197 protein-coding genes, 1 tRNA gene, 1 other RNA gene, 3 pseudogenes, 1 CRISPR repeat array and 1 riboswitch are annotated in these 230,686 nt (G+C 61.7%); of the genes and pseudogenes, 123 read left to right on the top strand and 79 right to left on the bottom strand.

Translation table 11 applies throughout. The features are described from left to right. The first annotated feature begins 96 nt into the window (after window positions 1-96). From nrdH to nrdE, 3 genes are all read left to right on the top strand, one after another. Window positions 97-330: a glutaredoxin-like protein NrdH gene (gene nrdH, locus GBB11_RS07960; RefSeq protein WP_151529587.1), complete on the top strand. Its 234-nt coding sequence runs from the start codon at window positions 97-99 to the stop codon at window positions 328-330. A gap of 110 nt (window positions 331-440) precedes the next feature. Beyond that, window positions 441-899, top strand: coding sequence for a class Ib ribonucleoside-diphosphate reductase assembly flavoprotein NrdI (gene nrdI, locus GBB11_RS07955; RefSeq protein ID WP_151550277.1), 459 nt, complete (start codon window positions 441-443; stop codon window positions 897-899). A 139-nt stretch (window positions 900-1,038) separates the two neighbouring features. Continuing rightward, entirely contained in the window at window positions 1,039-3,186 is a 2,148-nt protein-coding gene (nrdE, locus tag GBB11_RS07950) for a class 1b ribonucleoside-diphosphate reductase subunit alpha (protein WP_192795976.1), read from the top strand. Window positions 3,187-3,269: 83 nt separating this feature from the next. Here the strand turns inward: nrdE and GBB11_RS07945 are convergent, their stop codons facing one another. After that, on the bottom strand, window positions 3,270-3,701 hold the full coding sequence (locus GBB11_RS07945) for a hypothetical protein (RefSeq protein ID WP_151550275.1): 432 nt from the start codon (window positions 3,699-3,701) through the stop codon (window positions 3,270-3,272). 164 nt (window positions 3,702-3,865) lie between these two features. Between GBB11_RS07945 and GBB11_RS07940 the strand changes: the two genes are divergently transcribed. Both GBB11_RS07940 and GBB11_RS07935 read left to right on the top strand, forming a co-directional pair. After that, the gene (locus GBB11_RS07940) at window positions 3,866-4,630 is read left to right on the top strand and encodes a hypothetical protein (RefSeq protein ID WP_151550274.1); all 765 of its coding nucleotides are present in this window, start codon (window positions 3,866-3,868) and stop codon (window positions 4,628-4,630) included. A gap of 7 nt (window positions 4,631-4,637) precedes the next feature. Then, window positions 4,638-6,254, top strand: coding sequence for a DNA polymerase Y family protein (locus tag GBB11_RS07935; RefSeq protein ID WP_225979296.1), 1,617 nt, complete (start codon window positions 4,638-4,640; stop codon window positions 6,252-6,254). 2 nt (window positions 6,255-6,256) lie between these two features. Here GBB11_RS07935 and GBB11_RS07930 read toward each other — a convergent pair whose 3' ends face one another. Continuing rightward, on the bottom strand, window positions 6,257-6,976 hold the full coding sequence (locus GBB11_RS07930; RefSeq protein WP_151550272.1) for a hypothetical protein: 720 nt from the start codon (window positions 6,974-6,976) through the stop codon (window positions 6,257-6,259). Window positions 6,977-7,118: 142 nt separating this feature from the next. Here GBB11_RS07930 and GBB11_RS07925 point away from each other — a divergent pair, with 142 nt between their 5' ends. Next, window positions 7,119-8,075 (top strand): sucrase ferredoxin, encoded by a 957-nt coding sequence (locus GBB11_RS07925; RefSeq protein ID WP_151550271.1) that lies wholly within the window; start codon window positions 7,119-7,121, stop codon window positions 8,073-8,075. A gap of 43 nt (window positions 8,076-8,118) precedes the next feature. Beyond that, window positions 8,119-11,058 (top strand): FAD-binding and (Fe-S)-binding domain-containing protein, encoded by a 2,940-nt coding sequence (locus tag GBB11_RS07920; protein WP_151550270.1) that lies wholly within the window; start codon window positions 8,119-8,121, stop codon window positions 11,056-11,058. 141 nt (window positions 11,059-11,199) lie between these two features. After that, window positions 11,200-11,555: a CRISPR direct-repeat array (repeat unit 36 nt; unit sequence GCTGGGGTTCAGTTCGATATACCCCTGATAGACTTC). 50 nt (window positions 11,556-11,605) lie between these two features. Here the strand turns inward: GBB11_RS07920 and cas2 are convergent. From cas2 to GBB11_RS07890, 6 genes are all read right to left on the bottom strand, one after another. After that, window positions 11,606-11,911, bottom strand: coding sequence for a CRISPR-associated endonuclease Cas2 (gene cas2, locus GBB11_RS07915; RefSeq protein WP_369408570.1), 306 nt, complete (start codon window positions 11,909-11,911; stop codon window positions 11,606-11,608). A 4-nt stretch (window positions 11,912-11,915) separates the two neighbouring features. Beyond that, window positions 11,916-12,839, bottom strand: coding sequence for a type II CRISPR-associated endonuclease Cas1 (gene cas1, locus GBB11_RS07910; RefSeq protein WP_151550268.1), 924 nt, complete (start codon window positions 12,837-12,839; stop codon window positions 11,916-11,918). A 1-nt stretch (window position 12,840) separates the two neighbouring features. Then, the gene (gene cas9 / locus GBB11_RS07905; protein WP_151550267.1) at window positions 12,841-16,140 is read right to left on the bottom strand and encodes a type II CRISPR RNA-guided endonuclease Cas9; all 3,300 of its coding nucleotides are present in this window, start codon (window positions 16,138-16,140) and stop codon (window positions 12,841-12,843) included. Window positions 16,141-16,594: 454 nt separating this feature from the next. After that, window positions 16,595-17,272 (bottom strand): methionine ABC transporter permease, encoded by a 678-nt coding sequence (locus GBB11_RS07900; RefSeq protein WP_151550266.1) that lies wholly within the window; start codon window positions 17,270-17,272, stop codon window positions 16,595-16,597. Beyond that, complete coding sequence (locus GBB11_RS07895; protein WP_192796399.1) at window positions 17,273-18,340, bottom strand: methionine ABC transporter ATP-binding protein; 1,068 nt, start codon at window positions 18,338-18,340, stop codon at window positions 17,273-17,275. It abuts the gene before it with no gap. A 74-nt stretch (window positions 18,341-18,414) separates the two neighbouring features. Next, the gene (locus GBB11_RS07890) at window positions 18,415-19,278 is read right to left on the bottom strand and encodes a MetQ/NlpA family ABC transporter substrate-binding protein (protein WP_151550265.1); all 864 of its coding nucleotides are present in this window, start codon (window positions 19,276-19,278) and stop codon (window positions 18,415-18,417) included. A gap of 148 nt (window positions 19,279-19,426) precedes the next feature. Here GBB11_RS07890 and GBB11_RS07885 point away from each other — a divergent pair, with 148 nt between their 5' ends. The 3 genes and pseudogenes from GBB11_RS07885 to GBB11_RS07875 form a co-directional block, all read left to right on the top strand. Then, on the top strand, window positions 19,427-22,588 hold the full coding sequence (locus tag GBB11_RS07885) for an error-prone DNA polymerase (protein ID WP_151550264.1): 3,162 nt from the start codon (window positions 19,427-19,429) through the stop codon (window positions 22,586-22,588). A 40-nt stretch (window positions 22,589-22,628) separates the two neighbouring features. Beyond that, a complete protein-coding gene (locus tag GBB11_RS07880) occupies window positions 22,629-23,144 on the top strand; it encodes a PH domain-containing protein (RefSeq protein ID WP_151550263.1) in 516 nt (171 codons plus the stop codon). Next, a pseudogene (locus GBB11_RS07875) lies at window positions 23,141-24,526 on the top strand (PH domain-containing protein); the annotation flags it as partial. The gene GBB11_RS07880 and the pseudogene GBB11_RS07875, both read left to right, overlap by 4 nt. 28 nt (window positions 24,527-24,554) lie before the next feature. On the opposite strand, the gene GBB11_RS10955 reads toward GBB11_RS07875, so the two are convergent. Continuing rightward, the gene (locus GBB11_RS10955; protein WP_370513527.1) at window positions 24,555-25,091 is read right to left on the bottom strand and encodes a tRNA (cytidine(34)-2'-O)-methyltransferase; all 537 of its coding nucleotides are present in this window, start codon (window positions 25,089-25,091) and stop codon (window positions 24,555-24,557) included. Window positions 25,092-25,133: 42 nt separating this feature from the next. Between GBB11_RS10955 and GBB11_RS07865 the strand changes: the two genes are divergently transcribed. Together GBB11_RS07865 and GBB11_RS07860 are read left to right on the top strand one after the other, a co-directional pair. Then, window positions 25,134-26,003: a bifunctional methylenetetrahydrofolate dehydrogenase/methenyltetrahydrofolate cyclohydrolase gene (locus tag GBB11_RS07865; RefSeq protein ID WP_151550260.1), complete on the top strand. Its 870-nt coding sequence runs from the start codon at window positions 25,134-25,136 to the stop codon at window positions 26,001-26,003. Window positions 26,004-26,013: 10 nt separating this feature from the next. Continuing rightward, a complete protein-coding gene (locus GBB11_RS07860) occupies window positions 26,014-26,352 on the top strand; it encodes a DUF3017 domain-containing protein (protein ID WP_151550259.1) in 339 nt (112 codons plus the stop codon). Here the strand turns inward: GBB11_RS07860 and GBB11_RS07855 are convergent. The 4 genes from GBB11_RS07855 to GBB11_RS07840 all read right to left on the bottom strand — a co-directional run bounded on the left by GBB11_RS07855 (window position 26,349) and on the right by GBB11_RS07840 (window position 31,910). Beyond that, complete coding sequence (locus GBB11_RS07855; protein WP_151550258.1) at window positions 26,349-27,422, bottom strand: homoserine O-acetyltransferase; 1,074 nt, start codon at window positions 27,420-27,422, stop codon at window positions 26,349-26,351. The genes GBB11_RS07860 and GBB11_RS07855 overlap by 4 nt on opposite strands. A 46-nt stretch (window positions 27,423-27,468) precedes the next feature. Next, window positions 27,469-28,785 carry an O-acetylhomoserine/O-acetylserine sulfhydrylase gene (locus tag GBB11_RS07850; protein WP_151550257.1) on the bottom strand — a complete coding sequence of 439 codons (1,317 nt, stop codon included), beginning with the start codon at window positions 28,783-28,785 and terminating at the stop codon, window positions 27,469-27,471. Between the two features lie 414 nt (window positions 28,786-29,199). Continuing rightward, on the bottom strand, window positions 29,200-30,927 hold the full coding sequence (thiC, locus tag GBB11_RS07845; RefSeq protein WP_151550256.1) for a phosphomethylpyrimidine synthase ThiC: 1,728 nt from the start codon (window positions 30,925-30,927) through the stop codon (window positions 29,200-29,202). Beyond that, window positions 30,920-31,032: riboswitch (TPP riboswitch) on the bottom strand. (Overlaps the previous gene by 8 nt.) A 107-nt stretch (window positions 31,033-31,139) precedes the next feature. Continuing rightward, on the bottom strand, window positions 31,140-31,910 hold the full coding sequence (locus GBB11_RS07840) for a YwqG family protein (RefSeq protein WP_192796397.1): 771 nt from the start codon (window positions 31,908-31,910) through the stop codon (window positions 31,140-31,142). A 122-nt stretch (window positions 31,911-32,032) separates the two neighbouring features. On the opposite strand from GBB11_RS07840, the gene GBB11_RS07835 reads away from it, so the two are divergent. After that, entirely contained in the window at window positions 32,033-33,697 is a 1,665-nt protein-coding gene (locus GBB11_RS07835) for an FAD/NAD(P)-binding protein (RefSeq protein ID WP_151550254.1), read from the top strand. 79 nt (window positions 33,698-33,776) lie between these two features. Here GBB11_RS07835 and GBB11_RS07830 read toward each other — a convergent pair whose 3' ends face one another. Beyond that, window positions 33,777-35,987: an NADP-dependent isocitrate dehydrogenase gene (locus tag GBB11_RS07830; RefSeq protein ID WP_151550253.1), complete on the bottom strand. Its 2,211-nt coding sequence runs from the start codon at window positions 35,985-35,987 to the stop codon at window positions 33,777-33,779. A 201-nt stretch (window positions 35,988-36,188) separates the two neighbouring features. Between GBB11_RS07830 and GBB11_RS07825 the strand changes: the two genes are divergently transcribed. Next, a complete protein-coding gene (locus GBB11_RS07825; protein WP_151550252.1) occupies window positions 36,189-37,421 on the top strand; it encodes an MFS transporter in 1,233 nt (410 codons plus the stop codon). On the opposite strand, the gene GBB11_RS07820 is transcribed toward GBB11_RS07825, so the two are convergent. Then, on the bottom strand, window positions 37,418-38,662 hold the full coding sequence (locus GBB11_RS07820) for an FAD-binding oxidoreductase (RefSeq protein WP_192796396.1): 1,245 nt from the start codon (window positions 38,660-38,662) through the stop codon (window positions 37,418-37,420). The genes GBB11_RS07825 and GBB11_RS07820 overlap by 4 nt on opposite strands. Before the next feature lie 94 nt (window positions 38,663-38,756). On the opposite strand from GBB11_RS07820, the gene GBB11_RS07815 reads away from it, so the two are divergent. From GBB11_RS07815 to GBB11_RS07795, 5 genes are all read left to right on the top strand, one after another. Then, window positions 38,757-39,668 (top strand): exodeoxyribonuclease III, encoded by a 912-nt coding sequence (locus GBB11_RS07815; protein ID WP_192796400.1) that lies wholly within the window; start codon window positions 38,757-38,759, stop codon window positions 39,666-39,668. Between the two features lie 92 nt (window positions 39,669-39,760). Continuing rightward, the gene (gene trpS, locus GBB11_RS07810; protein WP_151529555.1) at window positions 39,761-40,804 is read left to right on the top strand and encodes a tryptophan--tRNA ligase; all 1,044 of its coding nucleotides are present in this window, start codon (window positions 39,761-39,763) and stop codon (window positions 40,802-40,804) included. 36 nt (window positions 40,805-40,840) lie between these two features. Then, window positions 40,841-41,917: an inner membrane protein YhjD gene (yhjD, locus tag GBB11_RS07805; protein WP_151550249.1), complete on the top strand. Its 1,077-nt coding sequence runs from the start codon at window positions 40,841-40,843 to the stop codon at window positions 41,915-41,917. Between the two features lie 136 nt (window positions 41,918-42,053). After that, window positions 42,054-43,160 (top strand): YihY/virulence factor BrkB family protein, encoded by a 1,107-nt coding sequence (locus tag GBB11_RS07800; protein WP_151550248.1) that lies wholly within the window; start codon window positions 42,054-42,056, stop codon window positions 43,158-43,160. Continuing rightward, window positions 43,160-44,065 carry an RDD family protein gene (locus tag GBB11_RS07795; protein WP_151550247.1) on the top strand — a complete coding sequence of 302 codons (906 nt, stop codon included), beginning with the start codon at window positions 43,160-43,162 and terminating at the stop codon, window positions 44,063-44,065. Before GBB11_RS07800 ends, GBB11_RS07795 begins: the two co-directional genes overlap by 1 nt. On the opposite strand, the gene GBB11_RS07790 is transcribed toward GBB11_RS07795, so the two are convergent. Continuing rightward, window positions 44,062-45,375 carry a serine hydrolase gene (locus tag GBB11_RS07790; protein WP_151550246.1) on the bottom strand — a complete coding sequence of 438 codons (1,314 nt, stop codon included), beginning with the start codon at window positions 45,373-45,375 and terminating at the stop codon, window positions 44,062-44,064. The genes GBB11_RS07795 and GBB11_RS07790 overlap by 4 nt on opposite strands. Window positions 45,376-45,453: 78 nt before the next feature. On the opposite strand from GBB11_RS07790, the gene GBB11_RS07785 reads away from it, so the two are divergent. Beyond that, window positions 45,454-47,241: an adenosine deaminase gene (locus GBB11_RS07785; RefSeq protein WP_151550245.1), complete on the top strand. Its 1,788-nt coding sequence runs from the start codon at window positions 45,454-45,456 to the stop codon at window positions 47,239-47,241. A 33-nt stretch (window positions 47,242-47,274) separates the two neighbouring features. Here the strand turns inward: GBB11_RS07785 and GBB11_RS07780 are convergent, their stop codons facing one another. The 3 genes from GBB11_RS07780 to GBB11_RS07770 are packed head-to-tail and all read right to left on the bottom strand — an operon-like array spanning window position 47,275 to window position 49,670. Then, window positions 47,275-48,516, bottom strand: a complete 1,242-nt coding sequence (locus GBB11_RS07780; protein WP_151550244.1) for a hypothetical protein — start codon at window positions 48,514-48,516, stop codon at window positions 47,275-47,277. Window positions 48,517-48,537: 21 nt separating this feature from the next. Beyond that, complete coding sequence (locus tag GBB11_RS07775; protein ID WP_151550243.1) at window positions 48,538-49,383, bottom strand: C40 family peptidase; 846 nt, start codon at window positions 49,381-49,383, stop codon at window positions 48,538-48,540. Window positions 49,384-49,388: 5 nt separating this feature from the next. Next, window positions 49,389-49,670, bottom strand: coding sequence for a hypothetical protein (locus tag GBB11_RS07770; protein WP_151550242.1), 282 nt, complete (start codon window positions 49,668-49,670; stop codon window positions 49,389-49,391). Window positions 49,671-49,746: 76 nt separating this feature from the next. On the opposite strand from GBB11_RS07770, the gene upp reads away from it, so the two are divergent. Beyond that, a complete protein-coding gene (gene upp, locus GBB11_RS07765) occupies window positions 49,747-50,382 on the top strand; it encodes a uracil phosphoribosyltransferase (protein WP_151529546.1) in 636 nt (211 codons plus the stop codon). A gap of 96 nt (window positions 50,383-50,478) precedes the next feature. Beyond that, window positions 50,479-50,994 (top strand): helix-turn-helix domain-containing protein, encoded by a 516-nt coding sequence (locus tag GBB11_RS07760; protein ID WP_151550241.1) that lies wholly within the window; start codon window positions 50,479-50,481, stop codon window positions 50,992-50,994. Here the strand turns inward: GBB11_RS07760 and GBB11_RS07755 are convergent. Next, the gene (locus GBB11_RS07755; protein ID WP_151582282.1) at window positions 50,977-52,512 is read right to left on the bottom strand and encodes a phospho-sugar mutase; all 1,536 of its coding nucleotides are present in this window, start codon (window positions 52,510-52,512) and stop codon (window positions 50,977-50,979) included. The two genes, GBB11_RS07760 and GBB11_RS07755, sit on opposite strands and share 18 nt — an antisense overlap. 239 nt (window positions 52,513-52,751) lie before the next feature. Between GBB11_RS07755 and GBB11_RS07750 the strand changes: the two genes are divergently transcribed. Both GBB11_RS07750 and GBB11_RS07745 read left to right on the top strand, forming a co-directional pair. Further along, on the top strand, window positions 52,752-53,948 hold the full coding sequence (locus GBB11_RS07750; protein ID WP_151550095.1) for an amidohydrolase: 1,197 nt from the start codon (window positions 52,752-52,754) through the stop codon (window positions 53,946-53,948). A 55-nt stretch (window positions 53,949-54,003) separates the two neighbouring features. Then, complete coding sequence (locus tag GBB11_RS07745; protein ID WP_151550094.1) at window positions 54,004-55,410, top strand: NAD(P)H-quinone dehydrogenase; 1,407 nt, start codon at window positions 54,004-54,006, stop codon at window positions 55,408-55,410. A gap of 70 nt (window positions 55,411-55,480) precedes the next feature. Here the strand turns inward: GBB11_RS07745 and GBB11_RS07740 are convergent, their stop codons facing one another. After that, window positions 55,481-56,803, bottom strand: a complete 1,323-nt coding sequence (locus GBB11_RS07740) for a short-chain fatty acyl-CoA regulator family protein (protein ID WP_151550093.1) — start codon at window positions 56,801-56,803, stop codon at window positions 55,481-55,483. A 167-nt stretch (window positions 56,804-56,970) separates the two neighbouring features. On the opposite strand from GBB11_RS07740, the gene prpD reads away from it, so the two are divergent. The 4 genes from prpD to GBB11_RS07720 all read left to right on the top strand — a co-directional run bounded on the left by prpD (window position 56,971) and on the right by GBB11_RS07720 (window position 64,413). Continuing rightward, on the top strand, window positions 56,971-58,476 hold the full coding sequence (gene prpD, locus GBB11_RS07735; protein WP_151550092.1) for a 2-methylcitrate dehydratase PrpD: 1,506 nt from the start codon (window positions 56,971-56,973) through the stop codon (window positions 58,474-58,476). Then, complete coding sequence (gene prpB / locus GBB11_RS07730) at window positions 58,477-59,397, top strand: methylisocitrate lyase (protein ID WP_151550091.1); 921 nt, start codon at window positions 58,477-58,479, stop codon at window positions 59,395-59,397. It begins immediately after the preceding gene. 2 nt (window positions 59,398-59,399) lie between these two features. Continuing rightward, entirely contained in the window at window positions 59,400-60,545 is a 1,146-nt protein-coding gene (locus tag GBB11_RS07725; protein ID WP_151550090.1) for a bifunctional 2-methylcitrate synthase/citrate synthase, read from the top strand. A gap of 457 nt (window positions 60,546-61,002) precedes the next feature. Further along, window positions 61,003-64,413 carry a pyruvate carboxylase gene (locus GBB11_RS07720; RefSeq protein ID WP_151550089.1) on the top strand — a complete coding sequence of 1,137 codons (3,411 nt, stop codon included), beginning with the start codon at window positions 61,003-61,005 and terminating at the stop codon, window positions 64,411-64,413. A 199-nt stretch (window positions 64,414-64,612) separates the two neighbouring features. Here the strand turns inward: GBB11_RS07720 and GBB11_RS07715 are convergent, their stop codons facing one another. Continuing rightward, the gene (locus GBB11_RS07715) at window positions 64,613-66,391 is read right to left on the bottom strand and encodes an acetyl/propionyl/methylcrotonyl-CoA carboxylase subunit alpha (RefSeq protein ID WP_151550088.1); all 1,779 of its coding nucleotides are present in this window, start codon (window positions 66,389-66,391) and stop codon (window positions 64,613-64,615) included. Between the two features lie 461 nt (window positions 66,392-66,852). Then, window positions 66,853-67,740 carry a sulfurtransferase gene (locus tag GBB11_RS07710; protein WP_151550087.1) on the bottom strand — a complete coding sequence of 296 codons (888 nt, stop codon included), beginning with the start codon at window positions 67,738-67,740 and terminating at the stop codon, window positions 66,853-66,855. A 556-nt stretch (window positions 67,741-68,296) separates the two neighbouring features. On the opposite strand from GBB11_RS07710, the gene GBB11_RS07705 reads away from it, so the two are divergent. Further along, window positions 68,297-69,358 carry a Cj0069 family protein gene (locus tag GBB11_RS07705; protein ID WP_151529531.1) on the top strand — a complete coding sequence of 354 codons (1,062 nt, stop codon included), beginning with the start codon at window positions 68,297-68,299 and terminating at the stop codon, window positions 69,356-69,358. A 151-nt stretch (window positions 69,359-69,509) separates the two neighbouring features. Further along, on the top strand, window positions 69,510-69,926 hold the full coding sequence (locus GBB11_RS07700; RefSeq protein WP_151550086.1) for a hypothetical protein: 417 nt from the start codon (window positions 69,510-69,512) through the stop codon (window positions 69,924-69,926). On the opposite strand, the gene GBB11_RS07695 is transcribed toward GBB11_RS07700, so the two are convergent. From GBB11_RS07695 to GBB11_RS07670, 6 genes are all read right to left on the bottom strand, one after another. Beyond that, window positions 69,923-70,336: a DUF3151 domain-containing protein gene (locus GBB11_RS07695; protein ID WP_151550085.1), complete on the bottom strand. Its 414-nt coding sequence runs from the start codon at window positions 70,334-70,336 to the stop codon at window positions 69,923-69,925. The two genes, GBB11_RS07700 and GBB11_RS07695, sit on opposite strands and share 4 nt — an antisense overlap. A gap of 29 nt (window positions 70,337-70,365) precedes the next feature. Continuing rightward, entirely contained in the window at window positions 70,366-70,956 is a 591-nt protein-coding gene (locus GBB11_RS07690; RefSeq protein WP_151550084.1) for a nucleoside triphosphate pyrophosphatase, read from the bottom strand. Window positions 70,957-70,967: 11 nt separating this feature from the next. Beyond that, window positions 70,968-72,947: an OPT family oligopeptide transporter gene (locus tag GBB11_RS07685; protein WP_151550083.1), complete on the bottom strand. Its 1,980-nt coding sequence runs from the start codon at window positions 72,945-72,947 to the stop codon at window positions 70,968-70,970. A 299-nt stretch (window positions 72,948-73,246) separates the two neighbouring features. After that, complete coding sequence (locus tag GBB11_RS07680) at window positions 73,247-73,516, bottom strand: acyl-CoA carboxylase subunit epsilon (protein ID WP_151529523.1); 270 nt, start codon at window positions 73,514-73,516, stop codon at window positions 73,247-73,249. Between the two features lie 46 nt (window positions 73,517-73,562). Beyond that, entirely contained in the window at window positions 73,563-75,188 is a 1,626-nt protein-coding gene (locus GBB11_RS07675; RefSeq protein WP_151529521.1) for an acyl-CoA carboxylase subunit beta, read from the bottom strand. Between the two features lie 178 nt (window positions 75,189-75,366). Next, window positions 75,367-76,992 carry an acyl-CoA carboxylase subunit beta gene (locus tag GBB11_RS07670; RefSeq protein WP_151550082.1) on the bottom strand — a complete coding sequence of 542 codons (1,626 nt, stop codon included), beginning with the start codon at window positions 76,990-76,992 and terminating at the stop codon, window positions 75,367-75,369. 159 nt (window positions 76,993-77,151) lie between these two features. Between GBB11_RS07670 and GBB11_RS07665 the strand changes: the two genes are divergently transcribed. The 5 genes from GBB11_RS07665 to GBB11_RS07645 all read left to right on the top strand — a co-directional run bounded on the left by GBB11_RS07665 (window position 77,152) and on the right by GBB11_RS07645 (window position 80,788). Further along, on the top strand, window positions 77,152-77,946 hold the full coding sequence (locus GBB11_RS07665; RefSeq protein WP_151550081.1) for a biotin--[acetyl-CoA-carboxylase] ligase: 795 nt from the start codon (window positions 77,152-77,154) through the stop codon (window positions 77,944-77,946). 14 nt (window positions 77,947-77,960) lie between these two features. Continuing rightward, entirely contained in the window at window positions 77,961-78,440 is a 480-nt protein-coding gene (locus GBB11_RS07660) for a hypothetical protein (RefSeq protein WP_151550080.1), read from the top strand. A gap of 95 nt (window positions 78,441-78,535) precedes the next feature. Then, window positions 78,536-79,720, top strand: a complete 1,185-nt coding sequence (locus GBB11_RS07655; protein WP_151550107.1) for a 5-(carboxyamino)imidazole ribonucleotide synthase — start codon at window positions 78,536-78,538, stop codon at window positions 79,718-79,720. A 34-nt stretch (window positions 79,721-79,754) separates the two neighbouring features. Then, window positions 79,755-80,252 carry a 5-(carboxyamino)imidazole ribonucleotide mutase gene (purE, locus tag GBB11_RS07650; protein ID WP_151550079.1) on the top strand — a complete coding sequence of 166 codons (498 nt, stop codon included), beginning with the start codon at window positions 79,755-79,757 and terminating at the stop codon, window positions 80,250-80,252. Continuing rightward, window positions 80,249-80,788 carry a YdcF family protein gene (locus tag GBB11_RS07645; protein ID WP_151550078.1) on the top strand — a complete coding sequence of 180 codons (540 nt, stop codon included), beginning with the start codon at window positions 80,249-80,251 and terminating at the stop codon, window positions 80,786-80,788. The genes purE and GBB11_RS07645 overlap by 4 nt, the downstream gene beginning before the upstream one ends. On the opposite strand, the gene GBB11_RS10950 is transcribed toward GBB11_RS07645, so the two are convergent. From GBB11_RS10950 to GBB11_RS07610, 7 genes are all read right to left on the bottom strand, one after another. Beyond that, the gene (locus tag GBB11_RS10950) at window positions 80,696-80,908 is read right to left on the bottom strand and encodes a hypothetical protein (protein WP_151550106.1); all 213 of its coding nucleotides are present in this window, start codon (window positions 80,906-80,908) and stop codon (window positions 80,696-80,698) included. The two genes, GBB11_RS07645 and GBB11_RS10950, sit on opposite strands and share 93 nt — an antisense overlap. Before the next feature lie 84 nt (window positions 80,909-80,992). Beyond that, the gene (locus GBB11_RS07635; protein WP_151550077.1) at window positions 80,993-81,814 is read right to left on the bottom strand and encodes a carbohydrate ABC transporter permease; all 822 of its coding nucleotides are present in this window, start codon (window positions 81,812-81,814) and stop codon (window positions 80,993-80,995) included. Beyond that, window positions 81,811-82,845 (bottom strand): carbohydrate ABC transporter permease, encoded by a 1,035-nt coding sequence (locus GBB11_RS07630; RefSeq protein WP_151550076.1) that lies wholly within the window; start codon window positions 82,843-82,845, stop codon window positions 81,811-81,813. The genes GBB11_RS07635 and GBB11_RS07630 overlap by 4 nt, the downstream gene beginning before the upstream one ends. Before the next feature lie 201 nt (window positions 82,846-83,046). After that, window positions 83,047-84,297, bottom strand: a complete 1,251-nt coding sequence (locus tag GBB11_RS07625; RefSeq protein ID WP_151550075.1) for an ABC transporter substrate-binding protein — start codon at window positions 84,295-84,297, stop codon at window positions 83,047-83,049. A gap of 97 nt (window positions 84,298-84,394) precedes the next feature. Next, window positions 84,395-85,426: an ABC transporter ATP-binding protein gene (locus GBB11_RS07620; RefSeq protein WP_151550074.1), complete on the bottom strand. Its 1,032-nt coding sequence runs from the start codon at window positions 85,424-85,426 to the stop codon at window positions 84,395-84,397. A 70-nt stretch (window positions 85,427-85,496) separates the two neighbouring features. After that, the gene (locus GBB11_RS07615; RefSeq protein ID WP_151550073.1) at window positions 85,497-86,144 is read right to left on the bottom strand and encodes a TIGR03089 family protein; all 648 of its coding nucleotides are present in this window, start codon (window positions 86,142-86,144) and stop codon (window positions 85,497-85,499) included. A 10-nt stretch (window positions 86,145-86,154) separates the two neighbouring features. Beyond that, window positions 86,155-87,627 carry an LCP family protein gene (locus tag GBB11_RS07610; RefSeq protein ID WP_151550105.1) on the bottom strand — a complete coding sequence of 491 codons (1,473 nt, stop codon included), beginning with the start codon at window positions 87,625-87,627 and terminating at the stop codon, window positions 86,155-86,157. A gap of 295 nt (window positions 87,628-87,922) precedes the next feature. Between GBB11_RS07610 and rfbD the strand changes: the two genes are divergently transcribed. The 4 genes from rfbD to GBB11_RS07590 all read left to right on the top strand — a co-directional run bounded on the left by rfbD (window position 87,923) and on the right by GBB11_RS07590 (window position 91,892). Then, window positions 87,923-88,801: a dTDP-4-dehydrorhamnose reductase gene (rfbD, locus tag GBB11_RS07605; protein ID WP_151550072.1), complete on the top strand. Its 879-nt coding sequence runs from the start codon at window positions 87,923-87,925 to the stop codon at window positions 88,799-88,801. Then, window positions 88,798-89,694: a glycosyltransferase family 2 protein gene (locus tag GBB11_RS07600; RefSeq protein ID WP_151550071.1), complete on the top strand. Its 897-nt coding sequence runs from the start codon at window positions 88,798-88,800 to the stop codon at window positions 89,692-89,694. The genes rfbD and GBB11_RS07600 overlap by 4 nt, the downstream gene beginning before the upstream one ends. A 247-nt stretch (window positions 89,695-89,941) precedes the next feature. After that, window positions 89,942-91,075 (top strand): sugar phosphate nucleotidyltransferase, encoded by a 1,134-nt coding sequence (locus tag GBB11_RS07595; protein ID WP_370451595.1) that lies wholly within the window; start codon window positions 89,942-89,944, stop codon window positions 91,073-91,075. 469 nt (window positions 91,076-91,544) lie between these two features. Next, window positions 91,545-91,892, top strand: coding sequence for a WhiB family transcriptional regulator (locus GBB11_RS07590; protein ID WP_225979276.1), 348 nt, complete (start codon window positions 91,545-91,547; stop codon window positions 91,890-91,892). 83 nt (window positions 91,893-91,975) lie between these two features. On the opposite strand, the gene GBB11_RS07585 is transcribed toward GBB11_RS07590, so the two are convergent. Then, window positions 91,976-92,443 (bottom strand): metallopeptidase family protein, encoded by a 468-nt coding sequence (locus GBB11_RS07585; RefSeq protein ID WP_151529496.1) that lies wholly within the window; start codon window positions 92,441-92,443, stop codon window positions 91,976-91,978. Window positions 92,444-92,538: 95 nt separating this feature from the next. On the opposite strand from GBB11_RS07585, the gene GBB11_RS07580 reads away from it, so the two are divergent. The 4 genes from GBB11_RS07580 to manA all read left to right on the top strand — a co-directional run bounded on the left by GBB11_RS07580 (window position 92,539) and on the right by manA (window position 96,792). Beyond that, the gene (locus GBB11_RS07580; protein WP_151529494.1) at window positions 92,539-92,997 is read left to right on the top strand and encodes a DUF3499 domain-containing protein; all 459 of its coding nucleotides are present in this window, start codon (window positions 92,539-92,541) and stop codon (window positions 92,995-92,997) included. An 88-nt stretch (window positions 92,998-93,085) separates the two neighbouring features. Further along, on the top strand, window positions 93,086-94,462 hold the full coding sequence (locus GBB11_RS07575; protein ID WP_151550069.1) for a phosphomannomutase/phosphoglucomutase: 1,377 nt from the start codon (window positions 93,086-93,088) through the stop codon (window positions 94,460-94,462). Window positions 94,463-94,485: 23 nt separating this feature from the next. After that, window positions 94,486-95,475 carry a hypothetical protein gene (locus tag GBB11_RS07570; RefSeq protein ID WP_151550068.1) on the top strand — a complete coding sequence of 330 codons (990 nt, stop codon included), beginning with the start codon at window positions 94,486-94,488 and terminating at the stop codon, window positions 95,473-95,475. A 90-nt stretch (window positions 95,476-95,565) separates the two neighbouring features. Beyond that, on the top strand, window positions 95,566-96,792 hold the full coding sequence (gene manA, locus GBB11_RS07565) for a mannose-6-phosphate isomerase, class I (RefSeq protein ID WP_151550067.1): 1,227 nt from the start codon (window positions 95,566-95,568) through the stop codon (window positions 96,790-96,792). Window positions 96,793-96,868: 76 nt separating this feature from the next. On the opposite strand, the gene GBB11_RS07560 is transcribed toward manA, so the two are convergent. Further along, complete coding sequence (locus tag GBB11_RS07560; protein ID WP_151550066.1) at window positions 96,869-97,744, bottom strand: hypothetical protein; 876 nt, start codon at window positions 97,742-97,744, stop codon at window positions 96,869-96,871. Between the two features lie 270 nt (window positions 97,745-98,014). After that, window positions 98,015-98,191, bottom strand: a complete 177-nt coding sequence (locus GBB11_RS10855; protein WP_192796387.1) for a hypothetical protein — start codon at window positions 98,189-98,191, stop codon at window positions 98,015-98,017. Between GBB11_RS10855 and GBB11_RS07555 the strand changes: the two genes are divergently transcribed. The 8 genes from GBB11_RS07555 to secA all read left to right on the top strand — a co-directional run bounded on the left by GBB11_RS07555 (window position 98,190) and on the right by secA (window position 108,308). Continuing rightward, window positions 98,190-98,543 (top strand): DUF4259 domain-containing protein, encoded by a 354-nt coding sequence (locus GBB11_RS07555; protein ID WP_151529485.1) that lies wholly within the window; start codon window positions 98,190-98,192, stop codon window positions 98,541-98,543. The genes GBB11_RS10855 and GBB11_RS07555 overlap by 2 nt on opposite strands. Further along, window positions 98,543-99,172, top strand: coding sequence for a dTMP kinase (locus tag GBB11_RS07550; protein WP_151550065.1), 630 nt, complete (start codon window positions 98,543-98,545; stop codon window positions 99,170-99,172). The genes GBB11_RS07555 and GBB11_RS07550 overlap by 1 nt, the downstream gene beginning before the upstream one ends. Window positions 99,173-99,176: 4 nt before the next feature. Then, the gene (gene mtrA, locus GBB11_RS07545) at window positions 99,177-99,857 is read left to right on the top strand and encodes an MtrAB system response regulator MtrA (RefSeq protein ID WP_151529483.1); all 681 of its coding nucleotides are present in this window, start codon (window positions 99,177-99,179) and stop codon (window positions 99,855-99,857) included. A 19-nt stretch (window positions 99,858-99,876) separates the two neighbouring features. Further along, window positions 99,877-101,964 carry an MtrAB system histidine kinase MtrB gene (gene mtrB / locus GBB11_RS07540; RefSeq protein ID WP_369408552.1) on the top strand — a complete coding sequence of 696 codons (2,088 nt, stop codon included), beginning with the start codon at window positions 99,877-99,879 and terminating at the stop codon, window positions 101,962-101,964. After that, complete coding sequence (locus GBB11_RS07535) at window positions 101,945-103,759, top strand: LpqB family beta-propeller domain-containing protein (RefSeq protein ID WP_151550064.1); 1,815 nt, start codon at window positions 101,945-101,947, stop codon at window positions 103,757-103,759. Before mtrB ends, GBB11_RS07535 begins: the two co-directional genes overlap by 20 nt. 189 nt (window positions 103,760-103,948) lie before the next feature. After that, on the top strand, window positions 103,949-104,461 hold the full coding sequence (locus GBB11_RS07530; protein ID WP_225979272.1) for a ComF family protein: 513 nt from the start codon (window positions 103,949-103,951) through the stop codon (window positions 104,459-104,461). A gap of 188 nt (window positions 104,462-104,649) precedes the next feature. Then, window positions 104,650-105,321, top strand: a complete 672-nt coding sequence (gene hpf / locus GBB11_RS07525; protein WP_151550062.1) for a ribosome hibernation-promoting factor, HPF/YfiA family — start codon at window positions 104,650-104,652, stop codon at window positions 105,319-105,321. Between the two features lie 368 nt (window positions 105,322-105,689). Continuing rightward, on the top strand, window positions 105,690-108,308 hold the full coding sequence (secA, locus tag GBB11_RS07520) for a preprotein translocase subunit SecA (RefSeq protein WP_151550103.1): 2,619 nt from the start codon (window positions 105,690-105,692) through the stop codon (window positions 108,306-108,308). Window positions 108,309-108,356: 48 nt separating this feature from the next. On the opposite strand, the gene GBB11_RS07515 is transcribed toward secA, so the two are convergent. After that, complete coding sequence (locus GBB11_RS07515; protein ID WP_151550061.1) at window positions 108,357-108,932, bottom strand: hypothetical protein; 576 nt, start codon at window positions 108,930-108,932, stop codon at window positions 108,357-108,359. 187 nt (window positions 108,933-109,119) lie between these two features. Here GBB11_RS07515 and GBB11_RS07510 point away from each other — a divergent pair, with 187 nt between their 5' ends. The 4 genes from GBB11_RS07510 (at window position 109,120) to GBB11_RS07495 (ending at window position 112,600) form a co-directional block, all read left to right on the top strand. Beyond that, window positions 109,120-109,530, top strand: coding sequence for an HAD family hydrolase (locus GBB11_RS07510; RefSeq protein ID WP_151550060.1), 411 nt, complete (start codon window positions 109,120-109,122; stop codon window positions 109,528-109,530). A gap of 4 nt (window positions 109,531-109,534) precedes the next feature. Further along, a complete protein-coding gene (locus tag GBB11_RS07505; protein ID WP_151529477.1) occupies window positions 109,535-110,041 on the top strand; it encodes a hypothetical protein in 507 nt (168 codons plus the stop codon). A 106-nt stretch (window positions 110,042-110,147) separates the two neighbouring features. After that, entirely contained in the window at window positions 110,148-111,257 is a 1,110-nt protein-coding gene (locus GBB11_RS07500) for a ferredoxin reductase (protein WP_151550059.1), read from the top strand. Between the two features lie 53 nt (window positions 111,258-111,310). After that, window positions 111,311-112,600 carry a fatty acid desaturase gene (locus GBB11_RS07495; protein WP_151550058.1) on the top strand — a complete coding sequence of 430 codons (1,290 nt, stop codon included), beginning with the start codon at window positions 111,311-111,313 and terminating at the stop codon, window positions 112,598-112,600. Here the strand turns inward: GBB11_RS07495 and GBB11_RS07490 are convergent, their stop codons facing one another. The 3 genes from GBB11_RS07490 to aroA are packed head-to-tail and all read right to left on the bottom strand — an operon-like array spanning window position 112,601 to window position 116,406. After that, on the bottom strand, window positions 112,601-114,046 hold the full coding sequence (locus GBB11_RS07490) for a chloride channel protein (RefSeq protein ID WP_225979270.1): 1,446 nt from the start codon (window positions 114,044-114,046) through the stop codon (window positions 112,601-112,603). Continuing rightward, window positions 114,043-115,059 carry a ribosome small subunit-dependent GTPase A gene (rsgA, locus tag GBB11_RS07485; protein WP_151550057.1) on the bottom strand — a complete coding sequence of 339 codons (1,017 nt, stop codon included), beginning with the start codon at window positions 115,057-115,059 and terminating at the stop codon, window positions 114,043-114,045. The genes GBB11_RS07490 and rsgA overlap by 4 nt, the downstream gene beginning before the upstream one ends. Before the next feature lie 9 nt (window positions 115,060-115,068). Beyond that, on the bottom strand, window positions 115,069-116,406 hold the full coding sequence (aroA, locus tag GBB11_RS07480) for a 3-phosphoshikimate 1-carboxyvinyltransferase (protein WP_151550056.1): 1,338 nt from the start codon (window positions 116,404-116,406) through the stop codon (window positions 115,069-115,071). A gap of 110 nt (window positions 116,407-116,516) precedes the next feature. On the opposite strand from aroA, the gene GBB11_RS07475 reads away from it, so the two are divergent. Then, a complete protein-coding gene (locus GBB11_RS07475; protein ID WP_151550055.1) occupies window positions 116,517-117,194 on the top strand; it encodes an SOS response-associated peptidase in 678 nt (225 codons plus the stop codon). Between the two features lie 42 nt (window positions 117,195-117,236). Here the strand turns inward: GBB11_RS07475 and ybaK are convergent, their stop codons facing one another. Further along, complete coding sequence (ybaK, locus tag GBB11_RS07470; protein ID WP_151550054.1) at window positions 117,237-117,764, bottom strand: Cys-tRNA(Pro) deacylase; 528 nt, start codon at window positions 117,762-117,764, stop codon at window positions 117,237-117,239. A gap of 65 nt (window positions 117,765-117,829) precedes the next feature. Between ybaK and GBB11_RS07465 the strand changes: the two genes are divergently transcribed. Genes GBB11_RS07465 through rsrA form a run of 3 tightly spaced genes read left to right on the top strand, consistent with a single transcriptional unit; the run spans window position 117,830 to window position 119,531 of the window. Further along, window positions 117,830-118,549, top strand: a complete 720-nt coding sequence (locus GBB11_RS07465; RefSeq protein WP_151550053.1) for a metal-dependent transcriptional regulator — start codon at window positions 117,830-117,832, stop codon at window positions 118,547-118,549. Between the two features lie 50 nt (window positions 118,550-118,599). Beyond that, entirely contained in the window at window positions 118,600-119,268 is a 669-nt protein-coding gene (locus GBB11_RS07460; protein WP_151550052.1) for a sigma-70 family RNA polymerase sigma factor, read from the top strand. Then, the gene (gene rsrA / locus GBB11_RS07455) at window positions 119,265-119,531 is read left to right on the top strand and encodes a mycothiol system anti-sigma-R factor (RefSeq protein WP_151550051.1); all 267 of its coding nucleotides are present in this window, start codon (window positions 119,265-119,267) and stop codon (window positions 119,529-119,531) included. Before GBB11_RS07460 ends, rsrA begins: the two co-directional genes overlap by 4 nt. A gap of 87 nt (window positions 119,532-119,618) precedes the next feature. Here the strand turns inward: rsrA and GBB11_RS11065 are convergent, their stop codons facing one another. From GBB11_RS11065 to GBB11_RS07445, 3 genes are all read right to left on the bottom strand, one after another. Then, window positions 119,619-119,693, bottom strand: a complete 75-nt coding sequence (locus GBB11_RS11065) for a 50S ribosomal protein bL37 (protein WP_370513275.1) — start codon at window positions 119,691-119,693, stop codon at window positions 119,619-119,621. Between the two features lie 104 nt (window positions 119,694-119,797). After that, complete coding sequence (locus GBB11_RS07450) at window positions 119,798-120,061, bottom strand: WhiB family transcriptional regulator (RefSeq protein ID WP_151529467.1); 264 nt, start codon at window positions 120,059-120,061, stop codon at window positions 119,798-119,800. Window positions 120,062-120,444: 383 nt separating this feature from the next. Then, window positions 120,445-121,467, bottom strand: coding sequence for a diacylglycerol kinase family protein (locus tag GBB11_RS07445; RefSeq protein WP_192796420.1), 1,023 nt, complete (start codon window positions 121,465-121,467; stop codon window positions 120,445-120,447). Between the two features lie 98 nt (window positions 121,468-121,565). Here GBB11_RS07445 and GBB11_RS07440 point away from each other — a divergent pair, with 98 nt between their 5' ends. Then, window positions 121,566-122,036, top strand: coding sequence for a hypothetical protein (locus GBB11_RS07440; protein ID WP_192796010.1), 471 nt, complete (start codon window positions 121,566-121,568; stop codon window positions 122,034-122,036). Window positions 122,037-122,072: 36 nt separating this feature from the next. On the opposite strand, the gene GBB11_RS07435 is transcribed toward GBB11_RS07440, so the two are convergent. Together GBB11_RS07435 and GBB11_RS07430 are read right to left on the bottom strand one after the other, a co-directional pair. Beyond that, window positions 122,073-123,368: a hypothetical protein gene (locus tag GBB11_RS07435; RefSeq protein ID WP_151550049.1), complete on the bottom strand. Its 1,296-nt coding sequence runs from the start codon at window positions 123,366-123,368 to the stop codon at window positions 122,073-122,075. Between the two features lie 23 nt (window positions 123,369-123,391). Continuing rightward, window positions 123,392-124,699, bottom strand: coding sequence for a DEAD/DEAH box helicase (locus GBB11_RS07430; protein ID WP_151550100.1), 1,308 nt, complete (start codon window positions 124,697-124,699; stop codon window positions 123,392-123,394). A gap of 422 nt (window positions 124,700-125,121) precedes the next feature. Between GBB11_RS07430 and GBB11_RS07425 the strand changes: the two genes are divergently transcribed. The 9 genes from GBB11_RS07425 (at window position 125,122) to GBB11_RS07385 (ending at window position 139,544) form a co-directional block, all read left to right on the top strand. Continuing rightward, entirely contained in the window at window positions 125,122-125,349 is a 228-nt protein-coding gene (locus GBB11_RS07425) for a DUF3107 domain-containing protein (protein ID WP_151550048.1), read from the top strand. Between the two features lie 239 nt (window positions 125,350-125,588). Further along, on the top strand, window positions 125,589-126,446 hold the full coding sequence (locus tag GBB11_RS07420) for a DUF3152 domain-containing protein (RefSeq protein ID WP_151550047.1): 858 nt from the start codon (window positions 125,589-125,591) through the stop codon (window positions 126,444-126,446). A 5-nt stretch (window positions 126,447-126,451) separates the two neighbouring features. Then, complete coding sequence (locus GBB11_RS07415) at window positions 126,452-127,684, top strand: HesA/MoeB/ThiF family protein (protein WP_225979268.1); 1,233 nt, start codon at window positions 126,452-126,454, stop codon at window positions 127,682-127,684. 82 nt (window positions 127,685-127,766) lie between these two features. Beyond that, window positions 127,767-128,666: a TIGR02569 family protein gene (locus GBB11_RS07410; protein ID WP_151550046.1), complete on the top strand. Its 900-nt coding sequence runs from the start codon at window positions 127,767-127,769 to the stop codon at window positions 128,664-128,666. A gap of 92 nt (window positions 128,667-128,758) precedes the next feature. Beyond that, window positions 128,759-131,935, top strand: coding sequence for an ATP-dependent DNA helicase (locus GBB11_RS07405; RefSeq protein ID WP_192796384.1), 3,177 nt, complete (start codon window positions 128,759-128,761; stop codon window positions 131,933-131,935). Next, window positions 131,928-135,386, top strand: a complete 3,459-nt coding sequence (locus GBB11_RS07400) for an ATP-dependent helicase (RefSeq protein WP_151550044.1) — start codon at window positions 131,928-131,930, stop codon at window positions 135,384-135,386. Before GBB11_RS07405 ends, GBB11_RS07400 begins: the two co-directional genes overlap by 8 nt. 73 nt (window positions 135,387-135,459) lie before the next feature. Continuing rightward, on the top strand, window positions 135,460-136,581 hold the full coding sequence (locus GBB11_RS07395; RefSeq protein ID WP_151529602.1) for a TrkA family potassium uptake protein: 1,122 nt from the start codon (window positions 135,460-135,462) through the stop codon (window positions 136,579-136,581). A gap of 3 nt (window positions 136,582-136,584) precedes the next feature. Continuing rightward, window positions 136,585-137,415, top strand: a complete 831-nt coding sequence (locus tag GBB11_RS07390; RefSeq protein WP_225979267.1) for an NAD(+) diphosphatase — start codon at window positions 136,585-136,587, stop codon at window positions 137,413-137,415. 20 nt (window positions 137,416-137,435) lie between these two features. After that, the gene (locus GBB11_RS07385; protein WP_151550043.1) at window positions 137,436-139,544 is read left to right on the top strand and encodes an ATP-dependent DNA helicase UvrD2; all 2,109 of its coding nucleotides are present in this window, start codon (window positions 137,436-137,438) and stop codon (window positions 139,542-139,544) included. On the opposite strand, the gene GBB11_RS07380 is transcribed toward GBB11_RS07385, so the two are convergent. Next, on the bottom strand, window positions 139,541-140,458 hold the full coding sequence (locus GBB11_RS07380; RefSeq protein ID WP_151550042.1) for a TOMM precursor leader peptide-binding protein: 918 nt from the start codon (window positions 140,456-140,458) through the stop codon (window positions 139,541-139,543). The two genes, GBB11_RS07385 and GBB11_RS07380, sit on opposite strands and share 4 nt — an antisense overlap. Window positions 140,459-140,576: 118 nt before the next feature. Between GBB11_RS07380 and GBB11_RS07375 the strand changes: the two genes are divergently transcribed. Beyond that, entirely contained in the window at window positions 140,577-141,116 is a 540-nt protein-coding gene (locus tag GBB11_RS07375) for a SprT-like domain-containing protein (RefSeq protein ID WP_225979265.1), read from the top strand. Window positions 141,117-141,122: 6 nt separating this feature from the next. Here GBB11_RS07375 and GBB11_RS07370 read toward each other — a convergent pair whose 3' ends face one another. Further along, window positions 141,123-142,640 (bottom strand): zinc-dependent metalloprotease, encoded by a 1,518-nt coding sequence (locus GBB11_RS07370; RefSeq protein WP_225979263.1) that lies wholly within the window; start codon window positions 142,638-142,640, stop codon window positions 141,123-141,125. Window positions 142,641-142,761: 121 nt separating this feature from the next. Between GBB11_RS07370 and GBB11_RS07365 the strand changes: the two genes are divergently transcribed. Next, window positions 142,762-143,820: a PDZ domain-containing protein gene (locus GBB11_RS07365; RefSeq protein ID WP_370513522.1), complete on the top strand. Its 1,059-nt coding sequence runs from the start codon at window positions 142,762-142,764 to the stop codon at window positions 143,818-143,820. A gap of 37 nt (window positions 143,821-143,857) precedes the next feature. Here the strand turns inward: GBB11_RS07365 and GBB11_RS07360 are convergent, their stop codons facing one another. Then, a complete protein-coding gene (locus GBB11_RS07360) occupies window positions 143,858-144,547 on the bottom strand; it encodes a hypothetical protein (RefSeq protein ID WP_151550040.1) in 690 nt (229 codons plus the stop codon). Window positions 144,548-144,686: 139 nt separating this feature from the next. Then, window positions 144,687-145,226, bottom strand: a complete 540-nt coding sequence (locus tag GBB11_RS07355; RefSeq protein ID WP_151550039.1) for a PPA1309 family protein — start codon at window positions 145,224-145,226, stop codon at window positions 144,687-144,689. Between the two features lie 251 nt (window positions 145,227-145,477). On the opposite strand from GBB11_RS07355, the gene GBB11_RS07350 reads away from it, so the two are divergent. After that, complete coding sequence (locus GBB11_RS07350) at window positions 145,478-148,519, top strand: UPF0182 family protein (RefSeq protein ID WP_370513523.1); 3,042 nt, start codon at window positions 145,478-145,480, stop codon at window positions 148,517-148,519. A 278-nt stretch (window positions 148,520-148,797) separates the two neighbouring features. After that, window positions 148,798-148,874: transfer RNA gene (locus GBB11_RS07345), tRNA-Met, on the top strand. On the opposite strand, the gene GBB11_RS11025 is transcribed toward GBB11_RS07345, so the two are convergent. Then, window positions 148,831-149,181, bottom strand: coding sequence for a helix-turn-helix transcriptional regulator (locus GBB11_RS11025; protein ID WP_151550096.1), 351 nt, complete (start codon window positions 149,179-149,181; stop codon window positions 148,831-148,833). The two genes, GBB11_RS07345 and GBB11_RS11025, sit on opposite strands and share 44 nt — an antisense overlap. 81 nt (window positions 149,182-149,262) lie before the next feature. Here GBB11_RS11025 and GBB11_RS11060 point away from each other — a divergent pair, with 81 nt between their 5' ends. The 23 genes and pseudogenes from GBB11_RS11060 to GBB11_RS07230 all read left to right on the top strand — a co-directional run bounded on the left by GBB11_RS11060 (window position 149,263) and on the right by GBB11_RS07230 (window position 170,802). After that, a complete protein-coding gene (locus tag GBB11_RS11060; RefSeq protein WP_151550037.1) occupies window positions 149,263-149,475 on the top strand; it encodes a helix-turn-helix domain-containing protein in 213 nt (70 codons plus the stop codon). Between the two features lie 105 nt (window positions 149,476-149,580). After that, a pseudogene (locus tag GBB11_RS11055) lies at window positions 149,581-149,757 on the top strand (helix-turn-helix domain-containing protein); the annotation flags it as partial. A gap of 645 nt (window positions 149,758-150,402) precedes the next feature. Then, complete coding sequence (locus tag GBB11_RS10940) at window positions 150,403-150,846, top strand: hypothetical protein (protein WP_151550174.1); 444 nt, start codon at window positions 150,403-150,405, stop codon at window positions 150,844-150,846. A 20-nt stretch (window positions 150,847-150,866) separates the two neighbouring features. Next, window positions 150,867-151,319, top strand: coding sequence for a WhiB family transcriptional regulator (locus GBB11_RS11050; protein ID WP_151550175.1), 453 nt, complete (start codon window positions 150,867-150,869; stop codon window positions 151,317-151,319). 219 nt (window positions 151,320-151,538) lie between these two features. Further along, the gene (locus GBB11_RS07320; RefSeq protein WP_151550176.1) at window positions 151,539-152,597 is read left to right on the top strand and encodes a hypothetical protein; all 1,059 of its coding nucleotides are present in this window, start codon (window positions 151,539-151,541) and stop codon (window positions 152,595-152,597) included. Between the two features lie 377 nt (window positions 152,598-152,974). Continuing rightward, window positions 152,975-153,379 carry a hypothetical protein gene (locus GBB11_RS07315; RefSeq protein ID WP_151550177.1) on the top strand — a complete coding sequence of 135 codons (405 nt, stop codon included), beginning with the start codon at window positions 152,975-152,977 and terminating at the stop codon, window positions 153,377-153,379. 37 nt (window positions 153,380-153,416) lie between these two features. After that, on the top strand, window positions 153,417-155,300 hold the full coding sequence (locus tag GBB11_RS07310) for a cutinase family protein (RefSeq protein WP_151550178.1): 1,884 nt from the start codon (window positions 153,417-153,419) through the stop codon (window positions 155,298-155,300). A 7-nt stretch (window positions 155,301-155,307) separates the two neighbouring features. After that, window positions 155,308-155,943, top strand: a complete 636-nt coding sequence (locus GBB11_RS07305; protein ID WP_151550179.1) for a DUF6668 family protein — start codon at window positions 155,308-155,310, stop codon at window positions 155,941-155,943. A 14-nt stretch (window positions 155,944-155,957) separates the two neighbouring features. Continuing rightward, on the top strand, window positions 155,958-156,257 hold the full coding sequence (locus GBB11_RS07300) for a TrbC/VirB2 family protein (RefSeq protein ID WP_151550180.1): 300 nt from the start codon (window positions 155,958-155,960) through the stop codon (window positions 156,255-156,257). Between the two features lie 83 nt (window positions 156,258-156,340). Then, on the top strand, window positions 156,341-156,526 hold the full coding sequence (locus GBB11_RS07295) for a hypothetical protein (protein WP_225979280.1): 186 nt from the start codon (window positions 156,341-156,343) through the stop codon (window positions 156,524-156,526). 87 nt (window positions 156,527-156,613) lie between these two features. Further along, window positions 156,614-157,237 carry a hypothetical protein gene (locus GBB11_RS07290; protein ID WP_151550181.1) on the top strand — a complete coding sequence of 208 codons (624 nt, stop codon included), beginning with the start codon at window positions 156,614-156,616 and terminating at the stop codon, window positions 157,235-157,237. Further along, window positions 157,230-158,006, top strand: coding sequence for a hypothetical protein (locus GBB11_RS07285; protein ID WP_151550182.1), 777 nt, complete (start codon window positions 157,230-157,232; stop codon window positions 158,004-158,006). The genes GBB11_RS07290 and GBB11_RS07285 overlap by 8 nt, the downstream gene beginning before the upstream one ends. After that, a complete protein-coding gene (locus GBB11_RS07280) occupies window positions 157,985-159,670 on the top strand; it encodes a hypothetical protein (protein WP_151550183.1) in 1,686 nt (561 codons plus the stop codon). The genes GBB11_RS07285 and GBB11_RS07280 overlap by 22 nt, the downstream gene beginning before the upstream one ends. A 3-nt stretch (window positions 159,671-159,673) precedes the next feature. After that, window positions 159,674-161,146: an SCO6880 family protein gene (locus GBB11_RS07275; RefSeq protein WP_151550184.1), complete on the top strand. Its 1,473-nt coding sequence runs from the start codon at window positions 159,674-159,676 to the stop codon at window positions 161,144-161,146. 29 nt (window positions 161,147-161,175) lie between these two features. Next, window positions 161,176-162,042, top strand: coding sequence for a hypothetical protein (locus GBB11_RS07270; protein WP_151550185.1), 867 nt, complete (start codon window positions 161,176-161,178; stop codon window positions 162,040-162,042). Then, window positions 162,043-163,746 carry an ATP/GTP-binding protein gene (locus GBB11_RS07265; RefSeq protein ID WP_225979283.1) on the top strand — a complete coding sequence of 568 codons (1,704 nt, stop codon included), beginning with the start codon at window positions 162,043-162,045 and terminating at the stop codon, window positions 163,744-163,746. After that, window positions 163,743-164,015, top strand: a complete 273-nt coding sequence (locus GBB11_RS11045) for a transposase (RefSeq protein WP_151550186.1) — start codon at window positions 163,743-163,745, stop codon at window positions 164,013-164,015. The genes GBB11_RS07265 and GBB11_RS11045 overlap by 4 nt, the downstream gene beginning before the upstream one ends. Continuing rightward, on the top strand, window positions 164,015-165,649 hold the full coding sequence (locus GBB11_RS07255; RefSeq protein WP_151550187.1) for a peptidoglycan DD-metalloendopeptidase family protein: 1,635 nt from the start codon (window positions 164,015-164,017) through the stop codon (window positions 165,647-165,649). The genes GBB11_RS11045 and GBB11_RS07255 overlap by 1 nt, the downstream gene beginning before the upstream one ends. 18 nt (window positions 165,650-165,667) lie before the next feature. Then, window positions 165,668-166,216 carry a hypothetical protein gene (locus GBB11_RS07250; protein ID WP_151550188.1) on the top strand — a complete coding sequence of 183 codons (549 nt, stop codon included), beginning with the start codon at window positions 165,668-165,670 and terminating at the stop codon, window positions 166,214-166,216. Then, window positions 166,213-167,220, top strand: a complete 1,008-nt coding sequence (locus GBB11_RS07245; protein ID WP_151550189.1) for a permease — start codon at window positions 166,213-166,215, stop codon at window positions 167,218-167,220. Before GBB11_RS07250 ends, GBB11_RS07245 begins: the two co-directional genes overlap by 4 nt. Window positions 167,221-167,941: 721 nt before the next feature. Continuing rightward, window positions 167,942-168,613: a hypothetical protein gene (locus tag GBB11_RS07240; RefSeq protein ID WP_151550191.1), complete on the top strand. Its 672-nt coding sequence runs from the start codon at window positions 167,942-167,944 to the stop codon at window positions 168,611-168,613. After that, window positions 168,614-170,359 carry a type IV secretory system conjugative DNA transfer family protein gene (locus GBB11_RS07235; RefSeq protein ID WP_225979285.1) on the top strand — a complete coding sequence of 582 codons (1,746 nt, stop codon included), beginning with the start codon at window positions 168,614-168,616 and terminating at the stop codon, window positions 170,357-170,359. Beyond that, entirely contained in the window at window positions 170,356-170,802 is a 447-nt protein-coding gene (locus GBB11_RS07230; RefSeq protein ID WP_151550192.1) for a DUF4913 domain-containing protein, read from the top strand. Before GBB11_RS07235 ends, GBB11_RS07230 begins: the two co-directional genes overlap by 4 nt. A gap of 659 nt (window positions 170,803-171,461) precedes the next feature. Here the strand turns inward: GBB11_RS07230 and mobF are convergent. Then, on the bottom strand, window positions 171,462-174,992 hold the full coding sequence (gene mobF, locus GBB11_RS07225; protein ID WP_151550490.1) for a MobF family relaxase: 3,531 nt from the start codon (window positions 174,990-174,992) through the stop codon (window positions 171,462-171,464). A gap of 176 nt (window positions 174,993-175,168) precedes the next feature. Here mobF and GBB11_RS07220 point away from each other — a divergent pair, with 176 nt between their 5' ends. Both GBB11_RS07220 and GBB11_RS07215 read left to right on the top strand, forming a co-directional pair. Then, window positions 175,169-175,492, top strand: a complete 324-nt coding sequence (locus GBB11_RS07220) for a hypothetical protein (protein ID WP_151582274.1) — start codon at window positions 175,169-175,171, stop codon at window positions 175,490-175,492. Window positions 175,493-176,307: 815 nt separating this feature from the next. Next, the gene (locus GBB11_RS07215) at window positions 176,308-176,820 is read left to right on the top strand and encodes a hypothetical protein (protein WP_151550195.1); all 513 of its coding nucleotides are present in this window, start codon (window positions 176,308-176,310) and stop codon (window positions 176,818-176,820) included. A gap of 1,134 nt (window positions 176,821-177,954) precedes the next feature. On the opposite strand, the gene GBB11_RS10850 is transcribed toward GBB11_RS07215, so the two are convergent. The 8 genes from GBB11_RS10850 to GBB11_RS11005 form a co-directional block, all read right to left on the bottom strand. Continuing rightward, a complete protein-coding gene (locus tag GBB11_RS10850) occupies window positions 177,955-178,095 on the bottom strand; it encodes a hypothetical protein (RefSeq protein WP_192796394.1) in 141 nt (46 codons plus the stop codon). A 139-nt stretch (window positions 178,096-178,234) separates the two neighbouring features. Beyond that, entirely contained in the window at window positions 178,235-183,712 is a 5,478-nt protein-coding gene (locus tag GBB11_RS07210) for a helicase-related protein (protein WP_151550196.1), read from the bottom strand. A 41-nt stretch (window positions 183,713-183,753) separates the two neighbouring features. Further along, complete coding sequence (locus GBB11_RS07205; RefSeq protein WP_151550197.1) at window positions 183,754-184,176, bottom strand: hypothetical protein; 423 nt, start codon at window positions 184,174-184,176, stop codon at window positions 183,754-183,756. Between the two features lie 267 nt (window positions 184,177-184,443). Continuing rightward, window positions 184,444-184,662 (bottom strand): ribbon-helix-helix protein, CopG family, encoded by a 219-nt coding sequence (locus GBB11_RS07200; protein WP_151550198.1) that lies wholly within the window; start codon window positions 184,660-184,662, stop codon window positions 184,444-184,446. Continuing rightward, entirely contained in the window at window positions 184,662-185,255 is a 594-nt protein-coding gene (locus tag GBB11_RS07195; RefSeq protein ID WP_151550199.1) for a ParA family protein, read from the bottom strand. Before GBB11_RS07195 ends, GBB11_RS07200 begins: the two co-directional genes overlap by 1 nt. Next, window positions 185,224-186,114: a site-specific integrase gene (locus GBB11_RS07190; protein ID WP_151550200.1), complete on the bottom strand. Its 891-nt coding sequence runs from the start codon at window positions 186,112-186,114 to the stop codon at window positions 185,224-185,226. The genes GBB11_RS07195 and GBB11_RS07190 overlap by 32 nt, the downstream gene beginning before the upstream one ends. Window positions 186,115-186,588: 474 nt before the next feature. Beyond that, window positions 186,589-186,723 carry a hypothetical protein gene (locus GBB11_RS11010; protein ID WP_255441718.1) on the bottom strand — a complete coding sequence of 45 codons (135 nt, stop codon included), beginning with the start codon at window positions 186,721-186,723 and terminating at the stop codon, window positions 186,589-186,591. 133 nt (window positions 186,724-186,856) lie between these two features. Next, window positions 186,857-186,991: a hypothetical protein gene (locus GBB11_RS11005; protein WP_255456630.1), complete on the bottom strand. Its 135-nt coding sequence runs from the start codon at window positions 186,989-186,991 to the stop codon at window positions 186,857-186,859. A 790-nt stretch (window positions 186,992-187,781) separates the two neighbouring features. Between GBB11_RS11005 and GBB11_RS07185 the strand changes: the two genes are divergently transcribed. Further along, window positions 187,782-188,672 carry a CPBP family intramembrane glutamic endopeptidase gene (locus GBB11_RS07185; RefSeq protein ID WP_151550201.1) on the top strand — a complete coding sequence of 297 codons (891 nt, stop codon included), beginning with the start codon at window positions 187,782-187,784 and terminating at the stop codon, window positions 188,670-188,672. Window positions 188,673-188,855: 183 nt separating this feature from the next. Here GBB11_RS07185 and GBB11_RS07180 read toward each other — a convergent pair whose 3' ends face one another. The 6 genes from GBB11_RS07180 to GBB11_RS07155 all read right to left on the bottom strand — a co-directional run bounded on the left by GBB11_RS07180 (window position 188,856) and on the right by GBB11_RS07155 (window position 195,596). Continuing rightward, a complete protein-coding gene (locus GBB11_RS07180; protein WP_370513551.1) occupies window positions 188,856-190,541 on the bottom strand; it encodes an ABC transporter ATP-binding protein in 1,686 nt (561 codons plus the stop codon). Between the two features lie 86 nt (window positions 190,542-190,627). Further along, on the bottom strand, window positions 190,628-192,340 hold the full coding sequence (locus tag GBB11_RS07175) for an ABC transporter ATP-binding protein (protein ID WP_151550202.1): 1,713 nt from the start codon (window positions 192,338-192,340) through the stop codon (window positions 190,628-190,630). Then, complete coding sequence (locus GBB11_RS07170) at window positions 192,333-193,763, bottom strand: ABC transporter ATP-binding protein (protein ID WP_151550203.1); 1,431 nt, start codon at window positions 193,761-193,763, stop codon at window positions 192,333-192,335. Before GBB11_RS07170 ends, GBB11_RS07175 begins: the two co-directional genes overlap by 8 nt. Further along, complete coding sequence (locus GBB11_RS07165) at window positions 193,760-194,485, bottom strand: energy-coupling factor transporter transmembrane component T (protein ID WP_151550204.1); 726 nt, start codon at window positions 194,483-194,485, stop codon at window positions 193,760-193,762. Before GBB11_RS07165 ends, GBB11_RS07170 begins: the two co-directional genes overlap by 4 nt. Continuing rightward, window positions 194,482-195,039 carry an MptD family putative ECF transporter S component gene (locus tag GBB11_RS07160; protein WP_151550205.1) on the bottom strand — a complete coding sequence of 186 codons (558 nt, stop codon included), beginning with the start codon at window positions 195,037-195,039 and terminating at the stop codon, window positions 194,482-194,484. The genes GBB11_RS07165 and GBB11_RS07160 overlap by 4 nt, the downstream gene beginning before the upstream one ends. Then, entirely contained in the window at window positions 195,039-195,596 is a 558-nt protein-coding gene (locus GBB11_RS07155; RefSeq protein ID WP_151550206.1) for an MptD family putative ECF transporter S component, read from the bottom strand. The genes GBB11_RS07160 and GBB11_RS07155 overlap by 1 nt, the downstream gene beginning before the upstream one ends. Window positions 195,597-195,964: 368 nt before the next feature. Between GBB11_RS07155 and GBB11_RS07150 the strand changes: the two genes are divergently transcribed. From GBB11_RS07150 to GBB11_RS07125, 6 genes are all read left to right on the top strand, one after another. Next, a complete protein-coding gene (locus GBB11_RS07150) occupies window positions 195,965-196,567 on the top strand; it encodes a nitroreductase family protein (protein ID WP_151550207.1) in 603 nt (200 codons plus the stop codon). 804 nt (window positions 196,568-197,371) lie between these two features. Further along, complete coding sequence (locus GBB11_RS07145) at window positions 197,372-197,602, top strand: hypothetical protein (protein WP_151550208.1); 231 nt, start codon at window positions 197,372-197,374, stop codon at window positions 197,600-197,602. Window positions 197,603-197,944: 342 nt separating this feature from the next. After that, window positions 197,945-199,441 (top strand): methylmalonyl-CoA carboxytransferase subunit 5S, encoded by a 1,497-nt coding sequence (locus GBB11_RS07140; protein ID WP_151550209.1) that lies wholly within the window; start codon window positions 197,945-197,947, stop codon window positions 199,439-199,441. Window positions 199,442-199,486: 45 nt separating this feature from the next. Further along, window positions 199,487-201,049: an acyl-CoA carboxylase subunit beta gene (locus GBB11_RS07135; protein ID WP_151550210.1), complete on the top strand. Its 1,563-nt coding sequence runs from the start codon at window positions 199,487-199,489 to the stop codon at window positions 201,047-201,049. Window positions 201,050-201,084: 35 nt separating this feature from the next. Then, window positions 201,085-201,345 carry a hypothetical protein gene (locus GBB11_RS07130; protein WP_151550211.1) on the top strand — a complete coding sequence of 87 codons (261 nt, stop codon included), beginning with the start codon at window positions 201,085-201,087 and terminating at the stop codon, window positions 201,343-201,345. A gap of 26 nt (window positions 201,346-201,371) precedes the next feature. Then, the gene (locus tag GBB11_RS07125) at window positions 201,372-201,731 is read left to right on the top strand and encodes a biotin/lipoyl-containing protein (protein WP_151550212.1); all 360 of its coding nucleotides are present in this window, start codon (window positions 201,372-201,374) and stop codon (window positions 201,729-201,731) included. A 96-nt stretch (window positions 201,732-201,827) separates the two neighbouring features. On the opposite strand, the gene hisN is transcribed toward GBB11_RS07125, so the two are convergent. Next, window positions 201,828-202,613: a histidinol-phosphatase gene (hisN, locus tag GBB11_RS07120; protein WP_151550213.1), complete on the bottom strand. Its 786-nt coding sequence runs from the start codon at window positions 202,611-202,613 to the stop codon at window positions 201,828-201,830. Window positions 202,614-202,647: 34 nt separating this feature from the next. After that, window positions 202,648-203,490 (bottom strand): inositol monophosphatase family protein, encoded by an 843-nt coding sequence (locus GBB11_RS07115; protein ID WP_151550214.1) that lies wholly within the window; start codon window positions 203,488-203,490, stop codon window positions 202,648-202,650. 107 nt (window positions 203,491-203,597) lie between these two features. Here GBB11_RS07115 and prfB point away from each other — a divergent pair, with 107 nt between their 5' ends. The 14 genes from prfB to GBB11_RS07045 all read left to right on the top strand — a co-directional run bounded on the left by prfB (window position 203,598) and on the right by GBB11_RS07045 (window position 216,684). Next, window positions 203,598-204,704, top strand: a complete 1,107-nt coding sequence (gene prfB, locus GBB11_RS07110; RefSeq protein WP_151530433.1) for a peptide chain release factor 2 — start codon at window positions 203,598-203,600, stop codon at window positions 204,702-204,704. A 129-nt stretch (window positions 204,705-204,833) separates the two neighbouring features. Next, complete coding sequence (gene ftsE / locus GBB11_RS07105; protein WP_151550215.1) at window positions 204,834-205,523, top strand: cell division ATP-binding protein FtsE; 690 nt, start codon at window positions 204,834-204,836, stop codon at window positions 205,521-205,523. Window positions 205,524-205,553: 30 nt separating this feature from the next. Further along, window positions 205,554-206,456: a permease-like cell division protein FtsX gene (ftsX, locus tag GBB11_RS07100; RefSeq protein ID WP_151550216.1), complete on the top strand. Its 903-nt coding sequence runs from the start codon at window positions 205,554-205,556 to the stop codon at window positions 206,454-206,456. A 423-nt stretch (window positions 206,457-206,879) separates the two neighbouring features. Then, on the top strand, window positions 206,880-207,890 hold the full coding sequence (locus GBB11_RS07095; protein ID WP_151550217.1) for a siderophore ABC transporter substrate-binding protein: 1,011 nt from the start codon (window positions 206,880-206,882) through the stop codon (window positions 207,888-207,890). Window positions 207,891-208,010: 120 nt separating this feature from the next. Continuing rightward, a complete protein-coding gene (locus GBB11_RS07090; RefSeq protein ID WP_151550218.1) occupies window positions 208,011-209,009 on the top strand; it encodes an ABC transporter permease in 999 nt (332 codons plus the stop codon). Continuing rightward, a complete protein-coding gene (locus GBB11_RS07085; protein ID WP_151550219.1) occupies window positions 209,010-210,086 on the top strand; it encodes an iron chelate uptake ABC transporter family permease subunit in 1,077 nt (358 codons plus the stop codon). Next, a complete protein-coding gene (locus tag GBB11_RS07080; RefSeq protein WP_151550220.1) occupies window positions 210,083-210,838 on the top strand; it encodes an ABC transporter ATP-binding protein in 756 nt (251 codons plus the stop codon). The genes GBB11_RS07085 and GBB11_RS07080 overlap by 4 nt, the downstream gene beginning before the upstream one ends. A gap of 69 nt (window positions 210,839-210,907) precedes the next feature. Beyond that, complete coding sequence (smpB, locus tag GBB11_RS07075; protein ID WP_151550221.1) at window positions 210,908-211,408, top strand: SsrA-binding protein SmpB; 501 nt, start codon at window positions 210,908-210,910, stop codon at window positions 211,406-211,408. Window positions 211,409-211,538: 130 nt separating this feature from the next. Then, window positions 211,539-211,924, top strand: a transfer-messenger RNA (tmRNA) gene (ssrA, locus tag GBB11_RS07070). A 490-nt stretch (window positions 211,925-212,414) separates the two neighbouring features. Continuing rightward, a complete protein-coding gene (locus GBB11_RS07065; protein WP_225979738.1) occupies window positions 212,415-213,380 on the top strand; it encodes a site-specific integrase in 966 nt (321 codons plus the stop codon). Between the two features lie 47 nt (window positions 213,381-213,427). After that, window positions 213,428-214,045, top strand: a complete 618-nt coding sequence (locus GBB11_RS07060; RefSeq protein WP_151550223.1) for a hypothetical protein — start codon at window positions 213,428-213,430, stop codon at window positions 214,043-214,045. A gap of 156 nt (window positions 214,046-214,201) precedes the next feature. Further along, window positions 214,202-214,420, top strand: a complete 219-nt coding sequence (locus GBB11_RS07055) for a helix-turn-helix domain-containing protein (RefSeq protein ID WP_151550224.1) — start codon at window positions 214,202-214,204, stop codon at window positions 214,418-214,420. Window positions 214,421-214,422: 2 nt separating this feature from the next. Further along, complete coding sequence (locus GBB11_RS07050; protein ID WP_151550225.1) at window positions 214,423-215,313, top strand: bifunctional DNA primase/polymerase; 891 nt, start codon at window positions 214,423-214,425, stop codon at window positions 215,311-215,313. Window positions 215,314-215,418: 105 nt separating this feature from the next. Then, window positions 215,419-216,684: a hypothetical protein gene (locus GBB11_RS07045; protein WP_151550496.1), complete on the top strand. Its 1,266-nt coding sequence runs from the start codon at window positions 215,419-215,421 to the stop codon at window positions 216,682-216,684. A 1,076-nt stretch (window positions 216,685-217,760) separates the two neighbouring features. Here the strand turns inward: GBB11_RS07045 and GBB11_RS07040 are convergent. Then, a complete protein-coding gene (locus GBB11_RS07040; protein WP_151550227.1) occupies window positions 217,761-218,153 on the bottom strand; it encodes a hypothetical protein in 393 nt (130 codons plus the stop codon). 500 nt (window positions 218,154-218,653) lie between these two features. Here GBB11_RS07040 and GBB11_RS07035 point away from each other — a divergent pair, with 500 nt between their 5' ends. Continuing rightward, on the top strand, window positions 218,654-218,938 hold the full coding sequence (locus tag GBB11_RS07035; protein ID WP_151550228.1) for a hypothetical protein: 285 nt from the start codon (window positions 218,654-218,656) through the stop codon (window positions 218,936-218,938). A 735-nt stretch (window positions 218,939-219,673) separates the two neighbouring features. Here GBB11_RS07035 and GBB11_RS07030 read toward each other — a convergent pair. Beyond that, entirely contained in the window at window positions 219,674-220,702 is a 1,029-nt protein-coding gene (locus GBB11_RS07030; RefSeq protein WP_151550238.1) for a PTS sugar transporter subunit IIC, read from the bottom strand. Between the two features lie 413 nt (window positions 220,703-221,115). Between GBB11_RS07030 and GBB11_RS07025 the strand changes: the two genes are divergently transcribed. After that, on the top strand, window positions 221,116-222,528 hold the full coding sequence (locus tag GBB11_RS07025; RefSeq protein ID WP_151550229.1) for a PepSY domain-containing protein: 1,413 nt from the start codon (window positions 221,116-221,118) through the stop codon (window positions 222,526-222,528). On the opposite strand, the gene GBB11_RS11000 is transcribed toward GBB11_RS07025, so the two are convergent. After that, complete coding sequence (locus tag GBB11_RS11000; RefSeq protein ID WP_255441719.1) at window positions 222,525-222,593, bottom strand: hypothetical protein; 69 nt, start codon at window positions 222,591-222,593, stop codon at window positions 222,525-222,527. The two genes, GBB11_RS07025 and GBB11_RS11000, sit on opposite strands and share 4 nt — an antisense overlap. 113 nt (window positions 222,594-222,706) lie before the next feature. Then, window positions 222,707-223,252: pseudogene (locus GBB11_RS07020) on the bottom strand (SDR family NAD(P)-dependent oxidoreductase); the annotation flags it as partial. A 241-nt stretch (window positions 223,253-223,493) separates the two neighbouring features. Between GBB11_RS07020 and GBB11_RS07015 the strand changes: the two are divergent. Further along, window positions 223,494-224,153, top strand: coding sequence for a hypothetical protein (locus tag GBB11_RS07015; RefSeq protein WP_151550230.1), 660 nt, complete (start codon window positions 223,494-223,496; stop codon window positions 224,151-224,153). Window positions 224,154-224,253: 100 nt separating this feature from the next. On the opposite strand, the gene GBB11_RS07010 is transcribed toward GBB11_RS07015, so the two are convergent. The 3 genes from GBB11_RS07010 to GBB11_RS07000 all read right to left on the bottom strand — a co-directional run bounded on the left by GBB11_RS07010 (window position 224,254) and on the right by GBB11_RS07000 (window position 228,366). Continuing rightward, window positions 224,254-225,672 (bottom strand): MFS transporter, encoded by a 1,419-nt coding sequence (locus GBB11_RS07010; protein WP_151550231.1) that lies wholly within the window; start codon window positions 225,670-225,672, stop codon window positions 224,254-224,256. A gap of 115 nt (window positions 225,673-225,787) precedes the next feature. Further along, the gene (gene deoD, locus GBB11_RS07005; protein WP_151550232.1) at window positions 225,788-226,504 is read right to left on the bottom strand and encodes a purine-nucleoside phosphorylase; all 717 of its coding nucleotides are present in this window, start codon (window positions 226,502-226,504) and stop codon (window positions 225,788-225,790) included. 209 nt (window positions 226,505-226,713) lie between these two features. Further along, the gene (locus GBB11_RS07000) at window positions 226,714-228,366 is read right to left on the bottom strand and encodes an AbgT family transporter (protein WP_225979289.1); all 1,653 of its coding nucleotides are present in this window, start codon (window positions 228,364-228,366) and stop codon (window positions 226,714-226,716) included. A gap of 314 nt (window positions 228,367-228,680) precedes the next feature. Between GBB11_RS07000 and GBB11_RS06995 the strand changes: the two genes are divergently transcribed. Next, window positions 228,681-230,249: an SDR family oxidoreductase gene (locus GBB11_RS06995; RefSeq protein WP_151550233.1), complete on the top strand. Its 1,569-nt coding sequence runs from the start codon at window positions 228,681-228,683 to the stop codon at window positions 230,247-230,249. A gap of 30 nt (window positions 230,250-230,279) precedes the next feature. On the opposite strand, the gene GBB11_RS10935 is transcribed toward GBB11_RS06995, so the two are convergent. After that, window positions 230,280-230,686 (bottom strand): hypothetical protein (locus tag GBB11_RS10935; protein ID WP_225979737.1); only part of this gene is annotated, 407 nt, incomplete at its 5' end.

Raw genomic sequence — 230,686 nt, 5'->3', positions numbered from 1 at the left:
TCACCACAAGCTCCTCACTTGCTGGTGACACCACGTACCACCGCAGCACCCCTTTGACTGCGATTCATTCCCCAAGCAATAAGGATTACTCCGACGATGGCTATCACCCTCTACACCAAGCCCGCCTGCATGCAGTGCAACGCCACGAAGAAAGCTCTCGACCGTGCTGGTCTGGAGTACTCGCTCGTGGACATCAGCATGGACAGCGAGGCGCTCGATTATGTGATGGCTCTCGGCTACGTTCAGGCGCCCGTCGTGGTGGCTGATGGAGAGCACTGGTCGGGCTTCCGCCCTGAGCGCATTCGCACGCTCAGCGCCCAGGTTGCCTAGCCGCTTATCGCTTGCGGATAGTAAAGGGCCACTCGTAGTAGTTACACAGTACGAACGAGTGGTCCTGTTTCTATTGGCCCACCTAGATACCAGGATTCGGCAGGCGCATCATGCTTGTAGTGTATTTTTCCTCCGCGACGGGGAATACGAAAAAATTCGTCGATAAGCTCGGGTTTCCCGCGCGCAGGATTCCGCTTCGTAAAAATGACGAGCCGCTCATCGTGCATGAGCCTTATGTGTTGATCTGTCCCACCTATGGCGGTGGGGTCTCCATTATGGGCCGCGAGCCTAAACCAGTGCCCGTGCAGGTAATTCGCTTTCTCAACAATGACCACAACCGCTCGCTTATTCGGGCTGTGATCGCCGGCGGGAACTCAAACTTTGGAGCAGATTTTGGGACGGCAGGGAATGTTATTGCCGCCAAATGCCATGTGCCCTATGTGTATCGCTTCGAGCTCATGGGGACTGATGAAGATGTGCGCCTCGTACAAGAGGGGCTCAGGGAGAACGCCGAACAGCTTGGCCTGCGGCCGGTATCCCAGCACGCGGAGAATGCCAGCGGCTTCTAGAGTCGGTGCTCTAGGATGACTAGAGCCGAAGCCGTCACCGCGTAGAGACAAAAACAACAACAGCAACCACAGGTTGGCGCCGCTCAGGGCGCACAACCGAAATTTCAAGATGTAAAGGAAATGATCGACTGTGGCCGAGATGGGAAAGAACGTCGCCGAACCGGTGCGCAAGGCAGATCAGCTGGATTATCACGCGCTCAACGCGATGCTGAATCTGTACGACGATGAAGGCAAGATCCAGTTCGATAAGGATCGTGAGGCGGCTAACCAGTTCTTCCTGCAGCACGTCAACCAGAACACCGTCTTTTTCCACAACCTCCGGGAAAAGCTGGATTATCTGCTGGACAATGACTACTACGAGAAGCATGTGCTGGATAAGTGGGATTTCCCCTTTGTGAAGTCCCTGTTCAAGCGGGCCTATGCGAAGCGCTTCCGCTTCGAGACCTTCCTCGGGGCCTATAAGTACTACACCAGCTACACCCTCACCACCTTCGATGGGCGGCGCTATCTCGAGCGCTTCGAGGATCGCGTGTGCATGGTGGCACTGACGCTGGCCGATGGCGATGAGCGTCTTGCAGAGATGCTGGTGGATGAGATCATGGGTGGCCGCTTCCAGCCCGCCACCCCGACCTTCCTCAACTCCGGTAAAGCCCAGCGCGGCGAGCCGGTGTCCTGCTTCCTGCTGCGTATCGAAGACAACATGGAATCGATCGGCCGCGCCATTAACTCCGCGCTGCAGCTCTCCAAGCGCGGTGGTGGCGTGGCGTTGCTGCTGTCGAACCTGCGCGAGCAGGGCGCGCCGATTAAGAAGATCGAAAACCAGTCCTCTGGCGTGGTGCCGGTCATGAAGCTGCTGGAGGATTCCTTCTCCTATGCCAACCAGCTGGGTGCCCGGCAGGGTGCCGGCGCCGTGTACCTGCACGCCCACCACCCGGACATCATGCGCTTTTTGGACACCAAGCGAGAGAACGCGGATGAGAAGATCCGCATTAAAACTCTCTCGCTCGGTGTGGTGATCCCCGATATCACCTTCGAGCTGGCGAAGAAGAACGATGACATGTACCTCTTCTCGCCCTATGACGTGGAGCGGGTCTACGGCAAGCCCTTTGCCGATGTGCCCATCAGCGAGCACTACGCAGAGATGGTGGAGGATCCCCGGATCCGCAAGACCAAGATCAACGCGCGCCAGTTCTTCCAGACGCTCGCCGAGATCCAGTTTGAGTCCGGCTACCCCTACATCATGTTCGAGGACACGGTGAATGAGGCCAACCCGATCGAGGGCCGTATCACCCACTCGAACCTGTGCTCTGAGATCCTGCAGATCTCCACCGCCTCGGAGTTCAACGATGATCTGTCCTATGCTCACGTCGGCGAGGATATTTCCTGCAACTTGGGCTCGTTGAATATCGCCAAGACCATGGACTCCCCGGACTTCTCCGCCACCATCGAGGCCGCCATCCGCGGGCTGACGGCGGTGTCCGAGCAGACCGCGATCGACTCGGTGCCGTCGATCCGTAAGGGCAATGACAACGCCCACGCTATCGGCCTCGGTCAGATGAACCTGCACGGCTTTTTGGGCCGCGAGCACATCCACTATGGCTCCGAGGAGGCCCTGGACTTCACCAATGCCTACTTCGCCGCGGTGATGTACGAGTGCATCAAGGCCTCCAACCAGATCGCGAAGGAGCGTGGCGAGCACTTCACCAAGTTCGAAACCTCCGACTACGCCACCGGCGAGTTCTTCGACCGCTATGATCCGGCCGAGTTCGCGCCCCGCACCGAGCGGGTGAAGGAGATCTTCGACAACTCCACCATTCACACTCCTACTGCAGAGGAGTGGGCGGAGCTGAAGGAATCGGTGGCCACCTACGGCATGTTTAACCGCTATCTGCAGGCGGTGCCGCCGACGGGCTCGATCTCGTATATCAACAACTCCACCTCCTCGATCCACCCGATCGCTTCCAAGGTGGAGATCCGCAAGGAAGGCAAGATTGGTCGCGTCTACTACCCGGCGCCGTATATGACCAATGACAACCTGGACTACTACCAAGACGCCTACGAGGTCGGTTTCGAGAAGATCATCGATACCTACGCGGTGGCCACCAAGTACGTGGACCAGGGACTCTCGCTCACGCTGTTCTTCAAGGACACCGCCACCACCCGCGATATCAACCGCGCCCAGATCTACGCTTGGCGCAAGGGGATCAAGACGGTCTACTACATCCGGCTACGCCAAACCGCGCTCACCGGCACCGAAGTGCAGGGTTGTGTGAGCTGCATGCTCTAGCCCCTCCGCGCCTCGCGCCGTCTTTGCTGACAGCCTCATCCCGCACGGGGTGGGGCTGTTCGGCTTTATGGGGTGAGTAAAACCTAGGCGGTGTCCGCCCGATCCACATAGGCGAGCATCCGCGTGCCATCCACATGCGGAAATACCAGCCACATCCAGCCCCAGACGGCGAGGGCGAGCAGGGCGGTGGCCCAGAGGGCGGCTGGGGCGAGCACGGGGGCGAGCATTAGCGCCAGCCACACCGGAAAGAGCGGCAGGAGCATGCTGGCGCGGGCGCGGTACTCAAAGCCGCGCGCTTCGAGATACTCGCGGATGCGCTGCCGATAGGGGTGGGTATAAATCAGCATGATGCCCAAGGCGAGGCACGCCACCATGATCGCCACCTGTATCCCGCGCGACAGGGAGGTGGTCAGCACAGCCACGCCCAGGCCAAAGAGTACAGAGGTGCCCAAGCGCACCGGTGCAGGCGTGGGTATCGGGTTGGGAAGGGAACGCGCTTCGCTTATCGACGGCATACTCCTAGGTTATCGAGTGCCTCGGACGGCAGGGGAGCAGGGGGTGATTGCGGCATAGTTGACGCGGACTCAAGCGCGGTGTTTACTAGCACTGGTAAGAACGAGTGTTCGATACGCGAGGGTGTGGACGAGGATTGTGGCGACGCGCACGAGGGGGTGATTCCGTGAGTTTCTGCAGCGAGCAGCGCGCTGATCTGAGCGCGCTCAGCCGTGAACAGAAAGTGGCTGCCCTGCGTGCCCAGCTGGTGGGCCTTGAGGGCGGAGGGGCTGCTCGCCCTGCTGAAGTGGCTAGCGTCGAAGAGCGAGAAATGGCAGGTAGTGTGCGCCTTCCGCAGGTGCTCGCGGGGGCTATAGCTGGCGGCGGTCTGCCGCGCCGTGGGATCACCCTCGCCAGTGATTGCCCGGCATTGGTGGCGTCCTTAGTGGCCTATGTCAGCGCCCAGGGGCAGCGAGTGGCGCTCGTTGGCTGGGATGATCTCCTGCTCGCCGAGGTGCCCGAAGAGGGAGGGCTATTAGAAAATATCATCGTTGTTCGTGGTGCGGCTGAGGACACGATACAGATCGCCGCCGTACTTGCCGAGGGCATGGATGTGGTGGTGGCCTATCTTCCCGCACTGCGCCACGTGGGGGCCGCCGCGGAGCGGGCGCTGCGGGCGAAGCTGCGCCGCGGAGACTGCGCCGTGATACTGGTCGGTGGCCCGCAGCTGGTGGCGAATGCGGAGCTGCGGCTGGGCGCTACCCCGCAGCGTTTTCATGGCATGGACATGACAGGCCGCGGGCGCATTACCGGAGTGGATATTGCGGTGCAGATACAGCAGCGGGGACTGCCTGCGCGCACAGTGCATTATGAGCTGCGCGGTGCGGCGCCTGCCGCAGAGTCCGCCGCGGCGGTGGGCGAGCCAGAGATAGTGCAGTTGCAGGTGATCTAGAGTGCGGGTGCTGGCACTGTGGTACCCCGACTGGCCGGCGCAGGTGGTCTCTCGCGTCACAGACAGCGGGCCGGATGTACCCGTGATTGTGCACCACGAGCAGCGGGTATGGGTGGTCAACCAAGCGGGGCGTCGCCGTGGGGTGGCGCGAGGCATGCGTCTGCGCGCCGCCCAGATGATCTGCCCCGAGGCAGTCACCGCGGCGCGAGATGACACCGCGGATGGGGAGGCCTTCGCGGTGATCGTGGAGTCGCTCTCCCAAGTGGCGGCCACCGTGGAGGTGCTGCGCCCCGGGCTGGTGCTGGTGGCGGCAGATAGTCTAGCCCGCTACTACGGCACAGAGGATCGCGCGATGGATCTGGCGATGACGGCCGCTGCAGAACAGGGTGTCGACCTGCGCATGGGGGTGGCCGATGAGCTGGCAACGGCGATTATCGCTGCCCGCAGTAGCCGCCTTGGCGCGGTGGTGCCCGCAGGTGGCAGTCGCGCATTCCTCAAGCAGGTGGGGCTGAGTGCTGTCGGCGCCGAACCCAGTCTGGGAGTGGGGGAGGAGCTGGTGGGCCAGCTGGCGGAGATGGGGGTGCGTCGCTGCGGCGAGATGTTGCAGCTGCCGCGCGCGGCGGTGGCCACGCGATTCTCCCGCGCCGGGATGCGGCTCTATGCAATCTGTGCGGCCGATAGCTCCCGACGCTTAGCGCCCGCAGCGGAGAACACGCGGGGAGAGGCCGTGGTGTATGTCCCCGAGGAGCCTCTGCTGCGGGTGGACCAGGCGGCTTTTATCGCCCGCTCCCTCGCGGCGCGCCTGCACGAGCATCTCGCCGCGGCGGGCCGGGTATGCGTGCAGCTGGCGATTCGCGCCACCGTGGATGATGGCGCCGGCCAGTGCACGCTGGAAAGGGTATGGCGCACCTTCGCCCCCTTGGATGAGGCGGCTACCGCCGACAGAGTGCGCTGGCAGCTGGGCGGGTGGATCACCCACCGGCAGCAGCATGCCCAGGGGGAGGAAGAAGAGTCTGTCGGTGGGATCGTGGAGCTCGAGCTCATCCCCCTAGAGACGGAACAGCCAGGGGCGGATACCGGGTTATGGGAGGCGCTCGGCGATACGGCGCAGCGGGCCGAGCGGGCCGAGAAAGTCATCACCCGCGTGCAGTCGCGCTATGGCAGCGATACGGTGCTGCGCCCCTTCGATCAGGGCGGGCGCGGGGTGGTAGAGCGCATCGGCTATGTGAGCAATGGGGAGCGGGTTCCCGCAGCCGATACGGGCAGCTGGCCGGGGCGGCTGGCTGCGCCGCTGCCAGCCCGGCGCAGCCCCGGATGGAATCATCCGGCCAGCAAGATCGGGCTTTATGATGCCGCCGGGGAGCCAGTGGCCCTCGCAGAGGATCTGCTGCTTAGTGCCACACCGCAGACGGTGGTGTGGGGCACGCGGCGGCTGCGCGTGAGCGGCTGGGCCGGGCCCTGGCCTGTGGACGAGCAGTGGTGGTCGGCCGCGCCCGCACCCAGCGCCGGCATCCACCCCGCGCACGCCCGGCTACAGCTCACGGCCACTGATTCGCGCCGCGTCTATGGCTGGGTGCTGGTGTGGGTGCGCGGCTCGTGGCGGATTGAGGCCAGCTATGTCTAGGCCTAGTGGGCGATATCGATCACTACCCGCGTCGGGTTCTCCAGCACCGTGACAGAGAAGGGGCGTTGGCCGCCGCTGAGGCCGATCACGAATTGGGTGCGGGCCTCGAAGGTGCCGGCGTCCAGCACCTCTTGCACGATGCCCTTGCCGGAGGTGTTGCTCCATTCCAGCGGCGGGAAGTCCTTGCCGAACTCCATCGGATAGGCGGTGCCGGTGAGATCCACTTGGAGATAGGTATCGCCGGCGACCTCGAGGGGGCGCCCGCTAGCCTGCTGCAGCGGCTGTGCCTCATAGACGGCGCGCCAGCCTGGGGTGCTGCCCTTCTCCACGTCAAGATCAATAACAACGCGGTCGAAGTTCTTGTGGCGGCCCACGCGCACCGCGGTCGGGAGCACCTTGCCGGTGCCAGCGCCCCATTCCTCGCTGGAGGTATTTTCGGCGGTGCTGAGCTCGCCGAGAGGAGTAATACCCGGATCCTCGTTCACCGGCTCCCGATCCTCCGAGTCATATTCCGCCGGCAGGGTAGTGGAAGAGGTGATGGTCTCCGTAGAACGGGTAGTGGAGGTTTCTTCGGAGGTAGTTACCGAGGCGCTGGGGTCTGTGGCGCTATCATCACCGCCGGGGGAGCAGCCAGCCATCGTGAGCGAAGTAGCGAGGGCCACGCACGTCAGGGCGCGGGCATAGGGGCGGGAAAGTACACGAGTATAAGCGATGCTATTCATATCTTAATCTTACTAATTTGCTTAACGCGTGTGGCCGCGTTGTGCTGGGGAGCAACGGATGGGGGCTGGAGGGTGGCGTCGATAAGCGTGCAGGCGCCGCGTGGTGAGCGACAGGCGGATATAGCCCACTAAGCTGGTTCTCATGACTGAGAGTGCAGCCCCTGAGATTCCCACCGATGGCCGTTTATCCTGCGAGCCGGAGCAGATCTCCTGCTCAGAGCTGAAGGAGGAGCCCATCGAGGGCACCGCCAAGGCGGGGCAGAAGTTTGTGCTTTTCGAACACCACCAAGGCTGGAGCCGCGATGTGCTCGATGGCGGCTCCTTCGGCGGGGAGCTCAGCGGCAAGCTCAGCTACTTCTTCGGGATGCATAACGCCTCCTTCCAGCTCATTCGCCCCGCAGGCAGGCCGAAACCGCGCGAGCGCTATCGCGTGTTCATCATCTTCACCGGCAATGGGCTGCAGCAGCCCGTGGTGGAGCGGCTGGAGGTCAGCTGCCCGCAGGACCTTTTGGAGCTCAACCTCGATACGCCGCTGGCCAATGGTGGGCAGAAAGTGACGCACCCGCTGGTGCTGGTGTGCACCCACGGCAAGCGCGATAAGTGCTGCGCGATTAAGGGCCGGCCCCTCGCCGCGGAATTGGCGGAGCGCGCCGAGGAGGAATGGGTATGGGAAACCTCGCACATGAAGGGGCACCGCTTCGCCGCCACCCTCATGCTCATGCCCTGGGGCTATTCCTATGCCTATATGGACACCGAGCGTGCCCTCGCCATGCTGGAGGCGGTGCAGCGCGGGGAGCTCTACCTGCCGCAGCTGCGCGGCCGGGGCTGTTTCGACCCCGCCGGGCAGGTGGCCGAGATCCTCGTGGCGCGCAGCTATGGCAGCCCCGAGATCGGGTCGCTCTATGTGGAGACCGTGGACCTGGGCGGGGAGAAGAACCCGGAGAAAACGGTGCGGGAGGTGAGCCTGCCCGATGGCTCCAGCTATCACGTGTTCCTCGAGCGCCGACCGGCAGGGGAGATGATCCCATCCTGTGGGAAACCGGCGAAAAAGGCCCACAAGTGGGTGGGGCGCGTGCGGCGAGTCGTGGCGGAAAGCTAGGAAAAAGTCACGGGTGATGGGATGCCAGCATAGGCTGGTGTCTATGCCCGCACTCTTTCAGAAAAAGTCAGCCAATATCGGAGTACCGCCCCAGCCGGAGGGGGCCGAGTACCCGGATCATTTTCCCGAAGAGCTCGCCGAGGGCAGCCCGCAGCAGCTGCGGGAGGACCTCGAAGCACTGCTCGGGACGCGCAATGTGCATGCCCGCGCCCTTGATTTGGTGCGCTATGCCACCGATGCCAGCCCCTATCGGCGCTTCCCGCAGATCGTGGCCAGCCCCAGCACTGAGCAGGAGATTGCGGATATTTTTGCCTATGCGCAGCAGAATCACCGCACCGTGACTTTCCGCTCCGGAGGGTCCTCGCTGAATGGCCAGGCTCAGTCCGATGACATTCTGCTGGATGTGCGGGAAAACTTCCGCGGGCTCGTGGTACACCCCGAATCCGTGACGGTACGCCCCGGCGAAGCCCTCGGAGGAGTGCAGAATGTGCTTGCCCGCTACGGGCGAGTGCTGGGCCCGGACCCGGCGTCGGCAAGCGTGGCGACGATCGGTGGCGTGCTGGCGAATAATGCCGGCGGTATGCGCTGTAGCTTGGAAAAGGATTCCTATCACAGCGTGCAGGGGCTGAAGATCGTGTTGCCGAGCGGCACCATCATCGATACCCGCCTGCCCGATGCGGAGGAGACGCTGTGGCAGCGGGAGCCGGAGCTTGCCCAAGGACTCATCGAGCTGCGGGATGAGATACGCGCCGACGAGGCCTTAGTGGCGCGGCTACGCACGAAGTTCTCCATCCGCAACACCATTGGTCTGCGCCTGGATGCCTTCCTCGACGCCGATACCGCCAGCGGCATCCTCACCAAGCTGATGATCGGCTCCGAGGGGATTCTCGGCTTCATCGCGGAAGCCGATATCGCCACCCTGCCCAAGCCGCGCTATACCGCCGTCACCTGGGTAACCCTGCCCAGCCTGGAGCTTGCCGCGGACTATGTGCACCGCCTCATGGAGGCCGGCGCCCTAGCCTGTGAGCTGCTCGTTTCCCCAGTATTGAAGGGCTCGGTCGGCTCCTTTAAGGGGGCCCACGATGAGTGGGCATCGCTTGACGACGACGCCTCGGCGCTGCTCCTCGAAGTGGGAGGAACCACGGAGGAAGAACGCGATGCGGCAGTGGCTGCGGCACGGGCCGTGCTGGCCGATGCGGAGCTGATCTCCCCGCTGCACTTCATGGAGGACGCCATCGACCAAGCCAATGCCTGGGAGATTCGCTCCGGGCTGATGCCGCTGCTCGGGCACCAGCGCCCGCAAAACTCCTCGCTGATCACCGAGGACGTGTGCTTCCCGCCGGCACGCATCGGCGAGGCCGCCAAAGACCTCATGGAGCTGCTGCGCGAATACAACTATCCGCCCTCGGTGATGGGGCATGCCGCCTTCGGTAACCTGCACTTTTTCATGACGCCCTCCTTCGGCTCCTCGGAGGAAGTGCGCCGCTATGACCAGTTCATTGAAGAGATGACGGAGCTGGTGCTCAATAAATACGATGGCTCCCTCAAAGCCGAGCACGGCACCGGGCTGAACATGGCTCCGCTGGTGGAGCGCGAATGGGGGCCCCAAGCCTTCGACTTGATGTGGCGGGTGAAGCGGCTGATCGATCCCACCGGCATCCTCGCCCCCGATGTGCAGCTCACCAGCAACGCCGAGGTGCACCTTCAGGACTTCAAGTCCACCCCCGCCATCGAGGCGATCGCCAATGCCTGTATCGAATGCGGCTTCTGCGAGGAAGTCTGCCCCTCCCGGCACGTCACCACCACCCCGCGCCAGCGGATCGTGCTGCGCCGCGAGATGGCCCGGCAGCCCGCCGGCTCCCAGATGCTCGGGGCGCTCATCGACGAATACGGCTACGACGCCATCGACATGTGCGCCGCGGACTCCAGCTGCGCCATCGCCTGCCCGCTGCGCATCGACACCGGCAAGATGATGAAACTCTTCCGCGAGCTGGAAAACGGCCAGATCGCCAACCGCGTGGCACTCATCCTGGCCAAGAACTGGGCGGCCGTGGAGACCGCCGCCCGCAGCGGCCTCAGCGCCCAAGACGCACTCAAGAAAGTGGTGGGGGAGAAACTCGGCGCCCGCTCCGTGTCCATCGCCACCGGAATGCTGCGCTCCTTCATGGACAATGACCTCGTGCCCTCCGCCGAACACGGCCTACCCGGCGGGGCCGCCACACTGCCTGCAGGGGATGATCCGGCCGAGGCGGATGCCGTGTACTTCCCCGCCTGCGTGAACCGCATGTTCGGCCGCTCCGGGGAAGGCCACTCCCTCCCCGAAACCCTGCTCGCGCTCTCCCAGCGCGCCGGGCAGAAGGTGGCGATCCCCCAAGATGTGGCCGGTACCTGCTGCACCACGCCGTTTAGCTCCAAGGGCTTTCACGATGCCAAAACCTATATGGCGCGCCACACCGCCGAGAAACTATGGGAATGGTCCCACCACGGCGCCATCCCCGTGATCGTGGACGCCTCCAGCTGCACCCATGGCATCCTCTCCGGCATCCCCGAGTGTCTCGACGGCGAGCTCGCTGAGAACTTCGCCCAGATCGAGATCCTCGACTCCACCCAATGGGCCGACCGGCTCATTGAGCACCTTGAACCCACCCGCCGCCTCGGGCGGGTGGCCGTGCACCCGAACTGCTCGCTGGCCCACATGGAACTCAGCGACACCCTCGTGCGCGTCGCCAGTTTCGCCGCCGAGGAGGCCTTCGTGCCCCGCGGCGCCGGCTGCTGTGGCACCGCCGGAGACCGCGGCATGCTCCACCCCGAACTTCTCGACGCCGCCACCCGCGATGAGCGCGTCGGGCTGGCCGAGGCCGAAGCCAACGGGCGCGTGGACGCCTATGTGTCCTCCAACCGCACCTGCGAGCTGGGCATGGAGCAAATCACCGGGCGGAGCTATGAGCACGTGCTGTACCTGTTGGAGGAGGCGACGCGGTAGGTCGCGGGGCGGTGATCCTACAGAAATTCACAAGTGTGTGGTTGTAGGATCATCGCAGCGCAGCACGTGGAAAGCGGTACTGCCGTTAAGCGTGATGTACCGCCAAAGGCTTGCACCGAGATAGCCACTGTGCCCACTATCGCGGGGGTTCAGTTCGATATACCCCTGATAGACTTCTCGGGGTCACGATCGCCACCCACGATGGGCTGGGGTTCAGTTCGATATACCCCTGATAGACTTCGCGGCTGGCTGGCAACGGCATTCTGCTGGCTGGGGTTCAGTTCGATATACCCCTGATAGACTTCCGACACCATCACTGACACTGCCCGCATAGCTGGGGTTCAGTTCGATATACCCCTGATAGACTTCGCCGGGATCAGTGGATTCTTCTACGGGCGCTGGGGTTCAGTTCGATATACCCCTGATAGACTTCTCTCGTCCGCGTCGGCGCGATCGAGTCAGCTGGGGTTCAGTTCGATATACCCCTGATAGACTTCAGTCAGGCCCAGAAACAGGGCCTGAACTGGGTCTTTTTCAGCATGCGTTTTTAAAAAATCGTGAGTTGAGAGGGGATTTTCTCGACCGCTTGTTCCTTGTGGCTCGAAAAACGGATCGCCTTTGCCCACTGCTGGTCTGTCACGGACAAGATACGCACTTCACCGCCTGCGGGAAGTTCGCATTTCACCTGTTTTACTATCGTGCTGAGACGCGCCGCCAGTGGGAAATACTGAACGTAGACACTGAACTGGGCGCGGCAGAAACCAAGGTCGAACAACCGGTTACGGAACCGATTAGCTTCCCTACGTTGGTTTTTGGTCTTGACCGGAAGATCAAACATTACGACGCACCACACCGGTTCACTGTCCTTCGCTGGCACTGAGCTGCCCTTCCCAACGTGGCACCTGTAGCCGATCCACTGTTCCTTCGACGTATAAGCCAAAATGCTGCGCAAAGTCTTGAAAGACCGTAGAAACACTCTGGCCATCGCTGTTGAATGCGTGACTGTGAAGGAAGGATGAAAGTTGATGTTTGTGATCTGCGGTGAGCGGTGAAGTCGGTTCCAGAATAGAGAACACGAACTGATCGATGAAAGGACGGAACGGCTCCATGAGGTCATCGACCAGAGCGAAGGCGTTAGCACGGCCATGGTGGAACACGCCAAGCGTCCCAGCAAGCCCGGCACCAGCAACTGCCCGTATTCCAGTTCCTCTAAGAAGCGTGTAACCGTAGTCAAGCGCAGAGTTGAACCCGTCCGAAGCAGCGCCTGGTTGTCGTCTGAAATCTGGGCCTTCCGAGAGCGCTTTCCAATAGATTCGCGCGGCTACTGCTTCTTTGTTGTCTAAGTCGCCTGAGCGAACACTACGGCTGAGCTTCTTTAAAAGGTGGGAGCTCTCCCTATTCAGCGCCTTCGCGGTTGCCGCTTGTCCGTAAATCTTTGCACTCACGATTCGCGCCCACGCCTGTTTACGGCGGGGGAGGGAAAGCGAAGCCTGTGCCTGCTGACGTGCGCCGATACGAGTGTGTTCATTCCATGGGCTCGCTCCGGCAACAGGTACCCCACGCCAATCGGTAATGAGGAGCGCAATGTCGTATTCGCTGAGCTTTGCGAGTACTGCGCCGGAAATATTCACCTTCGTTCCGACCATGACGACCGCGATATGACTCAACGGGACGGTAACTGCTTCTGATGCGGTGTCCGGCTGGATGGCCAGTTGACCTCGACGATAACGAATGGTCCCCTCGAGGTTCGAGCAGTCTACAACCCTCCAGCCGGACTGCATGCTAGCGCACCTTCCAGGAGACGGGAAGATGTGCTGCGCTAGACAGGCGTACGCGTCCTAGCGAGTCTCGACGAATGACTGTTGGCTGCCCCTTGCCGAAAACTGTATTGACACTTGGGGTCCACCCACGACCTTCAATGATTACTCGCGCCTCTTTAGGGGCATCCGAGCCAATACCTTCAGCACTCATGAGTAACGGGCGCAAACGTAGCCTACCTTCGCCGTAAAAACCGTCGAGCCGCCATCTTGACACTGTTCCGAAAACTTCCTGCAGCCCGGCGATTTGTCCAGTGGTAAAGCTGGATGTGTCAATCACAAACTCATCATCGACAACGAGCCACCCTAGGTACTCTGCGCTCCCCTCCGCCAGCGCCTTGCGGAGCTTTGGTTCTGCTTGGCGAGCAGAAATTGTTTGGGGCTTGATCTCGACAGCGAATAAGTCTTCGTGTCTATGACGAAGAAGGTCGACATTGTAGACGCGCAGCATCGCGTAGGAAGGTTTCTTTCCCGATGTGATTTTGTAGATGCGCGCATGATGGAATCGGCTCAGTTCCGCATAACCACCGCGGACCTTGATGCAACCCGCCCCGACTGGAAACACCTCGATCTCGTCATCGGCGTTGAACCACGAACCGTGAACTCGGATACGCCTGTTCGGATTCGCAGGGAGGCCTTCTTTGGGATCAAAGTCGGGTTCACGCGTGAGTGCACACCACAGTGCCTCCGAGGAAGCTCGGTCGATGTCTGTGGCAGAGATTTCTCCACCGACACGGATTTTCTTGAGTGCTCCGATCGTATCTTCGTGTGCACGTCCATTCCCCAGTCGCAGTCGTAGATTGGAGGTGACAACGATTCGGTCCTCGTCGAGCGCTGCTTGGAGCATATGCGCAAGTTTACGAACCTTGGGCACCCAAGAATTCCAAGCAGCACGGTGGGAGTCATCGGCTCCCGTATATTCTTTCCACTGATCTGGTGCGTTTTCGATAAAAGCTGCTTGGCGCTTGTTAGCACGCTCAGCTAGGGTTTGCGCAACGTAGGGAGTGGTGAAAGCAATAATTGCTGCATCGACGGCATGATGCCGGCGATCCAAACGGGATTTTCCAGGGCCATCGATGAAACGCAGACGCTTGTGAATACCAGAAGCTTTACGCGCCTCAGCCGTCAGGGCGCCTCGATAAACTCGGACGCTGGTGTCAGCCTCATGGAAGTGCTGTGCGACACGTCCCCTCACCTCATTAGCCATCCACGCCACAGACTCGATGGAGCGGGAATCTAAGGGCTCATCATCGTGGGTTCGTTTCAACCGTTCGCAGACAGCACTACGAAACGCGTTAAAATCCGACTTCTTCTGGCCAGGCTCAGGAAGCCAGAACTTGGTGCGTTCGAGGGCTTCAGTGAGGGAAACGCCAGGTATAGGACATGTTTCTGCCCATACTGCGAAAGGAATATTCTTCTTCGCGAGGTTGCAGCGATGGCACACGGCCACCAGATTCTCTCTCACGTTGGTTGAGCCTTGCCCTGCACGTGGCACGATATGGTCCATCTCACTATTGGAATAGGTGATGGGCGCGCCACAGTAGGCGCATTGCTCGTTCTGACGCTGGAGCGACTGGTAGCGCCATAGATCGGAGCGGCGCACAGCGCCATCGATATTGAGCTTTTCCTGCATCTCCGCGAACAGTTGAAGGTTCCGTTTGTGGCGACGGTCATTCTCACGAGTGATCTCCCTAGCAACGTTTTCACTGGAGAAACCATCACGTACATGCTCGATGACGATTGACTGCGGCGCGCCCCATTCGGCCTCGGCTGCTTCTATCCACCGTGCAATTCCCTTGAGAACACGGTCCACCGCTGGGTTTCCTACTGGTTCACCGATGCGTGGTTTGGGCGGAGCCCAGTCTTCGGAGACACCAAACTCTGCACGGCGTGCCTCATACAAGTCCATATTTTCCGACTGCATTCGAGCGGTCAGCCGCGTTAAGGTGTCCTCACTATAGGCTGCACGCCCGATGGGCAGGTGAAGCGAATCGAGTTTCTCGTGCTGTTCATCATCTAATTCAGCAAAGAATGCCTGAACCGCAGCCCCCTCCTTGGAGTCAAAGTTGATCACCTCGGAGTTAGACAGCGCCTTGACCATCTCGGCTCGGTGAGCGGCATCGGCTGTAGCCCACCAGGTAACGAGAGGTTTAACGCGGCAGCGCGAAATGACTCGATTGGTGTCATGCACCGGCGGCCTAGCCCCAGCGCGTTCACCGTCGTCGGTAAGGGTTGCGGTGCCCCGCAGCCGCCCGCGATCGACGGACAGGATGGCGGCGACATCGAGCCATGAAGGGTCCTTTTTGGCCGGAAGATTGATCAAGTGATCGAATACCAAGGCTCGTTCTTCGGCGGTGAGACGCCTCGTTTTTCCTGTGCTTTCTTTGATGCGCAGATTGCCGATCAGCGCGGAGACACGATAGCGCTGGAAGCTATCGGAGGCCTTAGCAGCACGCATTTGTGTGGGGTTGAGAGGATCTTTGCCTGTACGGCCTTGTTGCGCGCCCTTGGGAGATTCAGCAGCGAAGACGAGATCAATGATCTTTTTCCGTAGGGTGTCGTCGATTTTCTGGACACGACATATCTCATTGATTTCCCGCGCATGGTCGCTCTGCTGTAGCCGAGCAGATATGACCGCCTGCTTTGCCTGATCTGGGTGCTTCTTGTCCTTGTCTTTGCCGCCGCCACGGAGGCGATGGTGGCCGAATTGCGCGAAGGAGATCAGCTGTCCCACGGTGGCGTCGCTGGGGATGGGGCGGCCAGTCTTTTCGCTGAGGTTTTCGCGAATCTCATTGAAGGCGTCGCTCGCTTCACCGGGGGAGTACAGGCTAGCGGTTGTATGGTAGGGATTTCTCCATCCACGATGGTTGGCGATGTGACGCAGTGCCACCGACAGGTATTCTCCCCGTTGGGCTCCGTCGGCGATGAAACTATTAACGAGTGCGACCCGAGCTTTCCACGGAAAATAGGGATCGGAGTACTCCTCAAACGGACGTGTCGTCCAATTCTGAGCTTTGAGGAACTTTTCGAGTTTTATCGTGCGATGCTTGCGTCGGCGGTAGAGGCGCCGAGTTCGACGAGCGACACCAGATACTGCAAGACGTGTGTTGGCAGTCTTATTTGAGTCCGGATCAACGCCAGAATCATGGATAAAAGAAACGGTATTCAATAGCTGGAGAGGATTTCCAGCCTCATCTACTTCGATGGCGGCACATCCAAGTGAATACGATCCGACGTCGATACCTACGACATACCTCGTGGACATGAGGTGTCCTCCTAGATATAAAAAAGAGCCGGACCCGAAGGCCCGGCTGGAGCATTCCACAACCGGAAACTAGCCGGTGTTTACTGAGGTTCAGTTCACCACTCATACTAGCAGTGAGACTTTTTATGGGCCAGCGAATCGGCTATGTATCCCCCATGTGGAGGTTAGTGAGGCTGATACGCAGGAAAGAGGAATACGTTTACTCTAGCGAAGCGGAAGGGTTCTCTAGTTTCACGTGATTAAATAGGCGCAAGTGTAGGAAGAACGGTGACTGTGATTCACAAGAGAAAAGATCATCCTCATCCTTGGGCGCTTGTAGTGCTGCTGATGTTTGTCCTGTTCTTCCGCGAACCCTGCGGCCTTGTCGGCATGAGCCGGTAGCGGCGGATAATGCGAACAGCGCCCCCGATGAAGCGGGGACGCTGCGTCGATAAGCGTGCTGCGATGAGCCGAACTAGCGGCGCATGATCTTCTTGGACAGCCAGTTGCCGAAGAACTGCGCGAGCTGCACGATCACGATGATCACTGCGGTGGCCACGAGGGTGACGGTCCAATCGAAGGAACGATAACCGTAGACGATGGCGAAATCGCCCAGGCCGCCGCCGCCGATGTAGCCGGCCATGGCAGACATATCCACCACCGCGATGAAGATAAAGGTGTAGCCCAGCACGAGGGGGCCCAAGGCCTCTGGGACGATCACCGAGGTGATGATCTTCCACGGTGAGGCGCCCATCGCTCGCGCCGCCTCGATCACGCCCGGATCGATGGCCACTAGATTCTGCTCCACGATGCGGGCGACGGCGAAGGTCGCGGCGATCGACATCACGAAGGTGGCGGCGCCGGTACCGATGGTCGAGCCGATGGCCACCTTGGTCAGCGGGCCGATGAAGGCGATGAGGATGATGAAGGGGATCGGGCGGATGAAGTTCACCAACACGTTGAGCACGGCGTAGACAAACGAGTTGTGCAGGATGCCGCTCGGGCGCGTGGTGTAGAGCAAAATGCCCAGCACCAGCCCGAAGAAGCCGCCGGCCACCATCGTGATGCCCACCATGTAGAGGGTCTCGAAGATGGAGTCGATGAAGGTATCGCCGAGCCGATCCCAGTCAGCTGCGAGATAAGTGGTGTCCATTTAAGAAATCTCCTGAATCTCGGTGGTCTGCGTGAGGGAGCGGTAGAACTCGTCGATGGCGGCATTATCGCCGTTCAGACGGACGGTGACCTTGCCGAAGGAATTACCCTGCAGGGTGGTCACGCCGCCGTGCACAATATCGACGCTCACATCAGCCTCGCGGGCGTGGCCGGCCGCAGTGAAGAAACCGGAGGTCTCGGTGAGCTTGACGGTAAAAAGCCGCCCCGGTTTGCCGCGAAGATCATCCGACTCCACATTGTCCGGCTCATTGCGCAGGGTGGTGGCCACAAAGCGGCGAGCCACGGCGGTCTGCGGATCCGAGAACACCTCGAATACCGAGCCCTGCTCCACCACGCGGCCGTTTTCCATCACCACGACCTTGTCGGCGATCGAACGCACCACATCCATTTCGTGGGTAATCACCACGATGGTGATGCCGAACTCCTTGTTCACCTTGCGCAGCAGGGCCAGCACATCCTGGGTGGTCTCGGGGTCGAGAGCGGAGGTGGCCTCATCGGCCAGCAGCAAGGAGGGATTGGTGGCCAGGGCGCGGGCGATGCCCACGCGCTGCTTCTGTCCGCCGGACAGCTGCTCGGGGTAGGAGCCGCCCTTATCAGAGAGGCCCACGAAGTCCAGCATTTCCTGGACGCGCTTTGTGCGCTCGGCCTTGGAGATGCCGGCCAACTCGAGGGGATAGGCGATATTGCCGGCTGCGGTGCGCGCGGAAAACAGGTTGAACTGCTGGAAGATCATGCCGATATGGCGGCGCAGTTGGCGCACCTTCTTCTCCGGCATGCCCACAATATTGGTGCCGTCCAGCAGAATCTCGCCGGAGCTCGGCACATCGAGGCCATTGATCTGGCGCACCAAGGTGGACTTGCCGGCACCGGAGTAGCCGATCACGCCGAGGATCTCTCCGGGGGCGACGGTGAGATTGACGTTATCCAGGGCGGTCACCGTGCCGCGCTTCGTGGAGAAGGTCTTAGACACGTTGCGGAATTCAATAGCGGTGCCAGTAGTACCGGAAGGGATGGAGCCGGCGGCGGCCGCGTGTGGTTGTTGTGCCACGAGCGAAATGTTCCTTAAAACGTAGGTGAATGGAAACAAAGGCCCCCTAGGAAAAGGGGGCCGTGGTGCGGGGATTAGCCCTTGCGGATCTCGTCCTCGAGACGGTGCAGGATCTCCTGCAGCTCATCGGCGGGGCGATCCACGGCGACGGAGGTGCCGGCGGTGTCCTCTTGATCGGCATCCACCACAGCCTGGGTGTGCCAGATCTCGGCGAGCTTCTTCAGCTGCTCATTGTCCTTGTCCTCGGCGCGCACAACCACCACGTTGATATAGGGCTCTGCGAGCTCAGAGTTAGGGTCATCGGCGAAGATGGAGGACTTCGGGTCGATTCCGGCGCGATCCAGGAAGGAGTTGTTGATGATGGCCGGCTTGCCCTCGCCCCAACCGGTGGGGGTCTGCGCGGCATCCACCGGCTGCACCTTAACCTTGGACTTATCCTTATCGATGTCGGCCGGGGTGGGGTTATTCACGTCATTCTTCAGGGTGATCAGATCCGCCTGCACCAGCACGTTGATAGCGCGGCCCTGGTTGGAGGGATCGTTCGGGATTACGATCTCTTGGCCCTCGATGCCGTCGAGGGAATCGTGGTCCTTCCAGTACAGTGCCAGCGGCACGATGTAGGTGGAGCCGATCGGCAAGAGGTCATCGCCAGAGCCCACATTGTGCTCGGCGAGGAACTTCAGGTGCTGGAAGCTATTGGCGTCGATCTCGCCCTCGGCCAGCGCCTTATTGGGGGTATTGAAATCGCTGAAGTTCACAACCTCGAGATCGATGTCGTTTTCGTTGGCTGCGTCCTCCCACGCGGCGAACTGCTTCAGGGTGGAATCAGTAGAGCCGAGCTTGATGGTGGAGGAATCATCGCTGCCGCAGGCTACCAGCGCGGTAGCGGACAGGGCCACGGTGGCCAGGGCGGCGGTGGTGCGGGTAAATCGCTTCATGGGAACATCCTTAGAAAAAGTAGTAGAAAGAGCTGTCTATTTGACGCTGCTCTACGCTAGCACCTTCGTTTCAATCTGTACAGCTTGGTCTGCGGGAGGTGTAATAATTGGCTAGAACAGATGTGCGAAACATGCTAGCGTGGGGCGCATGGAATGGAATGGCTGCTTCTTGGGGGTGAATGCCCGCCCTTTGAGCTGGTCAAAGCTAGAAAGGCTGCTATCTGGCCGCTATGATGGGCACCTCCAGACTGAGCCCGCTCAGTCTAGTCCTAACGCAGCGCATGTTCGACAATCGGACGGACGTATCGCGGACCTGCATTGCCGCTCGAGTTATAGCTTTTTACACGGCGCATCTGAGCCAGAAGAACTCGTCGCTCGCGCCGTGGAATTGGGCTACCGCGCCCTCGGTCTGTGTGATCGCGATGGCCTCTATGGTGTGGTGAAATTCGCCGAGGCCGCAGCGCACTATCAGCTGGACACGATCATCGGTGCCGAGCTGAGTGTCGGCGAGCAACTGGGGATTCCGGCCACCTTGTGTGTGCTCGCCAAGGACGTTGAAGGCTATCGCCGCCTCAGCCGCGTTATATCCGCCGCGGCGATGACCGCAGGGGAAAAAGACCACACGGTCTATCCCTCGCTGGCGGCGCTCGGTACCGCTGCCGGCGGTCGCTGGTATGTGCTTGTCGACGCCATCTGGGCCCCACAGCTCCCCGCCCTGATCGACGCATTCGGGCCGGAGAATATCCGCCTCGAATACCGGATTTCTCGTCGCCCCACGGACGCCGATGTGCACGCTGAGCTGGACCGGCTTCGCGCCCAGTATCACCTGCGGGGGACTGTCTCCGCCGTGGCCACGGCCGCCACGATGGGGGCGCGGCGGCTCGCCGCTGCGAAGGATGCCCTCGCCGCGCGCCGCAGCGTGGTCGATCATGCCGCGGAACTCGACCCCATGGGCGGACGCTGGCTACTGGGGGAGAAGGCATTGGCCACCATGGTGCCGCATGCCAGCGAACTCATGGCAGAGAACCTGCAGCTGGCGGAGGAATGCGCCGTGCAGCTCACCCTCGTGGCACCGAATCTGCCCAGCCACGGGGACAATGAGCTGGCGCAGCTGCGCCAGCTGGTCACGGAGCGCGCTCCCCAGCGCTATGCGTCTCGGCCCACCGAGATCGCCCACCGCGCCCATGCGCAGATCGACTATGAGCTGGACGTAATCGAGCAGCTCGGCTTCGCTGGATATTTTCTCATCGTGTGCGGGATCGTGGATTTTTGCCGGCGGGAGAATATTCTCTGCCAAGGTCGCGGCTCGGCCGCCAACTCTGCGGTGGTATTCGCTCTCGGCATCACGAATGTGGAGCCGATCAGTGCGCGACTCCTCTTTGAGCGCTTCCTCTCTCCCGAAAGAGAAGGGCCACCGGATATCGATATTGATATTGAATCTGGCCGCCGCGAGGAGGTGATCCAATATGTCTACGACACCTATGGCCGCGACTACGCCGCCATGGTGGCCAATGTGATCACCTATCGCCATAAGGGGGCGATACGTGACGCCGGCCGCGCCCTCGGCTTTGCTCAGGGCAGCTGTGATGCGTGGTCGCGGGGCATCGCCGACCCACCAGAGCAGGTGCGCCAGCTCGCGGCCAGCCTTGAAGGCCAGCCCCGGCACCTTGGCATTCACTCCGGCGGTATGGTGCTGTGTGATCGCCCCATCGCGGATGTGGTGCCCGTGGAATGGGCGCGCATGGACAAACGCTCCGTGGTGCAGTGGGATAAGGATGACTGCGCCTCCGCGGGGCTGGTGAAATTTGACCTCTTGGGTTTAGGCATGCTCGAGGCCCTGCACCACATGATCGATCTCGTGGCAGAGCAGCATGGCATCACCGTGCACTTGTGGGAACTCGACCTCGCCGAGCCAGAGGTCTATGCCATGCTCGCCCGCGCCGATGCCGTGGGGGTGTTTCAGGTGGAATCCCGCGCCCAGCTCAATACCCTGCCGCGGCTGAAACCCCGCGAATTCTTTGACCTTGTAGTGGAGGTCGCCCTTGTGCGCCCAGGGCCGATTCAGGGCGGCTCGGTGCACCCCTATATCCGCCGCCGCAACGGCCTCGAGCCCGTGGAGTTCGATCACCCCTGCCTGGAAAATGCGCTGGGTAAAACCCTTGGCGTGCCGCTCTTTCAGGAACAGCTCATGCAGATAGCGGTGGACGCCGCCGGTTTTAGCGGCGTAGAAGCCGATGCTTTAAGACGCGCCATGGGCTCCAAACGCTCACCAGAGAGGATGGAGACGCTGCGCACGAAGTTCTATGCGGGCTGTAAACGCACCCACAATATAGACGAGGATGTCGCCCACCGGCTATGGCTGAAAATTATGGCCTTCGCCGCCTATGGTTTTCCTGAATCCCACTCCCAGTCCTTCGCCTCCTTGGTGTACTTTTCGGCCTGGTTTAAATACCACTACCCAGCAGAGTTCTGCGTGGGTCTGCTGCGTGCCCAACCCATGGGCTTTTATTCGCCCCAATCCCTGATCCAAGATGCCCGCCGGCACGGGGTGCAGGTGGAGCCGGTCTCGGTGCTGGATTCGGATGTGCAACCACGGGTGGACAACGGGGCAATCCGGTTGGGGTTGTGCTCGGTATCAGGGCTGCGGCGGCAGGCTGCCGACAGGCTCGAGAAGATCCGACACAGCCTCTCGCCGGCATCGACGGTGGCTGATATCGCCCGCGTCGCCGAGCTGAACGTCCGAGATGTGGAAAGCCTCGGCCGCGCCGGGGCCTTCGCGGCGCTCGGGATTAGCCGCCGCCAAACCCAATGGGTGGCGGGAGTGGCTGCCAGTGAGCAGCAGGGCATGCTGCCGGGGCTCTCGGCGATCACCGCGCCGCCGCTGCCGGGAATGAACACCTTTGAGCTCATGGTGGCCGATGTGGCCAGCACCGGGATCACCCCAGCCAGCCAGCCGCTGGAGCTCATTCGCGCCGAGCTTGAGCGGCGCGGGGTGATACCTGCGGCGCAGTTGCTTGCGCAGGAGGATGGCCGCCGCATCCTCGTGGCCGGCATCATCACCCACCGCCAGCGTCCCCAGACCGCCAGCGGGGCAGTATTTTTTGGCATGGAGGACGAAACCGGTTTGATCAATGTGGTGGTCTCGCCTGGGTTGTGGGCGCGCTACCGCCGGCTCGCGCGCACCGCGACCGCGCTGCTCGTGCGCGGTATCGTGCGCACCGCCACCGGGGCGGCCACCGTGGAGGCCGATAAGTTCGAGCCCCTGGCCCTCGGGGAGATGCTGGACATCCGCTCCCGCGACTTTCGCTAAGCGGCGGGCGCACGGTGCGCACTGTGCTAAAAGTGGGCCTATGGCTTCTCACACCGAACTCAACCAGCGCGACGCCGACGCCATGGGCGTGACGTTTCAGCCCGTCTCCCCAGCCTTGGTGAAGGCGCGGCTTATCGGCCGCATGCCCGTTCTGATCCTTGCGACACTCGGCATGGCCATCGGCGCCTACTTCGTCTCTGGCGGATGGCAGATTGCGCTCATCATTGGTGCGATCGCCATGGCTGGGCTCAGCGCGTTTATCGCCTGGCTCACCGTAGTTCAAGTGGCGCGAATCGGCTGGGCAGAAACCGAGGATGAGCTGCTGGTCCGCCGCGGCCGCCTGTTCTACAGCCTCACCGTGGTGCCCTATGGCCGCATCCAGTTCGTCGATATCAATAACGGCCCCATCGAGCGTGCTCTTGGACTGAAGAACATCGAGCTGCACACCGCGTCCTCCACCAGCGACTCCAGCATTCCGGGCCTGCCCGAGGATGTGGCCTCCGAGTTGCGCGTGCGCCTGAGTGAGAAGGCGAAGGAGAGGATGAGCGGCCTGTGAAAGAAGAACTACACCCCGATGCCGCCGCACCGGACAACGGCGCGCCCGCGGTCACCGCAGACAACGCCGAATTCCAGCGCGTTCACCCGCTGACCCCGCTGATTCGTTTCTGGCGGGCGCTGCTGGCGCTGATCGTCGCCATCGGCATCAACCAGCGGGAGCTCCTCGGCGATATTGTTGATTTCCTGCGCGATCGTGACTCTTTTTCCCTCCTACCCATCGTGGTGGGTATCGGCGGCACCGTGCTTGTGCTCGGGCTGACGTGGGCGCTGTCCCGGATCTGGTGGAAGCGCAATGGCTATCGCCTCGGCAGCGATGAAGTGGTGGTGGAAAAAGGCGTGTTCAGCCGCCAATCCCGGTCCGCGCGCTGCGATAGGATTCAGGCCGTCGATGTGGCCGAGCCCCTCGTCGCCCGCATCTGCGGTCTTGCTGCCGTGCACATTGAAACTGCAGGCGGCGATGATTCGGTGCTGAAGATCGAGTACCTAGATAAAAACACCGCCGAGCAGGTCAAAGACACTGTGCTGCGCCATAGCCGCGGAGAACAGGACGCAGCAGGGCCCGCTGCTACCGAGAGTGCCGCGGCTGAACAGCCAGCCGCCGAGAGCCCCGCGCCCGCAGCGACCGCGGCCGCCGCGCCAGAGCTGCTGGCCGCTGTTCCTGTGCGCCAGGCCTTGCTCGCGCTGGCCCTCCAGTGGTCCACCATCGTCATGGCGCTGGCGCTCATCCTGGTCGTGCTCACCCCCGCCGGATTCGCGATCGTGCTGCCTATACTCCTCGGTGGCTTACCCTCTGTGGTGGGCTTCGCTAATCGAGCGTGGGGCTTTCGTGCTGAACACAATGCCACCACCCATGAGCTGCTGCTGCGCTATGGGCTCACCGAGCGTCGCTCGCAAACAGTGCCGCTGCACCGTGTGCACGGGGTATCCATCACCCAGCCGCTATTGTGGCGGCGCATCGGCTGGTGGAAGGTGACGGTGTCGGTGGCCGGCTATGGCGATAGCAGCGATACCTCCACCACCACTACGGTGCTGCCGGTGGGCGACTATGCCACGGCCACCGCGATACTCCTGCTGCTCAGCGAGGTCGAACCCGCGCACCTGCAGGGGCCGGCGCAGCCAGGGCAGGTGCACTCGCCAACGGTGCGTTCTCCCCGCCAGGCGCGATGGTTGGGGCCGCTGCACTATCACTACCGCGGGCTCAGCCTGGTGGAGGACTACGCCGTCATCCACACTGGGCGCTTCAACCGCACCATGAGCGTAGTGGAGCTGGAGCATATTCAGGAGCTCACGCTCAGCGCCGGGCCGCTGCAGCAGCGCTTAGGGCTGGTGAGCGTCCGCCTCGACTTGGTGGAGGGGCCGGTACAGATGGAGCTGAAGCATATCGCCAGCGCCGATGGCTACGCCCTGCTTAATCGGCTCCGCCAGCGCCAGCTCCCTGCGCTGCACAGCCCGGATAGCCCAGCTGCCGCCACGCCTCATAGGCCGCCACAGCCGCCGCATTGGACAGATTCATCGATCTCCGCCCCGCCAGCATCGGAATCCGCACCTGAGCGGTGATGCGGGGATGGGAGAGCGCCGCCGCGCTCAGCCCCGTTGGCTCGGTGCCGAAGAGCAGCACATCGCCGGGCTGGTAGTGCACCTCCGAGTGGCTAAGAGCGCCGCTGGTGGTGAAGGCGAAGACCCGAGCATCGGGCAGCGAGTCGAGGCACGCTGCGAGCGAGGAGTGCACCTGCACCTGGGCGAGGTCGTGATAGTCAAGACCGGCCCGGCGCAGGTGCTTTTCGCTGAGATCGAAGCCGAGTGGCTCGCACAGGTGCAGGGTGGCGCCCGTGCCGGCGCACATGCGGATGGCGTTGCCGGTATTCGGAGGAATCACCGGGTTATCAAAGACCACATGGGCATAGGGCAGGGCGGTGCTGGGGCTGGTAACGGGCGCGGTGTTCACGTGGGCCCATCCTACGCGGCGGGCGTCTGACATAATGGATCCATGACCGCGATGAAACTGGATGGAAAACTCTACCGCGACGAAATTTTCGTCGAGCTTGCGAAGAAAGTCGAAAGACTCAAGGAACAGGGCATCACTCCAGGGCTCGCGACGGTGCTGGTGGGCGAGGACCCCGCCAGCCAGTCCTATGTGCGCATGAAGCACAAGGACTGCGAGAAGATCGGCGTGAACTCGATCCGGAAGGACCTGCCGGAGGATGTCACCCAGGGCGAGCTGCTTGAGGTGATTGAGGAGCTGAATAATGATGACGCCTGCACCGGCTACATTGTGCAGCTGCCGCTGCCGAAGCACATCGACGAAAACGCCGTGCTCGAGGCCATTGATCCCGCCAAGGACGCCGATGGCCTGCACCCGGTGAACCTGGGCAAGCTGGTGCTCAACGAGCCCGCCCCGCTGCCCTGCACCCCCAATGGCTGCATTCATCTGCTGCGCCGCTTCGATATTGAGCTGAACGGCGCCAAGGTTGTGGTGATCGGCCGCGGCGTAACAGTGGGTCGCCCCATTGGGCTCATGCTCACCCGCCGTTCCGAGAACTCCACCGTGACGCTGTGCCACACCGGCACCGCCGATCTGAAGGCGGAAACCCAGCAGGCCGATGTGATTATCGCCGGCGCGGGCGTGCCGCACATGCTCACCGCCGACATGGTGAAGCCGGGCGCTGCCGTGCTGGATGTGGGAGTCTCCCGCAAGGACGGCCAACTGATGGGTGATGTACACCCCGATGTGTGGGAGGTCGCCGGTGCCGTATCGCCGAACCCAGGCGGTGTGGGCCCGCTGACCCGCGCCTTCCTCGTGCGCAATGTGGTGGAGCGGGCGGAGAAGCTCGCCGGTCTATCCCAGCGCGAGCTCTAATACCGGATCCGTGGAGCGCGTCGACCCCATCGCGGATCTCAGCGGCAACCCGCACGATCGGGCCCTGCCGCCCTCGTCGCTACCCCTCCGCCTGCAACGGGCGCTCATGGGCGTGTTCTTGGTGGGGCTGATTGTGGCCGCGGTGTTTCTCTTCAGCGATCACTGGCGCCGAGCCACCTTCGTCTTCGGTGCCAGTCTCGTGCTGCTATCCGTGATCCGCTACGTCTGTGATTCCCATGTATTGGGAGTGCTGGCGGTGCGCTCGCGGCGTTTCGACGTCGCCTTCACGGCCGTCGTGGGCGGGTTGATGATGTACGTCTCCGCCTCTATCGATGCCCTCGGCAGCTAGCTGGCGGCGAGGAAGCGGCGCACAATATTGTCCATTTGCCGTTCTTCCACGAGGAAGGCGTCATGGCCCACTGGTGAAGAAATATGGGCCATCCCGATGGGATGGGAGACGTTCCGCGCAATCAATTCCTGCTGGTAGTAGGGGTAGAGAATGTCGGTGTCTACCCCTGCCACCATGGTGGGGGCGGTGATCTGCGCCAAGGCAGGCACCAGGCCGCCGCGGTCGCGGCCGATATCGAAGCGATTGAGCGCTTCGGTGAGTACCACATAGGAGCCGGCGTCGAAGCGATCGACGAGCTTGCGGCCCTGGTGGTCGAGATAGCTTTCTACAGCGAAGCGCTGGGTGGGGTCGCGATAGGCGCCCAAGGGATTCTCCCCGCGCTGGGCGGTGGTGCCGAAGCGCTCGTCGATCTCGAGCTCGCCACGGTAGGTGAGATGTGCCAGCTTGCGGGCGGTGGTGAGCCCCTGCTCGGGGCGGCGCCCCGTGCCGTAGTAATCCCCGCCCTGCCAGTCGGGATCATAGGTGATGGAGGCAATCTGGATCTGCTGCACGCCGATCTGCCAGGCGCTGGCCCGCGGCGAGACCGCCACCACCAGGCAGGCCTGCACCATCTCGGGGTAGAGCAGCGCCCATTCGAGGGTGCGGGCACCGCCCATGGACCCGCCGGCGACGGCTCGCAGGTGGGTAATGCCGAGATGATCGAGCAGGAGTTTTTCCGCGCGCACGAGATCCCGAATGGATAGCGCCGGAAAGCGCGAGCCCCACGGCACGCCGTCCGGGTCCGGGGAGGCGGGGCCGGTAGAGCCCTGACAGCCGCCGAGTGCATTGGTGCAGATGATGCAGTACTCGGTGGTGTCGAAGGCGCGGCCCGGCCCGATAATCCCGCCCCACCAGTCGGCCGCATTGGCATCGCCGGTGAGGGCGTGTTCGACGAGGATGATATTGGAGCCATCCGCGCGGGGCTCACCGAAGCGCATATACGCCACGGAGATGGGCAGGCTCACACCGGCCTCGGTGCGGAACTCGCCGAGCGGCACCGTGTGCAGCTGGCCGGGTGTGCCTAGGTTCATCCTTGGTGTCCTTTCCCTCTCCGGCGCGGGTGATCGCTGCGGTGGGTTAGCTGAGGGCGGCGAAGCCGCGCTCGAGATCAGCGATGATGTCCTCGAGCGCCTCGATGCCCACCGATAGGCGGATGGTGGACTGGCTGATACCGGCTCGGCGGAGACCGGCCTCATCCGATTGCGAGTGCGTTGTGGAGGCCGGGTGCACCACCAGGGAGCGTACATCGCCGATATTCGCCAGGTTGGAGTGCAGCTGTAGGGCGTCGATGAAGGCCCAAGCCTCATCGCGGCCGCCCTCGATATCGAAGGAGAGCACCGAGCCGGTGGTGGCCAGGCCCAGCTTCTGCGCGGTGGCGTGGAAGGGTGAGGACTCCAGGCCGGCGTAGTTCACCTTGGTCACCGCAGGCTGGGACTCCAGGAACTGGGCCACGGCCAAGGCATTGGAGTTGTGGCGCTCCACGCGCAGGCCAACGGTGTCCAGGCCTTGGGCGGTCACCCACGCATTGAAGGGGGAGGGGGCCGCACCGGTGTCGCGGAGCAGACCCACCCGAGCCTTGAGGCCATAGGCGGCGGGGCCTAGGTCCACATAGCGCAGGCCGTGATAGGCGGGGTCCGGGGTGACGAAATCGGGGTATTTGGGTTCACCGTTGTGTTCCACGGACCAATCGAAAGAGCCGCCGTCGACAAGCACACCGCCCAAACCGGAACCATTGCCGGTGTAGAACTTGGTCAGCGAGGCCACCACCACATCGGCGCCCAGCTCGAGCGGGCGGACTAGGGCTGCGGTGGCCACGGTGTTGTCCACGATCAGCGGCACCTTGTGCTCATGCGCCACCGCGGAGACGGCCGGAATGTCCAGCACATCCGCCTGCGGGTTGGCGAAGGTCTCGCCGAAGAAGGCCACCGTGTTGTCCTGTGCGGCGGCCGCCCAGGATGCGGGATCGTCCGGATCTTCGACGAAAGTGACGTCGATACCCAAGCGCGGCAGGGTGATCTGGAAGAGCGTCTCGGTGCCGCCATAGATACGCGGGGAGGAGACAATGTGGGAGCCGGCGCGGGCCAAGTTGAGGATCGCGGCGGTCTCAGCAGCCATGCCGGAGGCGAAGAGCACAGCGTGCACGCCGCCCTCGAGGGAGGCGAGGCGCTCTTCGACGGCGGCCACGGTGGGGTTGGTCAGGCGGGAATACACCGGACCAAGGTCGGAGAGATCGAAACGCGCGGCGGCATGGGCGGCGTCGTCGAATACATAGGACGAGGTGAAGTACAGCGGCAGATTGCGGGCGCCGGTATCGGAGTCCACCGGCTGGCCGGCGTGGATCGAGCGAGTAGCAAAGCCCCACTCGGCCGCGTTCTCATTGTTGTACTTAGGCATTGATGGTTCCTCTCATCATGGAAATTTATGGGACCACAACGCGGGACGGTTCGAGCCATCCGCCAGAGAACACAGTATGAGACAGCTTCGCCGCGAAGGAGGAACCATAGACCGCGGCGAGCGCTTGAAAAGAAATGACTTCCCAAGAGTCCTTAAGGGAAAGCGGAGAGCGTCGAATCCTCAGCGCCCCGCGTTGCGTTGTCAGCAACCCTAACGAACCGCTCGGTCTAGAGCAAGCATCGGGCGGCCAGCATGGTCACGGTTAGGTGTCCTGAACTGCAGCGATGAGATAGACAGCTCGGTATGTGAGTTAGCTCATTTTGGGGGTGATCGGCGATATAAGAGGCCCCGCTCCAGCCATCGATCGGTAGGGGTCGGCGGCGGGGGGCGGGGTGTCGCGCGCGGATGTGGGTTTTAGGAGGTGGTTGAGCTCAGCGGCAAGTAGACGCGCTCGCCGCGCTGGGTGAACTCATCCGACTTTTCCTGCATGCCGGCCTCGATGGCTTCAGCCGAGGTGAGGCCATGCTCCTGGGCATAGTCGCGCACGTCCTGGCTGATCTTCATCGAGCAGAACTTCGGGCCGCACATGGAGCAGAAGTGGGCGGTCTTGGCCGGTTCAGCCGGCAGGGTCTCATCGTGGAAGTCCAGCGCCGTATCGGGATCCAGGGCCAGGGCGAATTGATCGTGCCAACGGAACTCGAAACGGGCGGTGGACAAGGCATCATCGCGCTCCTGGGCGCGGGGATGTCCCTTACCCAGATCCGCGGCGTGAGCGGCGATCTTATAGGTGATCACGCCCGTCTTCACATCATCGCGGTTGGGCAGGCCTAGATGCTCCTTCGGGGTGACGTAGCACAGCATCGCGGTGCCCGCCTGGCCGATGATCGCGGCGCCAATCGCGGAGGTGATGTGATCATAGCCAGGGGCGATATCGGTGGTCAGCGGGCCGAGGGTGTAGAAGGGGGCCTCATCGCACCAGTCCTCCTCCCAGGTGACGTTTTCTGCCACCTTGTGCATGGGGATGTGTCCGGGGCCCTCGATCATTACCTGCACGCCATGATCGTGTGCGATGCGGGTGAGCTCGCCGAGAGTGCGCAGCTCGGCCAGCTGGGCCTCGTCATTGGCATCGGCGATCGAGCCCGGGCGCAGGCCATCGCCGAGGGAGAAGGTGACATCATAGGCGGCGAGAATCTCGCAGAGCTCCGCGAAGTTGGTGTACAGGAAGGACTCGCGGTGCTCCTTCAAACACCACGCCGCCATGATCGAACCGCCGCGGCTGACGATGCCGGTGACGCGCTCGGCGGCCAGCGGAATATAGCGCAGCAGCACCCCAGCGTGCACCGTCATATAATCCACGCCCTGCTCGCACTGCTCAATGATGGTGTCGCGGTAGATCTCCCAGGTGAGCTTGGTGGCATCACCCTTGACCTTCTCCAGGGCCTGGTAGATCGGCACAGTACCCACCGGCACGGGGGAGTTGCGCAGAATCCACTCGCGGGTTTCGTGAATATTGTCGCCGGTGGAGAGGTCCATGATGGTGTCTGCGCCCCAGCGGGTGGCCCACACCATCTTCTCCACCTCCTCCGCGATGGAGCTGGTGACCGCCGAATTACCGATATTCGCGTTCACCTTCACCGCGAACTTCTTGCCGATGATCATCGGCTCGATCTCGGGGTGCTTGTGATTGGCGCAAATCACCGCCCGGCCCGCGGCCACCTCCTCGCGCACCTCCTCCGGGGTGAAGCCCTCGCGGTGGGCGATGAAGGTCATCTCCGGGGTGATGATCCCGGCTCGGGCCCAGGCCAGCTGGGTGCGCACCAGTGTGGTGGGCTGCGCCTCCGACGCGGGGGCGGGGGCCGGGGTTTCCCACTGCTCGCGCAGCGGCTCGAGGCCCTTCTTCAGATCCAGCTGGGGGTTGTCCTCGGTGTAGATACCAGAGGTGTCATAGACCTCGAAATCTTGACCGGTGGTCAGTTCGATGGCGCGCGCCGGGATGCGCATGGTGGTGGTGGAGCCATCGGTGTTGGTGTGGGTGACCTCGCGGTAGGTCTTGTGGCTGCGGTAGATGGGGCCGGTGGTCAGCTCACCCGGTTCGGGCGCGGCACTGCGGGCCTTCTTGGCGGCAGACAGACGGGTAGTCATAAAAAATCCTTCCTACGCTGGCATGATCCAGACAGGTTCATACGGTCGACCCATGCGCTGGGTCCTCTCAGCGCGCAGCATCAGCGCACTCCCGTGGGTATGAGGTTGTATTTATTTAAGGCTATAGCACGATGGCCGCTCTGTCCTCGCTTTGGGCAATGTCCCCCGCGCTGCCCCTGAGCAGGCGGGGGACAGAGCACCTCAGCGCGTGGCTAGTAGCAGTCCCAGCTATAGCCGACGCGGGAGAAGTCGCGGGCCCGCAGATCCGCAGCGGAGATGAAAAACGCCCCCACGCCTGTATCGCCCCACATCACTGGCCCCTCGCTATCGATTTGCAGTAGCAGCACATCGAGCTCATCCTCCGGGGTGCGCAGATCCGCCTGGGTGAAGAAGGGATAGCCGCCGATACGGTGCCCGCCGGTGGTGTGGCTATCGCGGAGCTGATCCACGAGCTCGCCGATGCCGGCAGCATCAACCTCGATGCCCAGCTCCTCCTCCGCGTCCGCCACCGCATCCTCGAAGCGATGGTCCTCGGTGGAGATGGGCTGGCGGACGAGCTCGAAGTCCATCCCGACGCCCTCGCTGCGAGTAAAGGGGGTGTGGGCCGCGGCGGGCAGGGTATAGGCGCTGCTGTCGACGGTGGAATCAAAGGATTCGCGGTAGATCACCCAGTGGTTATTGCGCCGGATATTGTCGAAGTCGTGCATGCCCAGCAGGTCATCGCCGCCGATGAAAAACTGCAGCAGGCCGGTGGCGGGCAGCAGATCATTGTCGGGAAGCTCGGCGAGGTTGAGCTGGGCCAGAAATACCAGCGGCGCGCCGTCTTGGCCCACCGGCGCCTCTTCGCCAGGGTCCAGATAGGGCTGGCCGCCCACGGTGCTTTCGCTCAGCGTCTGCGGAGTGCCGCGCAGCTGAATCTCGATAGAGGGGAGGGTGGAGCGTTCGGTGATATGCGCGAGGAGGCGCTTGGATTCACTGCTCATGGGGTCCTTTCCGCTAAAGCGCTCGCTCAATACTGTGGTGCGCCTCATGCTAGGGTGCCGTGGCGTCGAGCGCTAGGGAACACGTGTACGAAGTCGAGGCGGAGGCGGAATACAATGGCCCTATGGCTCGAATAGCGATCATTGGGTGTGGCCCGCGGGGATTGGCGGTGCTGGAAAGGCTCACAGCTTTCGCCGAGGAGCGCGGCGTGCAGGATCTGTGCATCGAGGTGATCGAGGAGTACGCTCCCGGCTCCGGTGCGGTGTGGAATCCCGAGCAGTCGCCGCTCATGCTCATGAATACCGCCAGTGGGGAAGTCACGGCTTTCGTGGACGAGACCGTGGAGCTGAGCGGCCCGCTCTGCACGGGACCCACCCTCTATGAATGGGCCCATAGCGCCGCCGCGGAGCCGTGGCTGGCGCTCGCCGGCGAGTGGGCGCAGCAGGAAGCCGCACGGCTTGCGGCCGCGGATCCCGCCAGCCGGCCCCTCTATGGCCTGTATCTGCAGTGGCGTTTCTCCCAGCTCGACGGCGCGGGCGTGCGGGTGCATACGCGCCGGGCCCGCCGCGTCCACCGCTTCGGCGAGGGCTGGCAGATTGACTTCGCCGATGAGGCGGAATCGATTCGCGTGGACGCCTGCGTGCTCACGCTCGGCCATATCCCCGCCCTGCTGCCGCCGGATGTGCGCCAGCTCGACGAGGCGTTAGCGCAGCTCGGGATCACCAACACGCTGCACATCCACCCCGCTAATGCCGCCGATCACCTCGCGGAGCTCGAGACGCTAGAGCCCCGTGAAACGGTGCTGATTAAGGGCGTGGGGTTGTCCTTTTTTGACTATATGGCCGCCCTCACTGAAGGCCGCGGCGGCCGCTTCACCGCGGCGGGCTATGAGCCTTCGGGGCGGGAGCCGCACATTGTGGCCGGCTCCCCAAGTGGTCTGCCCTATCGCGGCAAGCGGAACCTGCTCCAGCAGTACACGCCGCAGGTGCTCACCCCGGAGGCGATTGCGGATCTCACCCCGCCGATCGATTTCATGCGCGATATCTGGCCGCTCATCACCGCCGAGGTGGAGGCCCACTATCCCGATGTGGATTGGCAAAAGATCATCGACCCCGCAGTGGACATGGGGCAGTGGCGGCAGTGGCTGCACACCTACCTCACCGAGGACGCCTCGTGGTTTGACCCGATTCGCGATACTTGGCCGGTGATCGAGCAGGCCGTGGGCGCAGGACGGCTCTCCGCGCACAGCTACTCGGCGCACTTTAAGGACTTCTTCACTGGGGTCAATAGCGCGAATCTCCAGGGGCCGCCGCAGTTCCGTCTCGCGCAGCTCGATGCGCTTATCGACGCCGGCATCGTCACCCTGCCCGGCCCCGGCTTTTATGTAGAACCCAGTGCCCCGGAGGGCTTTGTGGGCTATTCGCGGATGAACGCCACGCAGCGCTATCACAGCCGGGTGTGTATCGAGGCCCGCCAGCCCAACCCCGATGTGTCGGTGAGTGCCGATCCGCTCATGCAGCAGCTGCTGGCGGAGGACTTGGCCATGGAGATGGTGCTGGAGGATGCCTCTGGTACGGCCGCCACCGGAGCCCTAGCGATCTCGGAGGAGACGATGCGGGTGATCCACCCCGCCAATGGGCAGCCCTGGGCCAGCCTCTATGCCTTCGGCATCTCGGTGGCGGGGCTGCACTGGCCGGTGGCGGAAACCGCCCAAGCCCGCAGCAATCACGGGATTTTGCGCCGCGCCGATGCAATTGCCGCCGATATTGCCGCCCGCTTTATGGCCTAGCGCGGGCAGGCGCCCAGACACGGCACAAGCCCACCGCCGCGGAGGAGGATCTCTGCGGCGGTGGGCCTCTACGCTGTGCTTACTTCAGGGTGTCGAGGATCTCGTTGTAGCGAGCGACCGGACGCATCACAGCGTTGGCCTTCTCCTCATCGGGGGCGAAGTAGCCGCCCAGATCGACGGACTCGCCCTGGACGTCGATGAGAGCCTGGTGGATCTCCTCGGAGGCCTCCTGCAGGGCCTCGGCAACCGGCTTGAAGGTCGCGGCGATCTCCGCGTCATCGCTCTGCTGTGCCAGCTCGGTGGCCCAGAAGAGAGTCAGCCAGAAGTGAGAGCCACGGTTGTCGTTCTCATTGACCTTGCGGGAGGGGGACTTGCCCTCGTTCAGCAGGGTCTCGGTGGCCTTGTCCAAAGCGGAGGCCAGCACGCCGGCCTTGTCATTGCCATTGGACTGCTGCTCGTGGCGGAAGGACTCAGCCAGAGCCAGGAACTCGCCGAGGGAGTCCCAGCGCAGGTGGTTTTCTTCCACCAGCTGCTGCACGTGCTTCGGGGCGGAGCCGCCGGCACCGGTCTCGAAGAGGCCGCCGCCTGCCATGAGCGGCACCACGGAGAGCATCTTCGCGGAGGTACCCAGCTCGAGGATCGGGAAGAGGTCAGTGTTGTAGTCACGCAGCACGTTACCGGTCACGGAGATGGTGTCCTCGCCGCGACGGATGCGCTCCACCGAGTAGGTGGTGGCCTCGACCGGGGACATGATCTGGATATCCAGGCCCTCGGTGTCGTGATCGGCCAGGTACTTCTTCACCAGCTCGGTGAGGTTGCGGTCGTGGGCGCGCTCCGGGTCGAGCCAGAACACTGCCGGCATACCGGAGAGACGGGCGCGGGTCACGGCCAGCTTTACCCAGTCCTGGATCGGGGCGTCCTTGGCCTGGCAGGCGCGCCAGATATCGCCGGCCTCGACCTCGTGCTCCATGAGCACCTCGCCAGCGGAATTAACGACCTGCACGGTGCCGTCGGCCTCGATCTTGAAGGTCTTGTCATGGGAGCCGTACTCCTCAGCCTTCTGTGCCATCAGGCCCACGTTCGGGACGGTGCCCATGGTGGTGGGATCGAAGGCGCCATTGGCCTTGCAGTCCTCGATCACGGCCTGGTACACGCCAGCGTAGGAGGAATCCGGGATGACGGCGAGGGCGTCCTGCTCCTCGTCGTTCTTGTTCCACATGTGGCCGGCGGTGCGGATCATGGCCGGCATGGAGGCGTCGATAATCACATCGGAGGGCACGTGCAGGTTGGTGATGCCCTTGTGGGAGTTCACCATGGCCACGTCCGGACCCTCGGCGAGAGCCTTCTCGAAGGCTGCCTTGATCTCCTGGCCACCCTCGACGGAGTCGAGGCCTTCCAGGATGGCGCCGAGGCCGTTTTCGCCGTTCAGGCCGTTGGCCAGCAGCACCTCGCCGTGCTCGGCGAATACATCCTTGAAGAAGGCGCGCACCACGTGGCCGAAGATGATCGGGTCGGAGACCTTCATCATGGTGGCCTTGAGGTGAGCGGAGAAGAGCACGCCCTCGTCCTGGGCGCGCTGCACCTGCTCGGTGAGGAAGGCGTCCAGAGCCTTGGCGGACATGAAGGTGGCGTCCACCACCTCGCCTTCCTGGACCTTCAGGTTGTCCTTGAGTACCTGCTCACCTTCGTCGGTGACGAGCTTAATGGTGAGGGAATCGGCGGCGGGCATAATCACGGACTTCTCGTTGTGGCGGAAGTCGCCGGAGTCCATGGTGGCCACGTTCGTCTTGGAGTCGGCCGACCACTCGCCCATGCGGTGCGGGTACTTCTTCACGAAGTTCTTCACGGCGATGGGGGCGCGACGATCGGAGTTACCCTCACGCAGCACCGGGTTCACCGCGGAGCCCTTGACGGCGTCGTAGCGGGCGCGGATGTCCTTTTCCTCATCGGTGGAGGGATTGTCCGGGTACTCCGGCAGGGCGAAGCCCTTGTCCTGCAGCTCCTTGATGGCGCGCAGCAGCTGCGGCAGGGAGGCGGAGATATTGGGAAGCTTGATGATGTTGGCTTCCGGGGTCTTGGCTAGTTCACCGAGCTCAGCGAGAGCGTCATTGACCTTCTGGTCCTCGCCGAGATAGTCGGGGAACTGGGCGAGGATGCGTCCGGCGAGGGAAATGTCGGAGGTCTCCACATCGATACCGGCGGTCGCTGCGAATGCCTCTACGGCGGGCTTGAGTGAGTAGGTGGCCAGCAGCGGGGCCTCGTCGGTGCGGGTGTAAATGATCTTAGCCATGCGTCTCCTATATATGAGTTGAAGAAATAACAGTACAGCCGTCTACGATACCCGTTCTCTTTTCCCGTGGGGGTAAAAAGGCGTCCGGATCCCACGGCTGATCCATACCCAGCTGTCCGGATTGCATTGTGGCCATAAAGGTGTAGTGTCTCAACGTTCGTACTACGTGTTGCACCCCAGTGTGGGAAAGGAGAAGAGCTGTTGCTGCGTCGGACAAAGAGGCTGCCGCGCCAAACCGAGATCTCGGATGCTCGCCGCTATATCGTGATGGCCGCGTTCGCGCTCGGCGCCTTCGGCATCGGCACGACCGAGTTCGCCTCCATGGGTTTGCTGCCGCTGATCGCCACTGACTTCGGTATCAGTGAGGCCAAGGCCGGCACGGTCATCTCCGTCTACGCGCTGGGAGTGATGGTCGGCTCCCCGATGGTGGCGCTGTTTACCGGCTTCATGCCGCGGCGCCGGCTGCTGCTTCTGCTCATGGCGGCGTTTACTATCTCCCACGCGGTCACGGTATTCAGCTCTTCTTATGCGATGCTGCTCATCACCCGCTTCGTCGCCGGTCTGCCGCATGGCGCCTACTTTTCCATCACCGCGCTGGCCACCGCTTCCATGGCGCCGGCGGGGCAGCGGGGCCGCTCCATCGCCTATGTGGGCATGGGCTTTTCGGTGGCCACGGTGGCCGGCGTGCCCGCCGCCCAGGCGCTGGGTTCGGTTTTCGGCTGGCAGATCGCCTATGCCCTAGTCGCGGCGGTGGGGCTGATTACCCTGGTGGCGCTGTGGTTCCTCATGCCGCACATGACCGAGATGCCGCCGACCAGCCCCCGCACCGAGCTCGGGGCCCTCGCGAAGGCGCAGATCTGGCTGACGCTGCTCATCGGCACCATCGGCTTCGGCGGCAACTTCGCCGTCTACACCTATATCACCTGGACCATGACGGAGCGGGCGGGGCTGAACCCGCACTGGATGTGGCTGGTGCTCATGGTCTACGGCTTCGGCCAGCTGCTCGGCAATGTTATCGGCGGCCGGCTCAGCGATTGGAACCTCGAAAAGGGCATCATGGGCGCGCTCAGCGCCTCCGCCATTCTCATGACGTTGTTCTATCTCGCCTCGCAGCATGTGTGGCTGGCCGTTCCAGTGTTCGTGCTCATCGGCACCGCCGCCAGCGCGCTGGTGCCCATCCTGCAGATTCGTCTCATGGACAATGCCGGCGAGGCGCAGATGCTGGCGGCCTCGCTCAACCACACCGCGCTCAACACCGCCAACGCCCTGGGCGCGGCGCTGGGTGGCGCGGTGATCGGTGCCGGGTTCTCCTATGCCGCCCCCGCGCTGGCCGGTGCAGGACTGGCGGTCTTGGGTGTGTGCACCTGGGCGCTGGCCTATCGCCTGAAGCGGGCGGAAGACGCCAGGATGGCGTCGACAAGCGAGCAGCGCTAAAAGCGCGGCAGGGCAAAGGGGCGCATATCGATGCCCGGATCGCGGCCGGCGACGAGCGCGCTAACGATCTCGCCGGTGACCGGGCCGAGGGTGAGCCCGTGCATATTGTGCCCGGCGGCGACGATGATATTCGGCTGCGCCCGCACCGGGCTGATATAAGGAAGCCCGGTGGGGGTCATCGGCCGCGGGCCGGTCCATTCCCGCGAGATCGGGGCCGTGTCCAGGCCAGTGATAAAACGCGCGGCCTGTTCCCGCAGAAAATCCATGCGGTGGCGCTCGAAACGCTCCACGCGGAAACCGAAATCCATCAGCCCCACCACCCGGGCGCTGCCGCTCATCGGCACGATCAGCGTTTTGCGATGCAGTCCCATGACGAGGCTGCGCGGCAGCGGATCCATCTCCACATGAAAGCTATAGCCGGTGCCCGGGGTGACGGCGGAGAAGCGCAGCCCTGGAATGCCGCGGAGCTGCCGGTTCAGCCAGGCGCCGGTGGAGACGACCGCCTTATCGAAGCCGATGGTCTCCACCCCGTGGCCGGTGCGGACGGTGGCGTGGGTGGAGTCGAGGGAGAGTAGCTCGGTGTGGGGGAGGATCCTCGCCCCCAGCTCGGTGAGGGCGGCGTGCAGCTCCGTGCAGAAGAGATCCGGATCGATATAGCGCTCGGTGGGGATGCGATAGCCGGCGGTGATCTCCTCGCCCAGAAGCGGCTCCTCCAGCTCGGCGCGGCTCAGAATCGGCCCGGGCTCCTCCAGCCCGAGATGCCGGGCGCGCGCAACCTGGGCCTCGCGGAAGACACGCAGTGCCGCAGGATCGGAGTGCACATTGAGATAGCCCCAGCCGCCGCCAGCGAGGGAGAGGCCATCGCGGTGAAAAGAGTCATAGGCGGCCATCGCCTGGCGCACCAGCTGATCCAGCGCCGCCGTATTGCGCTGCAGCCGCGACGCTGTGCAGTTGCGCAGGAACTGCAGGCCAAATACTGCCAGCCGCGGCAGCGCCAACGGGGCGATGGTGAAGTAGTGGCGCTGCGAGATCACGCCCTCGGCCAGCTGGCTGAGCAGCGCCGGCTCGGGCATGGGCAGCGCCTGCAACGGGGTGATCTCCCCGGCGTTGCCGCGCGCCGCCCCGGAGCCTATCCGGCCCCTATCGATGAGGGTGACCGCATGGCCCGCACGCGCCAGACTAAAGGCGGTACACAGCCCCACCAGCCCCGCTCCTGCGACGAGAACCTGCTGTGTTGCCATGGTAACCACCTTTCTGTGTGAGGATTTTGAGTGTGAAACTAATGCTACCGGCGGGGTTGGGGAGATGGCCACGATAGAATTGCGGGCTATGGCTATCACGATTTCTTCTGTCAACGTCAATGGCATCCGCGCCGCAGTGAAGCAGCGCTCCGAAGACAACCGCGGCATGCTCGCCTGGCTCGAGACCGCCGGGGTGGATGTGGTGCTCATGCAGGAGGTGCGCGCCGACGACACCCAGGCCCGCGCCGCCCTGGCCCCGGCCCTGGATTCGGGCTGGCATCTCGCCACCGCGCCGGCCGCCGCCAAGGGGCGCGCCGGGGTGGGGATTCTTTCCCGCTATGAGCTGGGTGATGTGGAGATCGGCATTCCCGGTTTCGAGGACTCGGGCCGCTTCATCGCTGCCACGCTTATCGACGCTCCCCTGGAGTCGCTGCGCGTGGCCTCGCTCTATCTGCCCTCCGGCGCGGCCGACACCGAGAAGCAGGATGAGAAATACGCCTTCCTCGATTCCTTCGGCCCCCTGCTGGAGGAGCTGGCCACGACCCACCCGGACATGGTGATCGGCGGCGACTGGAATATCTGCCACCGCGCCCAGGATTTGAAGAATGACAAAGCCAATAAGAAGAAGTCCGGTTTCTTGCCGGACGAGCGGGCCTTTATGGACTCGGTCTTTGGCACCTTCCCCGATGGGGCGAGCCAGGTGGAGGTCCACGGCAGCTTTGCAGGCGCGGTGAACTATTCCTCGGCGGCGCCGCTGCGGCAGCCGGCCACCGATCCCGCCTGGTTCGATGTGGCCCGCCGTCTTGAGGGCGATGTGGACGGCCCCTATACGTGGTGGACCTACCGCGGTAAGGCTTTCGACACCGATGCCGGGTGGCGCATCGACTACCAGGCGGCCACCGCCGCCATGCTGCAGCGCGCCGAGCGCTGCTGGGTGGATAAGGCCGATGCCTATAATCTGCGGTGGTCCGATCACTCGCCGCTGAATGTGTGCTACGCGGTCTAGTGGCGTGAGTGAAGCGTCGAGAAGCCTAAGAGGGGGCTAGGAGGAGCCGGGTGCAGGCGGGGCGCGAGCGGGGGTTGTAGGATTATTAAACTATGGAAAACTCTCGCTCAACCACCCCACGACCAGAGAAGAAGCAACGCGTCCTATCCGGCATTCAGCCCACCGCAGACTCCTATCACCTCGGTAACTACCTCGGTGCCCTGAAGCAGTGGATTGATCTGCAGGATTCCTATGACGCCTTCTACTTCATCCCTGATCTGCATGCCATTACTGTTGAGCAGAATCCGAAGGAGTTGCGCGAGCGCACCATCAAGGGTGTCGCGCAGCTCTTGGCGCTGGGCATTGACCCGGAAAAGTCCACCCTCTTCGTGCAATCGCATGTGCCCGCCCACGCCGAGCTGAGCTGGGTGCTCACCTGCCTCACCGGCTTCGGCGAGGCCTCCCGCATGACCCAGTTCAAGGACAAGTCCGCCAAGCAGGGCCAAGACCGCACCAGCGCCGGTCTCTTTACCTATCCCATGCTCATGGCCGCCGATATCCTGCTCTACCGCCCCCAGTTGGTGCCGGTGGGCGAGGATCAGCGCCAGCACCTCGAGCTCACCCGCACCCTCGCGGAGCGCTTTAACTCCAAGTACAAGAAGACCTTCGTGGTGCCGGAGAGCTTCATCCCCGAGGGCGCAGCCAAGATCTACGATCTGCAGGAGCCCACCTCGAAGATGAGCAAGTCCGGCTCCAACCCCAAGGGTCTGATCAACCTGCTCGACGAGCCGAAGGTCTCCGCCAAGCGGATTAAGTCCGCCGTCACCGACAATGACGGAGAGATTCGTTATGACCGCGAGGCCAAGCCGGGCGTGTCCAACCTGCTCGTGATTCAATCGGCATTGACCGGCACCAGCATCGAGGATCTGGTGAACGGTTATGCTGGACAGGGTTATGGCGCGCTCAAGACGGATACGGCCGCCGCGCTGGAGGAGTTCACCACCCCGCTCAAACAGCGCTTCGATAGCTTCTTGGCTGATCGCGGCGAGCTGGAAAATATCCTGGCCAAGGGAGCCGATAAGGCTTCCGAGATCGCCGAATCCACCTTGGACGATGTCTACGAGCGGGTGGGCTTTTTGGCAGGACAGCGTCGCTAAGCGAGACGCATAAAAGAGACTGAGGAGACACCATTTATGGCGGCACGCACTACCGCTAACCCCGCACGCACCGACGTGCACGGCATCGAGCGCACCAACGACGACAACGTCGGCGCTCTCGCCGCTTTCCGCGCCAAGCACGCGTGGTTCGATCACATCATGCGCATGCAGGAGCGCTATTCCTCGATGGGTGGCAACCAATACGCCGCCGGCATCACCTACTTTTCGGTGCTGTCAATTTTCCCCATTCTCATGCTGCTCTTCGCCGCCCTCGGCTTCGTGCTCGCCGGCAACCCGCAGCTTCTTAGCGAGGTGCAACAGCGCATCACCGAATCGGTGGACGGCTCCATGTCCGAGACTCTCACCGAAATCCTGGACACCGCTGTGAAACAGCGCGGCTCGGTGGCGGGAATCGGTGCCCTCACGGCCCTGTGGTCCGGTCTGGGCTGGATGCACAACCTGCGCTATGGCGTGTCCAAGATGTGGAAGCTCAACCCAGTGGGTGGCAACTTCCTGGTGAATAAGCTGCGCGACTTCGTCGGCCTGATCACCCTGCTGCTGGCCTTGGTGCTCGCCTTCGGTGTGACCGCCGTGGGCGCCTCGGGGCTGACCGCCACGCTGCTGGAACGGGTGGGCTTGAGCGGTGTCCCCGGCATCAGCTACATCACCTATGTGGTGGCCGTGGTCGTCGGTGTGCTGGCGAACTACCTCGTGTTCTTCTGGTTGGTGAAGTTCATGCCGCGCACTAAGACCCCGCTGAAATCCTGCGCGAAGGCCGCTCTTTTGGGCGCAATTGGATTCGAAATCCTGAAGCAGTTCGGTTCCTTGTTCTTTTCCAATGCGCTGTCCAACCCGGCCGGCGCCACCTTCGGGCCGATCATCGGTGTGATGGCCCTGCTCTACTTCGTCTGGCGTATCCTGCTGTATTCCTCCGCGTGGGCGGCTACCACCGAGGAATCTTTGGCGCTGGTGGACTATGACGTGCCAGAGCCGGCCGTGATCCGCGTGCGCCGCGAAGTGCGCACTCAAAGCGCGGTATCCTCGACCGCCGCTATTGTCGGCGCGGGCGCTGTGGCTGGCGGCCTGCTTGCCGCGATCTTCGGCGGCAAATAGACTCTCAGCCTCTCGGGTCTCGTTCATCCAGCGTGGACGGGGCCCTGTTCTCTGCGATGGGCGGACTGTGCTGTTTCTCAGTCTTTGCTAAGCTGCCAGTGGTCTGCTCAGCGAGACGGATGGAGAGCACACCCAGGTGGCCGCATTAACCTCACCGAATCCCGCGGCGGAGGATGAATTCGGCATTGAACGCGCCGATTCCGTCCCGCCGCGGTTGTGGGCTGCGCGCCGCGCCGCGTGGCCGTGGTTCGACCACACCATGCGCATGATCGATCGCTATATCCGCTGCGGCGGCTGGCAGTATGGTGCCGCCATCACCTACTTCTCAGTGATGTCCATCGTCCCGCTGCTCATGCTCGTCTTTGCCGCCGCCGGCTTCGTGCTCAATAGCCAGCCGCGACTGATCGACGGCATCGATAGCTTCCTCCGCGAATACTTAGGCGGCGACGCCGCTGCTCCCTTCATGTCCCTCATCATGGAGGCCATGGACCAGCGCAGCATGGTGCTGGGGCTGGGTGCTTTTACGGCGATGTGGACGGGCACGAACTGGATGGTGAACCTGCGCTTCGGCACCAGCGCGGTGTGGCTGGCGGATGCCCGCGGCCCCAATTTCTTCATCTCCAAGCTGCGCGATCTAGTGGAACTCATCGGCCTCATGGTGGTGCTGCTCATCGCCTTTAGTGTCACCACCGTGCAGACGAGTGCGGTGGCTGACCGAATTGTCGCCTATCTCGGATTGACCCATGTGCCTGGCGTGGGCGTGGGATTGAGCCTAGCCGCGGTGGCCGTGGCGGTGCTGGCGAATATCATCGCCCTGGCGTGGATTATGAAGGCCGTGCCCACCGTGGCTGTGCCGTGGTCGCTGGTATGGCAGCCGGCCCTCGTTGGAGCGGTGATTCTAGAGCTTTTCAAACGCGCCGCCAGCGCCATCGCCATCTTTTTCTTCAACTATCCGGCGGGGGTGGTCTTCGGCCCCGTGATCGCGCTCATGGTGCTGCTGTTTATCGTCTGGCAGATCGTGCTGCTGTGCACCTCGTGGTCGGCCACCAGCGATGGCGCCCGCGAATTCGTGGAGCTGGAGGCACCCCAACCCGCCGTGCTGCACACGGTGGGGGTGCGTGTCCGCCGTGCCCCGATCGCCACCGTGTTCGCACTCCTGTGCGCCGGCGCCGCCGCAGCGGCCGTGGGTGTCCGGTGGCTGCGCTACTCTAGAACTGACGATCGTGCCAAAGGAGAACACTAGTGAATTACCAGCACATTATGGCCGAGCCAGTGGTGGACATTTACCGTTTGCTGGACCTCGATCATGACGCGGATCGAGCCCTCGTGCGGCTGTGCACCATCGACGCCGAACTAGAGCTTGAGGGGCTGGCGGAAGAACAATCACCGCGGCGCGAGGTGCGTATCCTCATGGAAATCATGGATGATGCCGACACACAGCGGGAATATGACGAGAAGGCGCTCGGCCAGCCGTGTAGCTGGGCTGAGCTCGACACCCTCGCCAAGATCGGCGAGCTGCCCGATGATCTCGGCACCCGTACCCACTTCGGCTCGCAGGCAGCGATGCCGCCGCAGCCCAGGCCGGGAGTCACCACGGCAGGCCCCGCTGGGGTGCCGGGAATGCCGAATATGTCTTCCCCCACCTACGGGGTCGCGCCGCAGGGCCCGCAGCAGCCTGTCCCCGCACAGGGATATAGCACTGGCGGCCCCGATGAGCGCCGGCCAGGGCAGGGAACGCGCTTGATCCTAGGAGTCGGCGACTGGTTTGTTGCCCAGTTGTGCGCGCAGGCGATACAAGGGGTCTTTGGCTATTCCGACTCGGATGCCCTGGTGAGCGTCCTCATTACCCTCGTGGTCATGCTGGTCTATGTGTGCGGCTCCGAAACCCTCCTCGGCGGCACCCCAGTGAAACTCGCCGCCGGATACCGCACGAAGGATGTGCGCACCGGCAAGAATCTCTCGCTGGGGCAGTCGTTGAAGCGTTCCTGGTGGAAGTTCTTCGCCGCTGTCCCAGGCGGCGAGGTGGTATCTATCGTCGCTGGCGCCTACTACAAATACACCATCACCGAGCAGCGTGGCTATGTGGGTAAGCACGACGAGTCCGTGCACGGCGAGGTCGTGCGCAAGCGCTTCGTGGAGGATAACTAGCGCCGGCGGCGGGGGCGCAGGAGCGCCCGACGGCGCCGCCGCGAGCGCACCCCAGTCACGCCGACCACTCCGGCGAGAATAAGACCGAGGAGAAACGCCGCCACCAAGGCCACGTCCGCGCCCCGCGATGGGCCGGCAGGTTCCGGCTCCGTCGCGGCGGCGTCCTCGCTGGCAGTGCCGGTGGTTGAGGGGGTGCTTGTCTCCACCGAGCTCGTTTCGGCCGCAGCAGCCACCGTGCCGACCGGCTCGGCAACGGGTGGGGTGTCGGCCGCGGCGTCGATGAGATCATCGGCCATCTGCCAGGCACGCTTCGTCGGGGTGACGGTGGCATCCAGGATCACCGCGGCGAGGCGGCGCCCATTGACCTCCCGCGCGCCCACGAAGGTGTGGTTGGCATCATCGGTATAGCCGGTCTTGCCGCCGAGGGAGTCCTCATGCTTGGACAGCAGCTGATTATCGTTCCACACCTCGAATCCCTCGTAGTCGCCCCAGCCGGGAAAATCGATAGAGCGCGTGCGTACGATCTCCGCGAATACCGGATTGGCCCACGCCTGCTTATAAATGAGCGCCAAATCAAAGGCCGTGGTGGACATGCCCGGGCCATCCAGTCCGCTATAGGTGGCGGCGCGCGTATTGCGTGCCCCCAGCTCTTGGGCGAGGGCATTGACCTTCTCGAGTGCTACGCGATCGCCGCCGAGCTCTTGGGCGAGGGCGTGGGCGGCATCGTTGCCGCTAGCCATGAGCAGGCCGCTGATGAGCTGCCGATTGGTGTACACCCCATCCGGGCCGATACCCACCGCCGAGCCCTCGATACCGGCCGATTCCGGCGAGACGGTCACCTTCTTATCCAGATCGAGATTCGTGATGCTCACCAGCGCCAGCAAGGCTTTAATCACCGAGGCCGGGCGGTAGCGGCCGTGCGGATCCTTCGCGGCACTCACCTCGCCGGAGTCAAGATCGAACACAATCCAGCTCGAGGCGGTATTGCCTTGGGGCACGGTGAAGCCCGCGGCGGCGATGACACCGCACTCGTTGAGCTTCGGCCCGCCGGCATTGATCGCCGGCACCGGCAGCGGCGCCGGGGAGCTCTGCCCCGGTTTCGGCTCCTCTGAGGTATCCACCGGGGGCGGTGGGGTCGTGGCGTGCGGGCAATCATCCGTATTCGGCGAGGTGGTTCGCTGCGTTGTCTCTGAGGTGGAGGGGGTGGTCTCCTTCTGTGCCCAGGACACGGGCACGCCGGTGGTGCATAAAGAGAGCGCGAGAAGACAGGCGGGGAGGCGTCGATAAGCGCGGGAAAAATGTTCAGCCATGATAGGCCGATAGTCTATTGCACGAGGCCACCCATGAGGTGGGAGGCGGCGACGCTGGTGTCACCTTAGAATGTGACCATGATCAACCCCACGTCCTCTCCTCTTCCGCCGCCGCCGCGTGAGATCGTGCAGCAGCTGCCGAAAGTATCCCTTCACGATCACCTCGATGGTGGTTTAAGCCCTGATCTTATGGTGAGTCTCGCTGCCGAGCAGGGCTATGAGCTGCCGGAACTCACACCGGAGGCGCTGGCGCAGTGGTTTGAGCAGAAGTCCAATGCGGGTAGTCTCGCGGGCTATCTCGAGTGTTTTGCCCACACCGTAGCCCTGATGCAAGACGCCGCCTCCATCGCTGCTGTGGCCAAGGACGCCGTGTTTCAGCTGGCCGCCGACAATTGCGTGTACGCGGAGCTGCGCTTCGCCCCTGAGCTGCACACGCAGAAGGGGCTGAGCATGCAGGAGGTGGTGGACGCCGCCATCGCCGGGATCAAGACGGCCACCGTCATGCTCGACGAATGCGGCGTGAGCATTGTGGTGCGGCTGATCCTCTGCGGCATGCGCCAGCAGAACAACGTGCTGGAGGTGGCGCAGCTGACCGTGGACAACTACCACCCAGGCTCGGTCGAAGGCATGGTGGTGGGCTTCGATCTTGCCGGCCCGGAGGATGGTTTTCCGGCCTCGCGCTTCCGCGAGGCCTTCGAGCTGCTGCGCCGTCACTTTGTGCCCGTGACCATTCACGCGGGCGAGGCCGCTGGGGTGGATTCCATCCGCGAGGCCCTGGAGCTGGGAGCACGTCGTATCGGCCACGGGGTGCGGCTGATGGATGTGCTTCCCGGGGATGAAGAACTCACCACCGATCCCGTCGCGCGCTATATCTACGACAACGAGATTTGCCTAGAGCTATGCCCCCACTCGAACTACCAGACGGGCGCGGTCGCCCACGGCCAGGTGCATCCCTTCGCCGAACTATTCAACCGCGGCTTCGCCTGCGCCATCAACACCGATAACCGGTTGGTCTCGGGTGTTACCCAGACCGATGAGATGATGTATCTGGTCGAGAAGTGCGGCCTGAGCTTCGAGGATCTGCGCGATATCACCCTTATCTCCATGGAGGCCGCCTTCTTGCAGCGGGAGGTGCGCGATGTGATCCTCGTGGACTATATCGATCCGCGCATGAACGAGGCACGGGAGGCCTATGCCGCGTATCTCGCCACCGCCGGTGCCGCAGTCGATGCGGAGCTGGTCGGCGCTGCGGATCTCGGGGACAACGACACCGCCCACCTTGTGCGCGGCGCGGCCGGCGACTCAGGCGCGGGCGTTGTGCCCATGTCCACGGCGGATTCTGAGGAGGGGGGCTCCTATGGCGAGGGCGAGGCCATGCCGCTGCTGGTGGTGGAACAGCTCAGGGTCACGCCCTTCTGGGGCGATATGAACCAGGAGCTGGCTGGGCTCTCTCCGGAACGGGTCGAGGATATTGAGGAGCGCGTCGATATGCTGACGCGCACCTATCTTGTGACGCACCACGTGGCGCTGGACGGGGCGCACCGGGCGCGGCTGTGGCTGCTGCTACGCGATAGCCTCGCTATGCTCGATGAGCTCTCTCAGGTGGCGGGCCGCCCCATCAAGGCCGAACACGATATCCTGCCGATCTTTCGCCCCGATGCCGAGGATGAGCGTAGCCGCTATGGCGGCTACCGGGTGGACGCCAGCGAGCTCGCCGCGCTCATCGGAGAGGACGTGGAGGGCGCAGACGCCTCCGGCGATGAGGAGGACATGGATGAGCCCACCGTGTCGGAGCCGCCGCAGGGTGTGCAGTCCAGGGCGCGCCGTGTCGATCACGATGGGCAGATTGGGTGGCGCCGCGTCTAAGGCATAAGCCCCGCAGGCGCTGGCGCCACGGGGTTAGAACTTGCTGAAGCGCTGGGTGAGGGTCTCAGTGAGGGCCTTCCAGCCTTCGGCTTCCTTGCTAAAGGGCGCATCCGGCACATAGTTCGAGGCGCCGCCGAGCATATAGGATATGTAGTCCTGCAGGCTGGGGCGGGCCAGCAGGATGGAGTTGAGCGAGTCATCGGCGGCCCAGTCGGCAGCATCCGCCAGCAGCTCATAGGCGCGGCGCATCTGCTCGGTATCCACTTCCTTGGGGCCCTTGCGGATATCGTCCTCGAGGCCGGTGAAGGAATAGGAGTTGTCCTCGTGCACGGTGACCTCGAGGGTGCCGCCATTGACCTCCGTCATCACGGTCTCCCAGGTGGAGAGCTTGGCGAGGTCATGATCGCCGTGCTCAGCCAGCCAGCGGGGCATGGTTTTGCGGTTATTGAAGGTGAAGATCTCGCCGTATTTACCCAGGAACACCGGCCGGCCTTCCACGTAGGTGCGCAGCGTATACAGGGTGCGGCCTTCAATGCTGATTTTCACCGGATCGATACCGGCGGCGGCCCACACGGTGCTGTCATAGGGGTCGGCGGCCTCGGCCTCTTCCTTGCGCTTAGCCTCGGCGGCGGCCTTTTCCTCCGCAATACGCTCCTGGGAGGCGGCGATGGCGGTCTCGGCCTCGGCCACGGCGTTGTCATCGACCTCGGGGGTGAATACGTGGCCGTCGAGGGCATCTACCACATCATTCCAGCTGTTGAGCACCACGCGGCCCACGCCGGTCCATTCCTCTGCGCCCTGCTCACCGATGTAATGATCCGAGCCGCGATCCAGATTGTCCAGCACAGAGTGCCCAGAGAAGAAGGAGGTCACCGTCACATCGGCGAGGACCTCTCCCAGCGAGCGCGCCACCCGCAGGGCGCGGGCAGTGCCCGATACGGCGTTGTGGCTGGGGCGCTCGGCGAGCAGCGCGGGCACGCCCACCACATCGGCGTAGCCGGAATCATCCGGCACCACGCGGGCCTCCGGCTTGGATTGGAAACTCGACCAGCGCGGGTGATTCGACAGATCGTGGTGGGGATGGGCCGAGATATAGGCGAGGAGCTCGGCGGGGGAGTGGAAGAAGAAGACATTGTCATCATCTCCCAAAAACGCCTGCCAGACGCTGCCGTGTTCGCGGTAGGCCGGCGCCCACAGGGTGTAGAAGTCCCCTTCTGTGAGCGCAATCTTTATAGGAATAATCGTCTGTTGTGCCTCGGAGGAGGAAGAAGTCATGCGCTAAAGCCTAGTCGAGCCTTAGGAGGTGGGGCGATAGAACCCTAGAAACCCCATCCCCATGTTGGTGGTGCGCACCGGGTTCTTCTGCACCGGGTCGCCGGCCTCGATCATCATGCCCTCGCCGGTATACATGGCCACATGCCCATCCCACACCACGAGATCGCCCGGCTGCAGCTCATCGGCGCCGACCTGCCGGCCCACCGCCTGCTCATGCGCCATCCGCGGCAGCTCCACACCGGCCTGGGCATAGGACCACTGCACCAGCCCAGAGCAATCAAAACCATCTGGGGTGGTACCGCCCCACACATAGGGCGTGCCCAGCTGGGATTCCGCAGCCGCCACGGCACGCGCTCCCGCGGTGCTTGTCGACGCCGTCTCGCCGCCCACACCACCTGCCGCAGAGTCGGGAGCTTGGTCCAGATCGAGCGGGCCGCGCTGCGCGATATGCTCCAGCTGGGCGGTGGGTTGTGCCAGCTCCGCCTCGAGCTGCTGCGTGCGCTGCCCCGCCGCCGCGAGGGTGGCCGGGGAGAGAGCCGCGAGGGCCTGGGCGGCGGCGAGGTGTTGTGCCGGGTGGGGGCTGAGCATCTGGGGCGCAAGCCGGGTGACATCTGTGAGATAGTGCTGGGCCAGGTCCACGAGATCGGTGCTGGCGCGAGCAATGATCGGCTGGGCAATGGCCATGATCTGCTGCAGCTCCGCCTTTTCCGCATGCAGGGCGCCGGCGGCGTGAGTGAGACGGTGGGGCTCGGCGCCGAACATGGGAGCAAGACGCTGGGCGGCGGAGATATCCGTCACCTCGCCGAACTCGTGGGGCAGAGCAGGGCTGGGCAGCAGGGCGGCGAGCTGGTTGAGTACCTGAAACATCAGCCTCAGACCTGCCTGTTCAGTGATGCGGCGAGTTCGGCGTCGACAAGCTCAATAGAACGAAGATGCCCGGCTGTATCTTGGGCGCGCTGTTCGCAGTAGTGGGCGAGCTGCTGGCTGCGCTGCCCGGTGGCGGCCGTGGCGCGGGCGAGGGCGGCGGTGAAGCGCTCCATCCCAGGGGTTGGGGCCAGCGCCGGTGGTGCTGCTGGGGTGGTGGTGGCTGCCGCGGTGAGGAGATCGCGCAGCAATGAGCGGGCATAGCTGGGGGTGCACATGAGGTCAGTCATGCTCATCTAGACGTTGCGCACACCCGTGATGGTTCCCCTCGTCGGCGATCAGGGGCACTGTTCTATTCTGGAACGTATGGAGACCAAGGTTATTGACCACCCGCTCGTCGCAGCCCGACTGACCATCATGCGGGATAAGCGCAGCAACAACGCCACCTTCCGCGCCGCGCTCCGCGATCTCGGAGCAATGCTCATCTACGAAGCCTGCCGCGACGTGCCGGTAGAAACCTTCGACTGCCACACTCCGGTGGCCGTGGCGGAGGGGGCGCGCCTGGAAAACCCGCCGATCATCGTCCCCGTCATCCGCGCCGGACTGGGCATGATCGACCCGGCCCTGTCCATGATCCCCGATGCCCAGGTGGGCTTCATCGGCTTGGCTCGCGATGAAGAGACCCATGAGCCGGTGCCCTATCTGGAGGCACTGCCCGAGGATCTCACCGACCAGCCGGTGTTCGTGGTGGATCCCATGCTCGCTACCGGTGGGTCGTTGTTGCACGCCATCCGCTTGCTGCATGCCCGCGGCGCCACCGACATCACCGCCGTGTGCATGGTCTCGGCGCAGCCCGGGGTGCAGGCGCTCGCCGATTCCGGACTGCCCGTGCGGCTCGTCACCGCCACCATCGACCCCGAGCTAAACGAGGACGCCTATATCGTGCCCGGTTTGGGTGACGCCGGCGATCGCCTCTACGGTCCGCGCAACATCGACCTCTAAAAACCCGCCCACCCCATGGTGGTGCTCCTCACTCTCGTGGGGCATGCACACCATGGTGTGCAGACTCTGCCCGCTTGCGTAGGCAGAGTCTTTTTGATGGCTGATGACGATAACGTAATTTACTGGCCGAGCTATGCTGTGGCGCTCGGCCAGCGGGTGCGCACATTGCGCGCCATGCGCGATATCAGCCAAGAACGCCTCGCCGAGCTCGCCGGGGTGCACCGCAATGCGGTGGTCGGGCTCGAACGCGGGGTGTCCTCCCGAAATGGCAGCGCCAATCCGCAGCTCGCCACCATCTATCGCATCGCCCGTGCCCTCCACGTGCCTCTCGCGGTGCTGCTTCCCGATGCCACCACCCCGCCCCGCCGGCTCTGCCGGGCCACAGAGTCCCTGCCCAGCGAGGTGGATGTGGTGTGGCCGCGCGAGCCTGAGGACGTGCTGCCCTTCGATGGCTCGCACGTGATCATTGACGGCGATGATCCCCGCTTCGTGGATGAGTTCCATCCGCTCTATGTTCTCCGGCAGCAGGCGCGGCTAAAGATCAAGGCGCGAGAGGATGCTGCGGATGACGCGGATGCCGCCGAGACCGCAGAGCTAGAGGCGTCCGAGTAGCTCCCGCAACTCGCCGACGATACGGGTGGCCAGTGTCTCCGACTGCTCCGCTGAGTTAGTTCCAGAGACGTGGATATAGATTTTGGCTTTGCTCTCCGTGCCGGAGGTGCGGGCCAGAATGCGCACCCGCCCAGCCTCGCCGCTGCCGCTCCATCCAATGATTTGATCGTCGAGTAGCGGCAGGGGACGGAGGGGAATATCGGCCAGTTGCCGCGGCGGCGCGGCGGCGGCCTCCTCCAGCAAGGTCTGCGGATCGGAGGTGCGGATGATGACTTTGCGGCTGGCATAGTAGCCATGGCGCTTGTGCAGCGTCATCAGCTCCTGCTCAAGAGAGGAGCCATGCATGTTCAGCTCGGCCGCCCAGGCGCAGGTAATCAGCGCCGTGGCTAGTCCATCCTTGTCCGGCACGCGCGCCGGATCGACACAAAAACCTTGGGCTTCCTCATAGGCGAAGACGAGCTGGCCGAGGCGATCGTCCGCGGTTTGGGTCATGTTCTTAAAACCGGTGGCGGATTCCTGATAGTCCCAGCCCCGCGCGGCGGCCAGAGACTTCAAGAGGTGCGAGGACACTCGGGTGGTGGCCACGACTGGGGCCGGCGCGCCCGCATGAGCATCGGAGACCAGCCGGGTAGCCAGCAGCGGCCCCAGCTCGTCCGCGCTGAGCATGCGGTGGGTACCGGCGGCGGTTTTGATACCGATGCCGCAGCGATCCCCGTCCGGATCGAGGGCAATGATGAGGTCGGCGTCGTGGTCGGCGGCGAGCTCGAGCACCTGCTCGACCGCGCTGGGCTCCTCCGGATCGGGGAAGGCGAGGGTGGGGAAGGTGGGGTCGGGATGTTGCTGGCTCAACACCGGATAGCACAGCGCGAACCCCGCTGACTGCAGGCATTGGTGCAAAACGCGGCCGGTCACCCCATGCATCGCGGTGTAGACCACCGTCAGTCCGGCGCGCTCGGTGGCCACGCGCAGCCGATCATCCGCGCCGGGATCCACCAGATCCACCACATAGTCCACATAGCGGCGCAGTTGATCCTGGGTGGGGCGCACATGCACCCGCGGGATCTCGGGTGCCGGCGGCATATCCTCCATCAACGCGGTGATCTCCGCCGCCCTATCGGTGGAGAGCAGCCGCCCGTCGCGGGTGTAGAGCTTGCAGCCATTGTCCACGGCCGGATTGTGGGAGGCGGTGATCTGGATGCCGCCATCGAAGCAGCGAGTGTGTATCAAAAATGGGATGAGCGGGGTGGGGGTGGGTTGGGGCAGTAGTGTCACTTCGAAGCCGGCCCCAGCACACACTTCGGCGGCGGCTTGGGCGAAGGCGGATGAGCCATAGCGGGTGTCCCAGCCCACCACCACGCGAATGGGGGCGTCGGTGGCGTGGAGTAGCCGGCCAATCCCGGGTTCTTCGGAAGGGGAGTCGTCCGCGAAGCGGCTGGGCGGGGTGGTGCGCTGCGTGGTGTGACTGGGCAGCCAGGCGGCGAAGGCCGCGGCCAAGCGGGTGATGAGAGTGATGTTCATCTGCCGTGGTCCTGGCCCGACGGGGGCGCGGAAACCGGTGGTGCCATAGACCAGAGGGGCAGCGGAGTGGGGGTCGGAGGGGCGGGATTCCACGACTGACTATCCTTTAGCTGCTTGCGGAAGGGGTCCTATGTTGAGCCTAGCGTTATTACCCCACGTTCTGGTACGGCAAAGCCGCTAGTGTGTAATGGAAGAAGAGTTCAAGGATTGTTTGTTGCCGCGAGGAGGGACGGAGTCGCGTGAGCGATGTGTGGAGTCATGTACAGGGCTGGATCGAGGAGCACCATGATGTGGTGCTTAGCTGGCGCCGTCATCTCCACAGCCACCCAGAGTTATCGCACCGCGAGTACGAGACCACCGACTTCCTCGAGCAGGTGCTGCGCTCCTATGGATTAGAGCCGGTGCGTTTCCCCGATACGGGGCTGCGGGTGGATCTCGGCCCCGATACCGGCGAGAAGCTGGCCTTCCGCGCCGATATCGATGCGCTGCCCATCACCGAGATCACGGGCCTCGATTTCGCCTCCGAGAAGCAGGGCTATATGCACGCCTGCGGCCACGATGTGCACACCACCATCGCCTTGGCCACGGCCTGCGCCTTAAGCAGCTTCGACCTCAACCTCGGGGTGCGCTTCATTTTCCAGCCTGCCGAGGAGGTACTGGAAGGCGGCGCCCCCGAGGTGATCTCCTATGGTGCTCTCGAGGGAGTGGGAAGTATCTACGCCCTGCACGTGGAACCGAAGTTGAAGGTGGGCAAGGTGGGGGTGCGTACCGGGGCGATCACCTCGGCGGCCGATAGCCTCACCATCACGGTCTCTGGGCACGGCGGGCACTCGGCACGCCCGCACCTGACCGAGGATGTGGTTTACGCCTTGGGTGCGCTCGTTACCCAGCTGCCGGGACTCTTGTCGCGCGGGGTTGATCCGCGCTCCGGCACGGTGTTGGCCTTCGGCTCGGTCAAGGCGGGTTTCGCTGCCAATGCTCTGCCTCAGCACGGGGTGCTCTTGGGCACGGTGCGCACCGCCGATATTCGGGTCTGGCGCATGATGCAGCCGCTCATGGAGGAGCTGATCCAACAGGTGGTGGCGCCCACCGGCTGCGAGGCGCAGGTGCGCTATGTGCGCGGGGTACCGCCCGTGGTTAACGATGATGTGGCCACGGCTGTGCTTGCCGACGCCGCCACGAGCGTGGATCCGCACGCGGTAGTGGAAGCTCCCCAATCCTCCGGTGGCGAGGATTTCTCTTGGTATCTCGAGCACGTGCCCGGCTCCATGGCGCGGCTGGGCTGCTGGGACGGCACCGGCACCCCGGGAGATTTGCACCAAGGCGATCTGGTGGTGGACGAGCGCGCCATCTCGGTGGGCATCCGCCTTTTCGCCGCGATCCTGAAACGCTACCTCGCCACCGATACTGGGGCCAGTAACCCTGAGATTCCTTAAGGTTTCGTTAGACTGAAGCCACCCATAGTTTCACAATCGTCTGCACGGAGGAATTTTGTCTAAGCGCATTGTCATTATCGGCGGCGGCCCCGCCGGCTACGAAGCCGCTCTCGCCGGCACCAAATACGGTGCCGAGATCACGCTCATCGAGGATCAAGGAGCCGGCGGCTCCGCGGTGCTCTTCGACTGTGTGCCCTCGAAGTCCTTTATCTCCACCACCAGCGTCAAAACGGACCTGCGCCGTGCCGACGACATGAAGCTGGTGGATACCGGCGATACCGTGCTCTTTTCTCTCGGCGCCGCCAATAAACGTGTGCTGGACCTGGCGAAGGCACAGTCCCATGACATCCGCACCCAGCTCGAGCGCGCCGGGGTGCGCGTGATCAACGGCCGCGCCGAGTTCGACGATAGCGCCCCCAAGCATGCCACCCACTTCGTGAAGGTGCACACCGCCGAAGGGGAGGAAGAGGTGCTCGAGAGCGATCTCGTGCTCATCGCCACCGGCGCCTCCCCGCGGGTGCTGCCCGGTGCCGTGCCGGATGGAGAGCGCATCTTGGACTGGCGCCAAATCTATGACCTAAAAGAACTTCCCGAGCACCTCATCGTGGTCGGTTCCGGTGTGACCGGTGCTGAGTTCGTCTCCGCCTTCGCCGAGATGGGTGTGCAGGTGACGATGGTGGCGTCCCGCGACCGCATTCTGCCCCACGATGATGCCGACGCCGCCGATACGCTCGAGGACGTGCTCGCAGAGCGCGGCGTGAAGCTGGAAAAGCACGCCCGCGTAGATAGCGTGACCAACACCGGCGAGGGCGTTATCGTGCGCACCTCTGATGGACGCGAAATCGAGGGCTCGCACGCCCTGATGACCGTCGGTTCCGTGCCCAATACCAAGGATCTCGGCCTGGATCGCATCGGGGTCGAGGTAGCCCGCTCCGGCCACATCATGGTCGATCGCGTCTCCCGCACCTCCGTTACCGGCATTTACGCCGCCGGCGACTGCACCGACCTCTTCCCGCTGGCCTCCGTGGCCGCTATGCAGGGGCGCATCGCCATGTACCACGCCCTCGGCGAGGGCGTGAACCCGATTCGCTTGAAGACGGTCGCCAGCGCAGTGTTCACCCGCCCTGAGATCGCCGCTGTGGGTATCACCCAGGCGCAGCTCGAGTCCGGCGAGGTGGCCGCCCGCCAAATCAAGCTGCCGCTGTCGACTAACCCGCGCGCCAAGATGCGCGCCCTGCGCTATGGCTTCGTCAAGATCTTCTGCCGGAAGAATTCCGGCCTCGTCATCGGCGGCGTCGTGGTGGCCCCCACCGCCTCCGAGCTGATCCTGCCCATTGCGCTCGCCGTGAACCACAACCTCACGGTGTCCGATCTGGCCGATACCTTCTCCGTGTATCCGACGCTGTCTGGCTCTATCACCGAGGCTGCCCGCCAGCTGGTGCAGCACGACGATCTGGAGTAACACGCCCGCAGACCTTTAGCGAGCCCCGAGATGCGCTGCGTATCTCGGGGTTCGCTGCGTTCTGAGGGCGCTAGGCGTAGGGGAAACGAGCCGACTGAGAGAGATCAATCTCCACGCGAGAGCGGGCATAGGGGAAGGCCCGCTGATTGCATTCGGGCCGCGAGCAGCTCCGGCAGCCAGGGCCGATAGGGGTGGCCGCGTCTGGGGAGAGATTCAACCCGTGGGAGTACACCAAGCGATCCGCGTGGGTGATATCGCAGCCCAAGCCAATGGCGAACTGGGCAGGGTGGTGGCTAAAGCTCGTCGCCCGGCGCGTAATGGTGCGCGCGATCCACAGGTAAGCGCGGCCATCCGGCATGGCCGCGACCTGGCGCACGATGGTCTCGGGGGTGTCGAAGGCGCGGTGGATGACCCAGAGCGGGCAGCTGCCGCCACTGTGGGAGAAGTGGAACGACGTTGCGGATTGGCGCTTCGAAATATTGCCTGCTCTATCGGTGCGAATGAAGAAGAAGGGGACCCCGTGCGCGCCGGGGCGTTGCAGGGTGGATAAGCGGTGGCAGGTGGCCTCGAAGGAGGTGCCAAAGCGGACCCCGAGGGCCTCGATGTCATAGTTGAGCTGCTCGGCCTGGGCGAGGAACTCTCCATAGGGCAGGGTGACGGCAGAGGCGAAGTACTGGGCCAAGCCCAGCCGCGCCACGTTGCGGGTGCTCTCTGGCAGCGTGTCGGCGATGCGGCCAAAGAGCGGATCCAGCACGATCAGCCCATATTGCAGGGCCATTTCGAAACAGAGCTGCGCAGCGGAGAGATCGCTGCGCAGGCATAGTTCCCGATGGGCGCTGAGCTGCCGCTTGGGGCCCACGTGATGATGATTGAAGCGGACGCTGATCCCCGCGTCCTCGGCGAGGCGTTTGGCCAGGTTCATGCTCCGCAGCGAGCCGGATCCGAGGCTCGCGGCGAGAGATTCGGCCTCCTCCTCGATAGCGGGGAAGTGGTTGTGGTGGGCATAAAAGAGATCGCGCACAGTCTCGTAGGGGTTCGAGGCGCTGTCGTCCTCATCCCGCGGGGTGCGCAGCAGCGCGGTTGTGAATTCCGGATGGTGGGTGGCGATCTCGTAGAGCTCATTATCGCTCACCGCGATGTCTGGAGCATGCGCGATGCGCTCTTTGAGCCCGTCGATATGGCGATAGGCGCTATCGGTGGAGAAGTAGTCCACACCCACCGAGAAGTGCTGTGCCAAGGAGATCAGCAGCGGCGCGGTGAGCGGGCGTTTGTCGTTTTCTAATTGGTTGAGATAGCTGGTGGAGATTCCGAGCAACCGCGCCATCTGCGCCTGGGTGAGATGGCGGGCGGAACGCAGCGCCCGAATCCGTACCCCCGCAAAAAGTTTATCCATGACTACCTGCCTCGCTATGTATGCACCTAACAGGGTATTTTACAGGGTTTACAAAACAGCCGAGGTAAGTCTGCAAAAATTTTCACCTTTTACTGTGACCGGAGAAACATTTTTCGCCCTAGCGTTAGCGGTACCCCATACGGCACGACCCCTCAGGGAGAAGTGACATGAAGATCCATGATGTGCGGACCTACCGCTCCGCTGAAGAATTTCCGCGAGACGAGCATCTCGCGGCCAAAATCGCAGCGCTCGCCGCGGACCCCGTGGCCATCGAGGCAGACGTTGAGGAAATGATCATCAACCGCCTCATCGACAACGCGGCCGTGAGCGCGGCCTCCGTGGCCCGCCGCCCCGTGACCGTGGCCCGCCGCCAGGCCGAGGCGCATGCCGTCACCACCGGCGGCGCCCAGGTCTTCGGCATCCCCGGCTCCTATAGCGCCGAATGGGCCGCGTGGGCCAATGGCGTGGCGGTGCGCGAGCTCGACTTCCACGACACCTTCCTTGCCGCTGAGTATTCTCACCCCGGCGATAATATTCCCGCCCTGGTGGCCGTAGCCCAGCACACGGGCCGCTCGGGCGCGGAGCTCATTGCCGGTATTGCCACCGCCTATGAGGTGCAGGTGGACCTCGTCAAAGGCATGTGCCTGCATGAGCACAAGATCGACCACGTTGCCCATCTCGGCCCGTCCGTCGCTGCCGGGCTTGGCACGCTGCTCGGCTTGGACGAGGAGACCATCTACCAGGCCATCGGGCAGGCCCTGCACACCACCACGGCCACTCGCCAATCACGCAAGGGGCTCATCTCCTCTTGGAAGGCCTTCGCCCCGGCCTTCGCCGGCAAGATGGCCGTCGAAGCGGTGGATCGGGCGATGCGCGGCGAGGGCGCCCCAGCACCCATTTGGGAGGGCGAGGATGGCGTGATCGCCTGGTTGCTCTCTGGGCCGGAGCACACCTACCAGGTGCCGCTCCCGGAGAAGGGCGAGCCGAAGCGGGCCATTCTCGATACCTTCACTAAGGAGCACTCCGCGGAGTATCAATCCCAGGCGCCCATTGATCTTGCGCGCCGGATGCGCGAGCGCATCGCCGATCTCTCTGAGATCGAGTCCATTGTGCTGCACACCAGCCATCACACTCACTATGTGATCGGCTCAGGTGCGAATGACCCGCAAAAGTTCGATCCCGATGCCTCCCGAGAAACCCTCGATCATTCGATCATGTACATCTTCGCCGTGGCCCTAGAGGACGGCGATTGGCACCACGAGCGCTCCTATGCTCCCGAGCGCGCCCACCGCCCAGAGACCATCGAGCTGTGGCACAAGATCTCCACAGTGGAAGATCCCGAGTGGACCCGCCGCTATCACTCCACCGATCCCGCGGAGAAGGCCTTCGGCGCCCGCGCCGTGATCACGCTGCGCAACGGCGAGGTGATCGAGGATGAGATCGCCGTCGCGGATGCCCACCCCCTCGGCGCACGTCCCTTCGCCCGAGAGAACTACATCCAGAAATTCACCACTCTGGCAGAGGGTGTCGTCGATAAGCGGGAGCAGGAACGCTTCCTTGACGCGGTGCAACACTGTGCCGATCTCTCCGGCACTGAGCTGAATCAGCTCAATCTCCAGGTTCGCGAGGAGGTGCTGGCGCAAGCGCCGCACACGGGGAAGGGGCTGTTCTAGATGAACGAGCGACTGTTCGCACCTGCGGCCACTGCCCGCGATATCCGCGCCAGCTTCGCCCGCTCTTTGCGCAGCGGCGAATTGCAGCGACTGCCCGGGGCGTTCTCGCCGCTGGTCGCCCGAGCTATCGAGGACGCCGCATTCGATGGCGTCTACGTCTCCGGCGCCGTGGTCGCCGCCGATCTCGCGCTCCCCGATATCGGCCTGACCACCCTCAGCGAGGTGGCTGCCCGCTCGCGGCAGATTGCCCGGAGCACGTCTTTACCGGTGCTTGTCGACGCCGACACCGGCTTCGGTGAACCCATGTCCGCGGCCCGCACCATCGCCGAGCTGGAAAACGCCGGAGTCGCCGGCTGCCACCTCGAAGACCAGGTCAATCCCAAGCGCTGCGGCCATCTCGATGGCAAAGAGGTGGTGCCGACCGAGCTCATGGTTCGCCGCATCACGGCGGCGGTGAATGAACGCGCCGATCCGAACTTCATCATCTGTGCCCGCACCGATGCCGCAGGAGTGGAAGGAATCGACGCCGCCATCGACCGGGCGCGCGCCTATGCCGATGCGGGAGCCGACATGATCTTCAGCGAGGCGCTGACCACGCCACAGGACTTCGAGGCCTTCCGCGCCGCCGTCGATATCCCGCTCTTGGCGAATATGACAGAGTTCGGCAAAACTCAGCTGCTCACCGCCCAGCAGCTCCAGGACATCGGCTATAACGCCGTGATCTATCCCGTGACCACCCTGCGTATCGCCATGGGCCAAGTAGAAGACGCCCTCAAGGAGCTCGCAGCGACGGGCACCCAGGAGGGGTGGCTGGAGCGAATGCAGCACCGCTCCCGGCTCTATGAGCTGCTGCGCTACGCCGAGTACAACGCCTTCGATCAAGAAATCTTCACCTACACCAACCCAGAAAGTGGGGCATAACAATGACGCAAGACACCACGATTCGCAAGGGGCTCGCCGGGGTGGTGGTGGACTACACCGCCGTGTCCAAGGTGGTGCCGGAGACCAACTCCCTGACCTACCGCGGATACCCCGTCCAGGAACTCGCACGCTACTGCAGCTTCGAGGAGGTGGCCTACCTGCTGTGGAATGGTCAACTGCCCACCCCTGATGAACTGCGTCGTTTCTCCATCCGCGAAAAAGCGCTGCGACATATCGATCGCGGGCTGATCGAATTGGTGAATAAGATGCCCACCACCTGCCACCCCATGGACGTGTTGCGCAGTGCCGTGAGCTATATCGGCTCCCAGGACCCTGAGGCCTATACCAAGGACTCCGATCATATCCGCCGCACCTCGCTGGAGCTTATGGCCAAGCTGCCTACCGTGATTGCCCTGGATATTCGCCGCCGCCGCGGCGAGGGCTATATCGAGCCCTCCACACGCAAGGGCTTCGCGGAGAATTTCCTGCACATGGTCTTCGGCGATGCGGAAGGATCCCCGGCCAATGACCGCGCCGATATTGAGGCCTTTGATAAGTCGCTCATTTTGTACGCGGAGCACTCCTTCAACGCCTCGACCTTCACGGCGCGCGTGATCACCTCCACCATGTCTGATACTTACTCGGCCGTCACTGGCGCCATCGGTGCTCTCAAGGGGCCGCTGCACGGTGGCGCTAATGAAGCCGTCATGCACACCATGTTGCAGATCGGCGACCCCGCTCGCGCGGAGCAGTGGGTGAAGGATGCCCTGGCCAATAAGGAACTGATCATGGGCTTCGGCCACCGCGTGTACAAGCGCGGCGATTCCCGCGTCCCCACCATGGAGGCGGCGTTTCGGGAGCTTGCCGAGAACCACGATGGCGATAAGTGGGTGGAGATGTACGACATCATGGCGCGAACCATGGATGAGGCCACGGGCATCAAGCCGAACCTGGACTTCCCCTCTGGGCCGGCCTATCACCTGCTCGGATTCGATGTGGAGTTCTTTACTCCCATCTTCGTGATGGCGCGGATCACTGGGTGGACGGCGCACATCATTGAACAGAATGAGTCCAACTCGCTCATCCGTCCGCTCTCCGCCTACAACGGCGAAGAGCAGCGCAAGGTTCCGGCGCAGACGGTCGAATAACACGACTTCCGCACCTTCCTGCCGGGGTTGCCCCCGAGGAGGGGCGGTAGCGTCTCTCACTCACTCCCAGATCCACAGGCATAGTGGACGCATCACGCAGCTGCGCCGACACGGTGGTTCCTGCACACACGGAAGATGAAGAAAAAAGCGGCACTCAGGTCTTTACGGCAGTCATAACCGAGTCAAAGACAGGGTTCCGCTAGGACTTCACTTTCGCTGCTGTGGGCGATGAACTATCGCCGCACACCAGTCGGCGCGCAGGCGTACGGGCTCTTAGGGTGCGTTCCACATTAGGATGTGGGATGTGTGAGGGAGGCGATCATGGCTCCGGTGCATGTTCCTCCTTACATGCGCCGGAGCCATGTGCTTTTCGCGGCGCATGCAAAGTACGGCGCTCCAAGGCACTACTCTGTGTGATATGCCCGACACAACGGGCGCACGACCAAGAAAGAGATATATGAATCAGGATAAGTCCCTGCCCAGTTTTGACAAGGTGCTCGTGGCCAACCGCGGTGAGATCGCGGTCCGTGCCTTCCGCGCCGCTTATGAGATCGACGCCAGCACGGTGGCGGTCTATCCCATCGAGGATCGCAACTCCTTCCACCGCTCGCATGCCACCGAGGCCGTGCGCATCGGAGAAGAAGGCGCGCCTGTCAAGGCCTACTTAGATCCGAATGAGATTATCCGCGCCGCCCAGAAAACTGGGGCGGATGCCATCTATCCCGGCTATGGCTTCCTTTCGGAAAACGCCACTCTTGCCCGCAAGTGTGCCGATGCCGGCATCACCTTCGTGGGGCCGCCCGCCGAGATCCTCGATCTCACCGGCGACAAAGCCGCGGCTGTCACCGCCGCCCGCAAGGCTGGACTGCCCACCCTGGAGGAGTCCACACCGAGTGACAATATCGATGACATCGTGGCTGCTGCCGAGGGGCAGGAGTACCCGATCTTTGTGAAGGCCGTGGCCGGCGGTGGCGGACGCGGCATGCGTTTTATCCCCAGCCCCGATAAGCTGCGTGCCCTCGCGGAAGAAGCCTCCCGTGAAGCGCTCTCGGCCTTCGGCGATGCGAGCGTGTATATCGAGCGCGCGGTGATTAACCCGCAGCACATCGAGGTGCAGATCCTCGCCGATAACACCGGTGATGTCATCCACCTCTACGAGCGCGACTGCTCTTTGCAGCGCCGCCACCAGAAGGTGGTGGAGATCGCCCCCGCCCAGCAGCTCAGCGCAGAGCTCCGCGAGAAGATCTGTGCCGATGCGGTGAAGTTCTGTCAGTCCATTGGCTATGTGGGCGCCGGTACCGTGGAGTTCCTCGTGGACGAAAACGGCAAGCACGTGTTCATCGAGATGAACCCGCGCGTCCAGGTGGAGCACACCGTGACCGAGGAGGTCACCCAGGTAGATATCGTGCAGACTCAACTGCGCATCGCCGCGGGTGCCACCTTGAAGCAGCTGGGACTCACCCAGGACGCCATTCACACCGAGGGCGCGGCGTTGCAGTGCCGTATCACCACCGAGGACCCCAATAACGGTTTCCGCCCCGATACCGGCGTGATCACCGCCTACCGCTCCCCGGGCGGCGCGGGCGTGCGCCTAGACGGCGCCGCCATGCTGGGCGGCGAGATTACCGCGCACTTCGACTCGCTATTGGTGAAGATGACCTGCCGTGGCCCGAACTTTGCCATCGCGGTATCGCGCGCCCAGCGCGCTTTGGCCGAGTTCACCGTCTCCGGTGTGGCCACCAATATCGGCTTCCTGCGCGCCCTGCTGCGCGAGGAGGACTTCCTGCACAAGCGGATTTCCACCTCCTTCATCGAGGACCACCCGTGGCTCCTGCAGGCCCCGCCTGCCGACGATGAGCCCAGCCGCATCCTCGAATACCTCGCCGATGTCACCGTCAACCAGCCCAATGGTGCTGCGCCCCAGGTGGGCCGCGCCAAGGCGAAGCTGCCGGTGGTGCCCAAGGGGGAGCGCCCCCGCGGTTCCCGCGATGTGCTCCAGGAGCTCGGCCCGCAGAAGTTCGCCGAGCAGCTGCGCGCGAACACCACGCTCGCGGTCACCGATACCACCTTCCGCGATGCCCACCAGTCCCTGCTCGCCACTCGAGTGCGCCAGTCCGCGCTGGTGCACGCCGCGCGGGCGCAGTCCTATCTCACCCCGGAGTTGCTCTCTGTAGAGGCCTGGGGTGGCGCCACCTACGATGTGGCCCTGCGCTTCCTTCACGAGGATCCGTGGGAGCGGCTGGATCAGCTCCGCGAGGCTATTCCGAATGTGAATATCCAGATGCTCTTGCGCGGCCGCAATACCGTGGGCTACACCCCCTACCCGGACACGGTGTGCCACTCCTTCGTGCAGGAAGCCGCCCGCTCGGGCGTGGATATCTTCCGTATCTTCGATGCGCTCAATGATGTCTCGCAGATGCGTCCCGCCATCGAGGCAGTGCTGGAAACCAACACCGCTGTGGCCGAGGTGGCCATGGCCTACTCCGGCAACCTGGCCGATCCGAATGAGTCGCTCTACACCTTGGACTACTACCTGAAGCTCGCGGAGCAGATCGTGGAGTCCGGCGCCCACATCCTGGCCATCAAGGATATGGCCGGGCTGATGCGCCCGCAGGCGGCCCGCACCCTGGTGTCGGCCCTGCGCAAGGAATTCGACCTGCCGGTGCATGTGCACACCCACGACACCGCTGGCGGCCAGCTGGCGACCTATATGGCGGCGGCTGAGGCCGGTGCCGATGCCGTCGATGGCGCGTCCGCGCCACTGGCGGGCACCACCTCGCAGCCCTCGCTTTCCGCGATTGTGGCGGCTTTTGCCAATACCGAGCGCGATACCGGGCTATCGCTGAAGGCGATCTCCGATATGGAGCCCTACTGGGAGGCCGTGCGCCAAATGTATGCCCCCTTCGAAACCGGGCTGGCCGGCCCCACGGGCCGCGTCTACCGGCACGAGATCCCGGGCGGGCAGCTCTCGAACCTCAAGGCACAGGCCACCGCCTTGGGCTTGGCGGATCGCTTCGAGCTGATCGAGGACTACTACGCAGCAGTGAGCGATATGCTGGGCCGCCCCACCAAGGTGACGCCCTCCTCGAAGGTGGTGGGCGATCTCGCCCTGCACTTGGTCGGCGCGGGCGTAGATCCGGCGGACTTCGCCAAGGATCCGCAGAAATACGACATCCCGGATTCTGTGATCGCCTTCCTCCGCGGCGAGCTGGGCACCCCTCCGGGGGGCTGGCCGGAGCCGCTGCGTAGCCGTGCCCTCGATGGCCGGGCCCAGGGCAAGGACCCGTTGGAGGCGCTGTCCTCCGACTCGGAGGAGGCACTGCGCAGCGAGGATGTGGATACCCGCCGCCAGATGCTCAACCACCTGCTCTTCCCGCAGCCCACCAAGGAGTTCGCCGAGCACCGTCGTCTCTTCGGCGATACCTCGGTGCTGACGGACCGCGAGTTCTTCTACGGCCTGAAGTCCGGCGAGGAATCTCTGATCCGCTTGGAGAACCAGTCCAGTCTCGTGGTGCGTCTCGACGCTATCTCCGAGCCGGACGATAAGGGTATGCGCACCGTGGTGTGCAATGTCAATGGCCAGATCCGCCCCATCAAGGTGCGCGATCGGTCTGTGGAATCCATCACCGCCGCCGCCGAGCAGGCGGACCCGAACAACCCGGGCCATGTGGCTGCCCCCTTCGCCGGTGCGGTCACCGTGAACGCCTCCGTGGGCGATGAAGTCTCCGCCGGTGACGCCGTGGCCGTGATCGAGGCCATGAAGATGGAGGCCTCCATCACCGCCCCCGTGGATGGCACCATCACCCGGGTGGCGCTGCAACAACCCACCAAGGTTGAGGGCGGCGACCTGCTCCTCGTCATCGAGTAGCCGCCGCGCCCGCTGCGCATAAGCGAACTGGCCCCTGTCCGGCAAGGACAGGGGCCAGTTTTTATCGCGAACCGCCTTAGCCGCCACAGAGCGTGTCGCCGCGAGGTGAGCTAGCCGCTCCCCAGGCAGCACAACGTCCTAGACAGCACACAGCCGCGTGTGCACGAGGCATCACGCGGCTATGCGGGAGGGTATGTGACTACTTGATCTCCATGAGCGGCTCGCCCTTGGACACGCCGGAGCCGTTCTCGGCGCTGAGGCCTTCCACGGTGCCGGACTTGTGGGCCTTCACGGGGTTCTCCATCTTCATGGCCTCGAGGACCACAACGGTGTCGCCTTCGTTGACTTCCTGGCCCTCTTCCACGTTCACCTTGATCACGGTGCCCTGCATCGGGGCGACCACGGCGTCACCGGAGACAGCCTTCTTGCCGCCGCCGGCGCGACGCTTCTTGGCCTTCTTCTTGGCGCCGCCAGTGCCACCGCCCAGAGCCATGTCGCCCGGCAGGGCCACCTCGACGCGACGGCCGTCGATCTCCACGACCACCTTCTGGGAGGGGATCTTCTCCTCTTCCTCATCGGCGTCGGCGGGATCCACGTAGGGCTCGATCGGGTTGTCCCACTCCTCTTCGATCCACTTGGTGTAGACGTCGAAGCCTTCACCATCGCCCACGAAGGCGGGGTTCTCCACGATGTGTGCGTGGAAGGGGATCACGGTGGGCAGACCCTCAACAACGTACTCGGCGAGAGCGCGGCGGGAGCGCTGTAGCGCCTCCTCGCGGGTCTCTCCGTAGACGATGAGCTTTGCCAGCATGGAGTCGAACTGGCCACCGATCACGGAACCCTGAACGATACCGGCGTCCATGCGCACGCCCGGGCCGGAGGGCTCGTGATACTTCACCACGGTGCCGGGGGCCGGCATGAAGTTGGAGCCAGCGTCCTCGCCGTTGATACGGAACTCGAAGGCGTGACCGCGCGGCTTGGGGTCTTCCTTGATGTGCAGCTCGCGGCCCTCGGCGATGCGGAACTGCTCGCGCACGAGGTCCAGGCCGGTGGTCATCTCGGTGACGGGGTGCTCCACCTGCAGACGGGTGTTCACCTCGAGGAAGGAGATGAGTCCATCCGAGCCCACCAGATATTCGACGGTGCCAGCACCGTAGTAGCCGGCCTCCTTACAAATACGCTTAGCGGACTCATGCAGCTGGGTGCGCTGCTCATCGGTGAGGAACGGGGCAGGGGCCTCCTCAACGAGCTTCTGGAAGCGGCGCTGCAGGGAGCAGTCGCGGGTGCCGGCAACCACGACGTTGCCGTGCATATCGGCCACCACCTGGCACTCCACGTGGCGGGCCTTGTCTAGGTAGCGCTCCACGAAGCACTCGCCGCGACCGAAGGCGGCAGTGGCTTCACGGGTAGCGGAATCGTAGAGGTCGGCGACCTCTTCCATCTTGTAGGCCACCTTCATGCCGCGGCCGCCGCCGCCGAAGGCTGCCTTAATGGCGATGGGCAGGCCGTGCTCCTCAGCGAAGGCCACCACCTCATCGGCGTCCTTGACCGGCTCCTTGGTGCCCGGAGCCATCGGTGCTTCGGCGCGCAGCGCGATGTGGCGAGCGGTGACCTTATCGCCGAGATCGTTGATGGACTGCGGGGAGGGGCCAATCCAAATCAGGCCGGCATCGATGACGGCCTGGGCGAAGTCGCCGTTCTCCGACAGGAAGCCGTAGCCAGGGTGAATGGCGTCGGCGCCGGACTTCTTGGCGGCATCGAGGATCTTGTCGAAGACCAGGTAGGACTCTGCAGAGGTGGAGCCGCCGAGGGCGAATGCCTCATCGGCCAAGGCGACAAAGGGTGCCTCGGCATCAGGCTCGGCGTAAACCGCAACGCTGGCGATTCCTGCATCGCGAGCGGCACGGATAACGCGGACGGCGATCTCACCACGGTTGGCAACCAGCACCTTGGTGATCTTCTTTTGTTCGACGGTCACTAAAACCCCTCCTGAGTTTTGAAAACCTTTAAGTTTTTGCTGTGCGATCCTCGCTATGCACAGGCATGCGCAGTGAGGATAGCGTCGGGCTACCTGTCATTGTTACACACCTAACAACAAAGCAAAGGCGGCTTGGATTAGTTATTTCGTAATTACCCCCACCGTCCACACCTAAATTCGGGTAAGGCGTGCAGGTGGTGTGGGGCGAGACGGACACCTGCGCACCCCAGATACTCCTGCTCCCGTGGCCTTATTTTCCCTGCACAGCGTCCGCGGGCTCGGATGCGGTGTGAGAGGCACGGGCATAAGTGAAGGCACACCGGCCGAGGCGAAGCCGGAAGTCGGAGACGTCCTCGGGGTGTGCCTAGTGATGCTAGTCGGAATGTCTTGTGAGCAAAAGTAGAGGTCGCTGAGCTGCCGTTGCTGCGCGCGCCGGCAGCGTCGCGCGGCCGCTGGGTTCGCTACTCGAGCGTGCCCGGCTCCTCGCCGTGCACGATGGGCATGCCGATCATATTGCCCCACTCGATCCAGGAGCCGTCATAGTTACGGACATTGCTGAAGCCGAGCAGGTACTTGAGCACGAACCAACTGTGCGCGGAGCGATCGCCGAGACGGCAGTAGACGATGGTGTCGGCGTCCTTGTCGTAGTCGGCGTAGAGCTCAGCGAGTTCTTCGCGGGAGCGGAAGCGCGAATTGGCGTAGACGGCCTTATTCCACGGCACGTTGATGGCGGTGGGGATGTGGCCGGTACGGGAGACGGTGTCGGCGGGATAGCCCTCGGCGTTGGAGGCGGCGCCGGTGTACTCGTCGGGCTCGCGGACATCGAGCAGCGTGGTGTCACCGAGCTTGGCCCGCACCTCGGCCACGAGGCTGCGGTGCTCGGAGTCATCGCGGACGGGCACCTCGTAGTTGGTGCGGGGATACTCCGGCACCACGAAGCTGGTGTCGCGCTCCTCGGCCATCCAAGCATCGCGGCCGCCATTGAGCAGGCGCACGTCTTTGTGGCCGAAGAGGGTGAATACCCAGAAGGTATAGGCGGCCCACCAATTGGACTTATCGCCGTAGATCACCACGGTGTCATCATTGGCGATGCCCTTCGAGCGCATGAGCTCGGCGAATTGTTCGGCGGTGATGTAATCGCGGATTAGCGGATCATTGAGCTCGCCGCGCCAGTCGATGCGCACCGCCCCAGGCACGTGGCCGATGTCGTAGAGGAGGGTGTCTTCGTCGGATTCCACCACGCGGAGCCCGGGGGTGCCCAGACGTGCGGACAACCAGGACGCCGACACGATCTTCTCCGGATGGGCATAGTCCGCGAGCACGGGGTTGGGGTCAAAAGGGATCGGCATGGACAATCACATTCCTCATACAGTGGGCGTTAGGTGTGCGAGGCCGTGGCCTAGCGCGTGACGACGCTAGGAGCTAGCATCGTCTGCCATCCTGCCGGCAGTGGCCTGCAGTGGTGGCAGCGAGCACGAACCCGCACACTCGAGAAGCTTCCATTCTACTTTTATCACCAGTTGGGGCATCACTCTCACTCGCGCAGTGTGTCATTCATTACGCTTTAAGGGCATGTGGAGCGAAAGTAACAGTGCTGCCTTAGAATTATCTGAGTAATGGTTGTCGAGGCATTTTCCTCTATTAAGCACTCACTTAGTGAGAGTTTCACGACGTACACAGTGCTCAGTAAGCACTCGATCCCGGAAGTAATTCTCTTAGCGCCTCCGCGTCGAGCGCACATCTACGTATCGTTGTGCTGCTGAGCAGTGTCGTTAGCGGGCCTGCTGACTATTACGCACCGGCTGAAGTATGGTGCGCCACGCGCCCTACAGCCAGCGCAGTTTATGTGATCTTCACATCTGCATGCACGACTCACAATCGCTCTACAAGGAGAGTTTTAGGCTTATGAAGAAGGGTATCGTCGTTTTCGAGGTTGAAGGCGGCAACGACAAGCAGTTCAACGGTCACCGCAAGGACACCCTGCCGATCGTGAACGCCATTAAGGAAAAGGGCTGGAAGTCCGAGGTGGTGTTTTACCGCCCCGAGTGGTCCGAGCAGCTTTTTGAGTACGTGTCCGAGAACTTCGACGCCTATATTTCCCGCGTCAATCCCGGCAATATCCCCGGCGGCGAGAAGGGCTACTTCACCCTCCTCACCAAGCTCTCCGAGGAGGCCGGCCTGGTGGGCATGTCCACCCCGGAGGAAATGATGGCCTATGGCGCCAAGGACGCCCTGGTCAAGCTCGCCTCTACCGACTTGGTGCCGGATGATACCTACGCTTACTACGACGTGGAGAAGTTCCACTCCACCTTCCCGTCCTCCCTGTCCTATGGTGAGCGCGTGCTCAAGCAGAACCGCGGCTCCACCGGCTCCGGCATCTGGCGCGTGCAGCTGGAGGATAAGGAATTGGCGGCCTCCGTCGAGCCCGGCACCGAGCTGCCCCTCGACACCAAGCTCAAGTGCACCGAGGCCGTGGACAACCACACCGAGGTTCGTGAGCTCGGCGAGTTCATTGACTTCTGTGAGCAGTACATCATCGGCGACAACGGCATGCTGGTCGATATGCGCTTCATGCCGCGCATCGTCGAGGGCGAGATCCGCATTCTGCTGGTGGGCCCGCACCCGGTGTTCGTGGTGCACAAGAAGCCGGCCGCAGGCGGCGACAACTTCTCCGCCACCCTCTTCTCCGGCGCCAAGTACTCCTATGACAAGCCGGAAGAGTGGCAGGAGCTCATCGACATGTTCGCCGATGTGCGTCCGGTCATCGCGGAGAAGCTCGGTGGCGACAACATCCCGCTGATCTGGACCGCCGACTTCATGCTGGACGACGCCGAGGATGGCGGCGACACCTACGTGCTCGGTGAGATCAACTGCTCCTGCGTGGGCTTCACCTCCGAGCTGGACATGGGTATCCAGGAAATGGTGGCCGAGGAGGCTATCAAGCGCGTGGAGGCCAAGCACGCTTAAGAGCGCGCCCCCGTGGGGCATAGCTCGAGCGCCGCATAAGCGCTGGGCCCGGACTCGATGAATCTCATCGGGGCCGGGCCTTCGCCATGGTCTGGGCCGGTTTTATAATCAGCCCATAGAGTCACGATGCCTCGTATAAAGGAGATTCACCATGACTGATGTGCAGTCCCTCGAACGGCGCATCGCCGCCCTCGAGTTGAACCAGCGGCGGCTGATGGTGCTGCTGCGGCCCGGCAGCGATGATGAAAAGGCTTTTGTGCGCGCGGTACTCGCCGCCGGTCTCGACGCCACCCAAGAGGTGGATGCGCTGAATACTATTCGCGCTTTTGTGGTGGATGATGCCCAGCGGGAGAACGCCTTAGGGCGGATCCGCACCGAGGCGGTGAAGCAGGCCGCATCCACCAAGCCGCGCACCCTCACTGGGCTCGTGGAAAGCGTGATGCTGATCGTCGGCGATGTGTGGGTGGCGGAGTCGCTGGTGGCGGCGGTGCGCACCCAGGAGCCGCAGCATGCGCGCTGGGAGCAGCTCGATCACGAGGACGTGATGAAGGAGTGGCCGCGCGTCTAGCGCAGGAGGGTGGCGGCGGCCTCGGGGGCGGCGTCTTTCAGCATCTGCTCGCAGCGCTCGTATTCCGCCGTATCGTCGATCATCGCCGATACCCGTGCGAGGGCGGCGATAGCGCGCAGCACTCCGCGGTTCGGCTCATGGGAGTAGGGCAGTGGCCCCCAACCCTTCCAGCCGTGGGCGCGCAGCCGGTCGAGGCCGCGGTGATAGCCGGTGCGGGCATAGGCATAGGCCTGCGCCCGATCGCTATCGCTGTCGGCGGTGGCTAGGGCCTCTTCTGCGAGCTGGGCCCAGAGCAGCGGTGATTCGGGGTGGCTGAGCACCGCAGACACCAGCGGGCCGGCGGCATCGGCGGCCGGATCCTCCGGCAGGTGCAGTGGCGGTGGAGCGAGCATATCCTTAAATTGCGTCATGGCTTCCGAGGATAGTCGCCGCAGCAGCCTCAGCGCAGAAATTCATGGACCTCATAGCCCAGCTGATACAGCGCTGAGCGAAGCACCGGCAGCGACAGCCCGATCACGCTCGAGGGATCGCCCTCGATGCGATCAATAAACCAGCCGCCGATGGCTTCGAGAGTAAAAGCCCCAGCACATTCCAGCGCTTCGCCGGTGCGGGCATAGGCCTCAATATCGCGGTCACTGGCCTCGGCAAAACGCAGGCGGGTCTGCGCAGACTTATTGACGCAGCCCCGCGGCGAGATAATGCAGTGGCCCGTGATGAGCGTGGCGGTGCGTCCCCGCTGCGCCCGCCAGCGCTCGATGGTTGCCTCCACGGTGTGGGGCTTGCCCTGGAGGTGGCCGTCGATAAGCAACATGGAATCGCAGCCCACCACGATATCTGTGGCGAAGTGCTCGGCTACCGCCTCTGCCTTGGCGCGAGCGAGAGCACTGACGATCTCCTGCGGTTCTCGCCCCGCCAGCTCGGCCTCGATGGCGCGCTCATCCACCTCTGCGGGCTGGCACAGTGGCTCGACGCCGGCGGCGCGCAGGATGGAGCGGCGGGACGGGGAGGCGGAGGCGAGAACGAGACGCATGTGCACAGATCCTAGCTGGTGGCCTTCTTGCCCACCCAGCGGTACATGGCCGCGGCGGCACCAGCGAAGACGAGCACGCCCAGCCATTGCGCGATCGGGGCGAAGTCCTCGCCGAATAGCGCCAGCGGATCCGAGGTGCCTGCGGCAGCGATGATGCCGGCGTTGAGCACGCCGAATAGCGACTCACCCACAATAAGGCCGGTGGCCAGCAGCACGCCGAGGCGCTTGATCGGCTCCGGATCATCGTGCTTATCGGCCCAGCGGTTGTAGAAGAAACCGATGAAGGCACCAATCGGCACGATGAGGGTGAGGGACACAGGCAGATACATGCCCATGCCCACCGCCAGCGGCGGCAGGGAGAAGCGGGTGGTGCGGCGGAGGATCTCGTCTACCACGATGATGCCGGCACCGATGAGCGCGCCCAAGCCGATGCGGCTCCAATCCAAGGAATTGCCAAAGATGCCCTCAGCCACGCTGGACAGCAGCGCCGCCTGGGGTGCGGCCAGAGCATCCGGGCCGGCGCCCTCCATGCCCACGAAACCGAAACCGGTGAGCATCAACTGCAGCACCGGCGGAATGATGGCGGAGCCGAAGAGCACACCGATGATCAGCGCGAACTGCTGGCGCCACGGAGTTGCACCCACCAGCTGGCCGGTCTTGAGGTCCTGCAGGTTATCGTTCGAGATGGTGGCAATACCGAATACCACCGCCGAGGTAAACAGCGTATAGGCCACCAAGGCGGTGGCGTTGGTTTCGTGCTCATTGCCGGTGACCAGCTTGATCAGCAGTGCCGCGGTGATCACCACGATGATGCCCACACCCGAGATCGGGGAGTTGGAGGCTCCAATGAGACCGGCCATATAGCCGCAGATACCGGCCACCACCAGGCCCACCAGCAGCACGTAGATGATGCTCAGCAGCACCAGGCCGGTGGTGTGGTGGGTGATGGAGGAATCCTTCACAAACAGCCACAGCAGCAGCCCCACCGGCAGCATAGAGATCAGGGTGGTGGTGACCACGATGCTGAAGGGAATATCGCGCTCCGTGAGGGGCACGGACTGGCCATCGTGGCGGGCGCGGGAGGAGGCCAGAGCATCCTTCATGCCGGAGATGATGGGGCCAATGATCTTCAGCAGGGTCCAGATGGCGGCCACCGCCATGGCGCCAGCACCCACGAAACGCACATCCGAGGAGAACATGGCGGGCACGACCTCGTCGAGGACCCCGCCAGCGGAAATATCCTCGGAGGTGAAGATGGGCAGCAGCACACCATAGGAGATGGCGAAGCCCACGAGCATGGCAATACCCACGGCCACGCCCACTAGGTGGCCGACGCCGATCAGTGCCAGGGAGAGGCTGCCGCCGATCATGGTGCCGCCGGCACCGAACTTGAAGGTGGAGGTGACCGAGCCCGCCACGGCGCGTACCGCGGCCAGCAGGCCATAGCCGGCAGAGACCAGCGCGCCGCCGACGATCACGGCGAGCCCGCGCTTATTCTCCTCGACTGAGCCTTGCTCATCGCCCACCTTGAGCACCTCGGCGGCGGCGACGCCCTCGGGGTAGGGCAGATCCGAGCCGGTGACGAGGGCGCGGCGCAGCGGGATGGAATACATCACGCCCAAGATGCCGCCAATGGCGCACACGAAGGCCGTCTCCCAGTAGCTGAAGCCGCTCCACCAGCCGATCATGACGAGGCCGGGGAGCACGAAGATAATGGCAGATAGGGTGCCGGCGGCAGAGGCGATGGTCTGCACAATATTGTTTTCTTGGATGGTGTGGCCTGCGAACTTACGCAGGATCGCCATCGAGATCACCGCAGCCGGGATGGAGGTGGCAAAGGTGAGCCCCACCTTCAGTCCCAAGTACACATTGGCGGCGGTGAAGACCAGGGTAATGAGACCACCGATGATGACCGCTCTAAGCGTTAACTCACTGATCGGGCCGCGCGTCTGCGCCGCGGGCGAGCCCGTGTCGGAGGTTGTCGCGTTCATGTTCCTCTTTTCCATCGTGAAGAAGACAAAACTGGACGAGCCGGTGGCCGCGCGGACGCCCCAGCTCAGTCGATGCAGGCTGGCTGGGATGACGCTCGGCGCCACGGACCGCCACAGTGAAAGCGTTGTGCTAACGGCAACAATTATCCTCTTCCCGCCTGCACGGGGTGTGCTCGGGGCAGGTTAAGGCCATGGAAAGGGGGCGTAGGTGGTGGCTACACACGCGACAGCGCCGCCGCGTTCTACCACACGGGGTACAACGGGGCGGCGCTGGAAGCGCGAGGCTGCTTCTGCGAGAGCTAGTAGAAGCTGACGTTGCGGAATGCGTTGGGGTTATAGGTGGTCGGGCGGTTGAGCCGCTCGGCGTAATTGCCCCACTTGTTGCGGTCGACTTCTTTCTTCTCGGCTGCCGCGGCCGCAGAAGCAAGCCCAGCGAACACGGTGGTCAATGCGGCCACCTGAGCGTCGCTCGGATTGCCCTTGACGATACTCAAGAAGGGCTTCTTTGCAGCCTCTGCTGCCTCAGTGGTCTCTGGGGAATCCGTGTTCTCCGGACGGGAGTCTGACATGCTTTCTTCCTTTAAACTTCTCGTGGGCTCGCGCGTGGTAGCCGGCTTAGAGCGGGATATTTCCGTGCTTCTTGGCGGGAACGCTGACAACCTTGCGGTCGAGCAGGCGCAGGCCCTCGATGATCTGGCCGCGGGTCTCGGACGGCGGGATCACGGCGTCGACGAAGCCGCGCTCGGCAGCCATGTAGGGGTTAACGAGTTCGCGATCGTACTCGGCCTCGTATTCCTTCATCAACTCCTGGACATCCTTGCCTTCCTTGGCGGCGGCCTTGAGCTCCTTGCGGTAGATGAAGCCCACGGCGCCGGAGGCGCCCATCACGGCGATCTGTGCGGTGGGCCATGCGAGCACGATGTCCGCGCCCATTTCCTTGCCGCCCATCACGCAGTAGGCGCCGCCATAGGACTTGCGGGTGATCACGGTGATCTTGCCGACAGTGGCCTCGCAGTAGGCGTAGAGCAGCTTCGCGCCGCGGCGAATGATGCCCTCGTACTCCTGGTTGGTACCGGGCAGGAAGCCGGGCACATCCACGAACTCGAGGATCGGGATATTGAAGGCATCGCAGGTGCGCACGAAGCGGGCGGCCTTCTCGGAAGCCTTGATGTCCAAGCAGCCGGCGAATTGCATCGGCTGGTTGGCCACAATACCCACGGAGCGGCCCTCGACGCGGCCGAAACCGATGATGATGTTTTCGGCGTAGTTTTCCTGAATCTCCAAGAAGTCGCCATCATCGATGATGCGGGTGATGACGTCCTTCATGTCATAAGGCTGGTTCGGGGAATCCGGAATGAGGGTGTCCAGCTCCAGGTCAGCTTCGTTGATGTTGTCCTGGATGGAGCCTTCCATGATCTCCGCCTCAACACGCGGGGCCTCGTCGCGGTTGTTCTGCGGGAGGAAGCCGATGAGCTCGCGCACCCAGTCGAGGGCGTCGGCGTCATCTGCGCCGGTGTAGTGGGAGGTACCGGAGGTGGCCATGTGGGTGGAGGCGCCACCCAGCTCTTCCTGGGTCACTTCCTCACCGGTGACGGTCTTGATCACCGAGGGGCCGGTGATGAACATCTTGGAGGTCTTGTCCACCATCACGATAAAGTCCGTGAGGGCGGGCGAGTAGACGTGGCCGCCAGCGCAGGCGCCCATGATCAGCGAGATCTGCGGGATCACGCCGGAGGCTTGGGTGTTGCGGAAGAAGATCTTGGAGTAGAGGCCGAGGGACACCACGCCCTCTTGAATGCGGGCACCCGCACCCTCGTTGATACCGATGATCGGCACGCCGGTCTTAATCGCCATATCCATGATCTTGACGATCTTTTCGCCGTAGACCTCGCCGAGGGCGCCACCGAAGACGGCGCCATCCTGGGAGAATACACACACCTTGCGGCCGTCGATGGTGCCATAACCGGTGACGACACCGTCGGTGACGGGGCGCTTGGCATCGAGGCCGAAGTTCTTGGAGCGGTGCCGGGCGAGGGCGTCGATCTCCACGAAGGAGCCATCATCGAGCAGGTACTCAATGCGCTCACGAGCGGTCTTCTTACCCGCCTCGTGGACTTTCTCCACCGAGGCAGGGCCCATTGGGGCGTGGGTTTCGGTCAGGCGTGCTCGCAGATCGGCGAGCTTGCCTGCGGTCGTGTTTACGTCGGGCATGGTATCGCCCGGAGTCTGTGCGGCAGTCATAGTTCCTAAGTTTAGGTGTTGAAGGCCACAATGTTGCCCAAAGCGGCGTGCATTTCAATTTTCACCGCAAAAATCCACGTATACGGGGGTAATGTTCGGAGGGAAAACCCCACCTCGCCTCGGGATGAGGTGGGGTATGGGGTGGTAGGACGGTGGTTCGCTGCCCTAGCCGCAGGCCCTAGAGCGGCATATTGCCGTGCTTGCGGGCGTGGCGGTGTTCCACCTTGGAACGCAGCAGGCGCAGATTGCGAATGATGGACTCGCGTGTCTCCGAGGGCAGAATGACGGCGTCGATAAGCCCGCGCTCGGCAGCCTGATAGGGGGTGAGGAAGTGGTCGTTGTACTCCCGCTCATAGGATTCGATGAGCGCGGCTACGTCCTTGCCCTCGGCGGCGGCTGCAGTCAGCTCCTTGCGGTAGATGAACCCCACCGCGCCGGCTGCGCCCATTACCGCGATCTCCGCGGTCGGCCACGCCAGATTTACATCGGCGCCGAGGCCCTTGGAGCCCATCACGCAATAGGCGCCGCCATAGGCCTTGCGCATGGTCACGGTGATCTTCGGCACGGTGGCCTCGCCATAGGCGTAGAGCAGCTTCGCGCCACGACGCAGAATGCCGCCATATTCTTGGGCTGCACCGGGCAGGAAGCCGGGCACATCCACCAGCATCACGATCGGGATGTTGAAGCTATCGCAGGTGCGCACGAAGCGGGCGGCCTTCTCGGAGGAATCGATATCGAGGCAGCCGGCGAAATGCAGCGGCTGATTCGCCACGAATCCCACCGGCTGGCCATCGACGTGGCCGAAGGCGGTGACGACACTCTCGGCGCGATCGGCCTGGATCTCGAAGTAATCGGCGTCATCGGTGAGGGCGGAGATCACATCGCGCACATCATAGGGAACGCTGGGCGAGTCCGGGATGATGGAATCGAGGGCCAGCTCCTCCACGCTCGGCAGCTCCGCGAGATCCACCGGATCCTCCGGCGGGGCCTGGTCGCGGTTGTTATTCGGCAGATAGCGCAGCAAGTCCTGCACCCACTCGAGCGCATCCTCGTCCGAGGTGGCGGTGTAGTGGGTGTTGCCGGCGGTGGACATGTGGGTGGAGGCTCCGCCCAGCTCCTCTTGACTAATGAGCTCGCCGGTGACGGTCTTGATCACGTCCGGGCCGGTGACGAACATCTTGGAGCTTTCATCGACCATCACCACGAAGTCGGTGAGGGCGGGGGAGTAGGCGTTGCCGCCGGCGCAGGCGCCCATGATCACCGAGATCTGCGGCACCACGCCGGATGCCTGCACGTTCTGGTAGAAGGTCTGCGCGATGAGATCCAGCGAGACGGCGCCTTCTTGGATGCGGGCGCCCGCGCCCTCGTACAGGCCGATGAGGGGGCGGCCAGTGGTGGTGGCGAGTTCCATGATCTTGATCATCTTTTCGCCATAGACCTCTCCGAGGGCGCCGCCAAAGACCGCAGCATCCTGGGAGAAGACACAGACTTCCCGCCCGTCGATGGTGCCCCAGCCGGTGACAATGCCATCGGTGAGCGGCCGGCGTGCGTGCATGCCGAAATCGTGGGTGCGGTGGCGTGCCAGCTGATCGGTTTCCACGAAGGAGTCCTCATCCAGCAGGAAATCGAGGCGTTCCCGTGCGGTGAGTCGGCCTTGGTCGTGCCGCTTCTCAATGGGGCGGGTGCCCATGGGGGTGGCAGCTTCGGAACGCAGCTGTTTTAAGCCGGCGATCTTTTCGGCGGTGGTGGGGCGTCGATTCGGATCGGGGAGGGTGTCGGCGCGCAAAGGTGAGGAAATTGTCATGTTTGGGGATAGTAGAGCATTCTTTGTTTTGTGTCTAGAAATTTCGGGCATGTCGCCCAACTTTTTCCGTGTTCTCCCACACAGCCGCCGCGGCGAGCACTGTGCTGCGGTGGCCACAATCCGGTGCATAGGGCGAATAAACGACTAGTCTTGGAGGGCATGAACGAGCGCAGACCAATTGATACGGCCCGACTCCACCAGCGTGTCGTGGGTCATGGTCCTTTTACGCACCTCTACTACACCGAAGAAACGGGTTCGACGAACACAGATCTCGCTCGGGCGGCCACCGAGGGCGCCCCCACCTGGTCCGCGGCGGTGACCGAATCCCAAACCGCCGGCAAGGGGCGCAAGAACCGCGTGTGGGTCACCCCGCCGTATTCTCAGGTCACGCTGTCTGTGTTATTCCGCCCGCACGGCTCCGCCCTCGCGCGGCTGGGAACAATGCCGCTGATGACAGGGTTGGCGCTTATCGACGCCTTGCGCGAGCACTCCATCAACGCCCAATTGAAGTGGCCCAATGATGTGCTGCTCAATGGCAAGAAGCTCTGCGGCATCCTCGGCGAAGCCGTCTCCTTGGGCGAGGAGCCGGCGCTGGTGATGGGTCTGGGCCTCAATGTCTCGCTCACCCAGGAGGAGCTGCCGGTGCCGCACGCCACCTCGCTCGAGCTAGAAGGCTATGAGGTAGACCGCACCGATCTCGTCGGCGATATTCTCTTGGCGCTGCATCACCGCCTCGGCCAGTGGGCGGCCGGGGTCATAAGCCCCATGGACGCCTACCGCCAGGTGTGCAGCTCTATTGGGCAGCAGGTGCGGGTGCATCTCTCGGAAACGCAGGTACTGGAGGGGGAGTGTGTGGGTGTGGGCGATGATGGCCGCATCCACGTGCGCGATTCGGCCGGCGAGCTCCACCAGCTCTCCGCCGGTGATGTGGAGCATCTGCGGCTGAAGCGCTAGGCTGTGAGGCCACTATGACCATTGTGGACAACCGCGAGCGCTGCATCTTTGACGCCACCACCCCGGTGACAGGATTGACCTTCCCGGCGCTCGAACTCGTGCTGTGGACAGGGCTGGCGTGGATCGCCATCGGCTTTTTCGATCGCCTGCCCGGCAGCCCCGGCTATGAGCAGGTGGGCTATTTTCCCGCAGAAACCCGCGGGCTGGTGCTACTGCTGTGGATACTGCTGGTGCTGTGGCGCTTCGTGCTGCCCGTGGTGCGCGCCCGTCGCCGCCGCTTCACGGTGACCACCCAGCGGGTAGTGGTGCGCGGGCCCGCTCTGCGTGCCCGTTCCCAGTCAATTGGGATGCGCTATATCTACCGGGCGAGCAAGCAGCGCGGCGCCGTGGTCCTCGAGGTGGCCGGCCAACCCCACCCCATGGTCTTTCGCGGGGTACCTAAGCCCAAGCAGGCGGTCAAGGCAATTAATTCCGTGCTGGCGCAGCGGCGCTAGGCGGGCGGTGGTTGGAGTGGCCTCAAATACCCAGCGGGGTCTTTGACCTCCTACACTGTGTATCTGTGACTACAGAGCAGCCAGCTAGCGACCACATGTCCGCCCACGCCCCCGGCTTTCCGATCGTCGCCGTGATCGGCGATGGTCAGCTCGCCCGCATGATGCAGACGGCGGCCATCGAATTGGGGCAATCCTTGCGCGTGCTTGCCTCCCGCCCAGACTCCTCGGCCGCGCAAGTGGCCCACGATGTGTATATCGGCGATTACACCGATCTGGATGATCTCCGTGCGGTCTGTGCCGGAGCGGACGTGGTGACTTTCGATCACGAGCATGTGCCCAATGAGCACCAGCACACCCTCATCGGCGAGGGCGTCAATATCCAGCCCCGCCCTGAGGCGCTGGTCTACGCCCAAGACAAGCTGCTGCAGCGGCGCCACCTCAGCGAGCTGGGCGCGCCCGTACCGGACTTTGCCGCCATCACCAGCATCGCCGACGCCCGAGAGTTCTTCGCCCGCGTCAACGGCGCAGTATGCCTCAAGGCGCGCCGCGGCGGCTATGACGGCAAGGGCGTGTGGTTTGTCGATAGCGAAGAGGAGCTGTGCGAACGCGTGGAGACACTGCTCGCGCAGGGCATTGACCTCATGGCCGAGACCAAGGTGGAGCTGCGCCGCGAGCTCTCGGCCATGGTGGCGCGCCGCCCTTCTGGTGAATGCGTGAGCTGGCCGGTGGTGGAGTCGGTGCAAGAAAACGGGGTGTGTGCGCTGGCGGTCGCCCCGGCCCCTAGCCTCGATGAGAGCGTCGAGGCGCGCACCGCCGCGATGGCGCGGCGAGTGGCGGACACACTCGGGGTGACGGGGGTGCTGGCGGTGGAGCTCTTTGAAACCACCGCGGGCGAAATTTTTGTCAACGAGTTGGCCATGCGTCCCCACAACACTGGGCACTGGACCCAGGATGGCTGTGTGACCAGCCAATTCGAGCAGCATCTTCGCGCGGTGCTGGATATGCCGCTGGGGGCTACAACCCCCACCGCCGGCTACACGGTGATGGCCAATATCCTCGGCGGCGAGGAGGATCCAGAGCTCAGCTGGGCCGAGCGCCAGGCCGAGGTGTGGAAGCGCTATCCCCAGGCCAAGATTCACCTTTATGGCAAGGGCTATCGCCCGGGGCGCAAGATCGGGCACGTCAATCTCAGTGGCGAAGGCGATGCGGACGCCCTGCGTGCCGATGCGCGCGCCGCCGCCTATTTCATGGTTCATGCACACTGGCCCTCACAGTCGTGAGCGCCCGCGAGCGGATGTTCGAAGGAGAAAAAGAATGCAGCCAGTAGTTGGAATTATCATGGGCTCGGACTCGGACTGGCCCACCGTGGAGCCTGCCGCGGAGATCCTCGCCGAGTTCGGGGTGCCTTTTGAGGTGGGCGTGGTCTCGGCGCACCGCACCCCAGAGCGGATGCTGGACTATGCCCGCGAGGCTCACACCCGCGGCCTGAAGTGCATCATCGCCTGCGCCGGAGGGGCCGCGCACCTGCCCGGCATGGTGGCTGCGGCCACTCCTTTGCCGGTGATCGGCATTCCGCGGGCACTGAAGGATCTCGATGGCATGGATTCGCTGCTCTCGATCGTGCAGATGCCCGGCGGCGTGCCGGTGGCCACCGTCTCTATCGGCGGGGCGAAAAACGCCGGCCTGCTCGCCGTGCGGGTGCTCTCCGCTGGTGATTCCTCCCTGCTGGAGAAGATGGTGGACTACCAGGAGAATATGAAAAACGAGGTCTTGGAAAAAGACCGCGCCCTGCAGAAGAAGCTGCTCGGGTGAGTCCCCAGCCGCGGCCCGTGGTGGTGCTGGGCGCCAGCGTGGAGCATGCCCAGCCGCGCCGCCCCCTCGAGCGGCGGCTGCGTGCGGCCCTCGTCCCCGGCCGTGCAGCAATCGCCCGCGGGGACGTGGTGGTGGTTACTGGCCGCGATGAGGCGCCGGTAATGGCACAGTGGCTGGCGGAGCACGGCATCGACCGCGCCTCGATCATGCTGGAAGACCGAGCGGAATCCACCAATGAGAATCTGGAGCACGTGCGCGAGCTGCTACGGGAGCACTATGGGCGAGAGGACATCCGCTATGTGGTGGTCTCGAATCGCTTCCATCTGCCCCGCATCCGGCTGTGGGCGTGGCATCACGGCTACGAGGTAGAGACGATCGGGGCGCCCACTCCCTTCCCCGAGGTGCTGTGGTTATGCCTGCGGGAAGCGGGGGCGCTGGCGCATTCAGCGCTGCGAATCGTCTGGCGGAAGCTGAAACCTATTCTGGCCGCTGCGCCACAGGGTCACCGTGGCGATCACCAGGACGAGGGCCAGTAGTGCCGGCCATACCTCCGGCTCGGGGCGGAGAATATTAGCCACCGCCTGCGCCACGGCGACTGCGGCGAACGTGCCGCAGAACCCCACGAGCGCCTCCCACACCAATTTCTTACGCCTCATCTCACTCGACTGTGACACAGCGGCGATCCTTCCTCGAGCATTGGACGTGTGTATTCTCCGCGGCCCATCTTATCGGCCGTCGGTTTAGCCCTTCACGCCGCCGGCGGTGAGGCCGGCAACAATGCGGCGCTGGAATACCAGCACCATGATCACCAGCGGCACGGTCACCAAAGCGCCGGCGGCCATGATGGCCGCGTAAGGGTACTCGAACGCCGAGGGCCCAGAGAAACGGGCGATGGCGACCGTCACCGGCTCGGTGCTGGTGGTGGAGAGCTGCTTGGACAGCATGAACTCGTTCCAGGTGGCGATGAAGGCGAGAATAGCGGTGGTAAACAGCGCTGGCGCGGCCAGCGGCAAGAGCACCGTGCGGAAGGCCTGGCCACGGCTGGCACCGTCGACGCGGGCCGCCTCCTCGAGCTCCCAGGGCAGCTGCTGGAAGAAGGAGACGAGGGTGTAGATGGTCAGCGGCAGCGCAAAGGAGATATTCGGGATGATCAGCGCCCGGTAGGTGCCGATCCAACCGAGATCGCCGAAGAGCTGGAAGAGCGGGGTCACCAAAGCGATACCGGGAAACATGGAGGCGGCCAGCACGATACCGGTGACAAAGCCCTTGGCAGGAAAGTCGAGCCGCGCCAAGGCATAGGCGGTGAACACGCCCACCATCACGGCCAGCACGGTGGTGACCACGCCAATGAGCAAGGAATTGCCGATGGCGCCGAGAAAGTCATTGCCCTTATCGGTGGCCAGGGCGTCGCGGAAGTTATCTAAGGTGACGTGGGTGGGCCACGGAGTGGTGTCGAAAGTGTGGGAGCTATCGCGCAGCGCGGTCACGAGCATCCAGTAGAAGGGGGCCAGGCCCCAGACCAGAATCAGGATCACGCCGATATAGTTGCGCAGTGCTTTCATCGCTGGGCCTCCTTCAGCTGCAGCGGGGTATCCACCGCGGGCAGGGCCACGGTAGACGAGGGGAGTGCATCATCGTCATCGGTCGTGCGTTCGTCCTGGGTGGCACTGCGGTTGACGTCAGCGCCGAGGAAACGAATCATGATGAACGCGACGGCGAAGATGAGCAGGAAGATCAGGGTGGACAGCGCCGAGGCGGAGTTGAAGTTATTTTGCCGCAGGTCCTCCACCACCAGCTGCGAGATCGTCGCGGTGGGGGAGTTGGAGGATGCCGAGATCATAATGACCGGCAAGTCGTACATGCGCAGGGTATCCAGGGTGCGGAAAAGCACCGCCACCATCAGCGCCGGCCGAACCAGCGGTAGGGTGATTTGGCGGAAAATCTGCCAGGAATTCGCGCCATCGACCTTGGCGGCCTCGTAGACCTCCTTCGGGATCATCTGCAGCCCAGCCAAGATCAGCAACGCCATAAACGGGGTGGTTTTCCACACATCGGCGACGATCACCGCGAAACGCGCCGCCCAGGGATCAGTGGTCCACGCGACGTCGTGGCCCAGCAGGGAGTTAATCACCCCGTGCGGGGCGAAGATGAACTGCCACAGCTTCGCGGTGACCGCCGTGGGAATCGCCCACGGGATGAGCACCGCAGCGCGCAGCAGGGCGCGGCCCTTGAACTCGCGGTTCATCACGATCGCCATCCACATGCCCAGTACCACCTCGATGCTCACAGCCACCACGGTGAAAAAGAGCGTCACCCACACTGCCGGCCAAAAGTCGGAGGAGATCACGCCGGACGGGCAAGTGCTGATGGTGCCATCAGGCTGCATGCAGCGCTGGGTGAGCCAGTACAGGTAGTGATCGACACCGGCGAAGCCGCCATCAACGAACACGCCCGTGGTGGGATCGAGCCTTTTATCCTGCTGGAACGACAACCAGATGGCGCGCACGATCGGATAGCCGATCACGATCGCCAGCACGGTCATGGCCGGCGCGATGAGAAACGCGGCCTGCCGCCGTTGCTTCAACCTTTCCATCAGCTGCTACTCGCTTCCTTGGTATCGGGTGCAGTGGAGCATTCTTTTTGTCTCTTCTCTCAATGTAGCGCCAGCGCTCTCTCAGTGAGGCGTGCTCGCCCCGCTGGCAGGGAGGGCGGCGTCGATAAGCGCAGAAAACCCACTGCCCCGAGAAACAGGACAGTGGGTCGATGAGCCGGCGCGATGGCGCAGCGCCAGGGACTAACGCGAGGCGTTGGTGATGGCGGCGGACATCGACTCGGTGGCCTCGTCCACCGTGACGTCACCCTTGAGGGCGGCGGTGGCGTTGTTCTGGATGGCCTTAGACACGGCGGTGTAGAAGGGGGTCACTGGGCGCGGCTTGGCGTTTTCCAAAGACTCCTTCAGCGCGGGCAGGTAGGGGAATTCCTCAACCAAGGCCGCGTCATCGTAGATGGAGGCCAGCACCGGCGGGAAGGACTGCGCGGCGAAGCTCTTCTGGTTCTCCTCGGAGACGATGAACTCCATGAAGTCCTTCGCGGTGGCCTTGTGCTCGGAGTTGATATTGATGGCGTTGTTGTAGCCGCCCAGCGCGGACACGCCCACGCCGTCCTTGCCCACCAGGGGCTGGACCTCGAACTTGCCGGCGGTGGCCTCCGAGTCCTCGGCGTTGCGGTACATGTACGGCCAGTTCACCGCGTAGGCCGTGTTTCCCTCGGTGAAGGCCAGATTGGTCTCCTCCTCGGTGGTGGCCAGGGCGTTCTTGGCAATCACGCCATTCTTATAGGCGTCCACCATGGCCTGCAGGCCGGCGCGGGACTCTTCAGACTCCACTGCCGGGGTGCCATCCTCGTTGAGCACCTCGCCGCCCCAGCCGTGAATGAACGCGGAGGTATTGACGGTCAGGCCCTCATACTCCTTGAGCTGGATAGTCAGGCACTCCTTGTCCGAGACCTCCTCGCAGGTATTGGCCAGATCCTCCCAGGTTTCCGGGGCGTCCTTGACTAGCTCGGTATTGCGGTAGAGCAGCTGGGCGTTGGTGTTCTGCGGCAAGGCGTAGAGAGTGCCGCCATAGGTGGCGGACTCCACGGTGGCCGGCAAGAGGCCGTCGGTGTCTACCTCAAGGTCATCGGTGAGCGGAGCCAGCCACTGATTGGCGGCGAAGTCCGCGGTCCACACCACATCGAGGGCCATCACATCGAAATCCGAGTTGCCAGCTTGCAGCGACTGCACCAAGGTGTCGCGCTGCGCATCGGCCTCGCCGGCCAGCTCAGAGAGGGTTACCTGCTCGTCTGGGTGCTCGGCATTCCAAGCCTCGATAATGGGCGTGATCTTATCGGTGTCGTTTTTGCCCATCGCGAAGGTGATGGGGCCACGGCCATCGGCGTTGTCCACCTCGGGGGCTTCGGCGCTACCACCGTCAGAGGAACACGCGGTGAAGGCCAGCGCGGTTGCCGCGAGTACCGCGGCGGTGGACATGCGGGAAGTCGACATATAAAACTCCTTGGGTACTATGAACAACTTCCCTCAAATGTAGTGACCCACAGACATCCTGCGGGAGACTTGTGTAGTCGATCACCCCTAAAGAGGGCTATGTGATGCGACCGCCAGTCTCCACATCGAAGTAGTGGGCTTTGGCGAGGTCGAGCTCCACGGTGATCTGCGTGTCCCGGCCGATGGGCTCGCCATCGTGGCGCACCGCGAGCCGCACCTCGGGGCTGGAGATCAGATGCCCGTAGAGATAGGTGCTCGAGCCGAGAACCTCCACCAGATCCACCACGATCTCCACTGGGGCCCAGCGGCCTGGGCGCTGCTCACCCGGCACCGCGACGTGCGCATCCTCGGGCCGAATACCCAGCATGACTCGCCCGCGCTGCGGATCGGAGATCTCGATGAGGTTCATCGAGGGCGAGCCAATAAACCCGGCCACAAAAGCATTCGCCGGCTCACTATAGAGCTCCTGTGGGGTAGCGACCTGCTGCAAGGTGCCCTCATTGAGCACCGCCACCCGATCGGCCATGGTCATCGCCTCCACCTGGTCATGGGTGACATACACGGTGGTGGTGCCGAGCGTGCGCTGCAGGGCAGAGAGCTGGCTACGGGTCTGCACTCGCAGCTTGGCGTCGAGATTCGACAAAGGCTCATCCATGAGAAAGACCTGGGGTTCACGCACGATGGCGCGGCCCATCGCCACCCGCTGGCGCTGGCCACCGGAGAGATCCTTGGGGCGGCGATCCAGTAGCCCATCCAGATCCAAAAGCTGCGCCGCGCGCTCTACTCGCTCGTTGATCTCCGCCTTGCTGTGCTTGGCGAGCTTCAGCGAAAAGCCCATATTCTCCCGCACGCTCATGGTGGGGTAGAGCGCATAGTTTTGAAAGACCATGGCGATATCGCGTTCCGCCGGATCCATGCTGCTCACATCCTGATCCCCGATGAGGATGGAGCCGGAGCTAATTGCCTCCAATCCGGCCAAGGCCCGCAGGGTGGTGGACTTACCACAGCCCGAAGGGCCCACGAGCACCAAGAACTCGCCGTCGACGATCTCGAGGTCGAGATGACTCACCGAGGGCCGGGGCGCGCCGGGGTAGGTGATGGAGACATCGTTGAAACGCACAGAAGCCATGGCTTATATCCTAGGGCCTGCGCGCCCCGAAAAGGCAGGGCCCACACAAGCGGGCCCACACAGCAGAGACTCAGGGTGCTTCGGGGGAATCGAGCAGCGCCTTCTCCGCGGCGGCGATCTCTGCCAGGCGCTCCGCGGGGGCGCCACCCGCTACGACGACGGCGCTGCCCCCGGCACCGATAGCCGCGAGGGCGCGGTCATCCGCAGCAGGGTCCTCGCCGCGCAGCAGGATGCGCGCGGCCGTGCCCTCGGGATAGAGCTGCGCCAAAGGCTGGGTGGGGTGCGGGAAGTGATCGCCGTGCAGGCGCACCTCCGCACCGAGATCGAGGGCCTCGCCGATGTTGATGCCGCACTCGGCGGCGGAGCGGCCGAAGCCATCGATGGTCACGGCAATGAGCTCGCGTTCCTCCGCGCTATCCAGCCGCGTGGAGTCCTGGAAGAGCACCTCGCTCTCGGGATCTGCCGCATCCGCCACGGTGAGCTGGGCAGCCGCCGCTCCGAGTAGCAGCACCAGCCTGTGCCAGGAGCTATCGACGTCGACGGCGATGCTCTCCCCAGGGCTGAGATCCAGCTCGTCGATGAGGAAGTTTCCCATCTTGGCGGCCCAGTTATCGAGGGTCAGCGCCGAGAAATCCATGCGGAATCCGCGGGCTTCATCGTAGAAGGTCAATACGGGGGCGCTGGGGGCGTCGCGGTGCGCGTCGAAAAGCGTGAGCATGCACCCTAACCTAGTTGACGCAGCGCGGGCCGTCGCCGCCGGCATCGAGCGTGGGGGAGAGCTGAGAATCATCCAGCTCGGTGCCAGGCTCGCCGATGACCTCGGTGGATTCGTTTTCTACTGGGGCGTTTTCATCCTTCGGCCCGATGTAGTCATTGTGCACAACCACCACGACACTGCCCGGGTTGAGGGTGGGGGAAGAGATCACGGGCACCCCGCCGAGCTTGTCGGCGAGTGCGCGGGCGGCCGGATTCTGCGAATCGGCGGCAACCACTTGGGAGTAGGTGTACAGCCCTGCCGGGGCGTTGCCGATCTCGCCCATGGTGTAGCCATCATTCTTCAGCGCCCCACCCACCTGCGCGGCGAGGCCGGTGGTGTTGGTGGAGTTGAGGACGGTGACGTCCGTGATCGCGCTGGGGCCGCTGTTATCGGCTGCCGCGGCGCCGTTATCCTTTCGATCCTTCTGGCTGTCCGTGGACTTCTGGCCGTCGTGCTCGTCGCGGTTGAGGAGGCGATCAAAGTAATCGTGTACCTCGGTGCGATCCACAGTCACCACCGATTCGCCATAATCGCCCACGCCGTCGATGCTGGTGACGGGTATGGTTTCGAAGAGCACATTGCCGCCGGCCAGATCCTGCAGCTGGGTGGCGAAGCTCATGATGTCCCAGTCCTCGTCAATGATCACCGAACGGGTGACGGCATCGCCCATCTGATTCAACTTGGAGGGGCTGGTGAGCGTGTTGGTTTTGAGTGCGGTCTGCACCAGAGAGGCCATATAGGCCTGCTGCCGCACAATGCGGTCCAAATCACCGCGGGGCAGACCGTGGCGCTGACGAACGAAGGCCAGTGCCTCTTTGCCGCTGAGGGTCTGGCGGCCGGCGGGGAAATCCGCGCCGGAGAACTTGTCAGAGGTGGCCTCGTTCAAGCACACTTCCACGCCGCCGACAGCATCGGTGAGCAGCACGAAGCCGAGCAGGCCCACCTCCGCGTAGTGGTCCACGGTAATACCGGTGAGATCCGCAATGGCGTTGATCAGGCCCTTGCGGCCGGCGTCTTTGGATTGGCGGGCAATCTGCTGCTGATCACTCATGCCCTCCTTGTTCAGGCGCTCGACCTCCTTGGCCTTGTGCGCGGCAAAGACACCATTGATCTTGAGATTGCCGAACTCGCCATCATGAACATAGGTATCGCGCGGAATGGAGATGGCGGTGGCGGAGGAGCCATCGGAGGGCACGCGCACCACCATGATGGTGTCGGTGTTGTCGTTTTGCTCATCACCGGCGTGCAGCATGTCGATCTCCTCGGGGGAGAGCGAGTTGCCCTGGGCGTCGGTGCGGGAGTCAGAGCCCACGAGCAGGATGTCGGTGGCGCCGTCGCTGGGGGCATCCGAGCCGAGGCCGAGCGCGAGGTTGCCCGCGCTGGCCACATCCGAGCCGATCCGCCCCACGGAGAAGTAGCCGAGGCCAGAAATGGTCAGCACCATCACCGACAGCACCGCAACCACGGCCCGCCACCCTTTGGGGCCGGCCTGCTGGAGCTCGACGCCCGCTTTGGGGGCAGGGCTGATGTCGCGAACATAGCGTTGACGGTTCGAGCCTGACACGGGTGCTACACGCTCCTGACTGTGGCGCAACAAGGATCTGCTCCGCAGCGGAGGTGCCGCGTGCGGACTGTGCTGCGGGGCGCTACGGATACCCGCTACGCCGACAGCATATGAGATTCTAGTGACAAAGCACCAACAATTCCTAGACGCCGCCCGCCAATTCCCAAGGACACTCATGCGTATTACCGTTACCGGCGCCGCGGGCCAGCTTGGCCGCGCCCTCCGTCTCACCTGCCCACCTGAGCGCCGCGAGCACCTCACCTGGCTCAGCCGTAGTGAGCTGGACATCACCTCCCCGCAGCAGTGTGCGCTTATCGACGCCGACCTCATCATCAACACCGCCGCCTTCACCGATGTGGACGGCGCGGAGACCCAGCCCGCCGCGGCTGCGGCCGGCAATACCCGCGGCCCCCAGCTGCTCGCCGAGCATGCCGCCCGCACCGGGGCCTTCGTGGTGCATGTGAGCACCGATTATGTGATGGGTGCCGGGGCGGCGCCCGCCCCGCAGCCGGCGCCGGAGGATGCGCCCTGCCATCCGGAGACGGTGTATGGGCGCACCAAACTCGCCGGGGAACAGGCCATCGCCGCCAGTGGCGCCGATGCCACGGTGGTGCGCACCGCGTGGGTGTATTCGGGACAGGTGCTGCCCGAGGCCCGCGATTTCGTCTCGACGATGCTGCGCTTAGAGCGCGAGCACGACACGCTGACCGTGGTGGATGACCAATGGGGCAATCCCACCTTCGTTCTTGATCTGGCGCGAGGGCTGTGGGAGATCGTCGATAAGCATGAACAGGGCCAGCCCCTGCCGCAGGTGCTGCATTGTGTGGGCGGCGGCGAGGCCGTGACATGGTGCACCCTGGCTCGCGAGATTTTCCGCGCCGTGGGGGCTGATCCGGCGCGGGTGAAGGCGGTGGACTCCAGCGCCTATCCGCGCCCGGCCCGCCGGCCCCATAATTCGGCCTTGGGGACGCGGGCGTGGGAGCGCGCCGGGTTGACCCCGCTACCGGAGTGGCGCAGCGGGGTGCGGCGTGCGGTGAGCGGTAGCATGGAGTGATTGTGGATACCAATGCTCTAGCCATCATCACCGTGACCTATTCTCCTGGCCGTCACCTGCGGGAGTTCCTCGATTCCATCCCCGCGGCCACGTCCCGGCCGGTGCGCGTGGTCATGGCAGATAATGGCTCCCGCGATGGTGCCCCCGAGGCGGCCGAGCGGGACTATGACTGCGCGGAATTTCTGCCCACCGGCGGCAACGTGGGCTATGGACATGCCATCAATATTGCCGCCCAGCACCTCCAGACCGCGCGGGCGGCGGGGGAGGTGGATCCGCGTTATCTGCTCGTGGTCAATCCCGATGTGGTGTTTAGTCCCGGCAGCATCGATACGCTCGTGACTACTGCGGCCACCTGGCAGGGTTCGGTGGGGTCGGTGGGGCCGTATATTAAGGAGCCCGATGGTTCTGCGTATCCTTCCGCCCGCGCCGTGCCCACGCTCGGGGTGGGTATTGGGCACGCACTATTAGGCGGGGTGTGGAAGAACAACCCGTGGTCCCGCCGCTACCGCAATGATGCGGATATGAGCACCGCCCACACTGCCGGTTGGCTCTCTGGTTCCTGCCTGCTGCTCAACTGGGAGGCGTTCGACGCCATCGGCGGCTTCGATGAACGCTATTTCATGTACATGGAAGATGTGGATCTCGGAGATCGTTTGGGTCGGGCCGGATATGAGAATGTCTTTGAACCCGCCGCCGTGATCACGCACGCCAAGGGGCATGTGGCCGATCGGGACCCCGGCCGGTTGCTGCCCGCACACCACGAATCCGCCTATCGTTTCCAGGCGGATCGCTATCCCAAGGCCTATCACCTGCCGCTGCGCGTGGCTCTGAAAGTGGGGCTGAAGCTGCGGGAGATTCTTGCCGTGGCGCGGGCGCGCCGCAGCGCAGACTAGCCGCGCGCGGTGGCTGCCGCCTGCAGCGAGGAGCGCTGCTGGCGGGGCGGATGGCGGTGCCGCGCCCTGTGAACAGCACCACCGATATTTGCCGCGGCGCGTGGGCGTGCCGCGACCGACGCGGGCGCGCGCTGGGATAGATTACAAGGAAAGCACCACTGCTTTGGCTGCGGCCCACCTCTGCGTGCAGCCTGCGCCTGAGACGTGGGCGGGACTATTGAGATAAGTAAGGTACAAGCACTCGATGATGAGCTCACCCCACACATTCGATCCGGTGTCGACGACCCTAGCCGAGGGTACCGAGGTACCGGCGCGCGAGGTAGATGCCGTGATCTTGGTCGGTGGCAAAGGTACGCGCCTGCGCCCGCTGACGGTGAACACTCCGAAGCCCATGCTTCCCACCGCCGGTGTGCCCTTCCTGCAGCACCTGCTCGCCCGCATCAAGGCGGCCGGCATGACCCACATTGTTCTCTCCACCTCTTATAAGGCCGAGGTATTCGAGTCCTACTTCGGTGACGGCTCCGAGTTTGGGGTCGAGATCGACTACGTGGTGGAGGAAGAGGCTCTCGGTACCGGCGGCGGCATTCGCAACGTGCTGGAGAAGCTGCGCTATGACACTGCGCTCGTGTTCAACGGTGACGTGCTCGGCGGCGCGGATCTCGGGGCCCTCTTGGATACCCATGCCGCGAATGACGCGGACGTGACTCTGCACCTGGTGCGCGTGGCGGATCCCCGCTCCTATGGCTGTGTGACAACCGATAGCGAGGGGCGTGTGGTGGAGTTTCTGGAAAAGACCCAAGATCCGCCGACCAATCAGATCAATGCCGGCGCGTATGTGTTCTCTCGCCCCGTGATTGAGACCATCCCCGCCAATCGCAATGTCTCCGTGGAGCGCGAGATTTTCCCGCGTCTGTTGGAGGAGGAGTGCCGCGTGTTCTCCTATGTGGACAACTCCTATTGGCGCGATATGGGCACCCCAGAGGACTTCGTTCGTGGTTCTTCGGATCTGGTCCGCGGTATTGCCCCCTCGCCGCTGTTGGCAGGGTGCACCGGCGAGTCCGTGGTGGCTCCCTCCGCGGCGGTACGCGATGGCGTGCTGCTGCTCGGCGGCACGGTGGTGGGTCGCGGCACCGAGATCGGCGCCGGCTCCCGTCTCGACGCCACGGTGGTCTTCGATGGCGCCACCATTGAGCCCGGGGCGATCATCTCCAATTCGATCATCGGTGCGGGGGTGCATATCGGCCCCAATACCCACATTCACGATGCAATCGTGGGCGATGGCGCCACCTTGGGGGCACGCTGCGAGCTGCGCGGCGGGATGCGCGTGTGGCCGGGGGTGTCCATTCCGGATGGGGGCATTCGCTTTTCGACGGATGCCTAAGGGCTCGCGCTAGCCGCTGCCCGTAGCCGGCGCGCGAGGGACGCGCTGCGGGCGCAATGGCATATATGGCCGACGATATCTATATGTAGTACCCCCACGCCTCACCCCCGAGGCTGGGGGTTTGTTAATTTTGTGACGAATGTGGCGATTATCCAGCGAATTCGCGCATTTTCATCCAGGGAGGGCCGAAGCGGCTTGACGATATCTAGGCCTGCGTGTGTAATCACAAGTGTGTAACTGGCTCGCATTCCCTCTCGCTAGCCGGAGTCAAAAATCCACCCCAGTGGTGGGTGAGGAGCGGAACATTCCTCGGTGAAAATCACACGGAATGTTCCACCCCGAATACTGTCGGACTGATCTAGTGAGAGATAGCAGTGCGGGCTGCGCGCGAGGCGCGCTGAGGAAGTAGCAAAGAGATCACGCCGGCAAAGAAAGGGGGCTTGACGTGGAAAATAAGGCCGATCACCTCATGATCAACAGCGTCGAGGGTGAGTGCCCCGATACTGATGCGCAGGATCACGGCGATGCCACCACCCGTTCCGCTACGGCGGAATCCTCCTACGGTGAACTCAGTTTTGATGATCTCTTCGGAGCCGTCGAGCAGGAATGGCACGACCAGGCGCTGTGCGCCCAGACTGACCCCGAGGCATTCTTTCCCGAAAAGGGCGGCTCTACCCGTGAGGCCAAGCGTATCTGCAAGGCATGTGGTGTCCGCGATGAATGTCTGGAGTACGCCTTATTGCACGATGAGCGCTTCGGCATTTGGGGCGGACTCTCCGAGCGTGAGCGTCGCCGCCTGAAGAAGCAGCTCGGCTAATACGAGCCTTCATCCTGCTCAGAGCGGCCTAGACCCGCAGGGTCTGGGCTTTTTCTTTATCTCTCCGGTGTCGAGTGCCCCAATCAAAGCTCGAAGCTGGGATCAATCACGGTGGGGGCCACGTTGAGGAATGAGGCCACCAAAGCCACGAGCACCGTATCGAGCAGCTCGGCTCGTTCTTGGGGGTTGGGTGCGCGCAGCTCGATGGGCTTGCGAAAGAGCACGATGCGCGGGCGGGTGGGATTGCCATAGCGATCCACCCCGGCGGAGATGACGCGCCCCAGCGGTACTGGGCCGTCCGAGGCGATATCGTCCGGCAGGATGGTCAGATCGGTGCGCAGCCGCATGCGCGGGATCATGTCGATGGCAATATCGAGATGGTCTAACTCGGCGGCGAAGCGGGCCTGAATGGGGGCATAGGCCGCTAGGACGGCGCGATCAAAATCTTCGCTGCGGCTGACAAAGCGGGGCAAGGCCGCGGGCATCAGAGGCCCACGCACCCCGCGACCTCGACGGTCGCGAGAACGGAGGCGGGCAGGAAGGGTGCTCATAGCTTCCCACTCTAAGGGGCAGCAGCGGCCAGATGGGTGAGGCGCCACCGCCAAGGACTGTCTAAACCTTGACTAACAGTCTAGACTTTTGGGGCGTGAGCCAATTTCGTCGTTGTTCCCGTCCTGGCTGCGGCAAGCCTGCCGTGGCAACGCTGACTTATGCCTATGCGGAGTCCACCGCCGTGGTGGGGCCGCTCGCTGCTCGCAATGAGCCCCACAGCTGGGACTTGTGCGCAGATCACGCCGCCCGCATCACCGCCCCCTTAGGCTGGGAGATGCTGCGCGTGGACGGCATCGATACGGGGCTGCAGGATGATGATGAGCACCTCACCGCCCTCGCCGAGGCCGTGCGTGAGGTGGGCAAGAATGCCTCTGGGCTCGTGCCGCGCTCGGCCTTAAGCGAACATGGTTCGAGCACCCGCGCCGACGCTCAGCAGCGCGCCCGCGATGCGGAGAACCGCCGCCACCCCGCGCGCAGCCGCCAGGATCGCCCCAAGGGTGCGGTGGGCAAGCGCCATCTCTACATTGTTCCTGCTGAGAACGAGGAATCCTAAGCGGCGGCAGCCGTGTCCGCGCGGCGGGCTATAGTTGTCGGTACGTTTTTAATCCAGTAGATCTACGTGCCTGCAAAGGAAGAACTTTATGCGCTCGCCAGAGGCAGTCCATGCTGTAGTGAAGGCCTACGATATCCGCGGAGTCGTCGGGGAGAGTATCGACGCAGAATTCATGTACGACACCGGCGCCGCTTTCGGGCACCTGATCTATGGCGAGGGGTCTCGCCTGCTGGCCATTGGCCACGACATGCGCCCCAGCTCCCCAGAGCTCTCCCAAGCCTTCGCCGACGGTGCCGCCTCCCAGGGAGTGGACGTCATCCACCTGGGACTGGCCTCCACCGATGAGCTCTACTACGCCTCCGGGGTACTCGAGTGCGCCGGCGCGATGTTCACCGCCAGCCACAACCCCGCCCAGTACAACGGCATCAAGCTCTGCCGCTCCGGGGCGAAGCCGGTGGGGCAGGAGACCGGGCTGGCCGATATCACCGAGATGCTCATCGAGGGCGTGCCGGTGTTCGAAGGCGAACCCGGTAACACGGAAAGCCGCGACGTACTCGAGGGCTATGTGGACTATCTCAACGAGCTGGTGGATATCTCCTCCATCCGGCCGCTGCGGGTAGCCATCGACGCCGCCAATGGCATGGCGGGGCTGACCGCCCCAGCGATGTTCGCCGATAGCCCCATCGAGGTCGCAGACCTCTACTTCGAACTCGACGGCACTTTCCCCAACCACGAAGCCAATCCGCTCGACCCGAAGAACCTGGTGGATCTCCAGAAGTTCGTGCTCGACACCGGTGCCGACGTCGGTTTGGCCTTCGACGGCGATGCCGACCGCTGCTTCGTGGTGGACGAGAAGGGCCAGCCGGTAAGCCCCTCGGCGATTTGTGCCCTCATTGCCGAGCGCACTCTGCGCGAGCACCCCGGTGCGACGATCATCCACAATCTCATCACCTCCAAGAGCGTGCCGGAGATTATCGCCGAGCACGGCGGCACCGCCGAGCGCACCCGCGTGGGCCACTCCTTCATTAAAAAGACGATGGCCGATACCGGAGCGAAGTTCGGCGGCGAGCACTCTGCGCACTACTACTTCACCGACTTCTTCAATGCCGACTCCGGCATGCTGGCCGCGCTGCACGTCCTCGCCGCCTTGGGGGAGCAGGACGCCCCGCTCTCGGAGCTAATGGCCCGCTATAACCGCTACGCCGCCTCCGGCGAGATCAACTCTGTGCTGGAGAATGCGCAGCAGCAAGAGGAGCGTCGCGAAGCAGTGGTCGAAGCCTTCGCCGACCGGGCGGAATCCATCGACCGCCTTGATGGCGTGACCGTGGAACTGGCCGGCACTCCCGCTTGGTTTAATGTCCGCGCCTCCAATACCGAGCCGCTGCTGCGACTCAACGTGGAGGCACCCACCGCTGCGGATGTGGAGGAGCTCGTGAACGAGATCCTCGGCATCATTCGCGCCTAACCCGCCGCTAGGGGCCGCCACCCATGATGAACCAGCAGGAACTCTTCGACCTGTCCCACGAGGGCGCCCAAATCCGCGCCATTGCCAGCGCCGTGCGCGAAGGCACCCTCGAGCTGAGTATCTCGCCGCGGGCGATCATCGTGGTGGCGCCCGACTATCTCAATCGCTGCGTGGTGCGCGCGGGGCTTGCCTTGCTGCCCAGCGCCGGGGTACCGGTGGTGTGCGTGCCGGCGCTTCCGCGCTATGCTGGGGCGATGGATGTGGTGATCATCAGCGCCGATGAAGCTCACGAGCCCCAGGCCTATGCCGCCGCTAGCACCGCCCACGCGCGGGGATGTGTGAGCATCCTGCTCAGTCCTTTCGCCTCCTATACCGCGGAGGAGACTGGGGTGACTGGGGTGCCGGCACTGCCTTCGGTGACGCAGAACTCGCCGGCGCGCACCATCGCGGCCCTCGCCGCCGCAGTCCTCGGCCTGCGCATGGACGCCGCCGGGGTGGCCGACACCCTCGACTCGATTGCCGATGAGGTGGATGAGGAACTAGCCGCCTGCCATCCTGATCGCGATAGCGTGGTCAATCCCGCGCGCTCCTTGGCTGAGTATGTCCAGGACTCGCCGGTGGTCCACGTGGCGGCCAGTGACGATAGCGAGGAGATCGCTACCCTCATTGCGGCACTCTTTAGCCGTGCCGGCGGCGTGCACACCGCGCTATCGACGCAGGGCTATCGGCTCCACGAGGAGTCCTCGCCCAGTGCTACTGAGGACATCTTCTATGACCCGTTCCTCGACGAACCGCCGACGGTGCTATCCTCGAAGGTTGTTGTTTGGGCACTCGGCTCTATAGCCGATCTTGTGATGCCTATTGAAGCGCGCTGCGAATACTGCGAGAATCATTCAGCAGACACAGCGGACGCGCTGCCACTCGGAGACGCGCACCCAGCCGACTCCGAGTCACTTGCACCAGGCTTAAGGCTCATTGCACGCGCGTGGGCAGCCAGCTGCGCCACTGCCTAAATATGCAGCGCACTGGCTTCGCGTGTAGTTGCATGAGCCGCTTTAAGGCGTGCGCCCGCAAAGCGCAGGCCAAGGAGGTAATAGAAGTACATGCACCGTCTCGAGGGAATCGAGCGGGCCTATCCATGGGGTTCCCGCACCGCCATTCCACGGCTGAAAGGGGATCAGGCCCCCGCGCCGCATCCCATCGCCGAACTGTGGTTTGGGGCGCACCCGGCTTCTCCTTCCACGGTGGACGGCGAGCCGCTGAGCGAGCTCATTGCCCAGCAGCCCAGCGCGTGGCTGGGCGAGCGCATCGCCGATCGCTACCAGAACCGGCTGCCGTATTTGGTCAAGATTCTCGCCGCCGATGAGCCCTTGAGCCTCCAAGCCCATCCCTCGAAGCAGCAAGCCGAGGATGGCTGGGAGCGGGAGAATGCCCTCGGTATTCCGGTAGGCGGGGCGCAGCGCAACTACAAGGACGATAACCACAAGCCCGAGGTGCTGGTGGCGCTGTCCGAGTTTGAGGCCATGGCGGGCTTCCGTCCCCTCGCGCAGACGATTCAGCTGCTGCGCCAACTGAACTGCGCGGCCATGGAGCGCTACCTGCACATGATTGACGATGGCCAGGCGCTCGCGGAGAAGGAAGAGGAAAACCGCCTCCGGGCGCTGTTCACCACCTGGATTACCATTCCCACCGCCGCCCGGGCGGAGCTGATTCAAAGCCTCATCGACGCCATCGACGCTCTCGATGAGGCACAGGTGGAGCCGTGGATCGCCCACACCGTGCACAATGTGCGCGCCATCAATGAGCGCTATCCCAATGACATCGGCGTGCTGGGTGCCTTGTTGCTCAACCACGTGCGGCTCGAGCCCGGCGAGGCAATCTATCTGCGTGCCGGCTCTCTCCACGCCTATCTGCACGGGGTGGGCGTGGAAGTGATGGCCAACTCGGACAATGTGCTGCGCGGTGGCCTCACCACCAAGCATGTAGACGTGCCCGAGCTGGTGAAGGTCTTGGGCTTCGCCCCGCTCGTTGATCCCTTCGTGACAACGCAGAGAACCACTCAGGCGGGAACCACCATCACCCGCTATCCCGTTCCGATCGAGGATTTCACGCTCTCGTGCGCGCACATCGACGCTGCGAACCCGCCGCTCGACCTGCAGCTCAGCGGCCCCACCATCCTGGTGGCCACCGCCGGCGAGCTGACGGTCACCGATGCTGCCGGCGAGCAGCTGACACTTCGCCCCACCGAGGCGGTGTGGATGGATGAGCGCGATCGCGCTGTGAGCGTGGCCACCAGCGAGAGCGCCCACCTATTCTGGGCGTTCGCCTAAACACCCCAAGAACCCACAAAACGGCCCCCATCCTCAAGGAGGGGGCCGTTTCTGCTATTTGGATAGGGCGTCCGAGTTAAGAGCTTTCGGTGTTCCGCGGCGAGCTCACTGTGGGGCCGGTGCTCGTAGTATCGGCGCCGGCGTTCTCCTTCGCCGAGGAAGGCTGCGCGGCCGAGCTGCTCGGGGCGGCGGAGGAGGGCGCAGGGCTGCGCGGCTGGGAGCTGCTCGGGGCTGTGCTCGTCGCGCTCGGTTGGGTGCTGCTGTGTTCATCCGCAGAGCGCTCGCTGGGCTCTACGGCGGCGGAGCTGGTCGGCTCGCTCGAAGGCGTGCTTGTTGCCGTGCTCTCCGCGGGTGCATCCGTGGTGCTGCTCGGCACGGGCTCGACGTCCCCACTGGTCGGGGTGTAGGTGTCATCATCCTGCGGCGTCGTAGTCGTGCTGCTCTCCGAGGAGGTGCTAGCGGAATCACTCGTGCTCGGAGTGGAGGAGCTGCTGCTGATTGCCGAGGTGGAGGGCTCGCCCGTGCCAATGATCGGGGGAATACTCGGGAGGAACGACGGCAGCTGGGGGCTTGTAGTCGCGGTTTCGCCGGTGGTAGGCAGGCGCAGCACCTTGGTGGGCGGGGCCGTGCTACTCAGAGGCGCCCCGAGGGCCTGCGGGGTCGAGCTGCGACTGGGGGCGAGGGGCGTCATGCGGGAAGGGCTGGCCTGGTACTCGGCCGAGCTATCCTCGTCCTCTCGGCGCTCCGGCTCGCTCGATGCCTCGGTGGAGGACGAAGAAGAGACGCTCTCGGATCCATTGACCGAGACATAGCCGCCGCGGGTCTCCGTGGATCCTTCGCTGCGGCCATTATTAGGGGCCGAGAGCCACCATGCGCCGACACCCACGATCAGTGCGATCGCCAAGCCGGCGGAGGTGAACAGGAAGAATCGCTTCAGGTCGGTATCGACCATCGCTCACCTCATCTTCCGCTCGGCGGGCCTCGTGCACCGCTCATGAGCAAATATAACGAATCTATAACTCGCCATGGACGATAACACGAATAGGGGGGCCGTGAAAAGAGCGATAAGCAAGAAATGTTGGGCGCCGTGGCGCTTGTGCTTGACAGCGGGGACATCAGACCTTAACCACGCTGTGCCCATAGGTCCGGCTCATAAGCCCATTCCGCCGTGCCGCGCGCATTCCGGTTCCAAGCACCGGTGGCGACAAATATTGCGGCGACGTTAGGCGTGGTAGATATGGGATAAACACGCGTGATCGCCCTTATGCAGTCCCTCGTCCTTCGGCCAGCTGTACTGCGCCTGTGCCACTGCGGCGGAGGCGGGCACCAGCTGGGTGAGGTCTGCGGCGGTGGCGTGGCCGGAGTGAATACTGAACAAGCACGTGAGTGAGGTCAGCATGAGTAGTTGGGATGAAAGCATTTTCACCGAGGACGTCAACGTGGAGTTTCTCGATGAGCTCTCCACTCTCGACGGCGAGGAGATTATCGAAGCTGTCGACGATGCCTGCACGCTAGCCCTGCGCCAGCCCGAGGTGTCCGACGCCGAGCTGCACAATGGGCTCGCCGCCGCCACGATCGCCGCCATCTGGGCCGGCGCGCCCTATAGCGCCGGTGCGGTCGTGGAGGACTATCCCTTCATCCGCGAGTTCAGCGGCGCGGGCTCCGAGGAGCTGCGCGAGACCGCGGCCGAGCTTTTGGAAACCTCGGTCGAGGACGCAGACATCGACGTCTTTCTCGAGGCGCTTAACTAATGCTGGTTGCCGTCGAAGGAATTGACGGGGCAGGAAAAAACACCCTCGTCACGGCGTTGCAACAGCGCATCCCCAGCATGGAGGTGCTCGGCTTTCCCCGCTATGAGGTCTCCGTGCACGCCCAGCTCGCCGATAAGGCACTCAAGGGCGGAATGGGTGATCTCATCGACTCGATTCACGGCATGGCCACGCTCTTCGCTCTCGACCGCTTGGGGGCGCGGGAGCAGCTGGCCGCCGCGGCAGCTGATCCCGCCCAGGTGCTGGTGCTCGATCGCTATGTGGCCTCCAATGCCGCCTATACCTCGGCGCGGCTGTCCGATGAGTCCGCAGCGCAGTGGGTGGCGGAGCTCGAGTTCACCACCTTTGGTCTGCCCGCGCCGGATGTGCAGGTGCTGCTGGATACGCCGGTGCAGATGGCGGCGGCCCGAGCGCAGCGTCGTGAAGCGCAGGATGCCACCCGCACCCGCGATGCCTATGAGCGCGACGCGGATCTGCAAACGCGCACGGCATATGCTTATCGACGCCTCGCTGCGGAAGGATGGGGCAGCCCGTGGATTGTGGCCGCCCCAGAGGATTCGCCGGCGAAGACAGCTGAACGCATCATGAATACATTAGGTATGGAATTATAAAACTATGGGTGCACCGAAAATTCTCGTCGTAGATGACGATCCCGCAATCTCTGAGATGCTGGTCCTCGTGTTGAAGACCGAGGGCCTGCAGGCGATCCCGGTTCTCGATGGCGCCGAGGCCGTGAGTGCTTTCGAGCAGCATCAGCCCGATCTCGTGCTGCTGGACCTCATGCTGCCCGGCATGAATGGCATTGATATTTGTCGTGTCATTCGCCAAAACTCCACCGTGCCTATCATCATGCTCACCGCTAAGACGGACACCGTGGACGTGGTGCTCGGGCTGGAGTCTGGGGCCGATGACTATGTGAATAAGCCCTTCAAGGTCCAAGAGCTCGTGGCGCGTATCCGGGCGCGGCTGCGCCGCGCCGATGAAGAGCCCGGCGAGCACTTCGAGATCGGTGGACTAAAGATCGATGTGCCGAGCCACTCCGTCACCCGCGATGGGGAGGAAACCCAGCTCACCCCGATCGAGTTTGATCTACTCACCGAGCTGGCCCGCAAGCCTGGCCAGGTGCTATCCCGTGAGGAGCTGCTGGAAAAGGTCTGGGGCTATCACAACGCCTCCGATACCCGATTGGTGAATGTGCACATTCAGCGCCTGCGCGCCAAGATCGAGAAGAACCCCGAGAACCCGCAGATCGTATTGACCGTGCGCGGCGTCGGCTATAAGACCGGCGCAGTGTAGGGCGAGCCGGCTCATTGTTGTGACCATCCGCCAACTCAAATCCGAGGCGCGGCGACTGCGCTACACCGTCGCCCACAAGTGGAACACATCACTGCAGATCCGAGTGATTGGATCGATCTTCGTGGTGTGTGCCCTTGTCGTGCTCATTTTGGGCTTGTCCATGATCTCGATCACCACGCAGCGGCTGGTGGACGCCAAGCTGGACATTGCCAATTCGGAAATCGATAGGGCGCGCCAGACCGTGGAGCAGCAGATCGCCTCCATTGATTCCGCCACCAGCTTGCAGCTGCAGGTGAACTCGGCGCGCTCGGCGCTGGCGGCGCGCGCCGGCGGACCGGTAGCGGATAAAGCCGCGGTGTATGAGCCGGTCGTGGTAGTCAATAGCGACAACAATGCCGATGTGATCAGCTCCCCCGAGGGCTATCAGATTCCGCCCCGCTTGCGTCGCTTTGTCAGTGAGGGGCAGGTCTCCTATCAGTTCACCGTGGTGGACAATGCGGATGGCAGCAGCGTGAAATCGCTGATCATCGGCACGCCGACTGATTCTGGGGTGCCGGATCTACAGGTGTATCTCGTGCTCTCGATGGAAAATGAAGAGCAAACCCTGGCGCTGATGCGGGGCCTCTTCGCCGCCGGTGGCGTGGTGTTGCTGGTGCTGCTGGTGGGAATCTCGTGGCTGCTCACCCAGCAGATCACGGGGCCGGTGCGCTCGGCCTCGCGTATTGCTCAGCGCTTCGCCGACGGGCACTTCCGCGAGCGCATGGTGGTCGATGGCGAAGACGAGATGGCGCGCATGGCCATGAGCTTTAACTCCATGGCCGAGGAGCTCTCCAAGCAGATCGACCAGCTCAAGGAATACGGCGACCTGCAACGACAATTCACCTCCGATGTCTCCCATGAGCTCTCCACCCCGCTGACCTCGGTGCGTATGGCCGCGGAGTTGATCGCCAATCAACGTGAGGAGCTGGATCCGCTCACCCAGCACGCCTCCGATGTACTCATCCGTGAGCTCGACCGCTTCGAGGACCTACTCAAAGACCTCTTGGAGATCTCCAAACACGATGCTGGAGTGGCGACGCTGTCTGCCTCCGAGAGCGATGTGCGTTCGGTGGTGACCTCCGTGTGGAAACAGGTGAAGCACTTGGCCGAGAAGGTGGGGGTCTCGGTGCGCTTCGACCTGCCGCAGGAGCCGGTGATGGCCACCGTGGATCCGCGCCGCGTCGAGCGCATCCTGCGCAATCTCGTGGCCAATGCTATCGACCACTCCGAGGGCAAGCCGGTGCTGGTGCGCCTGCGCGGCAATGAGGAGGCCGTGGCCCTGGCGGTCTGCGATAACGGCGTGGGGCTCAAGCCCAGCCAAGAGGAGCTGGTATTTGAACGCTTCTGGCGGGCCGATCCCTCCCGCAAGCGCCACTCGGGCGGCACTGGGCTGGGGCTGGCCATGTCTCGCGAGGATGCGCAGCTGCACGGCGGTCGCCTCGAAGCCGTCGGCGAGCTCGGCGTGGGTACCATGTTCCGCCTCACCCTGCCGCGCCACCCGCACGAGCACGTCGAAAACTCGCCGCTGCCGCTGGATCTCGTCGACACCTCAATCTCGGTGGGCGTGACCGAGCTGCCCACCGATGAGTTCGAGGCCCAGACGGCGGCGTCCGGCTCCGCTCTCGGCGCGGCCGCAGAAGAAGGAGATGCCACGGAGCCCGCAGCGGCAGCTACCGCTAGCCCCGCTGTCTCTCCCGCGACCGCCGCTCATGTCACCGAGCTATCGGAGGACGAGATCGCCGAGATCGCCGATGAAGAATGGGCTCGCGCTGAATTCGGCGCCTTCGAAGATCCCGCCGCCGCGGGAGAGACCCAGCCCGGCGCAGCTGGCGAGGAGCCCGGGGGAGAGATGGATTCCACCGAGGCGTCGCAGGCGCGGCCGCCGCACCGGGACTACCTAGCCGATCTCATGGAAATCTCGGAAGAGGAGCTCGCCGCCGCGGAGCTGGAAGACTTCGGGCCGCTTGAGGACTCTGAGGGCTCCGAGGGGGCCGCCGATGCCCCGGACGCAGGCCCGCAGGAGGAGCCGCCGAAGCTGAAGGAGGACGATGATGACTGGCGCGAATAAACCCCGATCCGCCGCCCGCCGCACTGTGGCTGCGGCGGTGCTGGCCACGGCGCTATGTACCGCCGGCTGCACCAGCCTGCCCACCGATTCCGATCCGCAGGCACTACGCTCCTTCGAACCTGGGGCGGATGTGGGCGGGGAACTCACCCCCGAGCCCGGGCGGGAACCAGACCTTTTGCTGCGCGATTTCTTTACTGCCTCGGCGAATCCCAGCAAAAACTATGCCAGTGCCCGTAACTTCATGACACCCGAGGCCGCCGCCGCATGGAAAGAAAGCCCCGAGTCCAGCACGGGGGCGATCATCGTCGATCGTGTGGACCTCAACGCCAAGGGAACCCCGCGCGAGGGCACAGTCGGCTACACGGTGCGCGGCGAGGTGGTGGGCTACCTCCGCGAAGGCGGGGTCTATCAACCGGAGCATGCGTCCTTTGAGGCAGAAATGTCGCTGAAAAGGGTGGACGGAGAGTGGCGGATCGCCTCGCTGCCCGATGGGGTCATTATCGAGATGAGCGAGCTGAGCAAGCAATATCAGCCGCGCGATATCTACTTCTTCGATCCCAAGTTCCAGAGGCTGGTGGCGGATCGCCGCTGGGTCTATTCCGATCCGGATTCTCTCGACACCACGCTGCTGACGCTGTTAGCGGCGGGTCCGCGGGAGGCGTTGCGTGAGGGCGTAAAAACGGCGCTGCCGCCGAATTCCACCTTCATTGGCGAGCAAAACTCGGCCTATGAGTTCACGGGGCTGCAAACCCTCAGCTCGGAAGAGCGGCAGCTCTTCGTGGCCCAAGCCGCCTGGACCCTCGCCCGCTCCGATATCGCCGATCCCTACACCATCACCTCCGATGGCCTGCCGCTCTCGGCGGGGTCGAATACCACCTCATTATCGGATGTGGCCGAATTCAATCCCTTCGCCTCTGCAGCGGTGACCTTGCCGCTCTACGCGGTGGCGCAGGGAGAGCTGTATTCCATCGAAAATGACACCCCGGCGCGCGTTTCTACCCAGGGTGGAACCAAGGGTGTGATGCAATCGGCGGATGTTTTTGCCAGCTCCGACTCGGTGGCGGCGGTGTATTCCACCGATCCCAGCGAGGATGAGGACCCCGAGGTGTCGGCGGTGGATGAGTCGGCGAAGGACACCACCCTCTATTTCGGCGGCTTCGATGTGCCCATGAAAATGGCTCTCGAGGGGCGCAGTATCACCCGCCCCACCTTCGCCGCCGATGGCAATTCCATCTGGAGTGTGGTGGACGGCACCACCGTGGTGCGCACCGCCCGTTCCACCTCCAGTGGGGAAGTGGCCAATACCGAGGTGGACATAGATGAGCTATGGGACACGATTGACGCCGAGGAGCAATCGCGCCGCCCGCCGATCACGGCACTGCGCCTGTCGCCGACGGGCGTGCGTGCCGCGTTCATCGTGGAAGGTGATGTGTATCTGGGCACGGTGGTTTCGGAGCAGTCGGGCGAGTACGCGCTGCACGCCATCCAAAATATTGCGCCGTCTCTGGGCAACCAGGCCACCACGTTGGACTGGACGCCCACGGGTTCGTTGATCGTGGGCACCAAGAGCCAGGAAACCCCGGTGTGGCAGCTCTCCACCGATGGCTCCGAGGCGATCGCGTTGCCCAATGGCAATATCACCGCCCCGGTGCGGGGCGTAGCGGCCGGTAACTCTAACTATGTGGTGGCCGATCAGCACTCGGTTCTGCAATTGCCCATTGGCGGTAATTCCACCTTCTGGCGCGAGGTCCCGGCTTTGCAGGGAACCCGTGCGATCCCCGTGGTCGCGCGCTAAACTGCGGGCACGAGACGGCGCGGGATCGCCTTATTAGGCAGCCGCGCCGCAACGGCCCACACGGGGGAGGCTGCCATGAGCGGGGCATGGGAATGGATGCTGCCGGTGCGCTGCGCGGGATGTCACGCGCCGGGAGTACGCCTGTGCGCGCGGTGTGCGCGGGCGTTGGCGCAGCCGCCGGAACTGGTTATGCCCACTGTGGAGCTGGATGTTCCGGTATGGGCCTGCGGCCCTTATGGCGGGGCGCATCGCCAGATCATCGTGGAGATGAAAGAGCGCGGACGGGTGGATGTGATCCCGCACGCGGCGGCGGTGCTGCGAGCGGCCCTCGAGTTCATGGCCGCACGCGGGGAGCTGCCGGAGCCGCAGCGGCTGAGCCTCGTTCCGGCGCCCACCACCCGGCGCAATGCCCGCCGTCGCGGCGGCGATCATGTGACCGCGCTGTGCCGTCATACCCGCATCCCCACCTCTGAGCTGCTCTTCCGCACGCCCAGCGCCCGCGATTCGGTGGGGTTGAGTGCAGCGGAGCGGCGGCGCAACCTGAGCGGCTCGGTGCGGGTGAGGCGAGCCCCGCGGCCACTGCATCCCGTGTTGCTTGTCGACGACGTCCTCACGACGGGATCCACTCTGGCCGCGAGTCGGGCCGCGCTGGCGTATGCGGGGGTAATGGTGATCGGTGCCATAACCTTAGCGGCGGCTTAGAGAAATCCGCGTTACTGGGCTAATGCGGGCTCGTCCTGTCCGCTAAGGGCGAACATCGTTGAGAACCCTAGAAGATTGGTCATAACCAGATGTATTCTTGAGGTGCAAGACATCATCGTCACCGCAGACCGCGGAGGAGCAATCCAGCCCTTCCGTTGGTGGTGGCCAACCCCGGGAGGTACACGCACGTGACTACACCTGCTGACAACACCGAGACTCTGCGCCCAGAAGCACAGGTTCGCATTACTGGACGCAACGTTGAGGTTCCCGAGCACTTCGCTGAGCGTGTCAATACTAAGCTCTCCAAGATCGAGCGCCTCGATCCCACCCTTACCTTCTTCCACGTCGAGCTGCAGCACGAGCCGAATCCGCGCCGTGCCGATCGCGCCGATCGTATTCAGATCACCGCCACCGGTAAGGGCCACTTGGCTCGCGCCGAGGCGAAGGAGGATAGCTTCTACGCCGCGCTGGAGACCGCGCTGGCCAAGATGGAGCGCTCGCTGCGCAAGGTGAAGGCCCGCCGCACCATCAGCCGTTCTGGTCACCGCGCCCCGTTGTCCACTGGCGAGATCGCCCGCGAACTCGTGGACGAGGCGAAGGCCGCCCGCGTGGAGGAGGATGATCGTTATGCAGACACCTACGCTGACAAGGTGGAGGATGTTATGCCCGGCCAGATCGTTCGTCGCAAGGAGCACACCGCTACCCCGATGAGCGTGGACGATGCTCTCTCCGAGATGGAGCTGGTGGGCCACGATTTCTACCTCTTCATCGATGAGGAGACCAACCGTCCGTCCGTGGTGTACCGCCGCCACGCTTTCGACTACGGTCTGATCGCCCTGACGGAGGATGAGGAGAGCTAGTTCCTCGACCGCCACGGCGGGAATGCCATTCGACCCGCCCGGAGCACACCAGCTCGGGGCGGGTCGCTGCTGTGTATGGTCCGCCCAGCTCGGGCGGGTTAGCTGCACCCTGGAGCCAGCCGGCGGGGCGGTGCTCTTAGGGCATGCTGCATACTCTGCGTGCTGGGGTGCGTACAATAGGCACAGACTTGTGGGCAGCGGCGCCTTATCTTCATCTCCGATAGTGCGTTATGCTGCACGAAGCAAAAGCTTGAACGTGGGTGTGTCGTGCGCCGCGCCGATGAAGGGCGCGGAGGCGGCGCGTCGCTCCGGTTGTCGATATATAAGGAAAAGTAGAGCCTGTGCTAGGACTGTCAAAGCTACTCCGGATGGGTGAGGGGCGCGCTGTCAAGCGTCTGCGTCACCTCGCTGATCAGGTCATCGCAGTGGAATCGGACTACGAAAAGCTCAGCGATGATGAGCTGCGTGCAAAGACCGACGAGTTCAAAAAGCGCCTCGAGGACGGCGAAACCGTCGATGACCTCGTGGTTGAGGCGTTCGCGGTGGCGCGCGAGGCGTCGTGGCGCGTGCTCGGCCAGAAGCACTACCCGGTGCAGATCATGGGCGGCGGCGCCCTGCACTTCGGCAATGTCGCCGAAATGAAGACAGGTGAGGGTAAGACCCTCACCTGTGTGCTGCCCGCCTATCTCAATGCCCTCGAGGGCAAGGGTGTGCACGTGGTCACCGTGAACGACTACTTGGCTAAGCGTGACTCCGAGTGGATGGGTCGTGTCCACCGCTTCCTGGGGCTGCGTACCGACGTGATTCTGGCTACGAAAACCCCAGCGCAGCGTCGTGAAGCCTATGCTGCCGACATCACGTATGGCACCAATAATGAGTTCGGTTTCGACTATCTGCGAGACAATATGGCGCGCTCGCTCAACGATTTGGTGCAGCGCGGCCACCACTACGCCATCGTGGACGAGGTGGACTCCATCCTCATCGACGAGGCCCGCACCCCGCTGATTATTTCCGGCGCCGTGGAGGGAACCTCGCAGTGGTACACTGCCTTCTCCCAGATTGCTCCGCGCATGAAGAAGGACATCCACTATGAAGTGGACGTGCGCAAGCGCACCGTTGGTGTGAAGGAAGAGGGCGTATCCTTCGTCGAGGACCAGCTGGGCATCGACAATCTCTATGCGCCCGAGCACTCGCAGCTGGTCAGCTACCTGAACAATGCGCTCAAGGCCAAGGAGCTATTCACCCGCGATAAGGACTACATCGTACGCAACGGTGAAGTCATGATCGTGGACGAGTTCACCGGTCGTGTGCTCTCTGGTCGCCGCTATAACGAGGGCATGCACCAGGCCATTGAGGCCAAGGAGCAGGTGGAGATCAAAAACGAGAACCAGACTCTCGCGACCATCACCCTGCAGAACTACTTCCGCCTCTACGACAAGCTGGCCGGTATGACGGGTACCGCCGAGACCGAGGCTGCCGAGCTGCACCAAATCTATAAACTCGACGTGATCGCTGTGCCGCCGAACCGCCCTAACCAGCGCAGCGACGAGCCCGACTTGATCTACAAGACGCAGGAGGCGAAGTTCGCGGCCGTGGCCGATGACATCGCCGAGCGCGTCGAGAAGGGCCAGCCGGTGCTGGTGGGTACCACCTCCGTGGAGCGTTCCGAGTACCTGTCCACCCTGCTGCAGCGCCGCGGCATCAAGCACAATGTGCTCAATGCCAAGCACCACGAGCAAGAGGCCCAGTATGTGGCCCAGGCGGGCTTGCCGGGCAATGTCACCGTGGCCACCAACATGGCCGGTCGTGGTACGGACATCGTGCTGGGCGGCAACCCGGATATTCTCGCGGACCTGGCCTTGCGTGAGCGCGGTTTGGATCCGGTGGAGAAGCCGGAGGAGTACGAGGAGGCCTGGGACGAGGCCATCGCCGAGGCCAAGAAGCGCTCCGAGAAGTACGCCGAGCAGGTGCGCGAGGCCGGTGGCCTCTACGTGCTGGGTACCGAGCGCCATGAGTCCCGCCGCATCGATAATCAGCTGCGTGGCCGCTCCGGGCGTCAGGGCGATCCGGGCGAGACCCGCTTCTACCTCTCGCTGCGCGATGAGCTCATGGTGCGGTTCCGCGGCCAGGCCATCGAGTCCATGATGAACCGCCTGAATGTGCCGGACGATGTGCCGATCGAAGCGAAGATGGTGTCCAACTCCATCAAGACCGCGCAGTCGCAGGTGGAGAACCAGAACTTTGAGGCGCGCAAGAACGTGCTCAAGTACGACGAAGTGATGAACGAGCAGCGCAAGGTGGTCTACGGCGAGCGCCGCGAGATACTCGAGGGCATGGACGTCGAGCCCTTTGTGAAGAACATGATCGACGAAACCCTCTCCGCCTATGTCGCCGCCGCCACCGAGGTGGGCTACGTCGAGGACTGGGATCTCAATGAGCTGTGGAACGCCCTCGAGGCGCTCTATGGCCCGAGCTTCGAGTACCAGCAGCTCATCGATGGCACCGAGTATGGTGCGGCCGGCGAGCTCTCCGCCGAGGAGCTGCGCCAGGCGCTGATCGACGACGCCCGAGCCTGCTATGCCCAGCTGGAGGAGGCCGTGACCGCCCTCGGCGGCGAGGAGCAGATGCGCAACTTGGAGCGCACCATCATCTTGTCCATCGTGGACCAGAAGTGGCGCGAGCACCTCTATGAGATGGACTATCTCAAGGAAGGCATCGGCCTGCGCGCCATGGCACAGCGCGATCCGCTGGTGGAATACCAGAAGGAGGGCGGCGACATGTTCAATGCCATGAAGGACGGCATCAAGGAAGAAACCGTCCGCCAGCTCTTCCTGCTGCGCCAGCAATTCGTGCCCAAGATGGAAGAGGCCGGCACCGCCGACATCAACAACGATGGCAAGATCGACGCCGAGGACATCGGCGGAGATGTGGCCAAGGTGCGCCAGGCCGAGTCCAAGCGTACCTACCGCGGGCCCGCCGAGAGCTAAACTCGCCCGCCCCGCCGCCCGCAGGACACCATCTGCGGGCCGCGCCGCTTAAAACACCCGCAGCGTGTGAACACACCACACCCTGCGGGTTGTTTTATGCGCGTGCAGTTCCATGGCACCGGCCATGAAGCGGTGTTGGCTCACCCCACCCAACGGCTGGCCGAGGCGCACCACAAAGTCGAAGCGGTCTTGGCGGTAGACATCCGGGATCACCCGCAGCTCGGCGATAGGTGGGGGAGTGCTATCCGCCGTGACTTTCTGGGCGGCGATGAGCCGACGCATCATGGCCACATGGGCGCGGACCTGCAGGGCGAAGCGGGCAGGGGCGAGGGTGCTGGGCTCCGCGGCCCCGCTCATCACCGCCAGCATTCTGCTCACCGGGGGTTGGGCAATGCTGAGCAGATCCGAGAGGCGGCGCGGCTGGCGCGCTCGCGGCTGGGTGCCGGGCTGGGCCGCGGTCTGCGCCGCCCCACGCTCAAGGGGGCGCAGTGACTCCACGGGGGAAAGCGTCGATTCGGCGGCGGCTGTGGTGGATGTGGTGGCGGACAGCGCGGCGGCTGGGTGCAGCTTTTTCAGATGAGTGGTACCGGCAATGGAGATAAAAGGCGAGCTCTGGGCGCTCATGGCTGTAACACGGCCTTCCTGCGCGGGATGTGCGCGATCGCGGAAAGCAGCCCTCGGCCGCGTGGCGGCTTGTGGCCCGTGGAATCCCCCTGTGTCCCGCGTATAGTATGGCATGGTTAGCAGCGCGGCGCCCGCCGTGCCTGCATAGATGCGCCCCTGGGGCGATAGCAACAACACAAGGAGAACAATGCGCGGACTGGTAGTGGATTATGTGGGAGTGCTCGATGGCTCGGAGGAGGTGCAGCGTCGCTGGCGTAACTTCTTCTCGGCGCTGCGGAAGAAGGGCGCCCCGATCGCCATTTTGTCTAATGATCCCGGCGGCCCCGGCGCGGATGAGATCCGTGAGTGGGAATTCCGAGGTATCGTCGATGCGGTACTTCTCTCCGGCGAGATCGGCGCAGAAAAGCCCACTGTGGAGGCCTTTCAATTCGCGGCCGACACCTTGGAGCTGGAGCGCAAGGACCTGGTGATGGTGGATGATTCCATCGTGAACGTGCGCGGCGCTGTGGAGGCTGGCCTGATCGGCGTGTACTTCCAGCAATTTGATCGCGCCATCGTGGAGATCGCCGGCGTCTTCGAGATCGAAGGGGAATTCTAAGCGGATGCGCGTCTATCTTCCGGCCACCTTTCCCATGCTTGAGCAGCTGCACAGCGAGAGCGTGATCCACGCCCGCAATGGGTGGGCTTTTGCCCTCACCCCGGCGCTGCGCGAGTTCTACACCAGCGGCGATGATGAGGAGCTCTCCGAGGTCGCCTTCGACGATGCGGCGCTGGCCTCCATTCGGCTCTTGGCTATTGATAGCGAGCAGCGTTTCCCCCATCGCCGCGTGGTGATCAGCGCGGATGTGGATGATCAGGCCGTGGAATTCCAGCCGGAGATGGGCGAGTCGGTGGTGCGGCTCAGCCCAGCCGAGGTGGCGCTGCGCGATGTGGCCGCGCTGCATATTGACCTCGAGGACGCGGAAGCCGATATCAAGCGCGCCCTCGCCGTGTTGGACGCCGCTGAGCTGGGCGATGAGGATGCACAATTGGCGGTTGGGGACGCCGCCGAGCACTTCTTGGCGTGGTACGACCCCACCGAACTGCCCTTTGTAGTGGAGTTACTCTAGCTGGCTGAGATTTCGGGGGTAAAACTAGACAGGTGGGGTGGGCAGGGCTAAGGTACGCTAACGTAATAGTTATTTCTTAGAGAGAAAATATTTTGGAGGCCGAGCTGTGGCCACCCCACCTGCCAATACCCCGCGTAGTCGCCGCTTCAGCCCAGACCGGCTCCGGAAGTTCCGCCGCGCTCTCGGCGCGATCACTCACCCCCTGCTTCCCGATGATTACACCGCGTTGCTCAACCACCGGTGGTCGACGCGCGAACTGCGCGGCGAGATCATTCGGATTGAAGCACTCAACGAGCGCACCGTCAGTCTGGAGATCGCTCCCGGTTGGGGAGTGCCCTTGGACTTTCAAGCGGGGCAGTTCATCGGTATTGGTCTGCCCATCGACGGCCGTTTCGTCTGGCGCAGCTATTCGCTGACCAATGCCCCGGTGCAGGGCAGCGACTCTATCTTCCACATCACCGTGCGCGCTATCGACGGCGGTATGGTCTCGCAGCATCTCATCTCCCACGCCCGCGCCGGGATGGCGATTCGCCTCGCCGCGCCCGCAGGAGATTTTCACCTCACCGATCCCGTGGCCGATCACCTGCTCTTTATCTCCGCGGGCACAGGCATCACCCCCATCATCAGCATGCTGCGCTATATCGCGGATACCGGCGCCATCGAAGACACCACCATTGTGGTTGCCCATTCGGTGCGGGAACGTTCCGATCTGCTCTTCGCCGAGGAGCTTGAGCATCTCGGCACCCACCCGAATGTCCGCCTGCTGCTGACCATCACCAGCGAGCAGGGCCGGATGAGTATGCAGTCGCTTATAGACGCCATCCCGGAGATATCCAGCTACGCCGTCTATGTCTGTGGCCCCGAGGAGATGATCCGCGCCGCGGAGCAGGAGCTGGGGGCCGTGCTGGATGATCCCAGCCAGATCCACAGCGAGCGTTTCACCTTGGACCGCTCGAAGGCGGGGTCCAACCCGGGCGGAGTGGTGAGCATTGGGAGCAACGCCTCGGTGGAAGTCGATGGCGCCACCACGGTGCTGGAGGCTGCGGAAAGCATCGGGGTGGCCCTGCCACACGGCTGCCGCATGGGTATCTGCCATACCTGCGTCCAAGAGATCAAGGAGGGCCAAGTTATGGATTTGACCACCGGCCAAACCTGCGGCCCAGGGGAGCGAGTGCGCGTGTGTAGCTCGGTGCCCTGCGGGGACGTCAGTATCTAAAACCAGCACAACTACTGCACAATCGCTGCAACGCGAAGGAGAGACACAGAGACATGGCTATCGATAACATTCGCGCTTATTCGCATCTCACGGACGAGGACATCGCCGCCATCGGAGCTCGCTTCGACGCAATCAAGCAAGAGGTGGAGTCTGATCTGGGAGAGCGCGATGCGCGCTATATTACGAACCTGATTCGGGTGCAGCGTGGCTGCGAAATTGCGGGTCGCGCGGCGCTGTTCTTCGGCAAGAACAAGACGGCTTTTGCCACCGGCACCGGGCTATTGGCTCTGTCGAAGATCCTCGAGAACCTCGAAATCGGCCACAATGTGATGCACGGCCAGTGGGACTGGATGAACGATCCCACGGTGCACTCCAGCACGTGGGAGTGGGACAATAACTGCCCCTCGGAGCAGTGGATGCACTCGCACAACTACATCCACCACACCTTCACTAATGTCCTCGGCATGGACAATGACGTGGGATATGGCGTGTTGCGCGTGACCCGCGACCGCAAGTGGCAGCCCTACCACCTGGCGCAGCCGCTGACCAACACCATCTTGGCCACCTTCTTCCAGTGGGCGGTGGCATTCTACGATGTGGAGCTGGGCAAGATTCCCGCCGGCAAGGCCACCTGGGAAGAGACCAAGCCGAAGCTCTGGCAGACCATCGCCAAGGTGCGCAACCAGATGGCCAAGGACTACGCCATCTTCCCGCTCGTGGCGCTTCCCTTCGGCCTGGGCGGCACGATGCTCAAGGGCAATATGCTTGCCAACTTGATCCGTAACCTGTGGGCCTATTCGGTGATCTTCTGCGGGCACTTCCCGGACGAGACCGAAACCTTCACCAAGAAGCAGCACGCCACCGAGGACCACAACCAGTGGTACTTGCGCCAGATGCTGGGCTCGGCCAACTTCCGCGGCGGTTTCCTGTTGAGCGTGCTCTCCGGCAACCTCAACTACCAGATCGAGCACCACCTCTTTCCCACCATGCCCTCCAACCGCTTGGCCGAGGTGGGCAAGAAGGTGGAGAAGGTCGCCCGCGACTATGACTTGCCCTATCACACCGGCTCCTTCCCAGAGCAGTTCTTCAAGGTGCAAAAGACCCTGCTCAAGCTGAGCCTGCCGCCGCGCTTCATGGTGGCCGATAAGGACAACGCCCCGGAGGTGCGCTCCAATGCGGCCTTCAGCGATAAGTTCCCGGTGGAGCAGTATCTCCACGTGGGCGAGGGCGAGAACGGGGTGCGCCGTGGTTTGGCCACGGGGCTGATCATGCTGAAGAAGATCCGCCCCGGGGTGAAAGAAGTGATGATGAACTTCTCCGGCCGTACCCCGCTGCGCCGCTAGTTAGGGGCGGTTCCAGGGCATCGTCACGTTCAGCGGGATCTTCATGGTCTCGCTGGCGGCGCGTCCCGCGAGGGACGCGGTGGCGGCGGCCAAGAACAGCGCGAGATAGGCGCTGGAGGTTTGGCCGGTAAACTCGATGGTGACGATCACCGCGAATAGCGGTGCGGCCATGGAAGTGGAGAGGAAGCTGGCGCAGCCCAGCAGCGCGAAGTCCGAGGCCGGCAGTCCCGGCATGAAGGGCTGGAGGAACACGCCGATGCAATAGCCGGCGAGCGCGCCGATGGCGAAGCCCGGGGTGAGCACACCGCCGACCGCGCCGGACCGCAAGGTGACAAACACGGCGATGCCCTTGGCCACCAACAACGCCGCAGCGAAGGCCAGGGCCGGTCGGCCCACCAGCACCTCGGTGGCGGCGAGACGGCCATTGCCGAGAACAGTGGGCAGATAGATAGACATCAGCCCCACCAGAATGAAGGCCGCAGGGATGGTCCACAGCATGGCCGCGCCATGGGTCTTATTGCTCTCTGCGCGAGAAATGGCACTGCGAAATACCACGCCCAGCAATCCGCAGAGTGCGCCCACGATGATTGCGGCCCCGAGATTGCCCCAGCCCTCAGAGAGCGGAATGGTGGCATAGAGCGGATCATTGCCCACCACGATGCCAGAGGTAACTGTGGCTACCGCGGAGCAGGCCAACACCGTCATCATCGCGCGAATGGTGATGGATCCGAGGAGGATCTCCACGGCGAAGATCGCCCCGGCGAGGGGGATGTGATAGATCGCGCCCAAGCCGGCGCCGGCCGCGGCCGCCACCAGAATACGGCGGGTCTCCGAATCCAATTCCAGCCGGTGCGAGAGCTGGCTGGACATCATGGCGCCGAGCTCGCGGGGAGCATTCTCGCGGCCCACCGAGGCGCCGGCGGCCACGGTGATCATCTGCAAAAAGGCGTTGATGAAGGTCGATAGCACGGGCATGGGCTTGCCCTTCATGCCCTCGGTCACCGAGCGGATCGGCTTGCCCTTTGTTTGCAGCAGATAGTAGGCCACTCCGGCCAAAAGGCCGGCGATGGTGATACCCCAGAAGCGTTGGGCGGCGGTGGTACCGGCGGTGAGGTGGGCCGTCATGCCTTCATGGCGGCTATAGACCAGCATTTCCACCATCTGCATCGTTTTCACCAGCGCTGCGGCCCCAAGTCCGGTGCCCACACCCACGATAAGCGTGTAGATACATAGCAAGGCGAGGCGCTTGAGTCGGGCCTGCGGGGTGGCCGCACCGGTGCCCTTGTGGCCGCGTTCGCCGGTATCGCCGCTATCCGCTGGCGCGCGATCGGAGCTGGCGAGTTGCACCGTATTCGTGGCCCCGCTGCTGCTCGTGCTGCAGTTGGCCGCGGTGGTGTCCTCGCTGGCTGCTTCGCTATCCTCTGCCGGGCGCTGTGTACTGCTCACAGGTTCTTCATCTCCCATTCATCATTGGAGTGCAAAGAGGTGAGCAGCAGGCGCACCGCCTCGGCGCGTCGAGCTGAGGGACCGTCCAGATCATCCAATCCGCACTCAGGATCGGCAGGAGGCCCGAGGTGGGTGCAGCCCCGCGAACATCTCTCCGCGGCGGCCGCGAGATCATCAAACACCGCGATCACATTCTCTGGGGTGACATGGGCCAGCCCGAAGGAGCGAATACCGGGGGTGTCAATAATCCAGCCCGTGCCGGAGTCGAGGGGCAACGCCACCGACTGCGTGGAGGTGTGGCGTCCCTTGCCCACTCCTGAGACCTCGCCGGTCGCGCGATCCGCGTCCGCCACGATGCGGTTGACTAGGGTGGATTTCCCCACCCCGGAATGGCCGATGAGCGCGGAGACCTGGCCGTCGATGAGGGCATTGAGCTCATCGAGGGGATCGTTAATCCCGCACACCACCACCGGCACCTCGAGGGCGGCGAACTCGGCGGCAAAGGCAGAAGGATCGGCCAGATCCGATTTGGTCAAGCACAGTACCGGCGACAGATTGCCCACATAGGCCGCCACCAGAGCACGTTCCACAAAGCCGGCCCGGGGCGGGGGATCGGCCACGGCGCACACAATGAGCAGCTTCTGGGCATTGGCCACCACGATCCGCTCATAGGGGTCGGTATCGTCGGCGGTGCGGCGCAGCACCGAGGAGCGTTCGCTGAGTTTCACGATGCGCGCCAAGGTGCCGGGCTTGCCGCTGGTATCGCCCACCACGCCCACGCGATCACCCACCTCGATGGCGGTGCGACCCAGCTCCCGGGCGCGCATGCAGGTCACGGTGTCCGCAGGGGCGCGGCCATCTAAAGCGACGCCCCAGCGGCCGCGGTCTTTGCTAATCACCATGCCAAACTCGGCGTCTTTGTGCTTGGGGCGGTGTTTCGTGCGTGGCCGTGAGCCCCGAGAGGGGCGGATTTTTACATCGGATTCGTCAAAATCGCGCCGGGATCTACTCACTATCTCACCTCACTCCTGGTGTGTTGGCGCAGCGGGGTGTGTGCCGGCGATCATTTGCGCCCACATGGTGTCGAAACCGGGCAGGGTTTTGGCGGTGGTGTCGATATTTTCCACCTGTACCCCCTCGGTGACGAGGCCGATAATGGCCCCAGCGGTGGCCATGCGGTGATCGTGGTAGCTGTGCCATACCCCGCCGTGCAGGGGCATGGGGGTGATGGTCAGCCCGTCTGCGTGGGCCTCGCAGCGCCCGCCGAGCCGGGTGATTTCGGTGCTTAATGCCTCGAGGCGATCGGTTTCATGACCGCGCAGGTGCGCGATACCGCGCAGGAACGAGCGGGAATTGGCCAGGGTGGCCAGGGCGGCCACGGTGGGGGTGAGCTCGCCAATATCGCTCATGTCGATATCGATGCCGCGCAACCGGCCATCGCTGGGGCCGGTGACCACGAGGTCGTGGCTATCGCCGCGCGAGTACAGCTCGGCCTGCGCGCCCATGCGGGTGAGGATGGAGCGAATCTCGTCCCCGGGCTGGGTGGTGGTGTGCGGCCAGTGGGGGATGGTCACCTCACCGCCGGTGACCGCGGCCGCCGCAAGGAAGGGGGTGGCGTTGGAGAGATCGGGCTCGATATTCCAGTGCCGGCCGCGGATGGTGCCGGGGCGTACTCGCCATACGTGGCGCTCGGAGGTGTCTACCTCTACGCCGGCCTCGCGCAGCATGTCGATGGTCATATCGATATGTGGTTGGGAGGGCAGCACGGTGCCGGTGTGGCGCAGCTCGATGCCGTTATCGAAGCGGGCGGCGGCCAGCAGCAGGCCGGATACGAACTGGGAGGAGCCGGAGGCGTCGATAGCGATCTCCCCTCCGGGCAGGCTGCCGGTTCCGTGCACCGAGAAGGGCAGCCGGGTACCGTCGATATCCGCCCCCAGCCCGCGCAGGCCGTTGAGCACCGCGCTCATGGGGCGGGTGCGGGCTTGGGCGTCGCCGTCGAAGAACACGGTGCCATCGGCGAGCGCCGCCACCGAGGGCACGAAACGCATGAGGGTGCCGGCCAGTCCGCAATCGATGGTGGTGCCCGACAGCGGCTGGGGTTGCACGCGCAGTTCAATATTGGGGCTGCCATGGGAGGGGGAGACGTCGCTGATGGAGACGCCTAGGGCTTTGAGGGCGCCGATCATCAGGTCGGTATCGCGGCTGCGCAGCGCCCCGGAGATCGTGGAGGGCCCGTCGGCGAGCGCGGCTAAGATGAGCGCGCGGTTCGTCATCGACTTCGATCCGGGGATATGTACGCGGGCGCGCACAGGGTCCTTCACAAATGGGCTGTCCCACAGGGGCATGCGTGCTGAATCCATACCTCGATTCTAGGGCTAGGGTCCGGTGGCGTCGTCGATGTGCCCTAAAACCGCAGGTGGTTGTGAGCATACGGGGGATAGGTGGCCAGGCTGCTGGCACAATGGGCACCATGTGTGGTCGTTTTGTTTTATTCACCACTGAGCAGGAGCTGTTGCGCCATGCCCAGCGGGTATTCGGCGTGTCGGAGATTGATGCGCCGCAGGGCTGCCCGCCGCCGCGCTACAATATCGCCCCCACCCACTCGGTGCCGGTGTTTATTGCTACCGAGCTGCTTCAGGATGCCGCTACGACGGCCCCGCTGAGCCTGCGGGCCGCGCGGTGGGGCTTGCTGCCGCACTGGAAGAAGGACAGTACCGGTCCCGTGCTCTTTAACGCCCGAGCTGAAACCGTCGCCACCAAGCCGTCTTTCCGTGACGCCTTCGCCCGTTCCCGCTGCGTGATTCCCATGGATGGCTATTACGAGTGGAAGGATAAGCAGCCGCACTTTGTCCATCGAGAAGATGGCGAGCTGCTGTGGGCTGCGGGCGTGGTCGCCACCGGGCTGGGGCAGATGTCCACCACGATCATCACCACCGCCAGCGCCGAGCCGCTTGCGTGGCTGCATGATCGCATGCCGCGCCTGCTCACCGCCCAGGAGGCCCAGGCGTGGCTCATCCAGGATCAGCAGGCGGCGGAGGCGATCGTCTCCGTAGCGGCGCCGGAGTCCCTGCGCGCGAGTGTGATCACCACCCCAGCCGATACGGCCGTGGGCCGGGTGGGCAATGATTATCCCGAGCTGATCTCCTAGCAGCGCGCTTATCGACGCTCACCAGCCGCGCCCCTTTTCGGCCTAGGGTGCGGCGAGATCGCTGAATTCAGCGCCGAGGACGGCAGCCATATCGCTGGCGCGGAGCTGGATATCGAGCCCGCGCTTGCCGCCGGAGACATAGATGGTCGGATGCGCCGTGGCGCTGGCGTCGATACGCGTGGGCAGGAGTTTCTTCTGCCCCAGTGGGGAGATCCCGCCGGTGATATAGCCGGAGGACTTTTCGGCGTCATGCGGATCCGCCATGCTTACCTTGGATACGCCGAAGGCGTGGGCGGCCTTCTTCAACGACAGCGAGCCGGTGACCGGTACGCAGCACACCGCGAGGTTGCGGCGAGGCCCGCGTCCGGCGCTTAAGTCCACCACGAGGGTTTTGAAGATGGCCGCGGCCGCGACGCCCTCGCTCTCGCCGAGTGCTGCAGCAGCCTGCTGGCCGAAGTGGTCGTGACCGGCGTCGAACTCGTGAACCTGATGCTCGATTCCGGCCGCGCGCAGCACCGCCAGGGCGGGAGTGGCGGCACCCGAGGCGCCCTTTTTCTTTTTCTTTGCCATAACGGAGACACTATAACGCTGGAGGGGCCTAGCGCGTCAGCGATCAAACGCTAGGGTTAGAGAGTATGGATACGTCTGTACCTTCCATCACTGATCTGCCCGTGCGCACCCAAGATTACTTGAAGAACATTTTTGATATTTGCGAGCGGACGCAGGCGCCGGCCTCGTTGAAAGAGCTCGCCAGCACGATGGGGCAGAAGACCCCCACGGCCTCTGAGGCGGTGAAAAAGCTGGCGCAGAACGGCTATATTTACCGCGAACCCTACCGCGGCATCACCCTCACCGCGCAGGGGCGGCAGCTGGCCCTAGCTATGGTACGGCGGCACCGACTGGTGGAAAGCTTTTTGGTGGAAACGCTGAACTATGGCTGGGATGAGGTGCACGAGGAGGCCGAGCTACTCGAACACGCCATCTCTGATCGTTTGCTCGGCCGGATTGATAGCTTTCTCGGATTCCCCAGCCGCGACCCGCATGGGGATCCGATTCCCAGCGCGAGCGGGGAGATCGACACCGTGGGCGGTTATACGCTGGCAGCGCTTGCTCCCGGCGCGGACACTGTGGTGGAGCGGATCCACGATCACAGCGTGGACATCCTGCGCTACCTGAACGATAACGGCATCGTGCCGGGGGTGCGCATCAGAGTGGGCGAGCCGCCTTTCGACGGCATGGCGGCACTCTATGTGGGGGCAGCTGACGGCACCTGGTCGGCTGAGCCGGTGCTGCTCAATGAGGAGGCGGTGCGATGTGTGGACGTGGCGGACCCTAGAATAAACGAGGACGACTAGGACGCACGGCGCACACCGCGACTATAGAGGCAGGAGCCACGGGGATAAGCATGGTGGACACACCTGAGGACGCACAGGCCACGAGCCGAGCGCGCGCAGGCGAGGATGAGCGCAGCCTCGAGCAGCGTTTCGAAGACGACGCCCTGCCGCTGCTGGATCAGCTCTATGGCGGCGCGCTGCGCATGACGCGCAACCCGGCGGACGCCGAGGATCTCGTGCAGGAAACCTATTTCAAGGCCTATCAGGCCTTCTCCTCTTTTCAACCGGGCACCAATCTCAAGGCGTGGCTGTACCGGATCATGACCAACACCTATATCAATAGCTATCGCAAGAAAAAGCGCCGGCCGCAGCAGCTGCCCACCGAGGAGATCACCGATCATCAGCTGATGAATACCTCCACCCACGATTCCACCGGGTTGGAATCCGCTGAGGTGGAGGCATTGAAGCTGCTGCCGAATACCCAGATTGCGGATGCGATGAACCAGCTCAGCGAGGACTATCGCATGGTGGTCTACTACGCAGACGTGGAGGGGCTGGCCTATAAGGAGATCGCGGAGATCATGGGCACTCCCCTCGGAACGGTGATGAGTCGGCTGCATCGGGGAAGAAGACAGCTGCGCGATGCGTTGAGAGAGGTAGCTGCCGATCATGGCATCGGCGTCGAGCCCGAGACGGACAGCACCGAGCAGGCCACAACAACGCGGAAGGTGAGCCAATGAGAGACTGCGGACGCAAGCATGAATGCTCCGAAAGCTGCGAGCGCGCCTATGCCTCTCTCGCTCGGCTGCTGGAGGGGGATTGCAGCCCCGGCGAGCGGGCACAGCTGCGCCGGCACGTGGAGGCCTGCCCAGAGTGCTTCGAGCGTCTCGGAGTAGAGGAGCAGGTACGCGAGCTTCTGCGGCAGTGCTGCTGCCAAAAAGCCCCCACCCGGCTGCGTGAAACCATCCGCTTCAAGATGCGCGTGGAGTGGACCATCGGCTAGCCGCAGCGGTGAGAAAAGAGAAAACCCAGCGTGGTTCTTCAAAGAAACCAGGCTGGGTTTTGCTGCGCTAGGGCCTAGGCCAGTGGCTTAGGCGTTGGGGCGCTTACCGTGGTTAGCGCCCTTCTTGCGACGGTCCTTACGCTTGCGACCACGCTTGCTCATAGTGGTCTCCTTCCTAGAGGTGGGTATGAATGAAAAGAAAGTTTGAGTGCCCAGTGTATCGTCTCACTCACGGCGAGAACAATTCACTGTGGCACTCACGCTTCCTAGACTGTGGCGCGGGAGCGCTGGCGCGCCAGCGCCTTGTTGCGGCGCTTCAGGGCGCGGCGCTCGTCCTCGCTCATACCACCCCAGACGCCGGCATCTTGGCCGGACTCGAGGGCCCACTTCAGGCAGTGGTTGGTTACTGGGCAGCGGTTGCACACCAGCTTTGCCCGGGCGATCTGTGCCAGGGCGGGCCCAGAATTTCCTACAGGGAAGAAGAGCTCAGGGTCCTCGTCGCGGCAAACTGCGTTGTGGCGCCAGTCCATGGTGTACTCCTTAAAGTTAAGCTAAAGCTTTAGTGCATCTATCAGGGTGAATTATCGGCTTCGGGTGAAGGCAGGGTACGCATCGGATGATCCGGATGAGGGCGCTCTTCTCTTCGCAGTTCTGACATCCTACGGCTAGTAGAGGGCACGAGTGACTCCCAAGAATATGGGGGTCGTGCTTGCTAGCTACAGTGAAGCCAAGGGAGAGAAAAATTAACGCCCGCCGCTTAAGCGTTCCGTCTCAGCTGCGGGTTTAACGTATGGTTAATCTCTGCTTCTACCGAATTTTGGCAAAGGGTTGCGCTTTCTTTGCCTTCGCTGAAGTGAATTCTTGCACGACTATGTCTGTTTGGCTAGAGCTTTCGCCAAATTAGTGACATATCTCACGAAATTTGAGCGCCCTCAGGGGCGATCACGTCGATCACATCGGGGACAGAAACGATATCGATGCGATCTGTCTCGCCCATAAACTCGCCGTCTAGCTGCCACTTCGTCTTCTCTGTCAGGGTGAGTGTAAGTGCGTTGATATCGTCAACTTGGATTTCTCCGGTATCCACGGGCAAAGCAGACCAGAATCGGACATTCGAGCCCACCGTCTTCATCAAAGCCGCCAGTCCACCGGCGCCTTCGGCGCTGGTGAGGGCGAAAATTGAGAGGCCACCTTCCGTTCGGGCATCGGGGTTGGTCACAACCGGAACGGGGCCGGCAAATGTCCAGGGATTGGTATTGGATACCACCACCAAGGGCAGCTCCTTTTCCTCCCGCACGGTGCCAGCGGTCTCCGCTCGGAAAGAGATATGCGGCGGATGCGCCCGCAGGCGACGCCAGGCGCGTGCCGCAATAAGCGCGTATTTGCCGGGGGTTGCCGAGATGCCGCGCTTGCGGGCCTGCTCCATCGAGTGAATCACGGCGGCATCAATGCCGATGCCTAGGTTCACGCAGAGCCAGCGCTTGGACTCATCATGGTCCGGATCTGTCTCTGCCGAGCCCACATTATGTGCCATGGCCAGCGGCAGGCGCCGCACCGTGCCCTCGCGGAGCAGATCCGCGATCTCAGAGGCGGCCTCTGTGGGATCATTGGGCAGCCCGAGGGCGCGGGCATAGACATTGGCGGAGCCGGTGGGGATGATTACTAGTCGCGGCAGCTCGGCAGCATCGGGGCGGGCAGCAACATCTTTGCCCAGTAAGCCATTGATCACCTCGCCGACAGTGCCATCGCCGCCGAGAATTATGATGGCGTCATAATCAGAGCGCCGCAGCCCAGCGCAGATCGCCTCGGCATGCTGCGGATAGGCCGTATGGACAGCCTTGATGGACGTCACAGGCGCGAGCGCGTTCACAACATCGCGGACAATGGCATGGCTGACGCTCGTGGAGTTGGGGTTCATCAAAAGTAGGCTTCGCACGATTCCCCAGTGTAAAGGATTCCGCTCCCGCGACGGCGCGCTGCGTCGCTGCGGGATGTCTAGGGCGCAGCCACCGGCGTTGTATAGACTGATGTTCTGTGAGCAGAGCAGAAAAATCCCGCCGCAGCCCCGAGTCCACGCCCCCTGCGGAGCAGGCCGCATCCGCCGTTCCCGCCCCTATTCGCTGGGCGGCGATACTCGGCGGGGTAGAGGGGCTCCTCGGTATCGCGTATGGCATTTTTCTCATGGCCCGTGACCTGCTGGGATATCGCGATGCCTCCGCTGTTTTCGAAGATGAGCTGCGCGCCGATCTGCTCGGCTTCGGCACCGGCGTGGTCTTTCTCATCTTCTTCGGCGCGGTCTGCATTGCAGCACTATTCCTCGCCCGCGGCAAGCGCTGGGGCCGCGCGCCCATACTCATGCTCAACATGCTGCTTCTTCCCATTGCCTTCTATATTCACGGCGCCGGGCACACCCCCTCGGCCATTGCGGTGGGCATTGTGGGCCTGCTCGGCCTGGGCCTGCTCTTCAACGGGGTCGCCGTGCGCTGGGCGGCAGCGCAGTACTAGGCGAGAATATGCCTGCAGGGTGGCGTCGATAAGCGATTATCGACGCCACCCTGTGATCGTTGAGCCCTGTTGGGCGATGATCGTGTCCCCAGAAAGGCGCAGATTAATCGGGGTGGAATCGGCGCCATCGTCGATGGAGGCGCGGACATGGTCGATCCGCTTGCCCCGGTGCCACTCGGCGAGGGCGAGACCATCACGGACGGGATAGGCCACGGCATCGGTGCCCATTGCCACCCCGGAGCCGATGGCGTCGGAGAAGATGTGTTCCACGGCGAGGGTCGTGGGGTGGAAGAGGATGAGGCCGCGATCGGTGTAGACCGTGATGTGGTGGGGAAGATCGGCGTGAATGATGGTGCGCGGATCGAAGAGCGGTGCCACGCCGCGCTCGCTCAGCACCTCGCCATTGATGCCATAGGAGACAATACGTCCCTGGACGCGCAGGTCTTGGGGCGGGTAGTACACCGCGGCGGCATCCTCAGCGACGGCCAGAAGCTGGGCGTCCGGCTGCTCGAGCTCGATGGTTTTCTCGGGCTCCGGCTTGCGGGAATCCTCGGGATTGCGGTCGAAAAAGTGCAGCCGAGCCACAGGGGCACCACTGTTATTGCCGGCTTCCTCAGGCGCGCAGATATCGATGAGGGCCAGGGTGCTCAGCCGAGTCAGAGCGGAACCAATGCGGCAATAACCACGGCCCAGCTGTTCGCGCTCCTGCGGGGCGGGATCCTTACCCACCTGGATGGTGCGCACCAGATCCGAACGCCACAGCACCACCAACTCATCGTTGTACACCCCCGCGGCGTCATTGGAACGCAGCGACTGCACGGGCTCTTCGGTGAGCACCGCGCGGGTGCTGTTATAACGGCCGGTATCGGCATCGATGGCCGTGGTTTCACCGCAGCCGAAGCCCGTGGAGAAGGACACCATCACCTGCGAAAATGCCAAAGATAGTGCGCAGACGGTGGCATCGCTGCGCTCATAGGACCAGCGCTCGGTCTCGGTGGCGGGGTCGAAGGCGAACACTCGGTGGTCCTCCGCGGCGATTACCAAGCCATCGATCACATAGGTATCCCGCTGCTGCAGCGAGGACTCAGCGGTGAGCGTCCACTGTTTATGCATGGACTCCGGGAAGGAGGTGACCACACTCGGCACCTGCGGGGGCTGCTCCTCTGGGCCGATGGAGCTGCGCAGATGCGCGTGGCGGGCCGGGGCGCTGAGGTATGTGAGCACACAGATGAGCGCCACCAGTAGCGCGAGCACAGACCAGCCCGCAGCGGGGGTGAGGCGGCGCCGAGCAGGGGTGGCAGCACCAGCCGCACCGCTATCGCGTGAACTCATGAGGCTGAAGGATACCGCACTTTCTAGTTACGGCGCCCGCGCCCTCCGCGGCCGTTCTGCTGACCGCGCCCGTGGCTGCGCCCAGCGCCCCGCGGGCGGCTGCCGCGACCACGCAGGCTCGAGGCACCCCCGCCGAAGACGGGGCGGGCATCGCCGATGGAATCCGTAGCGCCCTCGGGAATATCGAGGGCCTCGAATAGCTCTGGGGAGGTAGAGAACCACTGTGGCGGTTCCTGCTGGTCGAGCTTGAGCTCATCATTGATCAGCGCCCACTTGTGCAGCTCATCAAAGCCCACCAAGGTGACGGCCGTTCCGGTGTGGCCAGCGCGTCCGGTGCGGCCAATCCGGTGCACATAGGTCATCGGATCGTCCGGGGTCTGATAGTTGATCACATGGGTGACATCATCAATGTCGATACCGCGGGCGGCCACATCGGTGGCCACCAGGATCGTGATGCGTCCCTCGCGGAACGCAGTGAGTGAGCGCTCGCGGGCCGATTGTCCCATATCGCCGTGCACCGCCCCCACTGCAAAGCCATGGGCGGCAAGGCTTTCGGCCAATGTCGCCGAGGAACGCTTCGTGCGGGTGAAAATGATGGTGCGGCCGCGGCCGGGAGCCTGCAGAATGCGGGAAATAATCGCCGTTTTATCCATCTGGTGCGCCTGCATCACCACCTGGCGGGTAGAGGCGTGTGTCTGCGAGGACTCCGCCGACTCGGCCCGAATATGCACCGGCTTGTGCATGAAGCCTCGGGCCAAGGTGATGATGGGGCCGGGCATGGTGGCCGAGAACAACATCGTCTGGTGGGCGTGGGTGAGCATGGCCATGAGCTTTTCAATATCGGGCAAAAAGCCCAGATCGAGCATCTCATCGGCCTCGTCGAGAACTAGGATCGCCACCTCGTTGAGCCGCAGTGCCCCGCGCTGGGCAAGATCAAGGAGCCGTCCCGGCGTGCCCACGACCACGTCCACGCCTCGCTCGAGTGCCGAAATTTGATCCTCATAGGGGGTGCCACCGTAGATCGCCAGTACCCGCACCGGCAGGCGGGCTGCGGCAGTGGCGAGATCCTCACTCACCTGTACCGCCAGCTCGCGGGTGGGGCAGACAATCAGGGCGCGCGGGGTGCCATCGAGCTCCGCTACATCGGCGGCGTCAAAGACGCGATCAAGAAGCGGCACGCCGAAACCGAGGGTCTTGCCCATGCCGGTGCGGGCCTGGCCGATGATATCGGCGCCATCAAGCGCTAAGGGCAGCGTGAGCTCCTGGATGGCAAAGGTGTGGGTGATGCCCTTTTCTGCCAGGGCCTCCACGATCTCCACGGCGACGCCCAGCTCCGCAAAAGTCGGAGTGGCGGCGTCCTGCGTGGCGGCTGTACTGCGAGAAGGTGGTGCCGCGGCGGGCGCGGCGGCAGCCTCTGTAGCGGCAGGGGGAGCGGTCGCCGCAGCCGTCTCGGAGGGTGCCGGTGCGGCCTCGGCTACCTGCTGGCGCGTGGTGTGGCGACGCACTCGGCGGCGGGAACGCCTCGAACCGGCAGAGCGAGGCTGATCGTGGGCGGTGGAAGATCCTTGGTCAGACACATCTATAGATACTAACTGTCCAGCCACTAGTATTGGAGACTGCCTCAGTGCACGGTGGCAGAGAACTACTATCCTCACTGTGCATATGAGACGATAACCGTTAATTCATACGCACCGGCGCGGTAGCCTAGGCAGGTGCCGCGCCATCGTCACAGACATGGAAAGAGGGCATCTGTATGGACATCAAAATTGGTTTCAATGACAGCCCACGCGAGCTTGTTATCTCCTCCGATCGCGCCCAGGATGAGGTGCTCGCGCAGGTGCAGCAGGCACTCGCCAGCACAGAGCCGACCTCTGTGACTCTGGATGATGACAAGGGCCGAAAGTATGTGGTCCGTAGTAGCTCTATCGCTTATGTGGAATTCGGTTCCGCACACGCTCATCCAGTGGGCTTTATCAACTAACGCCGCCGACAGGCGCAGCGCGCAGGATCACGAGGCAGAAGGAGTAGCGAGTCATCGACGAGAGAAGACATCTACGCGGCCAGGACGGGGAGGACCGCCCCGACCGCTATAACGCGTGGAATAGCGACGATGACATCGCTGCCTCGCGCCACCACAGGCCGGAGCCGGCGCCGTCGCCGGGGCGGCATGAAGCAGCGGGGGAGCGTCGAGAAGCAGAAGAGTCCACGGACTCCTTCTTCGTGCGTTTCGCCCGCGACTATGGCTGGCGGGCCTATGCCATTCCGGTGCTGGCGATCATCACCGTGTGGGTGCTCGTCGACATCATCCATCAGCCCGCCGCTACCACACCCCCCACCGCCTCCTCCGTTCCGCCGGCAGCCACGAGCACAGGTCGCGACGAGGGGCGACCGCCGGTGCCTAATCCCGCAGATCTGACGTTTCTGACCGAGGGCGGTCAGCTGCCCGAAGGCGGGCCCTATACCGAAGACGGTCGTGGCACCTACCGCACGGTGGGCGCACCTGGCGCCGAAGCTGGGGCGGGCCGCCCGCGCACCTTCACTTATGTGATCGAAGTGGAAGAGGGGCTCAACGCCGCCCACTATGGCGGCGACGATGGCTTTGCCGCGATGGTGGATGCCACCCTGACCAATCCGAAGGGCTGGACCGCCGATCCCGAGTTTGGCTTCAAGCACATCGACAATCCGGACAAGGCGGATCTACGCATCCAGCTGAGCAGTGTGAACACCACGCACAAGAGTTGCGGCGCCAACTTGGGCATGGAGACCTCCTGCTTTACCTCCGACGGCAATCGCGTGGTGCTCAACGAATCCCGCTGGGTGCGTGGCGCCCGGCCTTTCGCTGGTGATCTCGGCGCCTATCGCCAATACCTCATCAACCACGAGGTAGGACACGGTATCGGCTATGCGCAGCATGTGCCGTGTGGCCGCGATGGCGCCCTCGCGCCGATCATGATGCAACAAACCCTCAGCCTCTCTAATTCGGAGCTGAACAAGATCGACCCCAACGAGATCTACCCCGACGATAACGCCACCTGCAGCTATAACGCGTGGCCCTATCCGAACGGCAAGAAGGAATAAAATCGGTGACTCTCACACCGCGGCCGCTGCCCGCTGGGGCGACGGCACGTTATGCCCGCCATCTCTCCCTGCCTGGAATCGGGCTGCAGGGGCAGCAGAAACTCTACGGAGCCTCGGTGCTGGCGATTGGTGCTGGCGGGCTCGGTAGCCCGGTGATTGAATACTTAGCCGCGGCTGGGGTGGGGTGTCTGGGCATTATCGACGCTGACGCGGTGGACCTGTCTAACCTGCAGCGCCAGGTGGTGCACCGCACCAGCGATATCGGCACGCCGAAGGTGCAGTCCGCGGCCCGCTTTGCCCGCGAGCTCAACCCCGAGGTGGAGGTGCGCACCCACCACTGTGCACTCACGGCCACTAATGCCCGAGACATCCTCAGTGAATACGACATCGTGGTGGATGGCTCCGATAACTTCGCTACCCGCTATCTGGTGGCCGATCACTGTGCGGAGCAGTCCATTCCGCTGGTATGGGGCAGCATCCAGCAATTCGGCGGTCAGCTATCTGTCTTCGCCGAGGGCTATACCTTGCGCGATATTTTTCCCACCCCGCCGCCGCCCGGTAGCGCCCCCAACTGCGCCGAGGCCGGCGTCTTTGGTGTGCTGCCCGGGGTGATCGGCACCATGATGGCCACCGAGGTGATCAAGCTCATCACCGGATTCGGTACCCCGCTCATCGGCCGCCTCGCTACCTGGGATGCGGCGAATAACAACTTCAAAACCTTCTCCTTTTCCCCGCACCCGGAATCGGCGGCGCTGCGTCACCGCACCGTGGTCGAGGCATGCGAGTGGGGAGACAGCCCAGCAGCGACGACAGCTGCTGCTGCGGTGGATGCGGCCACCCGCCGGAGCGCCGATGCCCAGGAAGGACACACGATCGATCCCCAGAAGACACCGCGAGACGCCGAGAACACCGCCCCGCCTGCGCCCACAAAGGAGCCGGAACACCGCTCGATGGAGGAGCTGCCCGCCCTGCTCGAGGAGGGCATGATCTCGGTGGATGTGCGCGAACCCATCGAATGGGAAGGGGGAGTACTGGGCGAGAGCCTGCTCGCTCCGCTCTCGCGGCTGCGCGCCGGGGACCTCGGCCAAGTCGCCGAGCTGGATCGCGCCCAGCCGGTGGCGCTGTATTGCAAAGCGGGAGTCCGCTCGGAAGAGGCCGCGCGGATCCTGCTGGCCCATGGTTTCGCGCGCGTCATCACCCTCGATGGGGGCATCATGTACTGGTGGATGAACCAGTAGAAGGCGCAGCTCGGAACGCAATCTTGCCCATGGCCGTGGTGTGCGCGCCGGGCGCGTGGGGTGCAACGCTAATCTAGGGGCTATGACTGACACCACCGACTCGACACCCGTGGGCTCGGTACCGGGGCACGTTTTTGAGGCTTTCCGAGTGCCCACCCATCACATCGCCGCAGCAGAGCGACTCGGCGCGGCGTGGGACAACGGCATCAAATGTGGAAACGTGGTGATTTCCCGAGCCCCCTCGGCGTCTTTTGCCGCGTGGTCGGCCAAGCTGCGCGATAGCCTCAGCCCTCGTGGTGTGCGGCTGGTGCGGCCGGTGCGCTCCACCGATGGGCGCGTGGTGATCTCGGGATTCCGGGCTAATGCCTATGTGGTGGGCGAACCAGCGCAGCGTGTCGATGAAACCGTGGGCGCGGCCCTTCTGCTCGCCGACGCTCTCGCCGAGGTGCCGGTGCCCCAGTGGGTGGGCCGCGATATGCAGCAGGTCGACGATGAAGCCAGCATTTTTCAGCTGGCTGATCGTGCCGCGTGGGCAGAACAGCCGGCCGAGTTGTTGGCCCGCGCTTTTGAGGGCGATCGCCCCGCCCGCGGCCACGAGGTGGAGGCGCTGAGCGCCGCTGCGGAGCTGCATCGGCGGGTGCCCGAGATTCCCCTCGAGGTGCAGTTGGGCCACGCTGACATGTTGGGTACCACCATTTTCTCCGGTAGCCAGGCCCCGATCGTGACCGAGATCGTGCCCGTGGCCCACCCGCATGCGTATACCGCGGCGCTGACGATGGTAGATGGCATCATCGCCGATGCCGTCGATATCGGGGTGCTGGATCGTTTCTCGCATCTGCGTTATCTCGACGCCCTGGCCGCCCGCGGGGTGCTCTATCGCCTCTATGTGCATGCGCTGCACCCAGCGAGCCGCCCCGCACACAGCCGCCGCATTGTGGCTTTGGCCCGCGAACTTGGCGAGCGTCTCGACGCCGACTCCTAGCCCAGATTCCCCCGCATTCTTCGAATGTGTGTTCTTAGTTGTCGAGGGGCAATTCGCTGTGAGTGTCCACTACCTCTGCAAGAATGATGGGCATGAATAGCACCCCGCTGATGGCCCCACCACCGAACCCCACGGTGACAGTCACCTACCCCGGTCCGCGAGAAACCCCTCGTAGGACGTGGTCTGCGGCCGTGCATGAGCTGGTGCACGCCGAACTAACAGGCACCGTGAAGCTCATCGGCGCCGCCAACACGGGTGTGAGCTCCGCTTTGAGCGATACGGTGGTGGGCTTGATCAACGCGGGTGTGGATCCGGCGGAGATTGCGCTGATCACCACCGCCAAGGAGACGGCGAGTTATCACCGCAGCGAGCTCTCTTCTCTGCTGGGTGGCCGCGCCGAAGGCTTTGCCTCCGCAGGAACGCTCGTGCGCTCTATTCACTCCCTGGCTTTCGCCATTGTCCGGGCCGCGCGCCAGCGCGATATTGGCACCTCGCCCCGCATGATTACCGGCGCCGAGCAGGATGCCGTGATCCGCGAGCTTCTCGACGGCCACCGCGAGCGCGGCGGAGCCTACTGGCCGGAAGAGCAGCACGAGGCACTCGAGCTCGTCGGATTCGCCCGCGGCCTGCGCGACTTCCTGCTGCGCGCCCAAGAGCGCGGTCTGGGTGCCGCAGACCTCGAGCAGCTCGGCGAGGACTGGGACCGCCCTCTATGGTCTGCTGCGGGGCAGTTTTTGCGGGAGTATCGCCACACCATGGCGCTGTCTGGCCAAGACTCACTCAATGCCTCCGAGCTGCTGGCCGAAGCTCACCGCCTCATCACTGATGATGAGCAGCTCGCCCAACAGGTGGCCCGCTCAGCGCGGTATCTGCTGATTGATGACGCACAGAATCTCGATCCCAAGGCAGCTGGGTTGATCGAGGCGCTCACCCCGCACACCACGCTCATGGTGCTCGGCGGCAACCCAGAGCACTCCGTGTTCCACTTCCGTGGCGCGGATCCCGACTTCTTCATCGACTACCACGCCGAGCACACCATCGAGCTGACGGAGCCTCAGGTTCAGGCGCGCTCGCAGTATGTGGTGGCCGCTGATGCCCGCAGCCACCACGACTTCATCGCGGACCGAGTACGTCGCGCCGGGCTGCTCGACTCGGTGGCGTGGCGCGATATCGCAGTGATCGTGCGCAGTTCAGGGGAGATCGGTAGCCTGCAGCGGGCGCTATTGATCGCCGGTGTCCCCGTGCACGTAGACAACTCGGCGATGGTACTCAAGGAACAGCGGGTGGTATCCAGCCTGCTTATCGCCGCACGGAGCCTGCTGAGCCGTATCAGTAGCACCGAGCTGAGCGAGCTCATCCTCGGCCCCGTCGGTGGCGCCGATCCGGTCACCTACCGCCGCCTGCTGCGCGGTGTGCGTGCCGCAGAAAAACGCCACGGCGGTAGCCGCCGGGCCATCGAGGTACTCGAGGATCTCCTGCTTCCCCAAGCCCCAGGCTATACCGCGCCGGAAAACGCCGAGATTCGCGATAGCCTCACCGAGCGGGAAACCCAGATTTTGCAGCGCACTACCGAGGTGCTCGAAGCGGGGCGGGCGGCCTATGAACGCGGCGAGTCCGTTGAGGCGGTGCTGTGGGCGTTGTGGGAAGCGACCGGCCTCGCCCAGCACCTGCAGGCGGTCTCGCTTCGCGGCGGAGCGTCCGGCTCCCAGGCGGATCAGGATCTCGACGCTGCCATGGCCTTGTTTGATACCGCCGGCGACTATACCGAGCGTCGCCCCGGGGCCTCCTTTTCCAGCTTCATCTCCTATATCGACAGCCTCGATGTTCCTTCGCTCACCCGTGAGCGGCGCGGCGCGAAAACAGATGCCGTCACCATCCTTACCGCCCACTCGGTCGTGGGCATGCACTTTCGCCTCGTGATCGTTGCAGGGGTTAATGAAGGTGCATGGCCGCAGCTGGGAGAAACGGGCACCCTATTCGGCCAGGAAGAGTTGATCAACTACACAGACGAGGACATCGACCCTGGGGTGTATGTGACCCACACGGCCGAGCGGGAAGCAGAAGAACGCCGTCTGCTCAGCTTGGCCTGCTCTCGAGCGACCGAACAGCTCTACATCATGGCGATCGATGACACGGAGAGCGAAGATGGAACCACCGAGCCCTCCCGTTTCCTCGCTGCCACCCCGGTGAGCATGCGGGTGTATAGCGCCGAGACTGCCGCCAGCACATCCGAGGATGCTGGGGCGGTGCGCGCCATTCATCCGCGTATGCTGTCCACCTCGAGTGTGATCGCGGAACTGCGGCGCACCCTGGAAAATCCGCACGCTCCCGCAGCGGATCGCGAGCATGCCGCGTATCATCTCGCGCGGCTAGCGGAGGCCGGCGTACTGGGGGCCAGCCCGCAGGAGTGGTGGGGCATGCGGGCGGCCTCTACTACTGAGCCTCTGGTGCGTGCCGGGGACACCATCCGTTTATCCCCCTCCACCATCGAAAAGAGCCTTGATTGCCCCCTCAACGGCACCGTGGCGAAGTTCGCTGACTCCGCCAGTGGCAGCCCCCAAATCACCGGCACGCTCGTGCACGCCTTCGCCGAAGCCATTGATAATGGCGCCGAGGAGAGCGTGGCGCGCGAGTTGGTGGAGCATGCCTTTGCTCAGCAGCTCGATGATGCAGCGTGGAGAGAGGAGGCGGAGATCGCGCGGTTTAGCACCATGCTCGATAAAACACTGTCGTGGATCCACTCTGCTAATGCCGCGACCACTTTGGTGGGTACCGAGCGGCAGGCGTGGGTGCGCGTCGGCCATCTCACGGAGGGCGAGCATGATGTGATGATCTCCGGCCGGCTGGATCGTATCGACCGCAGTGGCGATAGCCTGCGGGTGGTGGATTATAAGTCCTCCGCTCAGGCCATTGCCCAGAAAGATGCCGCCGATCACGCGCAGCTCTCGGCTTATCAAGTGGCCGTAGCGCACGCCCGCCTCGATGCGGAAGGGAATCTCGCCACCCGCCGCCCCGAGGACCCTGAACTCGAGCGGGAGGGCGCCGTGCTGGTTTATCCCGGCACCAGCACCAAGAAGGTCACCACGCGCGAGCAAGCACGGCTCGATCAGGAGCAACTCGCTGCTTTTGAGGACACACTCATGGCGCTGGCGCGGGAGAAAGCACAGCCGCGGGTGCGGGCTGAGCTCAATGAGAAGCAGTGCACGTATTGCACGTTGAAGGCGGTATGCCCGGCACAGGATCAGGGAAGGAGCATCTTCAATGCCTAAGCAGAACAATCCGCGGCTGTCTCCCCGTGAGCTCTCGGAGCGACTGCAGCAGCCCTATGCACCGACCGAGCAGCAGGCAGCGGTGATCGGTGCGGAACAAGGATCACTGCTGGTGGTGGCCGGTGCCGGCGCCGGTAAAACCGAAACCATGGCCGCGCGCGTGGTCTGGCTGGTGGCCAATGGGCTGGTGCGCCCCGATCAGGTTCTGGGACTCACCTTCACCCGCAAGGCCGCCGGCCAGCTGGAACAGCGCATCCGCCGGAACCTCGCCACGCTGAAAAACACCCTCGGGCTCGCGGTGGATGAGCAGGGCCGCGAGCTCAGTATCGAACCGAAGGTAGCCACCTACGATTCCTACTGTGGGGATCTTGTGGCCGAGTACGGCCTCTTGCTGCCCATCGAAACATCTGCGCGCCTGATCACCGAGACCGAGCTTTACCAGTACTGCTATGAGGTGGTGCGGGAGCACTCCACCGCGATCGCCAGCGATCCCAGCGTCAGCTCGGCTATCGACTCCACCCTGGCGTTGATGTCGGCACTCGATTCCCACCTTGTCGATCCCGCGGATCTGCAGGAGGCGCAGCGCGACTATATTTCGCTCATCGACGGGCTCGAGACCAGCCCGCGGCAGAAAAAGCAGTACAAGTCGGGGAATGTCGAAAAACTTGTCACGGCGATGACGAAGCGCCAGGACTATCTGCCGCTGGTGCGGGAACTGCGGCGGCGCATGAAGCGCGATAATGTGGCCACCTTTGCGCAGAAGCTTTCTGCGGCGGCCCGCATTGCCCAAAGATATCCCCAGGTGGGCTATCGCGAACGCCGGAAATTCCGGGTAGTCATGCTCGATGAGTACCAGGACACCTCCAATGCCCAGCGGGTGCTGTTGTCCCATCTTTTTGGCAATACCGACCGCGCGTTGAGCATTACCGCTGTGGGCGATCCCATGCAGGCCATCTATGGCTGGCGTGGCGCCACTTCCACCAATCTGGACCAATTCGCTACAGACTTTCCCCGCATCGCGGAGGATGGCAGTACCTCGCCGGCACCGAACGGCCAGCTCACAACCTCCTGGCGCAACCCGAGTAGCGTGCTCGAGCTGGCCAATGCCGTCTCCGCCTCCGTGTTGGAGCGTGATGGGCAGCAGCGCAGCGTCGAAAAGCTCAGTTCCCGGCCACAGGCCGCGGCGGGCGATATCGCCCTCGGATGGTTTCGCACCTATGAGGAGGAAGTGGAGTATGTCGCTGGGCGTCTTGCCGAAAGCTTCCAGGACAAGCAGGAGGCGGGAGAGCGTTTCACCGGCGCCGTTCTGGTGCGCAAGAACCACCACATCGCCGCGATGGCGGCAGCCCTGGCCCAGCGCGGTATCCCCTATGAGATCGTTGGCCTCGGCGGGCTGCTGGAGGTTCCGGAAGTAGCGGATGTGCTCGCCATCGCCACCATGCTCGTCTCCCCGGAGAATAATGAGGCCGCGGTCCGCGTGCTGTGTGGCCCGCTGGTGAATCTCGGGGTGCAGGATCTCAAGGCGCTCCACCGCCGCACCGAGAATATTGCCGGCCGAGTGAATTCCAGCGGCGAGGTAGAAGAGGATGAACGGCTCGGCTCGCCCGATCCGCTGGAGCGACTCCGCGCCGCCATCGACCAAGCGCTCAGCGATGAACCCGATGCCCATGTGGGGCTTGTCGACGCCATCGCGGACCTCGGGGAACCGGAGCGCTATAGCGAGGAGGGCTACCAACGGCTCGCCGAGCTCGCCTCGAAACTGCGCTACCTGCGCTCCTATTCGCTATCCAAACCACTGACGGACATTATCGCCGATATCGAGCGGGTATTTTCCATCCGTACCGAAGCGCTTGTGCGCCGCGATCCGAACAGCGATGGCAGCGCCGGGGTGGCGCACCTGAACCAGCTCGCCGAGAAGGTGGCCGAGTTTAGCCGCACCCCCGGGGCCTCCTTGCAGTCCATGCTGAGCTACTTTGAGCTGGCGAAAGAGCACGAGCGCGGTTTCGACCGTGCCGAGATCGCCGTCCACAGCGACCGCGTGCAGCTGCTCACCGTGCACAAAGCCAAGGGCTTGGAATGGGATACCGTCGCGGTGCTGCACTGCGATAACAGCACCTACAACGATGGGGAAACCAGGCAAAAAAGGTTTGATAACTGGCTCAACTCGGTCGGGGAGCTGCCCCCCGTGCTGCGCGGCGATGCCGTGATTACCGATATCGCCGGGGTGGAGAACCCCAATGGTGTGCCCGTGCTGGACCTCGAGGGAGTCACCAGCCAGAACGAGGCGGACGCGGCGATCACCGAACACCGCGATGAATTATGGCGGGGCTATCTCGATGAGGTGGTGCGCCTGTTCTACGTGGCTATCACCCGCACCGAAAACACGCTGATCGTCAGCGGGGCGGCGCACGCCGATCCGACGAGCAGGGAGACCACGCCCTTCGAGCACTTCACGGCGCTCAAAGAACTCGCCCCCGAATCCGTGGTGCACTGGTACGACAGCAGTGAGAGCGAGGAGCCGGATCCTGCCGCCGCCACCGCCGAGGAAAGCACCACCCCAGCGGCCCCGGCGACGGATCTGCGCTTCCCGCGGCTGTGGAAGGAAGAAAAGGCCCAGGCGCTGGCGCTCAACCACGGCATCGCCAGCTATAGCGAGGACATTCTCGATGCGGCGGCCACGGCCGTGGAGGCGGCCCGCCACCGCCGCTGGGAGGATCTTCCCGCCAACTCCAGTGAGCTCAGCCAGTTGTGGCAGCAGGAGGTGGAGGCGCTCATCGCCGAACATGAGGCCGCCGCTCGGCCCGTGGTGGAGGTAGAGCTCAGCCATGAGCTCTCCACCTCTGATCTGGTGTCGCTGAAGTCCAGCCCCGCGGATTTCGCCCGCCGCCAGCACCGCCCAGTGCCCTTCAAACCCAATGCCTATGCCAAGCGGGGCACGGCGCTGCACCAGTGGATCGAGGATCGCTTCGGTGCCACCTCGCTGCTCGATGATGAGCAACTGCCCGGGGCGGGGGAGGAGATCGATCCCCAGGGCGCGGAGCTCGAGCACTTGAAGGAGAAATTCCTCGCCAGCGAGTGGGCGGAGCGCACCCCCACCTATGTGGAATACCCCTTCGAGATCTCACTCGGCGGCAGCATGGTGCGCGGGCGCATCGACGCCATCTTCCACTTCGGTACGGACGAAGAGTCCGGCTGGTGTGTGGTGGACTGGAAGACAGGCCGCCCGCCCACAGGCGCGGACATGCAGGCAGCGCAGATCCAGCTCGCCGTGTACCGGCTGGCCTGGGCGCGGCTGCTGTCGCGGCGATATGGTCGAGAGATCGATCCGGACTCGGTGCGTGCAGCCTTCCACTACATCGCCTACGATCACACTCTCGAACCGAGTAAGCTACCCGATGAGAATGAGCTCGCCGCGCTGGTGCACACTGACGGTATCGGCACGACAGACTGAGCGTGTGCAGCCGGCGAGTGCCCACCACTGATGACCCCCGCAACCAAGCAGCAAGGATATAGCCGTGGCGAGAATGCGTAAAAGGTTCGGATCCCGAGCCCGCGCGAGGCAACCCGTGGTACGCCGCCCCACCGAGCTGGATGATCTGCCGGACTATGCACTGCTGAATATCATCCGCATCCCGGAGGACAGGCGCTCCTCGCCGTGGCTGCTCATTGCGCGCCGCGTGGTGTATGCCATCGTGCTCATCCTCACGGTGACGGTGATCGTGTACTTCGATAGCGGCGGCTACACCGAGCCGCTGTCCTTTCTCGATGCGCTGTACTACTCGGTGGTGTCGCTCTCTACCACCGGCTACGGTGATATCGCCCCGGTGACCGACCGGGCCCGCCTCCTCAACGTCATTGTGGTCACCCCGCTGCGTATCGCCTTCCTGATCCTCTTGGTGGGCACGACGCTGGCGGTGCTCACCGAGGAATCCCGCCGCACCCTACAAATCCAACGATGGAGGAAGCGCTTGCGCAATCACACAGTGGTCATCGGCTACGGCACCAAGGGACGCTCCGCAGTCACCGCGCTGCTGGCCGATGGTGTGCCGCCCGGACAGATCGTGGTGGTTGATACCAACCGCCAAGCACTCGAGCGCGCCTCGGGGCACAACCTCGTGACGGTTCAAGGCAATGCCACGAAATCCGATGTGCTCAAGTTGGCCGGAGTTTCTCGTGCTCGGGCCGTGGTGGTGGCCCCCAATCAAGACGATGCCGCGGTGCTCATCACCCTCTCGGTGCGCGAAATCGCCCCCTCGGCGATGATCGTGGCGTCGGTACGTGAGTCCGAAAACCTTCACCTCGTGGAGCAATCCGGCGCCGATTCGGTGGTGATCTCCTCCGAGACCGCCGGCCGCATGCTGGGCTTGGCCACCGTCACTCCGCCCGTGGTGGAGATGATGGAAGATCTTCTTTCCCCGGGCGAAGGCTTTTCCATCGCCGAGCGCATGGTCAAAGAAGACGAGGTGGGCGCCAACCCCCGCCACCTCGCCGATATTGTGCTGGGCGTGGTGCGCTCCGGCAAGCTCTACCGCATCGACGCCCAGGAGGCGGAATCCGTCGAGCCCGGCGACCGGCTGCTCTATGTGCGCCGCGTGCTCTCCGCGGATATCCCCGATACCGAGCCGCCGCGCGGAGAAAGTACCTAGCCCGTGCCGGATCAGTCTGCCGATCGCTACCTTCTCGTTGGCCCGCACCACACCATCGCGGCACAGCTCGACGCGGCCGATCTGCGCCGCTGCGGCATCAGTGCTGAGGCGATGAGACAGCGAGTGAGCGTCGATAAGCGCCGCCAGCTCTATGCCGTGCAGGCCGATGCCGCCGCCCTCGAGCGCGCCGCGGCAGCGGGAGCTACGCTGTGCGGTCCCGGTGATCCCGAGTTCTGGGAGGGCTCGATCGCCGGGGAAGGAGAGTTGCTGCGGGCCCTCGCCCTGGTGAAGGCCAAGGCCAGCACTCATTTTCACCCCGCCGATGGCTCCGCCTTGGACTATGCCGCTGACTCCGCCCGGGCGCGGGGGAGTAGTGGCTGGGTGTTTCCGCGCATCGACCCTGCCGTGATCGGCGTGGTGGAGCTGCTCGACCAGCACCGCATTCTCGTCGGGCGCAATGCGCAGCGCTCGCAGTATTTTTCGCTTATCGCCGGCTATGTGGAACCGGGCGAGTCCATCGAGGCCGCCTTCGTTCGGGAGGTGCTGGAGGAAACCGGCCGGCGTCTCGACGAGGTGCGCTATGTGGCCAGCCAGCCTTGGCCGCTCTCGGGCTCGCTGATGCTGGGCATGTACGGCACCACCGCTGATGTGGAGGCCCACTGCGTCACCGACAATGAGCTGCGTGAGACCCGCTGGGTGAGCGCGAGCGATATTCGCGAGCAGCGCTTCCCGCAGCCGCGCGTGGGCTCGATTGCGCACAGCATGATGCATGCCTGGGCGGCGGGTAGGCTCTTCGAGGCGCTGCGCGCCTCAACAACTAGAACTCAACCCTAGGGAAGGTGCTTTTCGACGCCATGTTCAGCCTCGATGACCTCGACGAGGACCAGCGCCGCGCCGCCGCGGCGCCCCGCGGCCCCGTGTGCATTCTGGCCGGCGCGGGCACCGGCAAAACCCGCACCATCACCTATCGCATCGCCAATCTCGTGAACGAGGGCATGGTCTCGCCCAACCGGGTGCTGGCGGTCACCTTTACCACCCGTGCCGCCGCGGAGCTGCGGGAGCGGCTGCGCAGCATGGGGGTGGCGGCCGTCCAAGCCCGTACTTTTCACTCCGCAGCACGCCGCCAGCTGGCCTATTTTTGGCCCTCGATCGCCGGGGATCTGCCGTGGCGGATGCTGGACAATCAATTCGGCGCGGTGGCCCGAGCGGTGCGGGCAGTGGGCCTGGATACCTCCACGGAATCCATCCGCGATGTGCTGGGCGAGATCTCCTGGGCCAAAGCAAGCCTGCTCACGCCCGAGTCCTATCCCGCGGAGGTGGAAAAGACGCTGCGCACCGCCCCGGCGAATCCGGCTAAGATCGCCCAAGCCTATGAGCGCTATGAGCAGCTAAAAAACACCAAGGACGGGGTGCTGCTCGACTTCGATGACCTGCTCATCCACGTCGCTGGGGCGCTGGAGAACGCGCCCGCGGTGGCCGAGGAGTTCCGCGATCAGTACCGCACCTTCGTGGTTGATGAGTACCAGGATGTCACCCCGCTGCAGCAGCGGGTGTTGGAGGCGTGGCTGGGGGATCGCAGCGATCTCACCGTGGTGGGCGATGCCAACCAGACCATCTATTCCTTCACCGGCGCCACCCCGCGCTACCTGCTGGATTTCCCGCGCCGCTATCCCCAGGCCACCACCGTGCGCCTGCAACGCGACTATCGCTCCACCCCGGAGATCACCTCCGTGGCCAATAGCGTGATCGCGCGCGCCAGCGGCCGCATCGCCGGTACCCGGCTGGAGCTGGAGGGGTTGCGCCCCTCGGGTCCCGCGCCGAGTTTTCAGTCCTACCCAGATGAATCCGCCGAGGCCCGTGGGGTAGTGGACAAAATCCAGCAGCTGATGCAGCAGGGAGTACCGCCCTCGGAGATGGCCGTGCTCTTTCGTATTCGCGCCCAATCACCCATCTATGAGCAGGCGCTTGCCGACGCCGGTATCCCCTACCAAGTCCAGCAAGGCGAAGGCTTTTATGAGCGGCCGGAGGTGCGCCAAGCGATGGCGCTGCTGGTGCGCGCCGCGCAGAAGTTCAACCGCCAGATTCAGGTGGAGCGCACCGCTGGTGTGGCCGAAGAGGAGCTGCAGCGCATCGGGCCCAGCGGCGTGGAGCTCACAGGCTATGTGCGCGATCTGCTTGCCGATGTGGGCCTCAGCGAGAAGGAACCGGAAGGAGCGAAGCAGCGGGAGCGCTGGCAGTCGCTGAAAGCACTGGCGGATGTGATCGAGGATCTCGCGTCCTCCCACCCCCACTGGGGATTGCAGGCCGTGATGGATCAGGTGCATCAGCGCGCCGCCGCGAAGCAGGATCTCACCGTGCAGGGCGTCACCCTCGCCACCGTGCACGCCGCCAAGGGCTTGGAATGGGATGCCGTGTTTGTGGTGGGACTGGTGGAAAAAACCATTCCGATCAGCCACGCCATCAAGGCCGGCAACGAGGCCATCGAAGAGGAACGCCGCCTGTTTTATGTGGGCATTACCCGTGCCCGTGAGCATCTGAGCTGTTCCTGGGCGCTGGCCCGCAAAGAGGGCGGGCGTGCCTCGCGGAAGCGAAGTCGCTTTCTTGATGGGGTGGTGCCGGAGGTGGATCTGTCCTCTGTGCCGCCGCGCTCCAAGCGCTCCAAGCGCTGCCGAGTATGCGGCACCACGCTGCTGACCCCGCAGGACAAGGTGGCTGGCCGCCACGAGGACTGCCCCTCGGGGGCGGATGCGGCGATCTTTGAGCGGCTCAAGCAGTGGCGTCGCGCCGAGGCCGAGGAGCTCAACGCCCCCGCCTATATCGTGTTCACCGATGCCACCCTCACCGCGATCGCCGAGGAGATGCCCTCCACCAAAGCCGAATTGTTGGATATCTCAGGGATCGGGCCGATGAAGGTGGAGCAGTTCGGGGAGTCGCTCTTGCAGCTTCTCGACGAGCTGCGCTAGCCCTCACTCGCCGTTCTCGGCCGCGGCCGCCGCTGGGAGGTCTCGAAGCACACCGGGCAGATCGGATGGGCCGCCACCGTATCTTCCTGCACCGCCGTGTGGGTGACCGTCCAGCGGGTGCCGGCGCGCACCAGCTCCGGCTGGCTGCCCTCGTGGACCGCCTGGACGAGGGCCGCGATGACTGCCGCGGTGGCGGTGGTGGTGATGGGGCTGGGCTGAAGTTTGTGCGGGACGCGCTGGGCCACGATATCGGACCATGCGGGATCGGCGTCGCTGCGATACAGCTCCATGCATAAGGGGCACGGCCCGCGAGTGCCGCGGCGCATCGGGCCGATGCAATAGTGCCCGTCGATCACGTCCACCACAATCAGTGGCTGCTCCTCGGCGATGAGCTGGGTGAGCAGCGGGGCGAGGAAGCGGTGCTGGCTGATCTCATCAATCACCAGCACCGGGTGGGTGGCCAGCTGCGCAATATCGTGCACGAAGGGGGCGAGAAAATCTGGGTGCTGGGGTCGGTGCAGGCTCACGCCCGTGGCGCTGAGCACGCCCGCCACCTGCGTGGCGAGGGGAGAGCGCCCGATGAGGCTCGCGGTACGGCCGCTGTCGGGGCAGGCTTCGAGGATGCGGTGCTGGAGGAGATCGTCGATAAGCGAACGCGCCGCGCTGCCGGCCATACCGGACTCTTCGAGCCAGGTGCTGAGCTGGGTGCGCGGTGTTGCTCGATGGACGCGGCGGAAGCAGCGGGCAATGGTGGCGCCCATGACGGGGCTGAATTCGTCGATGACCACTGCGGTCTGTGGGTTTTGCCCGAATTGCAGTGCCCCGCAGGGGCGGATGAACACAGAAATGCCCTCGCGCAGGCGCACCGTGGCGTGCGGTGCTGCGGTGTCGTGATGCTCCGCTGGTGCTTGCATAAGACGTTCCCCCCGAAACCCCGTTCTGCACTGGCTGCGGCCGTGGCCGCCGTGTCTGGGGATAGTTCTACTACACTCACCCGCCCCGCGCAGCCGAGCGGACTACACTGGCGTGCTTGTGAGTACAGAGCAGCCCGCAGTGACAGTCATTCGATCGGCGCGAAGAAAGAAAACCGCGGCCATCGAGGCCCGCGGCGATGGCTATGTGGTGCGCATTCCCGCCCGATTGACGGCGCGCCAAGAGCGCGAGATGGTGGCCTCCCTGCTGCGCCGAGTCGAAGCGAAGCGCTCCCGCGGCCAGCTCAAGGATGACACCGCCTTAGAACGCCGCGCCGCGGAGCTCAATGAGCGCTATCTGGAGGGGCGGGCGCGGGCCAGTTCCATCCGCTGGGTGCACAATCAGCGCCGGCGCTGGGGATCCACCACCTCCGCCGATGGCACGATCCGGCTCAGTCACCGGCTGCAGCCACTGCCCAGCTATGTGGTGGATGCGGTGATCGTGCACGAAATGGTGCACACCTTCGTTCCCGGTGGCCACGGCCCCGAGTTTCGGCAGTGGGTAGAGCGCTACCCACACACGGCAAAAGCCGAGGGCTTTTTGGAAGCCCTCAGCTTTATGGACGAGCGTCCGCTCCGCGGGGAGGAGCCGGATGCTTAGCGGAGGCTAGGCGTCGCGGCCGCTGTCCTTATCATCCTCGTCCTTATCGTCGGTGTTCTTATTGTCGCTGTCCTTAGCGTCCGCATCCGCGGAACCGGAACCGGAGCCGGAGTCGGTGTCCTCGGCGTCCTTAGCCTCTGCATCCTCAGAGCCGGAGTCCGTGGTCTCGGCCTCGCGGGCGAGTTCCTCTTCGAGCTTGGCGATCTCTGCGATGGGATCGAAATCGCCGGAGTCCTCGGAATCCAGCAGGCCGTCGATGAACTCGGCGGAGTTATCCAAGTCCTCGGCCACGGGCAGGAAGTCGGGGTGATCCCACACCGCGTCGCGGCGTTCGATACCCACAGCGGTTTCCACGCGGCGCCACAGCTCCTGGGCCTCGGCCACCTTGGGGGCGGCAAATTCGATGCCCACCACCTTGGCAAAGGCCTTTTCGGCGGAGCCGCCGGTGGCGCGCCGGCGGCGCCACGCCTCATTCATCGCCGCGGTCGAGGGCACGCGATCGCCCATGGCTTCGGTGACCACGAGCTCCACCCAGCCCTCGACGAGAGCGAGCATCGTTTCCAAACGGCTGACCGCGGCGGCGTTGCGGGAGGTGACCGTGGGGGAGAGGTCCATGCCCTGCAACCGGGCCATGGCCTCCTGGATGCCCTCGGGGTCCTGGGCCTCGGTCTGGATTTCGCGCATCGCCTCTTCCACATTGGAGGTGTCGATCACGAGACCAGCGGCGTACTCCTCCACCGAGGAGACGAGACGCTCCACCAGCCAGGGCACGTGCTTGAATAGGCGCTGCCGGGCGGCTTCGCGGGCGCAGAGATAGACCAGCGCTTCCTGGGCGGGTACTCCCAGATCCTTGGACATGGTCTGCAGATTCTGCGGCAGCACCGCGGTGGTATCGCGCGGGGCCACGGGTAGCCCAAAGTCCGAGCCGGTGAGCGCCTGGGTGGCAAGCTCGCCGAGCGCATTACCCAATTGCATACCGAAATTCATGGAGGACATCCGAGAGAGCATGCCGCGCATCGGCGCGATCATCTCCTTGGCCTCCTCGGGCACATTATCGAATTGCGCCTCGTTCATCTGCTCGGCCACAGGCGTCACAAAACGCTTCCACATGGGCAGCGTGTGCTCGAGCCAATCGTGGGCGTTCCACGCCTGCACCGAGGCTTCCGAGGTGGGCAGCTGGGTGGCGTCGTCAAGCCAGAGCTCCGCCAGCCGCACCGATTCCCGGACGGCCTCGGCGTCATTCGCCCGTACCGAGCCCGGTGAACCCGCGGCTTGGCGGGCGATACGCTCGGCAAGGCTATAATTCACCGGCCCCTCCGAGTTGGGGTCGTTCATACTCGAGCCCATATCGCTGAGCATCTGCCCAAACTGGTTGAGCATGTCGCCTAATCCACCGGATACAAACTTGGGGTCATCCCCCGAGCCTCCGGAAAAGAACATGCCAAAGGGCGATTGGTCATCCCGACGGCGGTCATCGTCATCGTCTTCATTACCAAAGGAAAATCCAAATCCGTTACGGCTCATGGCACCAAATCTACCGCGCACGGAGTTGCGCTTGCTAGCGAGACAGCCACGCTGAGAGCGAACAGGGCGCGGGCCGCGAGCGTTGAAGCCTCGTGCTGTGGGGAAGGTAATGTGGTCAGTCGTGAATCCTCGTAAGCGCACCTTGACCTACGGCGCCATTCCAGTGGTGGTGCTCGCCGTGCTCGCCAACCTCGATCACGTTCCTGGCACCGACATCTCGCTGACGGTGCCCTATGCCGCCGAGGGGCCCGGCCCCACCTACGATGTGCTCGCAGAGTTTTCTGGGGAGCCGGTCGTGGAGATCACGGGAGCGCCCACCCAGACGACCACGGGCAACCTCGATATGACCACGGTGGTGGTGCGCCACAATATGTCGCTGGCCCAAACCATGGGTCGCTGGTTGTTCAGCGATGACACGATCGTGCCGATCGAGGCAGTGTTTCCACGGGATAAGACGGAAGAAGAAGTCCGTGAGATCAACCAGCAGGCCTTTGTGGATTCCGAATCGGCGGCGGTGGTGGCGGCGATGGGGTATCTCAATCGCCCCACCGAGGTAGAGGTGCTCTCCGTGGCCGATGACTCCGCCGCCGAGGGGCAGGTGCAGCCAGGCCAGGTGCTGCTCGCTATCGATGACACCCCAGTGACCACGCCCGAGCAGGCCCGCGAGGCGGTGCAATCTCATGAGGTGGGCGATGAGGTCACAGTGACCCTGCGTAATGAGGACGGCACAGAACAGGCCATCACCGTCGAGCTGGGGGACAACCCCCGCGCTCCGGGCACGCCGTTGCTGGGCGTGGTGATGAGCGCAGTTCCGGGCGACAACCTCGATGTGGATTTCCATCTCGAGGACGTCGGTGGCCCCTCCGCGGGGCTGATCTTCACCCTCGCCGTGGTGGAGAAGCTATCTGCCGAAGACATTAATGCCTCCTTGCATGTCGCCGGCACCGGCACCATTAGTAATGACGGCACCGTCGGCCCCATTGGCGGCATCCAGCATAAGGTCACGGCCGCCCACCGGGATGCGGGTGCGGAGGTATTCCTCGCCCCGGAAGCCAATTGTGCGGAGGCGCTCAAGGGCGATCACGGCGATATGGACATCATTAAGGTCACCGATCTCGCCGGCGCCATCGAGTCCATGAAGGCCTATAAAAATGGCGGCGACTATCCCACCTGTGGATAGCCGCCGCCTGGGCCTTCAGTTCTAGGAGACTGAGTCCTTATTCCTCGGAGTCCGCGTTGTTCTCCTCGTCGGCGGCAGCCGCGTTATCGGAGTCCTGCTCCTCAGGCTCCGTCGGCTCGCTCTCCGCGGTCCCGGGCTTCTCGGCAAGCCCCAGCTCATAGATGCGCTCTTCCGGATCCACATCATCGGTGGATACCATCTGCTGCAGAATCAGGCCCTTGTCCTTATTCACCACGGTGACAATCGCCGTGGTGCCCATAATGGACCAGCCGACCACGCGATCCTCGGACTTGTCCACCACCTGCGAATTCGAAAACTCGGTCAGCGCCTGCATCACCGACATCGCCTTCGGCTTGGAACTCATGAACTGGAACGTGCCCACCTTCGGGCCGGTACACGTAATCGAATTCGGCAGGCCATTCGGCTGGCAGTCATTGAGTTGCTCAAAGAGCTCGCGCGGCGCCAGATCGCCGTACTTCTCATAGGCCTTGCCGATGGAGGCATCCTTAAAGTCCCGTGTATCGGTGCTGCTCGTTGTGCTTGTCGACGCCGTCTCGGTGCTGTCGTCGCTTTCTGCCGAGGATGTTTCCGAGGTGCGGGTCGAGGTCGTGGAACTGGAGGAGCTCTCCGCTACATCCGAGGCCTCGCCCGAATCCGAGCATCCCGCCGCCGTGAGCGCAGCAGTGAGGGCGAGTGCCATCAGGGCCAGAATCCGAGAATCTTTCATGACAGTGTTTTTCCTCCGCGTGGATGCACAATCGATGCGCACGCTATATAAGAACATTGACCTAGAGCACAGCGCACCACCCATGCTAGTTCACGCATGAGGGCCGCTTGGAATCTTGTGCCCGCGGTGGGCGCGGGGCCTAGTCCACATTCTCCTCGAAGGAATAGCGCAGCGCGGCGATCACGCCCGGGGCCACCCCGGCGCCGCCGCGGAGCTCAATATCGTCCTCCGCGAAGGCCCCCTTGGCCTCCAGCTCCTCTTCGGTGGGGCGCAGCTGCAGCAGAGTCAGATCGCTTCCGCCGCGCACCACACCGGAGAACAGCCGCGCCGGGCGGGCCGTCGTATCCGCGTGCTCTGCGCTGTCTTTAAACATGATCTCTTGGGCGAGTACCGCGCCCTCCACGCCCTCGGGCCACATGATGCGGGCAATATAATCGCCGAGTTCCTCGGAGCCCGGCTGGATGTGCTCGGGAAGATTATCCTGCACCACGAGAACGAAGGGCGAGTCATCGATGTCCTCTGGGAGAGCGTCGATAAGCCTCTCGCGAGGGACGAGCGCGAACAGGGTAGGGGTGGCGTCCCAGCCCTCGGCGTGGATGAACTCGACTGCCTCCAGCATGGCCTTGTTGAGGGCCTGCGGCAGAAGATAGGTGGCTGCAGATTCGTCGTGATTGCTCATGGCTTCCTTGGATTACGTAATGTGGTGAACTGTCTATGCAGTTTTGGTAGATATGAGTGTGAGATGTGCCGGAGCTGGGTGTGGCTGCGGGACGTCCTCGAGCAGCATGAGGGGGTCCACACACGTCACTATGTGCACCGCATCCGTTGGCTGGCCTCGCCCACGCTCGCACGGACTCACTCCCGCGCCCAACGGTACGGGAACCGTAGTTGATAGAGCGTGACTTAACCTAACAATGTGCATCAAGGAGAATAGCGTTGTCGAATAAGCGGCCCTCGTCCGGCCCGCCCATTAAACGCCCACCGAAGGCCCTCAGCTGGACCTTAGGCATCATTATCGCTCTTGTGGTGATCGCCCCCATGGTCGTCGGCTTCTACACCGACTGGCTGTGGTTTCAGGAAGTAGATTTCACCGGAGTGTTCACCAAGGTAGTGCTCAGTCGCATCGCCTTGTTCTTTGTGGGCGCCATCCTCGCCGGGGGCATAGCGTTCATCGCCGGATACGTCACCTATAAAAATCGCCCCGATTCCCTCGAGACGATCGATCCGAATAACCCGATCCACCAATACCGCAAGGTGTTGGAATCCTCCCTGCGGGGTGTGCTCACCGGGCTGCCGGTGCTGCTGGGACTGTTCAGCGGCTTCGCGCTGCAGCGCGAGTGGCGCACCGTGTTGATGTTCTTCTCCCGAGAAAGCTTCGGGGAAACCGATCCGCAATTCGGCCACGACCTCGGCTTCTACGCCTTTGTGCTGCCCATGCTGCAGCTGATCGTGTCCTACCTGTCGGTATTTCTCATCATCGCGTTCTTCATCGGCCTCATCGGGCACTACCTCCTAGGAGGTATCCGTGTGGGTAACCGCATGACGGGGGTGCGTGCCTCTATTTCCACCTCCGCCCAGGTGCAGCTGACCGTGACCGCTGGGCTGTGGATGCTGGTGAAGGTAGCCGGCTACTATCTCGAGCGCTACTCGCTGCTATTTAGTAAGAATGAAACGTTTACCGGCGGTGGCTACACCGACATCAACGCCATTCTTCCCGCCAAGATCCTGCTCATGGTGATCGGCATCGTGGTGGCCATTGCGTTCTTCTCCGCGGTGGTGCTCAAGGACCTCCGCATTCCCGCGCTGGCCACCGGCCTGATGGTGCTTTCCGCAGTGGTGATCGGGACGGCCTATCCGCTGATTATTGAAGAGTTCTCGGTGAAGCCGAACCGTGCGGAGAAGGAGCGCGAGTACATCCAGCGCAATATCGACTCCACGCGCTACGCCTATAACCTCACCGACGACAACGTCACCTACATGGAGAACTGGGGAGCGAAGGGCGCTACTGACGAAGAGGTGGCGAATGACCGCGCCACCCTGTCCAATATCCGCCTCCTCGACCCCGAGGTGCTTGCCGCCACCTTCACCCAGCAGCAACAGCTGCGTAACTTCTATGGCTTCCCCGACACCCTCGCCATCGACCGCTACACCACCGACGGGGAGCTGCGCGACTATGTGGTGACCGTCCGCGAGATGGACCCGAACGCGCTGAGTGATAACCAGCGCGACTGGATTAACCGCCACACCGTCTACACCCACGGCAATGGCTTCATCGCCGCCCCCGCCAACCAGGTGGATGAGGTGGCCCGCGATGTGGGATCCACCCGCGGCGGCTATCCCGTGTACAACGTCTCCGATCTGCAGGCGCTGAAGCAAAACCGCAACGATGAAGAAGTAAAGAAGCTCGGTATCGAGGCGAAGCAGCCACGTACCTACTACGGCCCAGTGATCAGTGAGGTCCCCGCCAATGTGGACTACTCCATCGTGGGCGATACCGGCGCCGGCCCAGTGGAGTACGACACCGACACCGACCGCTTCACCTACGACGGCAAGGGCGGTGTGGACGTGGGCAACATGTTCAACCGCGCTGCCTTCGCGCTGCGCTATCAGGAGCTCAACCTCTTGCTCTCCGATCGAGTGGGCAGCGATTCGAAGATCATCTTCAACCGTGACCCGCGCGAGCGCGTGAAGAAGGTGGCGCCGTGGCTGACCACCGACTCCAAGACCTACCCGGCTGTGGTGGATGGACGCATCAAGTGGATCGTGGACGGCTACACCACCCTCGCGAACCTTCCCTATGCTGAACGCACCTCGCTGACCAACGTCACCGAGGATGCCCGCAACCCCGAGGGAACTAACCAGCTGCTCTTTAACGATCAGGTCAGCTATATCCGCAACTCGGTGAAGGCAGTGGTGGACGCCTATGACGGCGACGTCCAGCTCTATGCCTTCGACGAGCAGGATCCCGTGCTCAAGGCTTGGAGCGATATCTTCCCGAATACGGTGAAGCCGAAGTCCGAGATTTCTCCGGAGATCATGGACCACATGCGCTTCCCCGAGGATCTTTTCAAGGTGCAGCGCGAGCTGATGACTCGCTACCACGTGGATGATCCGGGCGTGTTCTTCAACAACGATGCGTTCTGGTCTGTGCCCACGGATCCGACCGCAACGGAAACCCGCACCAGCGAACAAGCTGGCGGCAACGAGGGACGCCAACTGGCCCAGCCGCCCTACTATGTGGTGGCCGCCGATCCGAAGACGGGTAAGCCCAGCTTCCAGATGATCACCTCCTTCCGTGGTCTGAAGCGCGAGTTCCTCTCCGCACACATGGCGGTGTCCTCCGACCCGGACAACTATGGCCACATCACGCTGCGTGTGCTGCCGACGAACACCCAGACGCAGGGCCCGCGCCAGGCACAGGACACCATGATCTCCTCCGATCAGATCGCGCGTGACCGTTCCCTCTGGGAGCGCACCAACAAGGTGATCGACGGCAACCTCCTCACCCTGCCGGTGGGCGGGGGAGAGATCCTCTACGTGGAGCCGGTGTACACCCAGCGTAAGGACCAGGCCTCGGCCTTCCCGAAGCTGCTCCGCGTACTGATCTCCTATAACGGCAAGGTGGGCTACGCGCCCACCATCGCCGAGGCCCTCGACCAAGTGGGTATCGACCCGAAGGAAGCTGCCGACCTGGATGAGGCCGAGACCGTCGACGCTGGCAAGGACGATGCCACGCCCGAGGACGGGAAGAAGGACGAGGAGGCATCCGCCGAGGATAAGAAGGATGACAGCACGGACACCCCGAGCGGTCCTGCTAGCGGAAGCGGTGATCAGGGCGAAGCCATTGATCGCATCAACCGCGCCCTCGAGAACCTGCAAGACGCCCGCAATGGTTCGAACGAAGAGTACGGTCGTGCCCTCGACGAACTCGATGATGCGGTGCGTGACTACCAGGAGAACTACCAGAACTAGCGCCCTATAACGCTAGGTAGTACGCCGCTTATAGCGCCCACAGCCCTGCGGGGTTGTGGGCGCTGGTGTTTGGGGTGGTTCTTGGGGAAGTGTGTGCGGTGGTGCGCGCCGGGGTATGGGCTGGGCTGTCTAGCGTGGTTTATCCCAGCGAGGTAGTGCCGAGAATTCGCAGTACACAGAGCGATTTGGATGCTGCGCTATTCCTCTGTATAGTAATCACACGTCGCTGAGACAGGCCGCAAGGCATGGAACAGCAACAAGTGCATATATGCACCCGACGCGGGGTGGAGCAGCTCGGTAGCTCGCTGGGCTCATAACCCAGAGGTCGTAGGTTCGAATCCTGCCCCCGCTACCACTTTCCGAGAACCCTCGGCTTCCGATTGGAAGTCGGGGGTTTCTTGCTGCGCTGGCACCTTCTGGGGGAGAAGGTCAGTGATGTCTACATCAAAGAAATCTGCCGCCTTGTAGAGGTCGTCTAGCGACCAACCGATCTCCCCACGAACCTTTCGCCCGACCGAGGGGCCTGAGATCCCCAATGCATCCCCCAGCTGCCGACGACTTGTTCGCGTTGTGAAAAGTAGCTGATTGATCGTGATGCCGACGCACTCATCGGGGCCTCGAGATCGTATGGCACGCCTTTCGTCGTTAATTGTTTTGTTCATGCCTATCAACATACAGACGACACGCAATGTGCGCAAGGTGTGCGCTTGACGCACGGTGTGCAGTGTGGAACTCTTATCCGTATGAACATGCGTAAAACGCACGACAGTGCAGATAGAGAGTGGATCACGCCGCTTGAGGCTTCCGCGCTGCTTCCTTCCGTGTCGCGAAGGACTGTGCAGTCGTGGGCTAAGAAGGGGAAGTTGCCCAATTCGTTGAAACTCCCTAGCGGTCAATGGCGTATTGCAGTTCGAGATATCGAAGAAATCTTGGAGGCTGGCCGTGCTGGGGCATAAAAAAGCGCCCTCCGTGGGGGCGGAGGGCGAATACAGCGAAGGGGGAATCACTGATGTTTCGAAGCTAGCACGTGTTGCCCTGGTCGCGCTAGGGGAGTGGTCGTAATGGGTTTTGTTGAGATGGGCATTGTGCTCAATCATGTGGAGCTTCAGCCTGCCCAGAAGATGATTTTGATGGCTTTGGCGGATAGAGCGGACGCCTCGGGGGTTTGTTGGCCGTCGATTACTGAGATCGCGCATCGCACGTGTCAGTCCGAGCGCACTGTGATGCGTCATATTGCGGCGTTGAAGTCCGGTGGGATGGTGAGCTCTCAGCGGCGCCGGTATCGCACCGCGAATGGTGTTACTCGGCAGGCGTCGAATGTCTATCACCTTGATCTGGCGGGCATGATGGCGGGTTTGTACGATTCTCGTCCGAAACAGAAAAACAGCAGGTCAGCCCCAGGGAGTCAATCTGACACCCTGGAATCTGGGGTCGATGTAAAACCGCAGGTCAGTCCAGGGTGCCAATCTGACAGTCTGGAAATCCCAGGGTGTCAATCTGTGCATTTCCAGGGTGACAACGGTGTCACCCGTAGAACCTGTCATAAAGAACTAACCATTCCTGTACCTGTACCTGCCGACGGCTTACGCGATGAGCACGCCGAGGAGGCGGACGGGCAGGGGGCAGGGGCAGGAGGGGCTGGCGCCCCTGAGGGGGTTGATCCTTCGTCGTTTTCCGGCGAGGCTTCGCCCGCCGAGGGGGGACCCGCTGAGACGTCGTCGGGCGTGTCGTCTGGCCCTGGCGGGGCTTCACTCGTCGACGGACGGCGCACTGAGGCGCCGTCTGGAGTGTCGAGCTACCCGCCTGAGGGGTCGGGTACGGAAAGTGTGCGTGCGTCCACTGAAGGCGCACCTGGACGCATTTTAGGGTCTGTTTCGCGGCCTGTGGCCGATGAAGCGGATTGGGATGTGGTTTTTGAGTGTCTGCCGTCCCGTATGGCGGAGCAGTTGCCGCCGAGCAAGATTTCCCAGATCGCGGGATATCTGGGTGAGCGTTTAGAGGCTGGGTGGCAGCCGGGTCGGATCCGGGAGGTGTTGGACGGTCGGGCTCTGCCGGATCAGGTGAGCAACATGACTGGGCTGGTGATCGCTCGTTTGCGTGATGATGTGCCGGTTGATGCCGCCCCGCCTAGTAGGGATGAGCTGCGCAAACGTCGTCTAGAGCGTCGTGATGCTTTGCTCTCGGAGCGAGAGCAGGAAAGCGAGGTGGTGGCTGCGGAAAGCGAGCGTTCCGCAGAAGAACGGCTAGCGGCAGCTAAGCGCCGTCGTGAGTTGCTTGCCGAGCATGGGATTGTTCTCGGTTCTAAGACTCGACGAGGTGGGCGATGAGCGCGGTCAGTGTTGTCTGAATGTTGGTTTTCACTAGGTCGGAAGTGAGAAAAATGAAGTATCAAAATAGCCCGGGGTCGGATGTGCGGCTGCTACGTACCGTGTATCTCGCGTTGACGGTCGGGATGTGTGCTAGCGGGGATTATCCGCCGTATCTGTGGGATGCGGCCTCAGCCGCTGAGACGAGGAAGCAAGCGCGTGCACGACAAGCTAGGGCGGTTGCCATATGCGAAAAGTGTCCCGTGCGGGATTTGTGTGGGTTGTTTGCTGACATGCTGCCAGAAACTTCAGGTGTTTGGGGTGGCGAGGTCTATGAGGATGCTTCAAAGCGTCCGTATGAGTCTCGACGTGTTTTGCATGAACGAATGTCCGTGGCGCGCCCTGAATTGAAGCGGTTGGTGCGACAGGCAGTTGGGACGAAGGGACCCGCTGCTTTCGCGGTCGGGCAAGAGCAGCGGGTCCACGCTGAATGATACATCGTTCGGTTGAGTCCCCTCCATCGGGGGCGTCGCCTTAATAGTTTCTTAGATCGATCGTTGAATAACAGCGTCGTCATTTGACGGTGAAAACCCCGCCCTCAGCAGGGGTTGCAGTCCATCGCTGAGGGCGGGGCCCTTATCAGGGGATGGTCTGTATGGGCTGGATAGCCGGTACGGACCGTCTCCATCCTTTCATGAAATGGAGATTTGTAGATGAAAATGCCTAAGCGTGTCAGTGGAGTGGTAGCGGGTATCACAATCGGGCTGTTTGTGGGGGCGCCGCTAGCGATGGCGGAAGATGCTGCTTCTGAGCCTGTTGTTCAGCCGGGTACGGAGACTTCGGTGGCACAGCCCGGCACTGAAACCGAGGCCCCGGAGGCCGAGGCCGACAGTGACGCTGTTCAGCCTGGTACTGAAACTGAGGTGCCGGAGCCGTCGGCTGGGAATGTTGAGCCGGTGGCACAGCCCGGCACTGAAACCGAGGCCCCGGAGGCCGAGGCCGACAGTGACGCTGTTCAGCCTGGTACTGAAACTGAGGTGCCGGAGCCGTCGGCTGAGAATGTTGAGCCGGTGGCACAGCCCGGCACGGAGACTGCAGCGCCAGCACCGTCGGTGGAAAATACTGAGCTGACTGAGGGGGTGGCGCCGGTTGCTCAGGAGACGCAACCGGCTGTTGAGCCTTCGGCGCCGGTAGCTCCGGTGACGGAGGTTTCCGAGGAGACTGTAACTGACCCTGAGGCCCCCGCTGTCGCTGACGAGGGGGATGTGGCTGAGATCGAGGTTGCTGCCCCTGCCCCTGCTCCTGTTGAGGCTGTTGAGAAGCCTGTGGGGTTGACTGGAAAGGTTTCGGCTGCGGCTGCTGCCGGTCAGGGGCGTGCTGAAGTGAGCGTTGACCCGAATTGGAATGTGCGGAAGGCCTCTGCCGAGGTAGGGGATAGCTCTGTGGTGGTCGATGTTCCTGCTGAGTCGCTGCACGTTCGTGGCAAAGGTTTTGACGTGGCTGTAAGTGGCCGTGATTTTGAACCGGTTGTTCAGGCGCGGGCGGCTTTTGATTCGGAAGTTGCCCGCATCACTGGACACATCGCTGGGATGGTCCCTGCGGAGGTTCGTGAACTGAATAGCGTGGCTGCTGGTGTTGATCAGCAGGTGCGGTCTCAGGCGTTCGATGCTGCTGTTGCGGCTGCACCTGGTTCGGGGCAGGCGGACGTTGCTGGGGTCAGTGTGGACGCTTCCTTTGATGTGGATACCGCGTCTGAAGGCTCGCAGGTGTAGCGCGCATGGGGGATAACTGGCTTGAGCAGGCATCGAAGCGTAAAAGCTCTGCCGTTGAAGATCATGATGACGATCGTGATCCCGTTGAGGGGTCTAAGGCTGAGGATGCGGAATCGACGACACCGCTGAGGCCAGTCACCGATGATGGTGAGCCGGTATCCCCACGGGCACTGCCTCCGAAAAAGGATAAGAAGCGGGCTGGTAAGCCTAAGAAACGCAAAACGGAAACTTCGGATCATGATCGTCGTTGGGCGTCGTTGAGAACGTTAGCTCTAGTAATCGGTGGACTCTCATTAGGTACTGCGGCCGTGGTGGGTTCGGTGATAGCGCTGACTACTCGTGGTGGTGACACTGAGCTTCCGCCCACTGCGACTTCGATGACGCAACCTAGCTTAGATACCGCCGATGAGGTGGGGTATGCGGGCCAGTGCTCTTCAGGTGAGGAGGGCACGGTTGTTAAGGCGTCTCGTGAGGGACTGCGGGAGACGATCGTTGCTTTCGAGACTGCCTATTACGAGCGTGATGTTGATGCGCTTTTGGCGACCGTGTCTGCGAATTCTGGGCTTGCGGCTACTGAGTGGGAAGAAGTTCTGCCCGAGGCTGCCCCTGATGACACTTCGTGGTGCGTGGTTATGCAGCCGGAGGTTGATGGGGTGGTCGATATCGATTTGGAGGTGACTTCGCCGGACGGTGAGGTCACTACCTTCCGTCAGAGAGTCGCTGGCGAGAAAGTCCCAGGGTCCTCGCAGTGGCGGATCAAGAAAATAGATGCCCAGCCCTAGCGGGCGGGGCTTGGAATTTAAGTAAGGCGTAAAGAGTATGAGAGCTTTTTCAACGCTGGTCGCGAGCTTATCTGCGACTGCCTTGGTCACAGCTGTGACGCCGCTGGCGGCGGCGGAGCCGGATGTGACGGTATCAAAGAATGATGTTGCTGCGAGCGAGCAGTGTCCTGCAATTCAGATGGTCCTAATCAACTCAAGTTTCGATTCTGTTGCTGATGCGGACACGGATACTGGATTCTTCTCCGGCGTGTCGGAGAAAGTGATGGCTTCGAACGACGGTGATGTGAAGGATAAATCCGCTGGGTTTGGGGCTTTTCTTTCTGATGACTCGGTTGAGCCTACCGAGGAGAGTGGTTCCTCGACTGGCAGTGGTCTTGATAGCGACAGCTTGTGGACCTCTGGGCAGGATGGATCAGATGATGCAGTGAAGGACTCTTCCTCGTCGTTGAGTCGTGCTGGTGATTCACTATGGGGTGAGAGTGCATCTGAATCTGAGACTTTGGCATCGGAGGAAGGGGAGGAAGTAACCGCCGAGAATTCTCGGCAGACTACGTTAGCAGCGGAGTCGTCGGTGTCTTCTTCTCCTTCTTCTGCTCAAGATGCAGGTGACAGTGCTCAGAAGGTTGGGCGTATCTATGTGAATTTTGATGATTCGGGTGGGTATATCCCGGGTGTGAACGGCGAAGAGCGGGCTGAATACTCGGAGGCTGTCAGTGTCGCTGTTGACCGCGTGAACAGTGTCCTCGGTGAGATTCATCAGCAGTGTCCTAGTACACGCGTTGTGTTGATGGGGTACTCGGAGGGCGCGCAGGTTGGAAACGAGGTTGCGAAGCAGATTGGTTCGGGGTCCTCGAGTTTCCCGGCTGATCGAGTAGCTGGTGTGGCTCTTTTCTCAGATCCAACTCGTGGTGAGGATCAGCCTTTGGTGGCTGGAGGCGGGGCGTCTCCTGCTGCTGCTCCGGGGACCAGTGGAGAGAATACTTCGAAGCTAGATGATGGTCTCGAAGTCAATGAATCGCTGACCGCGCCCGAGGGGGCGGGTGTAGCGACGTTGACTAACGCTGCTAACTCTGGCGGAAGCGTTGGCCCGGTTTCGTCTGGGTTTGGTGCTTTGAACGATCGTGTCATGTCGTTTTGTATGGAGGGTGATTCCACCTGTGCGATTCCGGCGAGCTCTCCGCTGCGTAAGATCATCGCGGCTTCGGCAGGGAATATCGATCTGAATGATCCTCAGCGTTCTCTGATGGCGGTGGCGGATACTCTTGGCCCGGCTGTGGTTCTCGGCGGGGTGGAGAGCTTGGCAGATGATTTGAGCTTTGGTCCTAACGGCTTTGAGATTGCTCGTGCTGAGAGCACGGATCAAACGATGATTGCGCGTATCGCTAATGAAACGGACCGTTCGCATGACCTTGGTGACATGGGTCAACGACTGGTGCAGTCTGGTCTCCAGCTTGGTGGTATGGCGCTTGCGGCGGGTGTCACGTTTGCGAAAGAGGTAGTTACTCCGACGAATCTCGCGCAGATTGCTGCTGCTGGTGCAGCAGATCCGGTTGCGGCTGTGCCGGTGGTTGCGGCGAAGCTCGCGGCGGCGTCGTTGAAGATCATCACTCCGGTGACTGCTACTGGTGTTGCTTTGCGGGTGTTCGATGAGATCAAAGCTGCGGGTTTGGGGGATGCCCAGGTGGCCGAGATCGCGACGCAGGCCGCGACGTGGAAGTCGATCGGTTCTGGGGCTTACCAGACGACACCGGTAACCAATGACGGGCGTTCGGCGACAGATTTTGCGGCGGATTGGGTGCGTGCCGCTGTCGGGGATGCGTCTGGTAGCACGGTGCCTGATCTTGGCGGTGCTACTGCTCAAGCTGCAACGTTGTTTGACTCCGGCGCTGTGAATTCGGCGCTGTCGATGATTGGAGGCTAGGACGAGCATGGGAGCGGTCGCTATCGCTGGAGCTGATGATTTCAGGAAGGTCTACTTGCGAGACGGGGCAATGCTGCCGGTCGCTGCGGAGTCTTTGCATGACGTTGCAAGTAGCGAACCGGCTCCTGCGGTGTGGCTGGTGGGCGCTCATGGTGGGGCAGGGGTATCTACTCTTGCCGCCGCTATGGCTCCTATGGGTGATGCAGGCAAAGTGTGGCCTGCTGGGGAAGAGAACCCGTACTGCGTTGTGGTGTGTCGATCGACTCAGCAGGGACTGGAGCGAGCACACCAGGCGGCTCTTCAAGCTCGGGCTGGCAAAGCTGGTGATGTTTTCCTTATCGGCATTGTGGTTGTCGCGGATGCGCCCGGTAAAACGCCTAAGCAGCTGGAGCGCAAGATCCGTGTGATCGAGGAGCATTTTCGTGTGTGGACTGTTCCGTATATCGAGGATTTCCGGCTGAGTGAGACCGAGGCTCTTGCGGAGTGGAGACCTGGTATGGAGCTTGCTGAGAGCTCTCGGACCAAGCTGGGAAAGAAAAAGTCGTTGACAGCGACGCAAGCACCGCCACCGCCGGTGGTGACGGTGGCAGAAGAATTATTCGCCTCCGCGTTGGAGGCGTACGAGATGGCCCAGCAGGGCTAGAGAAAGTGGTCACCATGATTGAACATTTAGTAGCTGCTTACGACATGGCGAATGTCGTATTGGCTCAGATGCCGGGAGAGAATCTGAATCCTCAAGCTCCAGGGGATTTCGGAACGAAATTCGATCGCGGTTTGAATTTTGCGCAGTACATCGGAATCGGCGTTGCGATCATCGGAGTGATTGTGGCGGGCGCATCGATGGCGTTGTCGCGTCGTGAGGGCACGAGCGAGGAGGCAACAGGAATGGCTCTGCGCATTGGTATCGGTGCGACCTTGATCGGTGGAGCCTCGGGTCTCATTGCGGCGTTTCTGTGAGTGCTCGCGTCATGGCACGGCCGCCGTCTTCTCCTTGGTCTCTTCCGCAAGAGATCACGCAAGAGGTATGGCGCTGGCTGGAGATGACACTGTATGTCACGCTTGCTGGCTCTGTGGCAGCGGTGATCATTTTCGGCGCGATGCTGGCGATGGACCGTGACCGCGGTGAGCCAGTGAGCGCGACGTCTCCGAGTGTTCGTGCATTTCGCTTGGCTCTAGGAGTGCTCGTCATGACCTCGGCGGTCACTCTCGCGAAGTGGTTTGTGTAGACCCATAAGTCCCAGTCCCTGCTGTGTAGGGGGCTGGGACACATAAAAACCTAAGACTGAACGATGACAAAGATAGGAGTATTGGAAATGGGTATTGGTAAAGCCGGTGCGAAGTGGGCTGTGTGTGCAGTTGCCACGGCGTTGTTGCTCGGCGGGTGTGCAGGCAGTGATGAGGGAGTGGCTGCCTCGGAGTTCGATACGAAGGTGGCCCCCGCGTCGGCGCGCTGGTCGAGCGAGGCTACAAGAGGAATTGCGGTCCCTGAGGCAGATCAGGGTCCGGAGAAGGTTGATCCAGTGCCGCATGGATGGGATGAGTCGCCTCAAGGGGCCGTGCTGGCTGCGATTAATGCGCAGACCTATATGGCTACGGCAGGGGAACAGACTTGGCCAGAGGTGTCGAGGCACATGCTTGCCGACGGTCAGGGGCGTGATCAGTGGGTGCAGGCGCGCTCGTTGATGGATATCGACGGACAGGTGGATAACCCGCCGGTATTTAAGGGTTTTCGTTTCTCGGAGTTTTCCGGTGAAAAGGCCGTGGTGGTTCTCGCCGCTGACTATCCCTCGCAGGGCCTTTTGGGATATCCAGTTCAACTTGACCGTTCGAGTGGGGACTGGCGTGTTGTTCTGCCCGTTCAAGGGGAGGAACCAGATCTACAAGCAATCACCGATGAGCAGTTCGATGATTTTGTGAGGTTCTCTCCTGATGAGTAAAAAAGCGCAGTTCACTGTGGTCTCGGGTATTGCCCTGCTCGTAGTAGTGCTTGTCGTAGTCGTGGTGGCGACCACCCGTGGCGGCAAGGACGACAGTAACCAGGTGCAAGAAACTACTGCTACGGCTAGCAGTGAGACTGAGGCTGCTCGGCAAGATGAAGTCACCAGTGATATCTGGGGGCGACAGGTCATCACTAACGGCGAGACTGGGCAGCCTCTGGGGGAGTTGAAGCCAGTCGAGGACCGCTGCACCATCCAGCCCGATGTGATGATTCAAACCTCCTACGGTGGCCAGGCCATGTGGTCAAACGGTAATGGTCCAGCGCGTATCGAAAACGGAATCCCAGTGGGCTATGCCAACAATGTGACAGGCGCGGCTCTGGCTGGATGGAACTACCGGATGCTGATGTTCGGTGACTATGAGCTGGGTGCCGCCGCAGCTGAGCACGTGGACTTCAGTGGTGGTTCGGAATGGGAAGGCCTTGGTGAGGAAGTGCGCGATACCTCTACAGAGGGGTGGGATTTGTTCTTTGACGCCTTGGTACCAGAAGCGGTACGGGTACTCAGCTGCAAGGATAACTTCGCTGTAGTGGAGATGGCCCACAAGATGGCTGGTGACGAGCACGGAAAACTCGAAGAGCCTAGGTGGGATATCCACCGTTTCACGATGCTCTGGCGCGATGGTGACTGGGTGTATCAAGCCAGTTCGCTCGAACATATTGGTGAACAAATCAGTGACATAGATGGTTGGGACAAATGGCGATACTAGCGAAAAAACGGATCGTCATAGCGCTTGTTCTGTTGATGTCCTGTCTGTTCGCATCGCCCGCGTACGGGCAGGATCTCGATGACAAAAACGCTTATGAGGCTGCTTACGAAGAATGTTTAGAGAACCATGATTTCACTAAAGGGTGGTTGAATCGTGCCGTAAGCGGGGTTCCTGAGAATGTTTCAAAACCGGTAAAACAAGCGTTTTGTATGGACAAGGCTTCGTCTGAGCATCCTGGTGCGGCTGCTGCTACTGCTGCGGGGGCGGCCGCTTCGAAGTTTTGGGGTGATCCTATCGGGGATTTCGTTAAGGCTTTGATGGAAGGCAATACTCAGACGCTGCAAATGGTGATGACGTTCTGGTTTGATTTTTCCACGGTGCAGACACGGTCGATCGACGCGAGTATTCAGGGTGTGAAGAATATCGTCGCGGGATTAGCGGGTCTAGCGTTGATCGCTAGCTTCGTTATCGGTGGTTACCGTATCGCTGCATCGCGTCGTATGGGTCTGCAGGATGGTGTGGAAGAAACCGCTGGGGTGGTGGTGAAGTACATCGTGTTCAGCTTTGGTGTGGTCGCTGCAGTGCCTGGCGCGTTGATTGCTACTGACATTCTGGCGAACGAGATTATGGATAGCTTCGGTGTGCAGGATCCGGGGCAGGTCGTGGATATGGCCTCGCTGGATGAGTCTATGGCTGGGCCAGTGATCATCATGCTGTTGGCAATTGTCTCGCTTTTGGGCGGGATCATGCAGATCATTGCTTTGGTGGTGCGCACCCTTGTTTTGCCGATTGTTGTGGGTTTGACGCCGCTGGCGGCGGCGGCCAGCTTCTCGGAGACTGGGCGTGGGATGTTGAGCTCGTTGATGAGCTACATGATTGCTGCTGTGGTTTATAAGCCTATTGCTGCTTTGTTGTATGCGGTGGTGATGTGGAATGCTGCCACTCCGTCGGAGGGCGATGTCATCGCCGCCGCGGTGAACGTGCTCATGATTGCTTTAGCTGGGTTTTGTGCTCCTGCTCTGGTCCGCATTATCGCGCCGATGACTCAGTCGGTGGGTGGCGGTGGTGCTGCACCGTTGGTGTCTGCGGCTGGGGCTGGTGTGTCGGGAGCACTGGGGGCTACGGCCATGATGGCTAGTGGTGGTGCTGCGATGTTAGCGGGTTCGGCTGCGAAGGCAGCACCTGCTGCGGCTGGGGGAGGGGCTTCTCAGTCGGTTGTGGGGGGTGCTCCGGTGGCGTCGACGTCTCGTGGTGCCGGTAGTGGGGGTACGAGTGCGTCTGCTTCTGTGCCTGCGGGCTCTTCGGGGGCTTCGGCTGGTGGCTCCTCTGCTTCTGTGCCTGCAGGGGCGTCTGGGGCTACAGGCGGTGGTGCTGTTTCCGCTGGTGCTCGAGGCGGTGGGGGCCGTCCTACTCAGCAACCTCGATCGTCTGGCATGGCTGGCGCATTGGGTGTGTCAAGGCAGGCGGCTACGGGAGCTGGGCGAGGCGTTGGGCGTGGTATTTCGGTTGCAGAGCGAGTTGGTGCTGCGGGTCTTTCAGGGGCTGGCCAGGGGCTTCGTGGTGCTGCGTCTGTGGCACGGTCGTCCACGGCCGGGGCTTCTCATGCGCAGAGGGTGTTGGACGACTCGGTGGGGGTCGGCGGTTATCAGGGAGTGAGGCACTAGGTTATGGATGAGCCAATTCAGTATTCCTTGGGGCAGCCACCCCAGCGCACGGGTCTTGGTGGCTTTTCGTTGAAGGCGACGATTGTGGTCGCCACGGGTTTTCTGGGTTTTCTTCTGCTGCAGCTGATGGGGCTCGGCAAAATCGGCTTCACTGTTGTGTTGCCGGTGACTGGCGTTGTGGCTGTATTGATATCGGTGCGTTGGTCCTCGCGCACTGTGGCGGAGATGTCACAGATCCTGGTTGCGGATGCTAGGCGTAAGCGGCGCAAGGAGGCATCGTATTTCGCGGGTGGTTTGTCGCGCGTTCCTGGGGGAAGGTATCGACTACCTGGGCTTTTAGCTCGTACTGAAAGCATGCATGGTGTTGATGCCGATGGCCGTGAGTTTGTGGCTGTGCTGGATCGTCCCCGCCGTGAAGCGACGGTGTTTCTTGATTGTCAGTTGACCGGACAGACTGCGATGACTCAAACCGAGCGTAATGCGATGACAGCGGAGTGGTCGCGTTGGTTGGCGATGTTGAGCTTGTCGGGAGATATTGTCTCGGCTGCCGTGGTGGTGAGTACTCGACCCGGATCGGGCCAACTCGTGGAGAAAGAGGTCAACTCAATCGTCGTGGATTCGGCTGCCCCTATTGCTCGAAGAGTTATGGCTGAAGCAGCGGAATACCTTGGTGTCCAGGTTCCTGAGGTAGAGGCTCATATCGCTATCACGGTGAAGTTTGATAGTGAGGTCGTAGCGGATGGCTCGTTCATCTCTCAGCTGTCGACGCGGTTGCCGGGCTGGTACACCTCGCTCGGCTGGGCTGGAGTTATTGCTGAACCGATGGATGAGGACACGCTAGTGTCACGGATTCACGGATTTTACAATCCTGATTCTGAATATCCTTTCGAGTCTTTGCGTGTCGCTGGCGAACCGCATGGCATGGAGTGGGATGATGCGGGGCCCGCTGCAGCGTTCACCTCTAGGAATGCCTATTTGCATGACGGCTGGCATTCGGTGACGTGGGAGATGAGGGAAGCTCCTCGGTCGACTTTCGAGGATCAATTGTTGACTGGGTTGATTGCTCCGCATCCCCGTGTCGAACGTAAACGTGTGTGCTTGGTCTATCGGCCTTTTGAGGCGGGGGCTGGAGCGTCGAGAGTGGAGCAGGAGCACCGTGACGCGATGGTGGCGGCGAACTCGTCAAAGAAGATCACATCGGCGAAGGCCGAGATGCGTCTTGAGCACACTGAAGCGGCACGGCGAGCGCAGGCTCGCGGTGCGCAGCTTGGCCGCTACTCACTGTTTGTCACCGCGACAACGAAGGATGAGCACGTGCTCGCCCGGATTAGGCACGACGTTGAGCAGCTTGGAGCTGGCGCATCGATTCGTCTTGCATCAATGGACCGGCAGCAGGACACCGGTTTCGCAGTTTCGTGTGGAGCGGGACAAGTTCCGTGGGGCAAGGAAACAACCTCGCAAATGGCATCGGCATAGACGACGGATACAGGGCGGAGTGTAGGAACATGTTTAAGAAGAAGACAGCAGTAGCGTCGAAAAGCCCAGCGGCTTTGAGGAACACACGCATCGTAGAGAGTATCGATGCGGCAGGGTTTCCGTTCGCAGCTGTAATTGATAGGCGCATGGCGCAAGCATCAATGGGGCTGGTTATCGACCAGCACATGGTGCCTAGTGAGCTCATCGCTGAGGTTGAGCATCGGCTCGGTGACATCGATGGGTTGGTGGCAACAACATTCGTTGTCGGGGGCGGGTCGGTACGGCAAGCGGGGAGAATGTGGGCGACTTTTCGTGCTCGTTCAAAGACTCAGCGAAAAGACGATGAGGAGTTCGTGACTGAGCTCGCTCGGCGATCGACGCAGCTTTTCAACGCGGCTGCAGATGCTGGAATGGATGCCGTACCAATGGATGGTCGCTGTGTCGAAGAGCTTGGTGCGCAGTCGTGGTCGCCAAGCCACGATCCTCAATGGCCCCCAGTGGCGGAGGAGGTAGAAGAGGATGCTCAGTTCGCGACGATTGATGGTATTACTCACGTCGGTTTGGGGCTGGATCTTGATATTGCAGGTGTGGAGGAGCAGGTAGTAGAGGCGACCTGCGCGATCGAGGTGGGTCCTCGGGTAATGCTGGCGCGGCATTTCAGGCCAAGTGCTGATGATTCGGGAGATGGCCGAAGAACAGGGGTGTGGACGATTGCTGGGGCTGATGAACCAGCTGCTGTGAAAGAGCTTGCTGGGGTGGTGGTACAGACACTTGATCCTCGTGTGCAGCTGCGGGTCCACGCTCTTACAGGGCGGCACGGGCTGGCTGTCGCGACGATGTGTGGTGGCGGGGTGCTGGGCTGGCAGCATCTATCGGAGATGAAGGTGGCGTCGTAGATGACGATGAGTGACATTGACTGGCAGCACTTTCACGAGTCTGTTGTGAAGGGAGATATGAGTGCTCCCCCTGGGTGGTCCAAGCGTGGTATTGAGTATCGTCGCTGGATGAAAAAGCAGCGCAGGCAGCAGCAGCAGCTTGAAAAGGTACGCAAAGCATCAAGGGGTGCTGTTCCGGTCCGATTTGAAGAGGCCTATGCTTCTCCGCGGTCGACGGGGTTTAGCGGTGTGGGCGGCGGTGCTGCTCGAGTGGTGTCTGGTCCGCAGGAGTGGCAAACGACTACGAATTTGGGGGCTGGGTTTAACCCGAACGTGGTGGGGGCGCCTGCGCCGGTGATTGGCACTCCACTGGGTAGACACGTCACCACTCAAGCGGAGGTGGCTTGTGATCCCTTGGGCTGGTTCCGCGAGGGGATTATTGCTAACCCGAGCTGCTTTGTTTTGTCTTTGCCGGGGCTTGGGAAGTCGACGCTGATTCGCAAGATGTTGATGGGAGATGTAGCCCAAGGCCATATACCGATCATTGCTGGCGATATTAAGGGCGAGTACGTCGGTTTCGTCCATCAGGTTGGTGGCCAGGTCATCACGATTGGTCACGGCTTGGGGCATCTTAACCCGCTAGATGTGGGGGCTTTGGGGCGTGTGATTCCCAAGCTGGAGGAGGCTAGGGCTGATCTGGAACAACGTGGCCAAGAAGAACTAATTGATCGAGCCAAAGAGCAGGTTCACGGTCGACAAGTGACGATGGTTGCCACCCTTGTGGGATTAGGGCGTGGAGAGAAGATTGCGGACTTCGAATCGATGTTGATATCGGTAGCGCTGCGCGAGATCTATCAGAAAGCAGAGATTGATTGGGCTAATCCACCGGAGTTGAAAGACTTGATTGCGCATCTTGAAGCGGGATCAGAGACGTTGATGAAGAAGGGGCGTGCTCGCACCCGTGAAGAGTGGGATAAGAGGATTGACTCGCTCATCTTGTCTTTGAATTCTCTTCTCGATGGCGCAACAGGCCAGATTTTCTCAGGCCAAACGACGAATCCGATCGATGTGGACTCGGCGGCAGTATGTATCGATGTCTCCGCCATTGATCGGGGAGACGCGGCTATGAAAGCGGCGGTGATGATGGCGTGCTGGTCCGCGGCATTCGGTGCGATCGAGGCGTCCCACATGCTCGCAGACGCGGGTCTAGGAGTTCAGAAGTACTTCTCTGCCACCTTGGATGAGATGTGGCAGGTGCTCTCATCGGCGCCCGGGATGGTGGGGCAGGTCGATGGGCTGACTCGCTTGAACCGCACGGATGCCACGGTACTGAACATGATTACTCACACCTTCAAAGATCTCGAAGCTTTGCCGACCGAGGAGGACCGTAAGACCGCAATGGGCTTCATTGAACGTGCTGGGATGGTCATTTGTGGAGGGCTTCCGAACTCTGAGCTGGATATTCTCTCTACGCGTTTGGAGTTTTCTCCTGCCGAGGCGCAGATGATTACGTCGTGGTCTAAGGGCGCACCCCCGAAGCGTTCGCGTACGAAGGGTTCACGAGCGACCCCGCCGGGGCGTGGGCGATTCATGATTAAACCGTCCAAAGATGGTTCTCCGGGGATCCCTGTGCAGACAATTCTGTTTCCAGCAGAGAGAGAACTACGCCTGCATGACACCAATGTTCGTTTCGAGGACTTCTTCCAAGCGGGTGATCTGGCATGAGCAAAGGGTGGTCGTTTCCTCCGACGGTGCGGACTCAGGTCGTGGACGAGTTCGTCACCACTTGGAAAAGCTATGGATCGCCATCTGCTGCAGCTGCGTCGATAGGCAAGACTCATGGTGTGTCGAAGACGACGGTGTATTCCTGGGTTGCGGATGCGGGACAATGGCCAGTTACAAGAGCGGCACGGGTACTGAAGCTGGAAGCTGAGAATGCGCAGCTGCGTGAGGAGATTAGGCGTCTTCGTGCTTGCTGCGAGCGGGTGGAGTGATGCGTAATCTGCTCGCAGGGATTCTCGCCTTGGTTTTGTTCATTGTTTTGTTCGTGACTGTGTTGCACGGCGGTGATGATGAGCAGAGATGCCTACCGGGTAGTAGTGACGCGGCATCGGAGTCGGGTCTTGTTCCTGAGGGAGCCTATGCTCTGCCGGAGAAACAGGGGATGGAGCACATTACTTCGGGGTGGAGGACAGCAGATCGTCCTACTCACAGGGGCGTCGATATTGCACAGGGTGCTGGCACCCCGATTTATGCCTTCGCCGATGGAGTGGTTTCTAAGGCAGGAGCTGCTGGTGGGTTTGGCCAGTGGGTTGTGATCGATCACCAGATTGATGGGAAGCTGTATTCGACGGTGTATGGCCATATGTTTCCGGATAGTATCCGTGTCAAGGCGGGGCAGGAAGTCAAAGCTGGGTACCACATCGCTGACGAGGGATATAACGGTGAGGTTTTCCCGCCTGGGCCTGGGGGCTCTCACGTGCACTTTGAGGTATGGGACGGCGGGCGTGATGCCGGTCAGGATATCGATCCGGTGCCGTGGCTAGAAAAGGCAGTGGAGCCAGGATCTGGCGATAGTAGCTCTGAATCGAAGTCCGATACTAGCGATGAGCAAGAGACGTCGCGTCCGTCCAACAGTAGCCCCGGTGGAGAGATGCCGGATACAGATGTTCTGCTGGCAAAGGAACACCTACAGATCGATACTATTCGCGTTGCTAGAGCTGTAGCTCAGCGCTTTCCCCAGATCCAAACGATTGGCGGTTGGCGCCCCTATGATCCATATCCCGACCATCCGTCGGGTCGTGCTGCGGACATTATGATCCCGAACTGGGATACCGCTGAAGGCAAGCAACTAGGTGATGACATTCTCGCCTACCTCTGGGGTAATCGTGACTACTTCCAGGTGGAGTATTTCATTTGGCGTCAGACCTATATCCCAGCTCAGGGTGAGTCGAATGTGATGGAGGATCGAGGCTCTTCAACAGCGAATCACTATGACCACATTCACGTGACGACGGTAGGCCACGGGTTCCCGCAACCTGGACAGAAGTACGGCCCAGCTCCAGAGGGTGGGTCGGCTGTGCCTGGAGATCCTTCTGGAACCTTGGGTGATGGGTGCGACCCGATTGTTGGTGTGGATGCAGGTCTTGATGCTGGTGAGATTCCAGCGGAGTTTGTGAAGTGGATTGAACTGGCGGGTGGTCTCTGTGAGGAAATATCCGCACCGCTGGTAGCGGGACTGATCTATCAGGAGTCGCAGTTTTCCACCACTGCTGTGAGCTCTGCTGGAGCTACTGGCCCTGCGCAGTTCATGCCGGGCACGTGGGCGAGTAGCGGTGCAAAGGTTGATGAGACCGGCCAAGTTGTTGGTCCACCTGGTTCAGGTAGTCCAAACGATATCGCTGATGCCGTAATGGCCGCAGGCCGCTACCTGTGTGGCTCGGCTAAGCAGGTGAAGCAATGGAAGGCAGAAGGCAAGGTCAGTGGCGATGACACTGAGCTGATTCTCGCAACCTATAACGCCGGTGGGGGCAATGTGCTTACCTACGGCGGCGTACCGCCGTTTGCAGAAACGCAGCAGTACGTCAAAGTGATCCCAGAACACGCGGAAAAATTCGCGAAAAAATAGTGCAAGGAGATGTTAACGATGAAGGACTTTATTGGCCGGTACTGGTTGTGGTGTGTGGCCGCTGTCGTAGCGGTAGCGGTACTCATGCTGGGAGTAATGATTGGTACGCGCGGGAACGTCGATGCCTCGGATCCAGATGTAGATGCGGCGGATCCGATTACCCAAGATGTGGCGGTAGCGGCAGCGAGCACTGTGGCTGCTGTGAATTCGTATGAACCTGCGGTTGATGATTCACCAGCGGATGCGACTAAGCGTGTCGCTGACAGGGTGTCTGGCAAGTACAAAAAGCTGGCTGAATCCGATCAACCGGCTCCGCTGCCTGATCAATGGGACGTGTGGGCTCGGAGCAACGATCGAGTCCATGCTGTAGCCCAAGCTGACAGCGACTATCAGCCTCCCGCTGAAGACGCGACAGAAGCGGTAGTACCGCTCGAACTTGAAATCTTCGTCTGGCATGCAGACGGGGATAAGACTCCTCTGTCGAAAGCTGATGTGGAGGCGACGATGGTACGTGAGGCTGGGATATGGAAGCTGGCGGATCTTGAGTACGTTCGTACGAGGCAATGATGGCCACATACGTTAAAGGGCGTGTTGCCCCATCAGCCTCTGCGGCGGTACTGCTCGCCATTGGAGTTGCGGTACTAGCTCCAGAGGTTGTGGCACCGGGATCGAAAATTGTGTTCGATCATTCACCCCAACTACACGTGGCGATGACCACGTTCGCGGCGATGTGTGTTCAGGCGCTGCCGCTGGTTATAGCGGGGGCGCTCGTCTCTGCGAGCATCACGCGGTGGATGAATCCATCGCGATGGGCGAAAGTAATCCCGAGATCGCGTTTAGGAGGCGTGCTAGTAGGGGCTTTCGCGGGAGTATTTGTACCCACCTGTGAGTGCTCTTCGGTGGCTGTGGCTCGGCGAATGGTTGCCTCAGGGGTTCGTCCAGGATCTGCCCTGACATTCATGGTTGCTGCGCCTTCGCTAAATCCGTTGATCGTGGTCTCTACGTTCATCGCTTTTGGACAGATGGAAATGGCGATAGCGCGCTGGTTGGCCGCACTCTTTGCAGTTGTCTTTGTAGGGCTAGTGGTTTCTGTCTACAACTCTCAGATTATCGATGAGATACAGAACCGAATCGAGGAGACAGAATCTCACGGTTGTGGTTGTTGCTCATCGCATAGGTGGCTGGACACGGCAAAGTCAGACGTGATCGCGTCCACCACCTACATCATCGTGGGTGCTGGTATCGCGGCAGGGGTGTCAGCGTTCCTCCCGGCTGAGGCTCTTGCGGCGATTAGCAGCAATTTGTGGGTTTCTATGGCCCTGATGATTGTCATAGCGGTCATCGCATCGTTGTGCTCTTTAGGGGATGCGTTCGTGGCCGCGTCGTTTGTCGGCCTGAGCCCAGTGAGTTTGCTGGTATTCCTCGTGGTTGGACCGATCATTGATTTGAAGCTGGCCGCAATGATGGAGGGCATGATGGGCCCGCTGACGACGAAGGTTGTGGCGACAGCGGGCATCATCTCAGCGATATTGACTAGTACTGCAGTGTCCGTCCTAATGGGGTGGATCTGATGCGGTACTGGAGCACTGCGGTATTGCTCTTCGCTCTCGGACTAGGTCTAGTGAGGGTGGCACTACAAGGGGTTTACCGGAACTGGGTTGCTATGCCTGGATGGCTAGTCGGCCTTGTCGGCTTGGCATTCCTCGTGTTGGCTGTAATCACCCTCTCTTCGAGTAGCGAGGCTGTGGAGAGTCCTCGGATGACTCCTTGGGCGCTGGCTGTGATGGTGGCGGTGATCGCTGTGATCACTCCATCGGCGGTATCGCCCCAGCAGGTGACGATTGCTAATCGTAGTGCTGCCGTAGCGTCCGGTGCTCCGTCCTCTTGGCCGCCGCTGGAAAACACTACGCCGGAACTACCTCTCAACGAAGTCGTAGCCCGCTCGGCAACTCCTGCTGACCAGCGCATTCAGGGGCATCGCGTCGTAGTGAAGGGGACTATCGACCGTGAAGAGAACAGCCTGCGCCTCGGAAGGGTCACAATTACCTGCTGTGCGGCTGATGCGCGGGCATATTTCATTGAGGTCAACGACCCTACGGGGCAGTTGTCTCATGTTGAGGAGGGGACATGGATTGAAGCAGTCGTTCAACTTATGCCTGGGACAGGACGGAAAAAACGGGACTATGTGCCTCGCGTAGGACTAGTAGAGGCTCACGAAATTGAAGACGCTGGGTACTCCTTCGCTGGAGTACTCAATACCGGGTACCACACCCCATTGAAGGAGAAGTGATCATGAGTAACGATAAGCAGCGATGGGCCGAGATTGATTCCATCATCGCTGAGAATAAGGCAGAATTAAAGGCTGCGAAAGACCATGACGAGTTGAAGAGTTTTGCCTCTAGTCAGGGTTGGATGAATGCGAATGACTTTCCAAAGTTCAAGCACTCACTTGCCAAAATTGGCGTGTTCTATGAGGAGTTGAGGGCTGCGGCGTTCGCTGCACGAGACGCAGAGAAGGCAGAAACTCTGGCAGCTCTCGGCGATGATGCTCCTTGTGTTCGACTGTGGGTTGCAGCTAGTGAGGCAGAGGACTCCTCGTCTGCAAGTTTTGCCGTAGTCAGTGATGATCACGATGCTGTGTGGTACGGCTCATTCTTTGATTCTGACCGAGTGCGAGTGCCAGGAGATCTCGTCAGCGCGGAGCAATCCGTGGCAGGTAAAGCCGTGTGGTTAGTTGGAAAAGCACTCGAAGCTGCAGGCCACGAGCTCGGCCGAGCTGAGATTGTCACGACTTGTCCAGATCTCGATGTGGCAGCGCTGAAAACGTCTGGTGCACGGTTTGGAGTCGCTGTCGATATCGTGGTCGATGATGATGAGCGTGCCATCATCATGTCTGAAACTCCCGGGTTCAGCCGTTGGCAGGACTACGATTTGACGAGCCTTGTCGAGGTCGAGGAGGACTAAGTGTCTGGCAAGAACGTGCGGCATTCAGGCAGCACCGTCGGACCCCAACCGTCGACGCTGTTCTTACTGGGCCTTTTGATCGTGGCGATGTGCGGAGTTGTGGCTCTACAGCTCGTCTCCACGGTCACAGACGTTGGGAGGACGAGCTGGAATCCGATCACGGCATTGGTCCTCATTATCCGCGGTGAAGCGAAGCTCACGGCTGCGACGGGACTGGTTTTCTTGATGCTTGTTAGCGCTGCTGGCGGGCTGGCGTGGCTAGTGCGAGGGAAGGTAAAGGGAACAGGAAGAAAAAGAGTCCAGATCGATGACGCTCAACGATATCTAGGAGGATCGGAGGAGCGCTCAACTTTGAGCAAAGCTCACGTCCAGAAACACGCACGTGGCTGGTTCGATGACGAGAAAGCAATCACGCAACCGGGGCTGATGTTCGGCCACGTTCCAGGCAAGCCGAAGCAAGAGTTTTGGGGCTCATGGGAAGACCTGTTTTTGATCGTATTCGGCCCGCGTATGGGTAAGACTACCTCCCAGGTAATTCCAGCGATTGTTGATGCCCCTGGTGCGGTGGTAACCACGTCGAATAAGCGTGACATCGTAGATGACACCATCGCTCTCACATCTGATCGTGGACAGGCGTGGGTGTTTGATCCCCAGAAGATAGCACGCGGGTTTGAACAGGAAAAATGGTTCTTTGACCCTCTGGATTCAATCCGTCGTGATCCCGAGATGATGGACGCAAGTGCCGAGGCTCTAGCTGATATCTTCCGCTGTGCAGCGCTTGGTGATTCCAGCGGCGGTGAAAACGCCTACTGGGTGAATGCAGGCCGCGAGCTTCTTGCATCGCTACTGCTGGCAGCCGCACTCGACGACAGGCCGATCACCGATGTGTACCGGTGGGTGACCGATCCTGATGATCCCACTCCTCGCCAGATACTGTCCGAACATCCTGAGTGGGTAGCGCAAAACGATTCGTTGCACGCTACCTCCGCCCTACCGGAAGTGACTAAAGGGGGCGTGTATGGCCAGGCCAAAACGATGGCTGCTCCGCTGGGAAGGCGTGCTGTAGCACAATGGGTCACACCGACAATCGGAGCGCAGAAGTTCTCAGCTGAAGAATTTGTTCGTGCACCCCACCCCACGATGTACGTGTTGTCTAAAGACGGTGCCGATAACGCAGCGGCACTAACGACAGCGCTCGTGGCGGCTATCATGCAGGCAGCTGAGCGCTACGGAGAAGAAAACGGCGGACGGTTGCCGGTGCCGTTGATTGCAGCCCTCGATGAGGCAGCGAATGTCGTGAAGTGGCCTGAACTACCAAACCTCTACTCACACTACGGCTCACGCTCGATTATCTTGATGACGATTCTTCAGAGCTACTCCCAAGGTGTGAGCGTGTGGGGAGAACAAGGTATGGAGGCCCTGTGGTCGGCCGCTAGCATCCTGCTCTATGGTGGCGCTGTCAAAGATGACGTGATGCTGCGCAAGATGGAAGACCTCATCGGAGAAGCCACTATGCGCACCACCTCTGTAAGCCGCTCCTCAGATGGGCGCAGCACCTCTACCTCCTACCAGGAGAGAAAGATTCTCACCAAAGCGGAACTAGCAGCACTGCCGCAGTGGCGCGCGGTGGTCTTTTCCTCCAAACGTCGCCCTGTCATCGCGCAGCTTGTTCCTTTCTGGGAACGGTCGTGGCCACGACGCATTAAAGAGTTACTTCCCAGTAAGAAAAAGGAGGTCAAAAAGTGAATGATACGGACTTCGATCCTGATGCGGAATTCGATGCCGACGTTGAGCCAGTCCCTGGGTCACAGATTGATGCTGTCTCTGACGATGAGGTAGTAGAGCCACTTTTCCCTGATGTCTACACTTTCGTATCGGATTTTCTATCTCACATTTACCCCGCGGTAGCGCATCGGCAGCGTGAGGTGAATTGGAATTCGAAATGGTGGAGCTATGAGCATGCGGTGATCCGACTAGAGGCGCTGTGGCAGCGCTTCGAGCAGCTTCGCCGTGATGAACCAGCAACCTATCTAGAGACATTCCTTCGCGTTCACGCCGACTACCACATGAATCAACTCATGGCTGAGCAGGGCGTTTTCGCAGACACTAAGCGGCAGGATTTTCCGGCGCACCCACTGGAGTGTGCCTCACCCTATGTAGGAGAGATAGACGATGCACACCTCGGTTAGTCGAGCTGATGGCCGTATAGTCAAAATGTTGCATGAACTAAGGGCGCTGAAGGCCCGCACGGCCACAAGAGTTGTCCGGCCCGGCCCGAGGCAGCTACAACGACTGAGTACGCGTGAACTTGTACACGAGACTGTACGTCGCCAGCAGGAGTCAGGACTTCGATGGGATAGACGGGACCGTGATCGCTTTGCAGCTGAGTACCGGCGTAGGGATCTTCCAACGACGGCAGACCTTGTCGCGGGAGTGGTGACGGGGGCTGCCGCTGTGGCCATGATTGGTGACTATTTGGATCAGCCGGAAGTTCAGTCGCCCGCAGATGTAGACGCGGTGTTTGCCGAGTCGCGTGAAGACTTCAAGGGAGTCGACGAGGTAGTTGAATCCACACCTTTGACGTTCGAAGAGCGTATAGCCGATGCTCAAGACATGGGCGTGGATCCAAGCCTAGTGTCCGCAAGGGAAACTTTGGACACCTTAGAGCTAGGTGGAGTGTCCCCAGCTCCTTCTGCAGTTAGCACTCCGGAGGTATCGAGCGCCCCCAGTCCCGATATGACACCTGCTCCAAGCCTAGGGATGTAACGCAAAACTCTCTACGCTGAATCTAAGAACTGAGCTCGATGTGACACGCTGCGGTAACAGCGGTCAGGTCGAGCTTATTCTTTTAGAGACCCGGGCTGAAGCCTTGCTCGTTTTGAACGGCTTGCTGCGTATCGGTGCTACTGCCCGGTGGGGTGGTACCGCGCTGCTGCTTTCTCGCCCCGGCTACAGGAGCGAGTTTATCCATCAGGCTGCGTGCCTTTTGCACCTCATGGCCTAGCTCCGTTTTCGACCGCTCAACAGGAGCAGGTGCAGGATGAAGGACCTCTCGTACTGCCTTGCGGTTATGACCCAGCCACACTCTTAGCTGTGTGTCTTGACCAGCGTATACCGGCGGCAGCGCTAATTCATCCACGCGGTTAGATACATTCTGTCGAAGTTGATAAGTCAAGGCATGTTGGATACTCCTACATCCATCACAGTGACGAATCGCATCACCCATGACATCACGGGGATCGACTCCTGAGCGTATTAGCTCTCGCCATGCCTGGCGGATGGGTGCATCCCCGCCTTCTGCATGGGTAATTTCCGTGCTCCAAGCTGTGGGGAGTGAATCCAGCCAGGTTGGCAGGTGATCATCAATGAAGCGCTGGGTGGCGATATCCTTTCCGGCCATCCATCGGTGGACTAGCGTTTCCGGATCAGTGATCCCAGATTGCCATAGCTGCTCGGTTGCGGAGCGTTGACGGTCGTCCTTGGCGATACAACGCGACAGAACATCGCGGGCAGTAGGGGCATCTCGATCCCCCTGGTGGTAGTAGTGAACATCTTCAGCCTGCTCATCGAGAGCAGTTTCGGTAACGACGTAGGCATGATTAGCGTGCTTGCCGCGCGTAAGAGCAACGTAGAGCCCTGCACGGTTAACGGACTCGTCGATCACCGCACGGCAGACATCTACTGTCGCACCTTGCGCGCGGTGCACCGTCTGGGCGTAGCCGAGATGTACATGCTCATCTACATACTTCTTCGGTAGTGTCTTGCGCTCGCGTGTGGATGTATCGATGACGTGAATATCGCCGCTGGGGTCAATATCGGTGATTGTGAGCAGATCACCATTGGTCACTTTGAACGCGCCGTGGCCGTCGGCATTGGTGAAGCGATGATTCTTTCTGGTGACGATACGGTCACCAATGCCTGCCTGTTCACCCCGCGCTAGGGTAGTGGTCCTATCAAGCACGACGACACCACGGGCGATTCGGTCGGCCTGGATAGCGGTGTTGAGCTGGTCGACGTCGGCGTTAGTGGATGCGATGATGAGCGACTTCCGACCAGCCTTTTCGTCCGCAAGGTAATCAGCGACAGCTGTGTCCAGGATGTGGTGGCGTGCTCCATTGTGGATCCAACCGCGATTCTCGTAGACATCGATTGCTGAGGTATTGCCATCGCGCAGTTTGAGTGATGCTTCGGCCTGTTCGCTATCGTCGCCGAATCGTTGCACGTTAGTGAGTTGCACCGTGTTTGCAACCGTCGTCATAGTGCCGAAAAGACCGCCAGTTTCCACGGCATCGAGTTGCTTGTGATCGCCAATTAGGCGAACAACGGCACCTGTAGCCTGTGCAATCTCGGTCAGTGAGGCAAGGTTTTCCGTTGAACTCATTCCGGCCTCATCCACCAGGATCATGTCTCCACGAGAGATTGCGACTGGAAGATCTTCAATAGCATTGCGTTTACGCCACGCCCGGGTGAGCGAGTCAATCGTTCTACCTGAGACACCGATATCATCACCGAGTACGGTTGCTGCGGCGGCTGAAGGCGCAACCGCGATTACATTGCGACCCTGGCTATGCCAGACGTTGGTGAGAACCTGCATGCTTGCGGTTTTGCCAGTTCCAGCAGCTCCCACACCTGTCGCTGCGAGTGTGCCAGCATTGGCGAGGTGGTTCACTAGCTCTGCTTGTTGAGAATTCAGTGCCCAGCCGTGTTCCTCCTCGTGGGCAGCTAAGGCGTCATCGATAGTGCTTTCCGATACGAAAACTGCAACAGGTGTAGTTACCGCGTCGAGAGCCACTTGTTCAGCATCAAGTATGGCTTGAGTTGTGAATTGCTCACTATTGTCGCGGTAATCAATAGCTTTCCCGTCGCTACGACGTAGCGCATCAGGCAAGCTAACACCGTCATCTGGGTTGAGATTGATCCCAACGTTGTCGAGAATTTGATCAGTTAGACGCTGGCTAACCGTCTCAAGTTGCCCCTCCTCGAGCGTATAGGCGTTAAGTTTCGCGAGCACAGCGGTAAGCACATGGGAGCGTTTAAACGTCGCGCGGCGGCGGGAAACCGTCTCTACTGCCTCGCCAATGATCATTTCATCGTGCGACTCAGGCATGTAGAGGGGCCGCCTATCGCCGTCTGGAAACTCTACTGCATGTTCTAACCGGGCGAACAACGCTTCGGCATGTGGAAGATTCTCCATCACTTCTGCACGCCACTCGTCACGAAGCTCCGCTAGAGATTTCGCTGGCTGCTTCGCATTACGCGTCTCTAGAATGGCTTTCTGCCACAGTGCACGCGTGGTTTGATAGCTCGGAGAGTAACCAAACTGGTCCACATACTCGGCAACTAGACGCTCGTAAACAGGCCGTGCGAGCTGCTGCCTCTTGGTGAAAAGCTCACTCACATCATCAGGCACACAGTCGAGTTCGTAGACCGCTTCTTTCGTCTCGCCGCGCGATTGGGCATGAAAACTCAACCCCATCTCTCGTGAAAGAAGATCAGTCAGCGTCGCTGTGTAACGAAAATCGAGCACGTGATGCTGCTGAAAAATAGCTTGCCCGTCCAAGGAACGCCACACACCGTCCTCTCCTTGCGCCTTGTTCGAGACCACAACATGCGAGTGAAGGTCCGGATCTCCGGCACGAGTATCGAAGTGAGTGAACTCAGCCGCGATCATTCCCTTAGTTTTAATCTGCTCAATTCCGCCCGCTCCACGGCGTGAAAACACCACGTTCTCGTTCGCCCAAGCAAGTGTCTCGGATACTGCCCGGTGATGAAGCTCGGCAATTTTTGCGGCCGTTTCCTCATCAGCGAGAGCCCACAGCACCGACACCGACTTCTGAGGTGAGAACGTAAAGTCGTATCCTGCGACCGCTTGGCGCACCCGAGCTTGCTTAGCATTGACCCAATTGAGGACTTCGCGCTGCGATTCCGGCTCCACACCTGTCTCTGCAATGAACGCGGGAATGGCAATTTCTGCAGCGAGATCAGAACGTTCACGCTTGGTTGGTAGTCGCCCAGAGTCACGCTTGAATGCCTTCTCGGCCTCACGAATCGCCTCTAAAACTTCATCCCCGCCGGTGTAAATCGCGAAAGGTCGGCCAATCTTGATCTGCTCATAGCTCGCGCCATCGGCGATCATGGCGTCAGCATCCGGGTGTAGACCCTCACCATAAAGCGCCCACATCTGCTCATCGGTGATCTCATCACCCGCAGAAATTGAGCCGAAACAGCTGAGACCTGCGCCAATCCAGCGCCCGGGGGGAGTGCCCTTAGCGGCGTAGTAATCAGAGAGTTTCGTAGGCCTTTGATCCTCGTCATTGCGTGCGACAGAGCGCAACAGGTACTCATACCCGTTGCCAGCACTCACCTTACGCAACGACATCACGATTACTACTGTAGCCGAAACCTACCGTCGATACTAAGAGTGCATAAGGTGTATTGAGTCAGAGCGCGTCAGAGGTCTGAAGAGCGGCACGAAGTGGCGTTTGGGTGTGCTGTGACAGAGTGGCTTAGAGGGTTGGCCTTGTGCAGGGTCAGACGGTGGGGGATGATGAGCGCATGACTGATCAAAAGACACGAGACATAGCAGCTAGGCGTCGTTCTCGGACACGGGAAATCACCACCTCCCTCCAGCGGCGTCTAGACCTCCACAAGAAGCTAGACGCCTGGTTCGACAAGCAGCATCAACGAGACAAAGAGCTAGGAGCGTTGCTTTCTGAACTAGTGGATTTAGGCGAGAAGCCCACCCAGCTCGCGTCGGTTCTTGGAATGCCTCGATCCAAGGTGAAGCAAATTATCAATGAAGCGACAGAGTCCGCGTCATCTAGCGACCAGCAAGATGATCACGTGGATGCACGTCCAGGTGATGTGCTGGAAGAGTAAGGCCTATACACCAGTGACAAGCTCTCAACTAGGTGAGGAGGTGCCGCTGCCCGGGATGCCGCCTCTACTGGTGCGCGCCCATGTGCCAGCGCTCGCACCAACCCAGAAAGCTATCGACGCCTTCCAAGGCAATATTTCGAGTGCCGCTGATAGAGGACGCCACAAGGGCAAGCGTCCAGTGAACGACTCCAGCTGTAGATACCAACGTTCACTACGCATACGAGCAGCGTTGAAGGATGGTTGGGATGAGCAAGTGTTTGTTAGCGCTACGCTCCACGTCACTTAGGACCCAGCCCTCCCTCTGGATGTCCAGTTGGAGAAATAATCTGAATGAACCCCCAAAGGATATGGAGTACTCACCGGCCTACCGGTATCAAGCCGACGACCGTAACCACTGTTCGAAAGGATAGTCAGCCGAAGTCACCGTGGAGTCTTAGGCAAGCTAGCCCGAAGGGGTAGTGCGGTAGCTCCTCGTCCGTTCGCGGGCGCTACGATCTGGTGAGCTTGGCTACCTCTGCAACGAGGTCTTCGGGCAAAGGCTCAGTAACCCGGCCGTCACGGCAAGCGGACGACGCGGTCTTTGGCATCCTGACCAGACTTCATGGGCATGACTTCAGATTTTCGCATCTATTCAGGCGGATCAAAGCCTGCGACACTTCAGGGCGTGCGTTTCATCACTTTCTCGAGGGGGTGCTCGTCACATGTCTATGATTCTGGTTAGAATGCTTGGTGAGGGAACAAAAGTTGTTTTCTCAGACATGTTCGCTTTCAGGTAGGGGAATCGCATGCGAAAGGTGTTAGAATCTGCGGCAGCGATGTTAGTTGCTGCATCGATGTTTACGACTCCAGCTCCGGCTATGGCCGCCGAATCCGCGCCGCAACAAGTACTTACAGGTACGCAACCCGTTAGTGACAACCCGTCAGAGATACCGGCTTTCTTGGGCGGCGAGCTTCATGGACTTACTACGCAAACTTTGTCGGTTGATGGTTACGGCGACATTGTCGCAACCATTGATAACGACTCCGGGGAGATAACTGGTACATATCCGGATGGCTCCACGAAGACGATCACCGCTAGGGCTGCCGCTCAAGCACTCCAAGCTCGCTTAAGCGATGCCACCCCAGAGCAGACTGCCAATCTCCAAGCTTCCATGCAAGAACGTGTTACGAAAGAACAGGTTTGCCCCTACCTCGTCGGCTTAGTTGGCAGTGGGCATGCTTATGCCTGGGGGCAGGTGCTCGCAATGGCAGCAGTTAATCCTGCCATTGCACTATTGGCTGCTCTAGGTGAAGGTGCATTCTGGGTATGGGTATCTACCCACTGCTAAACTGGAGTTACCAATGTCGCTGTTTTTGATTGGAGTTGCGGTGTTTGCGGCTGGGAGTTTTGGCTATGCTCGGGGCCTGCGGCAACGCATGAAGTCAAATCCGGACCTCCAAGGAAAAGGCCTTAAAGCTCTATTTAAGAAGCACTAGCAGATAAACCTGCTACTGACATTTCGCTCTTAGATGTTAGCGAGGATGGTTCGTGCGGCTATGTTACGTCCATGAACATTTTCGGCTCGGGGTCGGAGATGTTTGTGGACTTTTCCAATGCGACCTATTTCTTTTTTCCGACGGTTCCCCCTCGCTGATGGCACCGCTCAGCTCCGCAACGGGGCCGACCGCCTCGGTACTGGGCTCGCCGATGCCAGGTCCGATACCGACACCCTGGTCAACGGCATGGCCCAGCTGCAGAGCGGAACGGGAGAGCTGGGCGCGGATGCTACCCATGTTTCCAGAGGCGTCGAACAGATCGCCATGATGGCCGAGGAACTGGTTGGGCAGCCCCAACTACGTTTGATGTCCATCCGTTGAGGAATGATGTGGCGAATCCACGGTGTACCCGAGTGGTTCAATGCCTCTTGGAGGTCCACGAGCACTTTCGCGCCCAGCTAGGCACTCGTTAGAAGAACGGTGCATGCTGTCTTGGAAGCTTCAGCAAGCTCGACAGTGGACCACATCCTATCGACCTCGGTCGCCGATGGACAGGTGGGGATGAGAACGAGGTCGGCGGGTTCAATAGCAGCGGAAATTATGTTACCGCCTCCCGGAGGGCAATCGATTAGGACTACGTTCTCGCCGCGGCAGCTCCTCGCCCGCCCGCGGGCGCTACGATCTGGTGAGCTTGGCGCTGTCTTGGCGCGAACTCGACCGCAAAAGCGGCCTCAATGGGATAGTTTTCCGTAGGTTGAAGTAAAGGCTTCCTTCTCGTGGGCGTACCGGCTGCACACCTTCATGCACCAAGTTGCTCGGGGCTGTAGCGAGAATATAGAGACTATAGGGACTATGCGGAGTAGCGGGAATATAGCGAATGGCTTATACTTTGAGTCAGCAGCACGGTTGCCTCATCACCTTGCTGGTATCTAAAAAAACACCCCCTCAGCGTTCGCACCGCTGAGAGGGTGACGGGTACAAGACCCTTAGGTGAAGACCTCGGCAAAGGCCTTTGCCCACGCGGTCAAGAATTTTAGAACCTCGGTTGCCAGCTTCACTTTCTCAGAGGGGCTGGCGCCGAGGTTTTCTTCGTCTCGACCGGGTGTGCTTCGTGTCCTTTTGGACATGTCGCACCTCCTTTCGATCGCTATGGTCCTCTCGCCAGTCAATACTGCGCGAGGTACACACGATCGCGCGCGAGTACCTCGCGCAGCGACGAAAGAAGCCGACCACTAGGGGCGGAACCAGATCTGATTCTACCCTTTATTACGTCCCCATGGATGGTGGGGGTTGCCTTTGGACGGCTTGGTTTGGTGCGTGTGGCTGCGTCAACGAGGACGTCTCTTCACCTTTCCTGTCTCTGTGTTGAGCTGTTGGAGTTTTGCCACTGACTTTGTCGAGGAGGAGTCTGGCGCTATATAGGGCCTTCTCATCCGCGGACTGGACTGGAAACTCACGTTGGTATTGTGCTACCCGGCAATCGCGCTGTTCTTTGGATATTTCGCCAGCCGCCTGCAGACAATCGGCTTCTCTCGTCTTGGCTTCAAGCACTACCTCGTTGACAGTCGCTTTCCCCCGCTCCTCAACATAGGCCTGTGTCGGGTTAAGCTCCAGCGACCATTCCTTCCCCCGCCCTCGCACGGCGCACCGCTGCCTGTAGTCAATTTCGTCCTGGATCGCTACTCCGGACTTCTCTTTCGCCACCAGCTCTGATCGGAGCTCACCTATACTACTCTCAAGCTCGTTGAGTTCCTTAGTGTGAGCGAAGTTCGGGGCAGATTTCTGTTCTAACTCAGACAGCTCTTGGGCTGCATGTGCTCGATCCACGTAGTGGCGCTCTAAGGTGCTGGGCATTGACTCGATTTTATTTTCCAGACGTTTCAGCGCTCCAGACCTCTTGGCGGTATTCTCGTCAAACTCGGCGATGTCTTGGAAGCTGAAGCGACTAACCGCGGCCATGTCTTGCGGGCCGTTCTTTGCATATACCTCGTAACAGGTATTAGCTACGCTATAGCGCCCTTCAAACTCCACACCAGCAATGACGGCGATAGTCTGGGGTTCCTGTTGACGAAAGCGAAGACCTCGCGCAATAGAGCTTGTGATAGAGGTTGCAGCCTCAATACGGGTAGTAAATACCTCGCCCCTTCCGTTGGCCCAGGCACGATGCTCACTACTAAGCCAGTCGTGCGCACTGTCGATGTGTCGTGAGTAAAAGCCGATTGCGCTGTCATGAGTCGCGACTGTTGACCGTAGGTAGGTGATAGAGGATTGATTCGATTGGCGTGCGGCCTGCCACTCTTGACGTTTGCTGACTAGCTCATCGCGGCGCTGCTCAAGGCGGTGGAGTGTGACGTAGCGTTGATCGCCGGTCGCGATAGCTTTGTGCATGGCAGCGACGTCCTCCGAGGAATCTTCTATTGGCTCTAACTGATCGATGACACGTCCAGTGCGGAAGAAATCATTGATGAATCCGAGTTTCCTCGTGAAGGCCTGCCAACTCACCGCGTCTGCGGTTCCCTCGGCGATATAGTGGTACTCATCCATTTCTAGGTTTTGGTTACCTTTACGGATACCGCGTCCATTGCGCTGCTCTAGATCTGCTGGCCGCCACGGTAGATCCACATGGTGGATCGCGGTGACACGATCTTGGATATTGACCCCCGTTCCCAACAGTCTCGTGGAACCAATAAGAAGATCAACCTCCCCATTGCGACAACGCTTATACAACGCTTCACGCTGTTTAACGTGATCCTGCGCAAACTCGATCCGGTCAGGATTCATACCTTGTTCCACAAGCAGGTCCTTTATCTCCTGGTAGAGGCTGTAGGAGCCATCTCCAGTTGGAACAGCGGAGTCAAGGAAGGCGATTTGAAGCCCGCCCGGATTAGGATGTGGATTGCCGTTGACGTCCAAATAACGGTCATCCTTGTGGGCGTGGTAGGTGGCGAGCACATTCTCTGCTACGGCCTTAGCCCGTGGTGAAGCTCCCTCAATATCGAGATGGACTAGGCGCGGTGAGATAGCAACCTTGCGTCCATCCGTCAGTATCTTTAACACGGAGTCGCGTGCTGGGTTGAACTCTTGCTGTGGTGAAAGTCGGTCTTTGAAGTCGCGCATAAAGTCGCGTGCTTCTTGCCCAACCGAGAACGACACCGTGATAGGCCGCCCATCATTGCTTAACATGGGTAGCCTATGCTCAATTTGTTCTTGGTACACAGTATCTGTGAATTGATGCGCGATAGCTTGCAGGTCCGCGACGTTGCTGTAGCCCCTGGTGCGGTTTTTAGACACAAGCTCGTTTTGGGCATTGATCTCGAACTCAGTGCTCTGGCTGCTGAACATTGCAGCCCACTGATCAATGCTAGCGACGGACATAGATCGGGCGAGGTCAGGGCGGAGGTAGTGCTGCATCACCCATATTTCTGCGACATTGTTCGCGATTGGGGTACCGGTCGCGAGGGTGCACACGGGAGTCGTCTCCACATTTTTACCTGCGGTGTTGTTCGCCTGACGGAGATAGCTCAGCTTCATATCAAGGTCTGTGGCCTTCTGGGAGCCGGTGATGCTCATGTCCGCGATAGCAGACTGCCGATCAAGGTTCTTGTACTCGTGTGCTTCGTCGATAAACAGATAATCTGCAGGGGTAGCGTCGAAGTCTAGCCCCTCGATTCTGCTGGAAGATTTCAACGCTGTGAGCCGTTTATCAATGTTTTTCCGCGCTGATCGAGCACGCTTGGCCAGGGGTGAGTCGACACCATGCTCAAGGGCTATGGCCTGATACGCTTGGTCGAGCTCGTCGTATCGTTCCTGCAGGTACTGCTGCTGGAAGGTTGTAGACATGTCAATCGACTTGAAGATCGTGTCAGAGACGATCACAAAGTCCCAGTCCTCGGCCATAGCCTGTGAGACGAATTGGATTTTATCTTCACGGCTGGCGTTCTCCGGTGGGGTAAGCACTTTCGCTTCTGGGTACCACTGCTGCGACTCAGCCACCACTTGGGACGCAATATGGTTTGGTACCACGATCCATGGTTGCTGCGCTTTCCCGAGACGTTTCAGTTCCATGGCAGCCATGAACATCGTGCCGGTTTTACCAGCACCAACACAGTGGTTGAGGAGTGTTCCGGGCTCGTTGATGATGCGTTCAACGGCGTTTTTCTGATAGGCGTACGGGGTTGTGACGGCGCATCCCGGCAGTTTGCGGCCTGATCCATCATATTTCGGCGCGGCATGGCTTCTGAATTTCTCGTTGTAGAGTTTGAGGAGCTCTTGATAGCGGTCGGGGTCGCTAAGGAGCCAATTCGAGAAGTCAGCTTGGATATCGTGCCACTTCCGGGTTGCGAACCGTGTCGCCTCACCAGACACCTTGTCTGATGGGTGGTTAGTGGCCCACGAGGTTCCATAGCGAACTTCCGGGGTGCGCAGATTTAGCGCATTCTGGAACATTCTGAAGGCGGGGATAACGACTCCGTCGCCTCGCGTGCATGCCAAGCCTTGGTTGGCGTAGCGCTGTAGCTCCGCCCGCTGTGAGCGGTAATTGAAACGGGGGCTTCCACCAGCAGCTACCAAGCCGAAATCTAGGTCGGCTTTTCCACCGTAGTTCCATTGCCTCTCGCCGAAATCAATCGTCCACGAACCACCAGCTCGGACTACCTTGGTGGTCTTCGGCGCGCCTAGGCGCTCGATGAGGTACTGCTCGTAGTAGCGCTTGTCGACCCAGCCGGTACCGGGGCGGATAGTGGGCAGCTGCTCGGCCTGTTCAGGTATGACCTCTTTGAGAGCATCCACGTTTGCCTGCAGGCGAGGATCCTCGCTGACAGCGGCTCTTGCTTCCTCAAGCTTGGTGCGCACATTGCCAGAAAGATACGTCTCACGACGCATCAGCCGCTCGGGATCGGCAGGATCACGGTAAACCTGCCCGGAAGACACCAGCTCCTCCACGACATCCTCTGGATCCCGACCAAGGGCGTCGGCAACACCCGCCGGATCGATAACCCCGTATTCGCTAATGCTGACCGCGATAGCATCCTCGAGCGTGGAAACCTGTACTTTATTCCGGCTACTGCTCGCCTGTTTACCGAGCAACAGGCCCTTTTTCGCAACTTCCCCAGTAGACGCGTCGACCTCATCCAAGCCAAGCAACATTATTGAGCGCGGGTCCTTGTCAAAAGGATCGATGTAGGGCAACTTCTTCTTCGTGTAAGGCTGCTTTTCAGTAACCTCGGAGCGAAGCTGCTGCTCGACGTTCTCAGGTAGTGGCTCGGAAGGTACGAGCATATGCTCTTTACGCCACTGCTGCTCACGCTCCTTAAAAAGCAACTCCTGCTGCTTTTTCGATGGGGCCCGCATGGTGGTCTTTTCCTCGACAGTGTTCAATGCGCCCCAGCGCTCAACGAACGTTTCATGCTGAGCCACCAGCTGCTGGTAGTAGACCTCGGCACCAGATTCATCGCCTTCGCGTCGTGCCTCTTGAAGTCTTTTAGCGGTCTCCATGAGGTCGATGGTCGCAGTCCAGCGAGGGATAGCAGCTTTTGCCGGTGGCTTTACCTCAACCCACGCCTGATTCTTGTGTGAGTAACGCTGGAACTGCACAGAGTTTTCATCAGCGATATAGCGAATAGTGCCTGGCGTGGGCTGTTCGAATACCTGAGCATCGACGACGGCCTGAAGATCGAAGTCGGCAACTACCTGCGGAGGCGCTGTCGATGCAGCCTCGTCGATAAAACGAGAAAAGCTTGCCTTAAGCTCCTCGGCAACATCCTCACTATCAGGCGCTATATGCAGGCTGGGCTTACCGAATTGATTACGAGTAAGACTTGGGGTACCTGCAATCGCCCATGGCCTATCGACGAACACACCGTTGACTCGTAGTTCCTCGCCTTCACCGACCGACATCCGTTTTGTTTCGATGAAAGCGTCGGACAAGGCACTTGGGGCTTGATCACTGGGCCGTTTTCGGAATAGGAGTATGTCACTGGTGACACCCGTGCCAGCGTTCGCTTGGAACGCACCGGAAGGAAGCCGGACCGCGCCTATAAGATCGGCCTGGTTGATCATTGCTTCGCGTGCGGTGGTATTTGCCGCATCGGCCGTATAGGTGCTGGTTATGACCGCAAAAACACCACCGTCGTCCATCATCTCCAGAGTCTTGGTGATGAAATGGTTGTGAATTGATAGTTGACCGCGGTTGTACTTCGGGTCGTTCAAAGAGCGGTTCTCGAACGGGACGTTGCCAATAGCCGCTTGGAACGTACCCTTCGGCAGGTCAACATTTTCATACCCCAGCTCCATGATCGTCGCTGTCGGATAGAGCTGGCGGGCGATACCTGCAGAGATCGGGTCTTGCTCCACCCCAATCATGTTCTCTTGGCGTGAAGCATTGCTGATAAAGTTGCCGGTTCCAGCACCGGGTTCGAGGACTCGGTGTTCCTCGGTGATACCAGCTTGGGCTAGAACGTCCCACATGGGGCGCACTAGCTCTTCGGGAGTGAAAAAAGCGGTGGTGGTACTCGAATCAAGAATTCGATATGTGCGATCATCTACCGTTTTCCGTAGCCGGTCTCTCAGTTCAGCCCATTCGGCGCTACGACGATCAAACAGTGCCGATACTCCACCCCATGACGAGTACTTCGCCAGCACTTGCTGTTCTTCTGGTGTTGCCCACCGTTGTTGTTCATGAAGCGAATACAGTAGCTCGATAGCGGCGATATTATCCTCAGCACGCTGACGTGGATCACGCGCCACCGGCTCGCGACGGCGCGGATCAAACGTCGAAGGAGTTCCTTCTAGTACATCTTTCCCGCCCCAGACTTGCCGTAGCGGGCGTCCACCAGTCGGTAGTACTCCTCCCAGCTGTCGGCGTCCATCGGAGACTTGTCCGGATCGAACTCCTCTGCTTCTTCCTCCTGCATCTGCTGCATCCGGAGAGCCCTGATCGGCTCGAGGTACATCTCCTCGAGAACTAGTTCGCTCCCGATGTAGTGCGCCTGTTCGTGAATCTTCATCCACTCGTCGACGTTCTCGTCCAGCCGTTGCCCCGGATTCTGCTTCGCCCAGTTCGCCTTCGCGTTCTCGGTCGCTTCGTAGATTGCTTCTCCGGTCCTGTCCAGCAGCTCCTGCCAGGCTTCCTCGATCGAGTCCTCGTCGGTCGGAAGGCCCAAGATCTCGTGCCACTCCTTCAGCATCTCCGGCTCTGCGTATGTCGCCATTGTTACTCTCTTCCTTTTCTGCCTCTGATGTCGGTTGGAGGGCGCCGTCGAGTATGTCGAAGAGCCCCAATTGATTCTCGTCGCTACGTGTCTGTCTACGCCTTGCCATGTGCTCTACTCCTCCATGTAAATCAACCCGACAAATGGTTAATCGTACTGGAGCAAGCAGGCGCAAAATAGCGTTTAAACTGCGTCTTTACGGCAACAAATAGCTTTGTTGCTTTGTTGCCATAGAGAGGCGGCAACAAGTTGCCATGTTGCCAGATTCTACCGTTCTAGGCGTTTCAGATAGGTGGTTATGGCCTCCTCAAGAAGATCGTTGATCGATCGATTCTCCATAGCGGCCGTTGCTTTGAACTTGCCGTGTAGTTCAGCATCGACCCTTGCCACCAGTCGTTTGCGATTGTCGTTCGGGCGTTGGAACGCATCCTTTACAGTCGACACCGGCTGCTGAGAGTGTTTACGCCGCTGCATGGGATTGGTCATTACTTCTTCCCTCCAGCGATATCGAAAACGTCTGCGGTCGCGAAGTCGTAGCCGTGAGCTTTCATCGGAATTCCTCCCCAGCTGCGTTTAATCTCCATTCTCTGAGGGATGATATGTCGAATCCACGGAGTATCGGAGTCGTCAAGAGCAGACCTAAGCTCCTCCAGGGCCTTGGTGCCGAGTTGCGCGCTCGTTAGGAGTACCGCGTAGGAGGTCTTAGAGGCTTCAGCAAGCTCGACAGTGGACCACATTCTGTCGACCTCTATTGCCGAGGGGCAGGTGGGAATGAGTACCAGATCGGCAGCCTCGACGGCGGCGGTGATGATGTTTCCGCCTCCTGGAGGACAATCGATTATCACTACATCCTCTCTACGCGGTCTTGCGAGCACACGAGCGTTCGCGGGGACCACTTCAAAGGGAAGCGGCTCGTTCTCAGCGGCAATGTCCGCCCATGCTGTGGCAGACCCTTGAGGATCCGCATCAAGTACAACGACACGGTGTCCCCAGTTAGCGATGATCGTAGCCATGTAGATGGCAGTAGTGGTTTTACCCGTGCCGCCTTTAAGGTTGCATAGGGCGATGGTTGTTGTCATAGTCAGGTCCTTTCGATAGAGAAGTAGCTTTGACGACGTGAGTTAACGCGTTAGCGTGGTGCTTTGCGTAGCGCTGGGTTGTGCTGACTTGGTTGTGCCCCAGTGCGTGCTGGACAGCGATGAGATCGTGTCCAGTGCCGCTATAAGCAACGGTGGCGAACCGGTGCCTCAACGTGTGAAGTGACCATGGGGAGGGGAGAGCTTTACTAGCGAGCTTGCCTACATGGCGTGGTGATAGGTGCCCGTCTACGCGCCCTGGAAACAAAAAACCGGTGATCCTGGAGCGTTCCTCGATGGTCTTGCCGAGACTATGCGGTACGGGAAGCGTGCGTTTAGCACCGCCTTTTCCGTGCACCGTCAGAATGTAGGCCCCCTCGCTGTAGAGCAGGTCTTGATGGTGCACCAGTGCGATTTCACCGCGTCTAAGCCCGAGTTCCGCTGCGAGCCTAAGAATGAGTGCTGTGCGGGGATCAGTGCCATGAATAGCCTCAACGATGATCTCATCCGGAGCTGGACGTGGCGGCGGAATACGGCGAGACGCCCTGTATAGATTCTTGATACTGGCAAGAATGTCTTTTTCGTCGACAACTCGATAAAACGCAAGCAACGACATGTAGTAGGAATGCCGAGTTTCGGTTGCCCAGCGCTGCGAACCGCTCCAAGCAATGAGTTGCTCCTGTGTAACCTTGTTAGGGCTATCGCAGCCGATCTCACGCGCAAAACGGCGGACATGCCGTACGCGGGTGTCCACCGATGACTCCCGCAATCCTCTCGCGCGTAGCAATAGCTCGAAACTACGTAGCGCGTCTTCCCAACCTGTTGGTATCGCCAACAAATACTGACTGTCGTTGATAAGCACAGAAACAATTTGAGACAGGAAGAATACTCACGGCGCCTTGCGACACGCCACTGGTTCCTCGGGAACGTCACCAACGGTGACCCAGCTCTATTTAAAGGCAAGCCACCCGCAGGGTGGCGCGGCAGCCCGAAGGGGTTCCCAAACATTAGAGCACTCGAAGAAACCCCACCCTCGTTCTTGGCATCGTGGCAACAAATCCACTTGGCAACAAATCCACCTGTTGCCTTGTCCACTCGGCAACAAAGCAACAAAGCTATTTGTTGCCAGTAGCGGTAAAAAAAGAGGCGAGCTACATCGCGCCTGCGCAAGGCTCCTAACCCAGAGGTCGTAGGTTCGAATCCTGCCCCCGCTACCACTTTCCGAGAACCCTCGGCTTCCGATTGGAAGTCGGGGGTTTTTGCTGTGTAGATATCTTGTAGGGCATATTTCCATAGCCGATTCACTGTGAGGCATGCTGCGGGGCTGGCGCGTCTTCTAATACATTCGTGGTCCGCGAGAGTCGCCGTACTGGGCATCCGCCAGCCGGCAGTACTCCTCTCGGCTGGCGGATGCCATCGGAGGTTTGTCCGGATCGAGCTCCTCCGCGTCCTCCTCCTGCATCTGCTGCATCCGCATCGACTTGATCGACCCCAGATTACATTTCCTCGATCGCGATCTCGCTGCCGTGAAGATGGCTCTGCTCGTGCTTCTTCATCCAGTCCTCTGTCTGATCACACAGCCGTTGCCCCAGATGCGTCTTCTGCTAGGCTTCCTCGATCGAGTCCTCGTCCGTCGGAGGCCCCAAGATCTCGTGCCACTCGTTCAGTATCTCTGGCTCCGCATAGGTCGCCATTGTTGCTGTCTCTTCTTTCCGCTCTGGGTTTTCGTTGAAGTGCATGGTTGAACGTGTCGCACAGCGTCAGTGATTCTGTCACTGTCTGCTCGCCTATGGCAGGCCATGTGAGCTACCCTCTCGGTGAATCCGCCTCCATGGTGGACGGCAATGCTCGGCCGATGTCGAGCATGGACACAGGACTAGCTTTTCGGCTGAGGACATGGGGTATCACGGTGCTGTGCGTCGCCGTCAGGTTCTGTCGGTGGGACTGTATCGCCGAGTGATGATGGCCTTCCTCCAGAGCCTCGTGGATGATTCACGCGTTCGCTGCGATGGGGGCTCATAGTGTGCGCTACGTCGCCGCTCTGGCTGCCACGGCCGCGTGCACAGAGCTGGGCACCCCAGTGTTATGACTAGAGCGCTTCACATCCCACTGGATCGCCGACTCACAGTAGCTCTCATCGCCTCGATGGGAGTGTCTTATACACGAGATTATTCTCACTTTTGGGGTGCGAATAACGTAATGGGGAGGGGCCCTAGCGAGGAGATGCTGGAGATTTCCTGCTGCGCCTTACATAAGCCCGCCGAGCGGAACCGTTGATCACCGTTCTGCATGTGTAGCGTAGTGGGTAGTAGGACGTCACTTTCTTCCTCGAGGTCATAGACCCAGTAGTGCGCCTACCCAGTAGCTAGGCCTATCGCTTCCATTGCATTTCGGTGAGAGCGCTAGGTGTTTACCGCGGCTCTTTCCCTCAGAGAATGGACATTTCCCTTGTCGTCGACAACAGAACCACACGACTCCAATTCGGTACGGCATGCACTGCCGAAAAATAGGACACCCCTCATACCGGCGGTGGATTTCGATGAACACGTAGCCCCGTGGCGCACACGGAACCTCATCATCAGTGTCATTGTTCCCACGATTCTCGTCCTGGTCTTGGTGTTCTGTAGCGACATCCTCGTCGGGATCATGGGTGATCTTTTTGCCAGTGTCTCCTCCTTAGCTGCGATGTCCTCGATCAACATAGGCTCCACCCTCGGGCGCATGCTGGCTGTCCTCCTGTGCCTCCTGCTGTTCACCAAGGTGTTTCGGTTGCGGTTACCCGATCTGGGCATGGTCCGAGAGAACCGCTTCGGCACCTGGATCACGGGTGCCGGTTTCGGCTTCGCCGCGGTGACCATCGTCTACCTGCTCAACGTGATCGTCGGGGCCCTCGACGTCACGTTCACCATGAAGGCGAGCGAGCTGTGGATTCTTCTGCTCGCGGCTGTCTTCTTCGCGTTCCAAGGATTCTTCGAGGAACTGCTCTTTCGTTTCTTTATCATCCCCGCCTATGCCGCGCGGCTCACCGTGGCAGGCGCCATCGGTCTCTCGTCGATCCTTTTCGCATTCATCCACTTAAACAACCCGAACCTGACCATCTTCGGTCTGGTGAACTTGGTGCTCTACGGCGTCGTATTCGGCACGATGTACTGGCGCACAGGTAACGCCTGGTTCGTCGCAGGCTGGCACAGCGGCTGGAACTTCGTGCTCGCCATGCTCTACGGCTCGCACGTTTCCGGCAATGTCCTACCCGGTTCCATCTTGTCCTCGGCTCCTAGCGGCAGTGCACTGCTCAACGGCGGTGAGTTCGGCCTCGAGGGCTCGGTGCTTACGACGATCCTCGGCATCGCGATCATTGCGTGGTGCATAAAGACAAAGAAAAAGGACACCACCGCAGTGGTGTCCAAGCGGGTGCGCTAAACAACCCCTGATCAGCCTCGATAGTGCGCACAGCAGGGACATCGCCTCTCGGACGCTCTAAGAGGCCATCTCGTCCGCGAAGCTGCTGTGGTTCATCCCGCGCCGCGGGGCACTGGTGTGTCGAGAATGCCGAGAACTGGAGTGCCCAGTGCGCCCCCACGTGGGGAACGCACTGGGCGCTGTTTAGCTTTGAGTGGTGATGCTCCAGCCGGAGGCTGCTTCGCGGCGGTTCCAGAAGCGGCGGTAGGGGCCGTTAGCGGCGTAGAGTTCGGCGTGGGTGCCGTGTTCGGCTATGTGGCCGTCGTCGCTGAGTACGATGATGTGGTCTGCTTCGCGTACGGTGTCGAGTTTGTGTGCGATGACGAGTACTGTTGCTTCGTCGCGGAGCTTGTCGACGCTGGCAACAATGTTGGCTTCGTTTTCTGCGTCTAGGGCGCTGGTTGCTTCGTCGAGAAGCACGATGGGTGCTTTCTTGAGCAGGGCGCGGGCGACGGATACCCGTTGCCGTTCGCCGCCGGAGAGGGACCGGCCGCCCTCACCGACGCGAGCATTCCACCCATCGGGCAGTCGCTCGGCGATAGATGTCACCCCAGTGAGAGCAGCTGCTTGTTTCACCTCATCGTCGCTCGCTCCTTCCCGGCCAACCCGGATATTTTCCATCAGGGTGTCATCGAAGAGGTAGACGTCCTGGAACACCATGGAGATCTGTCGCATGAGTTGTTCCACGGTTTGTTCACGAACATCGACGCCACCGACGCGAACGGCACCGGAATCAACATCCCAGAAGCGAGAGATCAGTCGGGCAACAGTGGTTTTACCAGAACCCGAAGGCCCCACTAGGGCCACCATGGTGCGCGGCGGGACGTTAAAGGACACGTCGTGGATGACCGGGCTCTCGGCGTCGTAGCCAAAACTGACGTTGTCGAACTCGATCTCCCCGGGGGAGGGGAGCTCGGCTTCTGCGGATGGCTCAGAGAGAACCTCGGCATCGAGAATCTCCATTGCTTGATCCAATGGTGCTCGCGCCATGTCCATACCGATGAGCGTGTCCATCAGCGCATTGAGTACCTGGCTGTATCGCAGGGTAAGGCCGATAATGGCAATGGTCTGCAATGGGCCTAGGGTGTCGTTGATCGCGAGGCTCGCGGTCGCTGAGATCATCACCACCAGGACCATCTGCACGACACCTCCTGCCAGCGCAATCGGCACCAGTGACATCCACAAATCCCGCAGCCGGGCCTTGTCTTCGGCTTCGGTGGCCTGACGCAGCGGGGCGAATTCACTCGATCGGCCCGCCGCGCGCAATGCGGGCTGGCAGGCAGAAAATTCCACAATGCGGTGGGATACCTCGCGTGTCTTCGGCACGACATTGGCCGTGGACTTCGCTTTTAGCCACTGGGCTAGCCCATTGACGAGGAGGACCACGGGGATGAAGGCGGTGAGGGCCAGCCCTAATGTGGGGTCCCAGAACCATGCGCCGATGACGATGACGAGCATCGTTGCAGCATTGCTTAAGATGGTGGCCATCATGTGTGCCAGTGTTTGGCCAATGGACATGAATCCATCGGTGACCAGCTGGGATAGCCCGCCGGTGCGCTCCGGGCGGAACCAGCCAAGCGGCAAGGCAGCTAAGCGGTCGCCGAGGCGGTGGTGCAGGCTCGTAATCAAATCGAGGGCGACGTCATAGCCCACGATGGCCGATCGATAGCGCAGTACCGCGCTGATGAGTGCAAGGCCCGCCAGGATGAATAACCACGCGGTGAGGTCGAAGCCCCAACTCGTGCCGCCGACGGCCATCGTCATTGCCGTAGGCAGCAGCGCCAGCATGGCGAGACCATCGACCACGCCCATCGCGGTGGTGAGGGCCATGTGGCGGATGTTCTGGGACCGACCACGGTCGGTGAGGAGGCGGCGGATTGGTCCGATGAGGAGAGGGCTGCGGATAACGGAGACGCTCACGAGACTGCTCCTTGCATGAGTTCGGTGACGGCGTCGGTAGTGACATCCGCGCCGCGAAGGATGGTGTGGATACGGCCGCCGACAAGGTGCACCACCATATCGGCTCCGACAACCGACTCCGGCTTATGTGCGATAACCAATACAGTGCGGCCGACGACGAGCCGGTTCAATGCTGCTTGAATCTCCGCTTCGCAGTCGGTGTCTGTTGCTGCTGTCGCCTCGTCCAAAACGAGGATCGGGGCGTCGGCAAGCAATGCCCGCGCGATGGCAATGCGCTGGCGCTGGCCGCCAGAAAGATCAGTGGTGATGGTGTCCAAGCCCAAAGGCAGGGAGCGAATATCCTCGGCAATCTGGGCGTCAGCAGCGGCCTGCCAGACATCCTCGAGGGAGGCATCGGGGCAGGCGAGAGCGATATTGTCGCGCACGGACATCTCCGGCAATTGCGGGTCTTGGAGCACGAAGGACACGCGCTCATAGAGCTCTGCGGTAGGAATATTCCGTACGTCTGCACCACCAATTGTCACCGTGCCAGAGGTGGGATCTTGGAAGCGTGCCACCATTGTGGCCAGCGTTGACTTACCGGAGCCCGACGGGCCGATGAGCGCAGTGACAGTGCTTGGGGTCAGCGTCAGGGAGACGTCGGAAAGCGCCGTATTCTCGCCATAAGAGAAGGAGACGTTGTGGAACTCCACGGTGTTATCGCGCGGATGTTCCGGCTCGTCTGGCGGAGTCAGAGAGGGACTGTTTAACACGTCCTTGACGCGTAGCGCGGCGTTGCCTGCCATCTGATAGGCCCACATGGAGGTGCCCATCGTGGTGATGGCCAAAGGAACCATCAGGGCGATAAGGCTGGTCGCAATCACATCGGCCGGATTGACGTAGCCCTGGGAAACCAGCCAAGCGCCACCGCCGAGGTTGATCAACACGAGCACCGACACACTGATCGTGGACTCAGCCAAGCCGGAGATGCGCAGCATCGGCCCCACCCAGTCGAGATAAAACTTGCTGAAGGTGTTGGCGGCATCCCGGTAGCGGCGGTGCGCCTGGCCGACCCTGCCGAAGGTTTTCACCACGGCGATGCCATCGGCGAATTCGGTGGCAGTCGCCGAGACATTGCCGAGGTGGTCGTCCATACGGGCGGTCTTTTCTCCCATGGACGACATCATCCAGGCTTGTACCGCGATGTAGATCGGCAGCGTCGCGATAGACAGCAACCCCAACCGCCAATCGACGATAAAGGCATAAACGACCAGTGCGATGGGGGCGATAACAGCTGCGGTGCTTTCCGCGGGGGCATGTGCGACGAGCATGTGCAAGGTTTTGACATCGTCCTGCACGGCCTTGCGTACTCGGCCAGAGTTTTTATCGCTGAACCACGCCAGTGGGGCGTGCGAAATGTGTTCAATGATGCGGTCGCGCAGAATTCGGTTGAGCTTAAGATCCGCGAAGTGGGTGACCGCCAACCCCAAGGTGAACAGCAGGATCTGCAGAATGAACGTGCCGATCAAGAAGTAGACGATGGTACGCACCCGGTCGGGGTCGGTAGTAGGTGAAAGAAGCTCCTCGCCGAGCCGGACCAGTGCGACATAGGGCGCGACCCGCAGTATTGCGGATAGTGCTGAGAGAATCCGGGCAATCCAGATCTGCTTCTGGATCGGGGAGAGGAATTCGTTGAGAGCGGCTTTTCCCGCCTGATATTTATTATCCATGTGTCTTCCTGTTGATATCTGGAAGGTGAACGACGTAATCCGCGCACTCCTCGATAAGTTCCTCGTCGTGGGTGATAACGATGACCACCGCACCAGCGTCGGCAAGCTGCCGCATCCGCTCAGCGATAGCGACCAGATGAGCCTGGCCGACACCCGAGGTGGGCTCATCGAGGATGTGTACCTGTTTGTTCTGGGCCATTGCTGAGGCAATGACGAGGCGCTGCCGCTGCCCGCCGGAGAGCGACTGGGGGTGGCGATCCTCCAACCCGTCGAGATCGAGCTGGGCGAGAAGCGTGGCGACGTCGATAGCCTCACGCTCATTGGCGGTGTGGCCGAGGGTGATCTCGTCCTCCACGGCCGCGGCGAAGAGCTGACGGCTCACGTCCTGCATGACGATGTAGCTGGCCTTGGTGCGGGCGCCACTGCGCATGGGGGTGCCGTTGATGCTGATGGTGCCGCCGCGCGCCGGCGAACTCAGGCCGCACAATAGGCGCGCCAGCGTGGTTTTACCGCAGCCATTTGGCCCAGTCAGGGCGGTGATAGCGCCGGCTGGGAAGGATGCCTCAGGGATATCGAGAATCTGCTTCGAGAGATAACTGAAGCGGATATTCTCCAGCTGCAGGCCAGTGCTGCCCTTCGGTGGCGCTGGGGGATGCGTGCCCTCCGGTGGGGCGATCCGGCGCAGCCCCAATTCGCGGCGCTGAGCGTCGGAAAGCGCAAAGAACTCTGCGCCGGTGAAGCGGTGTGCCAGCCGGCCATCGCGGAAATAGAGCACCTGGTCCGCGAGGTCGCGGAGGAAGTAGAGGCGGTGCTCAGCGACGACGATGGTGCGCCCAGCGGCTTTTTGGTGGGCGAGGATATCGTGCAAATCGTCGATGGCATCCGGGGAGAGATTGGATGAGGGTTCGTCGAAAAGAAGTACCGGTGCGTGGCTGGCGATTGCGGCGGCGCAGGCAACTCGCTGAGTTTGACCGCCAGACAGTTCGTTGAGTTTACAGCCGATGAGGTGCTCTGTATTGGTTTCTTTCGCCGCCGTGCGAATGCGGGCGATGGTGTCCTCGGCCGGAATCCCGAGGTTTTCATTGCCGAAGGCCAGCTCGCTGGTGACCTCGTCGGTGAAGAACTGGGTGCGGGGATTCTGAAACACCGTGGCGGAGGTGAGCAGCGCATCGTGCAGCGGCTGGTTGGGGACATCGGTACCACCCACCGTGACCGTGCCGGTGAGTGTGCCGAGATGGAAATTGGGTACCAGCCCATTAAGAAGGCGTAACCCGGTGGTTTTTCCCGAACCAGAGGCCCCGCATAGCACTGTGAGCGTGCCAGCTTCGGCGCTGAAGGTGATATCGCTCAGGCCATGCTCGGTGAGTTCACCGTTGGTGCCGAAGGTGTAGCGGAAATGAACGTCCGCGACGCTGATAGTCATAGCGGCAGCTCCCAATCGCTTTGAGCAAGGACGATGAGGGCAATAACGGCGACGATGAGGACAGCGTCGACGGGGCGGAAGCGCGGTTGCATGATGGAGGTCGGCTTGCGCGGCCCGCCGAGGCCACGAATCATGGCCGCGGCCGCGAGCTCATCGCCGGCGCGGACCACAGTGGTCAGCAGGGGGATGACAATAAGTTCAGCGGTGCGTAGGGGGTGGGCCATCATGGACCAGCCGGTGGGGCGGATGCCGCGCAGCGTCATCGCATCGACGACGGCGCGCGCCTCGGTGGCGATAACGGGGAACATGCGAAAGACCACCGCCAGCGGCACCACCAAGAAATTCGGTGCGTGTAGCCGCTTGAGCGCATCGATGAGCTCGGTGGGGCGGATAGAAGAGACAGCCCAGTAGGCGGCGGCGATGACCAACCCAAACCGCGATAACCAGTATCCGATACCGGAGAGCAGCGCCAGGGTGGTTGAGGCGCCGGCGTTGATGATGAGCTCGTAGCCGAACACGAAGAAGAGCCAGAAGATGAGGAACCCGAAGAAGGGTGTCGGTCGCCGCAGTGTCGCCAGTGCCGTAAACACGATGATTGCGGCGGCGATCTCTACTGTTCTCGTCGTCGCCCCCAGCGCCAGTGCGTTGATCGTGATGAGCGTCAGCAGCACCGTTCGGGGGTCGGGGCGAGACAGCGGACGCGGTTCGGGGATGGGTGTCATGCCAGACCAGCGCGCTGGAAATTACGGTGGCTCAGGCGCTGCCCAAGTAAGCCACCGAGGACACCGACGATGAACATGCCGATAGCCCAGATGAGTAGCACGGGGCCGTTGAGCACAGCGGAGATGGAGTCGGCGTACTCCGGGTTCATCCGCTCTGCGACATCAGCCCAGAATTCGTCGCTGTTGAAGATGACGGGTAGCCAGCCGATGACCAGCCAGATGCTGAACACGCCGTAGGCCAGGGGGAAATTCTTCATGGCCTTGAGGATTGCATCGGCGGCGAGGCCCAGCAGCGGGGCGAGGATGAGCATGGCCCACCAGTTACCGAATGCGACGAAAAGGATACTGGTGATGAGCGCCAGCAGGGTCAGTGCACCGAATTTCGGGACGCGCGAGGCGTAGAGAGCCACAACCACACCGTTGGCCAGAATGCCAATGAGGATGCCGACGAACATGAAGGCCGGGCCTGCTAATTCGACCATGCCGGTGAGCATGACGACCGCGATATACAACGCGGTGAATACGCCGACGTTGATGAAGTCTCTGGTGGTCATTAGGCGAGTCCTGCTCGTTGGAAGTTGCGCTTATTGAGTTTCTTGCCGAGCAGTCCGCCGGCGTAGCCGAGGATGAAGAGCATGATGAACCAGATGGCTACGACCCAGTTGGTAAATAGTTCACGCATGTGCTCGGTGTATTCGGCGCCCATCTGTTCGGTGAGTTCGGCGTAGTAGGTGTCGGCGTTGACGATGGCGGGCACGAGGGGGCTGATGAACCACAGGGTGAAGACGGCGTAGGCGAGTGGGAAGTTTTTGTTCTTGAGGAGGTCGGCGGCGAGGCCGAGTAGCACCATGACTACTGCGATGCCCCACCAGTGGCCGGTGGCGATGAAAAGGAGGGCATTGATGAGGCCGAGTAGGGCCAGTGCGCCCACCTTCGGGACGCGGGTGGAGTAGAGGGCGATAACCGCGCCATCGATGAGGATGGAGAGGGTCCAGCCGACGAACATGAATGCGGGGCCGAAAAGGCCCACCATGCCGATGGCGAAGACGACGACGAAGTAGAGGGCGGAGAAGATGCCGACGTTGATGAAATCACGGGTTGTGAACTTCACGAGTCCTACCTTAGTAGCGAGTTAGTGGAACCTACCCTAACTATTGTTGCTCTTCGTAGGGGGGTGTCAAGCCTTGCTTGAGTCCTGGTGGTGGGGGTGTGGGAATCTCTGGTGAATCCGGGCGCGTGGTGGGGTGTGCGTGTGGCGCGTCCTAGGCGGTGAGCAGGGAGGATGCTGTGTTCATGGCGTGGTGCGCGCCGCGAGTGCGTGGGCGTTTATGGGTTGGATGAGTCCCTATAACGGGGGCTCGGGACAGTGGAGGGAGAGTGTGTCGCGCCGCGGGTGCGCGGCCCGGAAGGACCCCACCCCGGTCCCGTGTACACGGCGAGGGCGTGGAATAGCAGCTGATTCTCACTGTTGTAGGGGGCATGGATAACACGTCTTCTCTCGTTCACAATTTGATTGCACAACGCCGCACCGTTCGCGCTTATGCGGACACCACAATCCCTGATGCGGTGCTGGATCGGGTTGTTTACTCGGCGCTCGAAGCACCGAGTGCGTTCAACCTGCAGTTGCGTGATGTTGTGGTTGTTACTGACCCCGAGCTGCGTCAGGCGCTCACGGATTCCTCTGGCCAGCAACAATTTGCGGATGCCCCGGCGGTGCTCATCTTCGTGGGCCGCACGGAGATGTGGCCAGAGGATGCCGAGGAAATCCTCGGCGCAAAGGCGGACTATGTTCGCGGCTACAAGCAACAACAATCGGCGGGGCAGCGTCGACAAGCTGCGATTATCGACGCCACCCTCGCGGCCGGCACCGCCTTGCTGGCGGCACAGGCGGAAGGGCTGGCCACCAACCCCACCACCGGCTGGAGCGATGAGGCGGTCAAGGAGATCATCGGCCTTGGTGGGCGAGAGGATCGCAGCGTTGCGGTGATCGTGGCGATGGGATACCCGGATCCGCAGGCCGAGGTGCCGGCCCATCCTGGGCGCAAGGCGGACCGGCGAGTGGACAATAGCTACGCCCGCTAGCGCGCGCTGGGGGGAGCGGCGAGCTCCCTAGTGAATTTCTCGGTTAAAGCGCACAGTTATTTTTCATTGCCGCTCTCTCTAGCGTCACGTATTTCGCTAGAGAGGGCGGTGTTTGTAATTCTCAGCACCTGCGTGAACTCTTCGCAGTGGTGGCTACGTGCTGCGGGTGTCGAATGGTGTTTTCTCGGGCGGGCCCTGCGCTGCGCGCTGCTTGGGCATCGTCTCGCAGGGCCGGAGGAAGGGTTCAGATATCAGCGGTTGCGAATGTGTCCGAAAAAAATCCGCAGCGAGGCTAACACTGAATCTGAGGTAACCCTTTCTCGCCGCGATAGGGGACAAGACAACAAAGTGCGCCTCGAATATCTAGTGACTTATAGGTAGGAACCTGCAGCTAAGGGGCGTGATATAAGCGCCACCAGTCGCTCGTAGGGGAAGGGAGTGATTCATTGAGTGGGCGCCAAAGATGGCGCTTGGCGGAGCTATGGGCGACTCCAAAGGAGGTTTCAGAGTGAACTTTAGGGGTGTGGGGGTAGTGAAAGGGGGTAGTTTCTCAGGTGGCCCTATCTCGACTCGCTGGAGTGGTGTGGCGGCGGACGGCTGGCGCTGCTGCGCCGGAAATCCTCGCTTTAGCTGGAGGATCCTTAAAATATTTCCTAGAAAAACTAGATTCCTACTCGAAGAAAACTGAGATGAACTGGTGGTTAACGTTGGGAAAGTTATTGCAATCGGTTTGTCTGTCTCTTAGGGTTTGGTGTGTACGTAAACAGCAGTCACGCGGTGGCTACGACAAGAGGAGACGGTGTTATGTCTTTCGTTCTTCAGATCCAGGAAATCGTTGAGGGCCCGATCAAGGACCTGTATGTCGAGGCGGGTAGCTCTCTGCCTACCTTTGCTCCGAACTTTGTTCCTGAGGAGGTTGACTTCTCCCAGGGGCAGTTCTCCAGCGAGTGGTTCAATGGCCAGACCTTCTCCTCCGACTGGGGCTCTGACGAGCTGATCAGCCTCGGTAACTTCAACTTTGCCGGCGGCGAATAAGGCTTCTTGAGCTTTTACATTCCCCGGTCCGCGTGTGAGCGCGGGCCGGGGTTTGTTTTGTCTGTGGGGACTGGACCTACGCTATAGTAGCCTGAACGTTGTTTAAGGGTGGGAGATTGCTCACATATAGACGGGTGTCTGTGGGGGTGCTCATGTATTCAAAGACATGGGATGAATGTCCGGTTTTGTGGAGTTAGCTGTGTTTTGCTCACGACTGGGGTGGGGGTGGGGGTATTGCAGGCAATCTCCCCTATTTCAATGTGGTTTTCTTGCGTTATCGTGTCCGATTGTCCGTGGGCTCTGATCTGCACTGGGGGGTTAATCCCACTAGGCTGAAGCAGTATGAGCCCACATAAGATCGGCGTAACCGAAGTCGCTTTCCGCGACGCGCACCAAAGCCTGTTTGCAACTCGATTGGCCATGGAGGACATGGTCGATGTCTGCGAGGAGATGGACCAGGCAGGCTTCTGGAGCGTGGAGTGCTGGGGCGGCGCAACCTATGACGCCTGCATTCGATTCCTGAACGAAGACCCGTGGGAGCGCCTGCGCACCTTCCGCAAGCTGCTGCCAAACTCGCGCCTGCAGATGCTGCTGCGCGGACAGAACCTCCTCGGCTACCGTCACTACGAGGACACCGTGGTGGATAAGTTCGTGGAGAAGTCCGCAGAAAATGGCATGGATGTCTTCCGCGTCTTCGATGCGTTGAATGACCCGCGCAACCTCGAGCACGCCATGCAGGCCGTGAAGAACGTGGACAAGCACGCCCAGGGCACCATCTGCTACACCGTGTCCCCGCTGCATGACGTGGAGGGCTACATTAAGCAGGCTGGTCGGCTGCTGGACATGGGTGCTGATTCCATTGCGCTGAAGGATATGGCCGCTCTCCTCAAGCCCCAGCCGGCCTATGACATCATCCGCGGTATCAAGGAGACCTACGGCGAGGACACACAGATCAACGTGCACTGCCACTCCACCACGGGTGTCACCATGGTCACCCTGATGAAGGCCATTGAGGCCGGCGCCGATGTCGTGGACACCGCCATTTCCTCGATGTCTCTCGGCCCAGGCCACAACCCCACCGAGTCTCTCGTCGAGATGCTCGAGGGCACCAACTACGAGACCGATCTGGACATGGACAAGCTCATTACTATCCGTGACCACTTCAAGAAGGTGCGCCCGAAGTACAAAGAGTTCGAGTCCAAGACTCTGGTGGACACCAACATCTTCCTCTCTCAGATCCCCGGCGGCATGCTCTCCAACATGGAGTCCCAGCTCACCGCCCAGGGTGCGGGCGACCGCATTGATGAGGTGATGGAGGAAGTGCCGCGCGTGCGCAAGGACGCCGGCTTCCCGCCGCTGGTCACTCCCTCCTCTCAGATCGTCGGTACCCAGGCCGTTTTCAACGTGCTCATGGGTCGCTACAAGGTACTTACCGCCGAGTTTGCCGATCTCATGCTCGGTTACTACGGCGAGTGCATCGGCGAGCGTAACCCCGAGCTGATCAAGCAGGCTGAGGAGCAGACCAAGAAGGAGCCCATCACCTGCCGTCCGGCCGATCTGCTCGAGCCGGAGTGGGACCAGCTCACCAGCGCCGCCGAGGAGCTCGATGGCTTCAACGGCACCGACGAGGATGTTCTCACCAACGCACTGTTCCCGTCCGTGGCACCGGGCTTCTTCAAGACCCGCCATGAGGGCCCGAAGAACGTGGGCAAGACCGAGGAGCAGATGAAGAAGGAAGCAGAGGCCGCCTCCGGCTCTGCCAACGCCGTGCGGGAACCCATCAGCTACCGGGTCACCGTGGGTGGCCGCAGCGAAACCGTCAAGGTGGAGCCCGCCTAAACGCGGGCCACGTAGAAACATACGAGAAGAGGAAAGCAGTAGACAATGGCTGACACTCACGAGCCAACAATGCAAGAACGCCTCGACCACCTTGCCGAGGAACGCGAGCGCGTCTCTCAAGGTGGGGGAGCGGACCGTCTAGGCAAGCAGCACCAGCGCGGCAAGCTCACCGCCCGCGAGCGCGTAGAAAAGCTGCTGGATCCGGGCACGTTCCAGGAAACCGGCATGTTTGCCAAGCACCGCACCACCCACTTCGGGATGGATAAGGCCGATGCCCCAGCCGATGGTGTGGTCACCGGTACCGGCGTGGTCTTTGATCGCCTGGTGCACGTTGCCTCCCAGGACTTCACCGTCATGGGCGGCTCCGCTGGCGAAACCCAATCCAATAAGGTGGCCCAGACCATGCGCGAAGCTGGCGTGACGGGGACGCCTTTCGTGTTCATCAACGATTCCGGCGGAGCCCGTGTGCAGGAGGGTATCGATTCCCTCTCCGGCTACGGCAAGGTCTTCTACGAGAACGTCTCCCTGTCCGGCCTCGTGCCGCAGGTGTCCATCATTGCCGGCCCCTGCGCCGGTGGCGCCGCCTACTCGCCGGCCCTGACGGACTTCATCATCCAGACCCGCAAGGCCAATATGTTCATCACCGGCCCCGGTGTGATCAAGTCGGTCACCGGTGAGGATGTCACTGCGGAGCAGCTCGGCGGCCCCGATGCCCATATGGCTAAGGCCGGCAATATTCACTTCGTCGCCGACGATGATGAGCAGGCCATTCTCATCGCGCAGAAACTGCTGAGCTTCTTGCCGCAGAACAACACCGAAGAGCCGCCGATCGTCGATCCCGACCCCGTGGTGGAGCCCGACGAGTCGCTGCGCGATATCGTCCCCGTCGAAGGCAAGAAGGGCTACGATGTGCGCGAGGTAATCGCCCGCATCGTGGACCACGGAGACTTCCTCGAGGTCCAAGAGGGCTTCGCCCGCAACATGGTGGTGGGGTTTGGCCGCATGGTGGGCCGCACCGTCGGCATCATCGCCAACCAGCCCAATGTGGTCTCCGGTGTGCTGGACATCAACTCCTCCGATAAGGGCTCCAGCTTCATCCGCTTCTGCAACGCCTTCAACATCCCGCTGGTCACCCTCGTGGACGTGCCCGGCTTCATGCCCGGCGTGGCCCAGGAGCACGGTGGCATCATTCGCCACGGCGCGAAGATGCTCTACGCCTACTCCGCCGCATCGGTGCCGAAGGTCACCGTGGTGCTGCGCAAGTCCTATGGTGGCGCCCACTTGGCCATGTGCTCAAAGGACTTGGGCGCAGACCGCGTGTTCGCCTGGCCCACCGCGGAAATCGCTGTGATGGGTGCCGAGGGCGCGGTGAACGTGGTCTTCCGCAAGGAGATCGCTAATGCCGAGGACCCCGAGGCCAAGCGCGAGGAGATGGTGGCCGAGTACAAGCGCACCTTCTCCACCCCGTACATGGCCGCCTCTCGCGGCCTGGTGGATGACATCATTGACCCGGCTGATACCCGTGCGGTCATCGCCAATGCGCTCGAGATGCTCCGCAATAAGCGCGTCACCCGCCCGTTCAAGAAGCACGGCCTGGGGCCGGCCTAAGCCGCCGCCGAGAACGCAGCGAGGGAGAAATAAGTATGAAACCGAAAAGCAATGACGAGCTCTACCAGCTCATCCAAAAGCTCAACACTCGCGTGAGTCTGCTCGAGGATGAGGTCAAGGAGCTCCGGGCTCGCTCGGATCAGGACATTCCTGAGGATGTGCTCTTTGCCATCAGCGCGGCCGTGTCGGCCTATATGGGCAATAAGGGCAAGGTCAAGGCTGTGCGTTTCCAGCGTCACCGCACCTGGGCACACCAAGGCCGCCAGATCATCCAGACCCGCTCCACTCACCTGTAGATCAAGTTGTTAAAGGTATAAGCATCATGAAACTGAAAGTTACCGTCAACGGCATCGCCTACAGCGTGGACGTTGAGGTTGAAGAAGACAAGCGCACCCTCGGCCCGATCGTGTTCGGCGGCAGCTCCTCGCCGTCCACCGAGCCGGCCACCGCCTCCGTGCAGGGTGTCTCCGCTAATGCCGTCGTGGCGCCGCTGTCCGGCTCGGTCAGCAAGGTGCTCGTCAGCGAGGGCGAGGAAATCACTGCCGGCCAGGTGCTGGTGGTTCTCGAAGCCATGAAGATGGAAACCGAGGTCACCGCGCCCGCCGATGGCACCGTGGCCACCATCAACGTGGAAGCCGGCGACTCCGTCCAAGGTGGCCAGTCGCTCATCGACTTGGCCTAAACCGGCCGCCACGCGCGCACCCACATACACGCACTGCTCCCTGCATCGTCCTCCATCAGGAGGGGTGCAGGGAGCAGTGCTCTATCGGAGTAGTGCCTAGCGGGAGAAGCGGCTGAGTAGCTCATCGTGGAGCAGACCATTGCTGGCTAGGGCGCTGCCGCCATGCGGGCCATCCTCGCCCTCGACCGAGGTGAAGCGGCCGCCGGCTTCGGTGACCAGCACGCTCAGCGCGGCGAGATCCCAGAGCGAGACTTCCGGCTCGAGGGCGATGTCCACCGCCCCCTCCGCGAGCAGGGCATAGGAGAAGAAATCTCCATAGCCGCGCAAGCGCCACGTGTCCTCGCTCAAGCGCACAAACTCCTCCAGCTGGCCGCGCTCCTGCCAGCCAGCCAACGAGGAAAAGGACACGGACGCATCCGCGAGAGACGCTACTTGGGAAACCTGGATGCGGCGTGGCGAGGCGCCGTGGGGTTGCGCCCATGCGCCCTGTCCGGCGCTGGCCCACCAGCGGCGGGTGAGCGCTGGGGCGGAGACCACACCCACCACGGGCTCGCCGTCGACAAGCAAAGAAATAAGGGTGCACCACACGGGTACGCCGCGGACGAAATTCTTGGTGCCATCGATGGGGTCGATCACCCACTGCCGACCAGCCATGGTGGTATCGCCGCCGAACTCTTCGCCCAGGATGCTGTCTTGGGGGCGATCGATGGCCAGCCGCTCGCGCAGCGCCTCCTCGCAGGCGGTGTCTGCATCGGAGACGGGGGTGAGATCCGGCTTGGACTTCACCTGCAGGTCGGTGGCGTGAAAGCGGTCGATGGTGATGCTATCGGCGATGTCCGCGAGCTCGAGAGCGAGGGCGAGATCCTCGGCATAGGTTGGCACAACAGGCTCCTTGAGAGATATCAGTAAACGGTTTTTAAGACTCTAGGGCGGCGCGGATCTGCTCCACGGTCTGGGCATTACCGGCGATAGACCACGTCACGCCGCCGGCCTCTACCTGGGCCGTGGCGCCGCCGCTTCCCTCCACGAGGGCGCGGCCGGGCAGCCAATCCCAGCAGGGCACCGAATGCTGCATCCATGCCCCCATCGTGCCATCGGCCACGCTGGCTAGGTCCACGCTGCCCGCGCCCCACATACGAATGGTGGAGGGCAGCTGCGCCACTGCCTGCCATGCGCCGGCCACCTCGGCATTGCCCACATAGGTGGGGTGGAGGTAGGTGGCCAGGGGGATGGTGGAGATATCGGCGTCGCTGAGCGGGGGAAGGGATTTGCCATCGCGGGTGGTGGGGATCTCGGGGCCGCCAAACCAGGTGTAGCCCATATCGGGGCGGTGGACGGCGCCGAAGTGCACCTGCTCGGGTTCGTCGGGGGTGCCGCTGACCAGCGCCAGGGCGGAGCACCAATAGTCGGAGCCGCGGGAGAAGTTGAAGGTGCCGTCAATGGGGTCGATTACCCAATAGCGGCCGGAGTCGGATTCCCGCGAGCTGCCCTCCTCGCCGCGCACCCCGTCCTCGGGGCGCAGCGCCTTGAGCGCATCAGAGACAAAGCTCTCGGCAGCGCGATCGGCCTCAGTGACTACATCTGAGACGCTGGTTTTGCGCTCGGTGGTGATGCCCACCTCCCGCATCCGCCACGCTAGCCGGCTGGCGTTATAGACCAGTGCCTGCGCCAACTGCTCATCGGAGCGGTCTTGCTGGGCGACAACAAAAGTAGAAGTGACGGAGGAGATCATCTCAGCTAAAGAACTCATGTCCACCATTGTGCCTTGTCTGCCGCGCGCAGGTGTGCTCACGGAGCGCAGGTGGGGGAGTGGCACGCTCTGCCCGCGTTCGGCGCGGTTGAGAGATATGCATAGAATGAACAACTATGCGCCCCGAGATTCAGCACCAGCATGCCAGCCTAGATTCCACCCTGAGCACCTTGGAGAAGGTACTTGACCCGGTGGGGCTGAGTGATGCGGTGCGGGAGCTGGAGATGAAGGCCGCCGATCCCTCGCTCTGGGATGATCCTGAGCATGCCCAGAGCGTCACCACGGAGCTATCCAATAAGCAATCCCAGCTCAAGCGCCTGACCCAGTTGCGCCAGCGGGTAGACGATCTGCCGATTATGTACCAGCTGGCCGAGGAAGAGGGCGAGCCGGAGGATCTGGCCGATGAAGAGCTGCGGGCGCTGCAGAAAGAGATCGAGTCGCTGGAAGTAACCACCATGCTCTCCGGTGAGTATGACGCCCGCGAGGCCGTGATCAATATCCGTTCCGGCGCCGGTGGCGTGGATGCCGCGGACTGGGCTGAGATGCTCATGCGCATGTATACCCGCTGGGCGGAGAAGAAGGGCCACAAGGTGGATGTCTATGACATCTCCTATGCGGAGGAGGCCGGCATTAAATCCGCTACCTTCGTGGTGCATGGCGAGTACATGTACGGCACCTTGTCGGTGGAGCAGGGGGCGCATCGTTTGGTGCGGCTCTCGCCCTTCGATAATCAAAGCCGCCGCCAAACCTCTTTCGCCGAGGTGGAGGTGCTGCCGGTGGTGGAAAAGACCGACCATATCGACATCCCCGACTCCGAGATCCGGGTGGATGTCTTCCGTTCCTCCGGACCCGGCGGGCAGAGCGTGAATACCACCGACTCCGCCGTGCGCCTGACCCACCTGCCCACCGGGCTGGTGGTGAGCTGCCAAAACGAAAAATCGCAGCACCAAAACAAGGCCTCGGCCATGCGGGTGCTGCAGGCCAAGCTGCTGGAGCGCAAGCGCCAAGAAGAACGCAATGAGATGGACGCCCTCGGCGCCGGCGGCAATGCCTCCTGGGGCAACCAGATGCGCTCCTATGTGCTGCACCCCTACCAAATGGTCAAGGATCTGCGGATGAACTACGAGGTCAATGATCCCACCAAGGTTCTCGAAGGCGACATCGATGACTTCCTCGAGGCCGGCATTCGCTGGCGCATCGCCCAGAACTCCGAGGAGGACTAGCTCGGCCTTTCTACGTGGGATCGGCGCAGGTGAGCGTCGATAAGCGCACGGCAGGAATGTGGGGGCAGACTTTAACACCAGCCAACAGCAGAGTTTTCAATGTGACTGCTGGGAACTAGGGTGGTTCATGTGATCACGTTTGATAGTGTAACCAAGACATATAAGACGTCCACGCGTCCTGCGCTGGACAATATCAACCTCGAGATTGAGAAGGGCGAGTTTGTCTTCCTGATCGGCCAATCGGGTTCGGGCAAGTCCACCTTCCTGCAGCTGCTCGTGCGCGAGGAAGACGTGACGAGCGGCGATATCTACTTCGATGACTACCATGTCAACGCTCTGCGTGGGAAGAAGATTAATGAGCTCCGGCGCAAGATCGGCTTCGTCTTCCAGGACTTCAAGCTGTTGCCGAAGAAGAATGTCTACGACAACGTGGCCTTCGCTCTGGAAGTAATCGGCAAGGATAAAAAGGCCATCGACAAGCTGGTGCCCGAGACTCTCGAGATGGTCGGCCTCGAAGCCAAGGGCAATCGCATGCCCCATGAGCTATCCGGCGGCGAACAGCAGCGCGTGGCCATCGCCCGCGCCTTCGTGAACCGGCCGCTGTTGCTCTTGGCCGATGAGCCCACCGGCAACCTTGACCCGCACACCTCCACGGACATTATGGTGCTGCTCAACCGCATCAATAAGACGGGCACCACCGTGGTGATGTCTACGCACAACGCTGGTGCGGTGGACGCCATGCGCCGTCGCGTCATCGAGTTGAACCTAGGCAAGCTCGTCCGTGATGACGTCCGCGGCGTCTACGGCGAGGGCAATTAAGTAGCAGCGGGAAAATAAGGAGACAACATTATGAGGCTTGGAATCGTGCTGCGTGAAGCCCTGCAGGGGCTCGGACGCAACATCACCATGACCATCGCGCTGGTGATTACCACCGCCATCTCGCTGGCACTGCTGGCCACCGGCATTTTGGTGACCAACATGACCGAACGCACCAAGGACATCTACCTGGATCGGGTAGAGACCATCGTGCAATTCGACGAGGAGATCTCGGCCAACGATCCCACCTGCGAGAGCGATGCCTGCCGGGAGATCCGCGAGCAGCTCGACGGTGCCGAGGGCGTTGAGGCCGTGACTTTCCGCTCCCGCGCCGATAGCTATGAGCGCTTCGTGGAGCTTTTTAAGGACACCGACCCCCAGCTGGTGGAATCGACCACCGAGGATGCCCTGCCCGCTGCATTGCACGTGCAACTGACGAACCCGCTCGAGGATTCCCCGCTGGAGCCCATCCGCGATAAAGAGCAGGTGATCGCGATCATCGACCAAAACGATGATGTCCGCGCGGCCACCGATAACCTTGATTCGATCCGTAACGCCACCTTCCTGATCGCCGCGGTGCAGGCCGTGGCCGCGATGTTCCTCATCGCCAACATGGTGCAGCTCGCCGCCTATCACCGGCGCGAAGAAACCAAGATCATGCGCATCGTCGGCGCCTCGCGGTGGTATACCCAAGCGCCCTTCATTCTGGAGGCTGTATTCGCCGCCCTCATCGGTTCGGCGCTCGCCGTCGCCGGGCTCTTCGCCGGCAAGAAGCTGGTGGTGGACCAGGCCCTGTCCGATCTCTACTCCTCCCACATCATCGCGCCCGTGCTCGACCAGCACGTGTGGGTTCTTGCCCCAGTGATTGCACTCATTGGTGTGGGTTTTGCGGCCATTACCGCAGACGTGACCCTGCGCATATACGTGCGGAAATAGTTTCCGCCGCAGCGCTTATCGACGCCCACCTGCCGCGCAGCTTTCCTTAAAAGGGAAGAAGCGTGCCGGCCGGTGGGCGTTGTGCTGTCTGCTGGGTACGGAAGCGTAGGCGCAGAGCGGAGGCATTTCTACCCAATATGGGGGTAGTGAATGCGAGAACATTCTCGGTTTAGGCAGTTGAGGCACTCCTAAGTGAGCTAAAGCTAAAATAACCCTAGGAATTGGGGGTAAGGGTGCGTTAACCTTTCTCTGTGTCGAAGCAGATCCGCCACAGAAGTGGCTGCCGCACAGTTGGCGCTCTGAGCTTCGACGTTTCGCTGTCACGTCGGGTGAGATGCACTCGCACTGACTGGGCGCCGTGCCGGCCGTGGTTGTCTGCTACGTGCTAATGGGCGCTCTCGATGAAAGGACGTGTAACCCAATATGAAGAAGCACCTTCGATTTACTGCTCTCAGTGCCATTGCTGCGCTCAGCTTCGCTGGCTGTGCCACTGGTGAGGATAGTGGTTCCTCTTCTTCCGCTGCGGCGGATGGCTCCGCCTCTGGCGAAGAGGTAAAGACTGTCAGTGTCACTGACCAATTCGGTGAACACGAAGTGCCGGTGGATCCGCAGCGCGTTGTGGCCACTGATAACCGCATCCTCGAGACCCTTCAGGACTGGGATATTCCGCTGGTGGCGGCCCCGCAGGACATCATTCCCACCACCATCAGCTACCGCACTGACGATTCCGTGGTGAACATCGGCAATCACCGGGAACCGGACCTCGAGGTCATCGTGGCCGCAGAACCCGACCTAGTGTTGAATGGTCAGCGCTTCCAGCACATGTACGAGGACATCAAGTCGCTCGTGCCCGATGCAACGGTACTCGACTATGAGATTGAAGAAGGCGAAAATCTCGGCGAGGAACTAAAGCACCAGATCACCGACGTGGGCAAGATTTTCGAGCGCGAAGACGACGCTAAGAAACTCAACGATAAGTTCGATGAGTCGGTTGCCGCCGCCAAGGAGGCCTACGACCCTGATCTCAGCGTGATGGCTGTGATCGTATCCGGTGGTGAGATCGGCTACGTGGCCCCCACGGTGGGCCGCACCCTGGGCCCGGTGTTCGATCTTCTGGATCTCACCCCGGCCCTCGATGTGGACAACGTCTCCGATGACCATAAGGGCGATGACATCTCCGTGGAGGCTATCGCCGCGGCGAACCCCGACGTCCTGCTGGTGATGGACCGCGACGCCGCTGTGAAGGCCGACGATCCCGACTACACCCCAGCTCTGGAGGTGCTCCGCAACTCTGAGGCGCTCAAGGACGTCCCCGCGATCCAGAATGACGCCATCATGGTGATGGATAACGACACCTACACCAATGAGGGCATCCAAACCTACACTGAGTACTTCAACGCTATTGCGGAGAAGCTCAAGGCTCTGAAGAAGTAGCGCTTGGTCCACACCCGCGTGGGCAGGTCGCGCACCACCACGCGGGTGTGGCACGTGTTGTCCCATCTGTGCGCGCAGCCTTCAGGCTGTGCCGCGTATCCCTAAGGAGCTACCACAGTTATGAGCACCCCCGCCGTTACCTCTGCCGATGGCCGTGATTCGCGGCCCGCTCGCCGCACCACCCGCAATTCGGTATGGGACTGGAAGCTCGCTGTGGGCATCGTGGCGGTAGCGGGACTGCTGGTGGCTTCGCTTCTCGTCGGTGTGCATGACACCTCAGAGATGCTGAACATCACCCGCATTCCCCGCACCATTGCTCTCGTACTGGCGGGCGCCGCCATGGCGCTGTCGGGATTAGTGATGCAGCTGCTCACCCAGAACCGCTTCGTGGAACCCACCACTACCGGAACCACGGAATGGGCGGCTCTGGGCTTGCTTTTTGCCATGATTATCTTCCCGAACCCGTCGCTGACCGTGCGCATGGTCTCCGCGGTGGTGTTCGCTTTCGTCGGCACCGTAGTGTTCTTCCTCTTCTTGCGCCGGGTGAGTCTGCGCAGCTCCCTGATCGTGCCCATCGTGGGCATCATGCTGGGAGCGGTCATCAGCTCCATCTCCACCTTCGTCGCCCTCCAAGTCAATATGCTGCAGCAGCTCGGTATCTGGTTCGCCGGCAGTTTCACCTCGGTGCTGCGGGGACAATACGAGGTGTTGTGGCTAGTTGCCTTCGTTGTGGTGGCGGTATGGATCGTGGCGGATCGCCTCACCGCCGCCGGCCTAGGCCAGGACCTCGCCACCACGATCGGTGTGAATTACAATCGCGTCCTCTTAATCGGCACCCTCATGATTGCCTTCGCCACAGGAGTGGTGACCGTCGTCGTGGGCAACCTACCCTTCGTGGGGCTGATCGTGCCGAACGTGGTGTCCATGATCCGCGGCGATGACCTCCGCTCCAACCTTCCTTGGGTGTGTCTGCTCGGCATCGGCATTGTCACCGTCTGCGATCTCCTCGGCCGGCTGATCATCATGCCCTTCGAAATTCCCGTGTCCGTGATACTCGGCATCGTCGGGGCCGTCGTCTTTATCGGCCTGCTTCTCTCTCATCGAAAGGGCAGAATCTAGATGGCTTCTTTTTCGCTTATCGACGCCAACTCTCAGCCTTCTCCATCCTCGGGCTCTGCCGATACCGCCGAGCCGCGGCATCGCACACTGGCCTTTGGCTCCAAGCGCACAGCTCGGCGCTATTGGTGGCTTATGGCAGCACTGAGCGCGGCCGCCGTTGCTCTCGCAGTGCTGCTGGTGTGGTGGGATAACCCGATGGAGGTGGGTAGCCGCGGCTTCTGGCTCATCGCGGAGCGACGTTCCTTCTCAGTGGCGGTGATGGCAATTGTCGCGATCTGCCACGGGCTCGCCACCGTCGCCTTCCAAACGGTGGCGAACAACCGCATCGTCACTCCCTCCATCATGGGCTTCGAGGCTCTCTACATCACCATCCAGACCAGCTTGGTGTACTTCCTCGGGGTGTCTGGATTTCTTGCTTTTTCCGGGCTAGTGCAATTCGGCGTGCAGGTCGTGGTAATGATTCTGCTCGCGCTCATGCTCTATGGGTGGCTCTTGGACGGGCATGGAAGCGATATGCAGCTGATGCTGCTCATCGGCATCATCATCGGCGGCGGGCTGACATCGGTGTCCACCTTCATGCGCCGCATGTTAAGCCCCAGCGAGTTCGATGTGCTCGCCGCGAAGATGTTTGGCTCGGTCAATAACGCCGATTCCTCCTACCTGCCCATCGCGATACCAGTGATGATCGTGGCCGCCGTCATTCTGCTCGGCAAGTCCCGCACACTCAACGTGCTCGCCTTGGGCAGGGAAGCCACCACGAATCTCGGCGTGAACTACCGGCGCCACACCATCATCGTGCTCACCTGCGTGGCCTGCCTCATGGCTGTATCCACCGCGCTCATCGGCCCCATTACCTTCCTCGGCTTCCTCGTCGCCACCTTGTCCTACCAGGCCGCGGACACCTATGACCACCGTCGGATTCTGCCGATGGCGGCTCTGCTGGGCTTCGTTGTGCTGGCTGGCGCCTACTTCATAATGAAGCACATCTTCTACGCCCAAGGCGTGGTGTCCATCATCATCGAGCTCGTTGGCGGCGTGGCATTCCTCATCGTGATCCTTCGGAAAGGCACCCTATGATTCGTCTGACCAATGTTTCCAAAACCTATGGCTCGGACACAGAGATCGGGCCCGTGGACCTTGAGATCCCGGTCGGTGGCATCACCGCACTCGTCGGCCCCAATGGTGCCGGAAAGTCCACGCTGCTGACGATGATCGGTCGCCTCTTAGGAATGGACAGCGGCACGATCACCGTGGCTGGCTACGATGTGGCCAGCACCCGCTCGGAGGATCTCGCACACGTGCTATCGATCCTGCGCCAAGACAATCACTTCATTACCCGGCTCACCGTGCGCCAGCTCGTCAGCTTTGGGCGTTTCCCCTATAGCAAGGGGCGGCTCACCGCCGAGGACGAAACGATCATCGAGCGTTATCTCGACTTCTTCAAGCTCACCGACCTCGAGGATCGCTATCTCGACGAGCTTTCGGGAGGGCAGCGACAGCGCGCCTATGTGGCGATGGTGCTCGCTCAAGACACCGAATACGTGTTGCTCGACGAGCCACTGAATAACCTCGACGTCGCCCACTCCGTGTCCATGATGAAGCACCTGCGTACTGCCGCCCGCGAGCTGGGGCGCACGATCATCGTGGTGCTGCACGATATTAACTTCGCCTCCGCCTATGCCGACCAGATCTGCGCCGTTCAAAACGGCGAAGTGCTCTACTTCGGCCCGCCCGAAGAGATCATGACCGGAGAGATCCTCACCGAGATCTTCCACACCGAGGTCACCTGCATGGAAGGGCCCGAGTATCGCGTTGCCGTTTATCACTAATCGGCGGCGAACCCGGGAGGGGGAGGGCGTAGGGCTCGGGACGAGTGCACGCTAGACTGGGGAGCTGTTATGAGCAAAAAGAAGAAGAAGCAGCAGCGCGCCGGAAAAGACGCCGTGGTGGCAACCAATAGGCGAGCGCGGCATGACTTCACCATCCTAGACACCTACGAGTGTGGCGTCGCTCTCGTCGGTACCGAGGTGAAGTCCATCAGGGAAGGGAAAGTCTCCCTCGCTGACTCCTTCGCCACCATCGATAAGGGAGAGGTGTGGCTGCAGCACCTCAACATTCCCGAATACTCGATGGGTACGTGGACCAACCACTCTCCACGGCGCAACCGCAAGCTGCTCTTGCATCGCCGTGAGATCGACTCCCTCGAGGGCAAAGTACGCGATGGGAAGCGCACCTTGATTCCGCTGAAGCTCTATTTCAAAGACGGCCGGCTCAAGCTGGAGCTCGGACTGGCCGAGGGTAAACAGGCCTATGACAAACGCCAAGACATTAAGAAGCGCACCGAGGAACGCGAGATCACTCGCGAGCTGGGGCGGCGGATCAAGGGCATCAACGCTTAATTAGTGCCAAATTAGTGCCTCATCAGCGCGGCCCCTTGGTGGGGCATTGTCAGCGCCCATTCCGCGGTGTAAGATGAAACTTCCTGTGAACGGATGAGCACAACACCCGACCGTGTCACAGGACGAACGAGGGGCTGATTTTTGGTTTCGACTTCGTACACTGATCCAGGGGAAGCGTGCCGGTGCAGACTACTGACCACCGATTTAAGCGTCGTAGTAACTAAAATAAACGCAGAGAAGACCTCTCAGCGTGACTACGCCCTCGCTGCCTAATCAGCGACGCGTGTCTGTCGGCCTAGGGTAGTTCCCGCCCTAGTTCCCGGCATCGACTTAAGGGAACTTGCCCACTGGCTGTGTTGACGGGGCCAGCGGGGACTCTTACCGACAACTGGGCTCATCATCCGGATGTGTTCGTCCAAGCCGGAGAGCCGAGTAGAGATCAGCGCACGAACTGCGCACGGAGAAGCCCTGGTGAGATGACGAAGGACCCGGGTTCGATTCCCGGCAGCTCCACGAACAGCATTTCCCCTAGTAGTTTTCTACTAGGGGTTTTGTTGTGTTTACGCTGGTTGAGGGCGTGTTACCATTATGACAGATGTGGACTCTAAGGGACAGAAAAAGCCCCTTATTAGTGACAGATTAGTGACAGATTAGTGACACGCAGGGACGAATTTTCCGCCCCGCTAGCCTCAACGGGAGATGTGGCATGCCGCCCAGGAAACGGACTCGCCGTGCTTTCGGAAAGATCACGTCTAGAAGGGGACGTTTCGTTGCTGAATACACGGGGCCGGACTCGAAGGTTCACCGCCCAGGGCGCTCGTTCAGCACAAAGATGGACGCCGAAGGGTGGCTGTATGCGGAGCGGCGCCTGATAGAGCTAGAAACATGGACACCACCGAAGCAGCGGCGCGCTAAAGAGGCCGTGGAATCTGTGACGGTAGGGCAGTGGCTAGATCGTTTCCATGAATCGCTAGAACAACGCCCTAAGCCCGTGCGGCGTTCAACTATGCAGACCTATCGCCGCTGTGTGGCTAACCGGATTACAGCCCCAGAAGTACGGGACGCTGATTTGCTTGCGCTGCGTGATATTCCCCTAGCCGAGTTGTCTAAGCGGGACGTGTATCGCTGGTGGGATGCGGTGCAGCGTTGTTTCCCCGATACGGCCCCCTTTAACCAGAAAGCGTATGGCCGCCTGCGTGCGGCGTGTCTAGAGGCTGTACGGCGTGAGTTGATCGTTAAGAACCCCGTAGAGGTGCCAGAAGCCTCACAACGGGTAAAGGCTAAGGAAAAGTACCTGCCCGAGGATTGGGAGATACAGGCCCTGATAGATGCTGTGTCCGAACCCTATCAAGCATTAACAGCGCTCATGCTCCATCACGGCCTGCGTATCGGGGAAGCTATCGCCCTAGAACGTGAAGATGTGGTGGTCGAGGCGACGGCTGTTCCTTACATGCCGAAGGTGTTGGTAACGGTTAAGCAGAACGCTCAACGCCTTGAGGTGGATGGTAAGACACGCATGGTTGTTCAACCCCCTAAGACTAAAGCGGGCTATAGGCAGGTGCCGATACTGCCCGGTGATGTGCCGTTGTTTTTACGCCACCTCGCCCGCTATTCCCCTACCGCACCCACCACACTCTATGAAGGCGACGGCACACGGCAAGCACGGTTGTTCACCGCTACTAGCGCGGGGGCGATGATGTTGGACACTAGCTATCGCAGTGTGCTGGGGCGCGCGAAGAAACGTGCTGGTGTGAATGCTGGCATCAACCCGCACACGGGAAGAAACTGGCTTATCACCCGGCTAGCAGAGCAGGGCGCGCACGTGAAAGAGATAGGAGCACTGCTTGGGCAGGATGACATGAACACCATCATGGGCGTGTACATGAAGGTACGGGCCGGTAGAACACACACCATGATGGAGAGGGTAGGCAAGAGTATCCAGTCGTCCCCCTCAAAGGTGCAGCAGAAATAGATAGCCACCCCGGCGCGCCGGGGTATTGACGGGTTAAGGAAGCATGTATGGACGATAGAGACCAGGTAGCGCGGCTTGATGAACTGCTGACGAATGGTGAAGGGGTGATTGAGAGAAACGCCAGTGGCTTGCACCAGCCGTGGATGTATGAGGGCGTGTGGAAGTGGGTGCGTGTCTATAGGGGTAGTGAGATGCGCAGGGCGATAGCTACTTTCTATCTTCGTTACTGTCTACCAAAGCGCTACTTGACTGATGAGCCGGTAGAGATAAGTCGTGCATTGCCGCGTAAGAAGCTGCCACCTAATCCTGGCTGTACTGCTGGCGGAACAGGCTTGGAAACGATTGGTTGGTTAGACCGCCCCGATAAATCATGGCAAAACACGGCGTTGAAGAGGGCGACGGGATACCCCACTACGAAATGGGAGCATGGTTCCCCGCAGAGTAGGCGAGGGATACGTGGTGGCGCGCATGTGTGGCGTGAACCTTTTCTTTTGCCAGAGTGGAATGGGGGTGTCGAGCCAGAAGAAGTCCGTGATCCTGTGTGGACTATCGATAATTTTCGTATCCGTACCACCAAGCTTGTTTCTGTGCTACATGGGTTTAGGAGCGCCGGTATTCAACGTGTGCCGGTGAACGCGATTAAGGAAGCAGTAGAGCGGCTGTAGGGGCCCGTTGTGTCCACTGTGGTACACTCTCGGTTATCTACGGAGCTTAGACCGTGGGGCAGGCCCCAGCAGTGGGGGTGTCGTGCTTATCCATTAGGCAGTAGCGTGCCTAGTGTTTTTAAGCATGCCCGCCGCATGCGGAAAAGGATTCTTTCCATGCCTGCCCGTAGTTTCACCAACTCTGGTAAACAGTGGATCACTCTCGCGGAAGCCGCCACCTATGTGGACTGTTCCACTAAAACTATTCGCCGCTTGATCGCAGCTGGCGACCTCGAAGCAGCGTACCTCACCGCCCGTACCCTGCGAGTGTCCGTACGCTCACTACAAGACTTGCTCGAAGCCCGCAGCACCACCCGCTGGAATGAGGTGGGCTAAGCATGAGCAAGGCAAAAGCCCCAGCAACACAAGCTAGGGCAATCACCAACAAGTGGGTTGATACCAACAACTGTAACACGCGGGGTGTATGCCCACACGCGCGTTACCTCAACGCCGTCTCGCACCAGCACGCAATGGCGATACTCTACGCACGCTGGGGTATCGCAGTAGGCGCACTCAACGGCAAAAAGCCCTTCACCCTGCCCGGTATCCAAGAGCACGGCGTTAAAGACTTCACCACTGATGAAGCCCTCATCCGGCGCATGTGGCAAGCATGCCCGCACGCTAACATTGGTGCCCGCCCGTGCCGTGGCCTAGTTGTGCTTGATGTAGACCCCCGCAACGACGGGCACACAACATGGCACACCACCAACGCCTGCATGCCACCCGAATGGCTACCAAACACCCTCGTAACCGGTACCGGCTCCGGTGGATGGCATGAGTGGTACTGCCTGCCCTATCAACTACCCGTCAAGGGCCACGCAGGGCAAGGCATAGACGTCAAAACACACAAGGGCTATCTAGTCATGCCCGGCAGTATCCACCCAGATACCGGCAAAGAATACGTGTGCAGGCGCTGGACGTGGCCACCCGCCCAACTACCAAAACACTGGATACCACACGTCTGCACAATCCCCACCCCGGCGCGCCACACCCCGCAGCGTGTCCGTGCTCTCCGCAGCAGCGCCCATCACGGCCTAGTGGAAGCAGTAGCGCACGCCGTTGAAGGGCAACGAAACAGCACCCTGCATTGGGCCGCGTGCCGCGCTACCGAGGACGGGTTAAACATCGAACAAGAACTGTTCACCGCCGCGCAGGCCGCTGGGTTGGCAGACAGAGAGATTCAAGCCACCCTCGCTAGCGCCCGCACAACAGTCATGCAGGGGGTGTAGCTAGCAATGCCAGAACAGGACTTCACCCCACCACAACCAACCGAGGACGTACTACAACAACTAGGGGCCGCCCCCGCGCATACAGGCGCGCCGGGTAGTGCTCGCATGGATGAGTTTTTCGGGGCGCGTGAGTCGTTGCAACGGCTACTAGAGATCGCTGCTGCTCGGTGTGTGTCGCCGTGGGCGCTGCTGGGTGTGGTGCTCGCCCGTGTAGTGGCCGCTACTGAACCACATCTAGTGCTGCCACCCATGATTGGTGGTGATGGGTCACTGAACATGTTTGTAGCGTTGGTTGGTCACTCTGGGCAGGGCAAGGGCGCAGCGTACGATGCGAGTGAGGAAGAGGTACGGTTCGTTAAACGTGGCAGCAAGCTCGAGGTGGACACCGATACTGTCTCCCCCGGTAGTGGCGAGGGGCTAGTGAAACTGTTTCCCCCAGCTAGGCGTGAACAAGACGAAGGGCAGCCACAAGTGCGTAGCCGTGCTCTCGTGAATGAATCCGAGATAACAAGCACACAGGCTCTTAGTAACCGCACTGGGGGCACGCTTGTGCCCACGCTGCTCAAGATGTGGGGCGGTGAACAAGTAGGGTTCACTAACGCCGATATAGACCGCAGTACCAGTCTTGAGGCGCATACCTACCGGCTATGCATGATAAGCCAAGTACAGCCCGGTAACGCCCCTGCTCTGCTAGCGCATGAGGAAAGCGGGCTACCGCAGCGGTTCGTGTGGCTACCCGCGCGGCTTCCATCCAACCTGCCGGAAGCAGAAACCACACCACCGCCGCTAGAGGTAGAGATCACTAACTACCAGTCCCGCACCGAAGTAGAGTTCCCACCCAGTGTGAAAACGCAGATACGCAGCGACTACCGCAATCGCGCTCAAGCAGAATTCGGCGCCGCGATAGACCCCTTGAAGGGCCACTACAACCTGCTGCGGCTGAAAGTAGCGGCAGCACTCGCCCTGCTGGACGGTAGACGCAATGTCACCGAGGAGGATTGGGAACTATCGCAGTGCGTGATGGATGTGCACACCGACACCATAGAAATGGTTCGTAGCTTTCTACGAAAGAAACAGCGCGACGCAGTAGCCGCTAAAGCAGAACGGGAAGAACAAGCGAAGGAGGAACGTCGCGCCCGCAGAGAAGAGCGGGCCAAGAACCACATCTTGAAGCGCGTTTGCGCGATCACTGAACCGACAACAGTTAGTGAGGTGAAGCGCCGTGCTAAAGGCGACATCCGAGGCGAAGTAGCCACACTGCTTGATGAGTTCGCAGACATGGGCCTTGTGACCATCACGGAGGAAGGAACCACTCGTTTCGTGCACCGACTCACTGCAGACCAAGAGGCAGGGATAAAGGCGCTGCTGTAACCGCCTGTAGTGTGCACACTCCTAACGGGTGCCGTCCACACGTCCACATGTCCACACCAGTTCACGCCACGTTTTCGGCAGTCCACACGCCGTCCACACGCCGTCCACACTCACCCCGCAATGTGGACGATGTGGACGGTATGTGAACCAACAAAAACACCCATCTACCTGCTGTGGACGTGTGGACGTGTGGACGTACCCCTAAACCCCGTCCACATAGGCCGCGTTCCACTCACCCCACCCCGGCGCGCCACGAACACCCAGGGGGGATACTCCCACCCCAACCTAGATCGCGCCCTCGGAAGGCATAGACGCTAGGGGTGTGTACGGGTCTGGAGATTCTAGTGCCCTCGTAGTCGATATAGCGGCGCCCTGTGGAACCCCGCCCCCTAATAATCTTGGGAGGTATGCTCCCCGCCACCCCCACTCGCATGCGCAGTCGCGCTTTCTCTCCCTCCCGTGGGGCAGTGCTCGCCGTATGCAGGATGTGAGCGACTATCCTGGCGCTGCTCTGTATGAACGCGGGGTTTTCCACCAAGGGTGGGCGCTCAGTGCACCTCCTTAGCACCCCATCGTGATTCGGTCGCTCAATATTCCATCACGCGCTGTCTAGGCAACTGGGGTCATGATGGCCTCAACTCAATAGCCCCGCCTGCATGGGGTTGGGGTATTCGCCATTTTTGGCAGAAAGTCCTAGCCACCCGTCCTCATGGCGTGCAGTGGCGTGATCGAACAAGGCTACGTTCACAAAACTGGGGAAATTCCCCAGTCGGAAACACGGGTAGCCCCTCGCAGGCAAGGGGGTAACTGCGGAATTTCCGCACTTTTTTCCATGTCGCTGGTAGCTCCCTTGCAGGCAAGGGGGCAACCGTCACATGTTCGTGATAGTTGCCTTGGCTGTAGCCCCCTCGTAGGCAAAGGGGGTCGCGAATCACTACCCCCCGGCGTGCCCTAGCGCATAGGGGTGTAGCTCAAGCCCTAAACAACCGTGGGCATGATGCCCACGACTGCCCGGCGTGCGCCGTGGCCTGCGTGGCCAAGATGACCATGTGGGTATTCGAGTGAAGCCACGTGGGCTAATGCTGCTTATCCACTAACGCGCGCATAGCATTGACCGTAGAGGCGATTCGGTAGCGTTGCCCATACATCTCTGCTTCACACAGGGCCATGCTCAAACAATCATCACAAGCAGTAATACGGTTCCCGTGATAGCGCCCTAGATAGTCACAACGGGCGATATTGCCAACAGTTGGGGCCCACCGCTGCTTGGTGACTACTTCCAGCACTTCCGCCGCGTCGAACTCGCATGAGCGGTTACGCTGCCCGCAGTATGTGGGCATGAGTTCATGCGCGCCGGGATACCAGATCACTAGATGGGCCGTGTAGGTGAGTGTGTCGAGGGATAAGGTTTTCACCTCCACTAGGTGATGGTTGCCGCTGTAGTTGTCTGGAAGGTCAAGGGGGTTCACAGGGCCACCTCGCCTAGTGCTTGTACAGCCTCGCATACGGGGCACCCGAGTTCTGTTTTCTTTAGCGCCTTAGCGGATGGAACGAGCCGTAGCCCGCATAGTGTTTGTATGGTGCCGTCTACGTCCGTGTGATGGGGCAGGTGCCACCGCCGAGGTGGCCGGTACAGTGGCGTGCTTGTGGGTGCTGGTGTGTGTTGGCGTTGGGCCATGATGAGCACTTTCTATGTCGTGGGTAGCGCCCTGCATTAGTGACAGAATAGTGACACGCTACCCGATGGTGGTCTTATTTAGTGCTCTCACCAGCATAAATACGGCGTAGGGGTTCGGTACCCGGCAGCTCCACTAACAGCAATTCCCCTAGTAGTTTTCTACTAGGGGTTTTGTTGTGTTTACGCTGGTTGAGGGCGTACTAGCTTTATGGCACTAACGTTATCGACCGTGGTGCAGTTCTGGCCCGCGCCTACCCTGTGAAGGCGAGAAGCTGAGGAAGGAGGGTGGTGGTGGATTTCCCGATGTTCGGAAGCCGCGAAGACGTGTACGAGTTCGTTGTCGCGTCGGGGCCCTCTATACCTGATTGGGTCATGGGCCAAGTTCATAAAGAGGTAAAATACAGTGAGTATGGAGACGCAATAGCGCACTATATGCTTGCGGCCCAGCACTTCGGGATGGACGATTGGGCGCCCTATATCGTGCAGGAGAATAGTGAGTTATTCATTGACGCTGCCGGTCTCGGCATCCTCACTGAAATCCTCTCGGTTAATCCAGACACCTTGGAGGTGCGCTAGCCCAACCTATCCTCTACGCCACGTTGCTTGTGGGTGGTGGTGTTGGCTTCCTAGTTGGCTGATGCTGAGCTTGATTCGCAAGGTGGAAGCTTCCTCCCATTATGCGTCATTGAGGAATCGCTGATGTGGAGTTGTGTTATTCCCGCTGTGGCTACTCCTAAGTGGAGTCAGGGATAACGATTCAGTCGATCACGCCCCCTAGAACACAGATCAGGTATTCGACAGCAGCGCCGCGAGCGATTCTGGTGTCGAGACCTCGGGCGAGACGGAGATGTCTATTAAACAGCTACGCCAAGAGCTAGAGACGATGCGCCGGATTCGTGGTGTGTGCAGCGGCTGCGTGGCCCCCCTAGTGTGGCGTCATGAGGAATGCGCCTATCGGGTTTGTGTGTGTTGAGAAAAAGAAAGTACTGTGGCAACGAAAAGCGCGAACTACTACAGAAATTCACTGCCATCCGCTAAGAACTGTGAATAACTCGCCGCGTCACGGCAGAAACTACTGTGTTTCTCTATATTCCTCGATATTCTTTCCACACCAGCTGCCGTGTGTGGAATAGATGAACTGTGACTTAGGTGAGTGCATATAACCCTAGTCGAATTCCTTTCTTTCGTTAGCTGCCCCGCTACTCGGCTGGATATACGAACGGTTAAGGGGGCGCAGTGAGCAGCGAACGTAGCGCCGAGATCGGGCTCCCTGCGCACGGGCCCTCAGTGTGAGAGCTAGGCGCGTCCGTTCTAGTCGAATTCGAGTGCGTAATCCTTAGGGGAGGTAATAGGCAGCAACTTTTGGAAAATGAAAGTGAAGAGCAGCGAGAGCGCAATGGGCGCCACAAGGAAGATGAGGAGCACGGTCACGAGGGGGCTGCCGGTGTTATAGGCGGCGAGTGGGCCCACCGCGCCGGTGATGCCGAAACCGGCGGAGATGGGGGTGCCGGCAATGCCGGCCGCGCCTCCGATAGCACCCAATACGGCAGCGTGGGCGAGAATCGGAATCATCATCACTGGCCGTTTGAAGGCGTTGGCCATCTGCATCTTCGGAGAGCCAAGTAGGTGCAGAATCGCGGTGCTGAAGTTATTTGCCTTCCATCCGGCGACCATGAGGCCGAAGCCGGCTGCAACAACGCCGAGGTTCGCCGTGCCTGCGGCGACGCCATCCATCATGATCGCCGTGGCCAAGCCCACCGTCGAGACAGGGGAGACGATCAGGGCGGCAAAGATTATGGCGAGCACAATGCCCATGAGGATCGGTTGTAGCCCCGTGGTGCCATTGATGAGGCCGCCGAGCCATTCGGTGAAGATTTTGACCAGGGGATAGGTGACGATCCAGCCAATGCCACCGGCAATCACCGTCACTAGGGTGGACATCAGCAAGATGGTGTAGGACTTCAATCGGTCGCCGATGAGATAGATCAAGCCGACGGCCAGCGCGGCCGTCAGGCCGGTGTTGATCACGAGGCCGGTGCCTTGGAGGTGAAAGCCGCCTTCGGGATCCACGGTGGCAACGCCCGAACCGCACATGGCGGCAATGCCCACTGCCGCGGTCTGGATGGGGGTGAGCTTGAATTGCATCGCCACCAGCACGCCAATCAGCACCGGCAGGGTGGATGTCGCCATGCTCACCACAGTGATGATCTGCGCGCCAAAGGGAAAGACCGGGAGCAGCGCTGTCAATAATGCGCCCAGAAGGGCTTGGGGAACGAGGGCCACAACGACGGCGATAGAGATGCCATTGAGCACTTTGAGAGTGAACTCCCACGCAGTCATTCGCGGCGGAACCGTGGAGGGGTCTGGGTTACTCACTGGTTCATTGACGGCCAGAGGACCGTCGGGAACCTCATCCGGCTGAGATTGAGTCTGGTTGGCTGCTGCGTGGCGCTCGTTTTTAGTCACATATGATGACTCAACCAAATACGTGGGTTCAGCCCAAATTTCGCCCCGCACGGAGGGGTGGCTGAGCGTCGCCGAGAGTGGCTGCTACCTCGCTGTATTCCGATGATGTCACGGTTGGTAGGTACCATCCAGAAATATTTCTTGTACACATATCAACAAATGGGCAAAGCATTAATGAAAATAAATGAATCCTCCAGTTGTGGAACGAAAATAAGAATTTGGGAAACTTTTCGTGCGGCGTTTCCGACAACTACAAGCGAACCCATGTGAGAAGTCAAGGAGAACGTATGTCCGAAAAGTCACAAACACGTTCTCGGCGTCAAAGTGGATTAGGCGCATTGGTGCGTCGACTCCACTTCTATGCTGGAATGTTTATCGGACCATTTCTGTTCGTTGCGGCAGTAAGTGGTGCACTTTATGCTCTGGCGCCATCGATGGAATCAGTTGTATATCGCGACATTCTTCGTGCGCCAGAATCCAGCACCTCAGTCTCACTCGAGGAGCAAGTGCGGGCCGCCCACGACGAGCACCCTGATCTGCCCATTGCGCAGATTTGGCCCTCCTCGGAGCCGGGAGAAACGACGCGCGTGCTGCTCAGCGATGAGTCAGTGGGGGAGAAGCGCTTGCGTAGCGTCTTTGTGGACCCCGCCACTGCAGAGGTGGTGGGAGATGAGCCCACCTATTCCGGTCTCGGCGAGCTTCCTATGCGCTTCTGGATTTCGGGTCTGCACAAGAATCTGCATCTCGGGGACCCAGGTGCGCTCTACTCGGAGATGGCAGCGTCGTGGATGTGGTTCGTGGCGCTCGGCGGAGCGTATCTCTGGTGGAGGCGGACCCAGAGCGTCAGCGGCTCGCTGCGCGGTATCGCAAATACGGCCCCCGGTATCCGTAAGCGCATGATGAATTGGCACGGCGTCGCTGGGGCGTGGCTGCTCGTGGCGATGATCGGGCTGTCTATCACGGGTATCACCTGGTCCAATGTGGCTGGCCAGAACGTCTCCGCCACGGTGACGGCACTGAACTGGAAGGCCGAGCCGATCGCCACAGAGCTGGCCGGCAGCGCCGCGGGAAGCGCGGAGCCGCTGGGGGCGGAAACGATCGCGGCACAGTCGGATCGGGTGATGGCCACTGCCCGCGAGGAGGGGCTCACGGGATCCCTCCGACTCTTCCCTGGCGAGGACACCGCGACTGCATGGCAGGCCAGCGAGCGCTGGGTGCCCTATCGCCTCGGTAGCGACGCAGTCTCTATCGATGGAGCGAATGGCGAGGTTGTCGACAGGCTGCCCTTTGCGGAGCTGCCGATATTTTCCAAGCTGACGTCCTGGGGCATCTACATGCACATGGGCATCATGTTCGGCCTGCCGCTGCAGATCCTGCTGTGTGTGGCCGCGCTCGCCGTGGCAGGCCTCGTGGTCACAGGCTATGTGCTGTGGTGGAAGCGACGCCCAACCGTGGGCGCGCCGGCTGGAGTGCCGGGACCGCGGGGACAGCTCAGCGGCATGGACTGGGCGATTATCGCCGTCTTCCTCGCCACAGTGGGCACCTTCTTGCCGCTGTTCGGGGCAAGCCTGCTGGCCATGCTCATCGTGGATCGGCTCCTCGTGCGGCGAGCCCAGCGCGGCAAGCAACGCAGTAACAGTGCTGCTGACAGCGCTGCTCCCCGCGATCGAGAATCGGTGGTCACCGCGGCTGCGTCCTAGGCGAGTACCGCCCCGCCATCGACCGGCAGGATCGCGCCGGTGACAAAGGAGGCCTCCGGAGACAGTAGCCAGGCCGTTGCGGCGGCAATGTCTTCGGGGCGCCGAAGCGGCCCAGCGGCACCTGGGCCCGCTGCTCCTCCTTGAGCTTTTCAGGCAGGGTGTCGAGCGCGGCGGTGGCGATGGGGCCAGGAGCCACGCCGTTGATACGAATGCCGGAGGGGGCATAGTCCAGCGCCGCGGTCTCAGTGAGGCCGACCACGCCGTGCTTGGCCGCAATATAGGGGGAAAGATGCGTGCTGGCCTGCAGCCCGCCGATGGAGATGATGTTCACGATCGCTCCGGCCCCGGTTGTGGCGAAGTGCTGCAGCTGTGCGCGCATCCCAAAGAAGGTGCCGCGCAGGGTGACGTCGATTGCGCGGTTGAAGGCGGCGGTGTCGATCTCACCGAGTGGTGCGGGCGGGGCGCCGAGGCCGGCATTATTCACGGCGGCGTCTAAGCAGCCATAGGTGTCCACGGCGCTGGCCACGAGGGCGTCATTGTCCTCGGGGCTGCCGGCGTCGACATGCACCCACGTGGCGGTGCCGCCGGCGTCGGTGATTTCCTGCACGGTCGCGGCAGCCGCCTCGTCATTAATATCCGAGACCACCACCGCGTAGCCATCGCGGCCCAGCCGAGTGGCGATGGCTTGGCCGATTCCCTCCCCAGCGCCGGTGATCGCTACCACGGGGCATCGATGGGACTAGTAGGCATAAGATTCCTCCTCGAATACTGGACTGTGCTCTTTCTGCCCCGAGATTAGGTGCAGTGGCGGGGTGGGTGCAGAGTGATGCTTATCGACGCCGCCGTGAAGCAATTCCGCCCGACTGCCGCAGGCGGCTACCATGAGACGGGGTGGATGCGCGTGCACGACCACCACGATGAGTATCCTTCCCCCCTTCTACCCGCATATATAAGGAGCCCGCCGCGTGCTCGAAGCCTTGACCTTTGCTTTCGTCGATTCGATCAACGTGCTCCTGATCGGGGTGGTTGCGGCTATCGGGGTGAGTTTGCCGGCTCGGGATCGGCTGTATCCGCGGGTGGCGGCGCTACTTATCTGTGGCGACTGGCTCGGGGTTTTTTCTTTGGCGCTGGTGACGCTCTTTGTTTTCGATGGCATCGGTGATGCCGTCAAGCACTTCGTGGACTCCCCGTGGTTTGGCGCGCTGCTCATTGCTGCCGGCCTCCTGATTGGGCTCATGGCGTTGCGGGGCGGTTCCAACTCGCAGTTGATCGACCGTATCCTGCGCCCCTTGCAGCAGCCTTCGGCGTTGACGATGCTGACTGGTTTCATCCTCGGGCTGGCGCAGTCCGCCACCTCGGGGCCCTTTTTTGGCGGGCTGGCGGTGCTCTCCGCGGAGGGATTGACGGATATCGACCGCTATCTCGGCTTGGTCTTCTATGCCTCGGTGGCGTTGAGCCTGCCCACCCTATCGGCGATCGCGGTGGGGTTGGTACGTAACCGGCCACGCTCCACCCTAGGATCCGCGGTGCTGTATGCCCGCGAGCACCCAGAGAAGGTGGCCCGCAACGCCAGCTATGTGGTGGCGGCATTATTGGTGGTACTCGGCCTGATCTATACCTTCTAGCCGGCTGACTGCACAAAGAAACCGCACAAATAGCGCCCCGCCGCGGCGGCTTCCTCCTAGTGGAAGCGCATGCGGCGGGGCGCTGAGTATGAGGGGGCAGCTAGGCGTTCACCCGGACCTCGCTGCGAGCCTCGGCTCGGCTCATCGAGCGATCGCTGATGATGTAAACCGCAAGGGCAATGGCGGAGAGCAGCACCAGCAGCCACAGCACCGAGGAGTAGGTGGCGTCGGGGCCGTCGCCACCAAAGAAGCGCACGTCCATCTCCACGAGCTTGGCCGAGTAGGCAATGCCCAGCGGGACGGCGATATTGATGGTGAGGTTGTAAAAGCCGATGGCGATACCCGTCTTGGCGGCGGGGATGGTGCGGACCGCCGAATTAACCAGCGGGGCGTACATCACGGCGAAACCTGCCGAGAACAGAATCATGGCCAGAGACAGCACCCACAGGTTGGTGTTGATCAACACGGCGGTCAGCACCAGCGACAGGATGATCATGCCGATGGCTGTGATGATGGCCTGGCGGGAATTGAGCACCTTCGCCACCTGGCCGGAGAGCGCTCCCACCACGGCGCCGGCAGCATAGCCCGGGGCCAGTACCAGCGAAGCCTGGGCGAGATCGCCACCGTGGACGTTTTCTACCGCGCCGGGAATCACGATCACCGACAGTCCCAACTGGGTGGAGTAGAGGATGAGCACGATCACCAGGGCCCACACATAGCGTCCATTGTGGAAGAACTCGGGACGCACCACGGTGTTGCTGTGGGTGCTGATATGCCAGATAAATAGGGCGATGCCCGCCACGGTGAGCAGCAGCCAGCGGAGCTTGAATTCCTGCATGTACAGCATCACGCTGGTGGCCACCACGGCCACGAGGAAGAGGCCAAAGATGTCCATGCGCCCGCCTGCGGAGGCTTCCTCGGGCACCGTCTTGAGGATCACCGGAATCGCCAGCAGGGCAATCAGGGCGATGAGGAACATCGCGGTCCACGAAATATAGGTCGCCACAAAACCGCTGGTGAGAGTGCCGAACAGCAAGGCGAGCTGGAAGGCAGAGGTGGAGAAGCCCAGGTAGGTCTTCTGGTCCTTCTCGGAGAGGTGCTTCGTAACGTAGATAACGTAGAGCGTCTCCGCGGCCGCCAGGCCGCAGGTCTGGATGATGCGGCCGGTGAGCACCATCGGCCAATTGCCTTGGAAGAAGAAGCCCACCAGCGAGCCGATGGCCATGAGCACGATGCCCACGATCATGAGCTTGCGAATGCTGATCACATCGGCCAGCGCGGCGTAGACTACCGCGCCGATGCCGATCACGATGCCGGCCAGACTGGCCTGCAGGGAGGCGGTATTAGTGGAGATGCCCAGATCCTGCGCGATCGGCAGCGTCATGAACTTAAAGCCGTTATCGATCACCAGGCAGAATACGAAGCTGAGGAGCAGGATCGGTACGGCTGCCTTGGGGTTAATCGCGGGGGCGGTGCGGGCGGAGCTCGGTGCGGAGCTCGAAGAAGATGAGGTTGACATGGCCTCCACCAAGTAAAAAGGGTGCGGAAAGGGGTATCGGGGCAGGTCGATGCCCCTCGCCGCCGCGTTATGCGGGACGAGGTGGGCGTCGACAAGCGAAAAGGGGCGAGCCGATTTAGACGGCGGCCAGCGGCAGCGCGAGCTCCATCATCGTGGTGAAGGCGGTCTGGCGCTCCTCGGCGGTGGTCTTTTCTCCGGTGACAATATTGTCGGAGACGGTGAACAGGCCCAGCGCCTCGGCGCCGGAGGCCGCAGCCACGGCAAAGAGACCCGCGGATTCCATCTCCACGCCGAGCACGCCCATGCGCGACCAGCGCTCATTCACCGTCTCATCGGCGTTGTAGAACACATCGGAGGAGAGGATATTGCCCACGTGGGTGGTCACGCCCTTGTTCTTGGCCTCCGCCTGCAGCGCCTCGAGCAGGCGGTAGGAGGACAGCGGGGCGAAGGTGCCGGGCAGGTTGTACTGGTACATGAAGTTCGAATCCGTGCAGGCACCCTGCGCCACCACGACCTCGTAGAGGCCGAGATCCTTCTGCAGCGACCCGCAGGAGCCGATGCGGATGATCTTCTTCACGTCATAGGTGTTGTACAGCTCCCAGGAGTACAGCGAAATCGAGGGAATGCCCATGCCGGAGCCCATGACGGAGACCTCGTGGCCCTGGTAGGTGCCGGTGAAGCCCAGCATGTTGCGGACCTCGTTGAAGCAGACCACATCCTCCAGATAGGTCTCTGCGATGAACTTCGCGCGCAGCGGATCGCCGGGCATGAGTACGGTCTCCGCGATGGGGGCGCCCTTCGGGTTGATGTGGGGGGTAGCAATGTCTGCCATGGTGAGAACTCCCTCGAGTTTGAACGCTTATCGACGCCCACCTGCTGCGTCCTGCACGGCGGCGCCGGAATGACACCCCCAAGGCTAAACCCGCCTAAGAACAAAAGTCAATGGCAGAATTTACATTTGTTCACCATCTGTGGGGTTTATCACCAACGCCCCCGCCATCACGAGGATGGCGAGGGCGGCGTTGAGTGAGTGAGGCGAGATTAGCGCACCGGCACACCGGGGCCCAGTGGGATACCCAGGGCGTACCAGAGAATGAAGAAGAGGAACCAGCCCACGAGCATGACCAGCGAATAGGGGATAGCCAAGCTCATGAGCGTGCCCACACCAGCAGGCTTGTAGTACTTCTGCAGGAAGGACAAAGCCAGTGCGAAATAGGGCGACATCGGGGTGATGATATTGGTGGGGGAATCGCCCACGCGGAAGAGCATCTGCGCCACCTCAGGCGAGATATTCACATACATCAGCATGGGCACGACCACCGGAGCCATCAGCGCCCACTGCGCGGAGCCGGAGGTGATGAAGATATTCAGCACCGCCACCATCAGGACCAACGCGCCAAAGAGCACCACCGGCGGTAGATCGGCGCTGGTGAGAAACTCCGCGCCCTTGATTGCCGTCCACTGGCCGATATTGGACCACTGGAAATAAGCGGTGAACTGCGAGACGGCGAAGAACAGCACCAACATGGCGGTCAGCGTATCTAGGCCCTTTTCCATGAAGTCTGGCACATCGCTTGAGCTGGTGATGGTGCCCATCACCTTGCCGTAGACCATGCCGATCACCGCAAAGAGCAGGGCGATCGAGACCACAATGTCGGTGAGAAGCGGGGAATTCAAGATGCCATCGCCCTCACCACGCATCGGCGAGCCGGGAATGAACAGCAGGGCGAACCATGCGGCCATAAACAGCGCAGCTGCCCAGCCGGCGGCCTTCAGAGCTCTTACTTCCTGCGAGTGCACGGAGAGATCGTCCTCCGAGCCTTCGTCTTCCAGGTGATCGGGGGTGTTGAAGCTGGCCTCGTCGTAGTTGATCTTGGAGTCATCGACGGTCTTTTGCACATGCTTCGTCACGAACAGCTCCGTCACCGCGGTGATGAGCAGGGAAAGAACCACTGCCGAGGCCATCGAGAAGAAGTAGTTCGCGAGCGGCGAGACCACGTACTCTGGGTCCACAAAAGCCGCGGCCTGGGTGGAGATGCCCGCCAGCAGCACGTCGGTGATATTCAGAATCAGCGAAGAGTTGAAGCCGGCCGAGGACGCCGCGAAGGCCACCATGGCACCCACGATCGGGTTGCGGCCCACAGCGTTAAAGGAGGCGGCACCCAGCGGAATCAGGATCACATACACCGCATCCGAGGCGATCGATCCGGTCACACCAGCCAAGGCCACCGCGAAGGTGAGCATGGCGGGATGACGCACCTTGGCAATCGCGGAACGAATAGCGGCCGAGATGAACCCTGAGTACTCCGCCACCGCGACACCCAACATGCACACCAGGATCAACCCCAGCGGGGCGAAGGACACAAAGTTCTCCACCGCATCCGTGACCATCTTCTGCATGTACTCCGCAGTCATGAGATTGACCACGTTAATGGTCTCCCTTGAACTGGGGTCGGTGGCAGACATTCCGATGCGTGCACCGATCCACGAACTAAGGATTACAATGCCCGAGAGAATAACGAAGAGCCAGAAAGGGTTCGGCAGCGCATTGCCGATTCTTTCGATGGCTCCCAGCACGCCCGTGGACTCGCTTGTGGAGTCGCCGCGCTCGGGCTTATCAGACACAGCCGTGGCCGTGCTTTCGCCCTGTCGCTGCGACGTTTTATTTTCATTTTTCTCGAGGTTCTCGCTCATGGGCGCACCTTTCATACAGGCTCCGGCCTCTCAAAAGGAGGGCGCGAGCTGCGGGTAGCAGACATAGGGCTATCCACCTAGGCCACGGCCGAGCTGCGTTGACTCCTATGACAGGCCTAGGCGCGCGGCAGGAATGGCCTAAGTTAGGGCCCTACGCTAACAAAAAGTGGCCTAGATCTCATAGTGCGCTCATTTTGGTGGGGTGGCGGTGTCGCTAACCCGAGTATGCTAGTGAGATGAAGAAGCGCCCTAGGAGTGCGGATCATGCCAAGAAGCTGGGACGATAGTGCGAATTGGTTGGTAGGGTGGCGCTTATGAGCTACCAACCGCAGTCCGTGGTCAACCACAGCGCCGTGCACCCTGATCGGCGCGTACTCGTGACAGGGGCCACCGGCTATGTTGGGGGCCGTCTTGTTCCCGAATTGCGCGCTGCCGGCTTTAGCGTGCGCGTCACCTCCCGTAGCAAGAGAAGTCTTGCTCGTTTCGACTGGTACGACGACGTAGAGGCTGTCGAAGTGGACCTACAAGACGAGGAGAGTGTCCGCACCGCCTGCGACGACGTGGACGTGCTTTTCTATCTTGTTCACTCCATGGGCGGAGATGAGCAGGATTTCGAAGAGGTGGAAAAGACGGTGGCCACCGCGGTGGCCACTGCCGCCAGCGACGCTGGAGTTAGCCAGATTATCTATCTCTCCGGACTGTACCCGCAGGATGTGCCTGTGGAGGAGCTATCCAAGCACATGCGCTCCCGCGAGCGCGTGGCGCAAATCCTGCTGGAGTCGCCGACTCCGACCATCGTCTACCGCGCTGCCACTCTAATCGGTTCCGGTTCCGCTTCTTTTGAGATCATCCGCCATCTCGTCGAGCGGTTGCCCCTGATGGTGGCGCCGAGATGGATTACCAACAAGATCGAGCCGATCTCAATTCGCGACACCTTGTACTACCTAGTGCGTGCCGCTGACCTCGATCAACCAGCGAATCGGGGATATGACATCGGCTGTGGCACCACCTATGAGTTTGCGGATTTGCTAAGAGAGTACGCCACGGTGCGCGGACTCAAGCGCTGGATTGTCGGAATGCCGCTATCGCTACCTGTGGACAAGCTCTCGGGGATGTGGATCGGACTGGTCACGCCCGTACCGGAGGGGCTCGCCATTCCGCTGGCCCAATCCATGCAAGAAGATGCCATCACAGCAGAACACGATATTGCCGAGCTCATTCCTGATCCAGAAGACGGCCTTAGTGATTACACGACCGCGGTAAGCCGTGCCATTACCAAGGACACTGAGGGCGGGGTAGACACCTCTTGGGATAGCAGCTGGAAAAATGCGGGTACTGCCTCCAGTACCACGACGGGAGATAGCGGCGATCCTGCGGCCTCGCAGACAAACGACCCTGTCTGGGCCGGCTCGGATATCTACCGCGACGTCCGTGTCCGACGAACTCCTGTGGAGATCGAGAACGTCTGGCCCGTCCTCGAAAGAATCGGCGGACACACCGGCTGGTACTCCGCAACGATCCTGTGGAAGATCCGAGGCTTGATCGACAAGCTCATCGGAGGGCCTGGCCTCGGCGGCCGGCGCGATCCGCGCCACCTCGAAGTCAATGACCGCCTCGATTGGTGGCGAGTGGAAGACATCGAGCGCCCGCACAAGTTGGTGCTGCGGGCAGAGATGAAGCTCTCGGGCGAGGCGTGGCTGGTTATGGAACTGAAGGAAGTCGAGGACGAGAAAGGTAACCGCACCGAGTACACCCAAACCGCGCTCTATCAACCCAAGGGCCTGCTCGGACGGGTCTATTGGTGGGCGGTGGCTCCCTTCCACTTCTTCGTCTTCCCCCTGATGGCACGAAATATTCTCGACGAAGCTACCAAGACCGAATAACCCCAGCGATGTTCAGCTAGCGTTCACCTCCTAGCTCGTGACTGATGATGTGTAACACCGTCGTCTAAGTGCCTGCACTGGATTCCTGTTTTTGCGTGTTGTGCTGGGGGTTTGGTGTTGGGTGGGGGTTGTGTGTAGTGTTTTCGGAGTCAGCGAGGCGGCCGGCTCGGTTGTGTTGGTTGTTTTGTTGGTGGTGAAGGTTTTACCTGGTGTTGTTCGGTTGTTGGTTTGACTGTTACGGTGCTTGTGTATTAAGCTTTCGACACGCTGCTTGATGGCACTGCTTGTGTGGTGTTTGATGGTGTGCGGATGTTGTTTGAGAACTCGATAGTGTGCCAGCTTTGTTTTGTTGATGTGTGCTGCTTTTGTTGTGGTGTGCGTGTTTGGTTGTGTGTGGATCAGGTGCCCTTGTGATTGGGGTTTGTTTGGTCGCATGT

This window comes from Corynebacterium sp. 74A, from assembly GCF_008930665.1.
Taxonomy (GTDB): Bacteria; Actinomycetota; Actinomycetes; order Mycobacteriales; family Mycobacteriaceae; genus Corynebacterium; species Corynebacterium megadyptis.
This window is presented reverse-complemented; position numbering and strand designations above follow the sequence as displayed.

Bases quoted from the DNA above. Each gene is read 5' to 3' on its own strand.
- GBB11_RS07355 (WP_151550039.1), bottom strand. From the start codon at position 145,226: ATGAGCAATCACGACGAATCTGCAGCCACCTATCTTCTGCCGCAGGCC.
- GBB11_RS07025 (WP_151550229.1), top strand. From the start codon at position 221,116: ATGTCCGAAAAGTCACAAACACGTTCTCGGCGTCAAAGTGGATTAGGC.
- mobF (WP_151550490.1), bottom strand. From the start codon at position 174,992: ATGTCGTTGCGTAAGGTGAGTGCTGGCAACGGGTATGAGTACCTGTTG.
- GBB11_RS07385 (WP_151550043.1), top strand. From the start codon at position 137,436: ATGTTCAGCCTCGATGACCTCGACGAGGACCAGCGCCGCGCCGCCGCG.
- GBB11_RS07505 (WP_151529477.1), top strand. From the start codon at position 109,535: ATGCGCGTCTATCTTCCGGCCACCTTTCCCATGCTTGAGCAGCTGCAC.
- GBB11_RS07030 (WP_151550238.1), bottom strand. From the start codon at position 220,702: ATGACTGCGTGGGAGTTCACTCTCAAAGTGCTCAATGGCATCTCTATC.
- GBB11_RS07290 (WP_151550181.1), top strand. From the start codon at position 156,614: ATGGGTATTGGTAAAGCCGGTGCGAAGTGGGCTGTGTGTGCAGTTGCC.
- GBB11_RS07245 (WP_151550189.1), top strand. From the start codon at position 166,213: ATGATGGCCACATACGTTAAAGGGCGTGTTGCCCCATCAGCCTCTGCG.
- GBB11_RS07460 (WP_151550052.1), top strand. From the start codon at position 118,600: ATGGTGGACACACCTGAGGACGCACAGGCCACGAGCCGAGCGCGCGCA.
- GBB11_RS07585 (WP_151529496.1), bottom strand. From the start codon at position 92,443: ATGAGCACCCTTCCTGCCCGCCTCCGTTCTCGCGACCGTCGAGGTCGC.
- GBB11_RS07840 (WP_192796397.1), bottom strand. From the start codon at position 31,910: ATGAGCAGTGAATCCAAGCGCCTCCTCGCGCATATCACCGAACGCTCC.
- GBB11_RS07550 (WP_151550065.1), top strand. From the start codon at position 98,543: ATGCTGGTTGCCGTCGAAGGAATTGACGGGGCAGGAAAAAACACCCTC.
- GBB11_RS07450 (WP_151529467.1), bottom strand. From the start codon at position 120,061: ATGGACTGGCGCCACAACGCAGTTTGCCGCGACGAGGACCCTGAGCTC.
- GBB11_RS07000 (WP_225979289.1), bottom strand. From the start codon at position 228,366: ATGAGCGAGAACCTCGAGAAAAATGAAAATAAAACGTCGCAGCGACAG.
- GBB11_RS07275 (WP_151550184.1), top strand. From the start codon at position 159,674: ATGGATGAGCCAATTCAGTATTCCTTGGGGCAGCCACCCCAGCGCACG.
- GBB11_RS07250 (WP_151550188.1), top strand. From the start codon at position 165,668: ATGAAGGACTTTATTGGCCGGTACTGGTTGTGGTGTGTGGCCGCTGTC.
- prpD (WP_151550092.1), top strand. From the start codon at position 56,971: ATGAAGATCCATGATGTGCGGACCTACCGCTCCGCTGAAGAATTTCCG.
- GBB11_RS07510 (WP_151550060.1), top strand. From the start codon at position 109,120: ATGCGCGGACTGGTAGTGGATTATGTGGGAGTGCTCGATGGCTCGGAG.
- GBB11_RS07165 (WP_151550204.1), bottom strand. From the start codon at position 194,485: ATGACACCCATCCCCGAACCGCGTCCGCTGTCTCGCCCCGACCCCCGA.
- GBB11_RS07680 (WP_151529523.1), bottom strand. From the start codon at position 73,516: ATGTCAGACTCCCGTCCGGAGAACACGGATTCCCCAGAGACCACTGAG.
- GBB11_RS07055 (WP_151550224.1), top strand. From the start codon at position 214,202: ATGCCTGCCCGTAGTTTCACCAACTCTGGTAAACAGTGGATCACTCTC.
- GBB11_RS10950 (WP_151550106.1), bottom strand. From the start codon at position 80,908: ATGAGGCGTAAGAAATTGGTGTGGGAGGCGCTCGTGGGGTTCTGCGGC.
- GBB11_RS07320 (WP_151550176.1), top strand. From the start codon at position 151,539: ATGAAAATGCCTAAGCGTGTCAGTGGAGTGGTAGCGGGTATCACAATC.
- GBB11_RS07380 (WP_151550042.1), bottom strand. From the start codon at position 140,458: ATGCAAGCACCAGCGGAGCATCACGACACCGCAGCACCGCACGCCACG.
- GBB11_RS07050 (WP_151550225.1), top strand. From the start codon at position 214,423: ATGAGCAAGGCAAAAGCCCCAGCAACACAAGCTAGGGCAATCACCAAC.
- GBB11_RS07370 (WP_225979263.1), bottom strand. From the start codon at position 142,640: ATGAGCCGTAACGGATTTGGATTTTCCTTTGGTAATGAAGACGATGAC.
- GBB11_RS07010 (WP_151550231.1), bottom strand. From the start codon at position 225,672: ATGTCAACCTCATCTTCTTCGAGCTCCGCACCGAGCTCCGCCCGCACC.
- GBB11_RS07615 (WP_151550073.1), bottom strand. From the start codon at position 86,144: ATGCTCACGCTTTTCGACGCGCACCGCGACGCCCCCAGCGCCCCCGTA.
- GBB11_RS07140 (WP_151550209.1), top strand. From the start codon at position 197,945: ATGAGCCCACATAAGATCGGCGTAACCGAAGTCGCTTTCCGCGACGCG.
- GBB11_RS07095 (WP_151550217.1), top strand. From the start codon at position 206,880: ATGAAGAAGCACCTTCGATTTACTGCTCTCAGTGCCATTGCTGCGCTC.
- GBB11_RS07400 (WP_151550044.1), top strand. From the start codon at position 131,928: ATGCCTAAGCAGAACAATCCGCGGCTGTCTCCCCGTGAGCTCTCGGAG.
- GBB11_RS07205 (WP_151550197.1), bottom strand. From the start codon at position 184,176: ATGGCGACATACGCAGAGCCGGAGATGCTGAAGGAGTGGCACGAGATC.
- GBB11_RS07720 (WP_151550089.1), top strand. From the start codon at position 61,003: ATGAATCAGGATAAGTCCCTGCCCAGTTTTGACAAGGTGCTCGTGGCC.
- purE (WP_151550079.1), top strand. From the start codon at position 79,755: ATGCAGCCAGTAGTTGGAATTATCATGGGCTCGGACTCGGACTGGCCC.
- GBB11_RS07690 (WP_151550084.1), bottom strand. From the start codon at position 70,956: ATGCGTCTCGTTCTCGCCTCCGCCTCCCCGTCCCGCCGCTCCATCCTG.
- GBB11_RS07150 (WP_151550207.1), top strand. From the start codon at position 195,965: ATGGATAACACGTCTTCTCTCGTTCACAATTTGATTGCACAACGCCGC.
- GBB11_RS07270 (WP_151550185.1), top strand. From the start codon at position 161,176: ATGTTTAAGAAGAAGACAGCAGTAGCGTCGAAAAGCCCAGCGGCTTTG.
- trpS (WP_151529555.1), top strand. From the start codon at position 39,761: ATGGAAAACTCTCGCTCAACCACCCCACGACCAGAGAAGAAGCAACGC.
- GBB11_RS07850 (WP_151550257.1), bottom strand. From the start codon at position 28,785: ATGCCTAAGTACAACAATGAGAACGCGGCCGAGTGGGGCTTTGCTACT.
- GBB11_RS11005 (WP_255456630.1), bottom strand. From the start codon at position 186,991: ATGCACTTCAACGAAAACCCAGAGCGGAAAGAAGAGACAGCAACAATG.
- GBB11_RS07830 (WP_151550253.1), bottom strand. From the start codon at position 35,987: ATGGCTAAGATCATTTACACCCGCACCGACGAGGCCCCGCTGCTGGCC.
- GBB11_RS07785 (WP_151550245.1), top strand. From the start codon at position 45,454: ATGATCAACCCCACGTCCTCTCCTCTTCCGCCGCCGCCGCGTGAGATC.
- GBB11_RS07595 (WP_370451595.1), top strand. From the start codon at position 89,942: ATGAGCTCACCCCACACATTCGATCCGGTGTCGACGACCCTAGCCGAG.
- GBB11_RS07240 (WP_151550191.1), top strand. From the start codon at position 167,942: ATGAGTAACGATAAGCAGCGATGGGCCGAGATTGATTCCATCATCGCT.
- smpB (WP_151550221.1), top strand. From the start codon at position 210,908: ATGAGCAAAAAGAAGAAGAAGCAGCAGCGCGCCGGAAAAGACGCCGTG.
- GBB11_RS11050 (WP_151550175.1), top strand. From the start codon at position 150,867: ATGTTGGTTTTCACTAGGTCGGAAGTGAGAAAAATGAAGTATCAAAAT.
- GBB11_RS07530 (WP_225979272.1), top strand. From the start codon at position 103,949: ATGCCCACTGTGGAGCTGGATGTTCCGGTATGGGCCTGCGGCCCTTAT.
- GBB11_RS07360 (WP_151550040.1), bottom strand. From the start codon at position 144,547: ATGAAAGATTCTCGGATTCTGGCCCTGATGGCACTCGCCCTCACTGCT.
- GBB11_RS07770 (WP_151550242.1), bottom strand. From the start codon at position 49,670: ATGACTGACCTCATGTGCACCCCCAGCTATGCCCGCTCATTGCTGCGC.
- GBB11_RS07265 (WP_225979283.1), top strand. From the start codon at position 162,043: ATGACGATGAGTGACATTGACTGGCAGCACTTTCACGAGTCTGTTGTG.
- GBB11_RS07080 (WP_151550220.1), top strand. From the start codon at position 210,083: ATGATTCGTCTGACCAATGTTTCCAAAACCTATGGCTCGGACACAGAG.
- GBB11_RS07125 (WP_151550212.1), top strand. From the start codon at position 201,372: ATGAAACTGAAAGTTACCGTCAACGGCATCGCCTACAGCGTGGACGTT.
- ftsX (WP_151550216.1), top strand. From the start codon at position 205,554: ATGAGGCTTGGAATCGTGCTGCGTGAAGCCCTGCAGGGGCTCGGACGC.
- rsrA (WP_151550051.1), top strand. From the start codon at position 119,265: ATGAGAGACTGCGGACGCAAGCATGAATGCTCCGAAAGCTGCGAGCGC.
- cas9 (WP_151550267.1), bottom strand. From the start codon at position 16,140: ATGTCCACGAGGTATGTCGTAGGTATCGACGTCGGATCGTATTCACTT.
- GBB11_RS07670 (WP_151550082.1), bottom strand. From the start codon at position 76,992: ATGACAATTTCCTCACCTTTGCGCGCCGACACCCTCCCCGATCCGAAT.
- GBB11_RS07655 (WP_151550107.1), top strand. From the start codon at position 78,536: ATGTCCGCCCACGCCCCCGGCTTTCCGATCGTCGCCGTGATCGGCGAT.
- deoD (WP_151550232.1), bottom strand. From the start codon at position 226,504: ATGGCAGACATTGCTACCCCCCACATCAACCCGAAGGGCGCCCCCATC.
- ybaK (WP_151550054.1), bottom strand. From the start codon at position 117,764: ATGGCAAAGAAAAAGAAAAAGGGCGCCTCGGGTGCCGCCACTCCCGCC.
- GBB11_RS07675 (WP_151529521.1), bottom strand. From the start codon at position 75,188: ATGACTGCCGCACAGACTCCGGGCGATACCATGCCCGACGTAAACACG.
- GBB11_RS07780 (WP_151550244.1), bottom strand. From the start codon at position 48,516: ATGACTTCTTCCTCCTCCGAGGCACAACAGACGATTATTCCTATAAAG.
- GBB11_RS07135 (WP_151550210.1), top strand. From the start codon at position 199,487: ATGGCTGACACTCACGAGCCAACAATGCAAGAACGCCTCGACCACCTT.
- GBB11_RS07630 (WP_151550076.1), bottom strand. From the start codon at position 82,845: ATGGAAAGGTTGAAGCAACGGCGGCAGGCCGCGTTTCTCATCGCGCCG.
- GBB11_RS07255 (WP_151550187.1), top strand. From the start codon at position 164,015: ATGCGTAATCTGCTCGCAGGGATTCTCGCCTTGGTTTTGTTCATTGTT.
- GBB11_RS07295 (WP_225979280.1), top strand. From the start codon at position 156,341: ATGACACTGTATGTCACGCTTGCTGGCTCTGTGGCAGCGGTGATCATT.
- GBB11_RS07710 (WP_151550087.1), bottom strand. From the start codon at position 67,740: ATGCCGATCCCTTTTGACCCCAACCCCGTGCTCGCGGACTATGCCCAT.
- GBB11_RS10855 (WP_192796387.1), bottom strand. From the start codon at position 98,191: ATGCTGACCTCACTCACGTGCTTGTTCAGTATTCACTCCGGCCACGCC.
- GBB11_RS07170 (WP_151550203.1), bottom strand. From the start codon at position 193,763: ATGACTATCAGCGTCGCGGACGTTCATTTCCGCTACACCTTCGGCACC.
- GBB11_RS11025 (WP_151550096.1), bottom strand. From the start codon at position 149,181: ATGAACAAAACAATTAACGACGAAAGGCGTGCCATACGATCTCGAGGC.
- mtrA (WP_151529483.1), top strand. From the start codon at position 99,177: ATGGGTGCACCGAAAATTCTCGTCGTAGATGACGATCCCGCAATCTCT.
- GBB11_RS07560 (WP_151550066.1), bottom strand. From the start codon at position 97,744: ATGGTCGATACCGACCTGAAGCGATTCTTCCTGTTCACCTCCGCCGGC.
- GBB11_RS07620 (WP_151550074.1), bottom strand. From the start codon at position 85,426: ATGGCTTCTGTGCGTTTCAACGATGTCTCCATCACCTACCCCGGCGCG.
- GBB11_RS07475 (WP_151550055.1), top strand. From the start codon at position 116,517: ATGTGTGGTCGTTTTGTTTTATTCACCACTGAGCAGGAGCTGTTGCGC.
- GBB11_RS07220 (WP_151582274.1), top strand. From the start codon at position 175,169: ATGACTGATCAAAAGACACGAGACATAGCAGCTAGGCGTCGTTCTCGG.
- GBB11_RS07515 (WP_151550061.1), bottom strand. From the start codon at position 108,932: ATGAGCGCCCAGAGCTCGCCTTTTATCTCCATTGCCGGTACCACTCAT.
- GBB11_RS07090 (WP_151550218.1), top strand. From the start codon at position 208,011: ATGAGCACCCCCGCCGTTACCTCTGCCGATGGCCGTGATTCGCGGCCC.
- GBB11_RS06995 (WP_151550233.1), top strand. From the start codon at position 228,681: ATGAGCTACCAACCGCAGTCCGTGGTCAACCACAGCGCCGTGCACCCT.
- nrdH (WP_151529587.1), top strand. From the start codon at position 97: ATGGCTATCACCCTCTACACCAAGCCCGCCTGCATGCAGTGCAACGCC.
- prfB (WP_151530433.1), top strand. From the start codon at position 203,598: ATGCGCCCCGAGATTCAGCACCAGCATGCCAGCCTAGATTCCACCCTG.
- GBB11_RS07060 (WP_151550223.1), top strand. From the start codon at position 213,428: ATGGACGATAGAGACCAGGTAGCGCGGCTTGATGAACTGCTGACGAAT.
- GBB11_RS07195 (WP_151550199.1), bottom strand. From the start codon at position 185,255: ATGACAACAACCATCGCCCTATGCAACCTTAAAGGCGGCACGGGTAAA.
- GBB11_RS07820 (WP_192796396.1), bottom strand. From the start codon at position 38,662: ATGGCAACACAGCAGGTTCTCGTCGCAGGAGCGGGGCTGGTGGGGCTG.
- nrdE (WP_192795976.1), top strand. From the start codon at position 1,039: ATGGGAAAGAACGTCGCCGAACCGGTGCGCAAGGCAGATCAGCTGGAT.
- yhjD (WP_151550249.1), top strand. From the start codon at position 40,841: ATGGCGGCACGCACTACCGCTAACCCCGCACGCACCGACGTGCACGGC.
- GBB11_RS07610 (WP_151550105.1), bottom strand. From the start codon at position 87,627: ATGGTGCTGACCATTTCTGGCCTCGGCTACTTCTCCGTGGGGCGGATC.
- GBB11_RS07405 (WP_192796384.1), top strand. From the start codon at position 128,759: ATGAATAGCACCCCGCTGATGGCCCCACCACCGAACCCCACGGTGACA.
- GBB11_RS07065 (WP_225979738.1), top strand. From the start codon at position 212,415: ATGCAGACCTATCGCCGCTGTGTGGCTAACCGGATTACAGCCCCAGAA.
- GBB11_RS07310 (WP_151550178.1), top strand. From the start codon at position 153,417: ATGAGAGCTTTTTCAACGCTGGTCGCGAGCTTATCTGCGACTGCCTTG.
- GBB11_RS07425 (WP_151550048.1), top strand. From the start codon at position 125,122: ATGGACATCAAAATTGGTTTCAATGACAGCCCACGCGAGCTTGTTATC.
- GBB11_RS07740 (WP_151550093.1), bottom strand. From the start codon at position 56,803: ATGGATAAACTTTTTGCGGGGGTACGGATTCGGGCGCTGCGTTCCGCC.
- GBB11_RS07835 (WP_151550254.1), top strand. From the start codon at position 32,033: ATGGCTCGAATAGCGATCATTGGGTGTGGCCCGCGGGGATTGGCGGTG.
- GBB11_RS07790 (WP_151550246.1), bottom strand. From the start codon at position 45,375: ATGGCTGAACATTTTTCCCGCGCTTATCGACGCCTCCCCGCCTGTCTT.
- GBB11_RS07535 (WP_151550064.1), top strand. From the start codon at position 101,945: ATGATGACTGGCGCGAATAAACCCCGATCCGCCGCCCGCCGCACTGTG.
- GBB11_RS07045 (WP_151550496.1), top strand. From the start codon at position 215,419: ATGGATGAGTTTTTCGGGGCGCGTGAGTCGTTGCAACGGCTACTAGAG.
- GBB11_RS07145 (WP_151550208.1), top strand. From the start codon at position 197,372: ATGTCTTTCGTTCTTCAGATCCAGGAAATCGTTGAGGGCCCGATCAAG.
- GBB11_RS07495 (WP_151550058.1), top strand. From the start codon at position 111,311: ATGGCTATCGATAACATTCGCGCTTATTCGCATCTCACGGACGAGGAC.
- GBB11_RS07920 (WP_151550270.1), top strand. From the start codon at position 8,119: ATGCCCGCACTCTTTCAGAAAAAGTCAGCCAATATCGGAGTACCGCCC.
- GBB11_RS07700 (WP_151550086.1), top strand. From the start codon at position 69,510: ATGACTGATGTGCAGTCCCTCGAACGGCGCATCGCCGCCCTCGAGTTG.
- secA (WP_151550103.1), top strand. From the start codon at position 105,690: ATGGGTGAGGGGCGCGCTGTCAAGCGTCTGCGTCACCTCGCTGATCAG.
- GBB11_RS07705 (WP_151529531.1), top strand. From the start codon at position 68,297: ATGAAGAAGGGTATCGTCGTTTTCGAGGTTGAAGGCGGCAACGACAAG.
- GBB11_RS07755 (WP_151582282.1), bottom strand. From the start codon at position 52,512: ATGAACATCACTCTCATCACCCGCTTGGCCGCGGCCTTCGCCGCCTGG.
- rfbD (WP_151550072.1), top strand. From the start codon at position 87,923: ATGCGTATTACCGTTACCGGCGCCGCGGGCCAGCTTGGCCGCGCCCTC.
- GBB11_RS07890 (WP_151550265.1), bottom strand. From the start codon at position 19,278: ATGAAGCGATTTACCCGCACCACCGCCGCCCTGGCCACCGTGGCCCTG.
- GBB11_RS11010 (WP_255441718.1), bottom strand. From the start codon at position 186,723: ATGCAGCAGATGCAGGAGGAGGACGCGGAGGAGCTCGATCCGGACAAA.
- GBB11_RS07175 (WP_151550202.1), bottom strand. From the start codon at position 192,340: ATGGATAATAAATATCAGGCGGGAAAAGCCGCTCTCAACGAATTCCTC.
- GBB11_RS07555 (WP_151529485.1), top strand. From the start codon at position 98,190: ATGAGTAGTTGGGATGAAAGCATTTTCACCGAGGACGTCAACGTGGAG.
- GBB11_RS07760 (WP_151550241.1), top strand. From the start codon at position 50,479: ATGGCTGATGACGATAACGTAATTTACTGGCCGAGCTATGCTGTGGCG.
- GBB11_RS07635 (WP_151550077.1), bottom strand. From the start codon at position 81,814: ATGAAAGCACTGCGCAACTATATCGGCGTGATCCTGATTCTGGTCTGG.
- GBB11_RS07465 (WP_151550053.1), top strand. From the start codon at position 117,830: ATGGATACGTCTGTACCTTCCATCACTGATCTGCCCGTGCGCACCCAA.
- GBB11_RS07660 (WP_151550080.1), top strand. From the start codon at position 77,961: ATGACCATTGTGGACAACCGCGAGCGCTGCATCTTTGACGCCACCACC.
- prpB (WP_151550091.1), top strand. From the start codon at position 58,477: ATGAACGAGCGACTGTTCGCACCTGCGGCCACTGCCCGCGATATCCGC.
- GBB11_RS07285 (WP_151550182.1), top strand. From the start codon at position 157,230: ATGAGTAAAAAAGCGCAGTTCACTGTGGTCTCGGGTATTGCCCTGCTC.
- GBB11_RS07945 (WP_151550275.1), bottom strand. From the start codon at position 3,701: ATGCCGTCGATAAGCGAAGCGCGTTCCCTTCCCAACCCGATACCCACG.
- GBB11_RS07215 (WP_151550195.1), top strand. From the start codon at position 176,308: ATGTTAGTTGCTGCATCGATGTTTACGACTCCAGCTCCGGCTATGGCC.
- GBB11_RS07930 (WP_151550272.1), bottom strand. From the start codon at position 6,976: ATGAATAGCATCGCTTATACTCGTGTACTTTCCCGCCCCTATGCCCGC.
- GBB11_RS07725 (WP_151550090.1), top strand. From the start codon at position 59,400: ATGACGCAAGACACCACGATTCGCAAGGGGCTCGCCGGGGTGGTGGTG.
- GBB11_RS07885 (WP_151550264.1), top strand. From the start codon at position 19,427: ATGGAATGGAATGGCTGCTTCTTGGGGGTGAATGCCCGCCCTTTGAGC.
- GBB11_RS07900 (WP_151550266.1), bottom strand. From the start codon at position 17,272: ATGGACACCACTTATCTCGCAGCTGACTGGGATCGGCTCGGCGATACC.
- GBB11_RS07570 (WP_151550068.1), top strand. From the start codon at position 94,486: ATGATGAACCAGCAGGAACTCTTCGACCTGTCCCACGAGGGCGCCCAA.
- GBB11_RS07160 (WP_151550205.1), bottom strand. From the start codon at position 195,039: ATGACCACCAGAGACTTCATCAACGTCGGCGTATTCACCGCGTTGTAT.
- GBB11_RS07880 (WP_151550263.1), top strand. From the start codon at position 22,629: ATGGCTTCTCACACCGAACTCAACCAGCGCGACGCCGACGCCATGGGC.
- GBB11_RS07865 (WP_151550260.1), top strand. From the start codon at position 25,134: ATGACCGCGATGAAACTGGATGGAAAACTCTACCGCGACGAAATTTTC.
- GBB11_RS07115 (WP_151550214.1), bottom strand. From the start codon at position 203,490: ATGGTGGACATGAGTTCTTTAGCTGAGATGATCTCCTCCGTCACTTCT.
- GBB11_RS07435 (WP_151550049.1), bottom strand. From the start codon at position 123,368: ATGAGTTCACGCGATAGCGGTGCGGCTGGTGCTGCCACCCCTGCTCGG.
- GBB11_RS07590 (WP_225979276.1), top strand. From the start codon at position 91,545: ATGATCAACAGCGTCGAGGGTGAGTGCCCCGATACTGATGCGCAGGAT.
- GBB11_RS07180 (WP_370513551.1), bottom strand. From the start codon at position 190,541: ATGGCCCTCACCACCGCGATGGGCGTGGTCGATGGTCTCGCCATGCTG.
- GBB11_RS07575 (WP_151550069.1), top strand. From the start codon at position 93,086: ATGCGCTCGCCAGAGGCAGTCCATGCTGTAGTGAAGGCCTACGATATC.
- GBB11_RS07300 (WP_151550180.1), top strand. From the start codon at position 155,958: ATGATTGAACATTTAGTAGCTGCTTACGACATGGCGAATGTCGTATTG.
- cas1 (WP_151550268.1), bottom strand. From the start codon at position 12,839: ATGCAGTCCGGCTGGAGGGTTGTAGACTGCTCGAACCTCGAGGGGACC.
- GBB11_RS07685 (WP_151550083.1), bottom strand. From the start codon at position 72,947: ATGAACGCGACAACCTCCGACACGGGCTCGCCCGCGGCGCAGACGCGC.
- GBB11_RS10850 (WP_192796394.1), bottom strand. From the start codon at position 178,095: ATGTCCAAAAGGACACGAAGCACACCCGGTCGAGACGAAGAAAACCTC.
- GBB11_RS07200 (WP_151550198.1), bottom strand. From the start codon at position 184,662: ATGACCAATCCCATGCAGCGGCGTAAACACTCTCAGCAGCCGGTGTCG.
- GBB11_RS11060 (WP_151550037.1), top strand. From the start codon at position 149,263: ATGAACATGCGTAAAACGCACGACAGTGCAGATAGAGAGTGGATCACG.
- manA (WP_151550067.1), top strand. From the start codon at position 95,566: ATGCACCGTCTCGAGGGAATCGAGCGGGCCTATCCATGGGGTTCCCGC.
- GBB11_RS07305 (WP_151550179.1), top strand. From the start codon at position 155,308: ATGGGAGCGGTCGCTATCGCTGGAGCTGATGATTTCAGGAAGGTCTAC.
- GBB11_RS07775 (WP_151550243.1), bottom strand. From the start codon at position 49,383: ATGTTTCAGGTACTCAACCAGCTCGCCGCCCTGCTGCCCAGCCCTGCT.
- GBB11_RS07925 (WP_151550271.1), top strand. From the start codon at position 7,119: ATGACTGAGAGTGCAGCCCCTGAGATTCCCACCGATGGCCGTTTATCC.
- GBB11_RS07410 (WP_151550046.1), top strand. From the start codon at position 127,767: ATGACTGACACCACCGACTCGACACCCGTGGGCTCGGTACCGGGGCAC.
- aroA (WP_151550056.1), bottom strand. From the start codon at position 116,406: ATGGATTCAGCACGCATGCCCCTGTGGGACAGCCCATTTGTGAAGGAC.
- GBB11_RS07855 (WP_151550258.1), bottom strand. From the start codon at position 27,422: ATGAACCTAGGCACACCCGGCCAGCTGCACACGGTGCCGCTCGGCGAG.
- upp (WP_151529546.1), top strand. From the start codon at position 49,747: ATGGAGACCAAGGTTATTGACCACCCGCTCGTCGCAGCCCGACTGACC.
- GBB11_RS07625 (WP_151550075.1), bottom strand. From the start codon at position 84,297: ATGTCGACTTCCCGCATGTCCACCGCCGCGGTACTCGCGGCAACCGCG.
- GBB11_RS07665 (WP_151550081.1), top strand. From the start codon at position 77,152: ATGAACGAGCGCAGACCAATTGATACGGCCCGACTCCACCAGCGTGTC.
- nrdI (WP_151550277.1), top strand. From the start codon at position 441: ATGCTTGTAGTGTATTTTTCCTCCGCGACGGGGAATACGAAAAAATTC.
- GBB11_RS07695 (WP_151550085.1), bottom strand. From the start codon at position 70,336: ATGACGCAATTTAAGGATATGCTCGCTCCACCGCCACTGCACCTGCCG.
- GBB11_RS07085 (WP_151550219.1), top strand. From the start codon at position 209,010: ATGGCTTCTTTTTCGCTTATCGACGCCAACTCTCAGCCTTCTCCATCC.
- GBB11_RS07315 (WP_151550177.1), top strand. From the start codon at position 152,975: ATGACGCAACCTAGCTTAGATACCGCCGATGAGGTGGGGTATGCGGGC.
- GBB11_RS07395 (WP_151529602.1), top strand. From the start codon at position 135,460: ATGCGTAAAAGGTTCGGATCCCGAGCCCGCGCGAGGCAACCCGTGGTA.
- GBB11_RS07130 (WP_151550211.1), top strand. From the start codon at position 201,085: ATGAAACCGAAAAGCAATGACGAGCTCTACCAGCTCATCCAAAAGCTC.
- thiC (WP_151550256.1), bottom strand. From the start codon at position 30,927: ATGACTACCCGTCTGTCTGCCGCCAAGAAGGCCCGCAGTGCCGCGCCC.
- GBB11_RS11045 (WP_151550186.1), top strand. From the start codon at position 163,743: ATGAGCAAAGGGTGGTCGTTTCCTCCGACGGTGCGGACTCAGGTCGTG.